We start from the raw sequence: 229305 nt of genomic DNA on the forward strand, positions 1-229305 counted from the left end.
CCGCTTCAAGGGGCAGCGGGTATTCTACATCACCTGACGCATCCGGGAAACAGGTGGCGTCACACCAAGACACTGCGGCCCCCTAAGCAATTTTCGGAACTGGGCCCAGAGGCGAAGTCCCCGCACGCCCCGTTTTTCGTCGCTGCTGGCGGCCGGCTCGATGTCGGAATGCCCGAGCGCCGCGCGCGAGCTCGCCGCGCTCCAGAAGGCCTCGATGAGCGCGCTGGACAGGTTGCTTCAGCCCGACGAGCAGCGTACGGACACTCCCTGAACTTCAGGACGATAGGAGTCGCCGGTGCGCGCAAAATGTCTCGCCATTCTTCTCATGCTGCTCGCACCTGCCGCGCACGCCGAAACGGAATCCTTCCCGTCCAGCTTCAAGACCAAAACCATCCCGGCCAACGGCACGCAGATTCATGTGCGCGTCGGCGGCCAGGGTCCCGCCGTGATCCTGATCCATGGCTTCGGCGACACCGGCGACATGTGGGCGAAGCTTGGCGTGGACCTTGCGCGCGATCACACCGTCGTTGTGCCTGATCTGCGCGGCATGGGCCTCTCGGACAAACCCGACAAGGGCTACGACAAATGGAGCCAGGCGGCCGACATGCGGGCTGTTCTCCAGGCGCTCGGCATCGAAAAGGCTACGGTCGTCGGGCATGATATCGGGACCATGGTGGCCTATGCCTACGCGGCCCGGTATCGCGACTTGACCGAGAAGCTGGTCGTCATGGATGCGCCGGTGCCCGGCGTGCCGCCGTGGGACGAGGTCGTGCGCAGCCCGCTTCTGTGGCACTTCGACTTCGGCGGCCCCGACATGGAGCGGCTGGTCAAGGGCCGCGAGCGCATCTATCTCGACCGCTTTTGGAATGAATTCGCCGGCACGCCCTCGAAGATCACCGAGGCTACGCGCCGCCATTACGCAGAGCTCTATGCGCGGCCGGGCGCGATGCGCGCTGCATTTGCCCAATTCAGGGCGATCCGCACCGACGCCGAAGTCAACAAGAAGGCGATCGCGACGAAGTTGACCATGCCGGTGCTTGCTGTCGGAGGTGCAAAATCGTTCGGAGCGATGGAAGCCGTTGTAATGCGGAATGCCGCGACCGATGTCACGGAGGTCGTCATTCCGGACTCCGGACACTGGCTGATGGAAGAACAGCCGGTGGCGACGGTGAAGGCGGTGCGCGAGTTTCTCGACGGCAAGAAGTAGAGCGGCGAGCCTGTAGGATGGGTTGAGCCCTTGCGAAACCCATCGCACTTGTCTCGTGATATCGTCGCGCCAAGACCATCTTGCGGAGCGCTATCCGTAAGATGATGGCCGCGATTGCGGCTATCGCGACGAGATGGGTTTCGCAAGGGCTCAACCCATCCTACGGGCTCGATCTTCCCTTCATGCACGCGAGCTACTACAGGCGCTGCACCGAGGCGATGAGCGGAGATGAAAACCTATCGACCCACTACGCTCTAACCAAGCTACTTAGCTGTCCCCGTCGTAACTCCGGGCGCCGTCGTAACTCCGCGCCGCACTTGGCGCGCTTCACGGCGACCCTCGCGGCGCACTTGGCGCGCGTCACGGCGATCCTCGCGGCGCTCGCGGCGCCCCTCACGTCGATCTTGACGCCTTTCCATGCCAGCGGTCTGCGCCTCCGCGTCAGGGACCATCAGCACGGTCGGGAAAGCGGCTATTGCAGTTGCCAAACCCAAAGAAGAGAGAAGCTTCCGTCGAGAGATCATGACTGCCTCCCTTGCGAAACTGCCCCAAGAATTAAAGTTTACTCCCTCTGCCCGTCCTCGTCTTGATCTATGTCATTGGACGGTTGCACTCACATCAGCCGTCCTGCGACGGTCGCGCCAGCGCACGAAGCCTACCGACAGTGGGCCATCAAGCAGCACGGCAACCTGTAAACGTCCGCTCCGGTCTCAGAGCTGACAAGTCAGCGACTTGCTTCCGATTTTACCGCCGTTGCGTGCGGCGCTTCCCAGCAAGGCCAAAAGAGGCGGCCCAACGGCCGCCTCGTGGAGTGACTTACTAACTTCGCTCGCGGCCGCCGTGAGCCGGGCCTTTCTTTTCCCGCTGGATGTCCGGGTTTGGCCCGGAGGCGAAGTCGCCGCACGCCTCGTTTTTCGTCGCTGCTCGGAGTCAAGCGAACATCCGCAAGCCCAGCGTTTAACATGAGTCCACATGGCCAGCCTCAGCGCGTCAGCCCGCCTCCTCCTCGCGCCCAAACCGCTCCACCAGAAAATCGATGAACAGCCGCACCTTCACCGAGAGGTGCCGTGTCGGCGGATAGACCGCGTAGAGCGCAAGCGGCGGCGCAAAATAGTCGTCCAGCACCATCCGCAGCTCGCCCGTCTTCAACGCATCCGCAGCGATGAACTCGGGAAGCAGCGCGAGCCCCCTACCCTTGATCGCGACATCGCGAAGCACCTCCGCATTGTTGACGCAGAGCGACCAGGCCGGCTGGATCCAGTGGTCGCCATCGCGGCCGGTGAGCTTCCACTGATTGCCTGTCAGCAGGAAGCCGTAGGTAAGCGAGGCGTGCTGGCGCAGATCCTGCGGATGCCTGGGCGTGCCGTGACGCGCGAGATAATCCGGCGAGGCGCAGATCATGCGAGCCACCGGCATGATTTTTCGCGCGATCAAGCTCGAAGATTCCAGTTCGGCAATCCGCAACGTGACGTCAAAGCCGTCCTGCACGGGATCGAGCAGATCGTCGCTGAGCACGATCTGGAGCTGAAGCTCGCCATGGCGCGCCATGAATTCGGCGAGCACGGGACCCAGCCGCATCGTCCCGAACGACATCGGCGCGTTGACGCGCAACAGACCGCGCGGCGCCGACTGGGCCTGCGTCACTGCCTGATCGGCGGCCTCGATCTCCGAGAGGATCACGACCGCCCGCTCGAAATAGCGCTGGCCGTTCTCGGTCGGGCTCGCATGCCGCGTGGTCCGGTTCAAGAGCTGGACGCCGAGGCTCTCCTCGAGGTCGGCGATGTATTTGCTGATCGCCGAACGCGACAGCCGCAGCTGCCGGCCCGCTTCGGCAAAGCTGCCGCTTTCGACCACCTTCACGAAGGCCCGGAGGCTGGCGACCTTATCCAAGGGCCGGCCCCCGCGATTGCTTCCAAATCGTAGACATAGCCGTCATATTTGCATGGATTGTCTCCAATCCAAAGCGGAACGATATTTCGCCCCAGAGCAAGACCGCTCCCCGCATCTGGAGGACGACAATGTCTGGACTGCACCATGTCACCGCGATCGCCGGCGATCCCATCCGCAATTTCGGCTTTTACACCCGGGATCTCGGCCTGCGCTTCGTCAAGAAGACGGTCAATTTCGACGATCCCGGCACCTATCACTTCTATTACGGCGACGAGACCGGCCGCCCCGGCACCATCCTGACCTTCTTCCCCTGGGCCGGCGTATCCCCCGGCCGCCGCGGCGTCGGCGAGACCCATCAGACCGCCTTCCGCGTGCCGCAGCGTTCGCTCGGCTACTGGACGCAGCGCTTCATCGAGAAGGGCATTGCCTACGAGGCGCTGGAGAAGCGTTTTGGCGAGTCCGTGCTGCCGTTCACCGACCCTGACGGCATGGCGCTCGCCCTCGTCGGCATCCCCGGCGCCGAGAACGAGCCCGGCTGGAGCAATGGCGACGTGCCGGCCGAGCACGCGATCCGCGGCTTCCACGGCGTGACCCTGCTGCTCGACAGCGCGGCGAAGACGGCTGCCGTCCTCACCGACGTGTTCGGCTTCAAGGAAACCAAGCGCGAAGGCTCCGTGATCCGCTTCAAGGCGCCGGGCGATACCGAAGGCAGCGTTGTCGACATCTACGAGGCCAAGGGTTTTCTGCGCGGGCATCAGGGCGGCGGCTCGGTGCATCACATCGCCTTCCGCGCGGCTGACGATGCCGAGCAGGGCAAGATGGCGGAAAAGCTGGTGAGCAATCACGGCCTGCATCCGACCGAGCAGCGGGATCGCAACTACTTCCGCTCGATCTACTTCCGCGAGCCCGGCGGCGTGCTGTTCGAGATCGCGACCGATATCCCCGGCTTCGCCGTCGACGAGCCCGTCGCGACGCTGGGACGAGACCTGAAGCTGCCGGCTTTCCTGGAGCAGCATCGCAAGCAGATCGAGGGCGTGCTGCCGAGCCTGGAGGAGAGCGTGTCGTGACCGAGTTCATCCATCGTTTCGAGCCCGCGACCACCGCGGGCTCCCCTCCACTTCTGCTGCTGCACGGCACCGGCGGTGACGAGAACGACCTGCTCGGGCTCGGCAAGATGATCTCGCCCGGCTCCGCTCTGCTCTCGCCGCGCGGCCGCGTGCTCGAGCACGGCATGCCGCGCTTCTTCCGCCGTCTCGCCGAGGGCGTATTCGACGAGGACGACGTGCGGCGACGCGCGATCGAGCTCGGCGAGTTCGTCGCGGATGTGCGGAAGCAACATGGCATCGCTGCGCCGGTTGCGGTCGGCTTCTCCAACGGCGCCAACATTGCCGCAGCGCTGTTGCTGCTGCAGCCGGACGCGCTGGCAGGCGCGATCCTGCTGCGGGCCATGGCGCCGCTGTCGGATCCGCCCAAGGTCGAGCTCGACGGCAAGCCGGTGCTGCTGCTGTCCGGGCAAGGCGACCCGATCGTGCCGGCGAGCAATTCGGGACAACTTGCAGCGCTGCTGCTGGAGGCGGGAGCGCGTGTCGACCACAGGGTGCTGCCGGCAGGCCATCAACTAACGCAGGCCGATGTGACGCTGGCCCGCAACTGGATCGGCAGCGTCGAGGCGAAAGCGGCATAACTCAGAAGCGGCGCATCGTTCCAGCGGCGCGCCGCTGCCATCATTCGAGCCCGTCGCGGATGCAATTCGGTCACCTCGTTGCTTACATTCTTCCGATCGTAAGCTATCCTGCCCGTTAGGTGTTCAGGCGAGGGAGAACGGATTGCGTTATCTCTTTGAAGACTGCACATTTGACACTGGCCGGCGCGAATTGCGCCGGGGGACGGAGCTGGTACCGGTTACGCCGCAACTCTTCGACCTGCTCGAGTTCTTGATCTGCAATCGTGATCGCGTCGTCAGCAAGGACGAGCTCGTGGCGACTGTCTGGAACGGGCGCATCGTTTCGGATGCCGCGTTGACGACTCGGCTTAATGCCGCGCGGACCGCCATCGGCGACTCGGGGCAGAAGCAAAGCCTGATCAAGACGCTGCCGCGCAAGGGCTTTCGCTTCGTTGGCGCTGTGCGGGAAATGTCCGAAATCGAATTGACTGGTTCGGCACCCCGGACATCGCCGGCCCACCTTTCCATTGTCGTGCTGCCTTTCGCCAATCTCAGTGCTGCCCCGGAACAGGACTACCTGGTCGACGGCATTACCGAGAGCCTGACCACGGACCTGTCACGCGTCAGGCGGTCGTTCGTCATCGGCAGACACACCGCATTCACCTACAAGGGCAAGGTGCTCGATCTCAGAGAGATCGGCCGTGAGTTGAATGTCCGTTATGTGGTCGAAGGTTCGGTCCAGCGCGCCGGAAACCGGCTTCGGGTGAACGTCAAACTCGTGAATGCTGAAGATAGCTCGCAACTATGGTCCGACCGTTTCGACAAGGCCGTTGCCGACCTGTTCGACCTGCAAGACGAGATTGTATCGCGGCTCGCCAATACGCTGAACGCGCAACTCATTGAAGCCGAAGCACGCAGGGCCGAAAACGTCCCGCATCCGGATTCAATGGACCTTTATCTTCAAGGTCGCTTTTGGTGGAACAAGGGGCTTACGTCCGAAAATTTGCGTCCGGCCCGCCACTTTTTTGAACGCGCGCTGTCGGTCGACCCCGGAAATGTCGATGCGATGGTGTGGATGGCGACGGTCGACACCCTAACCGCCTGCGCCATGTTGACCGATGACAGCCATTCCCTCCTTGTTGCAGCAGAAACCACCCTGCTAAAGGCACTGTCTGTTGCGCCAAATCATTCCTGGGCCCACGTCGCTTTGGGGGCCGTTCTCGTCTATACGAACCGCATCGCCGAAGGCGTGGCCGAGTGCGAGCGGGCGTTGGTGCTGGACCGCAATTTGGCTGTCGCGCATCCAGTCATCGGTATCGCCAAACTGTTCACTGGTTGCGGCGCGGAGACCGAAGGCCATGTCAACCAGGCCTTACGTCTGTCTCCTCATGATATCTTCGCTTTTGCCTGGATGGGCGACATCGCCTTCGCCAAAATGCAGCTTGAGGCGGATGCCGAAGCCGTCGCCTGGTTCCATCGCAGCATTGAAACCAATCGAAATTATGCCTTCGCACGTTTTGGACTGGGTTCCGCGCTCGCACATCTTGGCAGATTGCCCGAGGCCCAAGCTGCCGTGAGAGACGGACTTGCACTCAATCCCACCTTCACCATTCGTCGTTTCAAGAGCTTTTCAGTCAGCGACAATCCGGCCTTCCTGGCGGGCGCCAGGCGCATCCTGAAAGGGCTGCATCTAGCCGGTATGCCCGAGGGGTGAAATCGGCGTGACTGCCAGCGTAAGCTGACGAAGCAGCGGCGCATCGTTGCGAAACGGTGCGCCGCTTCCGTCACTCGAACCAGCCGCGTCGCTTGAACCAGATCAGCGGCAGCAAGGCGCTGGCGATGACCGCGAGCCAGGCCAGCGGATAACCAAACGTCCAGTCGAGCTCGGGCATGCGCTTGAAGTTCATGCCCCAGATGCCGACCAGGATGGTCGGCGGCACGCCGACGACCGAGACGATCGTCAGGATCTTGAACAGCTCGTTTTGCTGGATGTTGATGAAGCCGAGCACCGCATCGAGCAGAAGCTGAATCTTGTCGGTCAATCGCGTCTCGTAATCGCTGAGCGAGGCGACGTCCTTCGAGACGGCCTGAAGGCGCTTCTTCGATGCAGCCGTGATCCAGTCGCTCCCGACATCGTGGGCGAACGAGGCGACGCGGCCGACCCCGAGCAGGACGTCCCGCACCTTGGCGAGACGATCGGCGAGATCGCCGATGTTCTCCAGCGCTTCCCGCATCCTGCGGCTGGAGCGCACCGGCCGCTTGGTCCGGACGAGCCCGCCCTTGAAGACACCATGCGACAGTTTGTCGACCTTGGCGCCGAGATGCTCCAGAACATCTGCGCCGCGGTCGATCATGGCTTCCAGCAGGCTGGTGAACACGCACATGCCGTTCTCCAGGCTGTCGTCGGAGCCGATGCGCTTGCCGACGTCGTCGAAGGTCGGCAGTTGCGCGAAACGCACCGTCACCAGCACGTGCGGGCCGATGAGAAACCCCACCGGCGTGATCTCGGCCTCGTTGTCCTCGTTGTGCCGGACCGCAGGCGAGCTGAGATAGAGCGTGCCGTGGTCGAAGATCAGGCGGCTCGACGCCTCGATCTCGCTGAGCGACTCCTCCGATGGAATGCGTATCTTCAGCAAGCGTTCGACGAACTGCTTCTCCTCCGCGGTTGCATTCAAAAGATCAGCCCAGATGATCTCCGAGGGCATTTCCGTGTGGATGCTTTGCCAGTCGTCGGACGGCCACCTGTATAGTTTGAGCAATGAGCGAACTCCGCAAACCCTCGCGCCGGATCGCACAGCAAGCGACCATCCTGCGGGCTAACGCATCAGGGTTTCAATCGTTCAAGGTGGGGAAATCAACAGAGGCGGCGCTCAGGGGCAGCCTGCTTCGATGATGCCATCATGCCAGTGTTTTGCCCGACGGGTCAACCGGCACCGAGGATTTTGCGCATGGCATCGAGCGGATCGCGCAAGCCATTGAAATGACTACCCCCGGCTACTGTGCATGGGGTTGTTTTCAGATTTTTGTTTTGGAGGTTATTCCTTCTCCCCTTGTGGGAGAAGATGGCACAGGCGGCCAGCGGCCGCCGTTCTTAAGAACGCCGAAGCGCAGCTTCGGCTATGGCGCCGGATGAGGGGTTCTCTCCGCGGGTAAAGCTGTTGAGATTGAGAGAGAAGCATCCGCGGAGACAGACCCCTCACCCAAGTGAGTTCGCGTCTACCGGCGTCGATGCCCTCTCCCGCAAGGGGAGAGGGCGCAGTCACGGGCCGCCGTCCCTACTCCCAGGACCACGTCGAAAAGTCGTTTTCGAACTGCGGGACTTCCTTCCAGACGCCCTTGAGCTTCTTGTTGATGACGGTCGGCCATTGCGGCTGGAACAGGTAGGCGGAGACGGCGTCGGTCGCCAGCATGCGCTGGGCGTCGCCGAGCAGTTTTGCGCGCGCAGCTTCGTCCGGCGTCGAGACGATCTGCTTGTAGAGCGCGTTGAACGCCTCGTTGTTGTAGCCGAGATAGTAGTCCGGCTCGGTGATCTTGACGAGGTCGAACGGCTCGACATGGCTGACGATGGTGAGGTCGAAATTATGCGGGCTGTTCGGCGCGAACACCTGCGACAGCCACTGCGCCCATTCGACGTTCTCGATCTTGGCGATGATGCCGACCTTGGCGAGCTGGGCCGCGACGATCTCACCGCCCTGGCGCGCATAGGGTGGCGGCGGCAGCTTCAGCGACAATTCCAGCGGCGTGGTGACGCCGGCTTCAGTGAGCAGCTTCTTGGCCTTCTCAGGGTCGTAGGGATTGATGCCGGTGGCGTCGACATAGCCGAGCGATCCCGGCGTGTAGAAGCTGCCGATCGGCGTGCCGAAACCTTCGACCGCACCGTCGATCAACGCCTTGCGGTCGATCGCAGCGAGGATGGCGCGGCGAACGCGGACGTCATCGAGCGGCTTCTTCCGCTCGTTGATCGCGACGATGGTTTTCGCCTTGGAGCCGCCGATCAGGACCGTGAAGCGCGGGTCGCTTTTGAACTGGGCCACGACGCGGGTGGCGATGCGCGGAAATGCGTCGACGTCGCCCGAGAGCAGTGCCGCCGCCTGCGCTGCGGGATCGGAGATGAACCGGATCGTCACCTTCGAGAGCTTGACCGCGGAGGCGTTGCGGTAGTCGGCCCATTTGTTCAACGTGATCGAGGAGCCTTTGGCCCACGCCCCCAATTGATAGGGTCCAGTGCCGACCGGCTGCGTGACATTGGTGGGGGCGCTCTTCGGCTCGACGATCGAGCCGCTCGCCTGCCCGAGCAGGAACGGCAAGTTCGGCTCGCCATATTTCAGGGTGATCACCACCGTGTCGGCGTCGGGCGCATCGACCTTCTCGAACGCCTGGAACAGGCTCTTGTCCTTGTTGGTGCTAGCAGGCGCCGCGTTGCGCTCGAACGAGAACTTTACCGCGGCAGAGTCGAACGCCTCGCCGTTGTGGAATTTGACGCCCTTGCGCAGCTTGAACGTATAAGTCTTCAGATCAGGCGAAGCGGTCCAGCTCTCCGCCAGCAAGGGGGCGACGGAGCCGTCCTCGTTGATCTTGGTCAGGGTCTCATAGATGTTGTAGAGCGTGACCTCGGCGATCGCTGCCGCGGCCGCGTTGGTTGGATCGAGCCCGGGCGGCTCCAGCGTCATCGCCATGACGACGCTGTCCTTCTTGCTCTGCGCCAGCACCGGCAGCGGCGCCGCGGCGAACGCTGCAGCAATAGCGACGATCGATAGCTTCCTGAACATCTCGTAACTCCCCGGCCTGCTTTCTTTGAGCCTACGCCAATCCTGCGGCGGACACTAACCTTGTATAGCCGCCTGCGGCAACGCCATCACCGCCTCCGCCTTGTGGCAGGCGGCAAGGTGCCCCTCGCCCACCTTGCGTAGCAAGGGCGGAACCTCGCGGCAATGCTGGTCGGCAAGCGGACAGCGCGCCACATAGGGGCACCCCGTTGCAGCCGCCGATTGCGAGGCGATCACCTGCGCCCCGCGCCGCCGCCGGCCGCCCCCGGCACGCGCCCGGGGCACGGCATCCAGCAGCGCCCGCGTATAGGGATGGGCACAGCGCTCGAACAGATCCTCGGGACGTCCCTGCTCCACGATCCGGCCGAGATACATCACCGCGACCTCGTCGCAGAGATAATCGACGACGGCGAGGTCGTGGCTGATCAGGATGTAGCTGAGGCCGAACTGCTCCTGCAGATCCTGCATCAGGTTGAGCACCTGCGCCTGCACGGAGACGTCGAGCGCGGAGACCGGCTCGTCCGCGACGATCAGTTTTGGTTGCGTGATCAGTGCACGCGCGATCGCGATGCGCTGGCGCTGGCCGCCGGAGAATTCGTGGGGATATTTGTCCATGTCGGCATCGCGCAAGCCGACCTGCCGAAGCACCGTCGAAACGCGTGCGCGGAAGGTGGTGCGGTCGGCGCCTTCCAGCACGGTGAGCGGCTCGGCGACGATGCGGGCGATGGTCTGGCGCGGATCGAGCGAGCCGTACGGATCCTGGAACACCATCTGGAAGTCGCGGCGCGCGCGGCGCAGCTCGTCCGCTGGGATGCGGTTGAGATCGCGGCCGAGCAGCGTGACCGCTCCCGATGTCGGCCGCTCCAGCGCCATCACGACGCGCGCGAAGGTAGACTTGCCGGAGCCGGACTCGCCGACGATGCCGAGGCTCTTGCCGGCCGCGACCGTCACGCTGACGCCGTTGAGCGCGCGCACCTCGCCCGGCGGGCGGAACAGGCTTTCGCGCGGCAGCATGTAGCGCTGCTCGAGATCCCGGACGTCGAGAAGCGGCGCGGTGCTCATGCGGACAGCGCTCCGACATTCGCAGCCATGGAGACGTCGGTCCTGATGCAACGAACGCCATGTCCGGGTCCGACATCCACCACTGACGGCAGCGCAGCGCGGCAGGCATCGATCACGAGCGGACATCGATCGGCGAAGGTGCAGCCGGCCGGCAGATCGGCAAGCTCCGGCACGGTACCCGAGATCGTCGTCAGCCGCGTGCCCTTGCGCGCGCCGAGCTTGGGGCGGGCGCGGAACAGGCCCTGCGTGTAGGGATGTCCCATGCGGCGGAACACCTCGTTGGTCGGGCCGCTCTCGACCACGGTGCCGCCATACATCACCATCATGCGCTGCACGTTCTCGGCGATGACGCCGAGATCATGCGAGATCAGGATCATCGACATGCCGCGCTCCTCGACGAGATCGGCGATGAGATCGAGGATCTGGCCCTGGATGGTGACGTCGAGTGCGGTTGTGGGCTCGTCCGCGATCAAGAGATCAGGCTCGCAGGCGAGTGCCATGGCGATGGTGACGCGCTGGCGCTGGCCGCCGGAGAACTGATGCGGATAGGCATCAACGCGCCTCGCCGGATCGGGCAGCCCGACGCGGTCGAGCAAGGCGATCGCCTCCTTGCGCGCCTGTGCCGCCGAATATTTCTTGTGACGCCGCAGCGGCTCGGCAACCTGATGGCCGATCGTATGCATCGGATTGAGCGCGGTCATCGGCTCCTGAAAAATCATGCTGATGCGGTTGCCGCGCAGGCGGCAATACTCCGCATCCGACAGTCCCGCGAGCTCGCCGCCGTCCAGCTTGATGCTGCCGGTGACCACGGCACTGTCCGGCAACAACCCCATCAGCGACAGCGCGGTGACCGACTTGCCGCAGCCGGATTCGCCGACGAGCCCCAGCGTCTCGCCGCGCTTGAGCGCAAAGCTGACGCCGCGCACGGCCTGTGCCGGGCCGCGGCTGGTGTTGAGGCGGACGCCGAGATTGGCGACCTCGATCAGCGGCATGTTTGCGCCCTCGCCCATCGTCACCGCTCCCGCGCCAGTCTGGGATCGAGCAGATCGCGCAAGCCATCGCCGAGCAGATTGAGGCCGAGCACGGCGATCGCGATCGCCGCACCCGGATAGACCGCGAGCATCGGCGACTGGAACAGCAGCGTCTGCGCGTCGTTCAGCATGCGGCCCCAGGACGGTTGCGGCGGCTGCGTGCCGAGACCGAGATAGGAGAGCGCAGCCTCGGCAAGGATCGCGAGCGCGAACTGGATGGTCACCTGCACGATCAGGATCGACAGGATATTTGGCAGCACGTGCTCGATGGTGATGCGGAATTTACCCTTCCCCGAGGCGCGCGCGGCCAGCACGAACTCGCGCGCCCAGATCGCGTTGGCCGAGCCGCGCGTCAACCGCGTCAGCGTCGGGATCTGGAAGATGCCGATCGCCACGATCGAGGTCACCATGCCCGGCCCCGCGACCGCGGCGAGCATGATCGCCGACAGCACGGCCGGAAAGGCGAAGGTGAAGTCGGAGAAGCGCATGATGATCTCTTCGGTCCAGCCGCGCTTGGCCGACGCGATCAGGCCGAGGCAGACGCCGAAGGTGAGACCGATGCTGACAGCGATGATGCCGACCAGGATGGTCGAGCGGGCACCGGCGAGCAGCAGCGAGAGGATGTCGCGGCCGAAGGAATCGGTGCCGAGCCAGTGCGCCGCCGACGGCGGCCGCAGTTTCGAGGCAATATCGATCTCGTACGGAGACCATGGTGTCCACACCAGCGACAGCAGCGCGGAGGCCAGCACCAGCAGGCTGAGCGCACCACCCAGCACAAAGCTGCGATGGCGCAGTGCACGGCCCCAGAAGGTCTTGGCCGGCAGTCGGTGCGGCGGCGCGTCAATGGTCAGGGGCGCGCTCACAGGTCGTGGACCTTGATCCGGGGATCGATGAAGGCATAGAGCACGTCGACCACGAAGTTCACGACGACGACCATGGCCGCGAGCAGCATCACGCAATTGCGCACCACGATCAGGTCGCGGTTGGCGATCGACTGGAAGATCAGCCGGCCGAGGCCCGGCAGATAGAACACGTTCTCGATCACGATGGTGCCGGCGAGCAGATTGGCGAATTGCAGGCCCATCACCGTCATCACGGGGATCATGGCGTTGCGCAGCACGTGCCGCCACAGCACCTCGCGCTTGCCGAGCCCTTTTGCGCGCGCCGTCCGCACGAAATCCTCACGCAGCACTTCGAGCACGGCCGAGCGCGTCACCCGCGCTAGGATCGCGGCCTGCACCACCGCCAGCGAGATGGCCGGCAGCAGCAGCGACTTGATCCCCGGCCAGATGCCGTCCTCCCAGCCGGCAAAGCCGCCCGCCGAAAGCCATTGCAGCCGCACCGAGAACAACAACACCAGCAGAATCGCAAACCAGAAATTCGGCAGCGCGATGCCCACTTGCGTCAGCGACATCACGCCGACGTCACCGAGCTTGTTGTGGTTGGCGGCAGTGTAGATGCCGGCCGACAGCGCCAGCGTCACCGTGATCAGCATCGACATGATCGCGAGCGGGATGGTCAGCACCAGCCGCTCCGCGATCAGGCTCGCGACCGGCGTGCCGTAGACGTAGCTGTTGCCGAGATCGCCGACGAAGAGACCCTTGATCCATTGCAGATAGCGGACCGCCAGTGGCTGGTCGAGCCCGAGCTTGACGGTGAGCGCGCGCACTGCGTCGGCCGAGGCGTCGGCGCCCATCAGCATCTGCGCGGCATTGCCCGGCAGCGCGTCCAGCACCAGGAAAATGATCACGGATGCGCCGACCAGCGTCGCCAACAAGGTCAGGACACGTCGAAGGACAAATACGCTCATGCGCGTTCAGGTTCGGGGCTCATCCGGGGCACGATCAACATGTCCGGGCGGCCAACGCAAGTCCTTTGCGGCATGGTCCTCACCTCAGCCGGGCCGGCGGGACAGAAGGTCGGTTGAAGCCTCGAACAGCGCGCTGACGCGCAGCAATTCTGCGTCAGTGCGGAAGCGGCCGACGAGCTGGAGCCCGATCGGCAGGCCGTCACGGCCGAAGCCGCAGGGCAGACTGATCGCGGGGTGTCCGGTCATGTTGAACGGCATGGTCCAGGGGAACCAGTGCGGGCGGACGCTGTCGAAGAGCTTGCCGTCGATCTCGATGGTGCCGAACAGGTCCTGCTCGATCGGCAGCGCGGTGCGCGTCAGCGTCGGCATCGCCAGAAGATGCCCACGCGCAAGCAGCGATTGCACGCGGCGGAACAGCGCGGTGCGCGCGAACATTGCCTCCTGATAGTCGACGCCGCTGACATGGGTCGCAAGCGCGACCTGCTTGACGAAGGCCTCGCTCAACGCGTCGCCATGTTCGGCCACGAGCTTGGTGAAGCGCGTGCGCCAGACCGTGTGGTTGATCGCGCGCCAGATCGGCTCGATGTCAAATCCCTCGCCGGAGAATTCCTCGAGCTCGGCGCCAAGGCCCGCCAGCCGATCGAGGCTCGCCTTGAAGCTGGCCGCGACATCGGCGGACACCGGGCGGCCCGGCGGCGTCAGGCAGTATAGGATTTTTTGCTGGCGCAGGTCGCCGCGCGGCGCGGCCGTACCGACGAAATCGGGCACGGGCACGCCGATCGACCAGGGATCGCAGGCATCCTCACCCGCCATCGCCTGCATCATCAGCGCGGTGTCGGCGACGGAGCGCGTCGTCGGCGTGACATAGGTCTGGTTGCCGAAAGCGTCGAGCGCCTGGCTGTGCGCAATCACGCCGTTGCTTTGCTTCAGGCCTATCACGCCGTTACAGGCAGCGGGAATCCGCGTCGAACCGCCGCCATCGGTGGCGATCGCGAGCGGCGCGATGCCGCTCGCTACCGCCACCGCCGCGCCGCCGCTGGAGCCGCCGGAGGAACGCCGCGCGTCCCACGCATTGCGGGTGCGGCCGAACAGCGGCGAGTCGGTCAGGCACTTGCTGCCGAATTCCGGCGTCGTGGTCTTGCCGATCAGGATCGCGCCCTCACTGCGCAGCTTTGCGACCGCGGCGGCATCTTCCGTAGGCACATTGTCCTTGTAGGGAACGGCGCCGAAGGTGGTCTTCACGCCGCGCGTGTTGACGATGTCCTTGACGGTGACGGGGATGCCGTGGAGCAAGCCGAGCGGCTCGCCGGCCATTACCTTGCGCTCGGCCTCGCGCGCCGCCGCCATCGCCTCGTCGCCGCAGATCGTGATGAAGCAGTTCAGCTCCGGCTGAAGCGCCTCGGCGCGCGCGAGCACGGCACTGACGACCTCGACCGGCGAAATCTTCCTGGCGGCGATGAGGCCGCGCAGCTCGGTTGCGGACAGGAGACAGGGATCGCCGTTCATCGTCACATCACGCTCCGAAAGCCCGCCACCGTTGGCGGGCATTGACAGCGAGAATGACAGTTTTGTTAACTCGCCGTCCAATACGCTTTTGGACATCAACCCATACGTTTTCGGTATGCCAATGGATCTCCGCCGGCTTCGCTATTTCGTCGCGGTCGCCGAGGCGCGCAGCGTCGGCAAGGCCGCCGAGCGGCTGCGGATGGCGCAGCCGCCGCTCTCGGTGCAGATCCGCAAGCTCGAGGCCGAGGTCGGCGCGCCGCTGTTCCGCCGGGGCACGCACGGCATGGACCTGACCGAGGCCGGCCAGGCGCTGCTGGCGCGCGCCGGGGAAGCGCTGGCGCTGGCGGCCGACGGCATCGAAGCCGCGCGCGCGGTCGCCTCGGGGCGGCGCGGGCGGTTGTCGGTCGGCTACATGTTCGTGCTGGCCAATGCGATGCTGCCGCGGCTCATTCCCGAGCTGCGCCGCTCGATTCCCGGCGTCGACCTCGACTTTGCCGAGCTCAGCGCCTCGACCCGCGAGGCGCGGCTGCTCGACCGCAGCGTCACGGTCGCGTTGTGCATGCCCGCGATCAACCATCCCGAGATCCAGGTGGCGCGGATCGGCGCGCAGCGCTTCATGCTGGTCATGCCGACCACCTCGCCGCTCGCCCGCCTGAGCTCCGTGCCGATGGCGAGGTTGCAGGGCCGTCCGCTGATCGCGCTCCCGCATCCCGACCATGGCCCCGCCTCCTCGGCCGTCGTGGCCTTGCTGCGCCGGCACCAGGTGGTGATGCCGATCGCGAGCCGGGTGGAGACGGTGCATTCGGCGATGAGCCTCGTCCTCGCCGGCGAAGGTTTTGCGATCCTGCCGGCCTGCGCGCAGCTCGGCGCACCACGCGGCATCGTGTTCCGGCCGCTGCGGGATGCGACCGATTCCATCGACATTGCGGTCTGCTGGCGGCGCGACTCGCACAGTCCGCTGATCCGCACCTTTCTCAAATGTGCCGAAAAGGCCGTAGCGCGGCTGTGACGCGAGTTAGACGCTCCACGTCACCTCATGGCTCCAGGGCGGATCGGCGCCCGGACGGGTGCAAGTCAGCCCAGCGCAGTTGGCGGCGAAGGACAACGCGCGGCGAAGCTCGTCGGCACCGATGTCCTTCAGCCTGTCGCGGGCGATGCGGCCCTGCTTGTGCAGGGCAAACAGCAGCGCCGCCTGAAAACTGTCACCGGCGCCGATGGTGTCGGCGACCTCGACCTTGGGCGCTGCGACCTCGATCTGCCCTGCGCCCGCGTGCCAGGCGACCGCGCCATCCTTGCCGCGGGTGAGGACGACGAGACGCGTCCCCTGCCCGAGCAGCATCTCCGCGCGCTGCTGATAAGACTCCTCGCCGAACAGATAGGCGAAGTCGACATCCGACATCTTGATGAGATCGGCGCTGGCAGCGAACGCCATCATGCGCGCGACATAGGCCGGCTTGTCCTTGACGAGATTGGGCCGGCAGTTCGGATCGAAGGAGATGGTCGACGAGGCCTGCGCATCAGCGATCAACGCTTCGGTCTCGGCCGCGCCCTTGTCGTTGACCAGCGTCGTCGAGCCGACATGGACAGCCTCGATGTCCGCGAAGGGAATTGTGCCGCGCCGGTAGCTCCAGTTCCGCGTCGCGGTCCCGGCATCGTAGAAGGCGTAATGCGACTCGCCGGCGACGATGCGGACGAACGCAAGCGTGGTCTGGTGATCGCTGCGTGTGGCGAGATCGAGCTGGACGTTGGACGCCGCGGCATGATCTGCGATCATCTGTCCGAACAGATCTGTCGAGACGCCGCCGACAAAGCCGGTCGGCGCGCCCAGCCGCGCCATGCCGATCGCGACGTTGAGACAGGAGCCGCCGACGGCCGGCATCACCGCTTCGCGCCCGGCAGCGTTTCGCGTCGGGACGAAATCGATCAGCGCATCGCCGCAAGAAATCAACATCAGTTTCAACCTTTGGCGATATCGCGCATCGCGGCGCGGCTGCCGCGATCGACCTCGCGCAGCAGCTTGTAGACCTCGCGCTTGCGGGCGTGAAAGGCGGCCATGTCGGGCGTCGTCGGCTCGCTCTTGCCTCCGAGCGCCGACATCTTTGCCATGGTCTCGCCGATCGAGGCATAGGCGCCGCCGGCGACCGCGCCTAACATCGCCGCGCCCAGCAGCACCGGCTCTTTTGTCTGCGGCAGCGCGACGGCGAGACCTGTGGTGTCGGCCATGATCTGCCGCACCAGCGGGCTGCGACTGGCGCCGCCGCCCATGATCATCAGACTGGAATGAACGCCGTGCGCGGCAAAGGCCTCGATCACCTCGGCGAGGCCATAGGCGAGCCCGCACAGGCCGGCGATGAACAGCCGCTCCATCGAACCGATATCGGTGTCGAGATCGAGGCCGGCGATCACCGCGCGGGTGTCTGGGTCGGCGTAGGGCGAGCGATTGCCGATGAATTCAGGGAGGACATGGACGTCGCGGGCGAGCAGCGCGGCGCGACTGGCGCTGCCGGCGCGCGCGATGATGCGGCGCTCGAGGAAGTCGATGAGGTCGAGACCCTCGCTCCGCGCCGCCGCGTTCGCTTCGGCGTGGACGGGATGCGATTTGAGCAGATGGTCGATCGCAGCGCCCGCGGCCGACTGCCCACCCTCGTTGAGCCAGAAATCCGGCACCATGCCGGAATAATAAGGGCCCCACACGCCCGGCACGAAGCACGGCTGCTTCGTCGTCGCCATGATGCAGGCCGACGTTCCCATGATATAGGCGAGGCGATCGGTGACATCCGTCGTTCCGCCCGAGCCGTCGCGGCCGCCGATCGCGCCGATACCGCCGGCATGGGCGTCGATCAGGGACGCGCCGACCGGCGTGCCCGGCGACAGGCCGAGATCAGCCGCAGCGGCCGGGGTGAGCCCTTCGCCGAGGCGGGTGCCGGGCGCGACGATCTCGGTGCCGATGCGGGCGTATTTTTCGTTGACGAAATCCGCAAGCCCAATGCGCTTGAAGAACGACGCGCTCCAGCCGCCGCCGTCATGGGCAAGATAGTTCCACTTGCAGGTGACGGTACACGTGGAGCGCTGGAGCGAGCCGGTGGCGTGCCAGGTCAGATAATCCGCCAGATCGAAGAAGTGGCCGGCGCCATCAAAACTCGCGCGCAAATGCCGCTTCAGCCAGAGCAGCTTCGGCATCTCCATCTCGGGCGAGATCGAGCCGCCGACATAGCGCAGCACGACGTCCTCTGTCTCGTTGATCAGCCGTGCCTCGGCGATGGCGCGATGGTCCATCCAGACGATGACGTTGCGCTGCGCCTCACCGGAGGCGCTGACCGTGAGCGGCTCGCCCTGCTTATCGAGGACGACCAGGGAACAGGTGGCATCAAAGCCCATGCCGCCGACGCTGTCGGGCGCAATCGCGGCTTCCGCCATCGCCGCCCGCACCGATTTGACGCAGGCCTCCCAGATGTCCCGGGACGATTGCTCGACGATATCGCCGGCCTCGTGCCAGATCCGGATCGGATGCCGCGCGGTCGCAAGCAGCGTGCCGGCCTCGTCGAACACCCCTGCCCGCGTGCTCGTGGTTCCCACGTCGACGCCGATATACGCTCGCGGCATGGTCGCTCCCGGTCGCTTTCCGTCGGTTTTGACGGTGAGCCTACCAGCAAGTGTAGCCGCCATCCACCAGCACGATGCTGCCGGTCATCAGGCTCGCGGCCTCCGAGGAGAGGAACAGCACGACGGAGGCAATCTCCTCGACCTGCCCCATCCGCGCCATCGGGGTTCCACCGATCCAGGCGTCGTACATTTTGGGGTTACTCTTCACGAAGGCATTGAGCGGCGTCTCGATATAGGTTGGCGCTACCGCGTTGACGCGGATGCCGCGCGCTCCCCATTCGGCGGCGAGCGACTTTGTCAGGTGATGCACGCCGGCCTTGGAGGCATTGTAAAAGCACTGCTCCTGCGGCTTGTTGACGATGAAGCCGGACATCGAGCCGACATTGACGATAGCGCCGCTTTTCGCCTTCAGCATGTGCTTGCCGAACTCGCGGCAGCACCAGAAGGTGCCGTTGAGATTGACGTCGATGACGTTGAGCCAGTGCTCGTCGGTGACGGTCTCGGCCGGCGTCTCGCTGCGCGCGATGCCAGCATTGTTGACGAGGATGTCGATCTTGCCGTGGCGAGCGACCATGTCGTTCGCGACCTCCGCCACCCGCTTGGTGTCGGTGACGTCCATGATCGCGGTCTCGACGTCGAAACCCTTGGCCTTCAGGGCGGCTTTTGCGTCACTGGCGACCTTGCTGTCGCGGTCGCCGATGATCACCTTTGCGCCGGCTTCGGCCAGTGCCTCGGCGCAGCCGAGGCCGATGCCCTGCCCTCCGCCGGTGATGAACGCGGTCTTGCCGTTTAGCTTGAATTTTTCCAGGTACATGGTGGTCTTCCGTTTCTTGTTAGCCGCGAAGTGCGTTCCCGCTCTGGTCGAAGCGGTGGATGCGCGCGGGGTCCGGCACCAGCGACACGCGGTCGCCGGCATGCAGACTTAGTTCGCCGATGTAGCGTGCCGTCAGCATGCCGAGCGGGCCCGCATCGACATACAGGAAGGTGTCGCTGCCGAGATGTTCGGCGACCGAGATCGTTCCCTGCCAGCCGCCTCCGCCATCGCGCTCGATCTTCAGATGCTCCGGTCGCACGCCGATCGTTGCCGCCCCCTTCTGCAATGCAGGCTCACCGGTGACGAAGTTCATCTTGGGCGAGCCGATGAAGCCGGCGACGAAGAGATTGGCAGGCCGTTCATAGAGCTCCAGCGGCGAGCCGTATTGCTCGATCTTGCCCGCGTTGAGCACGACGATCTTATCGGCCATGGTCATGGCCTCGACCTGGTCGTGGGTGACGTAGATGGCGGTGGTGCCGAGCTGCTTCTGGAGCCGCGTCACCTCGATGCGCATCTGCACGCGCAGCGCGGCGTCGAGGTTGGAGAGCGGCTCGTCGAACAGGAACCCCTTGGGTTCGCGGACGATGGCACGGCCAATCGCAACGCGCTGGCGTTGGCCGCCGGAAAGCTCGCGCGGCTTACGGTCGAGATAGGGCGTCAGGTTCAGCGTCGCGGCCGCCGCCTCGACCTTGCGGTTGATCTCGTCCTTGGGCAATCCCGCCATCTTCAGGCCGAAGCCGATATTGCCGCGCACGCTCATATGCGGATAGAGCGCGTAGGACTGGAACACCATCGACAGCCCGCGCTTGGCCGGCGGCGTGTCGACGACGTTCTTGCCGTCAATCAGGATGGCGCCGCCGGTGACGTCTTCGAGCCCGGCGATGAGCCGCAGCAGCGTGGTCTTGCCGCAGCCGGAGGGACCGACAAAGACGACGAAGGAGCCGTCGGCGATGTCGAGATCGGCGCCCTTGATGATGTGCACGGGGCCGAAGGATTTCTGCACGCCCTGAAGTGTGATCTGACCCATCGCAGCCCCCTTACTTCACCGCGCCGAAGGTGAGCCCGCGCACGAGCTGCTTCTGGCTGAACCAACCGAGGACGAGAATGGGCGCGATCGCCAGCGTCGAAGCCGCCGACAGCTTTGCCCAGAACAGCCCTTCCGGGCTCGAATAGGAGGCGATGAATGTCGTGAGCGGCGCGGCATTCGAGGTCGACAGATTGAGCGTCCAGAACGCCTCGTTCCAGGCGAGGATCAGGTTGAGCAGCAGCGTCGAGGCGAGCCCCGGAATCGCCATCGGCGTCAGCACGTAGACCAGCTCGCGGCCAATCGTGGCGCCGTCCATGCGCGCGGCTTCGAGGATGTCGCGCGGGATCTCCTTGAAATAGGTGAACAGCATCCAGATCACGATCGGCAAGTTTCCGAGGCACAGGATGAAGACGAGGCCGATGCGGGAATCGAGCAGGCCGAAATTCTTGAAGATCAGGTAGATCGGTACGAGCACGCCGACCGGCGGCATCATCTTGGTCGAGAGCATCCAGAGCAGGGTGTCCTTGGTGCGCTTGGTCGGCGAGAACGCCATCGACCAGGCCGCGGGAATGGCGATCAACAGCGCGATCAAGGTCGAGCCGCCGGCGATGATGATCGAGTTCATCGCGTGGTGGAAATAGTCGCTGCGCTCCTGCACCGTTGCATAGTTCTCCGTGGTCCAGTGGAAGAACAGGAAGGACGGCGGAATGGCAAAAGCCTCGAGCTCGGTCTTGAAGCTTGTCAGCACCATCCACAGGATCGGGAAGAAGATCAGGAAGCCGAAGAACCACGCCCCGATCGTCGAGACCACCACCCGCTGCGTCGTCGCCATCCGTGCCATGTCAGGCCTCCAAATTGCGGCCGACGATGCGGACCAGGAAGAAAGCGACGATGTTGGCGATCACGACAGCAACGAGGCCGCCCGCCGAGGCGCTGCCGACGTCGAACTGGATCAGCGCCTGCGAATAGATCAGGAAGGCGATGTTGGTGGTCTGCAGGCCCGGCCCGCCGCCGGTGGTGACGTAGATCTCGGCGAACACCGTGAGCAGGAAGATCGTCTCGATCAGGATCACCACGGTGATGGGCCGCGCCAGATGCGGCAGCGTGATGTAGATGAAGGTCGAGACCGCGCTGGCGCCATCCATCTCGGCGGCTTCCTTCTGCTCCTCGTCGAGCGATTGCAACGCGGTCAGCAGGATCAGCGTCGCGAACGGCAGCCATTGCCACGCCACGATCAGGATCACCGAGAATAGCGGCACGTCGTTGAACCAGTCGATCGGCGTCAAATGGACCAGCGAGGCGAGCCAGGCGAACAGCCCGGAGACCGGGTGCATCAAGAGGTTCTTCCAGACCAGCGCGCTCACCGTCGGCATCACGAAGAACGGCGCGATCACCATCAGCCGCACGAAGTTGCGCCCCACTACGGGCTGGTCGAGCAGCAGCGCGAGCGGAATGCCGAGCAGGATGGTCAGCGCCAGTACCGAGCCGACCAGCACCAGGGTGTTCTGGAGCGAGGCGAGGAAGGCGGGATCGGTGAGGAAGTAGCGGAAATTTTCCAGCCCGACGAACGATTCCGAGCCCGGATCGAGCAGGCTGTAATGCAGGGTCGAGAAATAGATCGTCAGCGCGAGCGGAACGATCATCCAGATGAACAGCAGCCCGACGGCCGGGGTCAGGAGCGACCGCGCAAGGAATTGCGTCTGCCGGGTTGCCATTCCTGAGGTCTCCTCTGGGGGAAGAAGGCGGCCATCCAACCGGGGCTGGGCTGGTGGATGGCCGCTAGTTTGAGCTCAGGAGGAAGAGCTCGGGTTCACTTGATGTAGCCGGCGCGCTTCATCTCGCGCTCGGTGGAGGACTGCGCGGCGGAGAGCGCCGCATCGACGCTGGTCGAGCCCGCGAGCGCGGCGGAGAACTGCTGGCCGACCTGCGTGCCGATGCCCTGGAATTCAGGGATCGCGGCGTATTGCACGCCGACATAAGGCACCGGCTTCACCGTCGGCTTGTTCGGATCGGCCGCGTCGATGGAGGCCAGTGTCAGCTTGGCGAACGGCGCGACCTTCAGATACTCATCGTTCTGGTAGAGCGAGGTGCGCGTGCCCGGCGGCACGTTGGCCCAGCCCTCCTTCGATGCGACGAGTTTGGTGTAGTCCTTGCTGGTCGCCCAGGCGATGAACTTCTCGGCGGCTTCGGTTTTCTTCGAACCGGCGGGGATCGCGAGATTCCAGGCCCACAGCCAGTTGGCGTTCTTGCCGAGCCCGGTGTTGGGCGCGAGCGCGAAGCCGACCTTGTCGGCGACCCTGGAATCCTTGGGGTTGGTGACGAAGGACGCCGCGACCGTCGCGTCGATCCACATCGCGCACTTGCCGGCGTTGAACAGCGCGAGATTCTCGTTGAAGCCGTTCGAGCTCGCGCCGGGGGGGCCGGCCTCCTTCATCAGATTGACGTAGGTCGTGAGCGTCGTCTTCCATTCAGGCGTATTGAACTGCGGCTCCCACTTCTCGTCGAACCAGCGCGCCCCGTAGGAATTGGCCATCGCCGAGAGGAACGCCATGTTCTCGCCCCAGCCGGCCTTGCCACGCAGGCAGATGCCATAGACGCCGGCGCTCTTGTCGGTGAGCTTCTTGGCGGCGTCGATGACGAAGTCCCAAGTCGGCTTCTCCGGCATCTTCAGGCCGGCCTTCTCGAACAGGTCGGTGCGGTACATCACCATCGAGCTCTCGCCGTAGAACGGCGCGGCGTAGAGCTTGCCGTCGACGGAGACGGCATCCTTGATCCTGGGCAAGAGGTCGGCGACGTCATAATCCGCGCCGAGATTGGCGAGCGGCACCAGCCAGCCCTTCTTGGCCCAGATCGGCACCTCATAGGTGCCGATGGTCAGCACGTCGAACTGGCCGCCCTTGGTGGCGATGTCGGTGGTGACCCGCTGGCGCAGCACGTTCTCCTCCAGCGTCACCCATTTCACCGAGATGTCCGGGTTCTTCTTGGTGAACTCACCGGTCAACCCCTGCATGCGAATCATGTCGCCGTTGTTCACGGTGGCGATCGTCAGGGTGGTTTCGGCCATCGCGGGGACGGCCAGCAGGACAGACGCGCCGCAGACGGCGCCGAGGAATCGTTTCACGGTGACCTCCCTAAGCTCGCGCTTTTGAGCATATGCTCACGCGTTGGGCGTATGTTCAACCCAGGGGCGGCGGTTGTCAAGAAGGCGCGCGGGTGTTCGCGCAACTTATGAGTGCTGCGGTGCGGGAGTGGAGGGAGGTGATTTTCACATGAGGTCGTCATGCCCGGGCTTGTCCCGGGCATCCACGTTCTTAGTGCGGTAGGAAAGGCGTGGATGGCCGGGTCAAGCCCGGCCATGACGATGTGGAAACAGAGGAGCGCCGCTACCGCTCCAGGATCGCCCTTGCGGTCGCCTCGTCCGTGATCAGGCCGTTGATCAGCCGCCCGTCCAGCGCTGCCGCGATCGCCGGCACCTTGGCGGCCCCGACGGCGGCGCCGATGGTCGTGGTCTTGGTCGGCACTTCCGGCGGAATGCTGGTGAGGCGCTTGTTGGTGCCGGCCTTGAGCAGGCGGCCCTTGGCATCATAGGCCCAGCCGGTGATCTCGCCGATGGCACCTAACCGCATCATCTCGAACAACTCGTCGCGGGTGACGAAGCCGTCGATGTGGACCTGCGCCTTCTGGTCCATCTGGCCGATGCCGACGAGGCGCAAGTCGGCCTTGGCCGCGACCGCCTTCACCTTCGCGATCGGCTCGATCCGCACCATCTTGTTGCGCTCGTCCTCGGACGACATCAGGAACGGCAGCGGCATCGGATAATGCCGCGCGCCGGTACGGTCGGCGAGCCGGCCGACGGTGTCGTAGAAGCTCGCCGAGCCGTCGGCGGAGATGTTGCCGACCAGCGAGACGATCTGGTGATTGGGCCGGTCGATGGGTGTGACGCGCTCGACCGCGGCGCGCACCGCCCTCCCCGTGCCGAGCGCGACGATCACCGGCGTCTCCGAGCGCAGCGTGGAGTCCAGCAGATTGGCGCAACGCTCGGCGATGCCGGCGGTGGCCTGCGGCGCCGCGGGATCGGCCGGCACCACCTCGCAATGGACGAGATCGAATCGCTCCTTCAGCCGTGCGGCCAATTCCATGCAGGCCGCGATGGGATGTTCGAGCCGGAAGGTGATGAGACGTTCAGCGAGGCACAGCGAGACCAGCCGCTGCGCCGAGGCGCGCGAGACCTGGAGCATTTTTGCGATCTCGTCCTGGGTGTGGCCGGCAATGAAATAGAGCCAGCCGGCTCGCGCCGCATCGTCCAGCCTCGACTTGTCGTTCTCGCCAGCCAAGGCGTCACGCCTCCTTCCAAAAGTCGCTCATCTGCGCGAAGACCCGATCGGCTCCGGCGTCGGATAGTATAGCGCGGCCGTCCCGCTCCAGATAATGGCTGCCGCCGACAAATCCCCAGACTGTCATGCCGGCCGCCTTGCCTGCCTGCACGCCGCTGACGCTGTCCTCGATCACCAGCGTGCGCGCAGGCTCCGCGCCCATCTTGTCGGCCGCGTAGAGAAAGAGATCAGGCGCCGGCTTGCCACGTTCGACCATTTGCGCGGTGTAGATCTGGTTGCCGAAATACGGCGCGAGGTCCGTCACCTTCAGCGACAGCGCGACGCGATCGAGATCACTCGAGGAGGCCACGCAATGCGGCACGCGCAGGTCGGACAGGACGGTATCGACGTCCTGAACCGGACGGAGCGCCTTCGCGAAGGCGGTCAGCACGCGCGCCTTCAGCCGCAGCGGAAAGTCGACCGGCACCATCTGGCCGAGTTCGCGGTAATGCTGGGTGACCGCGCTGGTGCTTCGCCCGAGAAACAGCTCGAGCGCCTGCGCGAGCGTCAGCGATATCCCCGATACGGACAGCTCGTCGGACAGGCACTGACAGCTCAACAGCTCGCTGTCGACGAGCACGCCGTCGCAGTCGAAGATGATCAGATCGGGCTTCGGCCGGATGTAGTCCATCCGGCCATTCGATCATATACCCATCTCCTGAGCAATAGTTCACCCGGGAACATGGCGCGGCGGGGCTTGCCCTGGTCGTTCAATGGGCGACCTGCCGGTAGATCGCCGGCAGCGCCGCGGGCAGCCGTCTGATATTGCCGACGGTGGCATAGCCGCTGCGGCCAAACAGCGTCGGGAAATAGGATTGCGCGGCAGCATCGACCGTGACGCCGAAGGCCGCAATGCCGAGCCGCCGCGCCTCCTGCACGGATTTGCGGGTGTCTTCGACCGCGAAGCGTCCCTCGTAATGATCGACATCGTTCGGCTTGCCGTCGGTGAGGACGAGCAGCAGCTTCTTGCGCTGCGGCTGGCGTGCAAGCCCGGCGGAGGCATGGCGCACCGCGGCGCCAATCCGGGTGTAATAGCCCGGCCTGAGCGCACCGATGCGGCGCTCGACCGCGCCGCTCATCGGTTCGCCGAACGCCTTGACCGTTTCGAGCCGCACCCAGGAGCGCCGGCGCGAGGTGAAGGTCAGGATGCTGTGGTGATCGCCGCAGGCCGACAGGCCATGGGCGAGCACGAGCAGCGCCTCCTTCTCGACGTCGAGCACGCGATAGCCATTGACCCAGGCATCGGTCGAGAGCGAGACGTCGACCAGCAGCGTGACCGCGAGATCGTGGCCTTGCGGCCGCATCGCCATATGCACGCGATCAAGACCGGCACCATTGCCGCCGGCGCGCAGATCACAGCGCGCACGCACCAGCGCGTCGAGGTCGAGATCGTGGCCGTCGGCCTGCGCACGCATCAATTCGTGACGCGGCCGCAGGATTTCGAAGCGGCGGCGGACCTGGCGGATGTGCCGGCGTATGGTCTCGTCGGGCGTCCAGATTTCGCCTGTTTCGGAAGCTGGTGCGGCGAGCACGCGGCAATGATCGGGTAGATAGGAGCCGCTGCGATAATCCCATTCGGGATAGGAGAGGTCCGCGTTCAACCGCGAGGCATCGAGCGCTTCCGGCGGCAAATCGAGATCGAATTTGAGGCGGCTCGCCGGCTTACCGCTGCGGCGGGTGAGCGTGATCTCTTCCAGGTCGTCGGCTGCCTTCTGCGCATCCTCGTCCTCACTGTCGTCGGCCGGACGGTCGACATTGACCATCTCGGCCATGGCAAGGATCTTTTCGAAACGGTTGAGCACGAAGGGATCGCGGCGACTGGCGCCGTCCCCGCGCTCGCGCACGGCGAAACGCTTGCGATTGTCCTGGTCTGCCGGCACCGCGGCCGGCGCGCCCTCGTCCTCGCCCGCAGTGGCCGGCGACAGCGCGCGCGTCCAGCAATCGCCCCAGAGCGGACACGGCAGAATCGAGCGATAGCCCGGCGGCGCGCTGTCCGGCAGCGCTCCCGTCCCCATCATCGCCGGCCACAGCTTGCCCTCAGGTGGCACATCAGCGCCAAGCAGAGCGAGCACGATCTGCTCCATGTCCTGCTCGATCCGTGGCAACGGGCGATGCGGCCGCGCCATGGCGGTGGCCGCGGCCAGCCGGCCGTACTCTTGTGCAAGGCCCGGACATTCGGTGAGCACCAGCACCGCGATCTCGCTGGCGCGCCGCAGCATCAAGAGATCGCGCCGCAGCGGATCGGCCTCCACGATCGCCTCACTAGACGCAAACGCGAACCACGCCGCGAGCCAGCGGTACAGCGCGGCGTTCAGTTCGCGGTCGGCGAAGATCGCGATGCTGTCGGGCAGGAAGATCGTCGCGGCATCGCGCCCCGGCTGCTCCAGCCGCTCGTCGCCGAGCCCGATGCGCTGGCGCCAGCCGAGCCGATGCCCCGCCCTACGGGCAGTCGCGCTGGCGATCTGCACGCCGGTCTCGCCGCCGAGCGCGCGAAACATGATCGCGATCCGGCTGCGCACCTCCGCGAGCGACACGGCGTGCTCGGCATGAATAGGATAGCTCGCGGTCCCGCCGACCAGGCGATGCCAGGCCCGGCCGACCGTTTCTTCAAGCTCGAGGAAATCGAGCATCACATCACCTTCAGGAGATCACGGCGCGCGCAACGTCGAGCAGCGCGGTCTTGACGTCGGCGTCGTCGGTCAGCGGTTCGATCATGGCTGCCAACACGGCATCGGCAATCGAGGCCCCGGCTGCAATCATCGTGGCGCAATAGACGACGAGACGGGTCGAAACGCCCTCCTCCAGATCGTGGCCCTTCAGCGCGCGCAGCCGGCCGGCCAGCGCCACCAACGGCCGCACGTAATCAGGCGCGAGCCCACTCTCGGCCGCGACCACCGCGATCTCCTGCTCCGGCGGGAGGAAGCCGAACTCGATGGCGACGAAGCGCTGGCGCGTCGACGGCTTAAGCGCCTTCAGCAGCGTCTGGTAGCCGGGATTGTAGGAGACGACGAGCATGAAGCTGCTCGGCGCCGCGATCTCCTCGCCGGTGCGCTCCAGCGGCAGGATGCGGCGGTCGTCGGTCAGCGGATGCAGCACCACAGTGACATCCTTGCGCGCCTCCACCACTTCGTCGAGATAGCAGATGCCGCCATCGCGCACCGCGCGCGTCAGCGGACCGTCGGTCCATACGGTGTCGCCGCCCCTCAAGAGATAGCGGCCGGTGAGATCGGCGGCGGTGAGATCGTCGTGGCAGGCAACGGTGTGGAGCGGCAGCCCCAGCCGCGTCGCCATATGCGCGACAAAGCGGGTCTTGCCGCAGCCGGTCGGCCCCTTCAGCAACACCGGCAGCCGATGCCGCCAGGCGTGCTCGAACAGCGCGCATTCGTTGCCGCTTGCGACATAGGCCGGGAGCTCGGGCGCGGGGGCCGCCAGGGCGTGAAGAGCTGCTTTCATGATCCTTCTCCGAAAATCGGTTTGACAAGGCGGCCGCGACGTTCGCGGCCGCCTTCGCATTCACTCGGCCGGCTGCAACGCAGCCGGGATCGTCACCGGCTTCTCGCGGCCCGGCACCAGCACGGCCCAGACGAACATCAGCGCGGAGATCGCGACGAACACGCCGGAGCCGAGCCGCACCCAGTAAAAGAAAGCGAGCTGATCCTGCACGTCCATGTAGCTCTGGCCGAGCACGCGCTGGAGATGGACCTGGATCACGCCGGCAAAGGTCAGCGCGAAGGTCATGGTCATCATGGCCGTGCACATGATCCAGAAGCTCGCCATCGAGAGCCACTGGTTATAAGGCGCGCGTCCCTTGATCTGCGGGATCGCGTAAGCCATCACGGAAAGATTCAGCATCACATACGCGCCGAAGAAGGCGAGATGGCCGTGCGCGGCGGTGACCTGCGTGCCGTGGGTGTAATAGTTCACCGAGGACAGCGTGTGCAGAAAACCCCAGACGCCCGCTCCGAGGAACGCCATCACCGAGCAGCCGACCGACCACAACAGTGCGGCGCGGTTTGGATGCTTGCGGCCGGCCTTCCAGGTCATCTGCACGGTGAAGATCACCATGGTGAAGAAGGGTGCGACCTCGAGCGTGGAGAATAGCGAGCCGATCCACTGCCAGTAGCCGGGCGCGCCGATCCAATAGAAGTGGTGGCCGGTGCCGAGGATGCCGGAGAACAGCGCTAGCCCAATGATGACGTAAAGCCACTTCTCCACCACCTCGCGGTCGATGCCGTTGAGCTTGATCATCAAGAAGGCGAGCACGGAGGCCATGATCAGCTCCCAGACGCCCTCGACCCAGAGATGGACGACGTACCACCAGTACATCTTGTCGACGGCGAGGTTGGCCGGATTGTAGAAGGCGAACAGGAAAAAGATCGCAACGCCCCACAGGCCGAACAAAAGGATGTTGGTGACCGTGGTTTTGCGGCCCTTCAGCGCCGTCATGGTGACGTTGAACAGGAACATCAGGCAGACGACGACGATGCCGACCTTGATGATGAAGGGCTGTTCGAGGAATTCGCGGCCCTCATGGTAGTGGAAGAGATAGCCGACCACGGCCACGCCAGCGGCGCCAAAAAACATCCAGAACTGGATCTTTGCCAGCAGCGGGCTGTACAGCTCGGTCTCGGTCTCCTCGGGCAGCAGGAAGTAGGTCGCGCCCATGAAGCCAATCAGCGACCACACGATCAGCGCGTTGGTGTGGATCATCCGGACGATGTTGAACGGCAGGATGACCGACAGCGTGTTGGGCAGGACGTAGATGGTTCCGGCGAGCAGGCCGAACAGGACCTGGGCCAGGAACAGCGTCAACGCGCCGTAGAAATACAGCATCGCGACTTTCTGGGTCTGATATTTCATCTGGGGTTCTCTCTGTCTTGAAAGAGGCAAAGGTCTTGAAAGAGACAGGCGCGCTAGCCCGCCTTGTTCGGCGGCCATTCCTGGCGCTTGATCTTGCTGGTCCATTGCAGGAAGTCGGCGAGGTCGTTGAGCTCCTGGTCGGTGAGGTTGAACTGCGGCATCTGCCGCCGCCCCTCCGCGCCCGAAGGCTGCGATTGCATCCAGGCCTTTAGCGTCTCGCGCGCCGCGGCCGGATCCTCGTTGCCGCCCCAGCGGTCCCAGACGTTGCCGACTTCAGGTGCGAAATAGGCGCCCTCGCCGAGCAGCGTGTGGCAATTGATACAGGAGTTCTTCTCCCAGACATGCTTGCCGCGCGCGACCGACGACGTCAGCGTCGATGCATCCGTCGAGGTCGTGGCCATGTAGTAGTGGCTGTGCGCCGTCAGCCCTAAGAAGATGGCGAAGAAGAAGGCCGAGCCGCCGTAGAAGACGTTTCGAGCCGCCGACTTGGTCAGGCGTTCAGCCATTGCCAATCCTTTCCGTTGTGAATTCAGCCGTGAGGAAGCGGTGATGCTGTATCTTGCCTGTTAGCGCGGACGGGTCTTTGTCGGGGCGCAATGAACGCTCGCGTCGACCGCGTCAGATCAGGGAGACGAATGCGGAGGCGAGCCAGGCGAACAGCAGCACGATGACGATCCAGACGCTGACGAGGCCGCGCCACACCGCGGGCACCGCCCTGAGGTCCATGAACTCGAGCGCGATCCGGCGGCCCTTGACGGCGGCCAGCGACAGCAGCACGGCGTTGCCGAGCAGCGGACGCGGCATCAGCGGCGGCAGCAGGATGGTCGCGAGTGCGAGGCCGATCAGCACGATCCAGGTGATGTCGAGGCGATCCGGCATCGTCACTTCGCCAGATAAAGAATCGGGAACATGACGATCCAGACCAGATCGACCATGTGCCAGAAGGCGGCGCCCGTCTCGACGCCCACTGTCTCGGCGCGGCGGCAGACCACGGCGAGGATGATGATGCCGAGACCAACATGTAGGAGATGGAAGCCGGTCAGCAGGAAGTAGAGCGTGAAGAACGGGCTGGTCTCCAAGCCAATGCCGCGCCCGATCTCCTCGGCATATTCAGCCAGCTTGATCGCGATGAAGAAGCCGCCGAGCGCCATCGCGATCAGGAGCCAGCGGCGTGATGTCCGCTTCTCGCTCGCCCGCGCGGATTTCGTCGCCCGGGCCGCGGCCCAGCCGGTGGTCACCAGCACGATTGTATTGAGGCCCGCGAGATTCGAATCCAGCGCGGCCTGCCCCGCCGCGAACACCGCCGGGTGAATCGCACGAGCCACCACGAAGGCGCCGAGGAACAGGCCGAAGGCGACGAGCTCGCTGAAGATCAGCACCCAGATCATGGGATCGCCGGGGAGATCTTCCAAAATTCCCCAGCCAGTTTCCTGTTGTTCGCAATCGGCCGCAGACATCGTCTTTCCGGATCAGGACACCAGTCAGCCTTAGCTCAGCCGTGCTGTTCGGAATTTGTTGCAGAACAAACTGGGGATCGCCGGCGGAGATGTTTGCGCCGACGCAATGTCCGGTTCGCTCGATCGCGGTACGAACCGGCTCAGGATTCCCAGGGAGCGGCGAGCGACGACATGAGCGATGCACAGATCGGGCTGATGACCGCGACACCCATCATCATCGGCTTCGCCATCGCGCTCCGGCGCATGGGCGTGTTGTCGACGGTCGCGACGGTCTCGGCGGTGAGCCTTTCCGTCGCGATCGCGACGGTGCTGTTCACGACACAATAATTCGGACGCCGCGGATCGGGGGCGCGATCAGCTCGCGCCGGATCGCCGATTGGGCGCCGTTCTCGGCAGGACCAACTGAAACCGCGTGCCCTCGCCGGGCTGGCTTTCGAGCCGGAGTTGTCCGCCCAATCGATCCACGACGATGCTGTGCACGATGTGCAGGCCGAGGCCGCTCGCCCCGTCATGCCGGCGTGTGGTGAAGAAGGGATCGAACGCCCGCCGCTCCACGTCGGGCGCCATGCCGCAACCGTCGTCGGCAAACAGCAGCTCGATATGCCTGTGGCCTGCCGCGCGGAGCGAGACGTCGATCTTCCCTCCTCCGCTGCCGGAGAAGGCATGCGTCATCGCGTTGACGGCGAGATTGGTGAGCACCTGACCGAACGGACCGGGATAGCTGTCCATGGCCAAATTTGGCTCGCAGCTCAGGCCGAGCGTGATGTCGCGCGTGCGCAGCTGCCGCTCGAACTGGGAGAGAACCTGGCCGGTCAATTCGCCCGCATCGAAGCCGCGCCGGTGTGACTGGGTCTGATCGGCCGCCACCTGCTTGAAGGACTGCACCCGTTCGGCGGCGCGGCCGAGATTGGTGACCAGCTGCGCAGAGGCATCGCCCACCAGCTCCAGAAAGCCCGTCAGTGTCGAACGCTTGAGACTGCCTCGCGCGACCTCCGCGGCGAACTGCTCGGCCTTGCGCTGGAGCGTCGAGGCGACCGTCAGGCTGCTGCCGAGCGGTGTGTTGATCTCGTGCGCGACACCGGCGACCATGCGCCCGAGCGCCGCCAGCTTTTCCGCCTCGATTAGAGTGTCCTGGATATCACGCAAATGACGAAGCGCGGTCTCCGCGGCATCCCGGGCACTGCGGATCTCCCGCTCGGCGCGCTTGCGCTCGGTGATCTCCTCCGCTGCCACGTTGACCGCGACGATTTCGTCGTTCGGCATGCGCAGCGGATGCCAATAGGTGACCCAAGAGCGCTCCTCGACCTGGTCGGCCCGCTGCCCCGCCACCTCGATGCCGATCACGGGCTCGCCGGTCTCCATGATCGAACGGACGATCTGTTCGACGGACTCCGCCAAGGCTGGCACGCAATCCCTGACCGTATGCCCGAGATGGCCCTCGACGGATATGCCGCAGATTTCGGTCAGGCGCTGGTTGATCAGCAGGTAGCGGCAGTCCGGTGACAGACAGGCGAGCCCGATCGGGGCGGTGTCGTAGATCAGCTGCAACGCCGGCAACGTCGAGACCAGCATCACCTCCGAAGCCGGCGATGACCTCACTGTACGCGTCACTCAGGTTCCCCGCGATCCCTTGCGCCAACCGCATGAAATTCGAGCGAAACTGGTTGCCGGTTGATCTAGATCAAGAAGACGCGCCGGCACCTCTCGTTCCGAGGCTTTGACGTGAAGCGACTTTCAAAACAGAACAAAGGCCCCGATCAACAAACCTGCAGCAAAGGACCAGAGCCCCAGGGTGCAGACGGAAACGATGCGCACGAGGATGCGAAGCCGCCCCTCAAATTCGTCGTCCGTCATCTCGCGGATATGAGCCGCCACTGGTGCTGCCCTGCCCGTGCCCCCGCTCGGCCCCGGATCTAGACCCCAAATCATGGTCATCGCGAGGCATCGGACCCGGTCGCGATGCCGATCCCGTGATCGAAATCTGGCGCGGCCGGCGCCAGAATCTCACCTCCGCGACGTGATTTTGCGCCTACCGCCGCTGATTATACACATCGATGCACACCGCCCCGAGGAGCACCAGGCCCTTGATGACCTGCTGATAATCGATGCCGATGCCGAGAATGGACATGCCGTTGTTCATCACGCCCATGATCATGGCGCCGACCACGGCGCCGCCGACGCGCCCGACACCGCCATAGGCTGACGCACCGCCGATGAAGCAGGCGGCAATGACGTCGAGCTCGAAGCCGAGGCCGGCTTTCGGGGTCGCGGTGTTGAGGCGCGCGGCGAAGACGAGACCGGCGAGCGCGGCGAGCACACCCATGTTGACGAAGGTGAGGAAGGTCAGCCGTTCGGTCTTGATGCCGGACAGGCTGGCCGCCTTGGCATTGCCGCCGACCGCATAGATCTGGCGGCCGATCACGGTGCGGCGGGTGACGAAACCGTAGAGCGCGATCAGCGCGCTCATGATCACCAGCACGTTGGGCAGGCCGCGATAGGTCGCGATCAGATAGGTGAAATAGAGCACGGCGCAGGCGAGCACGACACTCTTGCCGAGGAAGAACGCATAAGGCTCGACCTCGATGCCGTGCGACACTTCGCGGGCGCGACTCTTGGCGCTGGCGTAGACCAGGCCGAGCGCAAGGACCGCGCCGATCAGCATGGAGGTCGGATGCAGCGTTCCGGCCTCGGGCAGCAGCTCCGGAATGAAGCCCGACGACAGTTTCTGGAAGGTCGACGGGAACGGTCCGAGCGACTGGCCCTGCAACACCGCGAGCGCCAATCCCTTGAACACGAGCATGCCCGCCAGCGTCACGATGAAGGACGGGATCTTGAAATAGGCCACCCAATAGCCCTGCGCGGCGCCGATGGCCGCGCCGACCGCGAGGCAGGCGATGAAAGCGAGCGTGTAGTCGACCTTGTAGGTCACCATGAGCAGGGCGGCGACGGCGCCGACAAAGCCCGCGACCGAGCCGACCGAGAGGTCGATGTGGCCGGTGACGATCACCAGGAGCATGCCCAGCGCCATGATGACGATATAGCTGTTCTGCAGCACCAGATTGGTCAGGTTGAGCGGCTGGAGCAGCGTACCGCCGGTCATGACCTGGAAGAACAGCATGATCGCAACCAGCGACATCAGCATGCCGTAGTTGCGCAAATTGTTCTTGATGAAGCTGCCGTGCCGGCGCTCCTCGGGCAGCGAAACCGTCTTGTCGGTCATGGCCGCTCACCTCCCATCTCCGCGGCCTCAGCCGCGCTGTTTCCATTGCTTCGTTCGTTGCGCATGATGGCGCGCATGATCTTTTCCTGTGTCGCATCCGCGCCCTTGAACTCGCCGACGAAGGCGCCGTCGTTCATGACGCAGATGCGGTCGCAGATGCCGAGCAGCTCGGGCATCTCCGAGGAGATCACCACGACGCCGCGGCCGGCTTCCGCGAGCTCGTCGATGATACAGTAAATCTCGTATTTGGCACCGACGTCGATACCCCTTGTCGGCTCGTCCAGGATCAGGACCTTCGGGTCGGTCATCAGCCATTTCGACAGCACCACCTTCTGCTGGTTCCCGCCGGAGAGCTGCCCGGTCTCCTGGTAGACGTCGGAGCAGCGGATGCGCATCCGGTTGCGGTAATCGCTGGCGACTTTCAGCTCGGCGATGTCGTCGATCACCTTCCCTGGCGCGACCTGCTCGAGGCTCGCCAGCGTGATGTTCTTGCGGACGTCGTCGGCGAGGATCAGGCCGAGCTGCTTGCGGTCCTCGGTGACATAGGCCAGACCGGCATCGATCGCCGCGGCGACGCTCGGCAGCGCAATCTCCCGGTCCTCAAGCCGGATGCGGCCGCTGATATTGGTGCCCCAGGAGCGGCCAAACAGGCTCATGGCGAACTCGGTGCGGCCCGCCCCCATCAGCCCGGCGATGCCGACGACCTCGCCGCGTTTGACGCCGAAATTGACGTTCTTGATCACCTGTCGCTCGGGATGGATGGGGTGATAGACCGACCAATTCTCGACGGTCAGTACGGGCTCGCCAATCTTCGCGCTACGCTCCGGGAAACGGTGAGCCATATCGCGGTTGACCATGCTGCGGATGATGCGGTCTTCCTGGATCGGTTCGGTCCGGCAGTCGATGCTGTCGACGGTGCGGCCGTCGCGCAGCACGGTGATGTGGTCGGCGACCTTGGCGACCTCGTTGAGCTTGTGCGAAATCAGGATCGAGCCGATGCCCTGCTTGCGGAACGCCATCAGGCGCTCGAGCAGCGCGGCACTGTCAGCCTCGTTGAGGCTCGCGGTCGGCTCGTCCAGGATCAGCATGCGGACGCGCTTGGAGAGCGCCTTGGCGATCTCGACCAGCTGCTGCTTGCCGACGCCGAGATCGGTGATCAGCGTATCCGGCGACTCCTTCAGGCCCACCTGCGCCAGCAACTCGCGCGTGCGCCGGTAGACCTCGTCGCGGTCGATCACGCCGAACTTCGACGGCGGATGCGACAGGAAAATGTTCTCAGCGATCGACATCAGCGGGATCAGCGCCAGCTCCTGGTGGATGATGATGATGCCGAGCGCCTCGGAATCGTTGATGTCGCGGAAGCGGCGCTCCTCGCCCTCGAAGACGATGGTGCCCTCGTAGCTGCCGGCGGGATAGACGCCGCTGAGAACCTTCATCAGGGTCGATTTGCCCGCGCCGTTCTCGCCGACGAGGGCGTGGATCTGGCCGGCCTCGACCGAGAAGTTGACGTCGCGCAGCGCCTGAACGCCGGCAAAGCTCTTGCTGACGTTGCGCATCTCCAGCATGGCGGTCATCGTGTCATGTCCCTAAATCACCGTCGTTCCGGGGCGCCCGAAGGGCGAACCCGGAACCTCGAGATTCCGGGCTCGATGCTACGCATCGCCCCGGAATGACGGAGAAGCAACTTTTACTGGAACTGCGACTTCTTGTAGTAGCCGCTGTCGACCAGCGTCTTCTCCCAGTTGTCCTTGTACACCACGACCGGCTTGAGCAGATAGGACGGCACGGTCTTGACGCCGTTCTCGTAGGTCTTGGTGTCGTTGACGGCGACCTGCTTGCCGGCGAGCGCGGCATCTACCATGTCCGCGGTCACCTTGGCGAGATCGCGGGTGTCCTTGAAGATGGTCGAATACTGGTCGCCGCGCAGCATCGCCTTGATCGAGGGCACCTCGGCATCCTGACCGGAGATAACAGGCATCGGCTGATCGGCGCTGCCATAGCCGACGCCCTTCAGCGAGGAGATGATGCCGATCGAGAGGCCGTCATAGGGCGACAGCACCGCGTGGACCTTCTTGTTGCCGTAGTAGGCGCTGAGCAGATTGTCCATGCGGGCCTGGGCCGTGGCGCCGTCCCAGCGCAAGGTCGCGACCTTGTCCATGCCCATCTGGCCGGAGACGACGACGAGCTTGCCGCTGTCGATATAGGGCTTCAGCACGCTCATCGCGCCATTGTAGAAGAAGTAGGCGTTGTTGTCGTCGGGCGAGCCGCCGAACAGCTCGATGTTGAACGGACCCTTGCCCTCCTTCAGGCCGAGCCCCTGCACGATCGACTCCGCCTGGAGCACGCCGACCTGGAAATTGTCGAAGGTCGCATAATAGTCGACGTTCGGCGTGCCGCGGATCAGGCGGTCATAGGCGATCACGGTGATGCCTTTTGCCTTCGCCTGCTTGAGCACGTCGGACAGCGTGGTGCCGTCGATCGCAGCGATCACCAGCGCCTTGGCACCCTTGGTCACCATGTTCTCGACCTGCGAGAGCTGGTTCGGGATGTCGTCCTCGGCATATTGCAGGTCGGTGTTGTAGCCGCGCTCCTTCAACACCTTGACCATGTTGTTGCCGTCATCGATCCAGCGCGCCGAGGACTTGGTCGGCATGGCGATGCCGACGGTTGCCTTCTCCTGTGCGGAGGCGGTGACGCCAGCTGCCAGCGTTGCAGCGCCGGCCAGCGCCAGCGCGAGAAATGTCGTCTTCAGTTTCAACATGCTTCACTCCCTTTGGGTGTCAGACTGGTTCTTCGTTTCGTCGAGAACTTGGGTGGATTGCCTCTGGCCTCCTATGCGAGCTTGACGTCGGGTTCCGCTCGGCCACGCGCGGATGCCTCCAAGAGAAAGGTGCAACCGGCTTGCGGATCGGCGGCGCGCGCTGTTGCGTCCATGTCCTGCCAGGCCGAAGTGACGAGCAGGCGCGACAGATCGGGGCCGACGAAGGCCGGGCAGCTAGACTGTTTTGCCGGCACGCTGAGCGTGCGCAGGCGTTCGCCCTGCGGCGAGTAGACGTCGATACGGCTCGCGCCCCAGCAGGCGTTCCAGATATTTCCATCGGCGTCGCACACCGAGCCATCGAGGCCGCCGACGCCGGTGTGGCGCAGCAGCACCTCCGGCTCACCGCGCGGCAGGCCGGTGGCCGGATTGAGCGGCACCGCGTAGAGCACGGCGCGCGCAGTGTCGGCGAAATAGCCGGTCGCGCCGTCAGGCGAGAAGCAGATCGAGTTCGGGATGCTGATGCCGGGAAACAGCGTCGAGATCTTGCCGCGATGGAACGCGTAGATCGCGCCGGCCCCGGCTTCCGCCTTGCGACCCATGGTGCCGATCCAGAACGTGCCGGACTGATGCACGCGGGCATCGTTGGAGCGCGTGGCGGGATTGTCGGCTTCGAGCGGACAGAGCGCGGTCATCGAGCCATCGGCGAGCTTGCGGATGTAGAGGCCATCTTCCGCGACGATCAGCTGACGCTCGGCGTCGATGCGCCCGAGCGCGCTCGCCATCCGGCCGAGATCATGAACGCGGATGCTGCGGCTCGCGAGATGCGCCTCAAACAGCCGTCCTTCGCGGATGTCGAACCACCACGCGGTGTCGGTGGTCACGTCATAGGTCGGCCCTTCGCCAAGGTGACACTGCTCGGCGGACAGGACGGAGGTCGGCACCTGTTCGATCATGGCGTCCTCACTGTGAAGCGATAGACGGTGTGATGCCGATAGACTTGGCCGGGATCGAGGCGCGGGCTTGGAAAATCCGGCCGGTTCGGCGAATTGGGCCACATATGCGGTTCGAGACATATGGCGTCCGATTGCCGAATGAGCTTGTCGCCCTTGCCCGAGATCGTGCCGTCGAGATAGTTGCCGGAATAGACCTGAAGCCCCGGCTGATTGGTGAAGAGCTCCATGATGCGCCCCGAGCGCGGCGCCTCCAGCCGCGCCGCGAGCGCCAGCTTGCCGTCACGTCCAAGGCAATAGGTATGGTCGTAGCCCCTGCCGTTGCGCAATTGCTCGTGGCTCTCACGGATGCGCGCACCAACGGCCTGCGCCTCGCGGAAGTCGAACGGCGTGCCCGCCACCGCACGTGGCGGCTCGGGCAGCGGAATGGCGGTGGGATCGATCGCGAGGAAGTGCTCGGCCGCGACCGTCAGCTTGTGATCGAGAATGGGCGTGCCCGAGGTCGCGCCTTCCAGGTTGAAGAAGCTGTGGTTGGTGAGGTTGACGATGGTCGGACGGTCCGTCCGTGCTTCCATCATCAGCGACAGCTCGGCCGGGCCAGTGACGCGATAGGTTAGGCGCACATCAAGCTTGCCAGGATAATTTTCCTCGCCGTGCGGGCTCGAGTAAGTGAGCGTCACCGCGGGCTCGGGGCCATCTTCGATCCCGGCAATGTCCCAGAGCTTGCGATCAAAACCGTCCAGCCCGCCGTGCAGGGCATTCGGCCCGTTGTTGACGGGGAGCTGGAAGGTCTCGCCATCGAGTGAAAACTGTCCCTTGGCGATGCGGTTGGCGTAGCGGCCGACGGTGGCGCCGAGAAACTTCCGCTCGGCGAGATAGCCGGCGAAGGCATCATGGCCGAGCACGACGTCGTCGGTACCGCCCTTGGCGTCCGGCGCGATGAGCGCCTGGAGCACCGCGCCATGGGTGATGATACGGGCTTCGAAACCACCCTCGCCGCGTAGCACGATACGCTCGACCTTGCGGCCGTCAGGCAGCGTTCCGAAGACGTCTCTTGTTGTTCTTGAGCCAGCCATGTTCAGTCCACGAACGGTTCGACCAGGGTGCGCTTGCCGAGCAGGAACGCGTCGGCGACGAGACGGAGCGGCGCCAGGTCGACGTCGCTCGTTCCGGTCGCGGTGAGTGCGACGAAGCGCCGATATAGCTCGCGATATTCCTCATCGGGCGCCTCGGCAACAACCTTGCCATCGACCGCCATGATCCTGCCGCCCCGGGACAGCGTCATTTGCCCCTCGTCGGTTTCGACCAGGATATCCCAGCTCTGCGGCCCGGTCTGGCGGAAATCGAACTCGGCGGTAACAGGCAGGCCATCGATGTCGGTCAGCGTCAGGTTCGCAGCGATCGGCGCCTGGCAATTGGCTGGAAATGCGAGCTCGGACGCGGTGACGAAGACCGGCTGCGGCAGGATCCGGGTCAGGATCGACAGCGCGTTGATGCCGGGGTCGAACACGCCAAGCCCGCCTGGTTCCCAGATCCAGGCCTGCCCGGGATGCCAGACGCGGACGTCCTCTTTCCAATTGATGTGCACCGATTTGAGCCGGCGCGTGGCGAGCCATTCGCGCGCAGGCTCGACCGCCGGTGCGTAGCGCGAATGCCAGGTCGCAAACAGCGTCCGCTTTGTCTCCGCCGCCATCGCGACAAGCGGATCGAGCTCGGCAACGCCGGTGCCCGGCGGCTTCTCCAGCATCACGTGCTTGCCGGCCGCGAGCGCCGCAGCGGCCTGGGCGCGCCGCACCTGCGGCGGCGTGCAGAGTGAGACCGCATCGATCGGCGGTCCCTGCTCCAGCAGTTCTTCGACGGTGGCGAAATGCGGCAGCCCCGGTAGCGAGGCGTTGCGGCTGGCGACGGCCGCGAGTGCCGCGCCCGGGACCGCGGCGATCGCACCGACATGCTGGTCGCGTGCGATCTTGCCGAAGCCGACGATGGCGATGCGAAGTTCGCTCACGCTTATTCTCCAGTATCTACCGATGGCAGCGGGTCCACCGGGGCGGTCTCGATCACCGTGCCCTCGTGACGGCGCATGCCGTTGTGAATGACGTAAATCATCGCCTCGGATGCTGCTTCCGCATCGCCCGCGGCGATCGCATCGACGATCTTCTGATGCCAGAGCAGCACGGTGTCGCGGTCCCCCGACTCGACCGGAGCACTGAGCAGGAACGAGGCGCGAAGCGCGGCCTCGATCACGTGCCCGATCGAGCGCATGAACAGGTTGCCGGACGCACGCGCCACGGCAACGTGGAGCGCGAGGTCGGCATCGGCGAAGCCGACCGAGTCGGAGGCTTCACGCCGCATGCGATCCATGCTGCGGCGAAGCTCGGCGATGTCCTCCTCGGACCGCTGCACTGCGGCGAGCATCGCCGCGCGCGGCTCGACCGCGAGACGGATCTCGGCGAGGTCGTTGAGGAAGCGCTTGTCGATACCGGCGTCGAGATGCCAGGCTAGCACGTCGGCATCGAACATATTCCAGGCGCCGCGCTCGCGCACGACGGTACCGACGCGCGCCTTGGTGCTGAGCAGCCCCTTGGCGACCAGAGTCTTGACGCTCTCGCGCAGCACCGGCCGCGACACGCCGAACATCGCAATCATCTCGGCATCGCCGGGCAGGCGCGTTCCCTCCGCATAGCGGCCGGCGATGATGTCGACGCCGATCGAACGCGCCACTTCCGCGTGGTTGGAATGGGCCCGCCGGGTCGGAATGACGACGATACGCGAGGTCATGAGACGGCTCCCGCACGCTTCGCCAGCGGCCGGCGCGCCAGCACGACCAGCCCCTGCTGCAACGCGATGAAAGCGAACAGTAGCACGCCGGTTGCGATCTTGGTCCACCAGCTCGACAGCGTGCCGTCGAAATTGATGTAGGTCTGGATCAGGCCCTGGATCAGCACGCCGAGGAAGGCGCCGATCACCGAGCCCTGCCCGCCCGTCAGCAGCGTGCCGCCGATCACGACCGCCGCGATGGTGTCGAGCTCGACGCCGACCGCCGAGAGTGAATAGCCGGCGCTGGTGTAGAACGAGAACACGATGCCGGCGATGCCTGCGAGCAGGCTCGACAGCATGTAGATCTTGATCGTCATCTTGCCGACCGCGACACCCATCAGGCTCGCCGTCGTGCGGCTGCCGCCGAGCGCATAGACATTGGCGCCGAACCTCGTCAGATGCAGCAGCAAGGCGCCGCCGATCACGATGACGAGCATGATGATCGCGATCGCCGTCAATCGTCCGCCGCCGGGCATGCGCAACGCGAAGTCAGACACGCGGCCATGGCGCTGGCCGCAAAGAGGGCTTTAGAGGTCATCAGGCGTGTCTCCCAAGAGTGATCTTGTGTTTATCTCGGGCGCCGATTGGTAGCATGACACCCGCAGGCCGGCCTTTTGGGGCGGCGGGAGGCACTATTTCATGGAAGATGGGTTCCGTATAGTCATATTATTTGACTATTAGGTGAAATGATCCGGGCTTGAGGGATGACCGCGCGGATAACACGCTAAGCGCGATTATGTTCCACAAATGCAACGCGGGGATGAAGGAAAATCTGTGGGGTGGTTTGCGTGCCCAGCAATGCGTCATGCCCGGGCTTGTCCCGGGCATCCACGTTCTTTGTGCCGCAAGCAAGACGTGGATGGCCGGGACGAGCCCGGCCATGACGAAGCCGCAAGCAGACGCAAGGAGAAGCGCTAAATCAGCTTCCGCTGCGCCAGGTTCTTCATCAGCGCGCCGATGCCGAACGTCCAGGGCTCGCACTCGTCGCTGGTGCGCATGCGGTTGACGAGCTTGCCGAGCTGGGGCGCGGCGATAGTGACGATGTCGTCGCGCTTGTGGGTGAACCCCTGCCCCGGCGCGTCGCGATCCTTCACGGGCGCGAACATCGTGCCGAGGAAGAGAACGAAGCCGTCAGGATATTGATGGATCTTGCCGATGGTCTGCGCGACGAGGTCGGTCGGATCGCGGCTGATCTTGCTGATCGAGGAATGGCCGTCGAGGATGAAGCCGTCCGAGCCCGTCACGTTCAGGCTGATGTCAAGCTTCCTCGCGTCGTCGAGCGTGAAGGTGTCGTCGAACAGGCGCAGCAGCGGGCCGATCGAACAGGACGCATTGTTGTCCTTGGCCTTCGACAGCAGCAGCGCCGAGCGGCCCTCGAAGTCGCGCAGGTTCACGTCATTGCCGAGCGCGCCGCCGACGATCTTGCCGCGGCTGGAGACGAACAGCACCAGCTCGGGCTCGGGGTTGTTCCAGGTCGACTTCGGATGCAGGCCGGCATCCATGCCGGTGCCGACCGAGGACAGCGTCGGCGCCTTGGTGAAGACCTCGGCATCGGGGCCGATGCCGACCTCGAGATACTGGCTCCAGGCGTTCTGATCGATCAGCACCTGCTTCAGGTGCATCGCCTGGTCCGAGCCCGGCTTGAGCTTCGACAGATCGTCACCGATCAGCCGCGTCACCTCTTTGCGGATCGCTTCGGCCGACGCGGGATTGCCCTTCGCGCGCTCCTCGATCACGCGCTCCAGCATCGAGATCGCGAAGGTGACGCCGGCCGCCTTCAGTGTCTGGAGATCGACCGGCGCGAGCAGCCACGGCTTCTTGGGATCGCGACCATCGGGCGCCGTGTTGGCAACGATGGCTTCGAGATCGCCGATGCGCTCGCCCTTGACGGCAGCGAGCGCCTTGGCCGGATCGTCCTCCTCGCAGAGCGCGCTGATGGTCGGGAATTTTGCCGTGACGTCGAACACGCCATCGCCGCGCACGGCGACCACGGCCGGACCATTGACCTGCGGCAGCCAAACGCGGCCGGCGAGCGTGCCGCGTGTTCCGTCCTCGGGGAGAAGGTCCTTTACCGTCAAAGTCGTCATGGCCGCGTCCTCGCTCTTGTCGGATCGGCCGCATTTACCCAACGGCCAACCAAGTTATCGAAAACCAATAACGGTCTGTCAGAGGAAGTCCACGGCCATTCGCTGGCGAATGTGATTTGATTTCGGTTTCGAATACGGGATGACGGTTTTGTAGAGTGGGCAAAGCGGAGCATGTCCACCACTCTTGGTCGAACGCTGAGACGAATGGTGGGCACGGCGCGTTCGCGCCTTTGCCCACCCTACGGCAGTCTCGCGTCCCTCACTTGAACCAATGCACCAGTGCGATGCTGATGCCGAGCAGCAGCATCAGCGACAGCGTCACGGCCGCCGTCACCCGGCCGCCGACATTGGCGAGCACACGGACGTCGACGCCCAGCCCCAGCGCCGCCATCGAGACCACAGTCAGGAAGCTCGTGATCTTCGTCACCGGACCGACCACCGTGGCCGGCACGATTTCGAGGGAACGCAGGGTCGCGAGCGCGAGGAAGCCGAGGATGAACCAGGGGACAAGACGGAAGAAACCGACATTGGTCTTCTTGGCGCCGCTCTGCCAGCGCGAGGCGACGAGCGACAGGCCGACGACCACGGGCCCGAGCATCAACACGCGCATCAGCTTCACAAGGGTGCCGATCTGCGTCGAGATGAGACCGGCCGGCACCGTCGCCGCCAGCACCTGTGGCACGGCGTAGACGGTGAGACCGGCGAGGATGCCGTATTGCGTGGCGGACAGTTGCAGCAGCGGGATCAGCAGCGGCAGGCCGAGCACCATCATCACGCCGAGGATCGCGGTGAAGGAAATCGACGAGGCGATCTCGTCATTGTTGGCACCGATGATCGGCGCCACCGCGGCGATCGCGGAATTGCCGCAGATCGAATTGCCGCAGGCGATCAGGATCGACAGCCGCGTCGACAGGCCGAGCATCCGGCTGATGCCGAAGGAGACGCAGAGCGCGACCACGACGACGGCCGCGATCGACGCCAGCAGCGCGATGCCCGAGGCGGCGATTGCGGCAAAGCTGATGGAGGCCCCGAGCAGCATGACCGCGACTTCGAGCAGCTGCTTGGCGCTGAAGGCGATGCCGGCCTGCCAGCGCGGCGCCGGCTTCCAGAAGCTGCGCAGCGCCATGCCGAGCAGGATCGCCATCACCAGCGCCTCGACATAGGGATGCTCGAAGACGCCGAGTTCCGCCCGCTCAAGCAGGGCCGAGACACCGGCCACGAGAATGCAGAGGAGAATGCCCGGAATCAGCGCCGCAATGCGGCTAACGGCGGTGGCCGGCTTGGAATCGGCCGGGTTGGATGCTTGATTCTGCGACACAAATTTCTCCCGGAGGAGAAGGATTTATACGCAGCGCGACCCGATTGGGAAATATGTTTTCAGCATAACAGGGCCGAGGGAAGTTCTGTCCTCGGCCCGGAATAATCCGGTTCAGAAGATCAGGCTTTTGGCCAGCGAGGCCACCCGGCTGAAGCCGTCATAGATGCCCGGCTCGAAGAAGGCGGCACGGGCGAGCACGATGCCGGCGACCAGCGACCAGAACAGCGTGGTGCCGGCCCGCAGCAGCATTTTTGACGCGCGCGACCGCGGCTGGGTGTCCGTTGCGGACACCAGTTGCTCGCCAAAGGGCTCAAATCCGGTGCGTTCCATGGCCGTCAATTCCATCAATCTCTGGCGGAAATGTCGTCGTTTCGGTCCAAAACAGCAATGGAAGTGATTGGCGTTTTTATCCTGCGGAGGGGAAACTCCTTCCTCCCGACGGCGGCAGGACAATAGTTTTCTTCTTTCGGCCTATTTGGACACCGGCGACGGGCCTAGAGGGCCAGATAGCGGCGACGGATGGCGTCGTTGGCCTTCAGCTCGTCGATTCCGGCGGCATAGACGATCTGGCCCTTGTCGATGACCGTGGCGTGGCTCGCCAGCCCCAGGCAGAAATGCATGTTCTGCTCGGCGATCAGCACCGTCGAGCCGAGCTGGCGGAGCTGGCGTAGCAGCTCGCCGATCCGCTGCACGATGATCGGCGCGAGCCCCTCGCTCGGCTCGTCCAGCAGCAGCAGCGCCGGATTGCCCATCAGCGTGCGCGCGATCGCGAGCATCTGTTGCTCGCCGCCAGAGAGGCGCCCGGCGATGCGATGGCGCAACGGCTCCAAGAGCGGGAAGACCTCGTAAATGCGCTTGATCGGCCATTCGTCCTGGCCTTCCGGACCCTTCTTGCGACCGATGACGAGATTGTCCTCGACCGTGTGCTCCGGAAAAATCTGGCGATCCTCCGGAACGAAGCCGAGGCCGGCGCGCGCGATATGGTGCGGCTTCCGGCCGGAGATCACCGCGCCGCGCAGGCTCACTTTGCCCCGCCGCGGCGGCGCCAGGCCCATGATCGCCTTCATGGTCGTCGACTTGCCGGCGCCGTTGCGGCCGAGCAGCGCCATGGTTTCGCCCTGCCGCACCGAGAGGCCGACGCCGAACAGGATCTGGCTGGTGCCGTAATAGACGTCGAGATCGGCGACTTCGATGACGACGGCGCTCATGCGGCAGCTCCCGCATGTTCGGTGCCGAGATAGGCCTCGATCACCGCGCCGTTGTTGCGGATCTCGTCCGGCGTGCCGGTCGCGAGGATGCGGCCGTAGCACAGCACGACGATCTTCGGCGCGATCCTGAACACGATGTCCATGTCGTGCTCGATGAAGACGACGGTGATCTTCTGGCTCTCCCAGAGCTCCCGCACCTTGTCGATCATGCGCCAGCGCTCTTCCGGCCCCATGCCGGCGGTCGGCTCGTCCAGCAGCAGCACCTTTGGTTCGAGCACCAGCGCCAGCGCGATATCGAGCAGCTTCTGATCGCCATGCGACAGCGTCGCGGCGGTGCGGTTGCGTTTGCTCGCCAGTCCCAGCAGCTCCATCACATGTTCGGCGCGGTCGCGCGTCTCGGGCAGCGGAAAGCGCTTGTGCAGCACCGCCGACGAGCGTTGATCGGCGCTGACGGCTGCTAACATTGTCTCCTGCACCGTCAGCGATTTGAAGATGCTCGCGACCTGGAAGGCACGGCCGATGCCGTGACGCACGATCTCCGGCGGCGAGCGGCCGGCGAGATCGACGCCGTCGAGCAGCACCTGGCCGGAATCCGGCCTCAGCGCGCCGGTGATCAGGTTGAAGAAGGTGCTCTTGCCGGCGCCGTTCGGACCGATCACGGCGGTGAGCGAGCCGTCGGGGAAATCGAGCGAGACGTCGTTGGTCGCCTTCACGCCGCCAAAGGACTTTGCGAGGTTGCGGATCTCCAACATGACTAGCGCCCCTCGCCCGCGTCACGCCGATGCGCGAACCATTCGGCAACGAAATCGAGCAGCCCTTTGCGCAGGCCCAGCGCGAAGAACAGAATGACGATCCCGAGCACGATGCCGTGGTACTCGGTGAAGCGCGTGACGGTGTCGTTGAGCAGCAGCAGCAGCACGGTGCCGACCATCGGCCCCAGGAAGGTCGAGACGCCTCCGAGCATGTTGATGAAAATGCCCTCGCCCGAGATGGTCCAATAAGCGAATTCCGGATAAGCGCCGGAGACGAACAGCGCCATCACCATGCCGCCCATCGACGCGAACAACGCCGCCAGGACGAAGACAGTGAGTTTTGCGCGCCAGACGTCGATGCCGAGGAAGCTCGCGCGCGCGGCGTTGTCGCGGATCATGCGCAGCGTGTAGCCGAACGGCGATTGCGCGATCTGGCGCATCGCGAGCAGACCGAGGATCAAGAGCGCACAGCTCGCGACATAGAGATGGACGTGGTTGGCGAGATCGATGCCGAGGAAGACCGGGCGCGGAATACCGCCGCGCAGACCCTGGTCGCCGCCGGTGAAGGACGCCCAGGAGAGGATCGTCGAATGGATCAGCATCTGGAACGCGAGCGTGACGAAGGCGAAGTAGATCTCCTTCAGCCGCACGCAGATCGCACCGATGATGGCTGCGATGACCGCGGTGATCGCCAGTGTCGCAACGAAGGCGACCGGCATGGGCACGCCGAGCTTCTGCATGATGAGGCCGAAGCTGTAGGCGCCAAGGCCGAAGAACATGCCGTGGCCGAACGAGGTCAGGCCGGTGTAGCCGACCAGCAGATTGAGCGAGGTCGCGAACAGGCCGTACGCCGAGCAGCGAATAACGAAATCGAGCAGCGCCTTGCTGCCCGTGAACAGCGGCAGGCTTGCCAACACCGCGAAGGCAATCAGCGCGATCAGCACGTCGCGATAACGATGAAGCGCCGCGCCGCTCCGCACCGGTGCCAGCGTTTCGGCGCGCCCGGCCTCCAGCTCGGTCATGCCGCCTCCTTGCCGAACAGGCCGGTGGGTTTGGAGACCAGCACGATCACCATGAAGAGATACATCAGGCCTTCCGTGAACAGCGGAAAGCCGAGCGAGCCGAACGAGCGGATCAGGCCGAGCAGCAGCGCACCGATCAGCGCCCCCAGGATCGAGCCCATGCCGCCGATCACGGTGACGATGAAAGATTCGATCAGCACCGAAAATCCCATGCCGGGGGTCAGCGAGCGCACGGGCGCGGCGAGTGCCCCGGCAAGCCCCGCCAGCATGCCGCCCAGCGCGAACACGCCGCCATAGATCAGGCCGGTATTGATGCCGAGCGCAGAGACCATGCCGGGATTATGTGCGGCGGCGCGGATCACCTTGCCGATGCGTGTGCGCGACAGGCCGGCACCAAGTACGACCGCCGCAAGCAGCGCGACGCCAATCAGCAGCAGATAATAAGGTGGCACCACGCCGCCGGCGATGAAGAGCGGCATCACCTGGAACGCCGACGGCATGCCCATCGACCTGAATTCAGGCCCCCAGATGATGCGCACGACATCGTCGAAGATCAGCACGAAGGCGTAGCAGACGAGGAGCTGCATCAGGACGTCGGCGCCATAGACGCGACTCATGAAGACGCGCTCGAAGATCAGGCCGAGGATGGCGGTGCCGGCCGCGCCGGCCAGCATCGCCAGCGCAAAGCTGCCGGTGAGCTGATAGGCCGTCATCGCAAAATAGGCGCCGAACATATAGAAGGCGCCGTGGCTGAAATTCACCACTTTCAGCACGCCGAAGATCAGGGTGAGCCCGACCGCGACCAGGAACAGCAGCATGCCGATGATGAGGCCGCTGGTGGTTTGCGTCACCAGGCAGGCGGAGCTGGCGAGACAGCCGGCAAGCGCATCGAGATCCACAGGAGCACCTTCTTTACGGCGCGGAAAACGAAACCAAGGCGGAGACGGTCATCCATCTCCGCCCTGCGCGTGATCAGGTGTAGCCCTTGCTCTTCTTCCACTCGGCTTCGAGCTCGAAGATGGTCTTCCAGTCGCCGGCCTTGACCTCGGGCACATAGGGCTCCTGCGGGATCGTGGTGCCCCAGCCGATGGCGTAGCCGACCAGGGTGTGGTCGTCACCGCGCATCGTCACGGTGCCGTCGGCGCCGAACGGGCACTTGATGGTGAGGCCCTTCAGGACTTCCGCGATCTTCTTGCCGTCGGCCGAGTTCGCCTTCTTCGCGGCTTCCGCCATCAGCATGATGGCGGTGGCGTTCTCCCACGACCAGTTGGTCGGGTACTCGTTGTACTTGGCCTTGTAGGCATCGCCCCAGGCCGCGTTCTCCGGCGTGGTCGGGAACGTCTTGATGTAGCGGTTGCCGGAGTGGATGCCCTTGGGCAGGTTCTTCACCACGGTGAGCGCGGTGTAGTCGGCCATGTTGACCGCGAACACCTCCATCTGGCCGAACATCGCGTAGATGTTGGCCTGGTCGATGTAGGAGGTGAGATCGCCGCCCCACAAGCAGGAATACAGCGCTTGCGGTTTGGCCAGCAGGATCTTGGTGACCACCTCGGTATAGTCAGGCTGAAACAACTTCGGCCAGGACTCGCTGATGATCTCGACCTCGGGCGCGAAGCGCTTCAGGTACAGCGTGAACTCCGCCGTGGTGTCGCGGCCATAGGCATAGTCGGGCGAGCAGGTCGCCCATTTCTTCAAGCCCTTCGCCTTGGCGATCGCTGCGGCATAACTGCCGCCGACGATGGAATCGTGCACGCCCTGGCGCGCGGTGCGGAACGCATTGGGAATGTGCTGCTTGGGGTCCGCGGTGAGCGACGAGGTCTCCGAATTGGTGTGGATGCAGAACACGCCGAGATCGCGCGCAACCTCGTGGACCGCGAAGGCGCCGGAGGAGGCTTCGGCGTCGATCATCAGCTCGCAGCCATCGGTGTTGACGAGCTCGCGCGCGACGCGGGCGGCTTCCTGCGGCTGGCCCTTGGAGTCGCGGATCACCATCTCGATCTGCCGGCCGGCAAGGCCGCCGGCGGCGTTGACTTTCTCGACCTCGAGCATCACCGCGTTGCGGGACGACGTGCCGAGCTGCGCGACACGACCTGACAGGATCGTCGGCATGCCGATCTTGATGGTCTTGGCTTGCGCACGCGCCACCCACGGCGCGGCAACACTCATCGCACCGGCGCCCATCAGCGCCAGTGTTGAACGGCGGCTGATGCCCGGCGTGCGGGTTCTCGTCATTTTCCCCTCCCTCTTTCGGGTCGGCGTTCCAGTCCCTTGTCGAAGATCGTCTCGTCTCCGTGTTCCCAAGGATTTCAGAGGCAGGGGGTGACGTCAAGCCAAAGATGAATTATGAGTCAGAATTCATCAAGGTAGGAAACGAGGCCGGCAATCGGCCCGAAACCGCAGAATGATCAACCTTTCGAGCTTCATCGCCTTTCATGCCCGGCGAACGCCGGACCGGCCCGCGCTGAAATATCGCGGCGAGGAGATCCCCTACGCGACGTTCGATGCGCGCATCCGGCAAGTGGCTGGCTGGCTCGCGTCGCAGGGCATCGGCGCCGGCGATGTCGTGGCGGTGCTGATGAAGAACAGCGCGGCGTTCCTGGAGCTGGTGTTCGCCACCAGCCATCTCGGCGCGGTGTTTCTGCCGATCAATTTTCGCCTCTCGCGCGACGAGGTCGGCTACATCGCCGGCAATGCCGGCGCGCGGCTATTGATCGTCGACGAGGAATTGGCTGCGAACGCAGCGGGCGCGAAGATCGTCGTGCTGAGCGAGGCCGCGCAGCAAAGCGTCACGCATCTCGCAGGCGATGCGTCGCCCGCGTCCATGCACGTCCGCGCGCGATCCGATCTGATGCGGCTGATGTACACGTCCGGCACGACCGACCGCCCCAAGGGCGTGGTGCTCTCGTACGATAATTTCTACTGGAAGTCGGCCGACCAGACGATCGCGCTCGGCCTCAGTGCCGAGACGCGCCTCCTCGTCGTCGGTCCGCTCTATCATGTCGGCGCCCTCGACCTGCCCGGCATCGCCGTGCTCTGGCATGGCGGCTTCATCCGCATCGAGCGCAACTTCGAACCTGAGACGGCGCTTGCGGCGATCGCCGAGGACAGGCTCAACGCCGCATGGTTCGCGCCTGTGATGACGACGGCAATGCTTACCTGCCCCACGCGCGATCGCTACGACGTCTCCAGCCTGAGATGGGCGATCGGCGGCGGCGAGAAGACGCCGGAGGTGCGCATCCGCGCGTTCTCGGAATTCTTCCGCAACGCGCGTTACATCGACGCCTATGGCCTCACCGAGACCGTCGGCGGCGACACTTTCATGGAGGCCGGTCGCGAGATCGAGAAGATCGGCTCGACCGGGCGCGCCATCGCCCATGTCGAGATCGAGATCCGCGACGAAGACGGCAAGGCGCTGCCGCCGAACGTCAATGGCGAGATCTGCCTGCGCGGCCCCAAGATCACGCGCGGCTATTGGAAGGATCCGGAGAAGACCACATCGGCCTTCTTCGGCGACTGGTTCCGCAGCGGCGATGTCGGCTATCTCGACGACGAGGGCTTCCTGTATCTGACCGACCGCAAGAAGGACATGATCATCTCCGGCGGCGAGAACATCGCCTCCTCCGAGGTCGAGCGCGTCATCTACGATCGGCCTGAGGTGCGCGAGGTCGCCGTCATCGGCCTGCGCGATCCGCGCTGGGGCGAGCGTCCGGTCGCGATCGTCGTGCTCGCTGAAGGCGCGAGCCTCGAGCTCCCTTCCCTCACCGAGCACTGCCGCGCGCGACTGGCGAGCTTCAAGGTACCGAAACAGCTGATCATCCGCGACAGCCTCCCCCGCAATCCCAGTGGCAAGATCCTCAAGCGCGTGCTGCGCGCCGAGCTGGAGACTCCTGAATGACGCAGACGAACGCGAACGCCAAGGTGACCAAGCTCAACCGCGTCGAGCGCAACGCCTGGACCAAGCAGAAGATCTTTGACGCCGCGACCAAGATCGTCGGCAAATATGGCTATGCCGAAGCCTCCGTCGCTCGCATCACCGAAGAGGCCGGCGTCGCGCAGGGCACCTTCTACAACCATTTCGAGAACCGGCAGGAGCTGCTCGACCAGCTGCTGCCGAAGATCGGCCTCGACATGGTCGAGTTCATCCGCGCCCGCACCGGCACGGCGGATGCGGCGCTGCAGGAAATTTCGCGCTTCTCCGCCTTCTTCGACTTCATCCGCGAAGTGCCGGAATTCCTGCGCATCCTCAACGAGGCCGAGTTCTTCGCGCCCACCGGCTACCAGAAGCACCTCGACAACATCTCGACTGCCTATGTCCGCATTCTGCGTCGCGCGCGAACGGCGGGCGCGATTCACGATTACAGCGACGAGGAATTCGAGGCCATCGTCCACATGCTGATGGGCTCGCGCGGCTATCTCAGCCGCCGCTACTCCTATTCGGACGGCGGCGTCACCGCCGTGCCCGACCACGTCATCTCCGCCTATCGCAAGCTGATGACGCGCGGCCTCTTCACTGCATCCGGAGATCAGGATACGCCATGAACATCGCATCTCCACACAAGCCGCTCGACCTCGCCTCGGCGATTGCCGAAGCCGACATCCGCTGCCTGCTGATGGTGCTGGTGCACATGACGGGCGACGAGAAATGGCTCGAGCCGCCGTACCTGCCCAAGCGCGACATCCGCCTCATCCCCGACCCCGAGGCCGGCGTGCGCCGCGAGATCCAGGACGAGATCTGTGCCGCGGTGGTGACGCTCTTTGCCGGTGGCACGCCAAAACCTGTCATTACCGATCCCGGCGAGGAGCTGCTGCTCAGGATGATGCGCGCCTGCCTCGGCGAGAACGTCGCGCCGGAATATGCGCCGCTGATGCGCGAGGAGATGGGCTTTGTGCCGCGCGAGGCGCGCTGGACCAAGAGGCCTGCCGACGAGAAGCTTGCAGAGCGGCGCGTGCTGATCGTCGGCGGCGGCGTCTGCGCCATCGCGCTGGGCGTCGCGCTTGGCCATCTCAGCATCCCCTACACCATCGTCGAGAAAAACGGCGAGCTCGGCGGCACCTGGTGGATCAACCGCTATCCCGGCTGCGGCGTCGACACGCCGAACCACTCCTATTCCTACTCGTTCGGCTCGGGCAATGCATGGACGCGCTATTTCTGCCAGCGCGAGGAGCTGCTCGGCTATCTGCTCAAGGTGGCCGACGAATACGGCATCCGCAAGCATCTGCGCGTCAACACCGAGCTGACCTCGTCGCGCTGGGACGAGAGCAAGAAGCGCTGGATATCCACGCTGAAGACGAAAGACGGCGAAGAGATCTTCGAATCCACCGCGCTGGTCAGCGCGATCGGCCAGCTCAATGATCCCTCCCGTGCGCACTTCCAGGGCGAAGACACCTTCAAGGGCACGATCCTGCATTCGGCGCTGTGGTCCAGCGACATCAATGTCGACGGCAAGCATGTCGCCGTAATCGGCACCGGCGCGACCTCGATGCAGCTGGTGCCGTCGATCGCCGGCCGCGTCGCGTCAGTCACGGTCTATCAACGCAGCGCGCAATGGGCGCGGCCGGTGAAGGGCTATTCCGACCCGATCACCGAGGGCGCGCGCTGGCTGCTGGCGCATCTGCCGTTCTATGTGCAGTGGTATCGCTTCAACATGTTCTGGCGCTATGGCGACGGCCTGCTGCCGTTCCTGCGCAAGGACCCGGCCTGGCCGCATCCCGAGCGCGCCGTCAACAAGGGTAATGACCGGCACCGCCAGGAGCTGACCGATTTCATCCTGTCCGAACTGCAGGGACGGCCGGACCTGATCGAGAAATGCGTTCCGACCTATCCGCCCTACGGCAAACGCATCCTGCTCGACAACAACTGGTTCAAGACCTTGAGGCGGGACAATGTCGAGCTCGTCACCGATACGATCGACCGTTTCGACGAGAGCGGCATCATCACCGCCGACGGCAAGCACCGCCCCGCCGACATCATCGTCGTCGCCACCGGCTTCAAGGTGACGGAGATGGCCGCGCGCCTCAACATCAGCGGCCGCGGCGGCAAGGATTTGCGACAGGCCTGGGCCAACGACAATCCGACCGCGTTCCTCGGCCTCACCGTGCCTGATTTTCCCAACTTCTTCTGCATGCTCGGCCCGAACTCGGGTCCTGCCCATGGCGGCAGCGTCATCTTCCAGTCGGAATGCCAGAGCCGCTACATCTCCGCCTGTCTCGCCGAGATGATCGAGCGCGATATCGCCGCCATCGACGTTCGCCCCGACGTGCTCGGCGATTACGTCCGCAAGGTCGACGTCGAGCACGAGGCCATGATCTGGACCCATCCGGGCATGAGCACTTACTACCGCAACTCAAGTGGCCGCGTGTTTTCGGCCATGCCGTGGCGGTTCGTGGACTATTGGCGCATGACGCATGACCCCGATTTGGGGCAATATAGGCTGACGAAGGCGTAGACTGCAGGGAGTGCCCAATGCCGAAGCCGATCGTCCGCGTCTACACTGATTACAAGAGTCCCTACGCGTTCGTGGCCAACAAGCGCCTCTTCGAACTTGAACAGACGCATGGGGTCGAGCTCGAATGGCTGCCCTACACGCTGCGCATCGCCGAGTTCATGGGCAAGGTCGAGGAGCGCACGCCGCATTTCTGGCGCAAGGTGCGCTACGCCTATATGGACGCGCGGCGCTATGCCAATGCGCAAGGGCTCGTCATGAAGGGCCCGCGGCGAATCTACGACGCCTTCTATTCGAGTGTCGGCATGCTGTTCGCGCAACGGCACGGCTTCTTCCGCGCCTACCACGACACGGTATTCCGTAAATTCTGGAGCCATGAGCTCGAGATCGACGATCTCGCCGCAATTACCGAAATCATCACCTCGTGCGGTGGCTCGCCCAGCGAGTTCGAAGCCTACGTCAATGGCCCTGCCCGCGCCGAGCACGATCGCATCATCGACGAGGCCGAGGCACTTGGTGTGTTCGGCGTGCCGACCATGGTGTTCAACGGCGAGCTGTTCTGGGGCGGCGACCGCATCGACATGCTGATCGAACGCATCGAGAAGCCCGAGACGATCGCGGCCGCGCTCGGCAGCCGCCACCGCAAGCCAGATTGAGAGCTGCCCTAAGCCGCGAGCCCGCTCTCCACCGGAGCAAACTCGAGTCCGAGGCTCTCCGCCACCGCCTTGTTGGTGATGCGGCCGCGATGCACGTTCAGCCCATTGCGCAGATGCGGATTCTCCAGCACCGCGGCAAAGCCCTTGCTCGCGAGCATCAGGCCGAACGGCAGCGTCGCGTTGTTCAGCGCCTGGCTGGAGGTCACCGGCACCGCGCCCGGCATGTTGGCGACGCAGTAGTGCACGACGCCGTCGACCTCGTAGGTCGGATCGGTGTGCGTGGTCGGATGCGAGGTCTCGAAGCAGCCGCCCTGGTCGATCGCGACGTCGACCAGCACCGCACCCGGCTTCATGGATTTCAGCATCGCGCGCGTGACGAGCTTCGGCGCGCTGGCACCCGGCACCAGCACGGCGCCGATCACGACGTCGGCGGCGAACACCTCGTCCTCGACCGCCTCGATGGTCGAAAAGCGGGTGCGGACTCGCCCGAGAAAGACGTCATCCAGCTGGCGCAGGCGTGGAATTGAGCGATCGATCACCGTGACTTCGGCGCCAAGACCCGCAGCCATGCGCGCGGCCTGCGTTCCGACCACACCGCCGCCGAGCACGACGAGGCGCGCCGGCTGCACACCGGGCACGCCGCCCAGCAGCAGTCCGCGACCGCCCGCGGATCGCTTGAGCGCGGCGCCAGCGGCCTCGATCGCGAGGCGGCCGGCGACTTCGCTCATCGGCGCCAGCAAGGGGAGCTGACCGGCCGCGTCGGTGACGGTTTCATAGGCGATCGCGGTGCAACCGGAAGCGAGCAGCCCCTTGGCCTGCTCCGGATCCGGCGCGAGGTGGAGATAAGTAAACAGGATCTGGCCTTCGCGCAGCTGGGCCCATTCGCTCTTCTGCGGCTCCTTCACCTTCACGATCATGTCGCATGCGGCGAAGATGTCGCGCGCGCTCGCGGCGATGGTGGCCCCTGCCCGCTCATACACCTCGTCGGACGCGCCGATGCCGCTGCCGGCGCCGGTCTCGACCGTGACCTGATGTCCGGCCGCGACATATTCACGGACCGCGCCCGGGGTGAGCCCGACGCGATATTCCTGCACCTTGATCTCCTTGGGCACACCGACGCGCATCTTGAGCTCCTCGCCAACGCATTGATTCCGTTGTTGATCGTAGCGACGGGGCCGGTTTGGTTTCGTGCAAATATCCGCTAGGTTTGCCACATGCGCGCCGGTTTCCGGCGCGGAAGCGCCCTTTCACGCCGGAAACAAAACCTTGGCCCTCGACCGGAAAGATCTCGCCATCCTCGCGGAACTCACCACCAATGCGCGAGCCAGCCACACCGAGCTCGCCAACAAGGTCGGGCTATCCAGCACCGCGCTGGCGCGGCGGCAGAAGGCGCTGGAGGACGACGGCTACATCCAGGCCTACCAGGCCGCGCTCGATCTCAACCAGTTCGGCCTCACCACCACCGTGCTGGTCCGCATCGCACTGGAGAGCCAGAGCGACGAGGCGCTGAAGGCGTTCGAGGCCGAGGTGGTGAAATGCCCCTCCGTCGTGCGCTGCTTCCTGATGTCGGGCACCGACGACTACATCCTGATCGTGCTCGCCCGCGACATCCAGGATTTCGAGCGCATCCATCGCACCGAGTTGTCGCGCCTGCCGCGCGTCGCGCGGGTGCAATCGAGCTTTGCGCTCCGCGAAATCGTCAACCGCGCCGTGCCGACGGTGGTGTTCGGCGAGGCGAAGCGGTAGCTCTTTTCCCTTTCCCGTTCTTAGGGGCTGGCACGGCAGACGCAGTGAATTGGGGTTCGCGGAGAGTTTCCCCTCTACGCAATCCGCGCCGGCCCCCTCGCTGTCATAGAACTGTCATCGAATGTGCAGAGACCTGTCGGTCTCGCACATTCGGGACACGCCATGGACTATTTCAAGCGCTTCAACTTCCTGTTCGCCGCACCTGCGTTCGACGCCGACGACCTCGAGGGTCTCCGCTTCAACCAGATCATCGAGGAGATCCAGCGCTCCGGCTTCGAGGTGGTCCGGGCCCGCAAGCTGGAAGACGCCGAGATCGCGGTGCAGACCGACGCCGCGATCGGCTGCATGGTGGTGGACTGGGGCAAGAAGGGCCTGGAAGGCAGGACCTCGGCCCTGATCAACCTGATGCGGCGCCGCGGCCTCGACTTCCCGATCATCCTCCTGATCCGGCGCAAGCGCTTCGAGGACCTGCCGGTCGAGGTGCTCGACTTCATCGACGGCTATGTCTTTCTCTCCGAGGAGACGCCGACCTTCATCGCCAAGAACCTGATCAGCCGGCTCAAGCAATATGCCGAGACGCTGAAGACGCCCTTCTTCGGCGCCCTCGTCGACTATGCCGAGGAAGGCAACCAGCTCTGGACCTGCCCGGGTCACAACGGCGGCGTGTTCTACAACCGCAGCCCGATCGGCCGGGTCTTCGTCGAGCATCTCGGCGAATCCGTGTTCCGCGACGACCTCGACAATTCCGTGCTCGATCTCGGCGACCTCCTCACCCATGAGGGGCCGGCGCTGAAGGCGCAGAAGGAAGCCGCGCAGATCTTCGGCGCGGAGAAAACCTATTTCGTGCTCAACGGCACCTCGACCTCGAACAAGGTCGCGCTCGGCGCCCTCGTCACCGACGGCGACCTCGTGCTGTTCGACCGCAACAACCACAAGGCCGCCCATCACGGCGCACTGATGATCAATGGCGGCATCCCGGTCTATGTCCCGACCGTCCGCAACGCCTGGGGCCTGATCGGCCCGATGCGGTGGGACATGCTCGACGAGAAGGCCCTGCGCGAGGCGATCCGCAACCATCCACTGGTGACCGACAGGGACGCCTGGCGCAAGGAGCGGCCGTTCCGCGTCGCCGTGGTCGAGCAGTGCACCTATGACGGCTCGATCCACAGCGCCGAGATGATCCTGAAGCGCATCGGCCATCTCTGCGAATACATACTGTTCGACGAGGCCTGGGCCGGCTTCATGAAATTCCACCCGCTCTATGCCGGCCGATTCGCCATGGGCCTCACCAACCTTCCGCCCGAGGCGCCCGGCATCATCGCGACGCAGTCGACCCACAAGCAGCTCGCGAGCTTCTCGCAGGCCTCGCAGATCCACATCAAGGACCGCCACATCCGCGGCCAGAAGCGGCGCGTCGAGCACCGTCGTTTCAACGAAAGCTTCATGCAGCACGCCTCGACCTCGCCGTTCTACCCGCTGTTCGCCTCGCTCGACGTCGGCGCGCAGATGATGAAGGGTCGCTCCGGCGAGGTACTCTGGGACGACACGATCCGCCTCGGCATCGAGCTGCGCAAGAAAGTCCGCGCGATGCGCCGGGAGTTCGAGGAGAAGGAGCAGAATCCGGACCGGCGCTGGTTCTTCGAACCCTTCGTGCCGGATCGCGTGGCCATCCCCGACGTGAGCCGGCCCGGCGCCGCGCATAACGTCGCCTGGGAGTCCCTCTCCACCGACGAGCTCGCCACCAATCCCGCGCTCTGGCAGCTCTCGCCCGATACAAACTGGCACGGCTTCCCCAATCTCGCTGAAGGCTTCGCCATCACCGACCCGAACAAGCTGACGCTGCTGACCCCCGGCTTCGACCGCGCGACCGGTGCCTATGCCGAGCACGGCATCCCCGCGCCCGTCGTCGCGCAATATCTGCGCGAGAACCGCATCGTCCCCGAGAAGAACGACCTCAACTCCCTGCTCTTCCTGCTCACGCCCGGCGTCGAGGCGAGCAAGGCCGGCACCCTGATCTCCGGCCTTGTCGCCTTCAAGAAGCTGCATGACGACAATGCACTGCTGGCCGACGTCATCCCGGAGTTCTACCAGCGGCGGCAGGTGCGCTATTCCGGCGTGCGGCTGCGCGATCTCTGCGCCGACATGCACCGCTTCTTCCGCGCCGCCGACGTCAGCGCGCTCCAGGCCCGGCAGTTCATGCCCGAACACATGCCCGAGATCGCGATGTCGCCCCGCGATGCCGCGCGCTATCTGTTCAAGAACGACGTCGACTATCTGCCGATCGAGGCGATCGCGGGCCGCATCGCCACCACGCCCTTCGTGGTCTACCCGCCCGGCATCGCCACCATCGTGCCCGGCGAGCGGCTGACGGAACGGGCCAAACCCATGGTGGATTATCTCAAGATGTTCGAGACCTGCTTCAACACGTTTCCAGGCTTCGATGTGGAAATCCAGGGCGTCTACAAGGAGATCGATGCGCAGGGACGTATCGGGCTCTATACTTACGTCGTTGCCGAGTAGGTGCCGATGAACGAAACAGCTGTGCGCGCAAGTGACGAGCCTGTCCTGGTCAGGCCGTCACGCGAGAGCGATGTCGAGGCGATGCTGGCGATCTACCGCCATCACGTCCGCAACGGCGTGCCGCGCGACGTCGAGGGAACCGGCGCGCCGGAGCCGGACGATTTGCGCGACCGTCGCAAGAATTTGAAGCAGACCCGCCTGCCGCACCTGGTCGCGACCTGGCGCGGCGAGGTCGTCGGCTATGCCTATGCGGTGCTGTTTCGCAAGCGGCCGGCCTATCGCTACACCGCCAAGCACTCGATCTATGTCCACCACGAGCATCTCGGCCGCGGGGTCGGACGGCTCTTGCTCGGCGAATTGATCGACGCCTGCGCTGCCGCCGGCTTCCGCCAGATGATCGGCTATATCGATGCCGACAACGCGCCCTCGCTGGCGCTGCACGAAAAATTCGGCTTCGCGCGCGCCGGCCTGCTCTGCGGCGTCGCCTATCGCCACGGCCATTGGTCCGACACCGTCATGGTGCAGCGCTCGCTCGGCGCGGGCGCAACCTCTCCGCCGTCGCTCACGGCACCCGGACGCTAAACCTCAGGACGGATAGTCAGCCGGTCTGACCTGGATGCGGTCGGCATGCAGCGACCAGTGAAGCAACGCCTGGTCCTTGCAAAACTTTGCTTTCGCCCGTTCTTTGGCTTCGTTCTCATCGCAGGCGTCGACCTCGAGGGTGCCCTGGCAAACCTCGATTTCCCGGCCGTGGCCGAGCACGTCCTTCATGAACCTCACGACATAAGTGGACATGGAACCTCCTGCCTACCCCGGCGGCACTCTAATCCCATTTAGGCCGGATAGGGGAAGGAGATTTTGACGCGGATCAAGGTCGGCGACGGTTCCCGCCGCCAAAGGGAGGCTTCGAAACGATCCGTCAGCAATCACGTCTTGATATCGAGGAGCGTGTCTTCCGTCTCGGCGTAGGCTTGAATGACCTTCGCGTTGGCAATGAAGCTGTACTTTGCTGTCGCCAGCTGAGCGAACTCATTGGCGAGATCGACATTCGGTGCGGCGACCAGGCCATCCTGGTTAGCGAAGGGAGCGCTCGGGTCGGATTGCGCGGTATAGCTTGGCGAAACCGCCGACACGGTCGCGATCGTACCGCCGGGCGCCGAGCCGCTCGATTGGGAGACCTGATCGACGCGCAGCGGCACATAAGCGGTAGGATACGTCGGAGCAATGCCCGAGCTGGCCGCTGTGCTCGGTCCGCCTGATGCTGGAAGCGGCCCGGTCGTGTTGACGTTGGCGATATTGCTGGCGGCCACGTTCACGCGCAGGCTCGCCGCAGAAAGTCCGGATGTCGCAATCGAGAGTATGCTCATGCCCCCTGATCTACAGCACAAGTCATACGTGTTCATTCACCGCATCGGTAAAATCCGCCGCTTTCTGTTTTCAGCCTCGTAACCAACGATCGGAGCCCGATCAGACTTCGCGCGCGTTCCCTACCTCGGCGTCACGCCAAAAGCCTGCTTGAAGCGCTCGGCATAGCGCGGCCAGACTTCGGGATTGATGATGCGAGGCGGGCGCTTGCCGTCGAGCGTCTCGAGCACCTGCTCGGCGGCGATGCGGCCCATGTTCTGACGCGCCTCGATGGTGACGCCGGCGGTGTGCGGGCTTGCCAGCACATTGTCCAATTGGAGCAGAGGATGCTCCGGCGGCGGCGGCTCCTTGGACCAGACGTCGAGGCCGGCGCCGGCAATGCGCTTGTCGCGCAAGGCCTGGAGCAGCGCATCCTCATCGTGGATGAAGCCGCGCGCCGTGGTGATGAAATAGGCGTGCGGCTGCATCAGCGCGAATTCGCGCGTGCTGATCATGTTGCGGCTGCGCTTGTCCAGCGGGCAGGAGATCGAGACGAAATCGGCGCGGCGCAGGAGCTCGTCGAGCTCGACCTTCTCCCCGCCCCGCTCGGCCATCACCTCGGCCGATAAATACGGGTCGTAGGCCAGCACCTTCATGCCGAGCAGGCCCTTGCACAGCGCGGCAATCCTCTTGCCGACATTGCCGAGACCGATGATGCCGACGGTTTTGTGCTCGATCTCGTTGCCGACGAGCTCGTTGCGGTTGACGTTGGACTCCCTGCGGAGCCTGCGGTCGGACTGGATGATGCGCTTGGACAAGGTCAGCATCATCGCCAGCGCGTGCTCGGCAACGGAATGGGCGTTGCCGCCGGACTGGTTGACGACCAGGACACCCGCATCCGTGCAGGCCTCGACGTCGACCGGATCGAAGCCGGCGCCATTGCTGGAGACGAGCAGGAGGTTCGGCGTGCGCTTCAGGAGGGCGGCGTCGACATGGAAGTGCGGAGCCAGTTCGTCGCGGGCCGCGCCGATCTGGTAGACATGGGCTGCGCTCAGGATCGGCGCGTAAAAGTCCTCGGGGCTTTCGTTCTCGATGCGATCGAGCCGGACGTCGGGCCGCGCCTTCAGGATGTCGATATAGATCGGATTGGCCAGATACTTGACGTAGAAGACGCGCTTGCTGTTGACCGACATCGGTATCCTTCCGGCTCTCTCGTGGAGACCCGCAAGACCAGCGCAATCTGTGCCCCGTCCATGCGTCCCTCCCGTCTCTCATTGTCGCCGCTTATGCCATGGCGGTGCCGGCGACAGCAGGCCGTCTGGCGCAGATCACGGTGCCGACCCGGACATGTTGACAATCCCGCTGCCTGCGTCAAGTTCGGCAGACCGCCGCGACGGCCGGAACCAAGAAGCATGCGCGGCTCGAGGGAGAACGCAATGGCGACTGCAGAACAGCAGGCCCAGGCAGCACAGGGGTCCAGCGACAAGAGCTGGCACGGCATCATCCTGCAGACCCTGAAGCGGAACGAGATCAGCCTCATCCCTTACGTGCCCGACCGCGTGCTGACGCCGCTGATCAAGAATTTGCACGCCGATCCCTTCTTCACGACCTTCGCCACCGCCCGCGAGGAGGAGGCCGTCGGCATCGTCTCCGGTGCCTGGATGGGCGGACGACGCGGCGCGGTGCTGATGCAGACCTCAGGCTTCGCCACGCTCGCCAACGTACTCGCTTCGCTCGCGGTACCCTACCAGATCCCGCTGATCATGTTCGTGTCCGAGCGCGGCACGCTCGGCGAGTTCAATTACGGCCAGTCGCTGGTCTGCCGCACCATGCGCCCGGTTCTGGATTCGCTCGCGCTGGAGCACCACACCATCACCCGGCTCGACGAGCTCGAATTCATCGCCGACCGCTCGATCAAGCAGGCCGTCACGACGCAGGCGCCGGTGGCGCTGATCCTCAACCCGCTGCTCACCGGCGGCAAGGTTTTCGACAAGTGAGTGCGGCCATGGACAATCGCAATACCAAGGTCATGAACCGCTTCGACGTCACCTCGCGCCTGATCGCAAAGCTCAAGCGCGAGGAAGCCGTGATCGGCGGCATCGGCAACACCAATTTCGATCTCTGGGCCGCCGGCCATCGCCCGCAGAATTTCTACATGCTGGGCAGCATGGGCCTCGCCTTCCCGATCGCGCTTGGCGTCGCGCTGGCGCAGCCAGACCGCCGCGTCTTCGCACTCGAAGGCGACGGCTCGCTGTTGATGCAGCTCGGCGCGCTCTCGACCATTGCGGCGTTGAAGCCGAAGAACCTCATCATGATCGTGATGGATAACGGCATCTACCAGATCACCGGCGCGCAACCGACGCCGGCTGCGAGTGTGGCCGACATCGTCGGCATCGCCACCGCTTCGGGGCTAGCCAACAGCGCCTGGGCCGCAGACGAGGACGATTTCGAGCGCCTGGTCGACGAGGCAATGTCCCGCTCCGAGCCCAGCCTGATTGCGGTGCGCATCGACGACAAGCCGGGGGTTGGCACCACCCGGCGCGACCCCGTGCAGATCCGGGAGCGCTTCATGCACGGCCTCGGCGTGCGCGAGCCACTTTAACGTTCCGTCATTAACTACACGGCGATCTGATCCATATCCGGTAACAGGCCGTTGCAAATCCGTGCTATCGGCGCCGGATGTCCATCCTTGTTCGCCTGTTCGCCTGGCTTCTTGCGGCCGCCGTCGCCTTTGCGACCCTGGGACCGCCGCCCCTGCGGCCGCACTCCGACCTCGGGCAGGACGGCGAGCATGGCCTCGCCTTCGTCCTGGTCGGGCTGGCCTTTGGCGTCGGTTACAGGAACCGCCGCGGAGCCGTTACCGCTATCGCAGTGGCCCTGATCGGCGTGCTCGAACTGATGCAGTTGTGGGCACCGGGACGGCATGCACGGCTTGAAGATTTCCTGGTCGATGCCGGCGCGGCCTGCATCGGCTCTGCCCTCGCCGCCGCAGCCGATTGGGCGCTCGCGCGCCTTCGCGCTGGTCCCACCCTGACAAGCCAAGGCCCCGCGGAGTGATGCTCCGCAGGGCCCGATCTTCACAGCCTACGCTTTGATCAATCGATGATCTTGACCACGCGGCGCGTGCGCGGCTCGACGATCACGCGGCGATCGTTCACGACCGCGTAGCGATACTCGGTGTAGTTCGGCACCGGGCGCAGCACCACGGTCGGGGGCAGCGGTTCGCCGACCACGACGCGCTCATGGATCACGACAGAGTCATCGCGGGGGATTCCGCCCAGCACTGCATTCGGAATTTCGAGACCGGCGCCGACGGCCGCGCCGACGGTGCCGCCGACCATCGCGCCGACCGGTCCGCCGATGTCGCCGCCCGCACGCGCGCCGTCCCTGGCGCCCTGTTCGGTCGTCGACTGGGCAAAGGCTGCGCTAGACGCCAGCAGCGACGCGGCAGCCAACGAAATCGCAAGACGGGTCTTCATGTCCACACTCTCCAGTGTTGTTGTGCGCCTTCAACCGCGGGGCCGGAGCATTGTTCCGGTTCCGCCGCGACGAAAGAAGCATCAAATCTGCAGAGTGTTACCGCGTAACAGTTCAGGCCGCGGCGATCTCGTGGCCTGCCATCAGTTCCAGCGCCCGCACCATCGCGGAGTGATCCCAGGCCTTGCCGCCATGGGCGGTGCAGGACGAGAACAATTGCTGCGCCACCGCCGTGCTCGGCAGCGACAGGCCGAGCGAGCGCGCGCCTTCCAGCGCGAGGCTGAGATCCTTCTGATGCAGCTCGATGCGGAAGCCGGGCTCGAAATTGCGCTTCACCATGCGCTCGCCATGCACTTCGAGTATCCGCGACGAGGCGAAACCGCCCATCAGCGCCTTGCGCACCAGTGCCGGATCGGCACCGGCTTTCGATGCGAACAGCAGCGCCTCGCTCACCGCCTCGATCGTCAGCGCGACGATGATCTGGTTGGCGACCTTGGTGGTCTGGCCATCGCCATTGGCGCCGACATGGGTGACGTTCTTGCCCATCTTGTCGAACACGCCCTTCATGGTGTTGAAGGCGCGCTCGGGACCGCCGACCATGATGGTGAGGCTCGCAGCCTTCGCCCCGACCTCACCGCCCGACACCGGCGCGTCGAGATAGTCCGCGCCGAGCGCCTCGATCTTCTTCGCGAACTCCTTGGTCGCCAGCGGCGAGATCGAGCTCATGTCGACGACGATCTTGCCTTTGGAGATGCCAGCCGCGACGCCGTCCTTGCCGAACAGCACGGCCTCCACATGCGGCGTATCCGGCACCATGATGATGACCGCATCCGCCTCCTCCGCGACCTGCTTTGCTGATTTGCAGGCGACGCCGCCCGCAGAAATCAGCTCAGGCGCGACCGGCGCGACGTCGTGCAGCAGAACGCGATGACCCGCAGCCAGAAGGTGGCCGGCCATCGGCCGTCCCATGGTGCCAAGTCCGATAAAGCCGATGTCGATCATGTCCAGATTTCCTCAGGTCTCAAAAGTCTGCGCGGCGTGCCAGGACAGGCCTTCCAGCGTCGTGGTGCGCGGCTTGTATTCGCAGCCGATCCAGCCGCGATAGCCGATCGCGTCGAGGTGGCGGAACAGGAAGGGATAGTTGATCTCGCCGGTGCCGGGCTCGTGGCGGCCGGGATTGTCGGCGAGCTGGATGTGCGCGATCTGCGGCAGATATTCCTGCATGGTGCGGGCGAGATCGCCCTCCATGATCTGCATGTGATAGATGTCGTACTGGATGAACAGATTGTTCGACCGCACTTCTGAGATCAGCTGCACCGCCTGCTCGGTGCCGTTGAGATAGAAGCCGGGAATGTCGAGCGTATTGATCGGCTCGACCAGCAGCTTGATGTTCTCCCGCGCCAGCGTCGAGGCGGCGAAGCGCAGGTTTCCGACCAGCGTCTCCTGAAGCTCGCGCGGATCGGCGTCGACAGGCGCGATGCCGACGAGGCAGTTGAGCTGGTCGCAATCGAGCGCCTTGGCATAGTCGATGGCGCGGAACACGCCATCGCGGAATTCACTGACGCGATCGGGCAGGATTGCGATGCCGCGCTCGCCGGCCGCCCAATTGCCGGCGGGGAGATTGTGCAACACCTGGGTCAGACCATGCGCTTCGAGCTGCTCGCGGAGCTGCGCCTTGTCGAAATCATAGGGGAAGAGATATTCGACCCCGGCAAAGCCGGCCGCCTTCGCCGCGGCAAAGCGGTCGATGAACGGCATCTCGTTGAAGAGCATGGTGAGGTTGGCGGCAAATTTCGGCATGATGCTCTCCCCTATTCCGCCGGCTGCAACACGCCAGGCTGCTTGGTTCCGACCTCGTCGAGCGGCAGATCCAGCACCTCCTCGAACTCGACGATGTTGTCGATCTCGGTGCCCATCGCGATGTTGGTGACACGTTCGAGGATGAACTCGACCACCACGGGCACGCGGTGCTTCGCCATCAGCTCGCGCGCGGTCGCGAACGCAGCCTGCGTGTCCTTCGGGTCCGTGACGCGGATCGCCTTGCAGCCGAGGCCTTCGGCCACCGCGACATGGTCGACGCCGTAGACGCCGATCTCGGGCGCGTTGATGTTCTCGAACGAGAGCTGGACGTGATAGTCCATGTCGAAGCCACGCTGGGCCTGACGGATCAGGCCGAGATAGGAATTGTTCACGACGACGTGGATGTAGGGCAGATTGAACTGCGCCCCGACCGCGAGCTCCTCGATCAGGAACTGGAAGTCGTAATCGCCCGAGAGCGCGACGATCTCCCGCTCGGGGCACGCCGCACGCACGCCGAGTGCCGCCGGCAGCGTCCAGCCGAGCGGCCCCGCCTGTCCGGCATTGATCCAGTTGCGCGGCTTGTAGACGCCGAGGAACTGCGCGCCGGCGATCTGGGACAGGCCGATCACGGTGACATAGGTGGTATCGCGGCCGAACGCCTTGTTCATCTCCTCATAGACGCGCTGCGGCTTGATCGGCACGTTGTCGAAATGGCTCTTGCGCAGCATGGTCTTCTTGCGATCGCGGCAGGCCGCGGGCCACGCCTGGCGCTCGCGGAGCCTGCCTGACCGGCGCCACTCCCTGGCGACGGTGACGAAGAGTTCGAGCGCAGCCTTGGCGTCCGAGACGATGCCGAGATCGGGATTGAACACCCGCCCGATCTGGGTCGGCTCGATGTCGACATGCACGAATTTGCGGCCCTTGGTGTAGGTCTCGACCGAGCCGGTGTGACGGTTGGCCCAGCGATTGCCTATGCCGAGCACGAAGTCGGATTCGAGCAGCGTCGCATTGCCGTAGCGGTGGCTGGTCTGGAGGCCGACCATGCCGGCCATCAGCACGTGATCGTCGGGGATCGCGCCCCACCCCATCAGGGTCGGCACGACCGGCACGTTGGCGATCTCGGCGAACTCAACCAACAGGTCGGACGCGTCGGCATTAATGATGCCGCCGCCCGCCACGATCAGCGGCCGCTCGGCCGCGTTGAGCATCTCAAGCGCCTTCTCGACCTGCTTGCGGGTCGCGGTCGGCTTGTAGACCGGCAACGGCTCGTAGGTCTCGTCGTCGAACTCGATCTCGGCGAGCTGGACGTCGAGCGGCATGTCGATCAGCACCGGTCCCGGCCGGCCCGAGCGCATCACATGAAACGCCTGGCTGAACACGCGCGGCACCAGCGCCGGCTCGCGCACCGTCACAGCCCACTTCGTCACCGGCTTTGCGATCGACTCGATGTCGACGGCCTGAAAGTCTTCCTTGTAGAGCCGCGCGCGCGGCGCCTGGCCGGTGATGCAGAGGATCGGGATGGAATCGGCAATCGCCGAATAAAGCCCGGTGATCATGTCGGTGCCGGCCGGCCCCGAGGTGCCGATGCAGACGCCGATATTGCCGGCCTTGGCGCGGGTATAGCCCTCCGCCATGTGCGAGGCACCCTCGACATGGCGCGCCAGGATGTGGCGGATCGAGCCGCGCTTCTTCAGCGCCGAGTAAAGCGGATTGATCGCCGCCCCGGGAACACCGAAGGCAGTCGAGATGCCTTCCTTCTCCAGGATACGCACGGCAGCATCGACGGCTCGCATCTTCGCCATATCGGACCTCGCTTTGGCTTAAGTCAGCGAGCGAGATCATTGAGCGCGCAGAGGCCGATCTCAACGAGATCGATTTTATTTTCCACGATGCGGCAGCCGTGGGAAAAATGCGGCCGCCTCAAGCGCTTAGATCGAGAACTACATGAAAGAAATCACTCGAACAGCGGCGCCGGCTCCATCTGAGGCACCAGCACCAGGCCCTTGTCGGTGATGCGAATTTCCGGAATGACCGATAGCGGAATCAAATTGAAGCCCATGTAGGGAATGGTGCAGCCCGCCTCGGCCCATTCCTTCTTCAGCGCCTTCACCTCTTCGGCGACTTCCGTCACACGTTTGTCGGAGAGCAGGCCTGCGATCGGCAGCGGGACCAGTGCCCTCACCTTGCCGTCGGCGACCACACAGACGCCGCCCTGCTTTTCCTTGATGGCCGAGATCGCGACTTGCATGTCCGGTTCATTTGTTCCGGCGACGATGATGTTGTGACTGTCGTGCCCGACGCTGGAGGCGACCGCGCCACGCTTCAGGCCAAAGTCCTTCAGGAGGCCATGGGCGGCGTTGCCGGGCGACTTGCCATGGCGCTCGACCACCGTGACGAAGCAGAGGCCGTAGCGTTCGAACAGCGGCGGCCAGTCCTTTGCCGGCTCAATCCTGACCTTCTCGTGGATCAGCGTGATGCCCGGCAGCGCGGTCTTGATCGCGTTGACGGTGCAGGCCTTCGTCGGCAGTTCCGGCGTCAGCTTCATCTTCTCCGGCAGCTTCACGGTCGCATAAGCCGCCTTCGGATATTGATAGCGCTGCGACAGCGCCTGATCGAGAAGCTTGGTGATCTTGCCGTGCTCGACCACGAGCTCGCCGCCATACCAGGTGCATTGCGGCTTGAGCTGATCGTCCATCAGCACGAGATCGGCGCGGCGGCCGCCGCCGAGCCCGCCAATGTCACCCTCCATGCCGAAGCGCGTCGCCCCGTGCAGCGAGCCCATCGACCAGGCCTGCTCCGGCGACATCCCGGCCTTCACCGCCTCCCGCACCACCCAGTCGAGGCCGAACAGCAGCAAATCGTCGGCATCGCGGTCGTCGGTGCAGACGGCCGTGCGCTTGTGCGAGGCGCCGAGGTCGGTGATCGTCCGGATCGCCTGCGGCAGCGAGTGCCAGGGCGTGGTCGGCGGCCCGCCGCGCAGGAAGACCCAGACGCCGGCGTCGAGCAGGTCGTCGGCGATGTCGCGGTCGATCGCCTCATGGGTGTCGGTGACGCCGCTCGCCGCATACGCCGCGACGAATTCACGGCCGTAGACGTGGCCGGACACCGGCCGTCCCCGCTTCAAGGCAGCGGCGAGAATGGCGTGGCTGCGCTCGTCCCCCATCGTGACGGGCACGAAATCCATCTTCTCGCCGAGCGCGACCGCCTCGGGCCAGCGGTCGAACAGACCGGCGATCTTGTCCGGCGTGAGATCGCCGCCGGCGGTCTCAAGCTCAGCCGAGGTCGCCGGCACTGTGCTCGGCACCGTCAGGAAGATCGAGAGCGGCGCCTCGCGCGCGTCCTCCAGCATCGCCTCGACCCCGGCGACGTCCATGACGTTGCCGATCTCGTGGCTGTCGCAGAAGATCGTCGTGGTGCCGTTGAGCAGCGCGGCCTCGGCATAGGCGCAGGCCGTCACCATCGAGGACTCTATGTGGATGTGCGGATCGACGAGGCCCGGCGCGATGATGCCGCCGGCCGCGTCGTAAGTCGCGATGCCGCTCCAGACCTTCTTCGCCGCTCCGGCAGGCTTCACCGCCGCGATGCGGCCGCCGGTGATCCAGACCTCGCGGCCTTCGTGGATACGCTCCGAATAGGTCGAAAGCACCCGGGCGCCTGATATGACGAGATCGGGCGCGACGCGCGCCGAGGCGACATCGGCCAGACGCCGTGTCATCGAATGGAGCGGTGCGACGGCGAAGCGGGTAAGTTTGGTCATCGGGACCCTCGCGTGGCGTTACGGCCACGCGATGGTTACGCCCTGCGCCAAGCCGGGCAAGCGTAAATATATCGGCACGCCCTGCTTACGCCTTAGGCGGCGAACCGCCTGCCGTCCCCGACCTTGCAGGCCTGCGCGAGTTCCGCCGTCTCGGCGGTGCTGCGGCAGCGGGCTTGACCCGAATCCGCATCGACCGGCCCTTTGGCTCATCGATCTCGAACGAATTCGTCTTTCGCACCAGGTCACTCAGCTTGCGGAAACCGAACGTTCTCGGATCGAAATCCGAGGCGAGATTGGCGAGCTGCCGGCCGACGTCACCGAGCGTGACCCAACCGTCTTCACTCTCCATCTGGGTGATGACTTTCTTGATGATGGGTGTGGCGGCCTCGGGCGGCTGAAGCGGCGCCGGCCTCGAGGCGGCATCCTGGGTGGTCGCCGTGCCGGCAAGCAGGTTCTCCGTGTAGACGAACCTTCGGCAGGCCTGCCTGAAGCTTTCCGGTGTCTTCTGCTCGCCGAACCCGAAAACATCGATGCCCTGCTCCCGGATGCGGGCGGCCAGGCGGGTGAAGTCGCTGTCGGATGACACCAGGCAGAAGCCATCGAACCGGCCGCTGTGAAGCAGGTCCATGGCGTCAATGACCAGGGTTATGTCGGACGCGTTTTTCCCCGTCGTATAGGCGAACTGCTGCTGCGGGATGATGGCGTGCTTCGACAGAATGTCGGCCCACCCCCTGGATCGCGCATTGGAAAAGTCGCCGTAGATGCGGCGAACGCTCGCCTCGCCGATCTTGGCAATCTCCTCGAACAGTCCATCCGCGATCTTTGCGGAGGCGTTGTCGGCATCGATCAGGACAGCGAGACGGGGCGAGCGAAGTTCCGGCATTGGCGTTTCCTCAACGAGAGGGACGCAGCACTCGGAGACGCGCGCGTCGGGACGGCTAATCCTCGTTTGCCTTGAACCGCCCGAGACCCTTTAGCACGAAGGGCGCCAGCAGCGCGATCAGCGCGACGCCGAGCAGCGTCGCCGAGATCGGGCTTTGCAGCAGCGTCATGGGATCGCCGAGGCTGATCGCGAGCGCGCGGCGGAGCTGGCTCTCGGCGATCGGGCCGAGGATCAGGCCGACGACGACCGGCGCGATCGGGAAATCGAACCGGCGCATCAGGAAGCCGAGCACGCCGAAGCCGGCGAGCATCGACAGCTCGACCACGGACGGCTTTGCCGCGATGGTGCCCATGGTCGCGAAGACGAGGATGCCGGCATAAAGCCAGGGCTGCGGGATCGCGAGCAGCCGTACCCACAGGCCGACCAGCGGCAGGTTGAGCACCAGCAGCATCATGTTGGCGATGAATAGGCTGGCGATCAGGCCCCAGACCAGGTCAGGCCGCTCGGCGAACAGCAGCGGCCCCGGATTGAGGCCATATTGCTGGAAGCCCGCCAGCATCATCGCGGCCGTCGCCGAGGTCGGCAGGCCCAGCGTCAGGAGCGGCACCAACGTGCCCGCGGCGGAGGCGTTGTTGGCCGCTTCCGGTCCGGCGACACCTTCGATCGCGCCCTTGCCGAACTCCTCGGGGTGCTTCGTCAGCCGCTTCTCGGTCGAATAGGACAGGAAGGTCGGGATCTCGGCACCGCCCGCCGGTAGCGCGCCGATCGGGAAGCCGAACATGGTGCCGCGCAGCCACGGCTTCCACGACCGCTTCCAGTCCTCCTTTGTCATCCACAGCGAGCCGCGCACCGGCTCGAGCTTCTCCTCGGTGTGGTGGCGGCGCGATGCGACGTAGAGCGCCTCGCCCACCGCGAACAGGCCGACCGCGAGCGTCGTCACCTCGACGCCGTCGAGCAATTCAGGGACGCCGAACGCAAGCCGCGCCTGACCGGTCAGCTTGTCGATGCCGACGAGGCCGAGCGTCAGGCCGATGAACAGGCTGGTCAGGCCACGGACAGGAGAATCGCCGAAGGTCGCCGACACCGTGACGAATGCGACGCACATCAGCGCGAAATAATCCTCCGGGCCGAAGCGCACGGCGAAATCGACCAGCCATGGCGCGAGGAACGCAAGGCCAATGGTGGCGATGGTGCCGGCGACGAAGGAGCCGATCGCGGAGGTCGCGAGTGCCGGGCCGCCGCGGCCGGCCTTGGCCATCTTGTTGCCTTCGAGCGCGGTCGCCATCGAGGCGCTCTCGCCGGGCGTGTTGATGAGGATCGCGGTGGTCGATCCGCCATACATGCCACCGTAATAGATGCCGGCGAACATGATCAGCGAGCCGCCGGGGTCGAGCTTGTAGGTGACGGGCAAGAGCAGCGCGACCGTCAGCGCCGGGCCGATGCCGGGCAGCACGCCCACGGCCGTGCCGAGGAACACGCCGATCAGCGCATAAAGCAAATTCATCGGCTGGACGGCGACCGCCATGCCGTGGGCCAGCGCCGCAAACGTGTCCATCACAGCAGTCGCTCCAGCGGGCCGGTCGGAAGGCTCAGCGTCAACAGGCGGTCGAACGCCAGATAGATGAGGGTCGACATCACGAGCGCGATGATGCTGTCGACCAGGATGGCGCGGCGCCCGAACGCGGCCGACGTCGTCACGAACAGCGCCGAGGTCGCGAGGATAAAGCCGCCGCCGAAACCGATGATGGCGATCAGCAGCGCAAGGCCAACGAGGATCAAGACCACCGGCACGGGATCGGCGTTCTCGCGCGCCGGCAGGTTGCCGCGCAGCGCGTCGATGAAATTGCCGATCGCGAGCAGCGCAAGGCCGCTGGCAACCACGACCGGCATCGCCTCCGGCCCCATGCCGTACATCGCGGCCGATTGCAGGCCGCGCGCGTCCCAGACCAGCACCGCGGCGAGACCTGCGAGCAGCGCAGCGATGACGATGCCGGCGCGATCGACGCGCCGCGGCGGCTGGGCGGGATCGCCTGAGCTCATGACTTGACGAGACCGACCGATTTCAGCACGTCGGTGACGCGGACGATTTCCTTCTTCAGGAAGTCGGCGAAGGCGTCACCGCCGAGATAGGCATCCTCCCAGCCCTTCTGCTTGAGGATTTCCTTCCAGGCGTCCGACTTGACCATCTTCTCGACCGCATCGCTGAGCGTCTTCTTCTGCTCCGGAGTGATGCCGGGAGGAGCGACCACCGAGCGCCAGTTGGCGATCACGAGGTCGATGCCTTGTTCCTTGAAGGTCGGAATGTCGCTGCCCGCGATGCGCTTCTCCGAGGTCACGCCGATCGCGCGCAGCTTGCCGGACTTGATCTGCCCTTCATATTCGCTCAGGCCCGAAATGCCCGCGGTGACCTTGCCGCCGAGAATCGCGGCGAGCGACTCGCCGCCGCCGGAGAACGGAATGTAGTTGATCTTCTTGGCGTCGGCGCCGGCGGCGCTCGCAAACAACGCGGCCATCACATGATCGACGCCGCCGGCCGAGCCGCCGGCGAAGGTCACCTTGGCGATGTCGGCCTTCACTGCGGCGGCGAGATCCTGCGCATTCTTGATCGGCGAGTTCGCGGGCACGACGATCACCTGGATTTCCTCGGTGAGCCGCGCGATCGGCGTCACCTGCTCAAGGGTCACCGGCGACTTGTTCATGGCGAGCGCGCCGACCATGACGAAGCCATTGACCATCAGCTGGTTGCCGTCGCCCTTGGCGCCGTTGACGAACTGCGCGATGCCGACGCTGCCGCCAGCACCGGGAACGTTGGTGACCTGCACGCTGCGCGCCACGCCGGAGGCGACCAGCGCCTGCTGCATCGAGCGCGCGGTCTGGTCCCATCCCCCGCCCGGAGCCGCCGGCGCCATCAGCTTGAGCTCGAGCTGCTGGGCAAAAGCCGGGGTTGCTGCCGCAAGGGTCAGCGCGACGGCTGCGCCGACAAGGCGCGCGGGGAATTGAAACATCAGGGCAGTCTCCAGGCTCATGCGGACGTGTTGATTGGGTGCCGCATTGTGTCGTTTGGTCGCATATCAACCAAAACGGCCGATGCTGTCCAGCGACAGCGCCCGGTTTCCTCGCTAGGCGGAGGTGGGCATCACCCCGCCGAGCGCGATGGTCAACTCACCGGCGACTTCGCGCACGATCTGGCCGATTTCCGGCAATCTGTCGTCGGTCAGGCGGCTGGTCATGCCCGAGACCGAAATCGCCGCGAGCGGCTCGGCACAGTCGTTATAGACTACTGCGGCAATACAGCGCAGGCCCATGCAGGCCTCCTCATCGTCGATCGCAAAGCCCTGCTTGCGGATCTTCTCGAGCTCCCTGAACAGATCGCTCGGCCGCACGATCGACTTCTCGGTCAGGCGAGGCATGCCGTGATGGCGGATCACCGCGCCGACGTCCTCGTCGGAATAGGTCGCGAGCACCGCCTTGCCGACACCCGAGGTCACCATGGGGACGCGTCCACCCATCTGGGTCAGCGACCGCATGATCTCGCGGCTCTCCATGCGGGTCAGCACGATGATGAACTCGTCGTCGACCACGGCAAGATTGGCGGTCTCGCGGGTGAGATCGCGCAGCTTGCGCAAATATGGAATCGCCTGCGTGGAGAAATTGCGCCGCCGCGCAAAGCTCGCGCCGACGGTGAAGCTACGCACACCGACATGCCATTTGGATTCGGCGCGGTCGAACTGCACGAAGCGACGGCTCTCCAGCGTCGCCAGCAGGCGGTGCACGGTCGAGGCGGACAGGCCGGTACGTACGGCGAGATCGCTGAGGCGATAGCCTTCGTCGTCCTCGGCCAGTGTCTCTAGGATCGAAAGCGCGCGATCGACGGACTGCACGCCGCCGTCACGCGCCTCGTGCTCGGCCTCCGATGGCGACCGAGGCTCGAGCGATTTGCGCCGGATCACGTTCTTGCTCATCGCGACCTGCATTTGCCAATCAGACAAGACGCGAGCCGCCTCTTCTCCCTCTCCCCGTTCTTACGGGGAGAGGGTTGGGGTGAGGGGCTATCTCCGCGAGTAGGGTGAGAGATGGACTTGCGGAGAGTCCCCCTCACCCGGAATTTGCTACGCAAATTCCCGCCTCTCCCCGCAAGCGGGGAGAGGCGAACGTCAACGCTCAGAGCAGCCCTGCCCCGCGCGCCCACTTGTACTTGGCGCCCAAGACCTCGACCGGCAGCTCGGTCGAATAGGCGTAGGCCGGGATGCCATGCTGGTAGAGATATTCGGCGGCCTCCTCGACCTCGACGTCGCCGGCGAGCGAGGCGACCATCGGCTTCACGAAGCCCTTGGCCTCCATCTCCTTCTTCACCTCGACCATGTTGCGGGCGAACACCATCGGGGGCGTGACGATGGTGTGCCAGTAACCGAGGATCAGCGCGTGGATGCGCTCATCCGACAGGCCGAGCTTTACCGTGTTGACGTAGGTGATCGGCGGCTCGCCGCCGGTGATATCCACAGGATTTCCGGCAGCTCCAAACGGCGGGATGAACTTGCGGAAGGCCGCGTCGAGATCCGGCGGCATCGACATCAGCGACAGGCCGTTGTCGACGCAGGAGTCCGACAGCAGCACGCCCGAGCCGCCGGCGCCGGTGATGATCAGCACGTTCTCGCCCTTCGGCGTCGGCAGCACCGGCACGCCGCGGGCGAATTCGAGCAGCTGGCGCAAGCTGCGGGCGCGGATCACGCCGGACTGCTTGAACACGTCCTCATAGATGCGGTCGTTGCCGGCGAGCGCGCCGGTGTGTGACGAGGCCGCCTTCGCACCGGCCGAGGTGCGGCCGGCCTTGAGCACAACGACCGGCTTCTTCTTGGAGACACGCTTGGCGGCTTCCGCGAAGGCGCGGCCGTCTTTCAGATCTTCGCAGTGCTGCGCGATCAGGTTGGTGTTCGGGTCCTGCTCGAAGAAGGCGAGCAGATCGTCCTCGTCGATGTCGGACTTATTGCCGAGGCCGACGATCGCCGACACACCCATTTTCGCCGAACGCGAAAAACCGATGATGGCCATGCCGATACCGCCCGACTGCGACGACAGCGCCGCGTGGCCCTTGACGTCGTAGGCGGTGCAGAAGGTCGCACAGAGATTGGCGGGCGTATAGTAGAAGCCGTAGATGTTCGGCCCCATCAGGCGGATGTCGTACTTCTTGCCGACCTCGACGATCTCGGCCTGCAGCTCCGGCGCGCCGGCTTCGGCAAAGCCCGACGGAATCAGCACCGCGCCCGGGATTTTCTTCTCGCCGCATTCGGTCAGCGCAGCGGCCACGAACTTGGCGGGGATCGCGAACACCGCGACGTCGATTACGCCCGGCACGTCCTTGACGCTCTTATAGGCCTTGTAGCCGAGGATCTCGGCGGCCTTGGGATGGATCGGATAGATCTCGCCCTTGTAGCCGCCGTTGATGAGGTTCTTCATCACGGAGTTGCCGATCTTGCCGTCCTCGGCAGAGGCGCCGACCACGGCGACCGCCTTCGGCTGCATGATGCGGTTCATGGCCGCGACGATCTCTTCGGTCGGACGCGGCTTCGGCTTCGGCTTGTAGGCGAAGTCGACGACGATGCGGACGTCCGCGGCGGTCGCGCCCTTCGGGGTCGCGAACACCGGGTTGAGGTCGAGCTCGACGATTTCAGGGAAATCGGTGACGAGCTGCGAGACCTTGACGATGACGTCGGCGAGCGCCGTGCGGTTCACCGGCTCGCCGCCGCGCACGCCCTTGAGGATCTCGTGCGCCTGGATGCCGTCGAGCATCGAGAGCGCGTCTTCCTTGGTCGCGGGCGCGAGGCGGAAGGTGATGTCCTTCAAGACTTCGACCAGCACGCCGCCGAGCCCGAAGGCCACCAGCTTGCCGAACGAGCCGTCGGTGATGGAGCCGACGATGACCTCGGTGCCGCCGGCCAGCATCTGCTGCACCTGGACGCCTTCGATCTTGGCATCGGACTTGTATTTCTTGGCGTTACCGAGGATGGTCTCGTAGGCCTTCTCGGCATCCTCGGCCGTCTTGAGGCCGACGATGACGCCGCCGGCTTCGGTCTTGTGGAGAATGTCCGGCGAGACGATCTTCATCACCACCGGGAAGCCCATCGCGGAGGCCATCTTGCCGGCCTCGCCCGCCGACTTGGCCACGCCCTCCTTCGGCACCGGAATGCCGTAGGCGTCGCAGACCAGCTTGCCTTCCGGGGCCGTCAGGCTGGTGCGGTTGTCCGCCTTGACCTGGTCAAGCACCTTGCGGACGGCATCTTTGGAATTGGACATATGGCTTCTCCCTTGACCTCAGTTCGTTCTTTTCAAAGCGCGCGCGCGTTGCGGCTGCCCGTGATGCTTGCCATTCGCCGCGCTTTGTTCCATGCGGCGGAACGGAGTGGCATAAAGCCAACAATACTCCGCCGGCTTGGATCAAAAATGGCTGGCGATGGCATTTGGTATGCCAGAAGCCAACTTGTCAAGCCGCCGCATGACAACGCCGCAAAAAATAGGCAGCTTGACATTCTGGCATGTGGTATGCCAAAAACTTTCCCGCTAATAATCCTGTAAAAGACGACTCCCACCTGGAGGAGATTCGTCGTGTCACTGCGGAAACCAACCAAGGCGTTGCCGAACATGGCCGAGGCAGATATCGCAATCGTTCGTATTGCCCCGGAGAGCAGCTTCAAAAACAAGGCGTATGACGCCTTGAAGGAAGCCATCCTCAAGATGGACATCTACTCGACGCCCGAGCCGGTGATGCTCGACGAGCGCGCGTTGTCCGAACGTCTGGGTGTCAGCCGCACGCCGATCCGCGAAGCCATCGCGATGCTCGAGCAGGACGGTTTCGTGAAGACCGTGCCACGCCGCGGCATCATGGTGGTGCGCAGGACCAAGAGCGAGATCGTCGACATGATCCGCGCCTGGGCGGCGCTGGAGAGCATGGCGGCTCGCCTCATCACCACCACCGCGCGCAAGAAGGACATCTCGGCGCTGCGCGACTTCTTCAAGGACTTCGGCAAGGACCGCCTGCCCGAGGATCACGTCGAGGAATATTCGCGCGCCAACATCGCCTTCCACCAGGCGCTGATCTCGCTGTCGGAATCCCCTGTTCTGGTCGATCTCACCAACGACCTGCTGCTGCACGTGCGCGGCTACCGCCAGCTCACGATCGGACGCAAGGACCGCACCGCGACCTCGCTGCCCGAGCATCTCGCGATGATCGAAGCACTCGAGGCGCGCGACACCGAGCTCGCCGAGAAGCGCGCCCGCGACCACACCCTCGGCCTTGCCGCTTACGTCGAAGCGCATGGCCAGGAACTGTTCACGTAACTGTTCACCTAGCAACCTTCACCAGAAGGGCGAAAAACTCGCCCCACTACTTGAGACCAGGGAGACAAGGCCCATGCTGAATACCGCGACCAAGTCCGAGGCACCGGGCACCGAGCAGGAACTGACGGATGGCTTCCATCTCGTCATCGACGCGCTCAAGCTGAACGGCATCAACACCATCTATAATGTGCCGGGCATCCCGATCACGGATTTGGGCCGCATGGCGCAGGCCGCGGGTATTCGCGTGATCTCCTTCCGCCACGAGCAGAACGCCGGCTACGCCGCGGGCATCGCCGGCTATCTCACCAAGAAGCCCGGCGTCTGCCTCACGGTCTCGGCGCCCGGCTTCCTCAACGGCCTCACCGCGCTCGCGCACGCCACCACCAACTGCTACCCGATGATCCTCGTGTCCGGCTCGTCCGAGCGCGAGATCGTCGACCTCCAGCAGGGCGACTACGAGGAAATGGACCAGCTCGCGATCGCAAAGCCGCTGTGCAAGGCGGCCTATCGCGTGCTGCACGCCCAGGACATCGGCATCGGCTTTGCCCGCGCCATCCGCGCCGCGGTTTCGGGCCGTCCGGGCGGCGTCTATCTCGACCTGCCGGCAAAGCTGTTCGGCCAGGTGATGAACGCCGACGCCGGCCAGAAGTCGCTGGTCAAGGTGATCGACGCAGCACCTGCGCAGATCCCCTCGCCCGCCTCCGTGAAGCGCGCGCTCGACGTGCTCAAGAGCGCGAAGCGCCCGCTCATCATCCTCGGCAAGGGCGCGGCCTATGCGCAGGCCGATGAAGAGATCAAAAGCTTCGTCGAGAAGAGCGGCGTGCCGTTCCTCCCGATGAGCATGGCCAAGGGCCTCCTCCCCGACACGCATCCGCAATGCGCTGGTGCTGCCCGCTCGACCGTGTTGAAGGACTCCGACGTCGTCATGCTGATCGGCGCGCGGCTGAACTGGCTGCTCTCGCACGGCAAGGGCAAGAGCTGGGGCGAGACGCCGAAGAAGTTCATCCAGGTCGACATCGAGCCCCGTGAGATGGACTCCAACGTCGAGATCGTCGCGCCCGTGGTTGGCGACATCGGCTCGGTCGTCTCCGCCTTCAACCAGGCCATCGGTGCGGGCTGGACCGCGCCGGCCGAATGGACCAAGGCCGTCTCGACCAAGCGTGAAGAGAACGTCGCCAAGATGGCGCCGAAGCTCATGAACAACAAGTCGCCGATGGACTATCACGGCGCGCTCGGCGTCTTGAAGAACGTCATCAAGGATCACCCCGAGGCGATCCTCGTCAACGAAGGCGCCAACACGCTCGACCTCGCCCGCGGCGTCATCGACATGTACAAGCCCCGCAAGCGTCTCGACGTCGGCACCTGGGGCGTGATGGGCATTGGCATGGGCCAGGCGATCGCGGCTGCGCTCGAGACCGGTCATCCCGTGCTCGCGGTGGAAGGCGACTCGGCGTTCGGCTTCTCCGGCATGGAGGTCGAGACCATCTGCCGCTACAACCTGCCGATCTGCGTCGTCATCTTCAACAATGACGGCATCTATCGCGGCACCGACGTCAACGGCGCGAACTCCGATCCGGCGACCACAGTGTTCGTCAAGGGCGCGCGCTACGACAAGATGATGGAAGCTTTCGGCGGCGTCGGCGTGAACGCCACCTCGCCCGACGAGCTCAAGCGCGCCGTCAACGAGGCCATGGCCTCGGGCAAGCCGACGCTGATCAACGCGGTGATCGATCCGGCCGCCGGCTCGGAGAGCGGCCGCATCGGCAACCTCAATCCGCAGAGCGTTCTGCAGAAGAAAAAGTAAGTCCACCCCTCAACCCTTATTCCCTGCGGTTTGCGGGGGCAGACAGAGTACGGAGCAATACGATGACCAAAGCGCTCGCGGGCGTTCGCATTCTCGACTTCACCCACGTCCAGTCCGGACCGACCTGCACGCAGCTGCTGGCCTGGTTCGGCGCCGACGTGATCAAGGTGGAACGCCCGGGCGTGGGTGACATCACCCGCGGCCAGCTGCAGGATATCCCGAACGTGGACAGCCTGTATTTCACCATGCTCAACCACAATAAGCGCTCGATCACGCTCGACACCAAGAACCCCAAGGGCAAGGAAGTCCTGACCGAGCTGATCAAGAAGTGCGACGTGCTGGTCGAGAATTTCGGCCCCGGCGTGCTCGACCGCATGGGCTTCCCCTGGGAGAAGATCCAGGCGATCAACCCGAAGATGATCGTCGCCTCGATCAAGGGCTTTGGCCCTGGCCCGTACGAAGACTGCAAGGTCTATGAGAACGTCGCGCAGTGCACCGGCGGCGCCGCCTCCACCACCGGCTTCCGCGACGGCCTGCCGCTCGTCACCGGCGCGCAGATCGGCGATTCCGGCACCGGCCTGCACCTGGCGCTCGGCATCGTCACCGCGCTCTACCAGCGCACGCATTCGGGCAAGGGCCAGCGCGTCACCGCCGCGATGCAGGACGGCGTGCTCAATCTCGCCCGCGTCAAGCTGCGCGACCAACAGCGCCTCGCCCACGGCCCGCTCAAGGAATACAGCCAGTTCGGCGAAGGCATTCCGTTCGGCGATGCCGTGCCGCGCGCCGGCAACGACTCCGGCGGCGGCCAGCCGGGCCGCATCCTGAAGTGCAAGGGCTTTGAGACCGATCCCAACGCCTACATCTACTTCATCACCCAGGCCCCGGTCTGGGAGAAGATCTGCGACGTGATCGGCGAGCCCACCTGGAAGACCGATCCGAACTACGCCAAGCCGGCGGCCCGCCTGCCGCGCCTCAACGAGATCTTCGCCCGCATCGAGCAGTGGACGATGACGAAGACCAAGTTCGAGGCGATGGAGATCCTCAACAAGGACGACATCCCCTGCGGCCCGATCCTGTCGATGAAGGAGATCGCCGAGGACCAGTCGCTGCGCGCGACCGGCACCGTGGTCGAGGTCGACCACCCCACCCGCGGCAAGTACATCTCGGTCGGCAACCCGATCAAGCTGTCGGAGAGCCCGAGCGAGGTCACCCGCTCCCCGCTGCTCGGCGAGCACACCGACGAGATCCTGCGCAGCGTGCTCGGCTTCTCGGACCACCAGGTCGCCGATATCCACAAGTCCGGCGCGCTCGATCCGCCGCAGAAGCAGGCCGCCGAGTAAGCGGAGCCACTTCAATCAAGACGAAAGGGCCGCCCTCGGGGCGGCCCTTTTTGCATCGGCAAGGTCGTGGGGTCGCAGGCTCAAACCAAAAAACTGAAAAACAACCCCATGCACAGTAGCCAACCCCTTTGTCTTGAACGTATTTCTGATTATACGAATTATTGCTTGACGCGTCGGGAAAAACAGGGGCAATATGGCATCATCCGAAAGAGTAAAACTCGGGTCGAGGCGACGCCGGTTTCGCATAAGAAAGCTGGAACCTGCCGAACGAGCTCAGCCTGCATGCTTCACTCGCAATGCGAAGCATCGTCCGGAGACGCACGCTTTGGCGGGCTCCTCACCATGAGGGTCTAAAATCTCGCCGCGAAATGCGACCTCATCCTAAGGGCCCGCCATAGGCTGGCGTCTCGAAGGATGCGCCGCAGAGAAGCTTGTAGGCCATGAATTCATAAATTAATCGGGCGGACGACTCGCCGGAGTCCGCTATGCACCGACAGCGCCTAGAGTTTGCAGCTCAGCTAACTGCCGCGATGGGCCAATAGGCGACATTCGCGAATGAAAGAGGCCGCCAACTGAGGCGGCCTAACTTCTTGTGCCAATCATTTGGAACGTTCTTCGGTGGCGGACAAAGTCAGGGTAAAGAAGGTGCGTCCGCGCCGAAGTTCTGGGTTGTCGCTGACCACCATCTCCCACGGTGTTCCCCGCCAGAAGTTGGGGAACAAGCCCTCGCTTAGCACTGCACCAGCCAACCTAACTGCCTCGATCTTGGCCGCTTCAATGTCGACAAACTCGGCGCCGTTGTCGTCGTTAAGATTCTTTCCGTTTTGAATATGGAAGTGAAAACGCGGCATATCACTCCTCCAGTTCTGGCGGGGAGCACGGTCGCGTCTCTCAGTCGCAGGTCGCCTTGGATGTCCCTGGCGATGCTGGGACAATGCCAGCCGTCGAGTCCTGTTCCTCGTTCAAATTAGGCACGGCGGCCTTACCTGTGGCTTCATTTCGAGGCCTGGTTCCGAAGTAGGGAAGCGTTGGACGATATAGCCCCGTTGTCTTGCGACGCCAGCAAGGCGCTCACGTTCCGCGCGCAGCTTCTCAGCTTCCTCAACAGCGCGTTGCGCTCGTTCCAGCAGTTCGATGATGTCAGGGCTAAATCCGCTCATGGATCGCCGATGTCCTGATCTCAAGGAGGTTCCTATTCCTCGGCATCTTCGGGTAGCGGGAACGCCGCGTGGGTCTGGCGACCTAGGAACGTATCCGGGAGAGGTCGCCCCAGAAGCTCGTGCGACTCTTTCATGGTCTGGCGGGTTTGCTTCACGATTTCCCTATCGATATCAATCGAGCGAAAAGTTGCCAAAAAACATTGCACGGCTATGCTCCCATTCCTTGTGCAGGCGAGAGCGCTATCGGTCTCTCAGCCACCGACGCCTATGGGCAGAGCCGTTGTCGGTGATAGGGGCAACGTATCAGGCGCGGCTTGGTTCAACGAGAACGAATTAGGTCACTGTTAAAACTAGGCCACTAGGCCGGAAACAGGCCAGTACCCCAGGTCGAAAAAGTACTGAGCCAGTGGCACTCAGCTTTACTTCGGCGGCCGCGGCCCCGGCGATCTTAGCCACTGGCTCATCTCCGCACCTATTTCCGCTTGCCGCGCCAAGCGGAGCAGGCGCTCACGCTCAATGCCGGGTGTCTTGCACTCGGCTTCTTTACGCAACCGCATTGCGTTTTCCCAAAGGTGTTCCCAATGGATATCGGACGGCTTGAAGCGGTGCTTCCACATGCGCTCCTCCCCTGTTCGAGTGGGCGGGAGCGCAACTGACGATCTCATCACCGATAGATGCCACGGGCCGGGCGGTGATACCCATCCAACTGCCTCGCAGTCGGCCGGTTTCCTAAAAAGGGGCGTCAACTGAGGCAGACTTACTTGGACGGCTCCAATTCCTTCGAGGCCATCCACTTCGCCATACGGGTTTCTTCATCGTATTGGGAAAATACCTCTTGCGTTCGTGCGGCCCCCGTCGCTGATTTAGATCAAAGGTTGGGAAAGGGGAGAACGCCGCTCGAGGCGACCTTACTGTTCCAATTCCCTAAGGATGCGGTCGCGGTGCTGAATGTGCTGCACTTGCGTCGCGTAGAAGTTGTCGAGCAGCTTCCGAGCTTCCGTCGTGTCGTGCCCCGAGCGGGCCAAGTCCGCAACTAGCTGCTCCTGATCCGCAATGTGCCGCTTGCCTAGCGCAACATGGCGCTCGGCCTCCTCAAGATGCCTCAAGAGCACATCTCGATCCATGAGGGCAGCTTACAGCAAAAAGTTGGGACGGTCCGGTCCCATATGTCCGTTGAGGGTCATTCACTGCAGAGTTGAAGCGGCCCCCAGGCGCCCCACGGCCGCAAGCCTCTGAAAGCAGACAAGATCTACGCGTCACAACGCATGCTCGATGCCCTCACAAACCGAGGAACACGATCATGCCTGACGACGACAGCCTGTCTACTTAAGCTCGCCGCGTACCCTGGAACAAGGGTAAGCTGATCGGAGCCAAACCTCCGCTGCGGCCAAACCAAGTCTGGTCGATCCGAACCCGGCTCCTAATCGAACGACGGACCCGCGACGTTGCCCTTTTCAACCTCACAATCGCCAGTAAGTTGCGTGGTTGCGACGTCGTCGCCTTAAAGGTCGAAGATGTCGCTCCGAATGGCTATGCGGTCGATCGCGCGACCGTCCAGCAGAAGAAGACCGGCAGACCCGTTAAGTTCGAGTTGACTGATGAAACCCGGCAAGCCGTTGACGACTTCTTGAAGGAAGCCGGCAAGAGGCCAGGTGAGTATTTGTTCACAGGGCGCCGTGGGTGCGATCGTGCGATGACAACTCGCCAATATGCTCGCCTTCTTGCCGACTGGATGGCAAGCATCGGGCTGGATCCGAGGGTGTTTGGCACCCACTCCCTGCGCCGGACCAAGGTGACGCTGATCTACCGTCGCCGCGGAATTTGCGAGCCGTTCAGCTCTTGCTCGGCCACACTAAGATCGAAAGCACGGTCCGCTATCTCGGCATCGAGGTTGACGACGCCCTCGCGATTGCCGAACACGTTGATGTCTGAATCACCAGGGCAGAGCGGACATGCTCTGCCCATCGGCCATCAGCCGCTTCTGGCCAACAACTGACCTTTGTTTTGATTTGCGTTAGCTTACGCTAGCCCCCCGATGATCTTGTCAACATCCGCTTCCGGGAACACCTTGACCGAAGTCGTCCGTACGTTCCCGATGGCGGCCAACGACAAGAGAAACTTGGCCATGGCCTCATCGTCGGTGGCCTCAGCGTGGATGATGAGGTCATATGTTCCCATGGCGAGATAGCCGGCCTTGATGTCAACGCCAAACTTTTTGCCCAACTCCCTGGCGGCCGCTCGACGCTGCGGCATTTCCTTGATGGTCCGAACACCTTGCTCGGTGAAATTGCAGAGAAGCATGTACGTGGACATGACGATTCTCCTTTGACAAAGAAGCAATGGACTTAACGGGTCCACGTCGTGGATTATGCCACACTGCCTGACCCCGCCCAACCACCAAGATCCCCTCAGGGCGGCTCGAAGCGGCTAGGGGTCACGAGCCGTAATAATTGCGGCGAGCAAATTAAGTCAGCTCTGCCTCCGACAGGAGACCACAGAGAGACCTGATAAATTCGTCGCGATGGGCCAGATCCAGACTCTGCGAATTTCACGAGGTGTGGTGGACAGGCGAGATCGCCACGCTTGCCTCACGAGGCATAACGCCGATAGAGCACGACGATAACAGCGAGCACCGTCCCGGCATAGACGAGCTGCGCTGCGTGATCCAGAGCGACAGCGGCGCGCTTTCGGCCGGCCTCCCGAAGTTTTTCATGTTTGTAGCCCGCCAATATCGCCATCAGACAGAGTACGAAGAAAATGTAGAACATCTCTTCGACCACCACCGTATATCCGACATCGCCGATCTGAGTGTTCACTGCCACGAGCAGCACCGCGCTCGCCAGGATCGAAGTCACTGGAATCGTCACGCGTTCACGAAACATGGTTTCGGGAAAGAATAGCGTGGCGAATACGACGAGCACGAGCAGAAACATCGGTAGCAGGTTCTTCAGCATGTAGATCGAGGAACTGCGGCGCAGCATGATGGTCGCATCGAAGCCTGCGAATTCCGTCATTGCCTCGGCACCAAACAAAGACGCCTTTCCGAGCGTCGATCCGCTGGACAGGGATTCGACGAAATAGTTCAGTCCGAGAAATCGCCATAGCTGAAGTCCGGAATAGGCCCCGTCCTCGGCCAGCGAGCTTCCGTCGTCGGCAAGGCGCAACCCGAACCGATCGATGACATAGGTGATAAGCTCCCGCCGCTGTTCCGTGTTCTGGAAATGCAGACGCAGTTCCTGCGTGTCGAACGGATAATCATGGAGATCGAAACGGGCCTTGAAATCGCCGTTGATGCGATAGAGCCGATAGCTCAGGCCGTCTTCTTTTCCAGCCTGAGTGGGCCGAGCTGGATCGAACGCCCCGCGATCCAGTAAAGCCGGAAATTCGACGTGTGTCTGCGCCTCATCGTCGCCAGCGAACCTCATCCAGAGATAGAAGTCGACGTTGAACGAATTTTGCTTCACGTCGATCCGGCTGACGCGGATGATGTCGATGCCGGTATAAACGACCCGCTGAATCCAGTAGCGCCGGTCCTCGAACGCGACGACATGGCTCTTGTCCTGCTCCGCAGCGAGATCAATTCCATCAGGCTGATCGATGCGCACGAGTTGCTGCGGTGCCGTGACGAAGCGGCCATAATGGAAGAAACCCATTCGGATCGGGCGGGGAATGTCGCGATTCGCATTGAAATAGAGCCGCCCCGTCAGCCCGACGACCGCCGATTTCGGACTGTCGATCGCGGCCAGTGCGACGCGTATCCGGTCGCGATCCGCAGCCTTGCTGTCGGATGGTTTCTGAATCCCCTGCGCCATGAACCGGCGATGGACCGCAGCTCGGTTCAGCGCATCTATCATCAGGCGCGCGGCGTCATATGAGCCGCCGCCAACCCAGCTTGGGGAAGTTCCCGCTTTCGCTTTGTAGTCGGCGGCAAAAACCTGCGCCGCCACGCTGGCGCTGTCGAAAATCAGCGACGATGCGGCGTACAGGTTCTCACTGAAGAAACCCGGATGCATCTTTTCCTCGGGCTCGTTGACGAAATTTTGCAAATAGCTTTCGCGCCCTGCGCCCTGGGTCGTGATGATCGTCCCCTTGATGCCGCGGCGACGCAGCGCCTTGACGATGTCTGCGATATAGTCGGCCGCCGCGCCGACGACGATGACACCGGGACCGGGCTCCTGCGCGGTAGCGTCCAGCGCCTTGTCCATCGATCCGATCTGACCGTCCGCAACGTCCAGTTCGAACACGTGCAACTGCTCCGGCGGATAGGCCGCCGCAAATCCACGCTCAAAACTCTTGCCATAGGAATCGCGCGTGTGAACGAGGCGGACTTTTGGCTCCTTCATCACGGCGCGCAGATGTTCCGCGATCGAGCGCGCCTGTGCGGAGACCGGCGACAGCGCACGAAAATAGTAATCATTGCCGGATGTCAGCTCGTCGGCAGCCGCACTTCCCGTGAGCGCCGGAATCCGCGCATCCTTATATACCGGAGCTGCCGCGAGCGACGCGGAGCTAAGATAATGGCCGAGCACAGCGACGCACGGGCTGTCGGCGATCGCCTGCGCATTCGCGCGCGCCACGGCTGGATTGCTCGCGTCATCAAACAGAACGAGTTCAATCGACCGTCCGTTGACGCCACCCTTGGCGTTCACATCGTCGATTGCAAGCTGCATCGCGGCCAGGCTTTCCATCCCGGCCGGGGCCGACGGGCCAGAGAGCGAATTGGCGAACGCGATGCGAATAGGCTCCGGGCGAGTCAAGAGGATGGCAGCCCAGGCGACGACGGCGAGCACCAGGGCAACGCCCGCAACAACGGCAAGCCACCTGATGAGCCGCTGCTTCATCTTCGATCCTTGCATCGATCGGCATAAGCCGAGATTCTCCAGATCGAGGTCTCAATCAGGCCGAGATTGCCGCCGCTGAGAGCGTTTTTCAAGCCCGTCCCATCGCCGCCGGCAAGACCTACGACCACTCAAAGCGGATGAAGGAAAAGTGCGTGATCGCGTTTGGGTCAAAATGCGAAAAACTCAGCGCGAGCAAATCCAGTCCGCTCCGCCCGGCTAAGCGGACCTCAATGAGCGGTGTCGTCACTTCGCTGATGGGCCATTTCCGGACATCGCGCAATCCTCGGTCGCCGACTCATGGATTCACCCAATTGGCCGCCAGCATTTTGGTCTTGTTAGGCAACGCTGCTTATTGCCAAAATCGAGCGTCTACAGTTGTTCTCATCATGCCATGCGCTTCTTGGTGGCGAAAATCCGTACTGACGCACCACCTTGGCAAGGTGGTCGAAGGCCGATGTCGGCGAATGGCTGCAAGCAAGACGTGCTATCCCGGAAACATTGGGATAACGTTTCTTCGCCGTGGGTCTGAAATTCGGCCAGCCGCCAACCCGATGTCAGTGGGGCCAATGCAGCAGATTGCGGAGTGGCTCGAGAAGCTTGGCTTGGGGCAATACGCGCAGCGCTTTGCCGAGAACGACATTGATCCGAGCGTTCTGCGCGATCTGACCGATCACGACCTCGAGAAAATCGGCGTCTCGCTCGGCCATCGCAGGAAGATTTTACGCGCGATTGCGGAGCTCGATGAGGCCGGACCGAGAGCCGGGCCTGCTCCTCGGACCGAGGCCGAGAAACGTCAGCTCACGGTGATGTTCGCCGATCTCGTTGGTTCGACAGCGCTTTCGACAAGGCTTGACCCTGAGGACTTGCGTGAAATCATTGGCGCGTACCACCGCTGCTGTGCCGAGCAAATCGAGAAATCTGGCGGGTTCGTTGCCAGATACATGGGCGACGGCGTGCTCGCTTATTTCGGCTATCCGCGGGCGGATGAAGACGATGCAGAGCGCGCGGTATACGCCGGGCTAACATTAGTCGCGGCAGTGGCCGGACTTGCTGTCGGTCCAGAGACAAGATTGCGAGCGCGAGTTGGCATTGCCACCGGTTTGGTGGTTGTCGGTGATCTCCTCGAGGAGGGCGCGTCGCGGCAGCATGAGGTGGTCGGTAAGGCCGCCAATCTGGCCTCGCGACTTCAGGCCTTGGCCGAGCCGGACACGGTGGTCATCGACGGTAGCACCCGCCGCCTCATCGGAGGGTTCTTCGAGTATCTCGCTCTCGGGAGCGTTTCCATCAAAGGCTTCAGCGATCCGGTGCCGATCTGGCAAGTCATCGGTGCGAGCGCGGTCGATAGTCGCTTCGAGGCCTTGCGCGTAGGCAGAACGCCACTGCTCGGCCGAGCTGAGGAGATCGGGCTGCTGATGCGCCTCTGGCAGGAGATAAAACGCGGCAATGGCTCGGTCGTGCTGATCTCGGGTGAGCCGGGCATAGGCAAATCGCGCCTCGCCGAGACGACGCTGGAACGGCTGAGCGATGATCCACACATCCGCTTGCGCCGCTTCTGCTCCCCGCACCACCAGGACACCGCGCTTTTCCCGACCATCTCACAGCTCGAGCGGGCAGCGGGATTCCGCCGTGACGATACGGACCAGCAACGGTTGGACAAGCTCGAGGCGTTGCTCGCGGAGGCAAACGCTGACCTTAGCGAGGCCGTCCCTCTGATCGCGGACCTGCTGTCCGTGCCGATCGGGAATCGCTATCTACCGCTCAACCTCAACCCGCAGAAGCGCAAGGAGAAGACGCTGCGGGCCCTCCTGGCCCAACTCGAGGGACTGGCAGCACGCCGGCCGGTGCTCATGGTGTTCGAGGATGTGCATTGGATCGACCCCACCTCGCTTGACCTGTTGGACCTCATCGTCGACAGGGTCTCCACTCTTCGGGTTTTGTTGATCATCACGTTCCGGCCGGAGTTCGTGCCGGCCTGGATTGGGCGCCCGCACGTGACATCGATCAGCCTCAGTCGTCTGCCGCGTCGACAACGTGCCGAAATGATCATGCGGGTGACCGGCGGCAAGGCGTTGCCTCAGGAGATCGCCGAACGGATCATCGATCGAACCGATGGCGTACCGCTGTTCATCGAGGAATTGACCAAGGCGGTAATCGAGAGCGGTATGCTGACCGACGCTGGCGATCGCTTTGATGCGAGTGGGCCCGTGCCTCCGCTTGCCATCCCTACCTCGCTCCAAGCGTCGCTCCTGGCACGGCTCGATCGCTTGGCACCCGTGCGCGAGATGGCGCAGATCGGAGCAACCCTTGGGCGGTCGTTCTCGCATGAGCTGATCAGCGCCGTCGCGGCCATGCCGCAGCAACAGGTGGACGGGGCCTTGGCGCAGCTCGTACGCGCCGAGTTGATCTTCCAGCGGGGCACCCCGCCGGATGCAGAGTACACGTTCAAGCACGCGCTGGTACAGGACGCAGCCTATAGCACCTTGCTGCGCGGTCGACGCCAGCAGATCCATGCCCGCGTTGCGACGACGCTGGAGAGCCAGTTTCCTGAAATCGTGACCGCTCAGCCGCAACTCATGGCCAACCATTGTGCCGAGGCCGGTTTCACCGAGAAGGCGGTCGGCTACCGGCTCAAGGCCGGCCAGCAGGCGGTCGCGCGGTCGGCGATGGCGGAAGCGGTGGCGCAGTTGCAGCGGGGGCTGGAATTGGTGGCGAAAATGCCCGAGGAGTCCCGGCCCCTGCAGCACGAGCTTGACCTGCAAATCGCCCTCGGACGGGCCCTGATGGCAACTCATGGGTATTCGGCGCCCGTGGTGGCCGACACCCTCGTCAGGGCGCGAACACTCGCTGAGCGGTTCGATCGACCGGATCGTCTCGCTCCGCTGCTCTATTTCCAATGGGGTTTCCACATGGTTCGGGCCGAGCACGAGCTCGCGGTGTCGCTTGCCGAACAGTTGGAGACATTGGGCCAGACAAGAAAAGATCAAACCATTCGGTTGCTGGGTCACTATATCCATGGCGCCAGTTGCTACTTCCGCGGGGAATTTGTGACAGCGCGCGCCCTTCTTGAGCTGTGCGACGGCTTGAGAAATCCGGCCGCTCGCGCGACTTGCGCCGCCATAGCGGTGGCCGATCCGTACGCGGCGAGCCTGGGTCACCTGGCGTTGACTTTAGCGTTTCTGGGCTACATCGATCAGGGACGCGCGCGCGTGGACGAGGCGTTGTCGGAAGCCCGCGGGCTTGATCATCCGTTCACGGTGGCCTTCGTGTTGAGCAAGGTGTGTGCGGTGATGGCGGCCGCCGGCTTGTGGCATGACGCACGGCGGCACGCCGAGGAGCTGGTGGCCGTCTCGAACGAGCACGGTTTTCCACTCTGGTTGGGACTCGGACTTCTTCATCATGGGCGGTCATTGACGGAACTTGGACAGGCGCAAGATGGCCTTGCTGTGCTCAAGAGGGGGCTCTCGGTGCTTCGCGCTGCCGGAGCCGTGGTGCATACGCCGCACGCGCTCTGCTTTCTCGCCGCGGCTCGCACCAAGATCGGGCATCTGCAGGAGGGGCAGCATTGCCTTGTCGAGGCTGAGCAGCTCATCGAGACGACCCACGAGCGGTGCGGTGAGGTCGAGCTGCATCGGCTTCGAGGCGATGTGACGAATGCGAGAGGCGACCGAGCCGCTGCGGAGCAAAACTATCATCGAGCGCTCGCTGTGGCGGAGCGCCAGAGCGCGAAGACATTTGGGCTACGCGCTGCGACGAGCCTCGCCTGCCTGTGGCGCGACCAGGGCAAGCGCACGGAGGCTCGCGACCTCCTCGCGCTCGGGTATGGCCGGTTCACCGAAGGCTTCGACACGCCGGTCCTGCGGGACGCCAAGGCGCTACTCGACCAGCTGGCCTAATGCAGTTCACCTCTTACATGGCTGGATGGCTGCTCGTCGCCACCGGCGCCGAGTGTGAGGATGGGATGCGATTGCCACCGCATGCGCCCCAATGCCGTCGGAATGTCGGCATCGGGTCACAAGCGGCGGTCGCGGCAAGCAGGGCCCCGGGGCGGGTCTAGAGCCGATAGCCGACATCGCAATAGCTTCAGCCTTGTTCATCAAGGGCCAGTAGGTGCCATCCGGATCTGCCGGTCCTGTAGGCTGCCTGGTAGCGAGCCGCTCTATCGAAATTTGGCACGCAAACTTTTCTATGCGAACTCACACGATTTGACTTGCCTCAATGCGCAGCACGCCGAATCGGAGATTATTTCCATGCGAAAGCGGACAGCAGCGCTGGTTGTTACGGTCTAGGCGCCTTCCGCGCCGTGGCTCGCTTCTCAGTGCGCTTTCGATCGCTCGCATGCGGCTCGGGCCGGGAAGCTCTGATGTCGGTTGATGCGGATAACCTACAATCAACTGTGCGCTACGCCTTGTTGACGACGCGAGCTACCACTGTTTGTCCATTTCATCCGGATGTGATCATCCGCGTCGGTGACGATGGCGCCGAGACCCATGCTTATTATCGCGCCCGGAACGTCGCCAAAAGCGATGGCACGTGCTGGGAGCATGACGAACTGATAGACGAGATTGCGCGCCAACTTGTGCATGCGGCGGATGGCGAGTGCCCCCGGTGTAGACGACACCTCCGTCATCGTAACTGAAGGACCCTTCCCAAACGCCTGCACATCACTACCGGATCATTTCGAACAGTCCCCCATATGCCAGCGATTTTGCTGTCGCGATTGCGAAGGTCTTGGCAGATGCGGAAGGGAGAGCTTTGGCGCCGGAGGACCTTTGGCGGCTGGTTTACGAGCGCGCCCGCGATCTTCCTGCGACGGTTGACCTCTCTACTGTCAGAGGATGATCCGCAGATACTTGATGAGCTTCGGTATGTTTCGGCGTTTTCGGTATGTTTCGGCGTTAAGGAATATTTGAAAGAGCATAATTTGGTTCGTCGAACCTACGATCAAGTACCTGATGAGCTCGAGGCTGACGGGACGAACTTCCCCAAGTTCCTGGCAGGCAAAGCTTTGAACTAGCAAGCTCGCATGCTCGATAAAGGCCGATAGATACCACGTCCCTTGGTTTGTCGCCCTTGAGCGGCCGACGAGCACGCGAGTCTCACGATAGAAGGCCGCGAGATAGGATCCATAGCTGACAAGCCTTTGTTGCGGTATTCCAGGAACGGCAGAAAGAGGAGCGCAAAGCCACGTCGGACTGAATAACTTTATCGCGGTGTCCCTTAAGGCCAGCAACTAAAAATAGTATACTATCTTAAGGTGGCGGAACTATAAAAACAGTTCCACGTTGTAGTGAGTCTAGTCATCACTCCGGGGAGCCTAAAATGCGGGCGACAACGTACGTCGCGCGTCAGATCGCGGCCCTGCTGGGCTACGCCAAGTCCACAGTGATCGAGCGATCGAGAAGGCTGGTTAGACGACGCTCTGCTAGTAAGACGGCCCTCGACCGGGAAGCCGTCGCGGAGCTTATTAGCCTCACCGACAACTTGCTCCGGCAGTACGGCCGAGACGTCGAAGGGAACGATAAAGTCACCCGGTGCTTCGCTACCGACGAATTTTTCGTCTCTACGTACACGGTCGAACCGGGCCTCGCTCGCTACCAAATTTCGCAGCACGCTGACGGTGAGTATAGATCTCAAGTGTTTGTCGCGACGTGGCACTGCACTTCGGGCACACCAGACCTGCAACTCTACCGTGACGGACCTTGGCGAAGGCGATTTCGGAGTTTCGCTGACGACTCATTGGCCCCGGCTCCACCACGGCTTCTACATTGATAGCGCAAGGGCCCTGATCTCGTTTCACCCCGCCTTGAGCCGACTGCATCTACTCCCCGCAATATCACGCGGCCGTAGAGTAGGCTACGACCTCAACCAGCGCGTGTATAACTCCAAGGGCGAGCAGGGAGAGTCTGCTTCAGGTCATTCGCGCCTGGTTCAGCCAGCGGCAATTCCGGGCACAGTCCGCTATGTCGCCGAAAGCGGAAGTAAATTCAGAACATTGGCAGCAAGGCTATAAGTCATGAGGGTTGATGGCGGAGCCCAGGACGTGATTCAAGCTCCTTTACAGCCCATCAGCTCGGCGTCGGCCTGATGGCCTTTGCCGCTGGCGTCAGCAGAGATGCGCTGGGGACTTATGTGCCGGCGTTTGTTCTTGCCGGAATCCTCTGCCTGTCGGCTGCCGCGGCCTTTGCACTGGTGAAACGTCCCGCAGTGGCTGCTCCTGCATGACGGGCCGCTCGCAGAGGAAGGCCACCGGTTTTCGGCGGCCTTCCAGAACGATCCCCTCACAGCGCCTCCAGCCCGAGCCGGCCAAACAACTTGCGATCGGCTTCGTCCTGCGGATTGCCTGCCGTGAGCAGCGTGTCGCCGACGAAGATCGAGTTTGCGCCGGCAAAGAAGCACAGCGCCTGCATCTCGTCGGTCATGGCCGACCGGCCGGCCGAGAGTCGCACGAAGGAGGCCGGCATCATGATGCGCGCCAGCGCGACGATGCGCACGAACTCGATCGGACCGATCGGCGGCGCTTTCGCCAGCGGCGTTCCCGGAATCGGGATCAGCATGTTGATCGGTACGCTCTCCGGCGCTTCCGGGAGGTTGGCGAGCGTGACCAGCATGTCGACGCGGTCCTGTTCGCTCTCACCCATGCCGAGGATGCCGCCGCAGCACACTTTCATGCCGGCCTCGCGGACATGCTCCAGCGTATCGAGACGATCGGCGAATGTGCGGGTGGAGATGACGCTCGGATAATAACGCTCCGAGGTATCGATATTGTGATTGTAGTAATCGAGCCCGGCCGCGCTCAGCCGGTCGGCCTGATCGCGGTCGAGCATGCCGAGCGTCATGCAGGTCTCGAGCCCGAGCTGCTTCACGGCGCCGACGACCTCGACGATCGCATCCATGTCGCGCGGCTTCGGGTTACGCCAGGCCGCCCCCATGCAATACCGCGTCGCGCCGCTCGCCTTGGCCTTGCGGGCCTCGGCCACGATCTTCTCGACCTCCATCAGCTTGCTGGCCGCTACGCTTGTGGCGTGATGCGACGACTGGCTGCAATAGCCGCAGTCCTCCGGGCAACCGCCGGTCTTGATGTTCAAGAGCCTGCTCAACTGCACGCGATTGGGGTCAAAATGCTCGCGATGGACGGATTGCGCACGAAACAGCAGATCGTTGAAGGGAAGCTGGTAGACCGCCCAGGCATCCGCGCTGGTCCAGCTTTGCGTCGCTTCCTGAGCTCCTTGGGATTCTTCCAGTCGGGAGATTTTGTTGATCTCCCCTTCGTTCGCGCCGAGCATTCGCACACCTCCTGACAATGCGGCGGGACCATCGTGAACTTCGCGCCAGCCGCAGGGTCGATTTCAAGTGCAGTGGAACTGTCAGCGGAATCGGACCGGAGTGTGGCGACTTGATTTTGAGTGCCCACGGTGTCAGCGCGCTTTCGTTGGTCTCAACAATGGATCGGATCCGCAGATCGAGGCGCGCTAGGCCCGCATTCGCGTCCCCCCGCGCAGCGCGACGGTGACGCGGCTCGCGGCGGAATGAAGCTGGCGGTCGCGTCCCGCAGCAGGTAGGCCCGCTGAGCAACCGGGACGCGATCGACGCCGAATTAAGGCCGGCTTCAGGGAACAGACGAGATCCCTCCCCGTTATTTCCTACACGCCCGTGGAATCGCAGGCGGCCACCCGACGATGACAAAGTCGATCGCTACCAGCCCGCGGGCTGGAAACGCCAGATCCGGCGCGTCGAGATCGCGCGCCTGTCCACCCAATCGAGGTCAAGATGATGAGAGATCATCCCGCGTCCCGGGCTCTGCGGGAGGCCCATAAAGCGTTCAAGCCGGTCGAAACGAAGAAGCCGATGACCGACTACGCGAAGGCGCAACAATCCCTTCACGAAAATCGTGAGCGCCTGAAAGCAGAACGACTGGCCCGAGAGGCCAAGCAGGGAAACCGGACCAGATAAGGGAATGCCGGTGCCGCATTATTACTTCGACGTCAGGGACGGCAACGCACTCTCTGTGGACGAAGAGGGACTGACCCTGACGAACCAGAGGGCCGCCGAGATCGAGGCCGCGCTGTCGCTTGCCGATACCGCAAAGGACCTTCCGCCGTCCGCGAGCGGATGCGGTCTGGCCATCGAGGTGCGCGATGCCGACGGTCCGATCTTTCGCGCGACATTCTCGTCCCCTAAAGCGCGGTGAGATCGGATGAGTCGTCATGGCTTGAGGCGTTGTTTGAGCATGATCTTTTTCGGAAAGCCGCTGCGCATTATTCCGGATCATGTCTTAGAGCATCGAGAGAACCACGATACCGTCTTCGAGTTCGCCTGACTCCAGGCGCGCCCGTGCGATACGCTCAAACTCCGTCCGGTACTTATGAAGATAGCTGAAGGCCTGCTTCTGCGTCTGAAATGTCGTCGCGAGACGGCACATCTGTCGGCCGGCGCCGAGTGCGAGAAAGAAGGTGATTGTGCCGCCGCCATCCGGCTTTGTCCTAGGCACGAACTGCACTCATTGGCATGTCGAGCCCTCTCATCGCGCTGTTGAAATCGGCTATCGCGACAGCTTTGTCTTGCGCTTCTTCGATGCGGGTGCCGGTGACGACGATGCACGCAGATCTCCGTCGGCCGCGTCCCTCGCCTCGCGCAGCTCACGAAGCCGCGCCATGTTGTTGCGGACATCGATCGCCCGCCTTTCGGCATCCGCCATCGCCCGCGCGCCTTCTTCGGCGGCCATGCGGCGACGCTCGGACCGCGCGATGGACTCTGGGGACGGTTCGGCCGATTTCTTCGCGCTCATTTCTTGGCGCTCATCTTTCATCCTCTTCGGCAACGGACAAAACCCGCTCGATCCGAGATCGAGCGGGCCGCGTGCCGTTTCAGTACATCCGTGAAACGGCGTAGGAGAACTCAAGCCAGCGAGAGATTCTCAGCGCTGACCTTGCCTCGCATCTTGTCGGTCTTGGTCTCGAAGTTGACCTTCTGGCCCTCAGCGAGCCCTGCAAGACCGGCCCGTTCGACTGCGCTGACATGAACGAACACATCGTTGCCGCCGTCGTCGGGCTGAATGAATCCAAAGCCCTTCTGGCCGTTGAACCACTTCACAGTACCTGTTGCCATACTTCTTCTCCAAAAGCGCATAGACGCGCATTCCGCGTGACGGTCACGCAGATCGATTCAATTCGTCGATGTCTCTGGAAAAAGGAGCCCGCGGGCGCATTCAACAAGGCACAGCGGCTGAACGAATAAATTAAGGGTATACCTCGCCATTAGCATTAGCAAGGCTTCGGGCAGATTTAATCGCGCCCGTGGGCTTCCGTGGAACCTTTGCCCGTTTGGAGACTCAGACCTGAAGACATCTCGTGTGAGCGGCGAGATCTCCGCGAGATCCAATCATCCCTGCGCACGCGGCTGTCGCGCAGTCGTGGTCGACCAAGGCAGCCTCAATACAGGGACCGCCGATGCAGGTTTTCGTCCGCGACAACAATGTCGATCAAGCACTGCGCATATTGAAGAAGAAGATGCAGCGCGAAAGCGTCTTCAAGGAGATGCGTCGCGCGCGATTCTACGAGAAGCCGTCGGCCGCGACGGCGCGACGAAAATCCGACGCCGTGCGGCGCCTGCGAAAGCAGGCGCGTAAGCAGGCCATTCGCGACGGATTGATCGTGGTCAAGCCAAAAAAGTCGGTCGCAGCCGGCAACAAACGGGGCGCCGGCCTATCGGGCGTGCCATCGGGGCGGACTATGGAAGCAGCCCTGAGGTAGTTTGCGAGCAACCCAAGCTTGGCAGATTCCGCGTGAACAAAGTCCCTTTATGGACATACATGCTGCGGATCTATGGTATGGTTCGTGATCACCGCCCGGCCCGTGGCTTCTATCGGTGATGAGAACGCCGATTGCGCTCCCGCCCTGTCCGAACAAGGGAGCTTCGCCATGAAACGCGGTCACTTCGAACAAACCCGATCGCTCAGAGAGCGGCTCATCGACGAAATCAATTGCCTACGCGAAGAGGCGCGCCTGCTTCCTCCAAGCCATCGCCGCGAGATGTTGCTCCGCAGGGCGCAACAGGACGAAACAGCCATGCAGATCGATGCGTGGCTCAGCTCTCCCGGTCTGAGAGCGCCGACATAACGCTGCAATATCACGCTTATCTCGTCGGGCCGAACGGCATCCTCCAGTCCGCCGAGGCCTTCGAGGCAGCCTCCAATGCCGCCGCGTTCGTCGATGCGCAGCAGTTCGCGTTGCGCGGCAATGTCGAGGTGTAGCACCTCGGCCGGAAGATCGCGCGACTGAGGGCGACACTCGTCGAAGGCGCAGGCAAGATCTCCATCGAGCGTGCTTCACGTCGCATCGATCTCAGCCGAGGTCTGCAAAATGATTGCCCTCCTCAAGCCGGCATCACGCAAGCAGACCCGGTGAAACGCGCTTCCTCTCTCCGGAGCGGGCTGCTCGCTTTCCTTGATCGCGCGTATCCATCTTGTAACCGCAATTCCCGCGCAGATTGTGTCCTTAATTGCCGAAGGATACCCCAATGTTTGGGGACGCTTTCGATAGATCGCAGAGCGCTGCCGAGGTCACGATCATCGGAGCAGGTCCTGTAGGTCTCGCAATCGCGCTCGAGCTCGATCGGCTGGGAATTTCCAGTCAGGTCCTCGAAGCTGGAGGTCTGAGGCGACGCCGTTCAGTGGACCGCCTGTTCACCGCCCAACTCTGCACGCCGGCAACCCACGGTCCGCTCGAGGCCGTATCGGCAAAAATGTTCGGCGGAACATCCAATCTTTGGGCCGGAGCTTGCGTGACCTACGATCCGATCGACTTCAAGGAGCGGAAATTTGTAAGCGACGGAGCGTGGCCGATCACATACGAGGATGTATCGCCGTTCTTTGAACCGGCCAGTCGCTTTCTTGACACCGGCCCTGCGGAGTTCACTGCGGCCGACGTAGCTCATGAATCTGGCGATGAATTTTCGTGCACGAGTCTTGCGCGCTTCGCGTGCGAGAGGCGTAGCCAAGTCCGACACGGTGGAGCCGCCGTTCGATCCCCCCGCATCAGAGTGTGCCTGAACACGGTCGTGACCGCGGTTTTGCTCTCGGGAGATGGCGTCGTCACCGGACTTGCCGTGGCATCGTCGGATGGATCGAAACTATCCCAACTACCCGTTCGAATGCTCGTCGTTGCGGCCGGAGGGATCGAGACGACAAGGTTAGCTTTGAATATGCAGCGCGATCGACCCAGGCTGTTCGGCGGCGAAGCTGGCCCCCTCGGGCGATACTACATGAGCCATCTGATGGGCTCGATAGCGGACGTCAGATTTCTCAAGCCGCAATACGTAGACTTGTTCGACTTCCGGAAAGACGCGAACGGAACCTATACCCGCCGCCGATTCCAGCCGAGCGAAGCAACGCAGGAAAAATGGGGGCTGTCGAACACGGTTCTATGGCCGGAAGGCGCGATTGCAGATGCGAGGCATCAACGAGCGCTGCTCTCGCTGCTATTCTTGTTGTCCGGCGCGAACAGCCTCGGGCGAGCCATCTTGCCGGAAGTCATTCGGCGCCGATACAGCGAAAATATGCTCGGAAGCACTGCTGGAGCACATCTGCGAAACCTCACGCCGGCAGGCTTCAAGAGCATTCTGGCTGACGCGAATGCGCTTTTGGAACGGTGGTACGCAGACCCTCGGCCTCCCGGTTTCCTCATGCGCAACCAAGTCTCGCAGTACAGGCTCGCCTATCATGCCGAACATCTGCCCAATCGGGAGAGCCGGGTGACTTTGACAGGCGAGGTCGATCGGTTGGGCATGAACCGGATTGCGATCGACTTGCGCTTTGCAGATGCGGACGCAGCATCCCTCGAGAGAGTACACCAGCGGATGTCGGAATGGTTGAAGCGGGGAAGTCTCGCCCGGCTGGTGCTGCGGTGTAACCCATCCGATCAGCAACAGAGCGCTTTGCGGCAGGCCAAGGATGGCACGCATCAACTCGGCATGACCCGTATGGCTTCATCGGCAAACGACGGAGTCGCGGACAGGAACCTTCGCGCTTTTGGCATCGCCAACCTGTACCTGTGCAGCACGTCCGTGTTGCCAACGTCCAGTCAAGCAAATCCGACGCTGATCGTTGTGGCGCTCGCTCTGAGATTGTCGCATCACATAGCCCGCTCGCTCAGGGCTGAGGAGCGTCTCGCAAGCTTAGGCACGCACTCCGTAAGAGCCGCTCGTTCGCCTCCCTCAGGGAAGTAGATGGCCGTTGATCATCATTTTGAATAAGAGTGCGAGACATAGCCAAAGCAGCAGGCTCGGCCCCGCGGCAATCAGCAGGCCGCGGAAGAATCTTGCTCCATCGTCCTCGTCGACGTGGTTCGGGCGCACGTGACGGATCGACGATTGATGGCGACGGCGGATCGGCTCAATTTGCCCCATCCGCAATGCTATTCGGTACCAGGAGCGCTCTGACAAGTCCTTCAAGGGTGTGCTTGTTGGGCCTCTTTCGAGGTAACCCTCTCCGTCACGGATGCCGGCAGGCACCCCCCGGGGAGTTCGGCGACACCCTCAGTCTGCTAGGCGGGCTCCCGGTTTCACGCTCGCGCGCAGGCCCGCATTGCCTGACTATGTCGGCTGTTCGTCTCTCGTAAGCGCATCAAGGCGGTCCAATTGACCTGCCAAGCCGGACAGGCTTCTGGCGATGTTCTTCATCATGAAAGCGCGGTCTTTGGAGATGCCGGATGTCTGAGAGAGTGCTCTGTATCGATGTGCCAATTCCAAGCATTGTGCGGCAGTAATCATTTGGCCTCCAAGGCTTTATCTCGACCTAGGCGTCAATGAAAACAAGCCCTCAACCCTCGGTTTTGGTACCAGATACGCCTCGCGCGGGTCAAGCGGCACCACGCGCAGATCATCGCCGTTGAGCGAACGGTCCTTGTGATCCGCTCATCTGCCGCGCGCCGTCGCCGGACCTACGCCGCGGTTGCCTTGCTCCTCACGAAGCAATGTCTGCAACGAGGCACCAGCGGGCTTGCCGGCACTGTCCACCACTTAGCCGCTTGCGGCCAGAACGCCGGGTCGGCTCATCCCAAGCGAACCCGACCTCTCGACGACAAAACCAAGTGAGACCTACTTACGTGGCTCGGTCACCACTTTGGTTGATCCGTCCGGCGCTGCCTGCATTCCCGGTGGGCTTTGACCTTGCGGGCTTTCCGGCGGCGCGCCACCCGATTTCGTGTCCAGCGGTCCGGTCCAACCTTGTGGCTGCAATTGACCTTTCTCTTCTGGTGCCGAGCGTCCAGTTGGCATGTCCTTGGGGTCGGTCTGTGCTGCCGCAAATCCGAACGACAACGCCCAGCCAACCGCCGTTATCAGAATGATCCGCATTGCGAGACTCCGCTTGGCTGATCGAACCAACAGGCTGGTCCCGCTTCAGTTCCGAATCAAACTCCCCGCAAACGATGTCCGCCTCGGGTCAAAATGCGAAGAACTCAGCCAGATCAATTGTAGTCCGCTATACCTTAGTGAACGGCCTCCGTTGCCGAGGCGCCACTTTGCTGATGGGCCAAGAGCACCAGCTGCCGCCGGCAAGCGGAACGCCTTGGCATCGCGTGTTGCCGACAAAAAATCGTTCAGAAGTGTCTCGATCTTCCTCAGCGTGACGTGCGCAAGTCGCTCCTATCGCCGGCGTGCGATCCATGCTCCGACCAGGAAAGCGACAAGCAGCGATCGCAAAGGCGCCTTCGTCGTTACCTCGCGCAACTGCTCAGCCCATCGCATCGCAGCGTCCGACGAAGGCGAGTGGACCGGCCGACGGCTCTCCCCTGTGTTCTCTGTTGGCCTCCCGAAGCCCTGGTTCAGTCCTGAATTTCGCCCCATGCCCTCCTGCTCATTCGCCAATCCCGAGGCCTCCGTCATCGCCGAAGCTTCCTTCATATCCATACGCATTCTCCTTTCGATCAATCAGCCAGGCTTCAAACTCGCTCGGCTCACTGCTCCGGCGGCAAAACCCTTGATCCAACGGAACCGATCGGTTGAAGCAGCTATGGCGGCGGCATCCATGCGACCTATATGATCATGGAAGATCCCGCCGCACCGCTCCCTTGAAGAAACACTTGCTCATCTTTCTGTTCCTCCTGTTTGCGCCCCTCGCTGCGTCAGCGGCGAGATATTTCTTTTTGGGCGATGGCCGCGGGAATTGGCAAATGGCCGACCGGTCGAGCGCCGGTCTTCTACCCGCCGCGGCGGATCATCCCGAAGCAACGATACGGGTCTTCGCGGCAAGAACCGTCAGATGGCGCAGCATCTTTGCCGTTCACACCTGGATCGTCGTGAAGGAGAAGAATGCGGCGATTTACACAAGATATGACTACACGGCCTGGGGCGAGCCGATCCGCACCAACGGCTTCGCTCCAGATGGGCGGTGGTTCGGCGCTTTGCCCGAAACCATCGTCGCCGTGAATGGAGCGCGCGCCGAAGCGCTGATCCCAAAGATACGGTACGTGATCGAAAACTACAGGTTCCGGTCCTATGGGGATTATAGCGCCTGGCCGGGTCCCAACTCGAACACCTTCGTGCAGGCCGCACTCGACTCCGTCCCCGAGCTCCGCGCCGTCCTGCCGCCGACTGCGATCGGCAAGGACTTCCCGTACACCGGCAAATGGCTCGGCGTCACCGCGTCAGGCACCGGCATCTATGCTTCGCTTGCTGGATATTTCGGCTTCTCGATCGGCTGGGTCGAGGGCGTGGAGGTCAATCTCTTCGGTGCCGTGCTCGGTTTTGACATCCGGCGTCCGGCGCTGAAGCTACCTGGCCTTGGCCGATTTGGGATGGCCGCCGGCCTGTAAGATCCAGGATCCCGGCTTTCGGAGCCGCCACCAATTTAGGGCGTGTACTCACAATTCCAGCACGAGTCTGTTCCAAATCCCCTGAGAGATCACCGACATTGAGGAATGAGAGCCATCGCCCTTCACGGCGTTTGACGCGCGCGGCGGCGGAGATAGGCGCCTGTAACCGACGCAAGGCCCAACGCATAGAATGTCATCCAAAAAGCAGAGGCGCCGCGCCAGATCACGTTCGGTTCGTGGGGTTGCAATATGGCGAAGACGATACCGATCGCCCACGCATAAGCGAAACAGACCCAGAAGATATATTTCATCAACGAGGGGCACCCCGCAAACACCAGCTCCCAATGATCGATCTCCTCACCCACACTGCTACGCATCTTCCTTTCCTTTTCCGAGATGCTGATGAGGATGACCGACAAAAAGGCCGGGAAGATTCCCCACGTAAGCACTGGAAACAAGGCATTTCCGCCGAGTTGGATGCTGGTGAATGACACCGCGTTCGCAACGATGCTGAGTGCCAGCCCGCACGCGGCGTAGAGCATCGCAAACAGCAGTAGCAGGCTGATCATGGTGGTTCGATTAAGAAGTACGAGGCGAAGGATGGCGGCTTCGATGAACGTCTTGTGCAGTATTAGTCGCACCACCCATTCGTGCGGTTCGCCCGGTCCTCTGTCCGATGGGGCAAACAGCGAAGAACCCCGACTGAGCAAATATGGGCTGCTGTGTCCCTTCTCACTGACATAAAGAGGCCAAATCGGGCTTCGACGCGGAGTGTAGCCAAGCCAATTTAATTCAATTGAGTGCGTGGTCGTCAGACGGGCGTTTCCCGTCACAAAAAGTATCGAAGCGGATTCAGTCGCCCTTAATGACTGATGCTCGAAGTTGCGCCCATTAAAACGGGAGCATCAGCATGCGTCTCGCGTTCTTTGGATTGGTTGCCGCAGGTATTGCCGGCTTTGCCGCCTACGATCAGTACGACAAGAAGACGAATTTTCAGCGCGTCAATGCGCATGTCAGCACCGTGACCGAGCAGTGCTACCTGGAGAAAGTCGAGCGCGGCATTCTCTCCAAGACCACGTCGACCTCCGACATGCTGCGCTGTGAGCTCGCCGAGCTGCTGACGCGCGAGCATCCGAAATGGCAAGGCTACGAGATCAAGCACAAGATCGAGATCCAGTTCGCCTTCATCTCTCCGGTCGACGGCGCGACGCACACGTCGAGCCTCAGGATGTCCGCCTTCCCCGATGGCCGGGCGCTGCACATGGGGGATGTCTTTCAGGTCCTCGCGTCCAAGACCAAGGCGGACAAGACCCGTCAGGTGTGAGCTCAGCTCCCCTCGCCCGCTTCCCCATCGCTCTCCTCGCCCGCGACATATTCGAGGATGTCGCCGGGCTGACAGTCGAGCTCGCGGCAGATCGCGGCCAGGGTCGAGAAGCGCATCGCCCTCGCCTTGCCGGTCTTCAGGATCGACAGGTTCTGGATGGAGATGCCGATGGCGTCGGCGAGGTCCCCGAGGCGGCGCTTCCGCTTCGCAAGCATGACATCGAGGTTCACGACGATCGGCACCAGCATTCACCTCAGATCGTCAATTCGTTTTCGGACTGCAGCAGGATGGCGTGATCGATCACGAATTTCAGCGCCATCAGGAACACCCCACCCGCGATCGTTCCGATGTCCAGATTGTAGGACGGCAGGAAGAACTTGATGTCGCCGATCTCATGCAAGGCGTAAGCCACCGCGTTGCTGGTGGCGAGATCAATGAACGGCCAGATCACCAGAATGATCCCCATCCACCACACACCCTGGAGCGTCTCGGACACGAAGATCCGTCCGCGCGCGAATCGATGCACCATGCGGTGAAGGATGCCGGTGAACACGGCAAAGAACGACAGCTGAAACAAAAATAACGTCCAGAACAGCATCTGCCCCTTGCGCGACATGTCGAGCGGGTTGGTGACGATGCCCGCGCATTTCGCCTGCTCGGGACTGAGGCTGGCCGCAATCGACGCGGAGGCGGTCGTGTTGTGGCGATAGGCAAGCCATATCACCACCGGGAATGCCGCCCAGATCATCCAGAACGCAAGATCGAGGCGTCGAAACCAGCGCTGCCGGGCCTCGCGCACCGACGTCCTCACCGCATCCATCTCTAGGCACTCCGCAATGCAAGGGTCATCTATGGGGACCAGTATGCCTGTTCCATCCGCTTGACTCAACCTTAAGCGCGATATATTGATTGTTTATCATGAAATTATTCATGATAATTGATCCGACGGAGCCCCCATGCGTTCCACCCTCGTCCGGCACGTGCTCGCAGCCCTGTTGTCCATCTCGCCGCTTGGAGATGCCAAAGCCGCAACGGCCAGCGATCCCGGCGGCGTCTGGCTGACCCAGTCGGGCGATGCGAAGATCAAGGTGAGCCGTTGCGGCAACGCGCTGTGCGGGCGCGTAGTCTGGCTGAAGGAGCCGATCGACAAGAAGACAGGGAAGCCGCAGCTCGACGACCACAATTCCGATCCGGCGCTGCGTGGCCGGAAGATCGTCGGCATCTCCCTGTTCATCGACATGCAGGCGGCCGGCGCCAACAAATGGTCGGGCCGGATCTACAATGCCGACGACGGCAAGACCTATGCGAGCACGGTGACCTTGCTGCCGTCGGGCAATCTCAACGTCCAGGGCTGCATGGGAACGTTGTGCGCGGGTGAAGACTGGACGCGGTGAGCACGCAGGTCCGCGAGCGCGAGGTCAAAGCCGCCGGTTCCGGCGGCTCATTTATGTGCGATCTCTTTTATGCGGTGACGTGTCGGATCGGCAGCCCCTCGTTCGTCATCTAGACATCAACGGGCCTTAAAGCGCGATGAGATGTCGGCCCATCAATGCACATGCACGAGGAATGACGAACATGCCCAGCACTGTACGACTGCACCGCGTTCTGGCCACCAGCCCCGAGAAAATCTATCGCGCCTTCCTGGAGGCCGATGCAATGGCGAAGTGGCTGCCGCCGAACGGCTTCACCTGCACCGTGCATCATTTCGAGCCCAGGGTCGGAGGCACGTTCAAGATGTCGTTCCGGAATTTCACCACGGGCAACAGCCATTCGTTCGGCGGCGAATATCTCGAGCTCGTGCCCGGCGAGCGCCTGCGCTACACCGACAGGTTCGACGATCCCAACCTGCCCGGCGAAATCCAGGTAACCGTGATCCTGAAGAAGGTGTCGGTCGGCACCGAGGTCGACATCACGCAGGCCGGCATCCCCGACCTCATTCCGCCGGAGGCCTGCTATCTCGGCTGGCAGGAATCGCTGCGCAATCTGGCGCGGCTGGTCGATCCGGAGATCCATCAGTAGCAGTGACAGCAGTATCGTAGGGTGGGCAAAGCGCAGCGTGCCCACCAGTCTGTCTCAACCTCGGAAAGATGGTGGGCACGGCGCTCCGCGCCTTTGCCCACCCTACGGCACTGGTTGATCGCATCTGCAGATCGACCCACATCGTCATTACTCGCAATGACGACTGCTACTGGGCTACGTACCCTTCGGCTTGAGCCCGCCATCCGCGGTCCAGCGGTCCGGGTCGGGGCTGTGCCCGATCAGCGCCAGGCCGTAGGCGATCGACTCGAACTGGTCGCCCGACATCAGCCGCTCGTTGCCGAAGCGGTCGGCGAACAGCTTTCGCACCGCGGGCACGAAGGAGGTGCCACCGGTCAAGAACACCTTCTCCACCTCGCGCGCGGTGATGCGGGCTTCGGCCAGCACCTTGTCGACGGTGGCCCCTAACCGGGCGATGTCGTCGGCAATCCAGGCTTCAAAGTTCTTCCGCGTGATCGTCGAGCCGATGTCGACGCCGCCGCCTTTGAAGCGGAAGTCGACCTCATCGTGCCCCGACAGCGCGACCTTGGCGTCGGACACCGCGCGGTACAGCGAAAAGCCGAGGTCGAGATCGACGATGGTGATGAAATCCTCGAGCAGCTTCGGCTTCAGCGCGGTGCGCGCGAGCTCGCGGAGCTCGCGCAGATCGCCGTTGCTCTTCATCATCGCGAGCTGATGCCAGCGCGCAAGGTTGGTGTAGTGGCCGCTCGGAACCGGCAGCACCTTGTCGAACGAGCGGAAGCTCGAGCCCTTGCCAAGCCGCGGCGAGACGACGTGATCGACGATGCGGTAGTCGAAGGTGTCGCCGGCAATGCCGATGCCGGCGTGTCCCAGCGGCTCGGCGCGCAGCGTGCCGCCCGCGCGCGAAAAACGCATCACCGAGAAGTCGCTGGTGCCGCCGCCGAAATCCGCAACCAAGACGGTCGCATCGCGCTCCAACCGGCGGGCGAAGGAGAACGCGGCGCCCACGGGCTCGTAGACATAGCGCGCGTGGCCGGCGCCAAGACGCTCGAACGCGGCGCGATAGCGCTGCATCGCCAACGTCTCGTCGGGATTGCCGCCGGCAAAGCGCACGGGCCGGCCGACGGTGATGTTCGATGTCTCGAAGCCGAACTTCTCGCCGCCATGGCGCGCCAGCGTGCGCAGGAACGCCGCCAGAATGTCCTCGAACTTGAAGCGCTGCCGGAAGACCTGCGTGGTTTGGAAGCTGCTGCTCGCGGCAAAAGTCTTGAACGACTGGAGGAAGCGATAGACGTGGCGGCCTTCCAGGAAGGTCTCGATCGCCCACGGGCCGCCCTCGGCCTGGGCGCCGGCGCCCGGCCGGTCCTCCCAGAAGCACAGCGCCGAGACGTAGACGCTGTGGCGCTGGCCGCCATGGTCGAAGCGGATGGCCTCGACCCGGCGGTCGTCCGCCGCAAGCGCGACGACCGTGTTGCTGGTCCCAAAATCGATGCCGATCGAGACGGCGGCCGAGGCGCTCGACATGAACCACTCTGACAGTTGGTTGGAAAAGGGGGCAGACCACTAACGGCTTTGACCTGCCCTGCCAAGACCCGGATCCGCTGTAAGGCCGGTCAAATCCGCGCCAATGCGTCGTTTCGGCCGCCATTTGGCAATTTTAGGCCCGCAATGGCCGCTTTAACGCATCATTATGTTGCAATGCGAAAGGTTGCATGCTGCTATGCAAACAAGCGCATGGACACTGGCATCTGGTATACATAGATTGTCTTTCGAAATGAGGCAGCGATACTGACTGTCTCGAGAAAGGAATTCCGATGTCCAAGACCGCTTCCGTCGCTCTCGCTCCCTCCTCCTCGCTGTTCGCGCGCCTGATGGCTGCGATCGACCGCCTCCTGATGGCGAGCGCCGAGATCTCGAATCACAACGGCGACCTGCCGCGTTTCGGCCTGTAAGCGGGCTCTTTCCCGCGCGGCCCTGCCGCGCGACGGTTTCAGACCGATCCACATGCTACTTTTGATGAATGGCCCCGCACGACGGGGCCATTTCTACTTGTGCTGTCCCGAGTCACAGCCGCGACCGGACAAGGTCGCTGCGGCATTTGCGCACGGTGGCCGGACCAGCGCTTGAACCTTGGCATAATGAATACAAGAATGCCGCTCCAGCGCTCGCAGAAAAATTAGAGGCGCCACGGGAGGCTTTATGACGGACATGGTGCAGGCAACGGCCCCTACAGCCGCGCGCGTCAGCGACACGTATCGCTGGGCGCAATTGGCGATCGGTGTAGCGGCCATGGTGATGATCGCCAATTATCAGTACGGCTGGACGTTCTTCGTCCCAGACATCCAGAAAAAGTTCGGCTGGGATCGCGCGTCGATCCAATGGGCCTTTACGCTCTTTGTGTTGTTCGAGACCTGGCTCGTTCCGGTCGAAGGCTGGTTCGTCGACAAATACGGCCCGCGCATCGTCGTCCTCGTCGGCGGCGTGCTCTGCGCCATCGGCTGGGCGATCAACGCACAGGCCACCTCGCTCAACGGCTACTATCTCGGCATGATCATCGCGGGCATCGGCGCCGGCGGCGTCTACGGCACCTGCGTCGGCAACGCGCTGAAGTGGTTTCCGGACAAGCGCGGTCTTGCCGCCGGCATCACGGCGGCAGGCTTCGGTGCAGGCTCCGCCCTCACCGTCGCGCCGATCCAGTCCATGATCAAGGACAGTGGATTCCAGACCACCTTCCTCTATTTCGGCCTCGGACAAGGCATCATCATCTGCATCCTCGCCTTCTTTCTGCTCGCGCCGAAGCCGGGCCAGGTGCCGAGCGTGGTGGCGAATGCCAATATCATCCAGACCAGGCGCAACTATCAGCCGACCGAAGTGCTGCGCCAGCCGATCTTCTGGCTGATGTACTTCATGTTCGTGATCGTCGGCGCGGGTGGACTGATGGTCACCGCGAACCTGAAGCCGATCGCGGTTGACTGGAAGGTCGACAGCGTGCCGGTGACGCTGATGGCGGTGACGATGACCGCGGTGACCTTCGCAGCGACCATCGACCGCGTGCTCAACGGCCTGACGCGTCCGTTCTTCGGCTGGATCTCCGACATGATCGGCCGCGAGAACACGATGTTCATCGCCTTCGGCATGGAAGGCTTCGGCATCTGGATGCTCTACCTCTGGGGCCACGATCCGGTCTGGTTCGTGCTGCTCTCGGGCTTCGTGTTCTTCGCCTGGGGCGAGATCTACTCGCTGTTCCCCTCGACATGCACCGACACGTTCGGCGCCAAGTTCGCGACCACCAACGCCGGCCTGCTCTACACCGCGAAGGGCACCGCCGCGCTGCTCGTCCCGGTCGCAAACCTGATGCAGCAGTCGTCGGGCACCTGGGACAGCGTGTTCATCATCGCGGCTGGCGCCAACATCCTGGCTTCGCTGCTGGCGATCGCGGTGCTGAAACCCTGGCGCAAGGTCGTGGTCGCCAAATCGACGGTCTGAGGCGGCGCCTCAACAACTCGCTCGCGCACGACGCCCGGCCCTTGCGGCCGGGCGTTTTCGTTTGTCCGAAATTTTTCAGATTCCGATAATCCGAACGGAACCGCGCATTTTCTTGGCCCTCGACGCGAGATAGGACTTGCAATCTGGGATATGGTATACCAAGCTGCCCGCCGCGCTTGCGACGATAAGCCACAACATTTGCGACACCGGGTCATCTTGCAATCCCAGGTCGTAATCAATCAGGCGCGTTGGGAGGTTCTTGATGATTTCCAGCACTGACGGCGCCGTCACAGCTGCGCCTCTTCGCACCGGTTTCCGTTGGCTTCAGCTCGTGATGGGCATCGTCTGTATGGCGATGATCGCCAACCTGCAATATGGCTGGACGCTGTTCGTCGATCCGATCGACGCCGCCCACCATTGGGGACGCGCCGCGATCCAGCTCGCCTTCACCATCTTCGTCGTCACCGAGACCTGGCTGGTGCCGGTCGAGGCCTGGTTCGTCGACAAGTACGGCCCGCGCATCGTCATCATGTTCGGCGGCGTGATGATCGCGCTGTCCTGGGTGCTCAACTCCTACGCTGACTCGCTCACCTTGCTCTACGCGGCCGCAGTCGTCGGCGGCATGGGCGCCGGCGCTGTGTACGGCACCTGCGTCGGCAACGCGCTGAAATGGTTTCCTGACCGCCGCGGCCTCGCCGCCGGCGCGACCGCCGCAGGCTTCGGCGCGGGCGCCGCGCTCACCATCGTGCCGATCGCGACCATGATCGCATCGAGCGGCTACCAGCAGGCGTTCCTCACCTTCGGCATCGGCCAGGGCCTGATCGTATTCGTGCTCGCCTTCTTCATCCAGCCGCCGCGGATCTCGATCCCGCCGAGGAAGAAGCAGCTCAACCTGCCGCAGACCAAGATCGACTTCACCCCGCCGCAAGTGCTGCGCAGCCCTATCTTCTGGGTGATGTATCTCGTCTTCGTCATGGTCGCCTCCGGCGGCCTGATGACCGCGGCGCAGATCGGCCCGATCGCGCACGACTACAAGATCGCCAACACCCCGGTGACGCTCGCCGGCTTCCAGATGGCGGCGCTGACCTTCGCGATCTCGCTCGACCGCATCTTCGACGGCTTCGGACGCCCCTTCTTCGGCTGGGTCTCCGACACGATCGGCCGCGAGCACACCATGTTCATCGCCTTCGGCACCGCCGCGGTGATGCTCCTGACGTTGTCGGCCTATGGCCAGAATCCCATCGTGTTCGTGCTTGCGACCGCGGTGTATTTCGGCGTGTTCGGTGAGATCTACTCGCTGTTCCCCGCAACCTGCGGCGACACCTTCGGCTCGAAATTCGCAACGACCAACAACGGCATGCTCTACACCGCGAAGGGCACCGCCTCCCTGCTCGTCCCGCTCGCAAGCGTGATCTCGGCGACGTATGGCTGGAAGGCCGTGTTCGTGGTGGCGGTGGCGCTGAACGCGACGGCGGCGCTGATGGCGCTGTTCGTGATCAAGCCGCTGCGCCGCTCCTTCATCCTCGGCAAGGAAGCCGAGAGCGCCAGCACCGCAACCGGTAACGCCAAGACCGAGACGGCGTAGCGACCACACGTCTGTCACGTCGGTCAAAAAGGGGCGCAGCGATGCGCCCCTTTTCTTTTGGCGCGGCGACAAACGTCAGTAATGCTGCCGCAAGAATTTTCGGATCAGCCAAATCCAGCGCTTGACGATTGGCATTATGTATACCACACTTCCCCCATCAGTCACCCAGGGAGGTCGCCATGCTGGTCGGAGACATTCTGCGCAAGAAGACGCCGCGCGTTGTAACGGTGCGAATGAACGAAACGGTGGGTATCGCCGCCAAGCTGATGCGCGCCAACAACATCAGCGCGCTGGTGGTCAAGGACGTGGTCCGCTCTGAAGGCAACACCGCGGTCGGCATGTTCACCGAGCGCGACGTGGTGCGTGCGGTTGCCGAGCACGGCGCCAATGCCATCAACGTCAAGGTCTCTCAACTCGTCTCGGTGCAGCAGCTCGTCTCCTGCACCTCCTCGGACACGATCGAGCACGTGCGGCACCTGATGAACCGTCATCACATCCGTCACTTGCCGGTCATCGACGATTACAGCCTCGTCTCCGTCATCAGCATGCGCGACATCGCAGCTGCCGTTGACGAGGCCATCAACGGCACGCCGCAAGCGGCAGCCTAGAGCATGATCCGGAAAAGTGCGTAGCGGTTTTCCGACAAGATCATGCTCAAACAATAAACTAAAGCGCATCGCGCTTTAGAGCGGCAGCACTTCCCCTGCGACTACCGGCCCCGGCCCGGATCCATCCGAGCCGGACCGGATCTTTCGTCCCAAAATTCCGGTCTCTGCTCGCGAGGATTTCATGAAGATCTGCATCTACGGCGCCGGCGCGATCGGCGGATATCTCGGGGTTCAGCTCGCGCGCGCTGGCGCGGACGTCAGTCTCGTCGCCCGCGGTGCGCACCTCGCCGCGATGCGCGAGCGCGGCCTGACGCTGTTCGCGGGCGAGGAGACGCACACCGTGCATCCGCGCTGCACCGACAATCCCACTGAGCTCGGCGTGCAGGACTACATCATCATCACGCTGAAGGCGCATTCGATCACCGGCGTGATCGAGAAGATGCAGCCGCTGCTCGGACCGCACACCCGCATCGTCACCGCCGTCAACGGCATCCCCTATTGGTACTTCTACAAGCACGGCGGCCAATACGAGAATTCGACGCTGGAGAGCATCGATCCCGGCGGACGGCAGTGGCGCGAGATCGGCGCCGAGCGTGCCATCGGCTGCATCGTTTATCCCGCCACCGAGATCGAGGCGCCCGGCGTGATCCGTCACGTCTATGGCAACAATTTCCCGCTCGGCGAGCCCTCCGGCGAGATCACGAGCGACGTGCAGCGCCTTGCCGATCTCTTCGTCGCGGCTGGCCTCAAGGCACCGGTGCTCGACCGCATCCGCGACGAGATCTGGCTCAAGCTCTGGGGCAATGTCTGCTTCAATCCGATCAGCGCGCTGACCCATGCAACCCTCGACGTGATCTGCACCGATCCGTCCACGCGTGCCCTGTCGCGCGCGATCATGGTGGAGACGCAGGCGATCGCCGAGACCTTCGGCGTCAAGTTCCGCGTCGACGTCGAGCGCCGTATCGAGGGCGCCCGCAAGGTCGGCGCGCACAAGACCTCGATGCTGCAGGATCTCGAGCGCGGCCGCCCGATGGAGATCGACCCGCTCGTCACCGTGGTGCAGGAGATGGGCCGCCTCACCGGCATCGCCACGCCTGCGCTGGACTCGGTGCTGGCGATGGTGACCCAGCGCGCCCGCATCGCCGGTCTCTATGACGGCGTCGCGGCACCCGGCGATCCCCGCGCACTGGCGGTGGCGTGATGGCGGGCGAGATGAAACACTGGCTGCGCTTCCGTCATAGCGGTGCGACCGGCTTCGGTACGCTGACCTCATCGGGTATCAGCGTCCATGAGGGCGAGATGTTCGGCCACCATGCGGCGACCGGCAAGACACTGGCGCTGTCCGAGGTCGAGCTGCTCGCGCCGTGCGCGCCCAGCAAGATCGTCGCGCTCTGGAATAATTTCCACGCGCTCGCGGCGAAGCTCAACCAGCCCGAGCCGCCGGAGCCGCTCTATCTGCTCAAGGCCACCACCACGATCGCCGCGCCCGGCGCGGTGATCCGCCGCCCCTCTTATTACGACGGCAAGACCACCTATGAGGGCGAGCTCGGCATCGTCATCGGCAAGACCTGCGCCCGCGTCTCGCCTGGCGAAGCCGACGGCTTCATCTTCGGCTACACCTGCGTCAACGACATCACCGCCAACGACATCCTGACCCGCGACCCCACCTTCCCGCAATGGGCCCGCGCCAAGGGTATCGACGATTACGGCCCGTTCGGCCCGGTCATCGCGACCGGCCTCGATCCGGCCAAGCTCGTGGTGCGCACCATCCTCAACGGCGCCGAGCGGCAGAACTATCCAATCTCGGACATGATCTTCTCCGCGCAGGAGCTGGTCAGCCGGATTTCGCACGACATGACGCTGCTGCCCGGCGACCTCATCGCGGTCGGGACATCGGTGGGCGTCGGCGTGATGAAGGAGCCGGTGAACAATGTGACCGTCGCGATCGAAGGCATCGGCGAGCTCACCAACGAATTCCGGCTGTAGCGCTCCTTCATTCCCGGGCGCAACTCCATCGCGATCTCGGAATGAAGGCTCGCCGGACCATTTCGCCGCAGCGCGGCAAAATTGATCCTGCGCAAATCGTGCCGTCGCGGCCGCCATTATCCTTCCCGGCAACGGTTCGATGTCTGATGCGAGGGAGGACGCCATGACGAATGCCACTTATGCACTTTTGTGGACGGCTCTGTACTTTGTCCTCGCGTTCGCTGCGATCTTCGTGGTCTGGTTCGCCGACAAGATGCGATCGAACTTCCTCGGGAAGAGATAGCGAGCACGACGCCGTAGCCGGATGAGCGGAGCGTAAACCTGGACAGACGTTGACGTGGTCCCGCATGGAGCTGCGCTACGATCCTCTCTCCGTCATTCCGGGGCGCGCGTAGCGCGAGCCCGGAATCCATAACCACGACGGCCGATTGGGTCAGGCACCGCGCGCCACGCCGATCTCGCGTCAGCACAGCCGCTTGTGGTTATGGATTCCGAGCTCGGCGCTACGCGCCGCCCCGGAATGACGGCGGAGGGTGTTGACCCCTATCGCTCCACCCATCGGGAAAACCCGGCACGGCTCGCCGCCGCTCCATTGATCCGCCGACGCAGCCGGCGGTGGATTCGCGCTGCTGGACATGTTCGGCAACCGCCGCACCCCTTGATCTCGGTTCCGCTCTCCAATAGCAACTATGGCGACATTGTGCCGGCGTGAGGAATTCACGATGTGGCTGTTTTTCCTGGTTGCCTGGTTTGTCCTGCTGGCCGCCGTCGCGTTTCTCGCCCAGCAGGCGTTCGGTTACGATATCGGCCACCTGCCCGCCTGGTTCGCGGGCCTGCCCATGTCGCAACGCATCGCGACGGGCACGATCCTGACGGCCGTCCTGGCCCTGATTGGTGCGACCGCCTGGCGGTTGTCGCGCCAGGATCGGAGGCTCTACGCCCTGCGCGACCGCCTCAAGAAGACCCGCGAGGACGTCGTCGTCGCCCACGCCCTGCAAAACCACCTCGACGCCACCGTCCAGCACCTGATCGAGAGCGACCCCAGGGAGGCGGTCTCGGCCCTCCACGCCAAGCTGAGCGAGACCGAGCAGCGCGCGCTGCTGCAGCAGGGCCGCAACGAATCCACCGACATGCATGACCAGCTCGCCGAGATCCGCCGCCGCCAGCAGGAGCTGCGCGAGATGGTCGGCAAGGTCGCCGATCAGCGCCGCGCGGTCGAGCCCGTCTTCACCGAGATCCGCGACCGCCAGAACCAGCTCGAACGATCCCTGCACGACCTCGAGACCGACGACCGCAAGAACAACCTCGGCGACCGGCTCAAGGACATCGCGCGCGACGTATCGACGCTCCTGACGCGGGTGAGCACGGTCCAGCACATTCACGCAACGCTGGACCGTTACAAGGACGATCTGGCGAAATCCCACGCCGAGCTGGTGCCGCTGCGTTCGGGTGACGCCGGCATCAATGCGCTGATCGGCGAGCTCGCCCTCAGCCATGACCGCCTCGCCAAAAGCATCGACGAGCTCGAGACCAGCGGTGAGGCGCCGCTCGCCAGCCGGGTCGAGACGCTCTCGAAGAACAAGATTGAGATCGAGCAGCGCCTCGCCCGCATCGACGACAGTTTCAACATCCTCAAGGGCGTCCGGCTCGACTTTGAGGAACTTGGTCAACGCCGGGCCCAGCTCGAGCGCTCGCTCGCCGAGGTCGAAACCGACCGCGACGGCAAGACCCTTGCCGACCGTCAGAACGCGCTGAACGATTTCGTGCTCCAGTCGCGCCAGCGCCTCGGCGCGTTGCAGGAGACGCTGGCGACGCTGAACGCCTTCAAGACCGAGCTGTCGAAGTCGCAGGCCGATCTCGTCCCGCTGAAGGCTCCGGTGTTCGGCATCGAGGGGATGATCGCCGAGGTCAGCACCACGCGCGACCTGCTCGCCAGAACCGTCGGCGAGATCGAGGCAAACGCGGGTGTGACGCTGGCCTCGCGTGTGGACGCACTGACCAAGAGCAAGCGCGAAGTCGAAGACCGCCTCGCCCGCATCTTCGACAATTTCAACGCCCTCGATGCCCTGCGCAAGGACATCGGCGGCATCTTCTCGACGATCAGGAACAGTTTGAACCGGATCGGGTGAGCTTCCGGCATCGCACCACTCCGAAACATCTGGACACATCACATCTGTGTACACCCGAGAGATGCCGCCAACATGTCCCGTGCGCGCCGCAACTTGGACGCATTCGGCCGCCCTTTTGTGAGGCGTGTCTGGGGGCACGGCATGGCCGTGTTTGGACCAACCTTCTAGGGGTATCACTGTGAAGAAGACTGTATTTGTTCTGGGTGCCACGCTTGCTCTGGTGACGGCTGCGAACGCTGCGGATCTGCCGCGCCGCCAGCCCGTGCCGGTCTATCCGGCGGAGCAGGCCCCGATCGGCAAGATGCCGATTGGCAAGAGCCCGGTCGGCAAGGCCCCGATCGGCAAGGCGCCCGGCCCGGTCGCGGCGCGCTACTGACGCACTAGCGGAATCTGCGTAAGCGGCTGGCAGTCGAGGGGGCACAGCGTGACCAACAAAGCTGATCGAACGGGATCCTGCATCATCGCGGGGGCCGCGCTCGCGGCCCTGCTGGCGTGCACGACGCCCTCGGCTTCGGCCCACGAAGCGAACAAGCGCATGGCGGACGCCAATGCGCTTGCTCCGGCCGACACCGCCTCACGGCCGGCACCGCAATCGCGGCGCCCGGTCGCACGCGCGGAGAAAGGTCCCTATTACGTCGACTTCCGTGCCCGCACGGCCGCGAGCTGGGGCCATGCCTTCGTCTGGTACGGCAAGACCAGCGAGCGCGCAGTCGAGGTCGCAGGGCTCACGCCCGCCGGCGACACCTGGGCCTATGTGCTCGGGCATCTCACCTGGGTGCCATCCGAGACCGGCGCCAGCTACGGCGATCTCGATCCGGAATATCTGACCGCGAGCTATCGCGTGTACCTCAACGAGGCCGACGCCAAGCGCGTGTTCGCCTACATCAAGAAATTGCAGACGAGCTCGCCGGTCTGGAATGCCGAGACCACCAACTGCACCGGCTTCATCGGCGACATCGCCGAGTTCATGGGCCTGGAGGTCCCCAACCGCTGGCAGCGCCCGGAAGCCTTCGTCAACCGCCTCAAGGAAATGAACGGCGGCCGACAGATGGTGCGGCTGTCGGCGGAATAGCCGGTATTCAGTGTCATTGCCCGCGAAGGCGGGCAATCCAGTATTCCAACAACAGCGAGGCTAGAGCCGACAAGCCGCGGCGTACTGGATACCCTGCCTTCGCGGGGTATGACGGTGGAGTTTGAGGAAAGAACTTGCCTCATCGGGCAACGGCGCGCCCCAATTATCCGCCCCGCGGAATCCCCTCATCCTCCGCATGAGCGCCCCGCCCTAACCACACTCCCGCGCAATAGACTTTTCCCGACCCCGGCGGCATCCTCGCAGCATCAAGCGATAACAGAGCGCCATACCGGCGGGGGAAACAGATCATGCTGCAGACACGGTTCACTGAGCTCGTCGGCGTCGAGCACCCGATCGTCCAGGGCGGCATGCAATGGGTCGGCCGGGCCGAACTGGTTGCCGCCGTCGCCAATGCCGGCGCGCTCGGCTTCATCACGGCGCTGACCCAGCCGACGCCGGAGGATCTCACCAAAGAGATCGCGCGCTGCCGCGACCTCACCGACAAGCCCTTTGGCGTCAACCTCACCATCCTGCCCGCGATCAAGCCGCCGCCTTACGCCGAATACCGCGCCGCCATCATCGAGAGCGGCATCAAGGTGGTCGAGACCGCCGGCAACAAGCCGCAAGAGCATGTCGACGAGTTCAGGAAGCACGGCGTCAAGGTCGTGCACAAATGCACCAGCGTCCGCCACGCCCTCTCGGCCGAGCGCATGGGCGTCGATGCCATCTCGATCGACGGGTTCGAATGCGCCGGCCACCCCGGCGAGGACGACACCCCCGGCCTGATCCTGATCCCGGCCGCCGCCAACAAGGTCAAGATCCCGATGATCGCCTCCGGCGGCTTTGCCGACGCCCGCGGCCTCGTCGCCGCGCTCGCGCTGGGCGCCGATGGCATCAACATGGGCACCCGCTTCATGGCGACCAAGGAGAGCCCGATCCACCAGCTCATCAAGGAGAAGATCGTCGCCAATGACGAGCGCGAGACCGAGCTGATCTTCCGCACCATGCGCAACACCTCGCGCGTCGCCAGGAACGAGATCTCGACCAGGGTCGTCGCCATGGAGAAGGAAGGCGCCAAGTTCGAGGACATCCGCGAGCTCGTTGCGGGGGCCCGCGGCAAGATGGTCTACGCGACCGGCAATTCCGACGAAGGCATCTGGTCGGCCGGCCAGGTCCAGGGCCTGATCCAGGACATCCCGAGCTGCGCCGAGCTGATCTCCCGCATCGTGCGCGAAGCGGAGGCGATCATCAGGAACAGGCTCGAAGGCATGATCGTTCATCCGAGCGCGCAAGCGGCGGAATAATCACTGTAAGAAGCGAGAGCAATTGATGAAGGCTTACGTCTACGGCCCTGAGGGCGCTCAGATTTCCGACGTTCCTCAACCTAAGCCTAAAGGCACGCAAGTGCTGGTCCGCGTGCGTGCCTGTGGGCTCAATCGCGCCGACACCGGCATGCGCAAGGGCCACGCCCATGGCGCGGCCGGCGGTGTCGGCACCGTGCTCGGCATGGAATGGGCGGGCGAGGTCGTCGAGCTCGGACCGGACGCCAAGGGCGTCAAGGTCGGCGACCGCATCATGGGATCGGGCGGCGCGGCGTTTGCCGAGTATACGCTGGCCGACCATGGCCGGCTGTTCCGCGCTCCCTCGAACATGAATTTCGAGGAGGCCGCCACCCTGCCCGTCGCGCTCGCGACCATGCACAATGCCGTCGTCACCGTCGGCGGCGTGCAGCCGGGCCAGGCCGTGCTGATCCAGGGCGCGAGCTCCGGCGTCGGCCTGATGGCGATGCAGATCGCCAAGCTGAAGGGCGCAAGGCTCGTGATCGGCTCCTCGACCGATGCCTATCGCCGCGGCCGGCTGAAGGAATATGGCGCCGACCTCGCGGTCGATTCCTCCGATCCCAAATGGGTCGAGGAGGTGCTGAAGGCGACCGGCGGCGAAGGCGTCGACCTCATCGTCGACCAGGTCTCCGGCAAGGTCGCGAGCCAGAACCTCGCCGCGACCAAGGTCCTGGGCCGCATCGTCAATGTCGGCCGGCTCGGCGGCACCCATGCCGATTTCAACTTCGACCTGCATGCCGCCCGCCGCATCTCCTATATCGGCGTCACCTTCCGCACCCGGACCATCGAGGAGGTCCGCGAGATCTTCGAGGAGGTCCGGAAGGACATCTGGGGCGCGGTGGAATCGCGAAAACTGCAGCTGCCGATCGACAAGGTCTATGGGTTCGACGACATCGACAAGGCGTTCGAGCACATGGAGGCGAACAAGCATCTGGGGAAGATCGTGGTGACCTTGTAGCGGTGGCAGTGGACCAGACCTGGAGTGCGCCGCTCTCTCCGTTCGTCATGGCCGGGCTTGGCCCGGCCATCCACGTCTTGGCGGCTTGGCACGAAGAACGTGGATGCCCGGGACAAGCCCGGGCATGACGGAGCAAGTCCCGTAGGGTGGGCAAAGCGGAGCGTGCCCACCATCCGTCACTGATCGGGGAAGAACGGTGGGCACGGCGCTATGCGCCTTTGCCCACCCTATGAGAGCTGAGCAAGGACAAGTCGCCACCATTCAATTCGGAAGCATTCGCAATAGCTTCGCTCCTGCAACTCACTTGCGACTATAGCTGTGGATCGTCGCTTGATGTTCGATCTCACCCTGCTACATCCCCCGCCATGACTTCCCAGCACAACAAGACCTCGGTCGCGGCCATCTCGATCTTCGCCAGCGGCGGCATGGCGGCGGCCAAGTTCGTGGTCGGCATCGCGATCGGCTCGCTCGCACTGATCTCCGAGGCCCTGCACTCCTCGATCGACCTGGTCGCGACCATCATCACCTGGGCGGTGGTGCGGGTCTCCGACAAGCCGGCGGACGAGGAGCACCATTACGGCCACGGCAAGCTGGAGAGCATCTCCGCGCTCGGCGTCACCGCCCTGCTCTACGTGCTCGCCGGCGGCATCCTGGTCGAGGCCTATAGCCGCTTGCGCGAGGGAACCCCGCCGCCGACCATCTCGGCCGTGCCGTTCGTGGTGCTGGTGATCGACGTCGTCGTCAATCTCTGGCGCGCCCGCGCCCTGCACCGGGCCGCCCGGGAAACCAGGAGCCAGGCGCTCGCCGCCGACGCGCTGCATTTCGCCTCCGACGTGATGGGCTCATTCGCCGTGATCGTCGGCCTGATCCTCGCCGCCCTCGGCTTCTGGTGGGGCGACGCCGCGGCCGCCGCCGCGGTCGCGGTGATGATCGCCCTGCTCGGCCTGCGCATGGCCGGCTCGACCGTGCAGACGCTGGTCGACCGCGCCCCCGAGGGCGCGCAGGAGAAGGCCACCGCCGCGATCCGCAGTGTGCCCGGCGTGATCGATGTCGAGCGGCTGCGCGTGCGCATGGTCGGGGCGACCACCTTCATCGACACCATCGCCAAGGTGCCGCGGACCTACCCGATCGACCGGATCGAGGAGATCAAGCGCGAGGCGCAGGCCGCCGTCGACAAGGCGTTCGGCGATGCCGACCTCACCTTCACCCCGGTCCCCGTCGCGCGCGACAACGAGACCGTGCGCGACCGCATCATGGTGATCGCGCACAATTCCGGCCTCGCCATCCACCACGTCACGGTGCACGATCTCGGCGCCAAGCTGATCGTCAGCATCGACCTCGAGGTCGACGCCGAGATGCAGCTCGAGGCCGCCCATGACATCGCCAACACGCTGGAGCGCAGCATCCAGGAGGAGTTCGGCGAGGACGTCGAGGTCGACGTCCATATCGAGCCGCTGGAGCCTGAACTGCCGTTCGGCGTCGACGCCGCGCCTGAGCGGGTGCAGACCATCGCCGCCGCGCTGGCCGAGTTCGCCGGCGAAGGCGAGATCCACGACATCCATAATGTGCGCGTCCGCAACACCGACGCCGGCGAGATCGTCAACTTCCACTGCCGCGCCGCGCCGTCGATGAGCGTCATCAAGGTGCACGAGCATGTCGACGCGATCGAGCGCGCGCTGCGCCGCGCGTTCCCGAGCGTGAAGCGCGTCATCAGTCACGCCGAACCGCCGCGCGCGTGACATGGAATGCGTGCGGAGTCACACGTTCTCGTTTCGGACTCCTCGCCCCCGTGAGTTTGCGCACCTACGATGCGCGAACTGCCCGTTGGATAAGAATAATTTCGCGTTAACGATTCGTTGACTCTCGACAGCCCGGCAAAACTGGATTCAAATCGATGTGATTCGGAAGCGACGTGGGGCCGCTTCCGAGCAGTTTTCAGGGGGCCGAAGGCATGTCGCGTGCAGACGCCGCGAACGCGTGCGTCCAATCCGATTCGATCAAGGGATTGGCGCAATCGATCGCGAAACCTGCCTACCACCGGCTGCTGATCGCGGAGCCGGCATTGCGCCGTGCCGTGCCGACGCTCATCATCGCCTTCCTGATCACCATCTGCCTCGGCGCGTTCGTGCAGGTCGTCGACCAGACGCGGCAGAAGCGGCTGGTGATCCGGCATGACATCTCGGCGCTCGCCGACCTGCTCGCCGAACGCATCGATCGCCTCACCGCCTCGCGTCAGGAGCGGCTGAAGAATATCGAGAACCTGCCGACGCTGCTGCCCGACCTCATTCCGTCCTGGGGCCTGGCCGCGGGCCGCCATGTCATCGTCACCTCGGCCGGCATCGACCGCCGCATCCTCGCCCGCATTCCGATCGACAGCGATCCCGCCGGCAACGACCGCCTGCTCGATGCGATCACCACTGCGCAGCTGCTCGCCGCCCCGCTGCGCGACAACAACGTCTCCGACATGACGCTGCCGAGCGGCAATGCCGCGATGGCGATCTCGCGCCAGATCAAGTCGCTGCCCGGCCTCGTCACAGTGATCCAGGAGCGCAACGAGCCGATCTGGGGCTCGGACGCCGCGCTCTCGGTGACGCTGTCGGCGACCACGGGCTTCGTCGTCCTGATCCTCGGCTTCGCCTTCCACTGGCAGTCCACCCGCGCCCGCGAGGGCGATCTCATCAACGACGCCGTGCGCGGCCGCATCGACACCGCGCTCAACCGCGGCCGCTGCGGATTGTGGGACTGGGACCTGTCGCGCGGCCGGATCTTCTGGTCGCAATCGATGTTCTCGATGCTCGGCCTCGACGGCCGCAACGAGCTCCTCACCTTCGGTGAGGTCAACGCCTTGGTGAAATCCGACGACATCGACCTGTTCGAGATCGCCGACCAGCTGATCTCCGAGAAGATCGACCACATCGACCAGACCTTCCGCATGCAGCATGTCGACGGTCACTGGATCTGGCTCCGCGTCCGCTGCGAGAAGACGCGCGGGGCGACCGATTCCAGCGTGCACCTGATCGGCATCGCCGTCGACATCACCGAGCAGAAGAGCCTCGCCGAGAAGACCGTGGAAGCCGATCTGCGCCTGCGCGACGCGATCGAGACGATCCCGGAAGCCTTCGTGCTGTGGGACGCCAGCGACCGCCTCGTGCTCTGCAACTCGCACTTCCAGCGCCTGCACAAGCTGCCCGACAGCGCCGTCATCCCCGGCACCTCCTACGAGACCGTGCTCGAGGTCGGCCGCATGCCGGAGGTGCGCACCCGCCACAACGAGACCGGTGCCCAAGGCCCGGGCGCCCGCACCTTCGAGGCGCAGCTCGACGACGGCAGCTGGCTGCACATCAGCGAGCGCCGCACCAAGGACGGCGGCTACGTCTCGGTCGGCACCGACATCACCCGCATCAAGGAGCACGAGCAGAAGCTGGTCGACAACGATCTGCGCCTGCGCGCCACCGTCATCGACCTCAAGCGCTCGCAGGCGGCGCTCGAGCGCCAGGCGGTCGAGCTCGCCGATCTCGCCGAGAAGTACCAGCGCGAGAAGACCCGCGCCGAGGAAGCCAACCAGACCAAGTCGAAATTCCTCGCCAATATGAGCCACGAGCTGCGCACGCCGCTCAACGCCATCATCGGCTTCTCCGAGATCATGGGCTCGGGCATGTTCGGCGAGCTCGGCAGCGAGAAGTACCAGGAATACTGCCAGGACATCCTGACCAGCGGCCACTACCTGCTCGAGGTCATCAACGACATCCTCGACATGTCCAAGATCGAGGCCGGGCGCATGAAGCTCGACATGGAAGAGCTCGATCTGGCGCAGACGTTGGCGGAATCCTTGCGCGTCGTCACCGGCCGTGCCCAGGACAAGCACCTGAAGCTGGACGCCGACATCGCGAAATCCATCTCCGTCGTCGCCGATCGCCGCGCCACCAAGCAGATCATCGTCAATCTCTTGTCCAACGCGGTGAAGTTCACGCCCGACGGCGGACGCGTCGTGGTGCGCAGCCGGCAGCTCGACGACAAGGTCGTGCTGATGATCGCCGACACCGGCATCGGCATCGCTGCGCATTCGCTGGCGCGGCTCGGCCGCCCGTTCGAGCAGGTCGAGAGCCAGCTCACCAAGACCTATCACGGCTCGGGCCTCGGCCTCGCTATCGCCCGCTCGCTGGCGCAGCTGCACGGCGGCTCGATGCGGCTGCGCTCGAAGATCGATGTCGGCACCGTCGTCCGCGTCACCCTGCCGCGCGACGCCGTCAAGGCCGCGTGCGGGATATCGGCGGCCGCCTAAAGCTGCAGCGAGGGCGCGACCTCACGCGCGACATTGACCAGCGCCGCGATCAGCGGCGTCATGGGATCGCGCTGGGGGATCACCATGCCGATGCTGTAATTGACCTCGGGATCGACGATCGGGATCGAACGCACCGTGTCGGAGAGGCCGAGCGTCTCGGCGAGCTTGGCCGGCATCACGCTCGCCCAGCGCCCCGTCTTCACATGCGTGAACAGCACCAGCAGCGAGTTCGAGGTCAGGGTCGGCGTCGCCTCGGCGCCGACCGAGCGCAGCGCGCGATCGATGATGCGGCGGTTCTGCATGTCGGGCGTGAGCAGGCACAGCGGCACCTGCCCGACCTCGGTCCACGTCACCGTCTCGCGGTCGCCGAACATCGCATCGGGCGCGGTCAACAAACGGTAGCTCTCGTTGTAGAGCGGGATGGTGCGCACCTTGCCGATCGGCTCGTTCTCGATATAGGTCAGCCCCGCATCGACCTCGAGATTTTCGAGCAGCCCCAGCACCTCAGATGACGTGGTGGACTGGATGCGGAAGCGCACCTCGGGATGCCGGGCGCGGAACGGCGTCGTCAGCGCGGCCACCATGCCGAGCACGGTCGGGATCGCCGCGATGCGGATCTCGCCGGAGAGCTGGTGCTTCAGCCCGTTGATCTCGTCGCGCATGGCGCGGGCATCGCCCACGATCCGCCGCGCCCAGTCCAGCGCCCGCTCGCCTTCAGGCGTGAAGCCCTGGAAGCGTGAGCCGCGCTGGACCAGCATCACGCCGAGGATCTCCTCGAGCTGCTTCAGCCCGGTCGACATCGTCGGCTGGGTCACGCCGCAGGCCTCTGCCGCGCGACCAAAATGCCGTTCCTTTGCCAGCGCCAGCAGCAGTTCAAGCTTGTCGATCAACCGGACGTCCCCTCGAATTCTGTCGTGGCATGCAAGCTAGCATGTCGGGCCTGCACCAACACGCAAAAACCGGCAGCCGATACAACTTTCATTACCATTTCGTATCGACCGATTGCGGTTGCAAATCGATCAGAATTCGCAATCGCAGCATGAGACAGCTTTATTGATCTTCGAATGATTCCAAATAGTTTGCGAGGGAGAAACGCTCTGGTTGAGAACGAATAATGACAACGCTTCACGAGCCTTGCTACGAGTCCTGGGACGAGACGCGCGGCGCCGAGATCATCGCCGAACATGCGAAGCAGGAGGGCGCAACGCTCGTCATCCTGCATGCGCTTCAGGAAGCGTTCGGCTACGTGCCGGAGGCGGCGATTCCCATGGTCGCGCAGGCGCTCAATCTGTCGCGCGCCGAGGTCCACGGCGTCTTCACCTTCTACCATGATTTCCGCCACAAGCCGGCCGGCCGCCATGTGCTGAAGCTGTGCCGCGCCGAAGCGTGCCAGGCTGCCGGCGGCGACGCGCTGGCCGCGCGCGCCGAGTCGAAGCTTGGCGTGTCGCTCGGCAATACGACCGCCGATGATCGCGTCACGCTGGAGCCGATCTACTGTCTCGGCCTGTGTGCGACTGCGCCGTCGGCGATGCTCGACGGCCGCCTCATCGGCCGGCTCGACGAGAAGCGCCTCGATGCACTCGTTGCGGAGGCCCAGCGATGAGCATGCGTCTCTTCGTCTCACGCGACGCAGGTGCGGTCGCCGTCGGCGCCGACGAGGTCGCGCTGGCGCTGGAACAGGCTGCCGCCAAGCGCAGCGTCGCGGTCGAGATCGTCAGGACCGGCTCGCGCGGCCTGTATTGGCTGGAGCCGCTGGTCGAGGTCGCGACGCCGCAGGGCCGGATCGCCTTCGGACCTGTGACCGAAGCCGACGTGCCCTCCCTGCTCGACGCGCTTGCCAACAACAAGCCGCATGTGCTGCGGCTCGGCGCCACCGACGAGATCCCCTGGCTGAAGCGCCAGACCCGCCTCACCTTCGCCCGCTGCGGCGTGATCGATCCGCGCTCGCTCGACGACTACCGCGCCCATGGTGGCTACAAGGGTTTTGAGCGCGCGCTCTCGCTCGGCCCTGACGCGATCCTGAACGAAGTCACGGCGTCCGGCCTGCGCGGCCGTGGCGGCGCGGGCTTCCCGACCGGCATCAAGTGGAAGACCGTCGCGCAGGCGAAGGCCGACCGCAAGTTCATAGTCTGCAACGCCGACGAAGGCGACAGCGGCACCTTCGCCGACCGCATGATCATGGAAGGCGATCCCTTCCTGGTGATCGAGGGCATGACCACCGCCGGCATCACGGTCGGCGCGACCAAGGGCTACATCTACATCCGCAGCGAATATCCGCATGCGGTCGAGGCGATGAACGCCGCCATCGTGGCGGCCAAGCGCGGCGGCTATCTCGGCGACAAGATCGACGGCTCGACGCACAGCTTCGATCTGGAAGTGCGCGTCGGCGCCGGCGCTTACGTTTGCGGCGAGGAGACCTCGCTGCTGGAGAGCCTCGAAGGCCGTCGCGGCATCGTGCGCGCAAAACCGCCGCTGCCGGCGCATCATGGCCTGTTCGGCAAACCGACCGTCATCAACAACGTGCTGTCGTTCGCCGCGATCCCCTTCATCCTCGCCGAAGGCGCCAAGGCCTATGCCGATTTCGGCATGGGCCGCTCGCGCGGCACGATGCCGATCCAGCTCGCCGGCAACATCCGCTACGGCGGCCTCTACGAGACCGCGTTCGGCGTGACGCTCGGCGAGCTCGTGGACGACATCGGCGGCGGCACTTTCACGGGCCGCCCGGTCCGCGCGGTGCAGGTCGGTGGCCCCTTGGGCGCCTATTTCCCCCGCGCACTGTTCGACACGCCGTTCGACTACGAGGCCTTCGCGGCGCGCGACGGCCTGATCGGCCATGGCGGCATCGTCGTGTTCGACGACAGCGTCGACATGCGCAGGCAGGCGCGCTTTGCGATGGAATTCTGCGCCGTCGAATCCTGCGGCAAGTGCACGCCGTGCCGGATCGGCTCGACCCGCGGCGTCGAGACCATCGAGAAGATCATCAATGGCGAGCGCGTCAGCGAAAACCTCGCGCTCGTCGAGGACCTCTGCAACACCATGAAATTCGGCTCGCTCTGCGCACTCGGCGGCTTCACGCCCTACCCCGTGCTCAGCGCATTGAAGCACTTCCGGGAGGATTTTGTCCCGGCCCCGACCACGCTTCAGGCCGCGGAATAGGAGAACGACAATGTCTCTGATCGAGGAAATCGACTACGGCACGCCGCGCTCCAAATCGGAAACGATGGTCACGCTGACCATCGACGGCAATCAGGTGACGGTGCCCGAGGGCACCTCGATCATGCGGGCCGCGATGGATGCCGGCCACCAGATCCCGAAGCTGTGCGCCACCGACATGGTCGATGCATTCGGCTCCTGCCGGCTCTGCCTCGTCGAAATCGAGGGCCGCGCCGGAACGCCGGCGTCCTGCACCACGCCGGTCATGAACGGTCTCGTGGTTCACACCCAGACCGAGCGGCTGAAGAAGCTGCGCAAGGGCGTGATGGAGCTCTACATCTCCGACCACCCGCTCGACTGCCTCACCTGCGGCGCCAACGGCGACTGCGAATTGCAGGACATGGCCGGCGCCGTCGGCCTGCGCGACGTGCGCTACGGCTATGAGGGCGAGAACCACGTCTTCGCCAAGACGAACGGCTGCAGCAACGACCACTGGATGCCGAAGGACGAGTCCAATCCGTACTTCACCTACGATCCCTCCAAGTGCATCGTCTGCTCGCGCTGCGTCCGCGCCTGCGAGGAGGTGCAAGGCACCTTCGCGCTGACCATCTCCGGCCGCGGCTTCGACAGCCGCGTCTCGCCGGGCATGAGCGAGAGCTTCCTCGGCTCCGAATGCGTCTCCTGCGGCGCCTGCGTGCAGGCCTGCCCGACCGCGACGCTGACGGAAAAGTCGGTGATCGAGATCGGCCAGCCCGAGCACTCCGTCGTCACCACCTGCGCCTATTGCGGCGTCGGCTGCGCCTTCAAGGCCGAGATGCGCGGCGAGGAAGTGGTGCGCATGGTGCCGTACAAAGACGGCAAGGCCAATCGCGGCCATTCCTGCGTCAAGGGCCGCTTTGCCTGGGGCTACACCAATCACAAGGAACGCATCCTCAAGCCGATGATCCGCGACCGGATCGAGGATCCCTGGAAGGAAGTGTCCTGGGACGAGGCGTTCACGTTTGCCGCCGCCAAGATGCGCGGCATCCAGAAGACGTATGGCCGTGACGCCATCGGCGGCATCACCTCCTCCCGCTGCACCAATGAAGAGACCTATCTGGTGCAGAAGCTGATCCGCGCCGGCTTCGGCAACAACAATGTCGACACCTGCGCCCGCGTCTGCCATTCACCGACCGGCTATGGCCTCGCCACCACCTTCGGCACCTCGGCCGGCACCCAGGATTTCGATTCGGTCGAGGACACCGACGTCGTCGTGGTGATCGGCGCCAATCCGGCCTCCGCGCACCCGGTGTTCGCCTCGCGCTTGAAGAAGCGGCTGCGCCAGGGCGCCAAGCTGATCGTGATCGATCCGCGCCGCACCGAGATGGTGGAATCGCCGCATGTGAAGGCGCTGCACCTGCCCCTGATGCCTGGCACCAACGTCGCTGTGATGACCGCGCTGGCGCATGTCATCGTCACCGAAGGCCTCGTCAACGAAGCCTTCGTGCGCGAGCGTTGCGACTGGGCCGAGTTCGAGGAATGGGCGGCCTTCGTCGCGCAGCCGAACAACAGCCCGGAAGCCACGGCCATCCTCACCGGCGTCAATCCGAAGGATCTGCGCGAAGCCGCCCGCATCTACGCCACCGGCGGCAACGGCGCGATCTATTACGGCCTCGGCGTCACCGAGCACAGCCAGGGCTCGACCACCGTGATCGCGATCGCCAACCTTGCGATGGCGACCGGAAATATCGGCCGTCCCGGCGTCGGCGTGAACCCGCTGCGCGGCCAGAACAACGTGCAGGGCTCCTGCGACATGGGCTCGTTCCCACACGAGCTGCCGGGCTACCGCCACATCTCGGGCGACGCCGTGCGCGACCAGTTCGAGGCGCTGTGGAACGTCAAGCTCAACCCTGAGCCGGGCCTGCGCATCCCCAACATGTTCGACGCCGCGGTCGAAGGCACGTTCATGGGCATCTACGTGCAGGGCGAGGACATCCTCCAGTCCGATCCCAACACCAGCCACGTGGTGGCGGCGCTGTCGGCGATGGAATGCGTCATCGTTCACGACCTCTTCCTGAACGAGACCGCGAACTACGCCCACGTCTTCCTGCCCGGCTCGAGCTTCCTCGAGAAGGACGGCACCTTCACCAACGCCGAGCGGCGCATCCAGCGCGTGCGCAAGGTGATGACGCCGAAGAACGGCCTGGCCGACTGGGAGGTCACCATTGGCCTTGCCAAGGCGATGGGCTTCGAGATGAACTACAGCCACCCCTCGGAGATCATGGACGAGATCGCGGCGCTGACCCCGACCTTCGCCGGCGTCTCCTACGCCAAGCTGGACGAGCTCGGCTCGGTGCAGTGGCCCTGCAACGAGAAGGCGCCCGAAGGCACGCCGGTGATGCATATCGACGGCTTCGTCCGCGGCAAGGGCAAGTTCGTCGTCACCGAATATGTCGCGACCGACGAGCGTACCGGCCCGCGCTACCCGCTGCTGCTGACCACGGGCCGCATCCTCAGCCAGTACAATGTCGGCGCGCAGACGAGGCGCACCGAGAACGTGGTCTGGCATGCCGAGGATCGCCTCGAGATCCATCCGCACGACGCCGAGCAGCGCGGCGTGCGCGACGGCGACTGGGTGCGGCTGAAGAGCCGCGCCGGCGAGACCACGCTGCGCGCGGAGATCACCGACCGCGTTGCGCCGGGTGTCGTCTACACCACCTTCCACCACCCGGACACGCAGGCCAACGTCATCACCACGGACTATTCGGACTGGGCGACCAACTGTCCCGAATACAAGGTCACCGCGGTGCAGATCTCGCCCTCGAACGGCCCGTCCGACTGGCAGAAGGCCTATGACGCGCAGGCGCGGCATTCCCGCCGCATCGCGCCGGCCGAAGCCGCGGAGTAGCGGCATGCACGTGCCGGTCCAGGCCATCGACCGCGAGATCTGGCGCGACGGTGTCACGTCCGAGGGCGCACGGCTGATCCCGGAGGAGACGCCGCTGGCGCTGACCTATAATGGCGGCACCTATGCCGTCATGATGGGCACGCCGCAGAACCTCGAGGATTTTGCCGTCGGCTTCAGCCTGGACGAAGGCATCATCAAGTCGGTCGACGACATCAAGTCGCTCGACGTGGTTCGCCTCGACGACGGTATCGAGCTGCGCATGTGGCTGGCGTCAGACGACGCCGCGCGGATCAGCGAGCGCCGCCGCCACATCGCGGGCCCGACCGGCTGCGGCATCTGCGGCATCGAGTCGATTGCCGAAGCGGTGCGGCCTGCGGCCGTGGTGCCGCAGGGGACCATCTTCACGCCGCAGCAGATCATGACCGCGATGCAGGCGATCGCTCCCCTGCAATCGATCAACATGCAGACCCGCGCGGTCCATGCCGCAGCGTTCTGGTCGCCGGCAAACGGCATTGCGGCCCTGCGCGAAGACGTCGGCCGCCACAATGCGCTGGACAAGCTCGCGGGATCGCTGGCGCGGAGCCGGACCGACGCCAGCGCCGGCATGGTGCTGATGACGAGCCGTGTCTCGGTCGAGATGGTGCAGAAGACGGCCGCCATCGGCGCGCCTGTCATGGTCGCGGTCTCCGCCCCCACTGCGCTTGCGGTGCGCACCGCGGAGGCTGCCGGCATCACGTTGATTGCGATTGCCCGCAGCGACGGGTTTGAAGTGTTCACGCACCAGAGCCGCATCGCGGCTCTTCGTGCCCAGGAGATTATCGATGTCGTCGCCTGACCGCCTCATCTACATGGCCAACCAGATCGGCAAGTTCTTCCAGAGCCAGGGCCACGACAAGGCCGTGCCGGGGATTGCCGAGCACATCAAGAAGTTCTGGGATCCCCGGATGAAGCGCGCGATCTTCGCTCATCTCGATGACGGCGGCATCGGGCTCGAGCCAAACGTGCGCGAGGCGATCATCGCGCTGAAGCAGACGACGTCCCTCCCAGCAGCGTCCTGAACACGCGCCGCACCTCGCTCTGCGTCTCCTTGACGCGAGCCTCCAGCGCGGAGAAATCCGGCGCATCGCCGGCGCGCGCCATCACGCGTTGAAGATCGGTGCCGGCGGTCTCCGGCTTGAATCGGTCACTGACGCAGAGCCGCAGGATCTGCGTCAGATCGTGATAGAGCCGCGCCGCGGCGCGCAGGATCTCGGTCTCCGATTGTGAGAGCACCCCGAGCCGGCATGCATTGTCCAGCACCTGCAAGGTACTGACGTCGAGTATCTCGGGCTTGTCGTGGGCGTGCACGAGCTGGAGATATTGCGCGATGAAGTCGATATCGACCATGCCACCGGCGGCATATTTGAGATCCCAATGGTCGCTCTCGCCCTTCTCCTGCGCGATGGCGTGGCGCATGTCGGCGACATCGTTGGCGGTGATCACGGGATCGCGGCGGCGGGTCAGGACATCGCGGATCACGCGCTCGATCCGCTCGCGGAATTCGCGCGAAGCCGACACCACGCGCGCGCGCGTCAGCGCCATATGCTCCCAGGTCCAGGCCTCGCTGGCCTGGTAGTCGGCGAAGGAGACGAGGCTCGAGGCCACCGGGCCAGCGCGCCCCGAGGGACGCAGCCGCATGTCGATCTCGTAGAGCACGCCGTAATTGGTGCGGGTCGTGAAGGCGCTGATCAGGCGTTGGGTGAAGCGGGCGAAATAATGCGCGCCCTGGAGCGACTTCGGTCCGTCCGAGTCCGGCTCGTCGCTGTCGAAATCGTAGAGCAGGATCAGGTCGAGATCGGACGAGGCCGTCATCTCGCGGCTGCCGAGCCGGCCCATCGCGATGATCGCGGTCTCCTGATCCTTGATGCGGCCGTGCTGGGCGGCGAAGCGGTCGGCGACGAGCCCGTGCACGGTATGGACGATGCCTTCGGCGACGTCGGCAAAGGCCGTGCTCGCCTGCTGCGCCGTGACTGTGCCGGACAGGATGCGCGTGCCGATCAGGAACAGGCTCTCCTGCCCGAACAGGCGCAGGCGATCGAGGAATTCCTCGTATGAGCCGGCGTCCTGCACGGTCGCCGCCAGCCGTCCCGACAATTCCTGCTTGTCCGGCATGGCGCCGAAGAAACGCGGATCGATCAGGCCGTCCATGAGCTGCGGCTTCCGCGCCAGCATCTCACCGAGCCGGGGCGCTGCGCCCAGCACCAGGGCCACGAGCGCGACGAGATCGCGGTTCTGGCCGAGCAGCGTGATCAGCCGGCCGCCGCGCTGGAGCGCCTGGAGGAATTGGTCGAACGCCACGACGGCGCGATCCGGCTCCTCGGCATGGGCGAGCCCCTCGATCAGGGCCGGCACGAACTCGACGAAAGCGCCTCGCGTCTGATCGTTGCGGAACACGCGATAATCGCCGGTAATCCAGTCGCGCACGGTCTGCGCGACGGCGGCAGGCGTCTTGAAGCCGAGCGAGGACAGATATTGCAGCAGGCGCGGATCATCGGGACCTGCGCTGTAGTCGAGCGCCGGCAGCTTTGCGGTGCCGGTCGGATCGTCGCCCTCGAACAGTTTTTCGTAATGCCCCTGCACGATCTCGAGCTGGCGTAGCAGATCGCGCGCGAAGGCTTCGCGATCCGGATAGCCGAAGAAGCGCGCAAAACGATCGACCGCCTCCTTGTCGTCGGGCAGCGCATGGGTCTGCTCGTCGGCGATCATCTGGAGGCGATGCTCGACCCGGCGCAGGAATTCGTAGGCCGTGGTCAGCTCGTCGCGCGCAGCCGACGTGATCCAGTTGCTGGAGGCGAGAATGTCGAGCGCGGCGAGCGTCGGCCGCACCCGCAATTCGCGATGGCGGCCGCCCGCGATCAGCTGCTGCGTCTGCGCGAAGAACTCGATCTCGCGGATGCCGCCGCGGCCGACCTTGACGTTGTGCCCCTCGACCGCGATCTCGCTCTGGCCGCGATAGGTCTGCATCTGCCGCTTCATGTCGTGCACGTCGGCAAGCGCGGCGAAGTCGAGATGCTTGCGCCAGACGAACGGCGAGATCTCGGCCAGCAGCGCCTCGCCCGCCTTGGGATCGCCGGCACAGGCGCGCGCCTTGATCATCGCGGCGCGCTCCCAGGTGCGCCCTTCCCGCTCGTAGTAATTCAGCGCGGCGTCGCGCGAGATCGCCACCTGGGTCGAGGACGGATCCGGGCGCAGGCGCAGATCGACGCGGAAGACGTAGCCGTCATAGGTGCGCTGCTGAAGGATGCGCGCCATGCCTTGCGTCACGCGGACGAAGAACGGCTGCGGCTCGATGTCCGGCGCGAGCGTCGTGGCTTCGGGATCGAAGAACACGATGAGATCGATGTCGCTGGAATAGTTCAGCTCGCCCGCCCCCATCTTGCCCATCGCGAGCACGATCAGGCCGCAGCCTTCCTCGGGAGCTTCCGGATTGGGTGGTGAGAGCTTGCCACGTGCGGCTTCCTGCCGCAGCAGGTACTGGAGCGCCGCCTGCACCGAGGACACGGCGACGTCGGTCAGCGCCGCCGTCACCCGCATCACCGGCCAGACCCCGCCGATGTCGCACAGCGCGGTCAGCAGAGCCGCTTCCGCCTTCATGCGGCGGAGCAGACGCATCACCTCGGCTTCGTCGCCCGCCGCGAGCACTGCGCCCCTCGCCTCCGCGATCAGCGCGGGAAGATGCGCATCCGGATCGCATCCGAGCAGGCGGATCAGGCGCGGTGCATCGGCGCGCACCAGATCGAACAGATAGGGCGAGAATTCCGCGATGCCGGCCAGGATATCCCGCGCGAAGGGATGGCTCAGCAAGCCCTCGATACGGGCCGATTGTGCCGGCTCAAGTTCCGCCAGCCAGCTCTCAAAACGTCGTTCGTCGGTTGCGGAAGCGGCAATATGGGGAGCCTCCGCGAAACGGGTCGCGAGGCTCACACCAGTCTTGTCCGCGTTTCCCGGCGCGGAGTGGTTCATGCCACCTTCTGTGGCACATCCGGCAGCGGAGGGGCAACCCTGTCGCCCGCGCCCGCGCGCGACGGCAGCACCAGCGTGGCGACGAGGCCGGGATTGGCATCGCCCAGCCGCAATTCGCCGCCATGAAGCGTCGCAACCGCGGCGGCGAGGCTGAGGCCGAGGCCGGAGCCCGGCAGCGTGCGACTGGCCTCCAGCCGCACGAATCGCTCGACGACATGCTTGCGGTCAGCCTCGGGGATGCCGGGGCCGCGATCGGTGACGCTGAGCAGCACCTGGTCGCCTTCGCGCTTCGCCTCGATCGTGATCTGCCGAGAATCCATGCTGACCACGGTTCCCGCCGCCTGCGCGACCGGCTTGCCATATTTGATCGCGTTCTCGACCAGATTGGCGAGCGCCTGACTGATCAGTTCGCGGTTGCCGTGAACCGGCGTCGGATCGGCCTTCACCTTCAGGGTCATGCCGTCGTCCTCGGCCAGCGGCTCGTAGAGCTCGTGGATGCCGCCGGCGACTTCGGCCGCGTCGAAATCATCCATGTTGCCGCGCGCCTGGCCGGACTCGGCGCGCGCGATCATCAGCAGCGCGTTGAAGGTGCGGATCAGCCCGTCGGATTCCTCGATGGTCCGCTCCAGCGCGGCGCGGTAATCGGCCTCGCAGCCCGATTTCGCCAGCGCCTCCTCAGCGCGATTGCGCATGCGCGTCAGCGGCGTCTTGAGGTCGTGGGCGATGTTGTCGGAGACTTCCTTCAGCCCCGCCATCAACGCCTCGATCCGCTCCAGCATCGCGTTGAGGTTTTCGGCCAGGCGATCGAGCTCGTCGCCGCTGCGTCCGACCGGCAGGCGCCCGCCGAGATCGCCGGTCATGATGCGCTGGGCCGTGCCGGTCATGGCGTCGATGCGGGTGAGCACGCGGCGCGCGACGAAAATGCCGCCGCCGAGGCCGAGCACGACCACGATCAGGATCGACCATTGCGCGGCCTTGGCGACGATGCCGAACAGGCGCCGCCGCTCGGCGAGATCGCGGCCGATCAGAAGCCGGAAGCCGTTTTCCAGCTCGGTGACGCGCACCAGCGCGCGATGATCGCGGTCATCGGCGTCCTCGATCCGCCGGTAGGCGGTCTCGGACCAGCCGATGGTCGCCATCACACCCGGCGCCAGCGAGCCGACATTGCCGGCGATCGCCTGGCCGGTGGGCGAGGTTACGAGGTAGAGATTGGCGCCAGGCCGCAACGCCCGGTACTCGATTGCACGCGCGACGTAGAACAGGCCGCGACGGCCGTAGATCTCGTTGATCTCCGAGGTCTCGGCATTCACCGTCTGCGTGATCTCTTCGGTGATCAGCCGCCGCGTGTTCCAGGCGAAATAGCCGAGCAGCGAGGCCGCGAACATCGCGAACAGCAGCAGATAGACCAGCGTCAGCCGGAACGCCGTGGTGCGGATGAGTTTACCGAATGCCGTCACGGATCATGTATCCGGCGCCGCGGATCGTGTGCAGCAGCGGCCGCTCAAAACCCTTGTCGATCTTGGAGCGCAACCGCGAGATGTGCACGTCGATCACGTTGGTCTGCGGATCGAAATGATAGTCCCAGACGTTCTCCAGCAGCATGGTGCGCGTCACCACCTGGCCGGCATGCTTCATCAGATATTCGAGCAGCCGGAACTCGCGCGGCTGGAGCGTCAGCTCGTCCTTGCCGCGGGCGACGCGGTGGGACAGCCGGTCGAGCTCGAGATCGCCGACACGATAGAGCGTGTCCTCGGCAGGTCCGCCGCGGCGGCGCGACAGCACCTCGACCCGGGCCAGCAGCTCGGCGAAGGAATAGGGCTTCGGCAGGTAGTCGTCGCCGCCGGCGCGCAGGCCCTTGATGCGATCGTCGACCTGTCCGAGCGCGGAGAGAATCAAGACCGGCGTGGTGTTGTCCTTGTCGCGCAGCGCGCCGATCACCGACAGGCCGTCGCGCTTGGGCAGCATGCGATCGACCACCAGCACGTCGTAATCGCCGTTCTCGGCCATGGCGAGGCCTTCCTCGCCGTCGGCGGCGTGATCGGCAATATGTCCGACTTCGCGAAACGCCTTCACGAGGTAATCGGCGGATTCGCGGTCGTCTTCGATGATGAGGAGGCGCATCGTGCGTTCGGCGGCGGTCAAGGAGGTCAACCTTCTCTAAACATGGCGCGAGCGGCAATCGCATGCAAGCCGAGTGGGACGGTCTCGAACCGAGAAAAAGGCGGGCGGTGAAGCTGGGGGGACTTCACCGCCCTAGGCCTTCCGACGGAGGGGGGCGTAATTCCACCGGAAGGTAGACAGGGGAAGCAAACGTTGCGCTGCTCCCCCGAAGGGCGCCGGCGGCGGGGGCGACCGATGCCGACGACACCCTTCATCTCGTAAGCCTCCTGAGGTCTCAGCCCTTGGCGATGGGCACGGCGACGAAGCGCGACTGGCCGCCGCTCTTCACGCGCATCAGGACGCTGTTCTTGTTGTCGGTCCGCGCCGCGTTGATGGCGTCGCGGACTTCGCCGGCGGTGGCCACGCTCTTGCCGCCGACCTCGAGGATCACGTCGCCTTCCTTGAAGCCGCGTTCGGCCGCGGCGCTCTTCGGGTCGACTTCGGTGACGACGACGCCTTCCTTGCCGGCGCCGGCTACGGAGTTGGCGGGGGCGACGGTCATGCCGAGCTTGGGCACGTCGGTACCCTTGGTCGCGCCCTTGCCGCTGTCATTGTCAATGTCGGCCTTGGCTTCGACCGTGTTCGGCAGCTGGCCGAGCGTGAGGTTCACGACCTTGTCCTGGCCCTTGTGCAGCACGTTGAGCTTCACGGTCGCGCCGGGCGCCATGCCGCCGATGGTGCGGGCAAGCTCACGGGCATCCTTGACGGACTCGCCGTTGACCGCGGTGATGACGTCGCCGGATTCGATGCCGGCCTTGGCCGCCGGACCGTTCGCCTGCGGCTCGGCCACCAGCGCGCCTTCGGCCTTCTTCATGCCGAGGCTGTCGGCGATGTCGGAGGTCACCGGCTGGATCTGCACGCCGATCCAGCCGCGGCTGACCGAGCCCTTGTCCTTGAGCTGGGCCACCACGCTCTTCACGGTGTTGGCGGGAATCGAGAACGCGATGCCGACGCTGCCGCCGGAGGGCGAGTAGATCGCGGTGTTGACGCCCATCACCTCGCCGTTGGTGTCGAACGCCGGACCGCCGGAATTGCCCTTGTTCACGGGCGCGTCGATCTGGATGAAATCGTCATAGGGACCGTTGCCGATGTCGCGCCCGCTGGCCGAGACGATGCCGGCGGTCACGGTGCCGCCGAGACCGAAGGGATTGCCGACCGCCAGCACCCAGTCGCCGATCCGCGGCTTGCTGTCGGCAAGCTTGGCGAACGGGAAGTTGGAGCCGCCCTCGACCTTGATCAGAGCGAGGTCGGTGCGCTGGTCGGTGCCGATCACCTTGGCGGTGTAGGTCTTGCCGTCATCGGTCGTGACCTCGACCTTGTCGGCGCCGTCGACGACGTGGTTGTTGGTCACGGCATAGCCGTCAGCCGAGATGAAGAAGCCGGAGCCCTGGCCCTGCACGACGCGGCCACGGCCGCCACCCTTCAGACCGGGAACGCCGTCCGGACCGCCGAAGCGGCGGAAGAAGCGCTCCATCGGCGAGCCCGGCTGGAACGGCGACTGTGCGTCGTCGCCATCATCGTTGCTCGCGGTCTTCTCCTTGATGTTGACCTTCACCGAGATCACCGAGGGCTTCACGCGCTCGACGATGTCGGCGAAGCCGACCGGACGCTCGACCTTCCGGACCTCGTTGTTGACCTGCGCATGCGCCGGGCTGGAGAACAGGTCGGCGGGCGACACCGACGGGCTGAAGCCGTAAACGGCAGCGCCGAGGCCGGCGACGACCGAGGCCATCAGCGCGATCTTGCGCGCGGAAAACACCGACCGGCGCGACTGCCGGTAGGACGGAAGGTTCGAGAGGTCGATACGGTCGTTCATGCAGAGATCTCCAGGGCCTTGAAATCCATCTGGTGCCGGATGTCGGCACCTTTACGGACCTGAAGATGGGGACTTCCGCCTTACCGTGCGCTGGCGGCGGGGTTAAACTTTTGTAATGGAGGGGCGAGCCGGATGCGGCAGTTTATCGCAGGCCGAAAGTCGTGGTTCTTTAGGAACTTAACGGCGGTTCCCGGACCAGCCGCAAGCGAGTTGTTCCCGGCGTTTTTCCAGCTCGCCCGGACGCGCCTCAGGGCGACTTCGCCTCGTCCGACATCAGGGCCGCTAGCCGCGCTTCTTCCTCGGGCGTGAGCGGCGGAGCTGGTAGATCCGCACCGCTCTTCGCGCGCCGGCGGATTTGCAGCCATAACGCAAGGCCACCGCCGATCAGCAGCAGCGGCGCGAGCAGCCAGAGCAGCAGGGTCTGTCGCTCGAAGCGCGGCTTGAGCAGCACGAACTCGCCGTAGCGCGCGACGAGAAAATCGAGCACCTGCGAATTGCTGTCGCCGGCCGCGATACGCTCGCGCACCAGCAGCCGCAGGTCGCGCGCGAGCGGCGCCTCGGAATCGTCGATCGACTGGTTCTGACAGACCATGCAGCGCAGCTCGCGCGACAATTCGCGCGCGCGGGCCTCCTTCGCGGGATCCGACATGATCTCGTCGGGCTGAACGGCATGCGCCGCCGGCACGGCCAGCAGCATCAAGGCGACGAACGCGGCCATCATCCGGCGCATCACAATCACTCCGCGGGCTGGAGGCGCTGCTTGGCCCGCGCCGGCTTCGGCGCGCCGACCCGCAGGCGCCGGTCGGACAGCGACAGCACGCCGCCGAACGCCATCAGCACCGGTCCCCACCAGATCAGCAGCACCAGCGGCTTGTGATAGATGCGCACGGCGATTGCGCCCTCGGCGGTGGCGTCGCCGAGCGAGACGTAGAGCTGGCTCGCGCCGCGCGTCAGCAGCGCCGCCTCGGTGGTCGAGGAGCCGCGCGTTGTAAAGCTGCGCTTCGACGGCGTCATGACGCTGATCGTCTCGCCGTCGCGGCTGACGTTGAACTCGGCGATCATCTCGCGGTAGTTCGGTCCCTGGCGCGAAAACAGGCCGTCGAGCTTGAGATCGTAGCCCGCGACATGGGCGACGTCGTTCTGCTTCATCGTCGCGATATATTCGCTGTTCCAGGTGGTCTCGCAAACGATTCCGATCAGCGCGACGCCGAGGCCGGCATGCGCGAATGCCGTACCCCAGGCCGAGCGTGGCAGCCCGCGGGCCCGGTGCAGCGCCGTTGCGAACGGCAACCGCACAAGACCGGTCCTCTCGACGATGTCGGTGACGGCGCCGGCGATGACGAAGATGCCGAGCCCGATCGCGATCGGCGCCAGCGTCGCGCCGCCGCTCGCCCAACCCCAGGCGATGGCGACAGCGACGAGGCCGGCAACACCAGCCGCGAGCAGACGCTGCGTCACGCCGAGCAGGTCGCCGCGCTTCCACGCCAGCATCGGCCCGAACGGCACGGCAAGCAGCAGCAGCGCGAATAGCGGGACGAAGGTGAGATTGTAGAAGGGCGCGCCGACCGAAAGCTTGAGGTCGAGCGCTTCCATCGCCAGCGGATAGAGCGTGCCGAACAGTACGACCGCGCAGGCCACGCTGAGTAGCAGATTGTTCAGCACCAGCGCGCCCTCGCGCGAGATCGGCGCGAACAGCCCGCCCTGCTTCAACGAGGTCGCGCGGGCTGCGAACAGCGACAGGCTGCCGCCGATGAACAGGCAGAGGATCAAGAGGATGAACACGCCGCGGGTCGGATCGGTGGCGAAAGCGTGCACGGAGGTGATGACGCCCGAGCGCACCAGGAAGGTGCCGAGCAGCGACAGCGAGAAGGTCAGGATCGACAGAAGGATGGTCCAGACCTTCAGCGCGTTGCGCTTCTCCATCACCAGCGCCGAATGCAGCAGCGCGGTGCCGGCGAGCCAGGGCATCAGCGAGGCGTTCTCGACCGGATCCCAGAACCACCAGCCGCCCCAGCCGAGCTCGTAATAGGCCCAGTAGGAGCCCATCGCGATGCCGAGCGTCAGGAAGATCCAGGCGACCAGCGTCCACGGCCGGACCCAGCGCGCCCAGGCTGCGTCGATCCGTCCTTCCATCAGCGCCGCAATGGCGAAGGAGAACGAGATCGAGAAGCCGACATAGCCGAGATAGAGCATCGGCGGATGCACGGCCAGACCGATGTCCTGCAGCACCGGATTGAGATCGCGTCCCTCGATCGGCGGATTGACGATGCGCAGGAACGGGTTCGAGGTCATCAGGATGAAGAGATAGAACGCGCTGGCGATCCAGGCCTGTACGGCCAGCACATGCGCGCGCAAAGACAGCGGCAGGTTGTTGCCGAAGGCCGCGACCAGTCCGCCAAACAGCGCCAGGATCGACACCCACAGCAGCATCGAGCCTTCATGATTTCCCCACACGCCGGTGATCTTGTAGAGCAGCGGCTTCATCGAGTGGGAATTCTCGTAGACGTTGGCGACGGAGAAATCCGACGTCACGTGCAGCATCACGAGCGCGATGAACGAGGCGCCGACGAACAGCAGCTGCGCCAGCGCGGTGGAACGCGCCACGTTCATCAGCGCGGCATCGCGCAGGCGCGCGCCGATCAGCGGCACGATGGACTGGATCAGCGCGAGGCCGAGCGCCAGCACCAGCGCGTAATGTCCTGACTCCGCGATCACCGCACCGCTCCCTGCAGGTTGCCCTGCGCGGTCGTGGCCGCAGGCTTGCCGCCGCCAGAGGCTTGCGCGCCGTAATCATCCTTCCAGTGGCCCTGCTTCTTCAGGGCATCGGCGACGTCCTTGGGCATGTAGGTCTCGTCATGCTTGGCGAGCACGGTGTCGGCCTTGAACACGCCGCTGGCGTCGAGCGCGCCCTCGGCAACGACGCCCTGCCCTTCGCGGAACAAATCGGGCAGGATGCCCTTGTAGGCGACCGGCAGCTTGGCGCTGCCGTCGGCGACCTCGAAGGTCACCGCGAGATTGTCGCCGCGCTGGAGCGAGCCGGGCTGCACCAGCCCGCCGAGGCGAAACCGCTTGCCCGGCGCGACATGCTTCTCGGCGACCATGGTCGGGGTCGAGAAGAACACGATGGAGTCGCGCAGTGCATTGAGCACCAGCGCGGCCGCGAGCGCGAGCACGGCGAGCGAGCCGCCGATGATGGTCATGCGTCGCTGCTTGCGGGTCATGGCGTATCCGTTCTCCCGTCTCGTCCCACTATGGTCATCCGTCGAGCCCGAGCGTCTTGAGGCCCTCGTTGAGCTGGCGCAGCCGCTCGGCGTCGTTGGCGACGGCCTGGCGCGCGTCGGTCGAGGCGCCCTTCGCCTTGTCGCGGTCGCCCATCACGAGATAGGCGCGCACCAGGCGCAGCCAGCCCTCGACGTCGTCGCCGTTCTGCTTGAGGCGCGTGGCGAGACGCTCGACCATGCCGCGGATCATCGCGTTGCGATCACCCTCATTCATGTCCTTCGACGCTGCGATCGTCTCGTCCGACAGCGTCGGCATCGTGCTGCCGCCGCCGACCCGCGCCAGCGAGGTTTGCACCAGGGGACGCCACGGCGCATCCGCGGGCGCTTTCGCCAGCAGCGCGCGCCAGATGTTGGCGGCATCGTCCTTGCGGCCGTCCTGCTCGGCGGCAAGGCCGAGGAAGTAGTTCGCCTTGGGATCGTCGGCGTTGAGCGCATGCGCGCGCTCGAACTCGCTCTTTGCCTCCGCAGTCACCACGCCACTCGCGGCAGCCGCGATCGCTTCGCCGAGGTCGGACCTTCGCTCCGCGCTCTCGCCGTTGTAGGTGATCGAGTTGCGATAGGCGCGCACCGCATCGTCGAAGCGGCCGAGCCGCTCCAGCACCGGCGCGAGCACGTTCCAGCCGCGGCCGTCGGTCGGATTCTTTTCCAGATGTTGCTCGACCTGCACGACGAGGTTCTCGAGCGACTGCGCCATGCCAGAGCCCGTCCCGCGCTCCCGCTGCGCCAGCGGAAAGTCGCGCAACAGCGGCGAGCCGAGCGGCATGTAGACGCCGATCGCAACCAGCGGCAGCCCGGCCAGCGCCAGTACGGCCGCCGCGCGGCGCCATTTGAGGTTCGATTTCGGCGCCAATGCGGGCTCGCTGCCGGCCGCGGCCAGCAGCCGGCGGCTGATCTCGATGCGCGCGGCTTCGGCTTCGGGCGCGGCGATCAGCCCCGCGGCGAGATCACGCTCGATCTCGGCCAGCTGGTCCTTGTAGACCGCGACCTCGCTACCCTGGTTTTGGCTATTCTGATCCTGCGCGCGTCCGCTGCGGCCGAGCGGCAGGAGCACGGCGAAAATCGCCGCGACCGTCATCAGCGCGAACACGAACCATAGCGTCATCAGGCAAGCTTCCGGCGGCGCGCCACCCGCGCCCATAGCTGGCTTTACACCACGGCCGGACGATGCGGCAATTGACAATTGTCAATTTGGCGCGAGCGCACGCAGTCCCGAAACGGTGGAAATCCAACGGCTTAGCCGATCTCGAAGTCCGCGCTCTGCGCGGCGTTCTCGCCGTGCCCGTCGAAGGCCCTCAGGAAGTATGTTCCCGGCTCGATGGCGTCAGGCAATCTGATGCGCAGCGCCCCGACGGGAACGGGCGATGCAACCCTGGTGACCGTCTCAGGCAGCTGCCGCCCGCTTGCCTTCTCGACCAGCACCACCTTCGCCCCGACCATCAGCCGTTGATATTTGGCAACAATGACGCGGTTCTCGATCTCGATGGAGCTGATGACGGGTTTCATGCGCCCACAGATAGAAATTTCAAATCTTGCACGGCGACCGTAGGGCTCGCCACCGGCAGCGTCAACCACAAATTGTGATCACAAAAATATGCGCTTGGATCAGCTTGCGCGCGACGATTTGCGCTCGCCAGTAGCTGCATTCTCCGCGGCGCGGCTCATCAGCGAGGCGTAATCGTCGCCGAACAGCACCTGGCAGAAGCGAATTGCTGCCTGCACCTGCTGCTGGCGGTAGGTACGGACCTTGTGATCGGCGGCGCGCAGCGATTGCACAAGCTGCTCGGTCGAGCGCTCGACATATTGCTGGAGGTCGGAATAGGTGCGCAGCGTCACTTCGTTGATCGCAAGCTCGCTGGCATAGTTGCGGCAAGTCGCGACGAAATCGATCAGCGCCGCCGTTTCCTCGACCTCGGTGCTGTCGATCCGCGCCCCCGGCGGGATGTCCTTCTCGGGCCGCTGGCGCAGGATGCGGCGGACCCGGCCCGGAACACTGTCGATCTCCGATTGCAGCGCATTGGAGATGTCGGCCCGGATCGAGGTCAGCTGCTTGCCCCAGGTCGAATCGTTGCGCAGGTCGAGCTCGGTGCGCAGCCCGCGCACGCCGTCATGCAGCGCCTTGAGATTGTCGGCGACGTTGTCGAAATGGCCGCGCTTGATGTCCATGCGCAGGATCGCGGCGACGCAGGACAGATCGTGCAGGGCCATCGTGACCGCGACACCATAAGGCGTCGCCGCGACGCGGATCTCGTCGTCGGACGCGGCCATCTTGATGGCGAGGCGGATGATCTGCCAGGGCGCGGTCATCCGCTGCGCCACCATCGACAGGGCGAAGGGCAGCATCTGCGGCGTCTGGAGCACGGGAATGTTGAGCGCCGCCGTCACCGAGGCGATCTGGGGCTCGCCGAAGGCGCGCAGGAAGCGCGGCAGCTTCTCGTTCAGGGTGGCGATGGCCTCCCGGACCTGGAGCACCGCCCCGATCGAATAGAGATCCTCGATGACGTTGGGCGGGCCGACACGGGCAAGCGCGCGCGATTTGTCGCCGCCGCCCGGACCCGTCAGCTCGAAGATGGCATCGGCGGCCACGGCCTGGAGCTTAAGCGCGAGCGCCTCGACCTGCCCTCCCGCCTCCGCCGGCATGCGCGCCAGCGCCGCCTCGAATTCGTTGACCTTGTCCGGCGCGCCGTCGCGGCCGAGCCATTGCCAGATCGGATGCAGCGAGGCGCGACGGATCTGGCCGACCCGAATCGGGGCGCCCGCCTCGACCAGGAACGGTTCCAGCGCCTGGAACAGCAGCCGCGACAAATCATCGGTGCGCGGCGGCGGGGCTTCGTCGGATTCGCTCTTGCGGACGATCTTGCGCAGCTGCTCGAGCACGAGGGTCGCCACGGCCGTGTCCTGGCCGCGCTCGAGCGCGCGCTCGAACTCCCGCATCAGCAGCGCCTGCGACTGCGGCGGGAGCTGCGCGAGATATTCCCTCAGCCGCTCGATCGATGTCTGGCTCATGCGCCCGGTAATGCACGGTAAAATGGCGGACGTGGATGCGTCCGGGCGCGATCATAGGAGGCTGCGCCTTAAGAAGCGGTTGAGGACGTTGGCGCGAATGCTCCCTTTGGCTCTGCGAATTGGTCGTCCTCAAGCCGAAAATTCCCGTGGGAACAAGGGATTATATTCCTGGGAGGACCAGCTCGGCGCGCAGGCCCCCGATCGGCGCGCCACTGAGGGACAGGCTGCCGCCATAGAGCGCGGCAAGGTCGGTCACGATGGACAGGCCAAGTCCCGAGCCGGGCTTGGACTCGTCCAGCCGCTGCCCGCGCCGGGAGACCTGGGCGCGCTCGGCCTCCGACAGGCCGCGGCCGTCGTCGTCGACGAGGATCCGCAGCCGGGGGCCGGTGTCCGCCTGACGCGCCGTCTCCACCAGGACCTCGATGAAGACCCGGGAGGCCGCCCATTTGCAGGCATTGTCGACGAGATTGCCGACCATCTCCTCCAGATCCTGCCGCTCGCCGCGAAACTTCGCCGACGGATCGGCCTTGGCCTCGACCAAGATGCCGCGGTCGCGGTGGATCTTCTCCATGGTCCGCCGCAGCGCCTCGATCGCAGGCGCAACCTCCGTCACGGTCGCGACCACCGAAACCCGCGCCGCGATACGGGCGCGCTCCAGGTGATGGGCGACCTGGTCGCGCATCACGTCGGCCTGCTCCATCACCTTGGCCGCGAACGGCTCGGCGGCGTGGGCGCCGGCCTCGTTGACGATGACCGAGAGCGGCGTCTTGATCGCGTGGGCGAGATTGCCGACATGGGTGCGTGCACGCTCGACGATCTCGCGATTGGCTTCGATCAGCGCGTTGGTCTCGCGCGCCAGCGGCGCGATCTCGACCGGGAATTCGCCTTCGAGCCGCTCCGCCCGCCCGGACCGGATGTCGGCGATCGATTCCGAGATGCGCTTGAGCGGCGCGAGGCCGAAGCGGACCTGGAACACCGTGGTCAGCAGCAGCACGATGCCGAGCGCGGTGAATGTGCCGCCGAGATAGTAGTCGAAGCTGCGTGTCTCGTCGAAAATCTCGGTATCGTCGCCGGCGACGCTGACGAGGAATTTGCCGTCGGCACCGAGATCGACCGGCCGCTCCACCATGCGCAGATTCTGCCCCTCGGGCCCGTCGACGTAGGCGAGGCGAATGCCGGCGGCGGTGAGCTCGGCGCCCTGCTCCTCCAGCTTCGGCAGCTTCTTGTCCCACAGCGAGCGCGAGGAGCGCACCTCCGGCTTCTCGGTGTCGGTGCGCGTGATCTGCCAGTACCAGCCGGACAGCGGCAGCTCGAACAAGGGCTCGCCCAGCGACTGGAACTGGCGGTCCGGCGGCTCGTCGGGGGTCGCGACCTCGGCGATGAGGGTGCGCAGATAGAGATTGAGCCGGCGGTCGAAGGCGCGCTCGGTGGCGTTCTTGTAGACCGACGACAGCACGACGCCGGTGATGGCCAGGATCACTACGAGCCACGCCGTCGCCGACAGGAACAGCCGGTTGGCAAGTGAGCTAGCGGCCATCGGAACGGTCCCGGCAGGCGCAGGATGTCAGGGCGTCAAACGTCATGACCGGACCAAGGCCCCTGTTCGGGCTGCCGTCAAGCCCGAGAGGGCCTCAGGCGGCCGGCGGCGTCAGGAGATAGCCGAGCCCGCGGACGGTCTGGATGATGTCGACGTCGAGCTTCTTGCGGATGCGGCCGACGAAGACCTCGATGGTGTTGGAGTCGCGGTCGAAATCCTGGTCGTAGAGATGCTCGACGAGCTCGGTGCGGGAGACGACGCGTCCGGAATGGTGCATCAGATAGGCCAGAAGCCGATATTCGTGCGAGGTCATCTTGACCGGGTTGCCCGATACGCTGACCCGGCCGGTCCTGGTGTCGAGCGTGACGGGGCCGCAAGAGAGCTCACTCTGGGCGTGGCCGGTGGAGCGGCGCAGCAGGGCGCGGATGCGCGCCAACACCTCCTCCAGATGGAACGGCTTTGCGACATAATCGTCGGCGCCGGCATCGAAGCCCTGGACCTTGTCGCTCCAGCGGTCGCGCGCGGTGAGGATCAGCACCGGCATGGTGCGGCCGTTGCGGCGCCATGCCTCCAGCACCGAGATGCCGTCTTTCTTCGGCAGGCCGATGTCGAGCACGACGGCGTCGTAGGGCTCGTTGTCGCCGAGATAATGCCCCTCCTCTCCGTCGAAGGCGCGATCGACGACGTAGCCGGCGTCGGTCAGCGCCTTGGTGAGCTGGCGATTGAGATCGGGGTCGTCCTCAACAACGAGCAGGCGCACGTTTCTCTCCAGAGATAGGCCGCATCAACTGCGCCAGAGATGAGCAATTCCGGCGTGAACTGAATATGAACGCGGGGAACTGCCTGCGTTACTTTTTAGTCATATACTAACAACGCGCCGACGCGACTGCGCCCGCCGGGCCACCGGATGAGCCGGGGCATGGCGAGCGCAATGTGCCGCTTTGCGCGGCGAGTCGGAAGGGTCTGAACGCCTCGACGTCGGCCGTCAGGTCCGGAAGAACACGAACCAGACGACGGCGAGGATCAGGATCGCCAGTCCGGTCGAGATGGCGAGCAGCGCGGCCACCGAAGGTCCGGGCTCGCCCTGGCGGGCCTCGGTCGGAGTTTCGACGATCCGGTTCTGCTCTCGCGTGGTTGCCATGATGCCCTCAATCTCTGGATGTCGCCTCCGATGGCCGGCGACCATGTCGCAGCCCCGTGTCCGGAGCCAACGCCCGATCCGATATGATGTTCCGGCTTTTGCCGCGGACTGAGGCAGCAACCGCGCGCTCAGCAGCCGGTTAACGCAGTTGCAAGATTCCGCGTCGTGCCTTGCTATGATTCGGTGTTCCCCGATGGTATCCTTGTCTGCTGTCCCCGTTGCGTTTGGAGTAGCCCATGGCCCCCCGCGCCAATTGGAAGGGTTTTCTGCGTCTGTCGCTCGTGACCTGCCCGGTCGCGCTGTATCCGGCCACTTCGGATACCGAGAAGGTCTCGTTCAACCAGATCAACCGCAAGACAGGCCACCGGATCAAGTATCTGAAGGTCGACGCCGAGACCGGTGACGAGGTGACCTCCGAGGACATCGTCAAGGGCTACAAGGTCGACACCGACACCTATATCGAGGTCACCAAGGACGAGCTCGACGACATTGCGCTCGATTCCACGCACACGATCGACATCGACGAGTTCGTGCCGAAGGCCGACATCGACAACCGCTATCTGATCCGCCCCTATTATCTCGTGCCCGACGGCAAGGTCGGCCACGACGCCTATGCGGTGATCCGCGAGACCATCCGCAGCATGGACAAGGTCGCGATCGGCCGCGTGGTGCTGACCAACCGCGAGCACATCATCGCGCTGGAGCCGCTCGAGAGCGGCCTGATGGGCACGCTGCTGCGCTATCCCTACGAGGTCCGCAGCGAGACCGAATATTTCGACGACATCCAGGACGTGAAGCTGACCAAGGACATGCTCGACCTTGCCAAGCACATCGTCGAGAAGAAGTCCGGCGCGTTCGAGCCCGAGCTGTTCGAGGACCATTACGAGAGCGCGCTGATCGACCTCATCAACAAGAAGCGCAGCGGCATGCCCATCGCCGCAAAGGCCACGCCAAAGACCAGCGGCAACGTCATCAGCCTGATGGACGCGCTGAAGAAGAGCATCGCGAACGAGAAGGATACAGCTCCCGCGGCGAAGGCCGCCAAGGAGGCGGTCAAGGGCAAGAAGCCGAAGAAGCGCGTCGAGGGCCAGCGCGAGATGCTGCTGCCGATATCAGGCAAGGGCGGCAAGGACGCTGCAGCGAAGACGGCGAAGGAGCCTGCGAGGAAGGCCGACAAGCCGGTGCGCGCGCCGGCGCGCGCGAAGAAGGCCGGCTAGCGGCATCACACCGTCGCATCGCGCCGTGATCTCTCCCCTCGCCGATCGGCCGGCCTGACATGCCCTGGTCGGCGGCGTTCGACGATCCCATTGCCTTGCGCGGCGGGCGCAAGCTGCGGACGCTGCAGGAGGCGGCCGATCACATCATGCGGCTGCCCGAGGACGCGCAGCACGCCCCTCATTGGCAGACCGCAATCGAGACGCTGATCCATGCGGCCGAGACCGGCGGCGGATGGATGATGTTCGCGCGCATCGCGATGTTGCGGGCGCTGAACGCGGACGCCGGCCGCAGCTAGGCGCTGTGTCGCGTGCAGGATGCTGCGCTCGCGTTCCTCGTGACCCGTCTCGCGAACAGCCTCAACAATCCGTTAAGCCCGCATTGTGGTTTTCGCCTGCTCTCGGACGACGCCACGTAATCCTACGGAAGACAAAATTAACCTTCGATTCCCGCTGCTCAGCGCATGGTCGCATCGTCGATTGAACCCGGGGGTTGCACCCGTGCCGCAGCAGGACGCCAGAAAGAACTACATCGGCCTCGTCAACGACACGGCCGAGGACGAGCGCCTCACCGGCGGGGCCGCGCAGTTGCAGCCGCGCGTCATGAGCTATCTGGTCGGGCGCCTTGCAGCGGTGCTGAAACGCTCCGGCAAGGCCGCGCCAGGGCGGTCGATCGCGTCCTGAACGGAGACAGCGTCAAATCCAGCCAAAGCCGGTGAGGAAACCTTAAGTCAACGAATGGCACGTATATGGCCGCAGGCAGGAAGCATCCCGCCTGCCCTTTTGCGCGCGCACGCGCCCCCGAAAGTTAGTGAATCAATTTACCATTCCGAAAACGGCGCCAGCCTACGTTGGACGGATGAACAGGAGTTGACGATGACTTTGCTCAGGTCATTTCTTGCCGATGAACATGGTGCCACCGCCATCGAGTATTGCCTGATCGCCGCCGGCATCGCGCTCGCGATCGTCACCATCGTCAACAACACCGGCAGCGCGCTCCTCAACAACAAGTTCAACTCGGTCAGCTCGGCGATAAAGTAACGGCCGCTGTGGCCTGACGCGACGCCCCCTGCACACTCGTCGGAGCCCGCCGGGTAGAGCGAAGCAAACTCCCCATTTCCGTCACCTTTGGCAGCCATTTGGGTGCTGATATTCTTCAGCACGGCATGACGCGAGCCGTCATGCTCTCGATCATTGAACCAAGGTTGTTTGAGGATGCCGATGAGACGCACGATGGTTCTGGCTGTCAGCCTCGCGTTTGTCGGCCTCTGGCCGCAGGACGGCGCGAAAGCACAGACCGCACCGCCGGTTTCGCTTGCTCCGCCGCAAGCGTCGCCGCCCCAAGCATCGCAGCCGCAGGCATCGCCACCGCCAGCAAGCGCCAGGAATTCCCGGCCCAAGCGCGATCCTGCCTTGGTGACCGCGCCCGGCGGAGCGGCTTCGAAGCCCGTGATTGGCGGTTTTCCGGCATCGCCCAATCCCGCCGCCGACTACGATGGCTTCAGCGTCGGCACTGAGGACAACGACACCCACGGTCAGGTGTCGCCGCCGCCCCGGTCACGCGGGGCAAGGAGCGGCTCCACGGACCCGGACTCGTTCGATCCGGAGGATGAGGCGTTGAAGCGAAAGCTGACGATCTGCAAAAACTGCAAATAGGTTGCTGACGCCGTTCACCGGCCCCCAACCTCGACCGCTTCCAAGACCACCGCCGTCCGATCAGCCAGCTCGGGAATTTTGGCCAGGTAGGCCTGGTAGTGCGGCGTGGTTCGGTGAGCTTCCACGGCCGCAACGTCCCGATACAGCTCGTCGAGAACGTAGCGATCTTCATTCGATATGTCGCGCCAGACATCCCAGTGCAAGTTGCCAGGTTCGGCCCTGGAATGCGGTGCCATGCCGACAAGCAGTGCCCTGAGTTCAGCGGACTTGCCCGGGCGAGCAACCAGGATAGCGGTGATCTTGGATGGCGATTGCGTCATTCGACAGCTCCTGATGCGAGGGCGGGCGCGGCTTGGGAGATGCCGAGCCCCCTCGCGAATTGCGTTCACTCCGAAATTTCAGATGTTCGCGTCACCGGTCCTGTCGCTTGAGGGCGGAGAGCAACTCTTTTCCCAGCGGTCCGGCCGAAGCGGGGTTCTGCCCCGTGATGAGCCGGCCGTCGACGACGACGTGAGGCTGCCAGTTGGCGGCAGACGAGTACTCGGCGCCCTCTGCCCTTAATGCGTCCTCGAGCTCGTAAGGCACATCCTCGCGGGCGTAATCGTACTCTTCCTTCCTTGAGAAGGACGTGAGCTTCTTGCCGCGCACGAAAGGGCTGCCGTCACCAAGGTCAACGCCAAGCAGCGCGCACGGCCCGTGACAGACAGCGCTGACGAGCTTGCCAGTGCTCCAGGCGCGCACGATGGCATTCTGGACCGCTGCGTTGCGCTGGATGTCCACCATGGGCCCGAGACCGCCGGGCACCAGAATGGCGTCGTAATCGGCGGCATCCACCTCGGACAATTTGCGACTGTGATTTAGGCGACGAAAGGCTTTACTCGCGAGGAAATCCTTCTGAGCGGGATCTTTCTCGTCGTACGCATCGTAAGGCGTCCATCCCCCGGCCGGGGACGCGAACTCCACCGCGACCCCGGCCTTGTCGAGCACCTCGAAAGGATGGGCGACCTCGGCGAAAAAGAAGCCGACCTTGCGATTATGCGGACCGAGCACGGCTGCGTTGGTGACGATGAAGAGGACATGTTGGGTCATGGGTTTCTCCTTTGGATAAGGCCTTGCATTCAGGCGGCCAGAGCACCATTGCTGGCCGACCAACAACTTTGCTGTCGGGATGCTGTCCCAACCATTGGGATCACGTTGACGCGACGCGGAGAACGCCTCACTCCGGACAGGGTTGCCCCGCGGCGCCCCACAGGGCCATGTCCTTGACGTGATCCTCGAAGGTGCCCGGCGGCGTGGAGCGGCCTGCGCCGGGCGACCAGCCGCGGGGAATGAAGCCGTTCAATGACGCATCGTGGCGCAAGTGATCGAGGAGACCTGCGGCATCGCGCCCGCCATTGCGCGTGGGATCCTTCAGCTGCGCGCAGATCTCGGCGCCGCTCTTGCCGAACCAGATGAAGGCGACCGGCGCGAGCTGCCAGTCGATGCCGGCGCGCGGCGGCGACGGTGCCGGCTCGTTCGCCTGGGTCGAGGTCATGTGGCAGGTCGAGCACGGGATCGCCTCCGCACCGATCCGGCTCTCGCCGCCATGGATGTTCATGCCATGCACGCGCGGTTTGGTTTCCCCTGCCGGCGTCCAGATCGGGATCGCCTTGGCGTCGACATGGCAATTGGCGCAGCGCGGATGCGTCACCACCGCCTCGATGCGCTTCCAGGCTAAAACCCCCTCAGCACGGCTGACGCTGCCCGCCGGCAGCACATCCTTGGCACCTTCCTTGGCACCTTCGTCCTTGGCCGCGACAATTCCGGTGAGAGCCGCGATCGTGGACGCGGCGAGGACGAGCGCAATCAGAGACGTCTTCATTGCTGATCCTCACACGAAATCGATGAACTTGTTGAAGGGCATTTCGCGGATCCGCAGTCCGGTCGCAGCGAAGATCGCGTTGGCGAGCGCGGGCGCGGCGGGAGGAACCGGCGGCTCTCCGACGCCTCGCACTTTCGGATCGTTCTCGAGCCCGCGCACCTCGATGACCGGACATTGGTAGATCCGCATCGCTTCGTGGTGGTTGTAGTTGGTCTGCTGCACCGCGCCCTTGGCGTAGGTGAGCTCGCAATTGATGGCGTGGCCGAGCCCCCACACGACGCCGCCCTGCACCTGGTTCTCGAAATTGACGGGATCGACGACCTTGCCGACGTCAACCGCGACCCAGACCTTGTCGATCCTGATGCCACGATCGGTCTTCGTCACTTCGACGACTTCGGCCACCGGCGTTCCGAAGGATTCAACGAACGCGACGCCCCGCCCTCTGCCGTTACCGAGCGGTCCCTTCCAGTCCGACATCTCCGCGACCGTCTCCAGCACCTTGCGATAGGTCGGCACAGTGCACATCGCGATGCGCGCCTTCATCGGATCGAGGCCCGCTGCATGGATCAGCTCGTCGATGAAGCTTTCAGTAAAGAACCCCGATGTCGAGGCGCCGACCGACCGCCACGTCGTGCTTGGCGAAAGTCCCTGCGCCTCGTAGCTCGTGGCGCGGAAATTGGGGATGTCGTAATAGACGTTCCACAAGCCGGCTGCCAATTGCCCGTCGGGATCCTTCGACGGCGTGCCCGAACGCTCGAGCAGCCCTTTGAGCGGAGTGGTCGAGGCCAGTTGCAGATCGGCCGCGACGATCTTGCCCTTGTCGACGGTCCCTGTGTGCCGGGCGATCGCAATCTGCCGCGGAATGTCCTGGAGGAAATCCTCCTCGCGCGAGAGCACGAGCTTGATCGGCGTTCCCTTCATCTGATTGGCGATCTCGGCGAGAACGCGGACGTTCTCGTATTCGAGACGGTGGCCAAAGCTTCCGCCAGTCCACTGATTGTGGAAAGTGACCTGCTCCGGCTTGAGGCCGATCGCCGTCGCCGCGACATACTGTACGAAGCGAGGGCTCTGATGGCCGACCCAGATCTCCATGCCCTTGTCGGTGACGAGACCGATCCCGTTGAGCGGCTCGAGCGGCTGATGCGCCACGTAAGGAGCGCGATACTCGGCCTCGACGCGCGCGCCCGTCTTCAGCCCGGTTTCAATATCGCCGATCTTCTTCCACTCCTTGCCAAGGAATTCCGGTTTGAACGAATTCTCCAGAACCTTCCAATGGTCGGCCTGCTCGGCGGGATAGGCCGAGGGTGCCCACTCGCAAACGATGGTGTCGACCGCCTTCATGGCGTACCAGCTGTTCGTCGCGATCACCGCGACGCCATTCCTGATTTCGAGGATCTTCTTGACCCCCGGCATCGCACGCGCCTTGCCGGCATCGTAGGATTTCAGCGGCTGCCCCTTGTTGGGGTTCAGCTTGACGGAGGCATGGAGCATGCCGTCCATTTTCATATCGATGCCGAACTTCAGCTCGCCCATCACTTTCGAGCAGACGTCGAGCCGCATCATCGGCTTGCCGAGCATGCGCCATTTGGACGGGTCGCGCGGCTGTGCATCGAGCACCGGCGGAATTTTTGAAGCGTCCGCGGCGAGATCGACATAGGCGATCTTCTTGCCATCGGGCAGGATCACATGGCCGGACTGGGTGCGGAGGTCGGCCATGGCCACGCCCGCGCGCTTGGCCGCAGCGGCCTTCAGCGTCTCGCGTGCCACCGCGCCGGCAACACGCAGCTTTTGATAGGTGTCCGGAATCGAGCTCGATCCACCCGTCATTTGCAAGCCGGCTTGTCGCAACCATTCGAGCGTCTTGGCACGCGCTTCCTCGGCGGCCGGGCTCTGGTCCGCGGCCACGAACGGCGCGAACTCGTCGGCGAAGCCCGTGTTGAAATAGGCGGGACTGGGACCAGCGAAGCGGATCTCGAACTGGCCGGGATCGAGGTCCATCTCCTCGGCGATCATGATCGACTGCACGGAGCCGACGCCCTGGCCGATGTCGGCGTGCTGTGCGATCAGCGTGATCTTGTCCGGGCTGATCTCGACCCAGGGATTGAAGGTCACCGAGTTCGGGGCGAGGCCCGCGGCCAGCGGATTGCTATCGGCGCTCGGCGCGGCCGCTTCGGCAGGACTATAGGCACCAAAGGCAATGCCGCCGGCGACGGTAGCGGAGCCGAAAACGAAAGCCCGACGCGAAAGGGTCTGCATGTGGCCCATCTCACTTCTCCGCAATCTTCTTGGCCGCCGCCGCATGGATCGCCGCGCGGATGCGCGGATAGGTGCCGCAGCGGCAGAGATTACCGGACATCACCTGATTGATCTGCTCGTCGGTCGGCTTGGAGATCCGCGCAAGAAGCGAGATCGCCTGCATGATCTGTCCGGTCTGGCAGTAGCCGCATTGCGGCACCTGATGCTCGATCCAGGCCTGCAGGACCGGGTGCTGGTCCTTGTTGTCCAGGCCTTCCAGCGTGACGACCGATTTGCCCGCGACCTCGCCGATATGCGACTGACAGGACCGCACCGCCTTGCCGTCGATGTGAACGGTGCAGGCCCCGCATTGCGCGACCCCGCAACCGTATTTGGCACTGGTGATGCCGAGCTCGTCGCGCAGCACCCAGAGCAGAGGCATCTCGGGAACGACGTCGACCTGGCGCTTGATCCCGTTCACCGTGAGTTCGATCATGTCGATATATCCCCTTGCGGATCTGGTCGGCACGCCAGCACTGCCCGATGCAGGCTGGGCAGTATTTCCGAATCCTGCGGGATCATGCACAATCCCTGCGGAATGCCGTATTGGCACGATCGGCTTTCACGTCAGCCTGGCCGCAGCACAATTCGCGATATTGCCCCGGCGTGAGGCTTGCGGCCTTGCGGAACACGCGCGTGAAATTGGCCTGCGAGCCGAAGCCGAACGCCAGCGCGATTTCGACCAGCGACAAGCGGTCGCGTGCGAGTTCGTGCCGCGCAGCCTGGACGCGGCGATCGGTCACATAACGGTGCGGTGACAACCCGGTCGCTTCGCGAAACAGCCGGGAGAAATGATAGGGACTGAGGCAGGCCTGGGCCGCCAGATCCTCGAGCCTGATATCGCTGCCGAGAGAAGCCTCGATATAGTCCAGCACGCGCTGGAGGCGCCGCGAGTCGAGCGACGGCGACTTGTCGGGCGCGCGCCAGCGGTCGATCGTATAGTTCCCCAGAAGGTGCGCTGCGAGCGCAACCTGGATTCCCTCCACGAAAAGCGCATCGGTCGGCTGGCGCGGGCGATGAAGCAGATCGCGAAGCGGCGAGCAGATGTGGAACAGCACCTGGTCCGTCAGACCGTGCGCGTAGGCGATCTCGACTTTCGCCGGATCGATATCGAAATCCGCGAGCGCACTCTGGTCCAGCAGCGCCGGCGGCAGATAGAGATGAAGGCATTCCATCCGATCCGACAGTTCGAGATGGCTCTCCTGCGTCCCCACAGGCACGAGGTAGCTCATGCCCGGCCGCGCGAGACTTTTCTGGACTTCACCATTGCCGATCCGGCACACCATGCCGCCACCTGACAGCACCATGACGATTTCGGTGCAGATGGGGACGGGCGTTGCCTGGCGTCCCGCCTCGAACCTGCGATGCTCGATGCTCAGTCCCGGCCAATCGCTCGCAGCCGCGAGCTTCTCGCTGTTCTTGTATTTATCATCTCCATGCGTCACGAGTGCCATCACGACCTCCGCAAGTTGCGGCGAATCCCGGCCCCATATCGCAAGCGAGCGATCATTCCATCCGGTGGTGAGTTGCAGCCCCGGCCGCTGCCACGCCGATCTGCGAATTTGTCACAAGCGGCGATGACGAAGTCCAGAGGCCGCGCGGTTAAAAGAGGTAAAAGGCAGGCAAAGCAAAGGCTTGGCGCGCGGCGCGCTTTCGCTTCGAAAGCGGATCTCTCCGCGAATGAGCAAGATGCGTCCGTCATCGCGCAGGAATCGGAAATATCGCAATTCTCGCCTGCGCTAGTGAAGGGGTGATCAACGGCAATGCCGCCGTATCAAGGATCGGAGCCTGGTATGAAGTCGCTTATCTTTACGCTTGCTGCAATGTCGATCGCAGCGGCCGCCCCCGCGGTCGCGGCCGAGAGGCCCGTCTCCATCGTCCTTGTCCACGGCGCCTTCGTCGATGGCTCGGGCTGGAAGGACACCTACGACATCCTCTCGAAGGCCGGCTATGAAGTGCTCGTCGTCCAGCAGCCGACGATCTCGCTTCGAGACGACGTCGCGGAAACCGAGCGCGTGATCGCCAAGGCGCGGCATCCGGTCATTCTCGTCGGGCATTCCTATGGTGGAATGGTCATCACGGAAGCCGGCGACAATCCGAAGGTTCGCAGCCTGGTCTATCTCGCGGCATATGCTCCCGATGTCGGGGAGTCGGTCAGCACGCTGTCGGAAGCACCCGTGCCGCCCGGCGAGCACAAGGGTCCGCTGGTCACTGAGGGCAATTATCTCTTCGTCGAGCGCGATAAATTCCCGAGCTCCTTCGCCGCCGGTGTCGACCCGGCCACGACCCGCTTCATGGCTGCGGCGCAATTGCCGTTTGGACTGCAGGCGGTGCAGACCAAGGTCGAGCGCGTGGCCTGGAAGACGAAGCCGACCTATTACATGGTGACGATGGAGGATCACATTATCCCTCCGAGCTTGCTGCGCACCATGGCCAAGCGCTCGGGCGCGAAGGTGACGGAGATCAAAAGCAGCCACGCGGTGATGCTGTCGCATCCGCGCGAGGTCGCGGCGTTCATCAGAAGCGCAGACACGTCCGCGGCCGACTGAGACCGGCCGCGCCGCAGGAATCGTATCGGCGGTCACAGAAGGACTCGCAACATGGCTCTCAAGGATATTCTGCCGGGGAAGCTGGGTTTCGGTGCGGCGCCGCTCGGCAACATGTTCCGCGACATCCCGGAGCAGGAAGCGCTCGCGACGGTGAATGCGGCCTGGGACGACGGCATCCGCTATTTCGACACCGCGCCCTTCTATGGCGCGGGTCTTGCCGAGATCCGCATGGGCACCGCGCTCGCCGGCCGGCCGCGAAGCGACTACGTCGTCAGTACCAAGGTCGGACGCCTGATCCTGGACGAGATCGAGGATGTCAGCGCCCGCGACCTCGGCGAAAAGGGTGGCGTGTTCAAATACGGGCGCCCGAACAGGATCGTGAACGACTATTCCGGGGACGCGACGCTGCGCTCGATCGAAGATAGTCTGAAGCGGCTCGCTACCTCCCACATCGACATCGCCTTCGTGCACGACGTCGCGCAGGATTTTTACGGCGACGAATGGCTTTCGGTCTTCGAAACCGCGCGCAAGGGCGCGTTCAAGGCGCTCGACCGGTTGCGCGACGAAGGCGTGATCAAAGCGTGGGGCCTCGGCGTCAACCGGGTCGAGCCGATCGAGCTGCTGCTCGCGCTCGAAGAGCCGCGCCCCGACGGCTTCCTGCTCGCAGGCCGCTACACGCTGCTCGATCATGCACGGGCGCTGCAACGGGTGATGCCGATGGTTGCCGAGCACGAGCTCGCGATCGTCGTCGGCGGCCCCTACAGTTCGGGCGCGCTCGTCGGCGGTCCGAACTTCGAATATGCGCCGGCGCCTGCGGAAATCCTCAACAAGGTGGCGCGGATCAAGGCCATTGCCGACCGCTACGGCATCAGCATGAAAGCGGCAGGCTTGCAGTTTGCGCTGGCCAACCCGGTGGTGGCGGCCGTGATTCCCGGCGCGAGCCGCCCGAGCCGCATCGCCGAGGATCGCGCCGCGCTTGAGGAAGCCATCCCCGCCGACTTCTGGCGCGAGCTCCGTTCGGAAGGGCTCGTCAATCCCGCAGCTCCGCTTCCCGTCGCCGATTGAGGCTCCGGGAGCGCAGCGGACTCAGCCCGGCCGAGCGCTATTCCGGCCGGAAGGACAACACACGCCAACCCACCTGATGATGACGGAGAGCGATATGACGGATGAAGCAGACAACGCCACTGACATGGGTCGCCGCACCCTGCTCCAGACAGCCGGCGCAGCCGTCGTCACCGGCCTCGTCGCCGGCACGGCGACCGACGCGCGGGCCGCAGCGCAGGACGCCGGCGGCGTGTCGTCAGCCGCGCGCGATGAGGCGCCGCTCGGCGCGCGGCTCCAGGGCGTCCAGCATTTCGGGTTGACGGTTCAGAACATGGAACGGGCCTATCAGTTCTATACGGAGGTGCTCGGCGGCACCGAAGTGTTCCGTCACGGCGACTTCCAGGGCGACGGCGTGCAGAACACGCTGCTGGCCGATCAGGAGATCGAGGCGAATGCGCGCGGGGTCAATCCCAGGACCATCGGCGTTCCCGACCTCAGAAGCGGTGCGCAGAGGCTCGATGTCCGCTTCATCCAGTTCGACAACATGGTGCTCGAACTGCTGCAATATCGCGAAGCCGATCAGCCGATGGGCAGCGCGAAGAGTTTTGCCGAGCCGGTGGAGCACATGAGCCCGGCGTTTCCGCGCATGATGCACATCTGCTTCTACGTTCGTGATGACGTCGACTTCAACAAGTTCATCGCCGACCTCGAAGCCGAGTCCGCGCGCCGTGGCATGACGCAGGTGAGAGCGAACCGCACCATCCGCGTCATGACGGAAGCAGACCGCAAGGCGGCGCCCCGCAGCGCCAACACCAACCGGGTCACCGCGGAACCCTCGAACGGCTGGGAGCTGATCTATTGCAAGGGGCCCGAAGGCGAGCAGCTCGAATTCGTCAAAGCGCTCGGCCCGGTCAAGCAGCGTTTCAGCGAGGCCCTGGCAAAGCGACAACAAACAATCGTGCGCTGACCCGTCAAACCTCGGGCGACCGGCTTCCGCCCGGCAAGGCGCCCCCGATCGCAATGTGAAGGACTTCATCATGCAAATCCTCATCCGCAATTCGCTCGGCGCCCTGCTCTTTGCTACCTCGATGGCCGTGACGGCGGCACCAATCGTCGCCCAGGAAGCTCCGCGCGTGCGCTACCAGGAAATTCCGGAAGGCGCCTATTCGGTGGTGGCCCAGATCCGCGCCAAGCCAGGGAAGGAAGAGGAACTGCGCACCGCCACACTGCCACTGATTGACCTCGTTCGCGGCGATCCCAAGAACCTGGTCTATTTTCTGCAGGAAGACCGCGCCAAACCCGGGCACTTCATCTTCTACGAGGTGTTCGCCAGCCAGGCCGATTTCGACGCGCATAACGCGATGCCTTATGTGCAGGCGTGGTTCGCCAGGCTTCCGGAACTTGCCGATGGCGGCGTCGAGGTCATGCGCATGGCAGTTCTTGGCAGGCCACCAAAATAGCCGAAACCCCGCGCGAGCGGTTTTGTCGCAGCCGTCCTGCGGGCAAGCGCCCGCAGGATTCGTGCGAATTCAGAACGGCTCACTTCAACAAGTTTGCAGCGCGTGATAATTGCAGGCGATCTGTTCGATCGATTGGCAATGATCAATGCGGGCTGCCACGGAGACACGGCAACGGGGCACACGCCGGCAGGAACTCACCTACTGCTTCGGCCCGTTTCGACTGGTTCCCAGCCGACAGCTCCTCCTGCTCGACGGGCGCCCCGTCAAACTGGGCGGACGCGCATTCGAGCTCTTGCAGCTGCTGGTGCAGCGCTGCGGCGAGCTGGTCAGCAAGAATGAGCTGATGGCGGCGGCCTGGCCGGGCACCTTCCTCCACGACAGCAATCTCAAGGTCAACATGTGGAGCTTGCGGCGTTCGCTGGGAGATACCCAGATCGAGCCCGCCTACATCGCGACCGTGGCGCGCCGCGGGTACAAGTTCATCGCCGACGTCCAAGCCAGCATCGGCGAGATCGAGGATGATCCGGCGCTGGCCGATCCGCTCCCCTTGCCCAACCCGCCATTGTTGCGCGACATCGTTGGCCGTGAAACGGAGATCGTCGAAATCGCCGACCTGTTGGCCGACAACAGGCACGTGACCCTTGCTGGCGCAGGCGGGATCGGCAAGACAACCGTGGCCGTCGCGGCCGCACGGACCTACGCGCCACGCTGCCGGGACGGAATCTGCTTCGTCGACCTCGCGACAATTTCCGATCCGACGCTGTTCGGCGCGGCGCTGGTAACGGCACTGGGCATCAGAGGCAATACCGACAATGGTCTGGCGGCGGCCCTCGATTATCTGAGGCCGCGGCAGATGCTGCTCATCCTGGACAATTGCGAGCATGTGCTGCCCGCTGCCACGATCTTTGCCGGCAAGTTCCTGACGGACACCTCGCCGTCCAGGCTGCTCGCGACCAGCCGCGAGCCGCTCGGCACCGCCACCGAGCATGTCGTGCGGCTTGGTTCCCTGGCCTCGCCGAAATCCGGCCTTGCCCTGACCGTCGATGAGGCCCTGAGATTCCCGGCGGTCCAGCTGTTCGTCCGCCGCGCCGCCGAGTGGTCGGACTATCAGTTCGCTGATGACGATTGCGAGGACGTCGCCTCGATCTGCCAATCGCTCGACGGCCTTCCGCTGGCGATCGAACTGGCGGCGGCCCAGATTGGCAGGTTCAATCCTCGCGAATTGGTGGCGCTGCTCGATCAAAAGCTGGGTTTCCGCGCCCCCAGCGCCGACGGTACGCCGCCGCGTCATGAAACCCTGATGGCGACGATCGACTGGAGCTTCCGTCTGCTGTCGCAGAAGGAAGCGAGACTGTTTTGCCTGCTGTCGGTGTTCAGTGACGCCTTTGACGCCGAGGACGCGGTTTTCGTCGCCGAGGCCGCGGGGCTCATCCCGATCGACGTCGTCACCGGCCTTGGCAGTCTCGTCGCCAAATCGCTGTTGAGCGCGCAGACGTGGGGCGCGAGCCTGCGCTATCGGCTGCTCGACAGCACACGGCGGTATGCCGCCGAGCGGCGCAAGGGCGATCCGGCCTGCGACCAGGCGCTGCGCCGCCATGCACAATGCGTCCTCGCGCTGTTCGAACGGTCCGAGGAGGAGTGGAACTGGCGTGAGCCGGCCGATTGGACCCAGCGCTACCTCGGTCGCATCGCCGACTTGCGAACTGCGCTGTCATGGGCATTTGGCGAGGCTGGCGATCCTGCCCTCGGAATCAGGCTTACGGTTGCGGCGATCACCTTGTGGTCGGAAACCTCCATCCTGTCGGAAGCGCAGGCACGGTTGGAGGACGCGCTCGCCTTGGCCAAGACGGTCGCGTGCGACGATCTGCCAAAGGCAAAGCTCGCCTGCGCCCTTGGATGGAGCCTGTTCTACGCGCGTAAAATGTCGAATGAGAACGAGGTTGCCTGGCTCGCCGCCATCGCCTTTGCGCGGCGGGCCGGCAACATCGAGTATCAGCAGCGCGCGCTGGTGGGTTTTTCCTTTTATCTGTTGCAGATCGGCCAGATCCCGCGCGCCATAACCCATCTCGAGGAGGCCACCGCGCTCGCCGACCGCGCCCGCGATTTGACGGCAACGTCCGAAGCGGATCGGGCCTTGGCCTGGGCCCGCGCCTTTGCCGGCGAGTTGAGCAAGAGCCGCCCGGTTCTGGATCGTCTTGCGGCAACCTATTCGCTGGCCGAGGGCCGTTCGCGCAAGGATGCGAACGAGGTCTACCGGTTCATCACCGTCCGCTTCAACCTGCCCTTCGTGGCGTGGATGCAAGGGCAACCCGACTATGCGGCAAGGCTAGCCCGCGACGCGGTCGACGCCGCGGACCGCGGCGGCCATTGGGTGTCGCAGTCGAACGCGCTGGGGCTTGCCGCGCTGCCTGTCGCCCTCGAAACCGGCAATCTGGATGCGCTCGAGGGCTTCACGATGCGGCTGCGTCGCAACCTGGAACGTGAGCGCATCTCGCGCTGGGTCCCGGTCGAGCGCTATTTCTCCGCCTGCCTTCGCGACTTGCGTGGCGATCCGCGCGCGGTGGACGACATTCGCGCCGCGATCGACGAACTGATCGAATCTCGCTTCCTGATGCGGATCGGCAGCTATCTCGCCGTTCTCGCCCGCGCCTATCTGCGGCAGGGGCGGATCGCGGAGGCGCGCGAGGTCATCACGCGGGCGATCGCCCATCAGGAACGTCAGGGCGAGCGCTGGTGCCGGTCGGAACTTCAACGGGTCGAGGCGGCGGTCCTTCTCCACGCCGGCGAGCCGCTGCGCGCCGAGCAGCGGCTACAGCAGGCACTCGCCGAAGCGCGCGCCATCGGCGCGATGACCTTCGCGTTGCGCATCTCCACAGACCTGGCCGCGCACTGGATTGCGACCGGCCGCAGGCCCAAGGCTGTTCGCCTGCTCGCCCCGATTTATGATGAGTTCACCGAGGGCTTCGAGACGCCGGATCTAGTGGCTGCTTCGCGCCTGCTGCAGCGCATGCGGTCGACGCCGGGCGGCTGCGGCCATTATCGCCAGCCGGGGCCGATGCACGCTCGCGGTGCATAGCTGGCCTACCGCCGCGTTCACCGCGCGTGCTTTACGCTTCCCGCATTTCCTGATCCTCTCTCTTCAACTAGCCGGGAGCAACCGGCCTCGCCAGGGAGAGAGAGAGACGCCATGAAGCTCGGCACCGCCATTGCGGAAATCATGAGGCGCGAGGGGATCGAGATCCTCTGCGGCTATCCCGTCAATCATCTGATCGAGCACGCGGCCAAGGCCGAGATCCGCCCGGTGATGGTGCGGCAGGAGCGCGTCGGTATCCACATGGCGGATGCGATCTCGCGGGTGACGTCGGGACGCATGATTGGCGCGTTCTGCATGCAGCATGGACCGGGCGCGGAGAATGCGATGGGCGGCGTCGCGCAGTGCTTCGGCGAGTCCGTGCCCGTGCTGGTGTTGCCGATGGGCTATCAGCGCCGGCTCTCGCATATCGAGCCGAACTTCAATTCCAGCGAGGCGATGAAGCCGTTCGCGAAATCATCCGAGCCGATCATCCTGGCCGCGGAGGTCGCCAACATCTTCCGCCGCGCCTTCACGAAACTCAAGAACGGCCGCGGCGGCCCTGTGATCGTCGAGATCCCTTCCGACATGTGGAACGAGGAGGTGCCGGAGCCGCTGAACTACACGCCGGTACTGCGCACCCGCTACGGCGCCGATCCTGTGCACGTGAAGGAGGCAGCAAACCTGCTCGTGACTGCGAAACGGCCGGTGATCTATGCCGGCCAGGGCGTGCATTACGCGCAGGCCTGGCCGCAATTGAAACGGCTCGCCGAGCGGCTCGCTATTCCCGTCACCACCAGCCTCGGCGGCAAGTCGTCGTTCCCGGAAACGCATCCGCTCTCGCTCGGCTCCGGTGGCCTCGCCGTGCCGCGCGCGGTCCCGAAATTCCTCGCCGAGGCCGACGTCATCTTCGGCATCGGCTGCTCCTTCACCGAGACCAATTTCGGCATCGCGATGCCGAAGGGCAAGACCATCATCCATTCGACGCTCGATCCGAACCATCTCAACAAGGATGTCGAGGCTCAAATCGGCCTCGTCGGCGATGCCGGGCTCGTGCTCGACGCGCTGCTGGAGGAGATCGGCAAGACCGTCACCGCGGATCGTGATGCGTCCGTGGTCGCGGCCGAGATCGCGGCCTCGCACAAGGAATGGCTGGCGAAATGGATGCCGAAGCTGACCAGCAATGACGCGCCGCTCAGCCCCTATCGCGTGCTCTGGGACCTGCAACACACCGTCGACATCAACAACACCATCATCACCCATGATGCCGGCAGCCCGCGCGACCAGCTCTCGCCGTTCTGGAGATCGGTCGAGCCCCTCACCTATCTCGGCTGGGGCAAGACGACCCAGCTCGGTTATGGCCTGGGTCTCGCGATGGGCGCCAAACTGGCAAAGCCCGACAAGCTCTGCATCAATGTCTGGGGTGACGCGGCCATCGGCTTCACCGGCATGGATTTCGAGACCGCGGTGCGCGAGCGCATCCCGATCATGTCGATCCTGCTGAATAATTTCTCGATGGCGATCGAACTGAAGGTGATGCCGGTCTCGACCGAGAAATATCGCTCGACCGACATCTCCGGCGACTACGCCGCGATGGCGCGCGCCTTCGGCGGCTATGGCGAGCGGGTAACGAAGCCCGAGGACATCATCCCCGCGATCAAGCGCGGCATCCAGAAGACGCAGGAGGGCATCCCCGTGCTGCTGGAGTTCATCACCAGCAAGGAGACCGAGGTGTCGCGGCCGGGTACGTGAGGCCGGGTCTCACTGCGGGCGCTGGCTCCGGCCGCAGAAGATGTGATAATCCGCCTTGGTGCCGCGCGGGCCGCGGCATCAGGCCGGATTGCGAATGACCAACCCTTCCAACGATGTCGCCGATGCGCTCGCTGCCGAGAACGCCCGGCTGCGCAGCGAGCTTGCGAGCGCGCGCGACCGCCAGAGCGCCAGCGCCGAGATCCTGCGCACCATCGCGGCCTCGCCCTCCGACGCCCGGCCGGTGTTCGAGGCGATCGCATCCAGCTCGAAACGCCTGCTCGGCGGCTTCTCCGCCACCGTGCTCCAATTCATCGGCGACGAGCTGCATCTCGTCGCCTATACGCCGACGAGCCCGGAGGCGGACGCGGGGCTGAAGGCCTCGTTCCCGCGGAAGATCACGGAGTTTCCGACCTTCGAGCTGGTGCGCGACGGCGAGACGATCCAGTTTCCCGACAGCGAAGCCGATGACGTCCCGCAGCTCAACCGCGATCTCGCGCGGCTGCGTGGCTTCCGCAGCGTGCTTTTCATGCCGCTGATGAACCGCGGCGCACCGGTCGGCATGATCAGCGTCACCCGCGCCGAGGTCGGCGCATTCGCGCCCGACCTCGTGCAGCTGCTCCAGACCTTCGCCGACCAGGCCGTGATCGCGATCGAGAATGCGCGGCTGTTCAACGAGACGCAGCAGACGCTGGAGCGGCAGACCGCCACGGCGGACATCTTGAAGGTGATGGCCGCCTCGCCCTCCGACGTGCAGCCGATATTCGACGCCATCGCCGCCAATGCCAACCGCCTGATCGGCGGCTTCTCCACCGCGGTGCTGCGCTATATCGACGGCGCGGCGCATCTTGCGGCGTTCACGCCGACCGATCCGGCCGGCGACCGCGTGCTCCAGGCGTCCTTTCCGGTGGCGTTCGCGCAGTTCCCGCCCTACCCGCTCGTGGCGGGCGGCAGCGCGGCGCAGCTACCCGACACCGAGCTCGAGCCGGCCGCACGCGACATCGCGCGGGCGCGCGGCTATCGCAGCATGCTGTTCACGCCGCTGATGAGCGAGGGCGAGGCGATCGGCGTCATCATCGCCACGCGCCGCGCGACGGGGACGTTCGATGATCATCATGTCAGGTTGCTCCAGACCTTCGCTGACCAGGCCGTGATCGCGATCAAGAATGTCAGCCTGTTCAACGCCACGAGGGAAGCGCTGGAACGGCAGACCGCGACCGCCGACATCCTCAAGGTGATCGCGGCCTCGCCGGCCGACGTCACGCCGGTGTTCCAGGCCATCTCCGACAGTGCCAAGGCGCTGGTCGGCGGGCATTCCACCGCCGTCACGCGCGTCATCGGCGGCATGCTGCATCTGGCCGCCTTCAGCACCGACAACGAAGCCGGCAATGAGGAATTGCTCAGCTCGTTCCCGGCGCCGCTGACCGCGTCAGGCATTCACAGCCGGGTGGCGGCGCGCGGCGAATACGCGTTCCGCAGCGACATGCAGAACGAGCCCGATCTCACGGAGGCCATGAAGGAGCTGGCGCGGACGCGAGGCTATCGCAGCATTCTCGTGGTGCCGATGCTGCGCGACGGCGTTGCGATCGGAACCATCGGCGTGACGCGGCCTGAGGCCGGTCATTTTCCGGAGAAGGCGATCAACCTGCTCAAGACTTTCGCCGACCAGGCCGTGATCGCGATCGAGAACACCCGCCTGTTCAACGAGGTGCAGGACCGCACGCAGGAGCTCGCCAAATCGCTTAACGATCTGCGCGCCGCGCAGGACCGGCTGATCCAGACCGAGAAGCTCGCCTCGCTCGGTCAGCTCACCGCCGGCATCGCGCACGAGATCAAGAACCCGCTCAACTTCGTCAACAATTTTGCATCGCTCTCGTCCGAGTTGACCGACGAGCTCAACGAGGTGCTGGCACCGGTCCGGCTCGCCGACGATGTCCGCAACGAGATTGACGAGCTGACCGGGCTCTTGAAGGACAACCTGCAAAAGGTCGTGCAGCACGGACGGCGCGCCGATTCCATCGTCAAGAACATGCTGCTGCATTCCCGTGAGGGCGGCGGCGAGCACCGCTTGAGCGACATCAACGCGCTGGTCGAGGAGAGCCTCGATCTCGCCTATCACGGCGCGCGCGCCGAGAAGCCGCAGTTCGACGTGACGGTGAAACGCGAGCTCGATCCGGCGGCCGGCTCCGCCGACGTCTTCCCGCAGGAGATCACGCGGGTGCTTTTGAACCTGGTCTCGAACGGATTTTACGCGGTCACGAGGCGCAAAGCGGACAACTGCGCTGCCGGTTACGAGCCGGTGGTGACTGCGACCACCCGCGACCGCGGCGACCGCATCGAGATCCGCATCCGCGACAACGGCATCGGCATCCCCGACGAGGTGAAGGCGAAGATGTTCAATCCGTTCTTCACCACCAAGCCGGCCGGCGAAGGCACCGGCCTCGGGCTGTCGATGAGCCACGACATCGTGGTGAAGCAGCATGGCGGCACGATCGACGTCGCCACCGAGCCGGGCCATTTCACGGAATTCACGATCCTGCTGCCGCGGAAGAGCAGCTTCCCGGACACGAACAGAGGTTAGCGGCGATCGGAAGGGGCCTTCATGACTCTGGCGCGGCTCATTCGGCGACAATTGCTCTCGCTGTCCGGCGTCGGGCTCATGCTGGGTGCGTTGTTCTTCGCGGCCGCGCTGACGCCGACGCTGGTGCCGCGCAGCTATCTCACGCAAGGCGCCCTCGCCGGCGGCTGCTTTGCGATCGGCTATCTCGCCGGCAACCTCTGGCGCTGGCTGTGGCACTATCTCGAGCTGCCCGAACCTTCGCCGCACCTGAGGTCAGGCGCCAATGCGCTGGTCGCGACCGGCTGCCTGATCGTCGTCGTCATCTATCTGTGGCGCGCCGCCGAATGGCAGAACTCGATCCGCACCGTGATGAAGATGCCGCCGGTCGAGACCGCGCATCCACTCAAGGTCTGCGCCGTGGCGCTGATCACGTTCGTGGTGCTGCTGGTGCTGGGGCGGCTGTTCGCGCTTGTCGCTCGCGTCCTCGCTGCGCGCACGGAGCGCGTCATCCCCCGGAAGGTCGCCAACGTCATCGGCGTGCTCGTCGCAGGCCTGCTGTTCTGGTTGATCGCCAACAATGTCCTGATCCGAACGGCGTTCAACGCGCTCGATTCATCCTTCCGCGAGTTCGACGCCTTGTTCGAGCCCGAGCGGCCGCAGCCGACCGATCCTGATCGAACGGGAGGTGCGGCATCGCTGGTGAAATGGAAAGAGCTCGGACGCACGGGGCGACGCTTCATCGCGTCGGGCCCGCGCGCGGCCGAGATCAGCGCCGCCACGGGACAGGCCGCACAGGAGCCCGTGCGGGTTTATGTCGGTCTCGGCGGCGCCGGCACGGCGCAAGCCCGCGCAAGGCTTGCGCTCGACGAGCTCAAGCGGCAGCACGGTTTTGACCGCGCCGTTCTCGTCGTCATCACGCCGACCGGCACCGGCTGGATCGATCCGTCGGCGATGGACACGGTCGAATATCTCCACCATGGCAATGTCGCCAGCGTCGCCATGCAGTATTCCTATCTCAATAGCCCGCTGTCGCTGCTGTTTCAGCCCGAATACGGCGCGGAGGCCGCGCGCGCTCTGTTTGCGGAAATCTACGGCTACTGGACGACACTGCCGAAAGACAAGCGGCCGAAGCTGTATCTGCACGGGCTCAGCCTCGGCGCCCTCAACTCGGAGAGATCCGCTGAGCTGTTCGAGACGATCGGCGATCCCATCGCCGGCGCGCTGTGGAGCGGTCCACCGTTCGAGAGCCGCATCTGGCGCTCGGTCACCGCAAACCGCAACCCTGGCTCGCCGGCGTGGCTCCCGGAATTCCGCGACAGCCGCATCGTGCGCTTCATGAACCAGAACGGGCCCACGGTGCCGCCGGATACGCCCTGGGGAGCGATGCGCATCGTCTACCTGCAATATGCCAGCGACGCGATCACGTTCTTCGCCTACCGCGATGCCTTTCGGGCCCCGGCCTGGATGAGCGCGCCGCGCGGGCCGGACGTCTCACCGGAGCTGCGATGGTATCCGATCGTGACGATGCTGCAGCTTGCCCTCGACATGGCGGTCGCAACCAATACGCCGATGGGATTTGGCCATGTCTATGCGCCCGAGCATTACGTCGATGCCTGGGTCGCGGTCACGGATGTCCATGATTGGTCCGCCGATGCGCTGGCACGGCTCAAGAGCCATCTTGCGGCAAGAGCACGGCAGGCCGCCGCGGGCAGTTCGGACGAAGACCCCTATGCCGATCGCGGCGGCTAAAGCATGATCCGGAAAAGTGCGAAGCGGTTTTCCGGAAAGATCATGCGCAAACAACAGCCTAAAGCGCGATGACGATTCATCCAAATCTAATCGCGCTTAGGTCTCCTACTCCGCCATCTCTACATGCTTGGTGACAGAGGGACCGGCGAGCGGCCGCTCCTCCATCATGATCAGGCAGAACGCGGCGCCGGCCATCAGCGCTGTAGCGGCGCCGAAGACGTAGCGGAACGCGTGCCGCATGTCCTCGGTGGGAATCACGACGCCGCCGGCGGCGTGGTGCTCTCCGGCGAGCGGAATGTCGGCGCCGAGCGCGATCAGCAGGATCGCCGCGAAGGCCGCGACCGTGAATGATGACATCAGCGAGCGGAAGAAGTTCAGCGCGCCGGTGATGGTGCCGACTTGCGGACGGGCGACCGAATTCTGCAGCGAGACCACGCAGACCGGGAAGGTCGTGCCGAGGCCGAGGGCGAACGCGGCCATCAGCGTCAGCAGAGCCCAGAGCGGCAAGGTCGTGAATGTGAGGCCGAGGCCGCACAGCGCGGCCCAGGACGTGCCGATGATGGCGACGCGCTTGTAGTGCTTGGCGCGCGCCATGGTGCGGCCGGCGATCGCCGCGCCGCAGGTCGAGACCGCCGCAAGCGGAATCAGCGCGAGGCCCGCCTCGCTGGCGCTGAGGTGATAGACGGACTCGTAATAGAGCGGCAGCTGAACCGTGAGCCCAGTGATCGCACCGAGCGCGCAGCCGCCGGCCGCCAACGCGTAAGGCGCGACCGATCCGCCGAGCAGCGGCAGCGGCAGGAACGGCTCGTCGGCGCGACGCGCGTGCCAGACGAAGGTGACGGCGAGCGCGACCGCACCGCCGACCATCGCGAGCACGGTCGGCGACAGCCACGGGTAGTGCGTGCCGCCCCAGGTCAGCACCAGCATGAAGACGACGGCGGAGGCCATCAGCAGCACGCCGCCGAGCCAGTCGACCTCGCGCTTGCGGTGGAACACCGGGATCTTCTTCATCTTCGGCAGCAGCAGCGCGAGCGCCGCCGCCGTGAGCGGCAGATTGATCCAGAAGATCATCGACCAGTGCAGATGCTCGGCGAACACGCCGCCGATCACCGGGCCCAAAATGCCGCCGACCATCCAGACGCTGGAGAAATAGGCCTGGTATTGGCCGCGCTCGCGCGGGCTCACGACGTCGGAGATCACGGTCTGCACGACCGGCATGATGCCGCCGCCGCCGAGGCCCTGCAGGCCGCGCGCGAGGATCAGCATCGGCATGTTCGGCGCGATCGCGCACAGGATCGAGCCTGCGACGAACAGGCTGAGCGAGGTGATGATCATGGCCTTGCGGCCGTAGATGTCGCTCAGCGTCCCGAACACCGGCGCAACCGCGGTCGAGGCGAGCAGATAGGCGGTGATGACCCAGGAAAGGTTCGAGACGTCCTGGAACTGACGCCCGATCGTCAGCAGCGCGGTCGCGACGATGGTCTGGTCGAGCGCGGCCAGAAACATCGTCAGCATCAGGCTGATGACGATGGTGCGGACCTCGTCCGAGGTCAGCGCCGCGGGCGGCGAGATGGACGGCGCGTCATCGACGCTGATGACCTCGCTCGGAAGGCGGGACAGCTCTTCGGCGATATCGTCGGGCAACGCCTGGATGTCGGCAGAACTGCTCTGCCGGTCGAACTTGTTCATCTCGATCGGACGTGATGGGGCGGCGCAACGCCGCGAAGGATTCGTTCTATGCAGGCAATGTAGAGAGCAAAATCCTTCCCAGGCAGGCACCGCTGCGCATGGGTGCATCCCGCACGGGGGCCATCCCGAACATGTGATCCCGCCTGCGGCGGATCAGTCCTTCGGCCGTCGCTTCAAGCGTGCCCGTTTCGGCAGCATAGCCGGCCATTGCACGATGTGGTCCTCGAGCTCCTCGTCCGGGATGTCCTCCTCGCTGCCCTCGACCCGGCCGCGCACGGAGACGCCGGCCTCGTGCACGGTATTGGGATCGCCGGAGACCAGCGGGTGCCACCAATAGAGGTCGCGCCCTTCGGCGACGAGCTTGTAGCCGCAGCTCGGCGGCAGCCAGTTCAGGGTGCGGACATTGGCCGGGGTCAGGCGGACGCAGTCGGGAACCATGTCGGAACGATTCGGGTAGTCCTTGCAGGCGCAGGTGCCGGCATCGAGCAGCTTGCAGCCGACATGGGTGAAATAGATCTGGCCGGTGTCCTCGTCCTCGAGCTTGTTCAGGCAGCAGCGGCCGCAGCCGTCGCACAGGCTTTCCCATTCCTCCCCAGACATCTCTTCCAACGTCTTGGTTTTCCAGAAGAATCCTTCCTGGCCGGAAGGTCGTTTGGGAGCTGCGGTCATGCGCCTCAACAAGGTTCGAAAGAGCTACGGCTAACGTCATCTAGGGCGTGCGGCCGGTCTGCTGCAAGCAAGCCCCTCTCAAGGCCCGTAATGACCCGGGGTCAATTAGGCCTGTTGTTCAAAATAGCGAGCCTGACCATTGGTTTATAGGCCCCGCTCGGCTAGAAGGAACAACAAGTCCCTCGGACGCTTGCCGGGCGCCTTGGGTTTGCCGCAACATTCCCTCAAGACGTCCCGGCGCCGCCCCGGCCGGGTGCTTGAACGCTATCGTACCGAGCCTCAAGGGTTCTAGGTGGTCCAGAACACACCATCCAACTGGAAGAGCAAGGTCCGGAATTTCTTCCTGGACCTCGATGCGCGCATCGACTCCTCGCTGTTCTCCTCGGCCAAGGGCATCCGCGAGCTCTATGAGCGCTACTCGACCTTCATGGACCGCTTCTATGTCGGGCGGTGGAAGCGCTGGGTGTTCATCGAGCCGCTGTCGGAAGCCGCGACCCTCGGGCTCGGCGGGCTCGTGCTGCTGCTCACGCTCGCCATCCCCGCCTTCCGCGAGACCGCCGACGAGGACTGGCTGAAGAAGTCCGACCTCGCGGTGTCGTTCCTCGACCGCTACGGCAACCCGATCGGCAGCCGCGGCATCAAGCACAACGATTCGATCCCGCTGGAAGATTTCCCCGACGTGCTGATCAAGGCGACGCTCGCAACCGAGGACCGCCGCTTCTACGACCATTTCGGCATCGACATCGCCGGCACCGCCCGCGCGCTCGTCACCAACGCGCAGGCCGGCGGCGTCCGCCAGGGCGGCTCCTCGATCACCCAGCAGCTCGCCAAGAACCTGTTCCTGAGCAACGAGCGAACCATCGAGCGCAAGATCAACGAAGCGTTCCTCGCGGTCTGGCTGGAATGGCGGCTGACCAAGAACGAGATCCTCAAGCTGTATCTGGACCGCGCCTATATGGGCGGCGGCACGTTCGGCGTCGACGGCGCAGCGCATTTCTATTTCAACAAGTCCGCGCGCGACGTGACGCTGGCGGAAGCCGCGATGCTCGCCGGCCTGTTCAAGGCGCCGACGAAATACGCCCCGCACATCAACCTGCCCGCCGCCCGCGCCCGCGCCAACGTCGTGCTCGACAACCTCGTCGATGCCGGCTTCATGACCGAGGGCCAGGTGTTCGGCGCCCGCCGCAACCCCGCCTTCGCCGTCGACCGCCGCGACGAGGCTTCGCCGAACTACTATCTCGACTACGCCTTCGACGAGATGCGCAAGTTGGTCGACACTTTCCCGAAATCCTACACCGAGCGCGTCTTCGTCGTTCGCCTCGCGATCGACGCCAACGTGCAGAAGGCCGCGGAAGACGCGATCGAGAACCAGCTGCGCCAGTTCGGCCGCGACTATCACGCGACGCAAGCTGCAACCGTCGTCGCCGATCTCGACGGCGGCATCCGCGCCATGGTCGGCGGCCGCGACTACGGCGCGAGCCAGTTCAACCGCGCCACCGACGCCTATCGCCAGCCCGGTTCGTCGTTCAAGCCCTACGTCTACACCACCGCCCTCCTGAACGGTTTCACACCGAACTCGGTCGTGGTCGACGGCCCGGTCTGCATCGGCAATTGGTGCCCGCAGAACTATGGCCATTCCTATTCAGGCTCGGTCACGCTGACACAGGCGATCACGCGCTCGATCAACGTCGTGCCGGTGAAACTGTCGATCGCGATCGGCCAGAAGGAACAGCCGAAGGCGCCGAACCCGGCCAAGATCGGCCGCGCCAAGATCGTCGAGGTCGCGCGCCGCTTCGGCCTCAAGGCTCCCCTGCCCGACACGCCGTCGCTGCCGATCGGCTCGGACGAAGTCACCGTGATCGAGCACGCCGTCGCCTACGCGACCTTCCCCAACCGCGGCAAGTCGGTGACGCCGCATTCGGTGCTGGAGGTGCGCACCGGCGCCGGCGACCTCGTCTGGCGCTGGGACCGCGACGGGCCGAAGCCGAAACAGGCCATTCCGCCGAACATCGCCGCCGACATGGCGGGCATGATGAGCCACGTCGTCAGCGAAGGCACCGCGCGCCGCGCGGCGCTCGACGGCATTCCGACCGCGGGCAAGACCGGCACGACCAATGCGTATCGCGACGCCTGGTTCGTCGGCTACACCGGCAATTTCACCTGCGCGGTCTGGTACGGCAATGACGACTACTCGCCGACCAACCGCATGACCGGCGGCTCGCTGCCGGCGCAGACCTGGCATGACATCATGGTCGCCGCGCATCAGGGCGTTGAGGTCCGGGAGATCCCCGGCATCGGCATGGGCCAGAAGCTGCCGCCGCAGCCGAAGGATGCGAACGCGCAGGCCAGCGCGGCGCCGAAAGTGCTGGAGACCAAGCCCGGTCCGCCGCCGGTGCTGACCAAGCGCGGCGCCGACATCCTGGTGCGCGTCGAGAAGCTGCTCGACGACGCCGCCAAGACAGCGAACAAATCTGCGGCCGACGACAGCAAGCAGGCCAGGCCGTCGCCGTCGACGAGCGCGCTCGCCTTCCCGCAGAACTATGCGGAAGAGAATGCGAACGCATCCGGCCCGCGCAAGAACTGATCGACGTCCGTGCGGCTGATCCTGATCACATTGACGGCGCTTCTGCTCGCAACCGTGGTTGGCCTGGGCGCGACCTGGATGACGACGACGCGCGGCACCGAGATTGGCGCGCTGACGATCGGCCCCTGGACCGCGCGCCCGCGCACCGGCACCGCCGACGTCGATCCCTATTCGCGCGCCACCATCGTGCGCAACGGCGAGCTGCCGATCGGCACCGGTGACGGCGTCGCCTTCACCGCGACCGCCGACGACAAGAAGAAGGCGCTCGACGGCCGCTGCGACGTCGTCGTCTCCGGCGTGACGCCGCCGGCTCGGTTCTGGACGCTGACGCTCTATGACCGCAAGGGCCATCTCGTCGCCAACTCGCTCCAGCGCTACGGCTTCACCAGCCAGGAGATCGTGCGGTCGTCCGACGGCTCGTTCGAGATCCGTATCGCCTCGCGCTCGCGCGCCGGCAACTGGCTGCCGACCGGCGGCATCGAGCGCTACGCATTGATGCTGCGCCTCTACGACACCCCGGTCGGCGTTGCCACGCGCACCCAGCGCGACGCGCCGATGCCCACCATCAAGACGGTGGGCTGCTCATGATCCGCCTCTTGTTCACGATCGTCGCGGGCGTGGTGCTGGGCCTCGTGGTCCATCTCGTCAGCGTGCTGGCGCTGCCGCGGATCGCGACGCAGGACGCCTATTCGCGGCTGACGCCGATGACCAAGCTCAACGGCGTCACCCAGCTTCCCATCGCCGATCCGCAGACCTCGCCGATGCCGTTCATGGACCCGGCGTTCGCGATCGCGATCTGCCGCTATGACCTCGCGGGCGGCCCGCTCAAGCTGACGGTGCCGGTGAGCCAGGCCTATACGTCGGTGTCGTTCTACACCCGCAACGAGATCGCCTATTACGCCATCAACGACCGCTCGGCCGGCAAGAAGGTGATCGAGCTCGACCTGATGACGGAAGCGCAGCACAACGAGCTGCCCGAGGACGAGGAGATCACCGCGGCCGACCGCCTGATCATCGACTCCCCCAGCACCACCGGCCTGATCGTGATGAAGGCGCTCGCCGCCGAGCCCGGCCTGATGCCGCAGGCGCAGGCCTCGCTCCAGACTGCGACCTGCGCGCCGCAGACCGAGCCGCCGGCCAAGGCCGAGGCCCCGCGCGGACGGCGCTGAGCAGGCCGTTTCGGCCAGCTCAAAACAAAAGTTTCGAAAACAACCCCATGCACAGTAGAAGGCCGCTTTCCGGCCCATGCCCTGTGCTTGCGGCGAAGCCGTTGACGTTTCGGTGCAAAACATCAGTTCGGCGCAACAGCTGAGGAACAGTCGCCTGGCTCCGCAGTTTCCTCAACTGGAGGAAACACCGATGAAAACCGCAACCCTTACTTTAGCGATCGTCCTGGCCTGCTCGACCGGCTATGCCTCGGCCCACAGCGCCAAACGCCATCATCATCACGGCTGGTTCAACTCAATGAACATGATGCACGGCCCCGGCCGGACTGCGGCCAGGACCGACCCGAACGGGACCGCAGGCGGGCCGACGAGCGTCAGCGGCACCGGCTCGTCGAAGTTCGGCGGACAGATCCCGGGAGCCAGCGGCGCGGCCCGACAGTAAGTCCGCACAGCTGCCCCCTCTAAAACTGAAAAGGCAGCGCCTTCCGGTCAGTTTGACACGTCGGGCAAAACACCGGCATAATGGCATCGTCGAGAGTTCGTCACACCCGCGTGGAGCAATCCGCCGCGGGTGTTTTCATGTCGGGGCAGTGCTCTTGCAATCAGGGCTGCTTCGCGTGTGCCATCCGCGCCCACAGCAGCGCGAACGGACCTAGCGCGACCCCAATTGCGAGAACGATGAACGCCAGCAGCCAACCGGTCGCGCTCTGTGGACCGCCGGCGATGTCGAGCGCTGCGCCGGTGCTCCATGCTCCAAGTGCAGACAGGCCGAAGCCGACTGTCGAGTGCAAAGCCAGGGTTGCACCGCGATGTTCGGACACAGCAGCCGCTGACATGCCCGCCGTCAGCGCGCCGGAATCCGCCGGCACCGTCAGGCCGTAGACGAGCAGCAGCAGCGCAAGTATCCATGCCGGAGCCGTAGAACTAAGTCCGATGACCAGCGCGACACAGGCAGATGCGATCATCACAATGGTGATCGCGCGGTGGCGGCCGAACTTCAGTGCGGCCTCGTTGCCGAGGATGCTGGCGGGCATCGAAATCACCGCAAAGCAAAAGCTCACCACGACGGGACTGAGCCACGAGGGCGCACCTTGATGAGCGACGACGAAGGTCCAGAACCCGACCAGCCAGGTGCGGATGCCGTACAGCTCGAAACAGTGGGCGCCATAGCCGAGGATATAGCCGAGCGCCTCGCGATTGGCGAAGACCGGCGCGAAGTTGAGCAAACGCCCCGCTTTCGGCGCGGGCTGCCGCGCGTCGATCAGCAGGCAGGCGAGGACCATTGCGAGAGGTCCGAACCCCGTCGCAAGGAAAGCAGCCCGCCATCCCCAGCTATCGGCGATCAGTTGCGCCACCAGGAACGAGATGCCGACACCGACCGAGAAGCTCGACGTGTACAGCGTGACGGCCCGCGAGGTATCGCCGGCGGGAAGCCGGTCGGTCAGCGCCTTCAGGCCCGGCATGTAGGCGCCGGCAAATCCAAGGCCTGCAAAGGACCAGATCGCCGTGCCCGACCAAAATCCTTGCGCGAAGATGCCGAAAGCTGCCGTGGCGAGCCCGCTCACGATCGAGCCCCAGAGAAGGACGAGCCGCGCATCGATGCGGTCGGTCAACGTGGTCAGCACCGGCACCGCGAGCATGTAGCCGAAGGCATAGCCGCTCGCCATCAAACCGCCTTCGGCTGCCGAAAGACCCCACGTCGGCATCAGATGCTGGGCCAGGTTTGCGGACAGCGTCACATGCGGCAGCAGATTGCCGACCTGGCCGATGCACATCACCGCAATCAGGGACCTGCCGCTCAGCTTAGGAATTTTGCTCTCCCACCTGGAGGGGCGCTGTTGCCTGCTCCGTACGAAGCAGCAAGAGCGCAAAGAAGGCCGAGAGCGAAACGAGCGCGCTGATCCACAGCGCACTGCTGCCGATGTGCTCGACCATCAGCCCCAGCGCGAGCGGTGCGGCGGCACCCGTTACTCTGGAAGGCAGCGCGATCATGCCGACGCGCTTGCCGAAACCCGCCGGCCCAAACAGCGCCAACGGCAGCGTACCACGGGCAATGGTGATGATGCCATTGCCCGCTCCGTACAGCAACGTGAACGTCGTCGCGAGCAACGGGCCGCCCGCGACCAGTGCAACGACACCGATCGGATTCATGAGCATGGCCAGCCTCGCCGAGAGCAGCGGATGAAACCGCGCGAGCCATCCGGCCTCCAGAACGCGCGCGCCGACCTGCGCAGGCCCGACCAACGCGCCCGCGAGCAAGGCCTGTGCCGGAGTCGCACCGAACGCAACCAGCATGGTCGGCAGAATGGCCGAGATTCCCGAGCTGACGAAGCTTGCCGCGGCAAACATGTAAGCCAGCAGCACCATCGCGAAGGTCTCGCTCTGGCGTCCAGGTCGTTGGCTCGCAGCCGTGCCCGGTCGCGGCTGCTGGTCCAATGGGACGGCGCGCGGCAGCGACAGATTGAGCGGCAAGGCGAGAGCGATATGGATGATCGCCCACACCTGGCACGCGACACGCCAGCCGTACTCGGAGGCCAGCCACGTCGTGAGCGGCCAGCCGAGCGTGCTGGCGAAGCCGGCGATCAGGGTGATGCCTGTGATGGTTCGCCGCGCATTGGTGCCGTAGATGCGGGCAAGCGTCGCGAAGGCCGCCTCATAGAGGCCCATGCACATGCCGATCCCGAGCAATATCCAGGCCGTGATCAGCACCGCTACGCCGTGGGCCACAGACAGGAGCAGCAAGCCTGCCACGAAGACGAGGTTCGAGATCGCGAGCAGGCTGCGCCCTCCGAACGTATCGATGGCATGCCCCACGCGTGGGCCGAGCAATCCGGAGATGACGAGCGCGCCCGACAGAGCGCCGAAGACGTAAGCCGGCGCGAGACCGAGGTCCCGCGCGATCGGCGCAGCCAGGATCGCAGGGAGATAGTAGCTCGACGCCCACGCAATCGTCTGCGCGGTGCCGAGCGCGAGCACGACGGCGAGCGGGCCTCGGGCCTGGCCCGCAGGGACTTGCCTCATGAGCAACCGCACCCCGCAGCTCCAGCCTTCTTGGCCGATTCATCAGCGGCACAACAGGCTGACGACTCCTCCTTCGCCGGGCCGCCGCAGCAACCCGTCGCGCTGGCTGTTTCGACACCGCCGCGCGTACAGACGCCGGTCTCCGGCAGCACAAGCTCGACCCTTGTCGCGGCTTCCTTGTCGCCAGCAAGCTCCGCCGCAATCGAGCGGACCTGCTCGTAGCCTGTCATCATCAGGAAGGTCGGCGCTCGGCCATAAGACTTCATGCCGGCCAGGTAGAAACCTGGCTCGTCATGGGAGAGTTCGCGCGCGCCGTGCGGCCGCACAGTGCCGCAGCTATGCTCGTTGGGGTCGATGAGCGGCGCGAGGGCGACCGGCGCCTCGATGGCCGGGTCGAGCCGCAGGCGCAGTTCGGAAAGAAACGAGAAGTCGGGACGGAAGCCCGTCGATACGATCAGCTCGTCCGCGACCACGCTGCGGCCACCGCAACAGGAGCCGGCCGCGATCTTGAGGCGACCTTCGGAGTCCGAGAGATGCGTGACGCCGAACTCTGTTTCGACCTTGATCCTGCCGGCGGCAACAAGTGCAGCGAAGGCGCTGCCAAGCTCGCCGCGCGCAGCGAGCTTGTCATTTCGACCACCACCGAAGGCCTTTGCGGGATCGGCGCCGCGCAGAAGCCAGAGGGCCTGCGTACCCGGCACTTCGTCGGCGAGATGAACGAGATCGATCAATGTGCCCACCGCCGAATGACCCGCGCCCAGGACAGCAACGGTCTTGCCGGCATATCGGGAGCGGCCCGCTCCCCGGACGTCCGGCATGCCATAGGCGATGCGGTCGCCGCGCTCTGGCTCGCCGATCGCGGGCAAGCCGTTGCGGCCGGCGGGATTGGGGGAGAACCATGTGCCTGAGGTGTCGATGACGGCGTCGGCACGCAGAACTTCGGGACCCTTGCCGTTCTGGTAGCGGATTTCGAAAGGCGCCTGCGCTCTGCCCCTGGTCTTCGCCTTGTCGAAGCCGACGCGGCTGATGGCGGTGACGCGGCTGGAGGTCCGGATCGCCTCACGCAGCGGCGTTCGCGTTGCGAGTGGCGCGAGGTATCGGTCAAGCAGCTCGCCGCCGGTCGGATAGGACTGAGGGTCCGGCGAATTCCATCCCGTCGGCGCCAGCATGCGCGCAGCGGCCTTGTCGACGTTGTACGCCCACGGCGAGAACAGCTGGACATGTTGCCACTGACGGACCGCGTGCCCCACTTCCGGGCCAGCCTCCAAAACGATGGGTGACATGCCGCGCTCCAGCACGTGCGCGGCCGCTGCGAGGCCGACAGGCCCTGCCCCGATGATGGCTACCGTCGTCATTTCGTTACTCCCATCATTCTAGAATCATCGAATAAGCCAGCAAAAAAATCAGGCCGCCGATTGAGCGCCCGCGCATCCGACTTCGTCCGCACAGCACTCCGCCGCCAGGAAATCCACCAGCCCCCGCATCGCGTCGAAGTTCGCGTGACAAACGAGGGTCGTGGATTCGCGGACCTGGCTGACGAGCCCGACCGCGACCAGAGACTTGATGTGGTGAGACAGCGTCGATGCCGGGATTTTCAGCTTCTCCTGCAAGCGACCGACGGGCATGCCCGAATGCCCGGCCCGGACCAGGGCGCGATAGATCTGAAGCCGGGTCTGATTACCCAGGGCTTCCAAACGTGCTGCTGCGTCGGCGATCTTCATGCCTCCACAATGCACCCGATCGCCCGCGCCGTCAACCGTATTTCTAGAATATTCGAAATAACAGCCTCTGCAGGCACTTCGGATTTCAGATTGACGGCCCCCCATATTTCCATAAATCTGGATATATGGAAACTGAAGAGGCGGTGCTGGCGCTTGCCGCCCTGTCCCAGTCGACCCGTCTGGAGGCATTCCGGACGCTGGTCAGGCACGAGCCCGACGGCCTTGCCGCCGGCGATCTCGCGCGTCAGCTGGAAGTCCCGCCGAATACGCTATCGGCTCATCTGTCGATCCTGACGCGCGCGCGCCTCGTCACCTCCGAGCGCCGCAGCCGCTCGATCGTCTACCGCGCCAACCTCGCCGAATTCCGCGATGTCGCGGTTTTCCTGCTGCGGGATTGCTGCGGCGGACGGCCGGAGGTCTGCGAGCCGGTGGTCGACAGCCTGCAAGCCTGCTGCTCTCCAAAGCGAAAGGGGAAAGCCCGTGTCTGATCGGATGTACAATGTGCTGTTCCTGTGCACCGGCAATTCGGCGCGCTCGATCCTCGCCGAGTCAATCCTTCGCAAGGACGGCGCCGGCCGCTTCCAGTCATTCTCCGCCGGCAGCGCCCCGAAGGGCCTGGTCCACCTCCCGCTGAGGAGCATCGACGAGCTCACGCTCGGCACCAAACTGCGCGAGATCGGCCGTGCCGATGGCGCGACAAATCCGACGCCGAAGGCCGGCTGATGGACAATTTCGATCTTCCGCGGCGCCTCGCGGCCGAAGCGCTCGGCACCGGCATTCTCGTCGCAACCGTCGTCGGCTCCGGCATCATGGCCGAGACGCTGACCAAGGACGTCGCGCTTGCGCTGCTCTGCAACACCCTGCCGACCGGCGCCATCCTGGTTGTCCTGATCACCGTGCTCGGTCCGATCTCCGGTGCGCATTTCAATCCGGCGGTGACGCTGGTCTTCACCGCCAAGCGCGAGCTGCCGGTGAACGAGGCCGTGCTCTACATCATCGCACAGATCGTCGGCGGCGCGATCGGAACGATCGCGGCACATTTGATGTTCGCGCATCCCCTGATCGACCTGTCGATGAAGGTCCGGACCGGCGGAGCGCAATGGTTCGCGGAAGCCGTCGCGGCGTTCGGACTGGTCGCCACCATCCTCGCCGGCATCCGCTTCCAGCGCACGGCCGTTCCCTGGCTGGTCGGCCTCTACATCACGGCCGCCTATTGGTTTACGGCATCGACATCGTTTGCAAATCCGGCAGTCGCGATTGCGCGTTCGCTGACGAACACCTTTTCCGGCATTCGGCCGGCCGACCTTCCCGGCTTCATCGTCGCGGAGCTGTGCGGGGCCATTGCAGGCATGCTGCTGATGAACTGGCTGCTCGGGCGCGCCGAGGCGCGCGGCCCGGTTGCCATCGCGGAGACCCGATCATGAGCGTCACGATCTATCACAACCCGGATTGCGGAACCTCGCGCAACACGCTCGCGATGATCCGGCAGAGCGGTGTCGAGCCCACCGTCATCGAATATCTCAAGACGCCGCCGTCCCGCGACACGCTCAAACAGTTGATCGCAGCGATGGGCATTCCGGTCCGCGCATTGCTGCGCGAGAAGGGCACCCCCTACAAGGAGCTCGGCCTTGCGGACCTCAAATGGACAGACGACGAGCTGCTCGACTTCATGATGGCGCATCCCATTCTCATCAACCGACCGATCGTGGTGACGGCGAAGGGCACGCGATTGTGCCGGCCTTCGGAAGCCGTCATCGACCTGTTGGACCATCCTGTCGGAAGGTTCGTGAAAGAGGATGGCGAGGTGGTCGAGGCAGGATAGGTTCGGATCGCTCCTCTGCACCTGAACATTTGTCTGCAATCCGACGCCGACCTGCCAGCCCTCGTCGTTCCTTCCCCGCATCAGTTCTTCGCGCTCGCGGTCTTGTCGAGCGCGGCGCGCAGGCCGCCCGCCAGCTTGACCGCGTCGTCGTTGGCCCAGAAGTGCATGAAGAAGAGACGCGGCTGCTCGTCCAGCATGTGACTGTGAAGCGCCGTCACGGCGATGCCGTGCGAGCGCAGCGCCGTGATCACGGGATTGACCTCGTCGCCGGCCAGCACGAAGTCGCCGGTGATCGCGGCCTTGCCGCCGCCGGTCGGCTGGAAGTTGATGCCGGTTGCGAGACCCAGCGGCGCGGCGGGGCTGAGCTGCATGCCTTCTTCCGCGACCGGATCGCGACGGGGAACGTTGAACTGGTAGACGCCGCCATTGGCCTGGCCCTTGACGCCGATGATCTGATCGAGCTGCGCCGTGTCGAGATCGACGGCGGGCGGAGGAGCCGCTGGAGGCGGTAGCGACAGCGGCGTCTTGCTTTCGGCGAGCGCGTCTTTCAGGGCGGCCGCGATCTTGAGGGGATCGCCATGCCCGGCCACGTGCATGTAGAACGTCGCCGGGCTCGCGCCGAGCAGATGGTTATGAACGGCCGTGATCGCGAGCCCGTTTCCGATCATCTTCAGCATCACCGGATTGATCTCGGATTCGAGCAGCACGAGATCACCCATCGCCATGACGCCGCCATGCGCGGGCTTGAACGCGACCCAGCCGCCGAGCGCCAGCGCGGGCTTGATGGTCACGCCATCGAGCGTCACTGCAAGATCGGTGCGCGGGAAGCCGTAGCGATGCACATCGCTGGTGACAGCCGCCTTGCGGCCGAGCGCTTCATCGACCTTCTGCCAGTCGACGTCCTGCGCATGAGCCGCCGCGATGAAGCAGGCGGCGATGCCGATCAGCGCAGCGCAGGCGCTGGCGCGCCGTGCCACATTGGTAAGCCGAGAGGATTTGCCGGATGAGATCGTAAAAAATGACATGCTACGCCCCTACTGAACATCAGGACGCGATGCTTGGGCATGTCGCCTCACGGGGAGATCGCACATCCCCGATGCCCCAACGTAGAAACCCGGACCGCCGGGCTGTCAACCGGAGCATCCCGCGAAACCGCCGGATGCGCGTCACGAAGAATTCACCACCCGGATGGAACCGACGCTCTCTTGAAATCCAGCGAGCAATTCTCGTAGACTGATCCGTGTGGGGACGATGCAGACTCCCCATGAGACCTCGGTCCAAGCTCTGCGCAGCACGCAAATTCGTGGAGCTTGCGCATGGACACCGAACGACACTTCTCTCCCCGTCAAACCGTCGCCATCCTCTCCCGCGGAGACGCTGCCGCGCGTCGCGACACGACAGCGCAGAACAGCCGCTTCGTTCGCGTCTTCGAGGCCCTCGCTGCGCTCGGCATCGAAGCGCATCCGGTGATCTACGACGAAACTTTCGCTGACGCGGTCCGCGATCGATTGCTCGCCGCCCGTGGCGTGCTGGTCTGGGTCGATCCGATCCATCAGGGCAAGACGCGCGCCGAGCTCGACGCCCTGCTACGCGACGTCGCAGCGCGCGGGCCATGGGTGAGCGCCCGCCCCGACGTGATCCTGAAAATGGGCGTCAAGGAGGTGCTCTACAGGACGCGTCATCTCGGCTGGGGCGCCGACACGCATCGCTACGACACGGCCGCCGGCTTCCGCGAAGAGTTTCCAGCGCGGCTTCGGGCTAGCGGCCCGCGCGTGCTGAAGCAGAACCGCGGCAATGGCGGTCAGGGCGTCTGGAAGGTGGAGGCGTTGCCCGGCACTCAAGACATGGTTCGCGTGCTCCATGCGCAGCGCGGCAGCATGCCTGAGGACATGCCGCTCGACGCCCTCCTCGCGCGCTGCGAGCCGTATTTCGGCTGGGGCGGCTGCATCATCGACCAGGCGTTTCAACCCCGCCTGCCCGACGGCATGATCCGCTGCTACATGAGCGGCGCCAGGGTCGCAGGCTTTGGGCACCAGAAGATCAAGGCCCTGATCCCGCCGCCGCCGGAGGGACCGGACTCGCCCGAAGCCCAGCCCGGCCCACGCATCATGCACGGGCCCGATGCGCCGCAATTCCAGGCGCTGCGGCGCGCGATGGAGGATGAATGGACGCCGCAGATGATGGCGACGCTCGGCATCGATGAGAGCTCGCTGCCGGTGATCTGGGACGCGGACTTCCTGTACGGACCGCGCGATGCGACAGGCGCCGATACCTACGTGCTGTGCGAGATCAACGCGAGCTCCTGCTTTGCAATCCCCGACGAGGCACCGGCCGCGATCGCGCGGACGGTGAGGGATCGCCTTTTGCTGAAGCAAAAAGCTGGCTCCGGCGGATAGAGACCGTGGCGAGCGCGCGCCCTGCAAGGCGCTCGCTCAATGCGCTCCACATCGGCAGCGCTCGTAATCGGCGGGATCGTGGCTATTGACGATCCTCACGCGATCACCGTGGTTGAGCTTGAGCGCGCGCAGCCGGGCCTGGTTGGCGATCCGCATCTTGCGGTCCATGTCGCCCTTACGCTGGAAGTAGCCGAGCATCAACGGCACGCGCGGCGATGCGTCGAGCTGGGCGTGATGGAAATAGCTGTCGCCGGCATGCAGCAGCCAATTGTCGCCCGAGCGCACTGCAATCCCGCAATGGCCGAGCGTGTGGCCCGCGAGCGGGATCATCAGCACGTCCGCGTCCTTGTCGCCGAGCGCGCGCACGCCCTTGAAGCCGAACCAGTCCTCGCCGGCTTCATCGTAAAACGCCCAGCGCGGACCATGACTCCACTGCCCCGTGACGTAGCGCCCTTGCGGCGGCGCCGGTTGGCGCAGCACCGCCATGTCGTATTCGGTACGGTGGACGTGGATGGCAGCATGGGGAAAGTCGGGCACGCCGCCGGCGTGATCGCGGTCGAGATGCGTCAGCAGCACGTGACGCACGTCGGCCGGTGAATAGCCCAACGCTTTCACCTGCTGCACCGCCGTCTCCACCGGATCGAGCTTCGGCGCGGTCTGCCGCAGCCATCGCCGTCCCAGCCGGGCGGGTGCGGCGATATCGCCAAGGCCGATGCCGGTGTCGACCAGAGCGAGCCCGTCATTGGTCTCGAGCAGGAGGCAATGGCAGACCAGACGCGCACGCTGGAACAGGCTGCCGGTGCCGTTCACGAGGCGACGGCCGACCGGGCACATCGTGCCGGTGTTGAGATGGTGGATTTTCATGGATGACCCTCGCCTGTTGTGACAGGCGCGTTCTTGCCACCACGTAATCCATAGGTAAAATATCGAATATTGATGCTATCTCTAGGCCAATCCTATGGATATCCGCGAGCTTCGCTACTTCGCCGCCGTCTATCGCGAGCGCAACCTGACCGCGGCGGCGCGCGCCTGCTTCGTGTCGCAGCCGTCGATCTCGACCGCGATCACGAATCTGGAGGCCGAGCTCGGCACCACCCTGTTCATCCGGCACAAGAAGGGCGTCGCGCCGACCGCCTCGGCGGAGCAGTTTCACGTCCTCGCGCGCCGCATCATCGACGAGGCCGATGCCGCGCGCAGCCTGTTCAAGAAACCTGCGTCAAGGACTACGGTGACGCTGGGCCTGATGCGCACGCTTGACGTGCCCCGGACGATCGCACTGCTGAAGCCGCTGACGGCGCGCAGCGACATCGCTCTTCGTCTCGTCGGCAGCGACGAGCGCGCCGACGCGCGGATCATCGCGAAGAGCATGCTGCGCGCTGACGAGCATTTCGTGTCGCTGTGGAGCGAGCGCTATGTCGCGGCCCTGCCGCCGTCGCATCCGCTGACGCTGAAGGACAAGCTCCGTGCCGCCGATCTCGCCGACGTCCCCCTGATCGACCGCTGCCATTGCGAGCAGAGCGCATTCTTCGGCCGCAATGCGCAGCGGCGCCAGACCGCGGCAATCGCGCAGTCGGAAGACTGGGCGATGGCGCTGGTCGCGGCCGGCGTCGGCATCGCCATCGTCCCGGAAGGCGTGGCACGCGGCAATCCTGATGTCGCCGTGCGCGAGATCGAGGTCAAGGTGAAGCGCGAGGTCGGCCTCGCCTATCGCGCATCGGCCCCGCTGTCGGACGCGCTGAAGGAGTTTGTGGGGAAGCTGCAGAAGCTGCGGCGAAAGCCTGATCGGGCCGGCGCGCGCAATGCGCCTAGCCCTTCACCACGACCGCGCGGCCGTAAGGCGGCTGGCTCATGACCGGCGGGTTGGCGGTCTGGGCGGCGAGCTCGCCGATCAGACGGTCGGCATCGGCGGCCATGCCGTCGGGCGCCTGGATCACCAGCCGCTCCAGCGCCCAACGATAGGACGAGACGCGCTGCTCCAGGCACTGCTGCACCCATTGCACGATCAGCGAGTTCTCCTGCATGCGCGCGACCGCATCGTCCCTCTCCCGCGGCGAGAGCGCGGAGACGCGCGGCATGGTGGCATCGCGCTTCCTGTCGAGGTCGATGACGCGGATCGCGGAGGCGAAGAACGGCTCGAAGCGGGTGATGTCGTTGCGGACGTCCTCGATCAGCTGCGCATAGCGCGAGGAGTGCGAGCGGTGCGGCTCGTCGATCAGCGTGCGACCGTACATGGTGCGGTCGAACACGATCTTCTGGCGCCAGGGCGAGGGCAGCGGCTTGTAGTCGCCGAACACGCTTTTCCACGCCGGGCGCGACAGCGGCGGCTCGATCATGGGATAGGCGAGATCGCGAAGCTGGCGTTCCTCGTCGGTGAGCTGGAATTGCGAAGCGTTCAGGCCGACGCTGCCGGTGGCCTCGACGCCGAGCCAGCGATGCATGTCGTCGCTGCGCATGTCGGCGCGGGTGCGGCCGAAATCGCCGCCACTGCAGGCAGCGAGGCTCGCGCCGACACCTGCGAGCAAGATGGGCAATAGGACTTTGCGGATCTGACGGGGGGCTTCCGGCATTGCAACAGCCGGATTAGCGGCGGCGACGACGGCGCCCCGGCGCTGTGCCCTGCTCCGGCCCGCGATCGCCACTGGTTTCGTCGCTCTCGCGCTCGATGCGGATCACGGGGAGAATCACGATCGTTCCCGTGTCCGTGCGCGGTGTGGCGTCCCCCGACGAGCCTACCCGGCGACCGGCCGGAAATTCGATGATGGTCCCCATGTCAGCTCTCTTCAATTGCCGCGCGACCGAACGCGCCCCTGCAACATGGCTTCATTAAGATCAGCTCATGGTTAACGGGATGTAAACATGCCCCTCGGGACCGTAACCACACGGCCCCGCCGCCGTCCCGTTGCGGCACGATAATGCCTTAAATTGCAGAGCGGGCTTCACGCCTCGTTTTCCTTAACGAGGCTTTAAACGAACCTGCGCTAGGTTCGCGCCAAGTGTCTCTTCCAAGTTGCGTACCTCTCCATGACCAAGTCGCTGTTTCCCGGATTCGACGGGCTGATGACCCTGTCACGTCGTGAAGGCGTCGATGTTCGTCCGACGCTGCTGCGCGTGCTGACCGACCTCTATGTTCAGGCAAGCACCCACAGCGGCGACGAGCAGCGGCAATTCGTCGAGCTCGCCACGCGGCTGATCGACCAGGTCGACGATGCGACGCGCGCGGCCATCAAGGCGAAGCTCGCGATCTACCCGCAGACGCCGGTTCCGGTCCTGCAGAAGCTCGGGCTGGTCGCAACCCAGGAAGGCCGCAGGGTTCCGCTCGCGCGCGAGATCCCCGCGCCGGCATCGGCGCCCTCACCCAGCCGCGCGCCGACCGATGCAGAAGCGCGCATGGCCACCAGCATGGCGATGCAGCCCAAGGAGGCGGCCGAGATCCATGACATGTTCTTCCGCGCCGGCGCCTCCGAGCGCGCGCTGATCCTGCACAATCTGGCGCAGACGCCGCTGAAAGCCGCGCCGCGAATCCCGACCGTGCGCGCCAAGCGCGCGATCCAGATCCTGGAGATGGCGGCAATCGCCAATGACGTCGAGAACTTCACCTATGAGCTCGGCGACAGCCTGATCCTGCCCTCGCGCGTTGCCGCGCAAATCGTCGATGATGCCGGCGGCGAGGCGCTCGCGGTCGCCGCGCGCGCGCTCGACATGCCGAGCCCGAACTTCCAGCGCATCCTCTTGTTCTTCAAGCCGGAGATCGGCAACTCCGTGAACGAGGTGTACCGGCTGTCGCGACTCTACGACCGCCTCAGCGACCGCTCGGCGCTGGTGATGCTGGCGGCCTGGCGCGGCTCCACGCTCGCCGTGACGCGCGCAAAATACCAGCCCGCGCTGCATGACGGCGAGCGCCAGCGCGCCCGTGCCGGCGCGAGCCAGACGCGCCCGGGCGTGCAGCCCGGCTCCGCGCCGGCGGTGCGGACGGGAACTGACGGGTCCGACCGCTAAAGCGCGATGAGATTAGGATGAATCGTCATCGCGCTTCAGGTTGTTGTTTGAACATGATCTTTTCGGAAAACCGCTGCGCACTTTTCCGGATCATGCTTTAGGTCTTCGCCAAATCCAGAAAATGCCGCCCGGCGCGGTCTTCGGTCTCGACGATCCAGGCGTCGGGATCGAAGCGGAGCTCCTTGGTCAGGCGCTCCTCGATCGTGTGCTCCGGCAGGGGCTGCTGCGCGACCGGCACGAAGAAGCGATCGACGGGGCGGCCGTCCTCATAGACGGTCTGCGGCGCCGGCACGTAGAGCATCGCGTTGCCGTCGAGCAGCGACACCTTGACGAACACTGCGCCCGCCTCCTCGGCGCCACGGCGGCGCACCGCGCCGAACACGCCCTCGTTTTGGCAGCGGCGCAGATAAGCGGAGACCCAGATGTTTGATTTCAGGCGCATGAGCTAACCCGCCGCGGAAGTACGCTTGCGCTTCACCACCTTGAGCAATTCTTTATCGATCCTGCTCTGCCACCCCGGACCTTCCGCCTTGAAATGGTCGACCACCACGGGACTTAGGCGCAAGGTCACCTGCCGCTTTGTCGGTGCTTTATTGGGACCGCGGCCCTTCCGCATACCTGGGAAAACCTCATCGAAAGTCTTGGCCCTGGCGAAGTCATCCTTGGTCCATTCCGGATTGTCGCTCACCGCACGCATGTCCCGCGCGGTGTAACCCTTCTTAGCGACGGTTTTCTTCATAGAGCCTCCTTTCTTTCTTGCTGGCAGGGCGCATGCTGACGATGCTTACGCCCTCAGCTCCGCGGGTCGCGAAGATGACTGAGACAACGCCACGAATGTTAATGCCGATCGCGCGCCAGCGGTTGCCATAGGTGGCCAAAACCAAGGCATTGTCGAAGAAGGTCTCGTTGAGATCCGCGAAATCCATCCCGTGCTTGTCGAGATTGGCCCGGCGCTTCGGTTCGTCCCAAACGATCTTCACAGATTATTTTGTAGCTACAAAATAATCCTAAGTCAATTGTGATGAAGTATCCGCCCGCGCAGCGGCAGCGAGGGCCGTCAGGAGCGTGGATATGCGCAACCCCGACAATTATTCGACGGGGTGGCCGATCACGGCGGCGAGCTCGCGCAGCAGGCGGTCGGACACCTGTCCCGTGACCGGCATCTTGTGCTCGCGCTCGAACTTCTGGATCGCGGACTGGGTCTCGCCGCCCATCGTGCCCGTGATCTTCAGATTGCCGTAGCCGTATTCGGACAGCGCGCGCTGCACGCCGGCGATGCGCCGCGCGGCCGGGCTCTGCGGCAGCGGGATCGGTGCCGGCGGCCGCATCGCGGACGACGGCGTCGCGGCCGTCGCCTTGACCAGATTGGTCATGGGATCGTTGCCCGCGCGCGCCGTCGATGCGGTTGCCTCGACCGGCTTCTCCACAGGCTTCTCGGCAACTCTTTCGGCGGGCTTGGGCTCGACGCGAAACTCCGTCGCCCTCGGCTCGAGCGGCGAGGTGTCGGCGCCGACGGGACGCGGACGCGGCAACGGATTCGACAGCGGCACCGACGAGGGCACGGGCAGATTGATCACGGTGCCGAACATCGGCGCCGGATGGCGGCCGGTCTGCAGGAACAGCGCATTGGCGACGATCGCGGCGATGGCGGCAACGGCGACGAGACCGGCCAGCGTGTCCTTCGGGCTGTGCAGCAGCACGCGCATCACGAGGTTGCGCTCGGTCTCGACGTCGATGACCGCAGCCTTGGCCCCACCCTTGGCGCCACGGCGGCGCGGAGCGGCTTCGTCCTTGGCAGACTTCTTAGGCACTTTTCTTCACCAGAGCGGGTTGGTCGTTGAGGTCTTCGTGAATTTCTTCGTGAATTTGGTCGTAGGCTTCCTGGCGCAACACCGGCGTCAAGGTCGTGACCTTGCTGTCAAACGGCTTGCCATCGAAGATCGTGGCTTGCGGCGGCGTGTAGACGAGCGGCAGCTTGACGGTGACGGCAGTGCCCTCGCCTAACCTGCTTTGTACCGTCAATTCGCCGAGATGCAACGCCACGAGACTCTTCACGATGGAAAGTCCAAGGCCGGTGCCTTCATGGCGGCGCTGATAGGTCTTGCCGGCCTGGAAAAACGGCGCGCCGATGCGCTTGAGGTCGTCGGGCGCAATGCCGACGCCGGTGTCGCTGATGCGCAGCGTGAGCTGCGAGCTTGATGCCGCGGCCGTCACGGTGACCTGGCCGTCGCGCTCGGTGAACTTGATGGCGTTGGCGACGAGGTTGAGCACGATCTGCTTGAAGGCGCGCGGATCGCCGGTGATCACGGGCAGATCCTGCGGCGCATCGGTGATGAGATCGATGCCGTTCTCGCGCGCCTTCAGCGCCAGAAGATTGCAGCAATGCATCAGCGAGGCGCGCGGCGCGAACGGCTCGGACGCGATCTCGAAATTGCCCGATTCCATCTTGGACATGTCGAGGATGCCGTTGACGACCGACAACAGATGCTGGCCGGACGCGTTGATGAGCTCTGCGTATTCCTTGCGCTGGGCCGCACCCAGCATCAGGGTCTGCTCCTGCGCGATCATCTCGGAGAAGCCGATGATGGCATTGAGCGGCGTGCGCAGCTCGTGGCTCATGGTGGCGAGGAAGCGCGTCTTGGCGGCATCGGCCGCCTCGGCGGCGCTGCGGGCCTGGTCGAGTGCCTGCTCGGACAGCTTGCGGTCGGTGACGTCGCGCATCACCGCGACGACCTCGGCCTCGCGCGTGACATCCCCGCTCATATCCTGATCGAGCGGCCGGCAGCGCATCTCGACCCAGATGAAATCGACGTGATAATTTCCTTGGCCGCGCTCGGCCCCATCGGGCTCGCGCCGCAGCCGGAACTCGACGCTGCGCACGTCGCCGCGCGCGGCATCCGACAGCGCGGTAAGATAGGCCGGACGATCGGCGACATGGACGCGGTCGAACAGGCCGTGACCGAGCAGCTGCGCGACCGGCATGCCGAGCATGGCCTCAACGGCCGGCGAGATGAACTGCACCGCGCCGTTGCGCTGATGCCGCGAGATGACGTCGCTCATGTTGCGCGCCAGCAGGCGATAGCGCTCCTCCTCGCGCGACAGCAGCGTCACGCTGGTGCGCGTGAGCGACTCGGCGCCGAACGCGAGGCCCGCGGAATAGAGCGTCGCGGATGCGACGCCGAAAGCCATCAGCACGCCGCGTTCGGCGGCGCTGATGTCGCCCGCCGGCAGCCAGCCGAGCTGGCTGAAGAGGATCAGCAGCGCCGCGCAGGAGAGCGCAAGCAGTGAGGCGAAGGCGGCGACGCGGCGCGAGGCCGAGAGCGCAGCTTCAAGGGGAACCACGACCAGCCAGATCGCGGCGAAGGATTCGATGCCGCCGGTGGTGCCCGCGATCGCCATGATCAGGCCGGCGAGCGCCAGCGACGACAGCACATGCGCGCCTTCGTAGCGGCCGGTGCGCGACAGGAACCAGGACAACAGGATGGGCGCGATCAGCCACGCGAAGGCGGCGACCTCGATCGCGCTCGGCGCACCGCGCATGGCAAGATAGACGGGAAATGCGGCGAAGGCGGCCAGGCTGCCGAGCAGCCGCGGCGCCATGAAGGCACGATGGCGCGCACGCGTCAGCGCATCGTAACGCGCGGAGGGATGCAGCAGCGCATCGAGACAATCGCGGATGATACTCAAAACTGTCACGGGTCTCGCGCTTCGGCTCACTCGTCAAAAGACGCGCCGGAACGCCTCCTTGTCGTTGAGCCACCGTGTCAGAGCGACCTTAAACGAGTGCTAAGGCAGCGCCGCGCGCGGCCGTACACGGTGTCAACACGGGGCTTTTTAGACGATTTGACGACGTCTTCAGCGGGGATGGTGAACACAGGGTTTCATTGTCCCGCTCATGGTTTCGAAATGGTGGATGCGGCAGCCCGAAAGATCGCTTCCGTCCCGGCATCAATCGAAATCGACGAGGCCGCGCCCTCGCGAAGTTTTTTGCGTCAATTTTCCGCGAATTAAGCTCGAAGCAATCACTTGCGATTTATCGAGAGTTGCTAGGTCGCAAGCCCGCGGACATCGCCGCGGCGGGATCTAACATACAGGTCGATCAGATGCGCTTTCTGCTCCGCATCACATTCTGGCTCGGGCTCGTGCTCGTGCTGCTGCCGCGGGACAAGACGCCCGAATCAGAGAAGCTGCCGCAGGTCGGCGCCGCCGATGCGGTGCAGGCCGCGACCGCGGCCGTGTCCGACATGAGCCAGTTCTGCAAGCGCCAGCCGGCGGCCTGCGAGGTCGGCGGACAGGCCGCGACCATCATCGGCCAGCGCGCCCAGGACGGCGCGAAGAAGATCTACCAGATCATCAACGACAAGAAAGAGCAGATCACCAACGACAAGAACGACGCCAAGAACGACAACAAGAGCTACAACAAGAAGGCGCCGGACCACACCGGCTCGATCGCGCTGGCCGGCGAAGGCGACATTGCGACGAGCGAGGCGCCGCGCGACACCCTGATCCAGGACGATCTCGCGCTGGAATGGCGCGGCCCGTCGCAGGCGAATTAGACCCCAAACCCTATCGATTTCGGCTCTTCGCGTCCCTATATTGGCTCGAACAGGAACTTTGGGCCGATATGACGACGATCGACGAAATCAGGGACAATTTCGAGCTTCTGGACGAGTGGGACGACCGCTACCGGTACGTCATCGAGCTCGGCCGCACCCTGGAACCGATGCCGGAGGCCGAGCACTCCGCCGCGAACAAGGTGAATGGCTGCGTCAGCCAGGTCTGGCTCCAGAAGCTGGTCGAGCGCGATGGTGGCGCGCCGGTCCTGAAATATCGCGGCGACAGCGACGCCCACATCGTGCGCGGCCTGGTCGCGATCGTGCTCGCGCTCTATTCGGGCCGCACGCCGCAGCAGATCCTCGATACCGACGCGATCGCCGTGTTCAACGAGTTCGGCTTCCGCGATCACCTGACCCCGCAGCGTTCCAACGGCCTTCGCTCGATGGTCGAGCGCATCAAGACCGACGCGAAAGAGGCACTGGCGGAAGCGTCGTAGGAAGTGCCGTAGGGTGGGCAAAGGCGCTCTTGCGCCGTGCCCACCAGTTGTCATTGATCACACTCGGAACGGTGGGCACGCTTCGCTTTGCCCACCCTACGAGGTCCGAGGCCGGACTACTTCCGCTTCCGCTGCTGCTGTCCGAGGCCCATCTGCTTGGCCAGTTGCGAGCGCGCCACCGCGTAGTTCGGGGCGACCATGGGATAGTCGGCCGGCAGGCCCCATTTCTCGCGGTATTGCTCCGGCGTCATGTTGTACTGCGTGCGCAGATGGCGCTTCAGCGACTTGAAGCGCTTGCCGTCCTCGAGGCACACCAGATAGTCCGGCGCGATCGACTTCTTCAGCGACACCGCCGGCTTGGCCGGCTCGAGCGGCACCCCCTCGGATCGGCCTGACGACACCCGCACGAGCGCGCCGTGCACCTGGCTGATCAGGTTCGGAATCTCGGCAGCCGGCGTCGGATTGTTGCCGACATAGGCCGACACGATGCTCGCCGTCAGCTCGATGAAATTCTTGGCCCCGGCATCCGACATGGGCTCGACCTTTCCCTAAATCTGGTCTCTGCGCAGAGACGCCACCAAAGTATTCCCTGTCAACAATACGTTCGGCTGAAATGAGACGACTGACGAATATGGGCTGATTACTGACGACGAGACAAGTACGGCAGTGCTTTACTTGGACGCGGCGGAGCTCAGCCCCGCTGGTCGAGATGGGCGCGCAGCTCGTCGATCGAGGCAAAACGCATCATGCCCTCCGGCATCTGCGCTTCGATCGAGCCGTCGGAATAGAGCGAATAGGCCATGCCGTCGACGACGCCGGATTTCAGCACCGTCACGGGCGCCTCCTCGGCCGGCGGCTCCGGCGCGGGCGGCGGCGGTGGTGGTGACGACGGAGCAGCTTCAGCAAAGCTCGATGGCGAGCGCGGTGGCGGCGGCGGGCGGCGCGGCGCGGCCGGCGGCTCGCCTGGCCGACCACGGTCCGGCCTCGGCCAGGCGTCGTCGAAGCTTGCGGGCGGCGTCTCCTGAGCCTCCGTGGGCGCTCCAGGCGGCTGCGGTGGCGCGCCCTCGGCGGCCTTCGCCTCCGCCCGCTCGCGCTCCTTGCGCGAGGTCGAGGCGAACAACAAATTGCGCCGGCGCGGCGCTTCGGGAACTGCGGGCGGAGCTTCCGGCTCCGGCGGCGATGGCTCGGCGCGCGGACGTTCGCGTGCGGCGGCTTCGCTCTGCCAGGGCGGCGGGCTTGCGGCTGGAGGTAGCGGCGGCGCGGGCTCGCTCCTTGCCGCCGGGGCAAGCGCCGGCTCGGGCGCGGGCGCGCCCGGGATCGCAAGGCCCGGCAGCACGGGCCTGACGCGAACCTCGGACGGCGCGGCCGATCCCGCCAGCCGGCGCGCGATGGCCCTCAGCTCGAGCACCACGAAATGCAGGCCGACCAGTAGCATTCCGGAGCAGACGCCAATGGTGCCCGAGATTATGAGGGTGCTGCCGAGGCTGAATTCCCTGACGGTGAAGCCAAAAGCGACCGCAAGGAGGCCCGCCACGACGGCGACGATGCCCGCGATCAACAATGCCAAGGTCATCGAACCTACCCCAGGTCGCGCATCCACACGCGACATCCTCTACGCCACGATACCGTCATACTATGTTCCACGCCAACGGCGAATTGTAGGCCGCGTTCCTAAAGGGAAGGAAATCAGGGACTTATTCACATTCCCTTCAGCTAGGATTCGCTACTGCTAGACTGCTTCATGTTCCCGGTTTTGCTGCGTCGCATCAGGAATTTAGCCATAATGCCCAATTACTTGGTAATGGAACTGCGCTATACGGAGTCCGGGGAACAGGCCCGCGCGCACCAGCAGGGCCGAGAGGGGATTCCGGGTCACCAATAGCCATGACATCCATCACGACTTCGGCGATCGACACGCCTCTGCGGCGCTCGGTCGAACGGACTTGCGACGATCTCGCCATGCTGGTGCTGGCCGCGGTCGCCGTCATCGCAGGCTTGACCTTCCGCGACTACGGGCTCGGCTGGGACGACTACACCCACGCTGAATATGCCGACCTGCTGCTGCGCATGTTCGGTTCCGGCTTCAAGGACACCGCGGCGCTCTCCTTCGCCAACCTCTATATGTATGGCGGCGGCTTCGATATGGTCGCGGCCCTCCTGCACAAGGTCATTCCGCTCGAGCTGTTCGAGACGCGACGCCTGGTCGGCGCGGTTGTCGGCGTAATCGGACTCGCGGTGACGTGGCGGCTCGGCCGCCGTATCGGCGGGCCCCTTGCAGGTCTTGCCTCACTCTTGCTGCTCGCGCTGTGCCCGATCTTCTACGGCCACATGTTCATGAACCCGAAGGATGCGCCCTTCGCGGTGGCCATGATCATCCTGATGCTCGGCCTCGTCCGGCTCGCGGAGGAATATCCGCAGCCTTCGCCGCGCACGATCCTGATCGTCGGCCTGGGGGCCGGCCTTGCGCTCGGCACGCGCATTCTCGGCGGCCTTTCGCTGGTTTACGCCATGGTCGGCTTCCTGCCGCTGTTCCTGGAGGAACTTCGCAACGAAGGCTTGCGCGAGGCGGTGCGCCGCTTCGCCCATGTGGTCTATGTGCTGTTGCCCGGCCTCGTGTTCGGCTATCTCGTGATGGGCCTGATCTGGCCGTGGTCGATCATGGAGCCCGGCAATCCTTTCGAGGCGCTGACCTATTTCTCGCACTTCTTCGAGAAGCCCTGGAAGGAGATGTTCGACGGCGCGATCGTGTCCGTGCCCGACATGCCCTGGTCCTATCTGCCGACGCTGTTCGCGCTGCAGCTGCCCGAGGTGATGCTGGTGCTGATGGGCGGCGCCGTGGTCAGCACCTTCGCGCTGCTGCCGCGCCGCGAGGTCCCGGCACGCCGCAAGACCATCCTGTTGATGCTGACGCTCGCTGCGACGCTGCCGCTCGCGATCGCGATGGTGAAGCGGCCGGCGCTGTACAACGGCATCCGCCATTTCGTGTTCGTGATCCCGCCGATGGCGGTGCTGGGCGGCATCGCCTTCGCCTGGACCATGGAACGCCTGCGCGCCAACCACCGCACCTGGCAGCCGGTCGTGCTCGCGACCTTCTGCTTTGGCCTTGCGCTCTCGCTCGCCGAGATGATCCGGCTGCATCCCTATCAATACACGCACTTCAACCACATCGCCGGCACCGTGCGCGGCGCCGACGACCGCTTCATGCTGGACTATTGGGGTCTCGCGCTCAAGCAGGCCTCCGACGAGCTGCGCGAGCAGCTGGTCGAGCGCCAGGAAGTGCCGCCGGTCAATCGCAAATGGAAGGTGGCGGTGTGCGGTCCGCAGCGTCCGGCGCAGGTCGCGCTCGGCCCCGACTTCACCATCGGCTGGGATTCCAACGCGGCCGACTTCGCCATGACGCTCGGCGAGTTCTACTGCAAGGGCCTCACCGCGCCCGTGATGGTCGAGATCAAGCGCGACGACGTCGTGTTCGCCCGCGTCTACGACATCCGCGGCCGCAGCATTTCCAGCCTGCTGTCGGTTCCGGCGCCGTAATAATCTTCTCCAGCGCAGCCCGCTCCATGCGGGCTACGCTGAACTGCCGCGCTCTTGACGCGCCTTGCTGCAAGCTCAGACCAAGACTACGCTCCCTCCCCGCAACAACGATGTTCGGAGAGATGACCATGTCACCAGCGGAAGCGCGCCTGAAGGAAGTGCCGTCGAACATGACGGAGGCCGAGTGGCAGCAACGGGTCAATCTCGCCGCCTGCTATCGCCTCGTCGCGCTGTACGGCTGGGACGATCTGGTCGACACCCACATCTCCGCGCGCGTGCCCGGCCCCGACCATCACTTCCTGATCAACCCCTACGGGCTGATGTTCGACGAGATCACGGCCTCGAGCCTCGTCAAGGTCGACCTGCACGGCAACCAGCTCACCGAGAGCGAATACAGCATCAACCCGGCGGGCTTCACCATCCATTCGGCGATCCACGAAGTGCGCGAGGACGCGATCTGCGTGTTGCATCTCCACACACTCGACGGCACCGCGGTGTCGAGCAGCGCCGAAGGCCTCTTGCCGCTCAACCAGACCGCCCAGCTCGTCACCCACGACCTCGCCTATCACGACTATGAAGGCATCGCGCTCGACCACGACGAACGGCCGCGGCTGCAGAAGGACCTCGGCGACCACAACCACATGCTGCTGCGCAATCACGGCACGCTGACCGTCGGCCGCTCGGTCGCTTCCGCCTTCGAGCGCATGTATCACCTCGAGCGCGCCTGCTCGATGCAGGTGCGCACGCGCGCGCTGGGCACGCCGGTCTATCCGGTCGAGGAAATCGCGATCGAGAAGAACACCGAGCTGCTCGCCAACCGCGACCGTGCCGAGCTACGCGCGACCAACCTCGTCTGGCCGCCGCTGCTGCGCAAGCTCGACCGCGAGCTTCCGGGCTACCGGTCTTGAGATTCTGCGGATCTGGTGTAGGATCGTTTTCGAACGACCTCTGCACGTTTTGGAATGAAACGCCGCCCAATCCCGGGCGGCGTTTTTATTTTGGGGCGGTCACCCGTGCCTCCGCCGTCATTGCGAGGAGCTCTTGCGACGAAGCAATCCAGAGTGTTCCCACGGAGGTATTCTGGATTGCTTCGCTTCGCTCGCAATGACGAGGAGAGAGTCTTCGTAGGCTGGAGGTCTCGTAGGGTGGGCAAAGCGGAGCGTGCCCACGTTCTTTCGTAATTATTGAGAGGTCGTGGGCACGGCGCGTTGCGCCTTTGCTCACCCTACGGCACCTCGTCTTATTTCACCTCCGCCAGTGCGGCGAGGATGCGGGCCCAGGAGCGGATGCCCTTCTGGAAGCTGCGGAGGTCGTACTTCTCGTTCGGCGAGTGGATGTTGTCGTCGTCGAGGCCGAAGCCGACCAGCAGCGAGTCGAGGCCAAGCGTGCGCTTGAAGTCGGCGACGATCGGGATCGAGGCGCCCGAGCCCATCAGTACGGTCTCCTTGCCCCATTCCTCCGCCAGCGCCTTGCTGGCCGCGGCGAGCGGCTTCATGTTCCAGTCGAGCGCGACCGCAGGCGCGGCGGAGTGGTCGCCGAACTCGACCTTGCAGTCGCCGGGAATCCGCGCGGTGACATAGTCGCGGAAGGCCTTGCGGATCTTCTGGGGATCCTGACCCTGGACCAGGCGGAACGAGACCTTGGCGGAGGCATGCGACGGGATCACGGTCTTCGAGCCCTCGCCGATATAGCCGCCCCAGATGCCGTTGACGTCGCAGGTCGGACGCGTGGAGGCCTGCTCGACCATCAGCCGCCCCTTCTCACCGGCGGGAAGCGACAGTCCGACCGGCTTGAGGAACGACTCCGGCGTGAAGTTGAGCTTCTTCCACTGCTCCAAGATCTCCGGCGGCGTATCCTTCACGCCGTCATAGAAGCCGGGAATGGTGATGCGGTTGTCGTCGTCGAACAGGCCGCCGAGGATCTTGGTCAACACCCGGATCGGATTCATCGCCGTGCCGCCGAACACGCCGGAATGCAGATCGCGATTGGCCGCCGTGATCTTCACCTCTTCATAGAGCAGGCCGCGCAGCGCCGTCGTGATCGCCGGCGTTTCCGGGTCCCACATGCCGGTATCGCAGACCAGCACGTAATCAGCCTTGAACTCGTCCTTGTTGGCCTCGACGAACGGCACGAAGTTCTTCGAGCCGACCTCCTCCTCGCCTTCGATCAGGAAAGTGACGTCGATCGGCAGCGAGCCCGTCACCTTCTTCCAGGCACGGCAGGCCTCGACGAAGGTCATGACCTGGCCCTTGTCGTCCTCGGCGCCGCGCGCGACGATGATCTTGCGGCCATCGGCATGGTTAGTGACCACGGGCTCGAACGGCGGGCTGTGCCAGAGGTCGATCGGATCGACCGGCTGCACGTCGTAATGGCCGTAGAAGATCACATGCGGCCGGCCGCCGGCTCCGGTCTTGCCGACGACGGCGGGATGGCCGGCGGTCGGCCTCACTTCGGTTGAGACACCGAGGCTTGCGATGTCCTTGGCGAGATGCTCGGCCGCGGCCTTGCAATCACCGGCAAAGGCCGGATCCGCCGAGATCGACTTGATCCGCAACAGCGAGAACAGACGCTCCAGGCTGTTGTCGAAATCCTTGTCGATGTGGTCGAGCACGGATTGAAGCTGCGCATTGGCCATGGTCGTCTTCCCTGCTTGCAAGTCCCGAGACATCGGGTGCTCGATATGCCTGTTCAAGATGGCTCTTCAAGATGGTTTGGCTTTTAGCTCCGACGCGGCGCCAGAGCCAGCCGCAACCGGCGGATGGCGGATGTGCCAAGCAAGGCTACCGGCGAGAATGCCGGTGGCGACGAGATTGTTGCCCCAGGCCTGGATGGCGTTGGGAAACCAGGGCAGCGCCAGCAGCAGGAGGATGCCAGCAGCGGCCAGCGCAAGCCAGGTTCCCAGCCGCACATTCGCCCGTTCGTCGAAGGCAGCACGATGCATGAGCACCGTCATCGGGAAGAACAGCCACATGAAGTAGTATTGCCGCGCCAGAGGCGAGGCAATCGTCATCAGGCAAAACAGGATGCCGAGCTCCTCGGCATCCGAGCGCGCCGTGCGCCGCGCTTGCCGTGGCATCACCGCGACGAAGCCGAGTCCGAGCAGAGCCGACACCGCCAGCACGATCCAGTTCGCCGTCTTGTAGTCGACGTCGATGACATTCATCGTGCGCGGAGGCTTGTTGGGATCCTCCTGATTGTAGTTGATCGGCCGGACCAGGCGATGCGTTACCGCAATGATGGACTGGTTGACCCACGACCAGTTCTGCTCGTCGCGCTGGCCAAAGCCCTTTTCCGAGCTGGAGCCGACCATGCCCTGATACCAGGTCGCAAGCTCGGCCGCGTTGCGCTCGAAGCCGCGGATCGGCGCCGGGACGACATAAAGGAGAATGCCGGTGAAGGCGACCATGGCGCCGACGGCCGCCCATTTCCGCCGCCAGACCAGATAAGGCAGCACCGCGATCGGAAACACCTTGATGGCGGCCGCGAGCGCGAACATGAAGCCCGCGAGCCAGGGACGCTGATGCTGCAAGTTCCAGAAGCCCCACAGCATCATCGCGAGCAGCACGAGGTTCGGCTGGCCGAGGTCGAACATGTCGAACGTGAAGGTCACGGTGACGATGACCGGCAGCGCCTCCAGCCAGGGGCCGGGCTTGCGGCCCGATCCGGTCATGACGTTGGAGAGGGTCCCGGTGTACCACCACGCCAGCGCGTTCAGGATCGACAGCACGGTGTAGAGCGCGATCTTGCCGAACCAGCTCGGGATCGCGAGCAAGATCGCGGACAGCGGCGGATAGATGAAGTCGAACTGGTAATGGACGTCGCTGGGATAGAGCGGCCCGCCATGCAGCACCTGCTGCCCGGCCCAATACCAGAGCGCATAATCCTTGGTCTTGCCGTTGCTGCCGAAGAGCTCGGGACCGAGGACGTCGGCTGTCAGGATGAAGCAGCAGAACAGAAACAACAGGTCCAGGGGCGAGCGCAGCGACAGGCGTCTCGGCGCATCAGGCTTGGGTAGCGGGTCGGTCGAGGTCACGGTGCGGTCCAGTCCGGCAAAAGGATAGGGCGTAGCAGACTGGGGCAGGCTTGGAGAGCCCCTTCACCCGAAATTGTGGACAGTGGCGGAGGCCAGTTTCCCCGCGGCCATCCTTTGAGATGCCCGCCTTTGGCGGGCTGCTCAGATGAGGACTTGTTTTGCCTCAAACCTAGCTTGCCTGCCTAGCGGCGCAGCAGTCCACCGAGCGCGCCGCGGACCAGCGTGCGGCCGATCGAGCCGCCGACCTGGCCGGCGACCGATTTGCCGATATTGGCTGCCATGCCGCCGATCACCTGGTTGGTCACCGATCGCGTCACGTCGCGCGCAATGACCTGACCAGTCGACAGCCGGCCGCGCTTGACATTGGTGCCGAAGATGGTGCCGACGATCGAGCCGATCTGGCCGAGGATGCCGCCACCTCCGCCGGCCGAACCGTCCGCCGTGGCCGCCGTGCCGGCGATGCGCTTCTGGATCATCTCATACGCCGATTCGGCATCGACGGCGGTGTCGTATTTGCCCTTCACCGGGCTTGCATCCATGATCGCCTTGCGCTCTTCCGGCGTGATCGGCCCGATGCGGGCCGATGGCGGCCGGATCATCACACGCTCGACCATCGCCGGCGTGCCATTGCCTTCGAGGAAGGACACTAGCGCCTCGCCCTTGCCGAGCTCCATGATCACCTTGGCGGTATCGAGCTTGGGGTTGGGCCGGAAGGTCTGGGCCGCTGCGACGACCGCTTTCTGATCGCGTGGGGTGAAGGCGCGCAGCGCATGCTGAACCCGGTTACCGAGCTGTCCCAGCACGCGATCAGGCACGTCGATCGGGTTCTGCGTCACGAAGTAGACGCCGACGCCCTTGGAGCGGATCAGGCGCACCACTTGCTCGATCTTATCCAACAGCGCCTTCGGCGCGTCGTTGAAGAGCAGATGCGCCTCGTCGAAAAAGAATACCAGTTTCGGCTTTGGCAGGTCACCCGCTTCAGGCAGCTCCTCGAACAGCTCCGACAGCATCCACAGCAGGAATGTCGCGTAAAGCCGTGGAGACTGGAGCAGCTTGTCGGCGACGAGGATGTTGACCATGCCGCGGCCGTCGCGATCAGTCTTCATGAAATCCTTCAGCGTTAGCGCCGGCTCGCCGAAGAATTTGGTGGCGCCCTGGTTCTCCAGCACGAGCAGCTGGCGCTGGATGGTGCCGACGGTGGCCTTGGTGACGTTGCCAAAACCCTGTGCCGCCTTCTTGATGTCGGCGAGCGGGCCTTCCTCGGCATCGGCGCTTTTCTTGCCGGCATCCGGCACGATGGCGTCGAGCAGCGCGCGCAGATCCTTCATGTCGATGAGGGTCAGGCCGGCGTCGTCGGCAACGCGGAAGGCGACGTTGAGCACGCCTTCCTGCACGTCGTTCAGGTCGAGCATGCGCGCGAGCAATAGCGGCCCCATTTCCGTGACCGTCGCGCGCACCGGATGGCCCTGTTCGCCGAACACGTCCCAGAACACCGTCGAGAACTGGTCGGGCTGGAACGTCAGCCCCATCTCGGTGGCGCGCTTGACGATGAAGTCCTTGGCCTCGCCGACCTCGGAGATGCCGGAGAGGTCGCCCTTGATGTCGGCCGCGAACACCGGAACACCGGCGCGCGCAAATCCTTCCGCCATGACCTGCAGTGTCACCGTCTTTCCGGTTCCGGTTGCGCCGGTGACGAGGCCGTGGCGATTGGCGAGCGCCAGCGTCAGCCATGCCTGCTCGTCTCCCTTGCCGACGAAGATTTTCTCGTCGGTGTCGCCGAGCTTGCTGTCCTGTGCCGTCATTATTCTCTCTGATCTCTCTGATCTCTCTGCCGGGTTTCGCGTATTGAAACCGAGCGAACCTGTTCCATAGTTTATCGCATGTCGCGAGCCATTTGAAACCGTTCAACGCGCCCCGCACATGCGGCATTGCCGGAAACATACCGGCGACCTCAGCCAAAAGTAGGAATGGTGCGTTCGCACCGCGGCATTTTTTCGCTGTTTCCGTCTCCGCACTTGCACCGTTGCAACACTTTTGGCGCCTTCGAGAGTGAATCGGAACGTCTCATGCGTTCATCGCTTGTATTTCACATCACACCGGCTCAAGATCATTTTCGAAAGCAATACTCCGGCGTGCAACCGGTTGAGGGGCGGGTCTAATGGACGAGCTGATCGGGCGGCTGGCGACAAACGCCAGCATAGATAGTGCTGTGGCTGAAAAGACCGTGGGCATTATCCTGGGTTTCCTTCGCAACGAGGGCCCTTCCGACAGCGTGCAGGCCCTGATTGATCAAATTCCCGGCGCGGAGGCCGCGATCGAGGCGTCCAGGAGCGGCGGCGGACTGTCGCGGCTGATGGGCGGCGGCCTGATGGCCGTCGGCACGCGCCTGATGGGCCTGGGACTTGGCATGTCCGAGATTCAAAATGTCGCCCGTGAACTTTTCCGCTACGGCCGAGACAAAATCGGAGCGGATCAGATGGGCAAGATCATTGCGGGGACGCCGGGCCTCAGCCAGTTCGCCTGAGCGACATTTTTCATATCGAATATCATGACATATCCGATTTCCGAGATTGAGGGCCTGCCTGCTTTTGCCGCCACCAAGCTGAAGGCGCAAGGCATCCGCACGACCGACGCTCTGCTCGAGGCCGCCTCGACTGTGAAGGGCCGCAAGGCGCTGTCCGCCAAGACCGGCATCAGCGAGCAGCAGTTGCTGGAGTGGGCCAACGTCTCCGACTACATGCGCATCCCCGGCATGGGCCGGGCCAAGGTCGGCCTCGTCCGCGCCGCCGGCGTCACCACCGTGCGCGAGCTCGCCTATCGCAATCCGGCAAGGCTCGCCCAGAGCATGCGCGACGCCAACGAGAAGAAGAAGCTCCTCCGCATCCTTCCTTCCGAGAAGTCGGTCGGCGACATCATCGCCAAGGCCAAGAAGCTGCCGCCGAAGATCACGTATTAGCCTGCTTACTCCGTCATCCTTCGAGGCTCGCCGAAGAGGCGAGCACGTCAGGATGACGGTGATAGAGCAACGCTGCATCCCCAACTCCGCCGTCATACCCCGCGAAGGCGGAATATCCAGTACGCCGCAGCTCCTCCGTATCACCGCACTGCCTCGGAATACTGGATTGCCCGCTTTCGCGGGCAATGACAGCGAGGGTGTATGAGCCGCGCGGCACGAAACCCGGATTTCGCTTCGCTCCACCCGGGCTACGAAGGCCCCCTCCCGTCTTGACACCCCCTTCCCGACCGCGCAAAGCGGGCGGCATGAATGCCTCGCCCTCCCCATCCGTCCCGCCGGCCGGCTCGGCCGGGCTCGATGCGCTGCGGACGCTCGTGGGCCGGCCCATTCCGGCGGTGATGGGCGTGCTCAACGTCACCCCGGATTCCTTCTCCGACGGCGGCGAGTTCATCGCACCCGAGCAGGCGCTGGAGCGGGCACGGGCGATGATCGCCGATGGCGTCGACATCATCGACATCGGCGCCGAATCCACCCGGCCCTACAAGGGCGCGAAGGCCGTCACGGCCGCGGACGAGCTGGCCCGGCTGAAGCCGGTGCTGGCAGGCGTCGTCGCCCTCGGCGTGCCCGTGTCGATCGACAGCATGAAGGCGGAGGTGGTGGCCTTCGCGCTCGATAAGGGCGCGGCGATCGCCAACGACGTCTGGGGCCTGCAACGCGATGCCGGCATGGCGCCGCTGATCGCCGCACGAGGCGTCCCCGTCATCGTCATGCACAACCGCGACAGCGTCGATCCCGCCATCGACATCGTCACGGACATGAAGGCGTTCTTCCTGCGCTCGCTGGATATCGCCGCAAAAGCCGGCATCGCGCGCGAAAAAATCGTGCTCGATCCCGGTATCGGCTTCGGCAAGACCGCCGAGCAGAGTATGACGGCGCTGGCGCGCCTCGGCGAGCTCGACATGTTCGGCCTGCCGATCCTCGTCGGTGCCTCGCGAAAACGCTTCATCGCCTCGGTCTCGCCCTCGGAGCCGAAAGAACGGCTCGCCGGCTCGATCGCCGCGCATCTCATCGCCGCGCAGAAGGGCGCGAAGATCATCCGGACCCATGACGTCGCCGAGACCTTGCAGGCCCTGCGGGTCGCCAATGCAATCGAGAGCAAGCAATGACCGACACGATCTTCGTCACCGGCCTGTCGATCCATGCCCGCCATGGCGTGATGGATCACGAGACCGAGGTCGGCCAGCGTTTCGTCATCGACCTCGAGCTCTACACCGACCTGTCGGAGCCTGCCCGCACCGACCGGCTCGCCGACACGGTGTCCTATGCCGAAGTCGTGGCGACAACGACGGCGGCGTTCAAGAACACCAATTACAAGCTGCTGGAAGGCGCGGCCGGCGCGGTCGCCGATGCCATCCTGTCGCACTTCCCGCGCATTCGCGCCGTGAAGATCACGGTACACAAGCCGCATGCGCCGATCGCGGCGATCTTCGATGACGTCGGCATCATGCTGACGCGCTCGCGGCATCCCTGACATGGCGAGCGTGTTGATTGCGCTTGGCGGCAATGTCGGCGATGTCCGCGCGACATTCAAAAAGGCGATCGCAAACATCTGCGGCATGGCGCAAGCGGCGGTGATCGCGCGGTCCTCGGACTACATGACGCCGCCCTGGGGCGACGAAGACCAAAATCCCTTCATCAATGCCTGCGTCGAGATCGAGACCGATCTCGATCCGCACGCGCTCTTGTTCGTGATGCAGAAGGTCGAGCAAAAATTCGGCCGCACGCGGGACAAGGAGCGGCGCTGGGGACCGCGCACGCTCGATCTCGACATGATCGCCTATGACGATGTCTCCCTGCAGAAGCCCGACCTGACCCTGCCGCATCCGCGCCTGTTCGAGCGTGCCTTCGTGCTGGTGCCGCTGGCCGAAATCGCGCCGGATCGCGTCATCGCAGGCATTCGTGTGCGTGACGGGCTTGCCGGCGTCTCGACGCAAGGCATTGAGCGGCTTCCGGATACCGGTTAACCAAAAACAACCGTTTGCAGGGACGGTTCGGCGTGGCAATTTCGCCTGCGAATAACAATACGTTTGGGAGCCCTTGGCCGTATGACCTCCGTGACCGACGACCTGCCGCTGGCGGCCGATTTTCCCAAGGCGACCGTCGAAGACTGGCGCAAGCTGGTCGATGGCGTGCTGAAGGGCGCGCCGTTCGAGAAGCTGGTCGGCAAAACCTATGACGGCCTCAAGATCGACCCGCTCTATCCGCGTGCCAAAGGTGTCGCACCCGTGGTCGGACGGCCGACGGCTGCGCCGTGGCAGATCATGCAGCGGATTGATCATTCCGATGCAGTCGCCGCGAATGCGCAAGGACTGACCGATCTGGAGAACGGCGCAACGGGACTTGCGCTGGTGTTCGCCGGCGCCAATGGCGCTCACGGCTTCGGCCTGGAGCCTTCGGCCGAGGCGATCGCAAAAGTGTTGAAGGACATTCATCTCGATGCCGGCATCGGCATCGAGCTCGAGATCGGACCGCAATCGCGGATGGCCGCGATCCATGTCGCGGAATATGTCAAGAGCAACGGCCTCGATCCCGGCGCCTGCAACATCCGCTTCGGCCTCGATCCGCTCGCGGCCGGCGCAGTGTGGGGCCATAGCCCCTATACATGGGACGAGATCGTTCCTGCCGTCACCGGCGCGATCAAGGGCCTCGCCGCACTCGGCTTCAAGGGACCGTTCGCATCCGCCGACGGACGCGTGATCCACGATGCCGGCGGCTCCGAGGTGCAGGAGCTCGCCTTCGTGCTCGCCTGCGGCGTCGCTTACTTACGCGCGATCGAAGGCGCCGGCATTCCGCTGGAGGCCGCGCAAGGCATGGTCTATGCGCGGCTTGCCGCCGATGCCGACCAGTTCCTGACCATGGCCAAATTCCGCGCGCTGCGGCTCTTGTGGGCGCGCATCGAGACCGCGTGCGGATTGACGCCAAAGCCGCTGTTCATTGCCGCCGATACGGCCTGGCGCATGCTGACGCAGCGCGATCCCTATGTGAACATGCTGCGCGCGACGATCGCGACATTCGCGGCGGGGCTCGCCGGCGCCAACGCGATCACCGTGCTGCCGCACACGCTGGCGCTCGGCCTGCCTGATGCCTTCGCGCGGCGCGTGGCGCGCAATACGCAGCTCCTGCTGCTGGAGGAAAGCAATCTCGCCAGGGTCAGCGATCCCGCCGCCGGCGCCGGCGGCATCGAGACGCTGACCGCACAGCTCTGCGAAGCGGCCTGGGCGCTGTTCCAGGAGAGCGAGAAAGCCGGCGGCGCCTTCGCCGCGCTTCAGCAGGGCTTGTTCCAGAGCAGGGTCGCGGCCGCGCGAAAGGCGCGCGATGCCAACATCGCAAAGCGCCGTGACGTCCTGACCGGCGCCAGCGAGTTTCCGAACCTGCATGAGAGCGAGACGGCGGTGCTGAAGGCTACGCCGGTCGCGCTCGCGCCCTACGGCGAGCAGAAATACAAGTTCGATCCGCTCACCCCGATCCGGCTGGCGGAACCGTTCGAGGCGCTGCGCGACAAATCCGATGCGGCGCTGAAGGCGCGCGGCGCGCGGCCGAAGGTGTTTCTGGCCAATCTCGGCACGCCCGCCGATTTCACCGCGCGTGCGACCTTTGCCAAGAGCTTCTTCGAGGCGGGCGGCATCGAGGCCCTCGACAGCGAGGGTTTTGCCGATCCGGCCAGGCTGGCGGCCGCGTTCAAGGCCTCCGGCGCCGAGCTTGCCTGTCTTTGTTCCGGCGACAAGGTCTATGCGGAACACGCCGAAGCCGCCGCGAAGGCCCTGCAAAGCGCAGGCTGCAGACATATGTATCTCGCAGGCCGCCCGACTGATGCCGAGGCGGCGCTGCGGGCTGCCGGCGTCACCGGCTTCATCTTTGCCGGGGCCGACGCGCTTGCCACGCTGCAGGACGCCTATCGACGGATGGAGCAGGCATGACCGAAGCAGGCAAACCAGTTCTCACCGGCGGCTGCCAGTGCGGCGCCGTGCGCTTTGGCGTCATGACGGCGCCGACCCGGGTTTCGATCTGTCATTGCCGGATGTGCCAGAAGGCCAGTGGCGCGCCGTTCGCCTCCTTCGCCGACGTGAACAGGACGGAGCTTGCCTGGACCAAGGGAAAGCCCTCGTTCTTCCGCTCCTCCTCGATCGCCGAACGCGGCTTTTGCCCGGCCTGCGGCACGCCGCTGAGCTTCGGCCGCATCGACGGCGACCGCATCGAGATCATGACCGGTGCGTTCGACCGCCCCGACCACGTGGTTCCGACGCGGCAGTTCGGCACGGAGTCGCGGCTTGGCTGGGTGGTCGGCATCTCCAATCTGCCGAGCCAGACCACGCAACAGAATTACGGACCGGAGAAGATGGCGACCATCGTCAGCCATCAACATCCGGATCATGATTGAGGATATGGTTGGAACCATGACCCGCATTCCCAATTTCGCCGATGTCGCCTTCGAGCGCGCCGCCACCGCGGCGCCGTCAGGCAGCGCCGAGCCGTGGCTGACGCCCGAGGGCATTCTGGTGAAGCCCGTCTATGGCGAGGCTGATCTCGCCGGTCTCGATTTCCTCGAGACCTATCCTGGCATCGCGCCCTATCTGCGCGGGCCCTACCCGACCATGTATGTCAACCAGCCCTGGACCGTCAGGCAATATGCCGGCTTCTCCACGGCGGAGGATTCCAACGCGTTCTACCGCCGCAACCTGGCTGCGGGACAGAAGGGCCTTTCGGTCGCCTTCGATCTGGCCACGCACCGCGGCTATGACTCTGATCATCCGCGTGTCGGCGGCGACGTCGGCATGGCCGGCGTGGCCATCGATTCCATCTACGACATGCGCACGCTGTTTGCGGGCATTCCGCTCGACCAGATGAGCGTGTCCATGACCATGAATGGCGCGGTGCTGCCGATCCTCGCGCTCTACGTCGCGGCCGCCGAGGAACAGGGGGTGCCACCGGAAAAGCTCTCGGGAACGATTCAGAACGACATCCTGAAAGAGTTCATGGTGCGCAACACCTATATCTATCCGCCCGCGCCATCGATGCGGATCATCTCGGACATCTTCGCCTATACCTCGCAAAAGATGCCGAAATACAATTCGATCTCGATCTCCGGCTATCACATGCAGGAGGCCGGGGCGACGCAGGACCTCGAGCTTGCCTATACGCTCGCCGACGGCGTCGAATATCTGCGCGCCGGCCTTGCCGCGGGTCTCGACGTCGACCGCTTCGCCCCGCGGCTGTCGTTCTTCTGGGCGATCGGCATGAACTTCTTCATGGAGGTTGCCAAGCTGCGCGCCGCGCGCCTGCTCTGGGCGAAGCTGCTAAAACCCTTCAATCCGAAAGACCCGCGCTCGCTCTCCTTGCGCACACACAGCCAGACCTCGGGCTGGTCGCTGACCGCGCAGGACGTGTTCAACAACGTGATGCGCACGACGGTGGAGGCGATGGCGGCGACGCAAGGCCACACCCAGTCGCTGCACACCAACGCGCTCGACGAGGCGTTGGCGCTGCCGACCGATTTCTCGGCGCGCATCGCCCGCAACACCCAGCTCTTCCTGCAGCAGGAGAGCGGCACCACCCGCATCATCGATCCCTGGGGCGGCTCGTATTACGTCGAGCGGCTCACGCGCGACCTCGCCGCGAAGGCCTGGAGCCACATCCAGGAGGTCGAGGAGCTCGGCGGCATGGCGAAAGCCATCGAAGCCGGCGTGCCGAAGCTGCGCATCGAAGAGGCCTCGGCCAAGACGCAGGCCCGCATCGATGCCGGCAAGCAGGCGGTGATCGGCGTCAACAAGTACAAGCCGACCGACGAGGCGCCGATCGACATTCTCAAGGTCGACAATACCAATGTCCGCCGCTTGCAGATCGACAAGCTGACGAGATTGAAGTCGGAACGTAACCAGAAGGACGTCGACGCCGCGCTTGCCGCGCTGACGCGCTCGGCCGGCGAAGGCAACGGCAATCTGCTCGCGCTCGCGATCGATGCGGCGCGGGCGAAAGCGACCGTCGGCGAAATCTCGGACGCGATGGAGAAAGTGTTCGGCCGGCACCGTGCCGAGATCAAATCCATCACCGGCGTCTACAAGCGGGAGGCGTCCAGCATGGGCAACCACGTCGAGAAGGTTCAGGCGCTGATCGACGCCTTCGAGGAGGCGGAAGGACGCCGCCCGCGCATCCTGGTCGCCAAGATCGGCCAGGACGGCCATGACCGCGGCCAGAAGGTGATCGCCTCGGCCTTTGCCGATATCGGCTTCGACGTCGACATCGGGCCGCTGTTCGCGACCGCGGACGAGGCCGCGCGGCAAGCGGTCGAGAACGACGTCCACATCCTCGGCGTCTCCTCGCTCGCCGCCGCCCATCTCACCGCCGTGCCGGAGCTCAAGGCCGCGCTGAAGAAGCAGGGCCGCGACGACATCATGATCATCGTCGGCGGCGTGGTGCCGCCGCAGGATTACGACGCGCTCTACGCGGCCGGCGCGGAAGGCATCTTCCCGCCCGGCACCGTGATCGCGGAGGCGGCCGAGGAGCTGATCCGCAAGCTGAATGCCCGGCTCGGGCATAGCGAGGCGGCGGAGTAGATGATAGGCTGGCCGGGTAACCGGCCAGGTTGTGTCCATGACACGTGATGAAATCGTCGCCGCGATACGCAGGAACGCTGATGCCATCAAAGGCAAGGGCGTGTCGAAGCTTGGCATCTTCGGCTCGCGGACTCGCGATGACTATCCGCCGGCCAGCGACATTGACGTCCTGGTCGAGGTTGAACCGGCGGTCTCTTTCTCGCTACTCAACCTGATCGATGTCGAGCAGATCATCGAGGAGGCGACCGGCTTGCAGGCGCAGGCAACCGTCCGGCGCTCCATCTCCCCCCACCTTGCGCACCAGATAGCCGACGACTTCCTCGAAATATTTTGACGCTCAGTTAGGGAGCACAATCCTTGAAGTTCATGAGCCGTTTGAGCGTCGCCATGGCGCTTAGCGCAACGTGCGTAATATCCGCCCTTGCCGCCGACCCCAAGCCCGACGCCGTCGTCAAGAACAAGAGCATCGAGGCGCGAATCTTCCTCGACGACAAGATCAAGGCCGATGCTGCGCTGGCAGCGGATTGTCTCGCCGAAGGCAGGAAGTGGCTCGACAAGAGCGCAGCCGAAGCTGCCGCATCGCGCAAGGAAGATCCGCAGTTCTTCAGGGACGGCGGCTGGGATTTCGAGCGCAAATATGCGATCCGCTCGGTCGTTGCCGATCGTTATGTCGGCGTGCTGCGCAACGACTACATGGACACCCACGGCGCCCATCCCAACTCGGACGTGAACACGGTCCTGTGGGACAAGGCCGAGGGCAAGCGCATCTCGATCCGGCCCTTCTTCACCGAGACCGCCGACAAGGGGCCGACCATGAAAGCGATGGTGAAGACCATCATCGCCTCGCTCAAAGTCGAGAAGAAGAAGCGCGACACCAGCGAGACCGCAACCGACGAATGGTTCAAGAGCGTGGAGCCGAGCCTGCTCAAGATCGGCGCGGTGACGCTTGCGCCTTCAACCGAGGCAGGCAAGAGCTCCGGGCTCACTTTCCATTATCCGCCCTATGCGGTGGGCCCCTACGCCGAGGGCGAATATGTCGCCTTCGTGCCGTGGGAGACCCTGAAGCCGTATCTCACCGCGGAAGGCACGCGCATTTTCGGCGGCGACCGGCCGAAGGGCGACGGGGAGGAGCCGCAGTGAGCATGTTTTGAGCAGCGCCACGTTGCTCACAACGGGCTGGTAGCGCTACCTTGCGGCGGCGCCGCAAAGCCGACTAGAATGTCTTCATTGACAAGAGCGCCCGAGTTACGGGCGCCGCTGGGAGGCATTCATGTCCAAGATGACGCGCCGCACTTTTGCGGCTTCAAGCGCCGCAGTCGCGGCATCCGCCGCTTTCGGCTTCAAGCCCGCACTGGCGCAAGCCTATCCGGCACGGCCCGTCACCGTCATCGTGCCCTGGGGCGCGGGCGGCGGCACGGACGCAACCGCGCGCATCGTCGCAGCGCTGCTGGAAAAGGACCTTGGCCAGCCCTTCAACGTGGTCAACCGCACCGGCGGCTCCGGCGTGGTCGGCCATAGTGCCATCGCGACCGCGCAGCCCGACGGCTACACCATCGGCATGCTCACGGTCGAAATCTCGATGATGCACTGGCAGGGCCTCACCGATCTGACGCCCCGGAGCTACACGCCGCTGGCGCTGATGAACGAGGACCCGCCCGGCATCCAGGTGTCCTCCTCCTCGCCCTACAAGACGGTGAAAGAGCTCGCCGAGGCGATCAAGGCGGCGCCTCCCGGCAAGTTCAAGGCGTCGGGCACGGGCCAGGGCGGCATCTGGCACCTGGCGCTGGTCGGCTGGATGCAGGCGATGGGCCTGCCCGCCAATCAGGTCGCCTGGGTGCCGTCGAACGGCGCAGCTCCTGCGATGCAGGACCTCGCCGCCGGCGGCCTCGACCTCACCACCTGCTCGGTGCCGGAGGCGCGCGCCATCATCGAGGCCGGCAAGGCCAGGAGCCTCGCCATCATGGCGCCGGCGCGCAATCCGATCTTCAAGGACGTGCCGACCCTGAAGGAGGCGATGGGCATCGACTACGCGACCGGCGCCTGGCGCGGCATCGGCGCGTCGAAGAACCTGCCGCCGGAGATCGCAACCAAGCTCACCGCGGCCCTGAAGAAGGTCTACGACTCCGCCGAGTTCAAGGACTTCATGAGCAATCGCGGCTTTGGCACTGTCTGGGGCGATGCCGCCCATTTCGCCGGCTTCATGGACAAGGGCGATGCCCAGATGGGCGAAGCGATGAAGGCGGCCGGCCTGAGCAAGGCGTGATTGTTCACCTCTCCCCGCTTGCGGGGAGAGGTCGAATTCGAGCTTTGCTCGAATTCGGGTGAGGGGGAGTCTCCGCGAATCCAACTCTCACCGTCCGCGCGGAAAGTCCCCTCACCCCGACCCTCTCCCCGTAAGAACGGGGCGAGGGAGAAGAACACTCATAGGACTCCTCCCATGCGTCTTCCCGACTCCGTCACGGGATCGTTTCTCGTCGTGCTCGGCGCGGCTGCCGCCTATGGCGGCTACATCCTGCCGCCGGTGCCGGGGCAGCCGGTCGGCCCCAACGTGTTTCCGCTCGTGATCGGGACCGGCCTTGCGCTGTGCGGGCTCGCGATCGTGTTCGGGATCGGCCATTCCTTCGAGGAGGAGGAAGAGCTGGTCCCGCTCGAGGACGGACAGGCGGCCGCACCGCCGCCGCAGAGCAAGCTCTACGGCCTGCGCGCCCTGCTGCCGCCGGCGCTGCTGCTGTTCTACGTCTTCGCCGCCGACCGGCTCGGCTTCATCATCACCGCGGCGATCATGGTCTACGTCACCTCGACCGCGCTCGGGGCGAAGTGGAAGCTGGCGCTGCCGCTCGCAGCACTATCGCCCTTCGCCATCCACCTCATCTTCGGCAAGCTGCTGCGCGTGCCGCTTCCCGCCGGCCTGCTGCCGACGCCCTGGTGATCCCATGCTCAAGACCCTGATTGATGCCCTCGCGCTGATCTCCACCTGGGAGGTCATCATCGCGATGTTCGCCGCCTCCGTGTACGGGCTCGTGATCGGCTCGCTGCCCGGCCTGTCGGCGACGATGGCGACCGCCCTGCTCGTGCCCGTCACCTTCTATCTGTCGCCGATCGCGGCGATCGCGACCATCGTCGCGGCGTCCTCGATGGCGATCTTCTCCGGCGACATTCCCGGCGCGCTCTTGCGCATTCCCGGCACGCCCGCCTCCGCCGCCTATGCCGACGAGGCCTATGCCATGACGCGGAAGGGCCAGGCCGAGCTCGCGTTAGGTGCCGGCGTCTGGTTCTCCGCCGTCGGCGGCATCGCCGGCGTGCTGTCGCTGATGATTTTGGCGCCGCCGCTCGCCGAGATCGCGCTGTCGTTCTCGACCTTCGAATATTTCTGGCTGGCGCTGCTCGGCCTGATGTGCGCGACCTTGGTGGCGCGCTCCTCGCCGGTGAAGGCCATCGCCGGCATGTTCCTCGGCCTGCTCGTCTCCTGCATCGGCATCGAGAATCCCGGCGGTGTGCCGCGCTTCACCTTCGGCATCACCGATCTGTTCGGCGGCATCGAGCCGATCCCGGCCCTCGTCGGCGTGTTCGCGGTGGCGCAGGTGATGCGCGCGATGCTGACGCCGGAGCCACCGCCGCTGCCGCGGCGCAAATTCGGAAGCATCATGGCCGGCCAGTGGCTTCTGACGAAGAAGTACCATTGGCAGATGACGCGCGGGAACATCATCGGCATCATCATCGGCGTGCTGCCGGGCGCCGGCGCCGACATGGCCGCGTGGGTCTCCTACGCGATGTCGAAGCGCTTCTCCAAGGAGAAGGAAAAGTTCGGCACCGGCCATGTCGAGGGCTTGGTCGAGGCCGGCGCCAGCAACAATGCCAGCATCGCCTCGGGCTGGGTGCCCTCGCTGCTGTTCGGCATCCCCGGCGACACCATCGCCGCGATCGCGATCGGCGTGCTCTACATGAAGGGCCTCAATCCCGGCCCGACGCTGTTCACCGAGAAGGCGTCGAGCATGTACGCGATCTACCTGATGTTCATCATCGCGAACATCCTGATGATCCCGCTCGGCATCGCCATGATCCGGATTGCCGCCTACATCCTGCTGGCGCCGCGATCGACCGTGATGCCGATCATCATGCTGTGCTGCGCGGTCGGCTCGTTCGCGATCGGCAACAACATGTTCGGCGTCGTCACCGTCGCCGCCTTCGGCGTGATCGGCTACGTCATGGAAGCCAACGGCTATCCCGTCGCCGCCATGGTGCTCGGCATCGTCATGGGCACCATGGTCGAGCAGGCCTTTGTGACCTCGCTGATCAAGTCCGACGGAAGCATCCTGCCGTTCTTCGAACGGCCGGTCGCCGCCATCCTCGCCGCAATGGCCATCGGCGCGCTGCTCTGGCCGGTGATGGTGTGGGTGTGGCGCAAGGTGAAGCCGATGCAGACGGCGGCGGCAACGACCCGGTGATATCGGGCGGGCGGCCCTCGCCTGCCTCCCCTCGGCGTTGTAAAGCAGGGCATGACTGAGAAGAAGGCCTCGCTGGACATCAAATCCCTCGCCCGCGACCTCCGCTCCGGCAGCCGCGCGGCCCTCGCCCGGGCGATCACGCTGGTGGAGAGCCGGCGCGGCGATCACCAGGCGCTGGCGCGCGAGCTGGTGCAGATGCTGCTGCCCGACACCGGCAAGGCGTTCCGCGTCGGCATCACCGGCTCGCCCGGCGTCGGCAAGTCCACCACCATCGATGCGCTCGGGATCTATCTGATCGAGCAGGGCCACAAGGTCGCGGTGCTCGCGGTCGATCCGTCCTCGGCGCGCAGCGGCGGCTCGATCCTCGGCGACAAGACGCGGATGGCGCGGCTTTCGGCCTCCAACGATGCCTTCATCCGCCCCTCGCCATCCTCGGGCACGCTCGGCGGCGTCGCGGCCAAGACGCGCGAGGCGATGCTGCTATGCGAAGCGGCCGGCTTCGGTGTCGTGCTGGTCGAGACCGTCGGCATCGGCCAATCCGAGACCGCGGTCTGCGACATGACCGATTTCTTCCTCGCCTTGATGCTGCCGGGTGGCGGCGACGAATTGCAGGGCATCAAGAAGGGCCTGGTCGAGCTCGCCGACATGATCGCCATCAACAAGGCCGACGGCGACAATCTCAAGCGCGCCAACATCACCGCCGCCGACTATCGCGGCGCGCTGCATATTCTCAGCCCCCGGTCCGAGCATTGGCATCCGCCTGTCGTCACCTATTCGGCACTGGCCGGCACCGGCATCGCCGAGCTTTGGCAGAAAGTTCTCGACCACCGCAAGGCGATGAACGCGTCCGGCGATTTCGCAGGCCGGCGGCGCGAGCAGCAGGTGAAGTGGATGTGGTCGATGCTGGAGCAGCGCATGCTGGCGCGGCTGCGCAGCGAGGCGTCGGTGCGCACGAAGGTTCGGAAGATCGAGGCTGAAGTCGCCGATGGCCATCTCACGCCGGCGCTCGCCGCCGAGCAGATCCTGGAGTTGCTGCAATGAGCGAAAAGCTGCGCATTCTCCTGACCGGCTTCGGATCGTTTCCCGGCGCGCCCTATAATCCGACCCAGCCGCTGGTGGCACGGCTGACGCAGCTGCGCCGGCCGGCGCTCGACGATGTCACGATCGCGAGCCACATCTTCCCGGTCACTTACGCCGCGGTCGACCGGCAAATGCCGGAGGTGCTCGCAAAGGAAAAGCCCGATGCGCTGCTGATGTTCGGCCTCGCCGCGCGCACGCCCTATTTGCGCGTCGAGACTCGCGCGCGCAACGCCGTCACCATGCTCTGGCCCGATGCCGCCAACACCCGCTCGAGCAAGCGCGGCATCGCCGGTCATGCCGACGCGATGACGTTCGGCCCGCACACCGCAAGGCTGCTGCGCGCCGCGCGCCTCACCGGCATCGACGCCCGTGCCTCACGCGATGCCGGCGCCTATCTCTGCAATTATCTGAGCTGGCGCGCGATCGAGAATGTGCGGGCCGGCGGGCCCCGTCTTGCGGCGTTCATCCATATCCCGCTGCTGGCGCGCAGTGGCGCCGTGCGCCGCAAGGGCGCGCCGCGGATCACGCTGGAGGAGCTGGTGGATGCGGGGGAAGCGATGCTGATGGAGCTGGTAGGGCTGGCAAGGAAGACGCGCGCTTCGTAGGGTGGGCAAAGGCGCGTAGCGTCGTGCCCACCATGCATCTGAATCTGCGGTGACAATGGTGGGCACGCTTGCGCTTTGCGCACCCTACGGCACCGTCTTTGCGTAAACATTTAACCCTACTGCGAACAATCCTCACGGCTCCGCCCGCCCTGCGCTACCTAACCGCTGCGGACCCCCCGCGTCCGCCGGAGGACGCGTCATGGACCTCAATCGCCGTCATCTCATCGGAGCTTCCACCGCCGGCATCGCCGGCGCGCTCGCCATGCCGGCCGATGCCGCGCGCGCGGCGCCACTGACCTCCCTGCTCGGCCGCGATGCCACGCAATATGGCGTGCGACCCAACAGCAGCGAGGATCAGACGCGCGCGCTCCAGCGCGCCGTCGACGAGGCCGCGCGGGCGCAAATGCCGCTGGCGCTGCCCCCGGGCGTCTATCGCACCGGGCTGCTGCGGCTGCCGAACGGCTCGCAGCTGATCGGCGTGCGCGGCGCGACAAAGCTCGTGTTCACCGGCGGGGCCTCGGCGATCCAGAGCGACGGCTCTGATTCAATCGGCCTCACTGGCATCACCTTCGACGGCGGCGGCCTTCCGCTGCCGACGCGGCGCGGGCTGATCCACGTCCTCGGCGGGCGCGACGTCCGCATCACCAATTGCGAGATCACCGCCTCAGGGGGCAGCGGCATCTGGCTCGAGCAGGTCTCCGGCGACATCTCCGGCAACATCTTCACCAGCATCGCCGTGACCGCGGTGGTCTCGTTCGACGCCAAGGGCCTCAGCGTCTCCCGCAACACGATTCTCCGCACCAACGACAACGGCATCGAGATCCTGCGCACCGCGATCGGTGATGACGGCACGCTGGTTGCTGATAACCGCATCGAGGACATCAAGGCCGGGCCCGGCGGCTCCGGCCAGTACGGCAACGCCATCAACGCCTTCCGCGCCGGCAACGTGATCGTGCGTGGCAACCGCATCAAAAACTGCGACTACTCGGCGGTGCGCGGCAATTCGGCTTCCAACATCCACATAACAGGCAATAGCGTCAGCGACGTGCGCGAGGTCGCTCTTTATTCGGAGTTTTCGTTCGAGGCCGCCGTGATCGCCAACAACACGGTCGACGGCGCCGCCGTCGGCGTCTCCGTCTGCAATTTCAACGAGGGCGGCCGCATCGCGGTGGTCCAGGGCAACGTCATCCGCAATCTGATCCCGAAGCGGCCGATCGGCACCGCGCCTGATGACGACGCCGGCGTCGGCATCTACATCGAGGCGGATTCGTCGGTCACGGGCAACGTGATCGAGAACGCGCCGTCCTTCGGCATCGTCGCCGGCTGGGGTAAATATCTGCGCGACGTCGCGATATCAGGCAACGTGATCCGGAGGGCGCTGGCCGGCGTCGGCGTCTCCGTGGTGCCGGGCGCCGGCACCGCGCTGGTCAACAACAACATGATCTCCGAAACGCCGCGTGGCGCCGTGGTCGGGCTCGACCACGCGCGCACGGTGACGTCGGACCTGTCGGCCGACGGCGCGCAGCGGTTCGCACAGGTGATGATCGGCGGGAATGCGGTGCGGCGCTAGAACGCGTTCCGCAGCAGCGGGTACTTCGCTTGCAGGCCGTCGAGGCTGAAGGTGAATTCGACCACGCGCTCGGGGGCCGCGACGATCTCGGCGGCGGGCGGGGCGAACTGCGGCAGGAGCGCGGCCATTGCAGCAGGCTGGGCCAGCGGCGCCTTCACGGCAGGGGCAGCACGCGGCGGCAGGGCTGCGAGCGCCGCGACCGGCGGCTTTACAGGGGGGGGCGATGAACGGCGCCAAAGCGGCGGGCGTGGCCACCGGTGACTTCACGGCAGGTGCGGAGAGCGGCGCCCTCGCAGCGGGTGCCTTGAGCGGCGGCACCTCGGCAGGGGCGGTGAATGATGCGAACTTGGCAGCCGCCACGCGCGGCGAGACAGGAGCCTGCGGTACGAGCGGGGCTTCGGTGACTTCGGGGAGAACGTCCAGCTTGGGCGCGAGCCTGACCGGCGCGGCGGTCTCAGGCGCGATGTGGACGGCCTTCTGGACGGCCTTCGGCTGCATGGTCTGCGACGGTTGCTCGCGCGGAAACACGCGGGGCATGGTCGCCGGCGACCAGCCGAAGGCGGGCGAGACGCTCGCAGCCGCTGCGGCAACGTCACCACCGGTCGCGAGCGCGCGCCAGGTCTGGACGGCGAGTTTGGCTTCCTGGATGTTTTCGAGGAATGCGATCTCGGAGTGGTAGCGACGCCACCGTCCGGTCTCGAACATTTCGGAGAGGTGCTCCAGCCGCTGCTCGGCGAGAGCGCACCAGCGTGCCGCGATCTCGCGGCCGGCGGCCGCGCTTTGGCGATGTGTCATGAACCAGCCCGTCATGAGAAAAATACGGACGCGACGCAACGCACACGAATCAATTTAGACGCGACATGAATATTTTGTGGAAAAGTTTTGACTTGTCCAGCAACGACACGCCGTTCGTCATGAAAGACCGTAGTCGTGCGGACAATTGCTGTGATTTCGAGTCAAGCTTCGCACAAGCATGACGGCGTTGCGGCGTGCCGGTCGGCCGACGAGATGAACGTATGCGCGGTCGTTCAACCGCAAGCTGAATGGGGTGCCACGCCTCAAAGAAACAGACGCCACAAAAGAAAAGACCCGTCCGGGGGGACAACCGGACGGGTCGAGCCATATGGGCGCTTGGGGTGGATGGGCGCTCGCGCCTGATATGACTGATGGGGAGGGATGACCGCTCCCACATAATTTGGTCGTGGCAGCTGGCTGAACGTTCAACGCGGCGCTCGATTATTTAACCTTTGGCGGGCGCGCAATCTTGTCGCAGCCGCTATCGCGTCGCCGGCCTATCCGCCTGAGAAACCGTGGCTTTATCGGCCGCGCTCGACAGCGAGGGCTGCTCGATCGCGCGAATGCCTGGCTCATCGCGACGTGGCTGCGCATCTTCACGTTTTGTTGTACCGGACGCCGCCGCAACCGGCGTCGCGCTGGCGGCGGGAACAGCCGAGACCGCGGCAAACGCATCGGCCTCGCCGTCGCCGAACAGATCATCACGCCCGGGTGAACCGAGGTCGCGGGCGGTCTTCGCAAGCGTGATGCGCAGCGCTTCCGGCTTCAGCGTGTAATTGCGCTCGAGCAGCAGCGCCGCGACGCCGGAGACATAGGCCGCCGAGAACGAGGTTCCCGAGGTCATCTGGTACTTGCCGTCGGGCGCCGGCAGGAAGATATCGACGCCGGGCGCGGCCAGCGCGATGTAATTGCCGCGGTTGGAGGCCGAGAACAGCTTGTCCTGCTGGTCGGTGGCACTGACCGCGATCACGTTGGGATTGGCGGCCGGATAAAGCGGCGGCGACTTCGCGCCGGCATTGCCGGCGGCGGCGATCAGCACGAGGCCACGCGCGGCGGTCGCGGCAATGGCGCGCTCGATCACCGCGTCCTTCGGACCGGCAAAGCTCATATTGACGATCTGCGCGCCGTGCTCGGCGGCGTAATTCAGCGAGCGCAGGATGATGTAGGACGAGCTCTCCGCCCCTCCGCTGGTGCCGCCGAAGGCGCGGATCGCGATGATGCGCGCCTCGGGCGCGCTGCCCATCAGCTTGGCGTGCGCCACGATGGCGCCGGCGATGCCGGTGCCGTGGATGTGCGGGCCCTCGGCGCTGCCGAGCGCATCGAAATTGTCGGCGATGGAATCGGCGAGCTCGGGATGCCTCGCATCGATGCCGGAATCGATCACGGCAACGGTCACGTTGGCGCCATGCGCCAGCGTATGCGCCTGCGGCAGGCGGAGCTTTGCCAGGGCATATTGCGCGGGGTCGCCTTCGCTCAGCGTCGCCGGCTTCTGGTCCTGGAGCACGTAGCGGAAGTTCGGCTGCACCGACCGTACGCTGCCATCCGCGGCGAACTCGCGCCGTACCGTCTCGAACGGGCGGCCATCGGTGATGCGGAACAGGCCGAATGTCGCGCCGATCAGCGGGATGTTTTCCGACGATACGCGCGCAAGGCCATGGCGGCGCGCAAGCTCGTCGGCTTCGGTCAGCGTCAGCGCGCCGTCGATCTCGGCGACGAATTCATTGGCAAAGCTGCGCAGGTTCGCAGCCACCGGCGTGTTGTTGCCGCGCCCCTTGGCGGCGGTCTTCTTGCCCGACTTGCCGGTCCCCTCGCCGCCCGCGCTCGGCTGCCCAAGGCACTCGCCGTCGGCGTCGCGATAGGGTGCGGAGCAGGCCGGATAGAGGTTCGGGGAGTAGCGCGCATAGGGCAGCACCGGGGTCGGCCCCATCCGCGCCGAGAGCCGCGGCATCGCCATCGCGCGCGGGCCACGGTCGACCGCGACCACGCGCGCAGCCACGCCCGGATTGACGCGGGCGGCGACGTTGGGAGAGATGGTTGGCGTGCGCGAGGGCACGCTGATCGTCGGCGTGCGCATGATCGCCTGCGCCTCTGCAACCTCGACGCCGAGACAGGCGGCAAGCAGCAGCGCGGCACCGACCGATGAAGCGTAAGCCCCAGCGCGGATATTACTCTTGGACTTGCCTGTCATCGGTTGAAAGGCGCGCGTTTAAGGCGCTGCCACGGCGAGATTGACGAACTTCTCGCGCGACATCCTGGCCAGCAGCGCGGCGAGCTCGTCCTGGCTCATCGCCTTGTCGAACTGGAGGCGGAACATGCCACCCTTGGCATCGCCGATGATCGAGGCCTGGTAGCTGTCGAGCAGCGCGGTGATGTCGGCGACGCGTGCCTCGGGCGTGAAGCGCACCAGCGCCCGCGCCGGTGCGGCTCCGAGCTCGCGCGTGATCGGAGCGCCGATCGAGAGCGAGGCGGTCTGGAAGGTCGCGGTCTGGGTCTTCATCAGCACGGCGCCGATGATGCCGGCCTGCAGCAGCAGCGCGATGGCGCCAAGGCTCGCCGACCAGGCCAGCGTGCGCGGCGACAGGCTCGCAAAGAAGGTCGAGATCCGCGTGGAGAGCGGCAACGGCGCGGCTGCCCGCGCCGGCTCGGCGTCGATCGCCGCGAACAGCTTCTGCATCGCGCGCGCCGATGGAGCCCCCAGGCTCTCGTTCAGATGGATGGTCTCTTCGTACTCGCCGCGGATCGCGGCGTACTGCCTGGCGAGCTCGGGATCACGCGCCAGCGCTTCCTCGACACGACGCGCATCGCGCGTATTCAGCGTGCCGGCGGCGTGCCAGGGCAGCAGCAGTTCAATCTCACTGGGCTCTTGCTCCAGCATCTTCTTGCTCAACGCCATCATGGCCAGCCTCGCTCAACGCCGGCTGCCTTCAGCAGTTCGGCCAGTTTCTTGCGCGCATAGAACAAGCGCGTCTTCACAGTGTTCTCCGGTATCCCGACGATTTCGGCCACCTCTTCCACGGACTTCTCGTGGTAGTAGACGAGATCGACGATTTCCCGGTGTTCCGGCGAGAGGCCCGTCAGACACTCCCGCAACGCTTCACTGGTATCCTTCTTCTGCACCACCGTTTCCGGATCATCGGACTGGTCCTCGATCGCGTTCGCGGCGTCTTCGTCCAACTCAAAATCCTTCCTGCGCCGGAGCGCCGAGAGGGCCTTGAATCGGGTGATTGCCAGCAGCCAGGTGGAAACGGCGGATCGGCCCTCGAACTTTCCGGCTTGACGCCAGACGTCGAGAAACACCTCGCTGATGAGGTCTTCCGCCGCCTGCTCGTCCCGCACGAGCCTCAGCCCGAACCTGTAGACCCTGACATGGTGCCGCCCGTACAGCACCTGCATGGCGAGCCGGTCGCCTTGGGCGATCCTGGCGATCAGGACCTCGTCCGTAGCCGCCTGTGTCACGCTCAAAGGCCGTCTCGCAAAGTTGGTCGGGTCGATGCGGCGGAGGGTTCGACGGGCGGGACGAAATTCTTCAAGCTACCGCAGTCGTACGGGGGCCTGTGTGATCTACCCCACATACGTGCATTTTTCTCGTCCCACTTGCGGCGGTTGGCCGCCTCGATCGCTGTAGGTAACATAATACTGAGACACTTTCTTGCGGAATGTCTGCCCGGCACGGGCGGGCCGATCAATTCCGGTTCCATAGCAGTCCTGCACGACGTATGTCTCACGAACCCCCGTTTTGGCTCGACCGCATCGCAAACGATGCCTAATCGCCGGCAAATTCTCCCGCCGGCGAACACCATGCTGTTCTGCGCTGCATGGTTCGGATTCGGTTTCGAAGGATACCAAACCTAAAGGCTTGCCACGTAGATTTTTGGGCTGAACGGCACCATTGGCGGGACCATGAGCACGGCCGCGACGTCCTTTCCGGAGAGGAATGCCGCTGAGGCCGCGGATCTCGTCCTCGCGCCCGAGGCGGCCGCGCCCGTGGTGCGGGCGCGCAGGGCCCGGCAGCGCCGCCAGATGTATATCGGCCAGGTGGTGAGCTACTCGCTCGGCGCCTCGGTCCTGCTGCTCTACGCTTATGACGGCGCGATCTCGATCGACGTCGCCTCGCTGTTCTGGTTCGGCGGCCTCCTGATCATCGGCACGTTCGCCGTGCTGTCGGAAGCAGGCGTCGGCGACAGATTCACCGACCACTATCTCACCGTATTCCAGATCTCGGCGCACATGGCGCTGCAATTCGTGTTCCTGGTGTCGGTGCCGACCATCGGCGTCGCCTTCATCAGCGTGCTGTTCCTGATCTTCGCCTTCGGCACGCTGCGCATGACCTCGGCCCAGGCAATGCTGACCTGGGCGATCGCGACCAGCGGCCTTGCCGCCGTGTTCCTCGCCTCCGACCTGCCGATCGGCATGCCCGTTGCGACGCGGCTGCAGCGCACCGCCTCGATGCTATGCTTCGTGCTGGTGATCGGCCAGTGCGCCTTCCTCGGCCTGTTCGGCGCCACGCTGCGCAAGATCCTGTATCGGCGCAGCATCGAGCTGAAGGATGCCTATCGCCGCATCGAGGAGCTCGCCGAGCTCGACGAACTCACCGGCTCCTACAACCGCCGCTGTATCATGCGCCTTCTGGACGCGGAGATCGAAAAGTCGCGGCAGGCGTCCACGCCATGCGCGATCGCACTGATCGATCTCGACTGGTTCAAGCGCATCAACGACGCCCACGGCCATCCCGTCGGCGACGAGGTGCTGCGCACCTTTGCCATCACCGTATTCGCCAACATCCGCCCGGCCGACAGTTTTGGCCGCTACGGCGGCGAGGAATTTTTGCTGCTGCTGCCGGACACGGCAGCCGAGGCGGCCTCGCGCATGCTGGAGCGGCTGCGCGGCATCATCGCCGATCTCGACTGGAGCGCATTCTCGCCGGGCATGCGGGTGACGATTTCCGCGGGCGTCGTGACGCTGCGCGACACTGATACTGCCGACACGTTTCTCGCGCGCGCCGACAGCGCGCTCTATTCCGCCAAGGCGCAAGGGCGCAACCGAATTGCAACGAGTTGACCAATCCATTTTCTCCGGGGGCGACAGAAGCCGCCACCGGACCGAACGCTCCAGGACAGGGCAATGAGATCCAAACCCGCCAAACCATCCGAGAACCTGCTGGACGAATTGCAGGCTGCACTCTCGCACGGCACCGTCGCGCGCCGGGTCGAGACACTGCGCCGCGTCACCGATCTCTTCGTGGGCAACGCGGTGGACTATTCCGACGAGCATGTCCGCGTGTTCGACGACGTATTCCAGTGCCTGATCGAGCAGATCGAGACCTCGGCGCGAGCGCTGCTCGCCGAGCGCCTCGCACCGATCGCGGCCGCGCCGCCAAAAATCATCCGCACGCTCGCGCTCGACGAGGTCATCGAGGTCGCAGGCCCCGTGCTGTCGAAATCGGAACGGCTCGACGAGACCACCTTGCTCGAGATCGCGCGCACCAGGGGCCAGGCGCATCTCAAGGCGATCTCGCTCCGTCGCGTGCTGTCGGAAGCGTTGACCGACCTGCTGGTGACGCGCGGCAACGACGACGTGGTGCGGTCGACCGCCAGCAATCCCGGCGCGCAGCTTTCCGAGGGAAGCCTCATCGACCTCGTCACCCGTGCCGAGCGCGACGACGATCTCGCCACCTGCATCGGACTGCGGCCCGATTTGCCGCGCCATCACTATCTGAAGCTGGTCGCGAAAGCCTCCTTGAGCGTGCGCAGGAAGCTGGAGGCTGCCCATCCCGAGCTTGCGAACGAAGTCTCGAGCGTGGTGCAGGAAGCGGCCCAGCGGGTCCGCGCGGCCGCCATGACGAGGCAAACGGAGATGGCGCGCGCGCTGGTGAGGTCGCTGCACGAGGACGGCCGCCTCAGCGAATTCCAGGTCACCGCGTTCGCCGAGCAGGGCAAGTTCGACGAGACCAATGCCGGGCTCGCGGCGCTCGCGGGCGTCGCGGTCGAGACCGCCGAAAACATGATGATCGAGAGCCGCACCGAGGGCGTGATGATCCTCGCCAAGGTCGCCGGCATGCAATGGTCGAGCGTGCGCGCCATCATCGCCATGCGCGAGAAGCTCTCCGGCGGCTCGCAGACCGACATGCTGACGCTGCGCGACACCTACGAGGCGCTGCGCTCATCGACCGCGCAGCAGGTGCTGCGCTTCCACCGCATGCAGAGCACGACGCCGGCGGTGTGAAGCCGGTTCGTTTAGTATCGCAAGACTTTTGAACCGATGGCGGCGCCGATCGCGGTCACGAGCGCGGTCGCGATCGTGTACCAGGTCGCGACGAACATCGGCGAGTCGTCGGTGCAGTGCGAGGCATAGAGCGTGGCCGCAAGGCCGGCCGACACCAGGCCGGCGAGCGCACCGGCGAGCGCGGGACGCGACGGCGCGCCGTGGCGCAGGCCGAACAGCGCGCCTGCAAGCAGCGGCAGCGACATCGCGGGGATCGCGACCAGGCACACCCTGGAGTTCTTGCCCATCATGCGCATCGTCATCGGCATCGCCGGCGCCATCATCATCTCGCCGCCGATCGCGACCGCGAGCAGGCCGACGGGGAGCAGCAGCAGCCAGCCCCAGCCGCGCATCAGGGCCTCGGGCCGCGACAGATGCAGGCTGACGATGATCGCGGGGATCGCGAGCGACAGCGTGACCGCGAACTTCATGTCGAAGAACGGATTGTGCATGGCGGTCATGACGTCGGGCCGCACGCCGAGGAACGTCGCGAAGATCAGGATCGACAACGGCGCCGCCACCAGCAGCGCCATGGTCAGCACGGCGCCGACCTGCGGCGCGCGATGGGCGTTGTCGGCCGCGAGCGTGCGAATGAGTTGATCGGTATCCATGACTAATGGTCTCGCAGTTTGGCAGTCAGCGCCGCAAGTCCGCGATGCAGCGCGACCCGCACCGCACCTTCGCTCATCGAAAACTTCGCCGCCGTATCCTTGATCGAGGCGGCATCGACCGCGATCGACTGCAGCACCTCGCGCTGGCGCTGCGGCAGCGTGCCCAACTGCGCGGCGACCTCGCCCGCCGACGCCGTTTCCTGCGGCGCCTCGCCCGGCAAGGTCTCGGCGAAATCGTCGATGTTGACGAAGACGCGCCTGCCGCGCCGGCGCAGCGCGTCGATCAGCTTGTTGCGGCCGATCGCGAACAGCCAGGGCGCGAAGGGGGCTTCGCTGTCCCAGGTGTGCCGCTTCAGATGCACCGCCAACAGAATCTCCTGCACGATATCCTCGGCCTGGTCGGGGGGCTGCCCGGCCCGCGCCAAGCCCCGCCTCGCGGCGGCGCGCAGCACCGGCGTGACCGCCTTCAACAGGCGATGATACGCCGCATCATCGCCAGCCATGGCCGACCGCATCAGGTCGGTCCATTCGTCCTCACGTCCGCGCACGCGCCCTCACCATGCAATTCGGCCGCTCTTTCAATTTGTTACGCGGGCGCCTGCTTGATCACGAATTCGTGATCTGCACCCGACCGCGTTGCCGAAAGGGCCGAAAAAGTCTGCGACGGCTCATAACACCGATCGGCCCGTCCCGCATCCAGCGGCCGGCCGCGAGGAACCGGATTGCCCCGTTTTCGCCCGGTGTAGCCCGAAGATTCCCACTTTCTGCCCCGCTGTGGTCACGCCCCGGCGTCTCTGTTCGTCCCGGGATGGGTGGATTGGGGAGATCGTCAACATGATGAAAGCCAGCGGGCGCGCTGCCCTGATTCTTCTGGCCGGGCTTTTCCTGCTGTTCGGAGGCGTTGCGCAGGCGGCACCGAACGAGGCTGCGAGCAGCAAATCGGACAGCGCCGGCAAACAGGCCGACGCGGACAAGCCAAGCAAGCACCGGCGCCACTATTCTCGCCGCAGCAGCAGCAAGACGGCGGAGAAGTCCTCCGACGACAAGGCCGCCAAAACGGACGCGACGAAGACCGACGAGGCGAAGGCCAATGCCGACGTGCGGGCATCCAGCCAGATGCCGCAGCAGGTCGCCAACGCCCGTGCCCAGCTCGCCGCCGCCGACACGCCGACGGCAGCCGCGGCCACCGCGATGACGGGCCGCGCCAACGACAACGTCCAGGCCGCGGCCGACGCTCCCGCCGCCTCGGACGCCGAGAGCCAGGTCGTCGCACCCGACCAGCTCAACGATCTCGATCGCGCCCTGCCACAGGACAACCCGCCGGCGCAGAAGGCGGTGATTGCCGCAACCGACGCGCAGCCGCGGCCGGCGCCCGTGATGGCGAGCAGCCAGCAGACCTCGGCCTGGGACCAGAGCTCCCTGATCGGCAAGATCTTCATCGGCGTCGGCACGCTGCTGACGCTCGCCTCCGCCGCGCGCATGTTCATGGCTTAAGAAGAACCTCCGCGCCCGGGATACGCGTCTTGCGGCGTGTTCCGGGCGACCTTTGTTCGGGCGGCCTTCAGGCCCCTTGAAGGCATCCGCGCGAGCGGGCACATTGCCCGCCCAATCAAACGCGTGGGTGGAGCATGAGCACGTTCGAACACATCATCGTCGAAAGCCAGGGCGCGGTCGGCATCGTCAAGCTGAACCGGCCGAAGATGCTCAACGCGCTCTCCTTCGGCGTCTTCCGCGAGATTGCCGCGGCCGTCGACGATCTCGAGGCCGATGACGCCATCGGCTGTATCGTCGTGACCGGCAGCGAGAAGGCCTTTGCCGCCGGCGCCGACATCAAGGAGATGCAGCCGAAGGGCTTCATCGACATGTTCTCGGAAGACTTCGCCGCGATCGGCGGCGACCGCGTCGCGCGTTGCCGCAAGCCGACGATCGCCGCCGTCGCAGGCTATGCGCTCGGCGGCGGCTGCGAGCTCGCCATGATGTGCGACATCATCATCGCCGCCGACACCGCCAAATTCGGCCAGCCCGAAATCACGCTCGGCACCATTCCCGGCATCGGCGGCACCCAGCGCCTGACCCGGGCCATCGGCAAGTCCAAGGCGATGGATCTCTGCCTCACCGGCCGCATGATGGATGCGGCGGAAGCCGAGCGCTCAGGCCTCGTCAGCCGCATCGTGCCGGCCGACAAGCTGATGGACGAAGTCATGGCCGCCGCCGAGAAGATCGCCGCGATGTCGCGCCCTGCCGCCGCGATGGCCAAGGAAGCGGTGAACCGCGCCTTCGAGACCACGCTCGCGGAGGGCATGAGCGTCGAGCGCAACCTGTTCCACGCGACCTTCGCGCTGGAGGACCGCTCCGAGGGCATGGCCGCGTTCATTGAGAAGCGCAAGCCGGTGAACAAGAACCGGTAAGTGCAAGCGAACGGTCAGGCTGGTGTAAGCCTCTGGTGCTGATCCGCAAAAATGCTGTGACGCACCTGCAACAAGCACGGAATAGATGGGGGTTTCCCCCGCGGCAGTTTGCCTGCGGGACCTCGGCTGGTTAAACAGTTAAGAGGGCCGCCGTCGGCGGGGGCGGACAGCCGGGGTTTGCGGGATTTCATGATTGGGCGTGCCGCCAGAGCTGGTCGCGTGATGACGCGGCATCGATCGGGCGTGGGTCCTGTGCTTGCGACATGGACCGCGCTGGTGCTTTGCTGCGCCCTGCCCGCGGCTGCGTCGGCAGAAGCCCTGCCAGAGGCATTGGCAAAAGCCTACCAGACCAACCCGCAGCTCAACGCCGAGCGCGCCCGCCAGCGCGCGACCGACGAGAACGTGCCGCAGGCGCTGGCCGGGTACCGGCCGCAACTCGTGGCGAGCCTCAGCGCCGGCCTGCAATCGGTGCGCAATCTTCTGCCCAACAACACCATCCAGACCGCCGATCTGAAGCCGTGGACCATCGGCGTCACGGTGACGCAGACGCTGTTCAACGGCTTCCGCACCGCCAACAATGTGCGGGCCGCTGAACTCCAGGTGCAGTCGGGCCGCGAGGCGCTGCGCAATGTCGGCCAGGGCGTGCTGCTCGACGCCGTCACCGCCTACACCAACGTGCTGGCAAACCAGTCGCTGGTCGAGGCGCAGCGCTCCAACGTCGCTTTCCTGCGCGAGACGCTCGCGGTCACGCAGCGCCGTCTCAACGCCGGCGACGTCACGCCGACCGATACCGCGCAGGCCGAAGCCCGTCTCAACCGCGGCCTTGCCGATCTCAACGCCGCCGAAGTCGCGCTCGCGATCAGCCAGGCGACCTATGCCCAGGTGATCGGCAATCCGCCGTCGCAGCTGAAGCCCGCCGAAGTGGTCGATCGCTATCTGCCGAAGAGCCGCGAGGACTCGATGACGATGGCCATCCGCCAGCATCCGGCGGTGATGGCCGCTGGCTTCGACGTCGATGTCGCGTCCACCAACATCCGTGTCGCCGAGGGCGCGCTGCTGCCGAGCGCCAGCGTCCAGGGCAGCGCCAGCAAAAGCCGGGACAGCGACCCGACGCTCGGCACCTTCGCAACCGACCAAGCCTCGATCGTCGCCAATGTCACCGCGCCGATCTATGACGGCGGACAGGCCGCCTCGCAGACTCGGCAGGCCAAGGAGGTCTCGGCGCAGAGCCGGCTCGTGCTCGACCAGGTGCGCAACCAGGCGCGCACCGCCGCCGTCAGCGCGTGGGTTGCGAACGAAGGTGCCAAGATCGCGGTCTCCGCTTCGGAGTCCGAGGTGAAGGCGGCAACCGTCGCGCTCCAGGGCGTGCAGCGCGAGGCCGCCGGCGGACAGCGCACGACGGTCGACGTCTTGAACTCGCAGGCGGACCTGATCCAGGCCAAGGCCCGCCTGATCGGCGCGCAGCGCGACCGCGTGATCGCCTCCTACACCCTGCTCAGCGCCGTCGGCCATCTCGACGTCAAGACCTTGAGCCTGAACACGCCGGACTATCTGCCCGAGGTGCACTACCAGCAGGTCCGCGACGCCTGGCACGGCCTGCGCACGCCGTCGGGGCAGTAATCTCAATCTTCTCGCGGGTGCCATGAACAGCCGCCGCATCCATCTGATGGGAGCTTCGGGCTCCGGCGTGACGACGCTCGGTCGTGCTCTCGCGGGCCGGCTTGCGCTACCGCATCACGACAGCGATGACTATTTCTGGCTGCCGACCGTGCCGCCCTATCAGACGACGCGCCCGGCCGCCGAGCGCCTGCGCCTGATGCGCGAGATGTTCCTGCCGCGTCACGACTGGGTGCTGAGCGGGTCCATCACGGGCTGGGGCGAGGAGCTCGTCTCGTACTTTGATCTGGTCGTCTTCGTGACCACGCCGCGCGAGCTCCGGCTGAAGCGATTGCGCGCCCGCGAGGCCGCTCATTTTGGTGCCAATGCCGTCGCGCCGGGCGGCTGGCGCCATGCCGAGACTGAAGACTTCGTCGAATGGGCCTCGCACTACGAAGCCGGCGATCGCGAGGGCCGCAATCTCGCAAAGCATGAAGCGTGGCTCTCCGGCCTGCCCTGCCCGGTCGTGCGCGTTGACGGCTCACGCCCGCTTGCGGACCTCGTCGAGCAGCTATGCAGCGAAACGGAGCGGCTGCCGGGCTGATGTGATATTGTCTCGCACGGCCTCAAAAAAACAAATCAGGGAGAGAAACCGTGCTCAACCGACGCAGTGTCCTGCTTGCCTCCCTCGCCGCCGGAGTAGCCATGACCAACAGAGCCCACGCCCGGGCCGCGCAGCCCGCGACGCCGGTCAATTTCGACGTCCCGCCGCAGGCCTGCGACTGCCACACCCACATCCACGGCGATGTCGAGAAGTTTCCGTTCTTCGCCGGGCGCGTCTACACGCCCGAGCCGGCCTCGCCCGAGGAGATGGCCGCACTGCACAAAGCGCTGCATATCGAACGCGTGGTGATCGTCACCCCCAGCGTCTACGGCACCGACAATTCATCGACCCTGTTCGGCATGAAGGCACGCGGCGCGAATGCGCGCGGCGTCGCGGTGATCGACGACAAGACGCCGGAGAGCGCGCTCGACACGATGCATCAGGACGGCTTCCGCGGCGTCCGCCTCAATCTGGCGACCGGCGGCGTCAATGACCCCAATGTCGGCCGCCCCCGCTTCACCGCCGCAGTCGAGCGCATGAAGGCGCGCGGCTGGCACGTGCAGCTCTACACCACGCTGGCCATGATCTCGGCGATCAAGGACCTCGTCGAGACGGCGCCGGTGCCAGTCGTGTTCGACCATTTCGGCGGGCTCGAGGCCCCACTGGGCCTGGAGCAGCCGGGCTTCTCCGATCTCGTCGCGCTGGTGAGGTCCGGCAAGGCCTATGTCAAGATTTCGGGCGCCTACCGCTCGTCGAAGCTCGCGCCCGATTATCAGGACATGGTGCCATACGCGCAGGCGCTGATCGCCGCGAACGCGGATCGCATCGTCTGGGGCACCGACTGGCCGCATCCGGATTCGAGCCGCGTCGAGGGGCGCAAAGCCACCGACATCGCGCCGCTCTACCAGATCGACGACGGTGCCTTGCTCAACCAGCTCCCGGTGTGGGCGCCGGATGCGGGCGTGCGCAAGAAGATCCTGGTCGACAATCCGGCCCGGCTCTACGGGTTCTAGAGCATGATCCGGAAAAGTGCGCAGCGGTTTTCCGAAAAGATAATGCTCAAATAAAAACCTAAAGCGCGATGACGATTCATCGCAATCTCATCGCGCTTTAGTTCGTCGGCCTGATCTCAGCGCGCGCGGCGCGAGAAGAAGGAGATCAGCACCGGCAAGGTCACCAGGATCACGACGGGCGCCAGCATCATGCCGGTGACGACCACGACCGCGAGCGGCTTCTGCACCTGCGAGCCGATGCCCTCCGACAGCGCCGCCGGCAGCAGGCCGACGCCGGCGACGACGCAGGTCATCAGCACGGGCCGGAGCTGCAATTCGCCGGTGCGCACCACGGCGCTCAAGCGGTCCATGCCCTCTTCGATCAACTGGTTGAACTGCGACAGGATGATGATGCCGTCCATCACGGCGATGCCGAACAGTGCGATGAAGCCGATCGCCGCGGAGACGCTGAACGCCGTGCCGGTGATCAACAAGCCCAGCACGCCGCCGAAGATCGCCATCGGGATCACGCTCATCGCCAGCAACGTGTCGGTCATCGAGCCGAAATTGAACCAGAGCAGCACGCCGATCAGCGCCAGCGAGATCGGCACCACGATCGACAGCCTCCGGATCGCATCCTGGAGGTTGCCGAACTCGCCGACCCATTCCATGTGCGAGCCGGGCGGCAGCTGCACCTGATCGGCGATCTTCTGCTGGGCCTCGCGGATCGCGCTGCCGAGGTCGCGCTCGCGCACCGAGAACTTGATCGGCAGATAGCGCTCCTGCTGCTCGCGATAGATGTAGGCCGCACCGGAGACGAGGCTGATGGTGGCGACCTCGCTCAAGGGGATCTGCGTGACGGTGCCGTTCGGCCCGGGCGCACCGATCCGCAAATTCTGGATCGCTTCCGCACTCCGGCGATATTCCGGCGCAAGGCGCACGATGATCGGGAAATGGCGGTCGCTTCCGGGCTCATAGAGATCGCCCGCGGAGTCGCCGCCGATCGCGACCTTGA

The 229305-nt window shown here is 64.7% G+C and carries 216 protein-coding genes and 3 pseudogenes (1 of these 219 only partly in view); 99 read left to right on the top strand and 120 right to left on the bottom strand.

All coding sequences use genetic code 11. The features are described from left to right. The first annotated feature begins 325 nt into the window (after positions 1-325). A complete protein-coding gene (locus AAFG16_RS32625; protein ID WP_342741009.1) occupies positions 326-1207 on the top strand; it encodes an alpha/beta hydrolase in 882 nt (293 codons plus the stop codon). A 990-nt stretch (positions 1208-2197) separates the two neighbouring features. On the opposite strand, the gene AAFG16_RS32630 is transcribed toward AAFG16_RS32625, so the two are convergent. Further along, positions 2198-3097 carry a LysR family transcriptional regulator gene (locus tag AAFG16_RS32630; RefSeq protein WP_342731904.1) on the bottom strand — a complete coding sequence of 300 codons (900 nt, stop codon included), beginning with the start codon at positions 3095-3097 and terminating at the stop codon, positions 2198-2200. Positions 3098-3225: 128 nt separating this feature from the next. On the opposite strand from AAFG16_RS32630, the gene AAFG16_RS32635 reads away from it, so the two are divergent. From AAFG16_RS32635 to AAFG16_RS32645, 3 genes are all read left to right on the top strand, one after another. Continuing rightward, positions 3226-4164, top strand: a complete 939-nt coding sequence (locus AAFG16_RS32635; RefSeq protein WP_342731906.1) for a ring-cleaving dioxygenase — start codon at positions 3226-3228, stop codon at positions 4162-4164. Then, complete coding sequence (locus AAFG16_RS32640) at positions 4161-4781, top strand: alpha/beta hydrolase (RefSeq protein WP_342731908.1); 621 nt, start codon at positions 4161-4163, stop codon at positions 4779-4781. The genes AAFG16_RS32635 and AAFG16_RS32640 overlap by 4 nt, the downstream gene beginning before the upstream one ends. Before the next feature lie 142 nt (positions 4782-4923). After that, positions 4924-6474 carry a winged helix-turn-helix domain-containing protein gene (locus tag AAFG16_RS32645; protein ID WP_342731910.1) on the top strand — a complete coding sequence of 517 codons (1551 nt, stop codon included), beginning with the start codon at positions 4924-4926 and terminating at the stop codon, positions 6472-6474. Between the two features lie 70 nt (positions 6475-6544). On the opposite strand, the gene AAFG16_RS32650 is transcribed toward AAFG16_RS32645, so the two are convergent. The 7 genes from AAFG16_RS32650 to AAFG16_RS32680 all read right to left on the bottom strand — a co-directional run bounded on the left by AAFG16_RS32650 (position 6545) and on the right by AAFG16_RS32680 (position 14935). Next, positions 6545-7519 (bottom strand): magnesium transporter CorA family protein, encoded by a 975-nt coding sequence (locus AAFG16_RS32650; RefSeq protein WP_283080578.1) that lies wholly within the window; start codon positions 7517-7519, stop codon positions 6545-6547. A 516-nt stretch (positions 7520-8035) separates the two neighbouring features. Beyond that, on the bottom strand, positions 8036-9529 hold the full coding sequence (locus AAFG16_RS32655; RefSeq protein ID WP_342731913.1) for an ABC transporter substrate-binding protein: 1494 nt from the start codon (positions 9527-9529) through the stop codon (positions 8036-8038). Between the two features lie 54 nt (positions 9530-9583). Next, on the bottom strand, positions 9584-10588 hold the full coding sequence (locus tag AAFG16_RS32660; protein WP_342731915.1) for an oligopeptide/dipeptide ABC transporter ATP-binding protein: 1005 nt from the start codon (positions 10586-10588) through the stop codon (positions 9584-9586). Next, entirely contained in the window at positions 10585-11598 is a 1014-nt protein-coding gene (locus AAFG16_RS32665; RefSeq protein ID WP_342731917.1) for an ABC transporter ATP-binding protein, read from the bottom strand. The genes AAFG16_RS32660 and AAFG16_RS32665 overlap by 4 nt, the downstream gene beginning before the upstream one ends. Before the next feature lie 2 nt (positions 11599-11600). Continuing rightward, positions 11601-12482, bottom strand: coding sequence for an ABC transporter permease (locus AAFG16_RS32670; RefSeq protein ID WP_342731919.1), 882 nt, complete (start codon positions 12480-12482; stop codon positions 11601-11603). After that, positions 12479-13429 carry an ABC transporter permease gene (locus AAFG16_RS32675; RefSeq protein WP_027558924.1) on the bottom strand — a complete coding sequence of 317 codons (951 nt, stop codon included), beginning with the start codon at positions 13427-13429 and terminating at the stop codon, positions 12479-12481. The genes AAFG16_RS32670 and AAFG16_RS32675 overlap by 4 nt, the downstream gene beginning before the upstream one ends. Positions 13430-13513: 84 nt before the next feature. Continuing rightward, complete coding sequence (locus AAFG16_RS32680; protein ID WP_342741010.1) at positions 13514-14935, bottom strand: amidase; 1422 nt, start codon at positions 14933-14935, stop codon at positions 13514-13516. A gap of 121 nt (positions 14936-15056) precedes the next feature. Here AAFG16_RS32680 and AAFG16_RS32685 point away from each other — a divergent pair, with 121 nt between their 5' ends. Next, positions 15057-15944, top strand: coding sequence for a LysR substrate-binding domain-containing protein (locus AAFG16_RS32685; RefSeq protein ID WP_342731921.1), 888 nt, complete (start codon positions 15057-15059; stop codon positions 15942-15944). Positions 15945-15950: 6 nt separating this feature from the next. Here the strand turns inward: AAFG16_RS32685 and AAFG16_RS32690 are convergent, their stop codons facing one another. The 15 genes from AAFG16_RS32690 to AAFG16_RS32760 form a co-directional block, all read right to left on the bottom strand. After that, positions 15951-16886 carry a carbohydrate kinase gene (locus tag AAFG16_RS32690; protein ID WP_342731923.1) on the bottom strand — a complete coding sequence of 312 codons (936 nt, stop codon included), beginning with the start codon at positions 16884-16886 and terminating at the stop codon, positions 15951-15953. A gap of 5 nt (positions 16887-16891) precedes the next feature. After that, on the bottom strand, positions 16892-18538 hold the full coding sequence (locus AAFG16_RS32695; protein WP_342731925.1) for an FGGY-family carbohydrate kinase: 1647 nt from the start codon (positions 18536-18538) through the stop codon (positions 16892-16894). Between the two features lie 40 nt (positions 18539-18578). Beyond that, a complete protein-coding gene (locus AAFG16_RS32700) occupies positions 18579-19352 on the bottom strand; it encodes an SDR family oxidoreductase (RefSeq protein WP_342731927.1) in 774 nt (257 codons plus the stop codon). Positions 19353-19371: 19 nt separating this feature from the next. Then, a complete protein-coding gene (locus AAFG16_RS32705) occupies positions 19372-20379 on the bottom strand; it encodes an ABC transporter ATP-binding protein (RefSeq protein ID WP_342731929.1) in 1008 nt (335 codons plus the stop codon). A 10-nt stretch (positions 20380-20389) separates the two neighbouring features. Then, positions 20390-21220 carry a carbohydrate ABC transporter permease gene (locus AAFG16_RS32710; protein ID WP_283080589.1) on the bottom strand — a complete coding sequence of 277 codons (831 nt, stop codon included), beginning with the start codon at positions 21218-21220 and terminating at the stop codon, positions 20390-20392. Position 21221: 1 nt separating this feature from the next. Beyond that, positions 21222-22094 carry a sugar ABC transporter permease gene (locus AAFG16_RS32715; RefSeq protein WP_342731932.1) on the bottom strand — a complete coding sequence of 291 codons (873 nt, stop codon included), beginning with the start codon at positions 22092-22094 and terminating at the stop codon, positions 21222-21224. 95 nt (positions 22095-22189) lie between these two features. Beyond that, a complete protein-coding gene (locus AAFG16_RS32720; protein ID WP_342741011.1) occupies positions 22190-23443 on the bottom strand; it encodes a sugar ABC transporter substrate-binding protein in 1254 nt (417 codons plus the stop codon). 319 nt (positions 23444-23762) lie between these two features. Then, positions 23763-24713 carry a sugar-binding domain-containing protein gene (locus AAFG16_RS32725; RefSeq protein WP_283080591.1) on the bottom strand — a complete coding sequence of 317 codons (951 nt, stop codon included), beginning with the start codon at positions 24711-24713 and terminating at the stop codon, positions 23763-23765. A gap of 4 nt (positions 24714-24717) precedes the next feature. After that, entirely contained in the window at positions 24718-25383 is a 666-nt protein-coding gene (locus tag AAFG16_RS32730; protein ID WP_342731936.1) for an HAD family hydrolase, read from the bottom strand. Between the two features lie 79 nt (positions 25384-25462). Then, a complete protein-coding gene (locus AAFG16_RS32735; protein ID WP_342731938.1) occupies positions 25463-27382 on the bottom strand; it encodes a VWA domain-containing protein in 1920 nt (639 codons plus the stop codon). Between the two features lie 10 nt (positions 27383-27392). Further along, positions 27393-28205 (bottom strand): CbbQ/NirQ/NorQ/GpvN family protein, encoded by an 813-nt coding sequence (locus AAFG16_RS32740; protein ID WP_283080594.1) that lies wholly within the window; start codon positions 28203-28205, stop codon positions 27393-27395. Positions 28206-28265: 60 nt separating this feature from the next. Further along, a complete protein-coding gene (locus tag AAFG16_RS32745) occupies positions 28266-29612 on the bottom strand; it encodes a cbb3-type cytochrome c oxidase subunit I (protein WP_283080595.1) in 1347 nt (448 codons plus the stop codon). Between the two features lie 53 nt (positions 29613-29665). Further along, the gene (locus AAFG16_RS32750; protein WP_283080596.1) at positions 29666-30118 is read right to left on the bottom strand and encodes a cytochrome c; all 453 of its coding nucleotides are present in this window, start codon (positions 30116-30118) and stop codon (positions 29666-29668) included. A gap of 112 nt (positions 30119-30230) precedes the next feature. Beyond that, the gene (locus tag AAFG16_RS32755) at positions 30231-30491 is read right to left on the bottom strand and encodes a cytochrome C oxidase subunit IV family protein (protein ID WP_342731941.1); all 261 of its coding nucleotides are present in this window, start codon (positions 30489-30491) and stop codon (positions 30231-30233) included. 2 nt (positions 30492-30493) lie between these two features. Next, a complete protein-coding gene (locus AAFG16_RS32760; RefSeq protein WP_342731943.1) occupies positions 30494-31069 on the bottom strand; it encodes a cytochrome c oxidase subunit 3 family protein in 576 nt (191 codons plus the stop codon). Positions 31070-31240: 171 nt separating this feature from the next. On the opposite strand from AAFG16_RS32760, the gene AAFG16_RS32765 reads away from it, so the two are divergent. Then, positions 31241-31396 carry a hypothetical protein gene (locus AAFG16_RS32765; RefSeq protein WP_260375704.1) on the top strand — a complete coding sequence of 52 codons (156 nt, stop codon included), beginning with the start codon at positions 31241-31243 and terminating at the stop codon, positions 31394-31396. Positions 31397-31423: 27 nt separating this feature from the next. Here the strand turns inward: AAFG16_RS32765 and AAFG16_RS32770 are convergent, their stop codons facing one another. The 18 genes and pseudogenes from AAFG16_RS32770 to AAFG16_RS32855 form a co-directional block, all read right to left on the bottom strand. Further along, the gene (locus AAFG16_RS32770) at positions 31424-32680 is read right to left on the bottom strand and encodes a PAS domain-containing sensor histidine kinase (RefSeq protein ID WP_342731948.1); all 1257 of its coding nucleotides are present in this window, start codon (positions 32678-32680) and stop codon (positions 31424-31426) included. A gap of 123 nt (positions 32681-32803) precedes the next feature. Continuing rightward, positions 32804-32944 (bottom strand): hypothetical protein, encoded by a 141-nt coding sequence (locus AAFG16_RS32775; RefSeq protein WP_283080600.1) that lies wholly within the window; start codon positions 32942-32944, stop codon positions 32804-32806. Positions 32945-33098: 154 nt separating this feature from the next. After that, complete coding sequence (mmsB, locus tag AAFG16_RS32780; RefSeq protein ID WP_283080601.1) at positions 33099-34289, bottom strand: multiple monosaccharide ABC transporter permease; 1191 nt, start codon at positions 34287-34289, stop codon at positions 33099-33101. Next, a complete protein-coding gene (gene mmsA, locus AAFG16_RS32785; RefSeq protein WP_342731952.1) occupies positions 34286-35863 on the bottom strand; it encodes a multiple monosaccharide ABC transporter ATP-binding protein in 1578 nt (525 codons plus the stop codon). The genes mmsB and mmsA overlap by 4 nt, the downstream gene beginning before the upstream one ends. Before the next feature lie 113 nt (positions 35864-35976). Next, on the bottom strand, positions 35977-37050 hold the full coding sequence (chvE, locus tag AAFG16_RS32790) for a multiple monosaccharide ABC transporter substrate-binding protein (RefSeq protein WP_342731954.1): 1074 nt from the start codon (positions 37048-37050) through the stop codon (positions 35977-35979). 71 nt (positions 37051-37121) lie between these two features. Further along, positions 37122-38003 carry an SMP-30/gluconolactonase/LRE family protein gene (locus AAFG16_RS32795; RefSeq protein WP_342731956.1) on the bottom strand — a complete coding sequence of 294 codons (882 nt, stop codon included), beginning with the start codon at positions 38001-38003 and terminating at the stop codon, positions 37122-37124. After that, on the bottom strand, positions 38000-39076 hold the full coding sequence (locus AAFG16_RS32800; protein WP_342731958.1) for an aldose epimerase family protein: 1077 nt from the start codon (positions 39074-39076) through the stop codon (positions 38000-38002). Before AAFG16_RS32800 ends, AAFG16_RS32795 begins: the two co-directional genes overlap by 4 nt. Positions 39077-39078: 2 nt before the next feature. Beyond that, positions 39079-40005: a Gfo/Idh/MocA family oxidoreductase gene (locus AAFG16_RS32805; protein ID WP_342731960.1), complete on the bottom strand. Its 927-nt coding sequence runs from the start codon at positions 40003-40005 to the stop codon at positions 39079-39081. Between the two features lie 2 nt (positions 40006-40007). After that, entirely contained in the window at positions 40008-40778 is a 771-nt protein-coding gene (locus AAFG16_RS32810) for a FadR/GntR family transcriptional regulator (RefSeq protein WP_342731964.1), read from the bottom strand. Continuing rightward, positions 40775-41314 (bottom strand): annotated as a pseudogene (locus AAFG16_RS32815) (sugar ABC transporter permease YjfF); the annotation flags it as partial. The pseudogene AAFG16_RS32815 and the gene AAFG16_RS32810, both read right to left, overlap by 4 nt. A 417-nt stretch (positions 41315-41731) precedes the next feature. After that, positions 41732-42904, bottom strand: a complete 1173-nt coding sequence (locus tag AAFG16_RS32820; RefSeq protein ID WP_342731966.1) for a fumarylacetoacetate hydrolase family protein — start codon at positions 42902-42904, stop codon at positions 41732-41734. 259 nt (positions 42905-43163) lie between these two features. Next, positions 43164-44222, bottom strand: coding sequence for a putative sulfate exporter family transporter (locus AAFG16_RS32825; protein ID WP_342731968.1), 1059 nt, complete (start codon positions 44220-44222; stop codon positions 43164-43166). A gap of 111 nt (positions 44223-44333) precedes the next feature. Then, entirely contained in the window at positions 44334-44552 is a 219-nt protein-coding gene (locus AAFG16_RS32830) for a hypothetical protein (protein WP_283080610.1), read from the bottom strand. 164 nt (positions 44553-44716) lie between these two features. Then, positions 44717-45430, bottom strand: coding sequence for an ABC transporter ATP-binding protein (locus AAFG16_RS32835; RefSeq protein WP_342731970.1), 714 nt, complete (start codon positions 45428-45430; stop codon positions 44717-44719). After that, the gene (locus AAFG16_RS32840; protein ID WP_342731972.1) at positions 45427-46182 is read right to left on the bottom strand and encodes an ABC transporter ATP-binding protein; all 756 of its coding nucleotides are present in this window, start codon (positions 46180-46182) and stop codon (positions 45427-45429) included. The genes AAFG16_RS32835 and AAFG16_RS32840 overlap by 4 nt, the downstream gene beginning before the upstream one ends. Positions 46183-46184: 2 nt before the next feature. Continuing rightward, positions 46185-47204 (bottom strand): branched-chain amino acid ABC transporter permease, encoded by a 1020-nt coding sequence (locus AAFG16_RS32845; protein WP_342731974.1) that lies wholly within the window; start codon positions 47202-47204, stop codon positions 46185-46187. Further along, positions 47201-48103 (bottom strand): branched-chain amino acid ABC transporter permease, encoded by a 903-nt coding sequence (locus AAFG16_RS32850; protein ID WP_283080614.1) that lies wholly within the window; start codon positions 48101-48103, stop codon positions 47201-47203. The genes AAFG16_RS32845 and AAFG16_RS32850 overlap by 4 nt, the downstream gene beginning before the upstream one ends. Before the next feature lie 73 nt (positions 48104-48176). Further along, positions 48177-49436: an ABC transporter substrate-binding protein gene (locus AAFG16_RS32855; RefSeq protein WP_342731976.1), complete on the bottom strand. Its 1260-nt coding sequence runs from the start codon at positions 49434-49436 to the stop codon at positions 48177-48179. 169 nt (positions 49437-49605) lie between these two features. Between AAFG16_RS32855 and AAFG16_RS32860 the strand changes: the two genes are divergently transcribed. The 4 genes from AAFG16_RS32860 to AAFG16_RS32875 are packed head-to-tail and all read left to right on the top strand — an operon-like array spanning position 49606 to position 54303. Beyond that, entirely contained in the window at positions 49606-51099 is a 1494-nt protein-coding gene (locus AAFG16_RS32860; RefSeq protein ID WP_342731978.1) for an AMP-binding protein, read from the top strand. Beyond that, complete coding sequence (locus tag AAFG16_RS32865; protein WP_342731980.1) at positions 51096-51743, top strand: TetR/AcrR family transcriptional regulator; 648 nt, start codon at positions 51096-51098, stop codon at positions 51741-51743. Before AAFG16_RS32860 ends, AAFG16_RS32865 begins: the two co-directional genes overlap by 4 nt. Continuing rightward, positions 51740-53650 (top strand): NAD(P)/FAD-dependent oxidoreductase, encoded by a 1911-nt coding sequence (locus tag AAFG16_RS32870; RefSeq protein ID WP_342731982.1) that lies wholly within the window; start codon positions 51740-51742, stop codon positions 53648-53650. Before AAFG16_RS32865 ends, AAFG16_RS32870 begins: the two co-directional genes overlap by 4 nt. A 17-nt stretch (positions 53651-53667) precedes the next feature. Continuing rightward, complete coding sequence (locus tag AAFG16_RS32875) at positions 53668-54303, top strand: DsbA family protein (protein WP_342731984.1); 636 nt, start codon at positions 53668-53670, stop codon at positions 54301-54303. A gap of 8 nt (positions 54304-54311) precedes the next feature. On the opposite strand, the gene ald is transcribed toward AAFG16_RS32875, so the two are convergent. Continuing rightward, positions 54312-55427 (bottom strand): alanine dehydrogenase, encoded by a 1116-nt coding sequence (gene ald / locus AAFG16_RS32880; protein WP_342731986.1) that lies wholly within the window; start codon positions 55425-55427, stop codon positions 54312-54314. 142 nt (positions 55428-55569) lie between these two features. On the opposite strand from ald, the gene AAFG16_RS32885 reads away from it, so the two are divergent. From AAFG16_RS32885 to AAFG16_RS32895, 3 genes are all read left to right on the top strand, one after another. Beyond that, entirely contained in the window at positions 55570-56049 is a 480-nt protein-coding gene (locus AAFG16_RS32885; RefSeq protein ID WP_027558885.1) for an Lrp/AsnC family transcriptional regulator, read from the top strand. A 162-nt stretch (positions 56050-56211) separates the two neighbouring features. Further along, positions 56212-58569, top strand: coding sequence for an Orn/Lys/Arg decarboxylase N-terminal domain-containing protein (locus AAFG16_RS32890; protein ID WP_342731991.1), 2358 nt, complete (start codon positions 56212-56214; stop codon positions 58567-58569). Positions 58570-58575: 6 nt separating this feature from the next. After that, positions 58576-59151, top strand: a complete 576-nt coding sequence (locus tag AAFG16_RS32895) for an N-acetyltransferase family protein (protein ID WP_342731993.1) — start codon at positions 58576-58578, stop codon at positions 59149-59151. A gap of 3 nt (positions 59152-59154) precedes the next feature. On the opposite strand, the gene AAFG16_RS32900 is transcribed toward AAFG16_RS32895, so the two are convergent. From AAFG16_RS32900 to AAFG16_RS32910, 3 genes are all read right to left on the bottom strand, one after another. Further along, positions 59155-59364 carry a hypothetical protein gene (locus AAFG16_RS32900; protein ID WP_283080623.1) on the bottom strand — a complete coding sequence of 70 codons (210 nt, stop codon included), beginning with the start codon at positions 59362-59364 and terminating at the stop codon, positions 59155-59157. A gap of 131 nt (positions 59365-59495) precedes the next feature. Continuing rightward, on the bottom strand, positions 59496-59936 hold the full coding sequence (locus tag AAFG16_RS32905) for a flagellar basal body protein (RefSeq protein WP_283087025.1): 441 nt from the start codon (positions 59934-59936) through the stop codon (positions 59496-59498). 120 nt (positions 59937-60056) lie between these two features. Then, positions 60057-61106 (bottom strand): hydroxyacid dehydrogenase, encoded by a 1050-nt coding sequence (locus AAFG16_RS32910; protein ID WP_342731996.1) that lies wholly within the window; start codon positions 61104-61106, stop codon positions 60057-60059. A gap of 243 nt (positions 61107-61349) precedes the next feature. Between AAFG16_RS32910 and AAFG16_RS32915 the strand changes: the two genes are divergently transcribed. From AAFG16_RS32915 to AAFG16_RS32925, 3 genes are all read left to right on the top strand, one after another. Then, positions 61350-61910, top strand: coding sequence for a decarboxylase (locus AAFG16_RS32915; protein ID WP_342731998.1), 561 nt, complete (start codon positions 61350-61352; stop codon positions 61908-61910). Positions 61911-61918: 8 nt separating this feature from the next. Beyond that, on the top strand, positions 61919-62515 hold the full coding sequence (locus tag AAFG16_RS32920) for a thiamine pyrophosphate-dependent enzyme (protein WP_342732000.1): 597 nt from the start codon (positions 61919-61921) through the stop codon (positions 62513-62515). Positions 62516-62592: 77 nt separating this feature from the next. Further along, on the top strand, positions 62593-62970 hold the full coding sequence (locus AAFG16_RS32925; RefSeq protein ID WP_342732002.1) for a VanZ family protein: 378 nt from the start codon (positions 62593-62595) through the stop codon (positions 62968-62970). 38 nt (positions 62971-63008) lie between these two features. Here the strand turns inward: AAFG16_RS32925 and AAFG16_RS32930 are convergent, their stop codons facing one another. From AAFG16_RS32930 to AAFG16_RS32980, 11 genes are all read right to left on the bottom strand, one after another. Further along, the gene (locus tag AAFG16_RS32930) at positions 63009-63392 is read right to left on the bottom strand and encodes a DUF1236 domain-containing protein (RefSeq protein WP_283080628.1); all 384 of its coding nucleotides are present in this window, start codon (positions 63390-63392) and stop codon (positions 63009-63011) included. Between the two features lie 112 nt (positions 63393-63504). After that, the gene (locus AAFG16_RS32935; RefSeq protein ID WP_342732005.1) at positions 63505-64392 is read right to left on the bottom strand and encodes a 2-hydroxy-3-oxopropionate reductase; all 888 of its coding nucleotides are present in this window, start codon (positions 64390-64392) and stop codon (positions 63505-63507) included. A gap of 12 nt (positions 64393-64404) precedes the next feature. After that, on the bottom strand, positions 64405-65190 hold the full coding sequence (gene hyi, locus AAFG16_RS32940; RefSeq protein WP_342732007.1) for a hydroxypyruvate isomerase: 786 nt from the start codon (positions 65188-65190) through the stop codon (positions 64405-64407). Between the two features lie 11 nt (positions 65191-65201). Next, the gene (gcl, locus tag AAFG16_RS32945) at positions 65202-66992 is read right to left on the bottom strand and encodes a glyoxylate carboligase (RefSeq protein ID WP_283080631.1); all 1791 of its coding nucleotides are present in this window, start codon (positions 66990-66992) and stop codon (positions 65202-65204) included. A 152-nt stretch (positions 66993-67144) separates the two neighbouring features. Further along, on the bottom strand, positions 67145-68947 hold the full coding sequence (locus tag AAFG16_RS32950; protein WP_342732009.1) for an adenine deaminase C-terminal domain-containing protein: 1803 nt from the start codon (positions 68945-68947) through the stop codon (positions 67145-67147). A gap of 85 nt (positions 68948-69032) precedes the next feature. Next, the gene (locus AAFG16_RS32955; protein ID WP_342732011.1) at positions 69033-69830 is read right to left on the bottom strand and encodes an NYN domain-containing protein; all 798 of its coding nucleotides are present in this window, start codon (positions 69828-69830) and stop codon (positions 69033-69035) included. 55 nt (positions 69831-69885) lie between these two features. Continuing rightward, complete coding sequence (locus AAFG16_RS32960) at positions 69886-71385, bottom strand: tripartite tricarboxylate transporter permease (protein WP_283080634.1); 1500 nt, start codon at positions 71383-71385, stop codon at positions 69886-69888. Continuing rightward, a complete protein-coding gene (locus AAFG16_RS32965) occupies positions 71385-71870 on the bottom strand; it encodes a tripartite tricarboxylate transporter TctB family protein (protein ID WP_342732013.1) in 486 nt (161 codons plus the stop codon). Before AAFG16_RS32965 ends, AAFG16_RS32960 begins: the two co-directional genes overlap by 1 nt. Next, positions 71867-72835, bottom strand: a complete 969-nt coding sequence (locus tag AAFG16_RS32970; protein WP_342732015.1) for a tripartite tricarboxylate transporter substrate binding protein — start codon at positions 72833-72835, stop codon at positions 71867-71869. The genes AAFG16_RS32965 and AAFG16_RS32970 overlap by 4 nt, the downstream gene beginning before the upstream one ends. Before the next feature lie 114 nt (positions 72836-72949). Then, positions 72950-73792, bottom strand: coding sequence for an IclR family transcriptional regulator C-terminal domain-containing protein (locus tag AAFG16_RS32975; protein ID WP_283087026.1), 843 nt, complete (start codon positions 73790-73792; stop codon positions 72950-72952). A 199-nt stretch (positions 73793-73991) separates the two neighbouring features. Beyond that, a complete protein-coding gene (locus tag AAFG16_RS32980) occupies positions 73992-76121 on the bottom strand; it encodes an acetate--CoA ligase family protein (protein ID WP_283080637.1) in 2130 nt (709 codons plus the stop codon). Between the two features lie 345 nt (positions 76122-76466). Between AAFG16_RS32980 and AAFG16_RS32985 the strand changes: the two genes are divergently transcribed. The 3 genes from AAFG16_RS32985 to frc all read left to right on the top strand — a co-directional run bounded on the left by AAFG16_RS32985 (position 76467) and on the right by frc (position 80306). Then, on the top strand, positions 76467-77162 hold the full coding sequence (locus AAFG16_RS32985; RefSeq protein ID WP_167336571.1) for a GntR family transcriptional regulator: 696 nt from the start codon (positions 76467-76469) through the stop codon (positions 77160-77162). Between the two features lie 73 nt (positions 77163-77235). Beyond that, entirely contained in the window at positions 77236-78966 is a 1731-nt protein-coding gene (gene oxc, locus AAFG16_RS32990; RefSeq protein ID WP_283080638.1) for an oxalyl-CoA decarboxylase, read from the top strand. Positions 78967-79028: 62 nt separating this feature from the next. After that, positions 79029-80306 carry a formyl-CoA transferase gene (frc, locus tag AAFG16_RS32995; protein WP_342732019.1) on the top strand — a complete coding sequence of 426 codons (1278 nt, stop codon included), beginning with the start codon at positions 79029-79031 and terminating at the stop codon, positions 80304-80306. Positions 80307-80905: 599 nt separating this feature from the next. On the opposite strand, the gene AAFG16_RS33000 is transcribed toward frc, so the two are convergent. The 3 genes from AAFG16_RS33000 to AAFG16_RS33010 all read right to left on the bottom strand — a co-directional run bounded on the left by AAFG16_RS33000 (position 80906) and on the right by AAFG16_RS33010 (position 82590). Next, positions 80906-81157 (bottom strand): hypothetical protein, encoded by a 252-nt coding sequence (locus AAFG16_RS33000; RefSeq protein ID WP_342732021.1) that lies wholly within the window; start codon positions 81155-81157, stop codon positions 80906-80908. Positions 81158-81885: 728 nt separating this feature from the next. Then, positions 81886-82083 carry a hypothetical protein gene (locus AAFG16_RS33005; RefSeq protein WP_342732023.1) on the bottom strand — a complete coding sequence of 66 codons (198 nt, stop codon included), beginning with the start codon at positions 82081-82083 and terminating at the stop codon, positions 81886-81888. 291 nt (positions 82084-82374) lie between these two features. Next, a complete protein-coding gene (locus AAFG16_RS33010; RefSeq protein WP_342732025.1) occupies positions 82375-82590 on the bottom strand; it encodes a hypothetical protein in 216 nt (71 codons plus the stop codon). Positions 82591-82826: 236 nt separating this feature from the next. On the opposite strand from AAFG16_RS33010, the pseudogene AAFG16_RS33015 reads away from it, so the two are divergent. Continuing rightward, positions 82827-83398 (top strand): annotated as a pseudogene (locus AAFG16_RS33015) (tyrosine-type recombinase/integrase). A gap of 87 nt (positions 83399-83485) precedes the next feature. Here AAFG16_RS33015 and AAFG16_RS33020 read toward each other — a convergent pair. Both AAFG16_RS33020 and AAFG16_RS33025 read right to left on the bottom strand, forming a co-directional pair. Further along, on the bottom strand, positions 83486-83779 hold the full coding sequence (locus AAFG16_RS33020) for a GYD domain-containing protein (RefSeq protein WP_212407807.1): 294 nt from the start codon (positions 83777-83779) through the stop codon (positions 83486-83488). A gap of 275 nt (positions 83780-84054) precedes the next feature. Next, positions 84055-86307, bottom strand: a complete 2253-nt coding sequence (locus AAFG16_RS33025) for an ABC transporter substrate-binding protein (RefSeq protein WP_342732029.1) — start codon at positions 86305-86307, stop codon at positions 84055-84057. Between the two features lie 566 nt (positions 86308-86873). Here AAFG16_RS33025 and AAFG16_RS33030 point away from each other — a divergent pair. Beyond that, a complete protein-coding gene (locus tag AAFG16_RS33030; RefSeq protein WP_342732031.1) occupies positions 86874-90200 on the top strand; it encodes an AAA family ATPase in 3327 nt (1108 codons plus the stop codon). Positions 90201-90694: 494 nt separating this feature from the next. Here AAFG16_RS33030 and AAFG16_RS33035 read toward each other — a convergent pair whose 3' ends face one another. Both AAFG16_RS33035 and bioB read right to left on the bottom strand, forming a co-directional pair. Further along, positions 90695-90934 carry a hypothetical protein gene (locus AAFG16_RS33035; RefSeq protein WP_342732033.1) on the bottom strand — a complete coding sequence of 80 codons (240 nt, stop codon included), beginning with the start codon at positions 90932-90934 and terminating at the stop codon, positions 90695-90697. A gap of 1651 nt (positions 90935-92585) precedes the next feature. Further along, on the bottom strand, positions 92586-93590 hold the full coding sequence (bioB, locus tag AAFG16_RS33040; RefSeq protein ID WP_342732035.1) for a biotin synthase BioB: 1005 nt from the start codon (positions 93588-93590) through the stop codon (positions 92586-92588). Positions 93591-94074: 484 nt separating this feature from the next. On the opposite strand from bioB, the gene AAFG16_RS33045 reads away from it, so the two are divergent. Continuing rightward, positions 94075-94257 carry a hypothetical protein gene (locus AAFG16_RS33045; RefSeq protein ID WP_342732037.1) on the top strand — a complete coding sequence of 61 codons (183 nt, stop codon included), beginning with the start codon at positions 94075-94077 and terminating at the stop codon, positions 94255-94257. 4 nt (positions 94258-94261) lie between these two features. Continuing rightward, a complete protein-coding gene (locus AAFG16_RS33050; RefSeq protein WP_342732039.1) occupies positions 94262-94495 on the top strand; it encodes a hypothetical protein in 234 nt (77 codons plus the stop codon). Between the two features lie 84 nt (positions 94496-94579). Here AAFG16_RS33050 and AAFG16_RS33055 read toward each other — a convergent pair whose 3' ends face one another. The 3 genes from AAFG16_RS33055 to AAFG16_RS33065 all read right to left on the bottom strand — a co-directional run bounded on the left by AAFG16_RS33055 (position 94580) and on the right by AAFG16_RS33065 (position 95412). Beyond that, entirely contained in the window at positions 94580-94804 is a 225-nt protein-coding gene (locus tag AAFG16_RS33055) for a hypothetical protein (RefSeq protein WP_342732041.1), read from the bottom strand. A gap of 42 nt (positions 94805-94846) precedes the next feature. Then, positions 94847-95092 (bottom strand): transcriptional regulator, encoded by a 246-nt coding sequence (locus AAFG16_RS33060; RefSeq protein ID WP_342732043.1) that lies wholly within the window; start codon positions 95090-95092, stop codon positions 94847-94849. A 110-nt stretch (positions 95093-95202) separates the two neighbouring features. Beyond that, the gene (locus AAFG16_RS33065; RefSeq protein ID WP_080135923.1) at positions 95203-95412 is read right to left on the bottom strand and encodes a cold-shock protein; all 210 of its coding nucleotides are present in this window, start codon (positions 95410-95412) and stop codon (positions 95203-95205) included. 341 nt (positions 95413-95753) lie between these two features. Here AAFG16_RS33065 and rpsU point away from each other — a divergent pair, with 341 nt between their 5' ends. The 3 genes from rpsU (at position 95754) to AAFG16_RS33080 (ending at position 98529) form a co-directional block, all read left to right on the top strand. Next, entirely contained in the window at positions 95754-96056 is a 303-nt protein-coding gene (gene rpsU / locus AAFG16_RS33070; protein ID WP_342732048.1) for a 30S ribosomal protein S21, read from the top strand. 329 nt (positions 96057-96385) lie between these two features. Next, a complete protein-coding gene (locus tag AAFG16_RS33075) occupies positions 96386-96556 on the top strand; it encodes a hypothetical protein (protein ID WP_342732050.1) in 171 nt (56 codons plus the stop codon). A 266-nt stretch (positions 96557-96822) separates the two neighbouring features. Next, a complete protein-coding gene (locus AAFG16_RS33080; RefSeq protein ID WP_342732052.1) occupies positions 96823-98529 on the top strand; it encodes a GMC oxidoreductase in 1707 nt (568 codons plus the stop codon). On the opposite strand, the gene AAFG16_RS33085 is transcribed toward AAFG16_RS33080, so the two are convergent. Both AAFG16_RS33085 and AAFG16_RS33090 read right to left on the bottom strand, forming a co-directional pair. After that, complete coding sequence (locus AAFG16_RS33085; protein ID WP_283080657.1) at positions 98518-98754, bottom strand: hypothetical protein; 237 nt, start codon at positions 98752-98754, stop codon at positions 98518-98520. The genes AAFG16_RS33080 and AAFG16_RS33085 overlap by 12 nt on opposite strands. Before the next feature lie 645 nt (positions 98755-99399). Beyond that, entirely contained in the window at positions 99400-99657 is a 258-nt protein-coding gene (locus AAFG16_RS33090) for a hypothetical protein (protein WP_283080658.1), read from the bottom strand. A 728-nt stretch (positions 99658-100385) separates the two neighbouring features. Here AAFG16_RS33090 and AAFG16_RS33095 point away from each other — a divergent pair. After that, entirely contained in the window at positions 100386-101117 is a 732-nt protein-coding gene (locus tag AAFG16_RS33095; RefSeq protein ID WP_342732055.1) for a DUF3750 domain-containing protein, read from the top strand. A 122-nt stretch (positions 101118-101239) separates the two neighbouring features. Here the strand turns inward: AAFG16_RS33095 and AAFG16_RS33100 are convergent, their stop codons facing one another. Continuing rightward, positions 101240-101686, bottom strand: coding sequence for a hypothetical protein (locus AAFG16_RS33100; RefSeq protein WP_342732057.1), 447 nt, complete (start codon positions 101684-101686; stop codon positions 101240-101242). Between the two features lie 341 nt (positions 101687-102027). Here AAFG16_RS33100 and AAFG16_RS33105 point away from each other — a divergent pair, with 341 nt between their 5' ends. Beyond that, positions 102028-102441 (top strand): hypothetical protein, encoded by a 414-nt coding sequence (locus AAFG16_RS33105; protein WP_283080662.1) that lies wholly within the window; start codon positions 102028-102030, stop codon positions 102439-102441. A 2-nt stretch (positions 102442-102443) separates the two neighbouring features. Here AAFG16_RS33105 and AAFG16_RS33110 read toward each other — a convergent pair whose 3' ends face one another. Then, entirely contained in the window at positions 102444-102689 is a 246-nt protein-coding gene (locus AAFG16_RS33110) for a helix-turn-helix transcriptional regulator (RefSeq protein ID WP_342732059.1), read from the bottom strand. 5 nt (positions 102690-102694) lie between these two features. Beyond that, positions 102695-103261 carry a DUF2975 domain-containing protein gene (locus tag AAFG16_RS33115; protein WP_283080663.1) on the bottom strand — a complete coding sequence of 189 codons (567 nt, stop codon included), beginning with the start codon at positions 103259-103261 and terminating at the stop codon, positions 102695-102697. Between the two features lie 136 nt (positions 103262-103397). On the opposite strand from AAFG16_RS33115, the gene AAFG16_RS33120 reads away from it, so the two are divergent. Both AAFG16_RS33120 and AAFG16_RS33125 read left to right on the top strand, forming a co-directional pair. Then, a complete protein-coding gene (locus AAFG16_RS33120) occupies positions 103398-103835 on the top strand; it encodes a DUF2147 domain-containing protein (protein ID WP_283080664.1) in 438 nt (145 codons plus the stop codon). Between the two features lie 181 nt (positions 103836-104016). Then, the gene (locus AAFG16_RS33125) at positions 104017-104460 is read left to right on the top strand and encodes an SRPBCC family protein (protein WP_342732063.1); all 444 of its coding nucleotides are present in this window, start codon (positions 104017-104019) and stop codon (positions 104458-104460) included. A 174-nt stretch (positions 104461-104634) separates the two neighbouring features. Here AAFG16_RS33125 and AAFG16_RS33130 read toward each other — a convergent pair whose 3' ends face one another. Continuing rightward, entirely contained in the window at positions 104635-105963 is a 1329-nt protein-coding gene (locus AAFG16_RS33130) for an Hsp70 family protein (RefSeq protein ID WP_342732065.1), read from the bottom strand. A 290-nt stretch (positions 105964-106253) separates the two neighbouring features. On the opposite strand from AAFG16_RS33130, the gene AAFG16_RS33135 reads away from it, so the two are divergent. The 13 genes from AAFG16_RS33135 to AAFG16_RS33195 all read left to right on the top strand — a co-directional run bounded on the left by AAFG16_RS33135 (position 106254) and on the right by AAFG16_RS33195 (position 121885). Then, positions 106254-106391: a hypothetical protein gene (locus AAFG16_RS33135; RefSeq protein WP_167336519.1), complete on the top strand. Its 138-nt coding sequence runs from the start codon at positions 106254-106256 to the stop codon at positions 106389-106391. Positions 106392-106638: 247 nt separating this feature from the next. Beyond that, positions 106639-107925, top strand: a complete 1287-nt coding sequence (gene oxlT / locus AAFG16_RS33140; protein ID WP_283080666.1) for an oxalate/formate MFS antiporter — start codon at positions 106639-106641, stop codon at positions 107923-107925. Between the two features lie 262 nt (positions 107926-108187). Further along, positions 108188-109510, top strand: coding sequence for an oxalate/formate MFS antiporter (gene oxlT, locus AAFG16_RS33145; protein ID WP_283080667.1), 1323 nt, complete (start codon positions 108188-108190; stop codon positions 109508-109510). A gap of 179 nt (positions 109511-109689) precedes the next feature. Beyond that, a complete protein-coding gene (locus tag AAFG16_RS33150) occupies positions 109690-110118 on the top strand; it encodes a CBS domain-containing protein (RefSeq protein ID WP_212344010.1) in 429 nt (142 codons plus the stop codon). Between the two features lie 181 nt (positions 110119-110299). Continuing rightward, positions 110300-111319, top strand: coding sequence for a 2-dehydropantoate 2-reductase (locus tag AAFG16_RS33155; RefSeq protein WP_342732071.1), 1020 nt, complete (start codon positions 110300-110302; stop codon positions 111317-111319). A gap of 11 nt (positions 111320-111330) precedes the next feature. After that, positions 111331-112104: a fumarylacetoacetate hydrolase family protein gene (locus AAFG16_RS33160; protein WP_342732073.1), complete on the top strand. Its 774-nt coding sequence runs from the start codon at positions 111331-111333 to the stop codon at positions 112102-112104. A 722-nt stretch (positions 112105-112826) separates the two neighbouring features. Beyond that, positions 112827-114233, top strand: a complete 1407-nt coding sequence (locus tag AAFG16_RS33165) for a hypothetical protein (protein WP_283080670.1) — start codon at positions 112827-112829, stop codon at positions 114231-114233. Positions 114234-114405: 172 nt separating this feature from the next. Continuing rightward, positions 114406-114609 (top strand): hypothetical protein, encoded by a 204-nt coding sequence (locus AAFG16_RS33170; RefSeq protein ID WP_283087028.1) that lies wholly within the window; start codon positions 114406-114408, stop codon positions 114607-114609. Between the two features lie 48 nt (positions 114610-114657). After that, positions 114658-115305: a hypothetical protein gene (locus tag AAFG16_RS33175; protein WP_342732075.1), complete on the top strand. Its 648-nt coding sequence runs from the start codon at positions 114658-114660 to the stop codon at positions 115303-115305. A gap of 308 nt (positions 115306-115613) precedes the next feature. Further along, a complete protein-coding gene (locus tag AAFG16_RS33180; RefSeq protein WP_283080672.1) occupies positions 115614-116609 on the top strand; it encodes a nitronate monooxygenase family protein in 996 nt (331 codons plus the stop codon). A 25-nt stretch (positions 116610-116634) separates the two neighbouring features. Further along, positions 116635-117603 carry a zinc-binding dehydrogenase gene (locus tag AAFG16_RS33185; protein WP_283080673.1) on the top strand — a complete coding sequence of 323 codons (969 nt, stop codon included), beginning with the start codon at positions 116635-116637 and terminating at the stop codon, positions 117601-117603. 365 nt (positions 117604-117968) lie between these two features. Further along, positions 117969-119342 (top strand): cation-efflux pump, encoded by a 1374-nt coding sequence (locus tag AAFG16_RS33190; protein WP_342732078.1) that lies wholly within the window; start codon positions 117969-117971, stop codon positions 119340-119342. A gap of 212 nt (positions 119343-119554) precedes the next feature. Continuing rightward, complete coding sequence (locus tag AAFG16_RS33195) at positions 119555-121885, top strand: ATP-binding protein (protein ID WP_283080675.1); 2331 nt, start codon at positions 119555-119557, stop codon at positions 121883-121885. Here the strand turns inward: AAFG16_RS33195 and AAFG16_RS33200 are convergent. Beyond that, the gene (locus AAFG16_RS33200) at positions 121882-122775 is read right to left on the bottom strand and encodes a LysR family transcriptional regulator (protein WP_211401157.1); all 894 of its coding nucleotides are present in this window, start codon (positions 122773-122775) and stop codon (positions 121882-121884) included. The genes AAFG16_RS33195 and AAFG16_RS33200 overlap by 4 nt on opposite strands. A gap of 224 nt (positions 122776-122999) precedes the next feature. On the opposite strand from AAFG16_RS33200, the gene AAFG16_RS33205 reads away from it, so the two are divergent. From AAFG16_RS33205 to AAFG16_RS33225, 5 genes are read left to right on the top strand one after another with little or no spacing between them, the layout of a single operon-like run. Then, positions 123000-123488: a formate dehydrogenase subunit gamma gene (locus tag AAFG16_RS33205; RefSeq protein WP_342732084.1), complete on the top strand. Its 489-nt coding sequence runs from the start codon at positions 123000-123002 to the stop codon at positions 123486-123488. Further along, the gene (locus AAFG16_RS33210; RefSeq protein WP_342732086.1) at positions 123485-125041 is read left to right on the top strand and encodes an NADH-quinone oxidoreductase subunit NuoF; all 1557 of its coding nucleotides are present in this window, start codon (positions 123485-123487) and stop codon (positions 125039-125041) included. Before AAFG16_RS33205 ends, AAFG16_RS33210 begins: the two co-directional genes overlap by 4 nt. 10 nt (positions 125042-125051) lie before the next feature. Then, positions 125052-127925 (top strand): formate dehydrogenase subunit alpha, encoded by a 2874-nt coding sequence (gene fdhF / locus AAFG16_RS33215; protein WP_342732088.1) that lies wholly within the window; start codon positions 125052-125054, stop codon positions 127923-127925. A 4-nt stretch (positions 127926-127929) separates the two neighbouring features. Beyond that, the gene (fdhD, locus tag AAFG16_RS33220) at positions 127930-128760 is read left to right on the top strand and encodes a formate dehydrogenase accessory sulfurtransferase FdhD (protein WP_342732090.1); all 831 of its coding nucleotides are present in this window, start codon (positions 127930-127932) and stop codon (positions 128758-128760) included. Then, entirely contained in the window at positions 128747-128983 is a 237-nt protein-coding gene (locus tag AAFG16_RS33225) for a formate dehydrogenase subunit delta (RefSeq protein ID WP_342732092.1), read from the top strand. Before fdhD ends, AAFG16_RS33225 begins: the two co-directional genes overlap by 14 nt. Here AAFG16_RS33225 and AAFG16_RS33230 read toward each other — a convergent pair. The 13 genes from AAFG16_RS33230 to AAFG16_RS33290 form a co-directional block, all read right to left on the bottom strand. Next, positions 128940-131927, bottom strand: coding sequence for a bifunctional [glutamine synthetase] adenylyltransferase/[glutamine synthetase]-adenylyl-L-tyrosine phosphorylase (locus AAFG16_RS33230; RefSeq protein ID WP_342732094.1), 2988 nt, complete (start codon positions 131925-131927; stop codon positions 128940-128942). The genes AAFG16_RS33225 and AAFG16_RS33230 overlap by 44 nt on opposite strands. Beyond that, positions 131924-133384 (bottom strand): ATP-binding protein, encoded by a 1461-nt coding sequence (locus tag AAFG16_RS33235; RefSeq protein ID WP_283080682.1) that lies wholly within the window; start codon positions 133382-133384, stop codon positions 131924-131926. Before AAFG16_RS33235 ends, AAFG16_RS33230 begins: the two co-directional genes overlap by 4 nt. Then, on the bottom strand, positions 133368-134048 hold the full coding sequence (locus AAFG16_RS33240) for a response regulator transcription factor (RefSeq protein ID WP_283080683.1): 681 nt from the start codon (positions 134046-134048) through the stop codon (positions 133368-133370). Before AAFG16_RS33240 ends, AAFG16_RS33235 begins: the two co-directional genes overlap by 17 nt. A gap of 274 nt (positions 134049-134322) precedes the next feature. Then, entirely contained in the window at positions 134323-135903 is a 1581-nt protein-coding gene (locus tag AAFG16_RS33245; protein WP_283080684.1) for a Do family serine endopeptidase, read from the bottom strand. Between the two features lie 247 nt (positions 135904-136150). Further along, positions 136151-136633, bottom strand: coding sequence for a cytochrome c-type biogenesis protein (locus tag AAFG16_RS33250; protein ID WP_342732097.1), 483 nt, complete (start codon positions 136631-136633; stop codon positions 136151-136153). 5 nt (positions 136634-136638) lie between these two features. Beyond that, entirely contained in the window at positions 136639-138618 is a 1980-nt protein-coding gene (locus AAFG16_RS33255) for a heme lyase CcmF/NrfE family subunit (RefSeq protein ID WP_342732099.1), read from the bottom strand. Continuing rightward, entirely contained in the window at positions 138615-139124 is a 510-nt protein-coding gene (ccmE, locus tag AAFG16_RS33260; RefSeq protein WP_342732101.1) for a cytochrome c maturation protein CcmE, read from the bottom strand. Before ccmE ends, AAFG16_RS33255 begins: the two co-directional genes overlap by 4 nt. Before the next feature lie 34 nt (positions 139125-139158). After that, on the bottom strand, positions 139159-140286 hold the full coding sequence (gene ccmI, locus AAFG16_RS33265; RefSeq protein ID WP_342732103.1) for a c-type cytochrome biogenesis protein CcmI: 1128 nt from the start codon (positions 140284-140286) through the stop codon (positions 139159-139161). A 131-nt stretch (positions 140287-140417) separates the two neighbouring features. Further along, a complete protein-coding gene (locus AAFG16_RS33270) occupies positions 140418-140687 on the bottom strand; it encodes a hypothetical protein (RefSeq protein ID WP_283087029.1) in 270 nt (89 codons plus the stop codon). A 99-nt stretch (positions 140688-140786) separates the two neighbouring features. After that, positions 140787-142187 (bottom strand): hypothetical protein, encoded by a 1401-nt coding sequence (locus AAFG16_RS33275; RefSeq protein WP_342732107.1) that lies wholly within the window; start codon positions 142185-142187, stop codon positions 140787-140789. 160 nt (positions 142188-142347) lie between these two features. Further along, positions 142348-143724, bottom strand: coding sequence for a sensor histidine kinase (locus tag AAFG16_RS33280; protein ID WP_283080690.1), 1377 nt, complete (start codon positions 143722-143724; stop codon positions 142348-142350). 94 nt (positions 143725-143818) lie between these two features. After that, the gene (locus tag AAFG16_RS33285) at positions 143819-144484 is read right to left on the bottom strand and encodes a response regulator transcription factor (protein WP_018315821.1); all 666 of its coding nucleotides are present in this window, start codon (positions 144482-144484) and stop codon (positions 143819-143821) included. 225 nt (positions 144485-144709) lie between these two features. Further along, on the bottom strand, positions 144710-144865 hold the full coding sequence (locus tag AAFG16_RS33290) for a hypothetical protein (RefSeq protein ID WP_162832009.1): 156 nt from the start codon (positions 144863-144865) through the stop codon (positions 144710-144712). Between the two features lie 236 nt (positions 144866-145101). Here AAFG16_RS33290 and AAFG16_RS33295 point away from each other — a divergent pair, with 236 nt between their 5' ends. From AAFG16_RS33295 to AAFG16_RS33315, 5 genes are all read left to right on the top strand, one after another. Next, positions 145102-146082, top strand: coding sequence for a Ku protein (locus AAFG16_RS33295; RefSeq protein WP_283080691.1), 981 nt, complete (start codon positions 145102-145104; stop codon positions 146080-146082). Positions 146083-146141: 59 nt separating this feature from the next. Beyond that, positions 146142-146378, top strand: a complete 237-nt coding sequence (locus AAFG16_RS33300; protein ID WP_283080692.1) for a hypothetical protein — start codon at positions 146142-146144, stop codon at positions 146376-146378. 202 nt (positions 146379-146580) lie between these two features. Next, positions 146581-146763, top strand: coding sequence for a hypothetical protein (locus AAFG16_RS33305; protein ID WP_283080693.1), 183 nt, complete (start codon positions 146581-146583; stop codon positions 146761-146763). Between the two features lie 192 nt (positions 146764-146955). Further along, the gene (locus tag AAFG16_RS33310; RefSeq protein WP_283080694.1) at positions 146956-147120 is read left to right on the top strand and encodes a Flp family type IVb pilin; all 165 of its coding nucleotides are present in this window, start codon (positions 146956-146958) and stop codon (positions 147118-147120) included. 192 nt (positions 147121-147312) lie between these two features. Continuing rightward, positions 147313-147735: a hypothetical protein gene (locus tag AAFG16_RS33315; RefSeq protein ID WP_342732129.1), complete on the top strand. Its 423-nt coding sequence runs from the start codon at positions 147313-147315 to the stop codon at positions 147733-147735. 14 nt (positions 147736-147749) lie between these two features. Here the strand turns inward: AAFG16_RS33315 and AAFG16_RS33320 are convergent, their stop codons facing one another. The 6 genes from AAFG16_RS33320 to AAFG16_RS33345 all read right to left on the bottom strand — a co-directional run bounded on the left by AAFG16_RS33320 (position 147750) and on the right by AAFG16_RS33345 (position 153345). Next, a complete protein-coding gene (locus AAFG16_RS33320) occupies positions 147750-148055 on the bottom strand; it encodes a putative quinol monooxygenase (protein ID WP_342732131.1) in 306 nt (101 codons plus the stop codon). 91 nt (positions 148056-148146) lie between these two features. Then, positions 148147-148824, bottom strand: coding sequence for a type 1 glutamine amidotransferase domain-containing protein (locus AAFG16_RS33325; RefSeq protein WP_342732133.1), 678 nt, complete (start codon positions 148822-148824; stop codon positions 148147-148149). 127 nt (positions 148825-148951) lie between these two features. Beyond that, positions 148952-149596: a hypothetical protein gene (locus AAFG16_RS33330; RefSeq protein WP_342732135.1), complete on the bottom strand. Its 645-nt coding sequence runs from the start codon at positions 149594-149596 to the stop codon at positions 148952-148954. Between the two features lie 9 nt (positions 149597-149605). After that, a complete protein-coding gene (locus AAFG16_RS33335; RefSeq protein ID WP_342732137.1) occupies positions 149606-151861 on the bottom strand; it encodes a molybdopterin cofactor-binding domain-containing protein in 2256 nt (751 codons plus the stop codon). A gap of 1 nt (position 151862) precedes the next feature. Further along, positions 151863-152327, bottom strand: a complete 465-nt coding sequence (locus tag AAFG16_RS33340; RefSeq protein ID WP_283080700.1) for a (2Fe-2S)-binding protein — start codon at positions 152325-152327, stop codon at positions 151863-151865. An 82-nt stretch (positions 152328-152409) separates the two neighbouring features. After that, on the bottom strand, positions 152410-153345 hold the full coding sequence (locus AAFG16_RS33345; RefSeq protein WP_342732140.1) for an AraC family transcriptional regulator: 936 nt from the start codon (positions 153343-153345) through the stop codon (positions 152410-152412). A 339-nt stretch (positions 153346-153684) separates the two neighbouring features. Between AAFG16_RS33345 and AAFG16_RS33350 the strand changes: the two genes are divergently transcribed. The 8 genes from AAFG16_RS33350 to AAFG16_RS33385 all read left to right on the top strand — a co-directional run bounded on the left by AAFG16_RS33350 (position 153685) and on the right by AAFG16_RS33385 (position 166072). After that, the gene (locus AAFG16_RS33350) at positions 153685-154440 is read left to right on the top strand and encodes an alpha/beta hydrolase (protein ID WP_283080702.1); all 756 of its coding nucleotides are present in this window, start codon (positions 153685-153687) and stop codon (positions 154438-154440) included. A 51-nt stretch (positions 154441-154491) separates the two neighbouring features. Next, positions 154492-155505, top strand: a complete 1014-nt coding sequence (locus AAFG16_RS33355) for an aldo/keto reductase (RefSeq protein ID WP_342732144.1) — start codon at positions 154492-154494, stop codon at positions 155503-155505. A 94-nt stretch (positions 155506-155599) separates the two neighbouring features. Continuing rightward, positions 155600-156451: a VOC family protein gene (locus tag AAFG16_RS33360; protein ID WP_342732146.1), complete on the top strand. Its 852-nt coding sequence runs from the start codon at positions 155600-155602 to the stop codon at positions 156449-156451. A gap of 70 nt (positions 156452-156521) precedes the next feature. After that, positions 156522-156944: a putative quinol monooxygenase gene (locus AAFG16_RS33365; protein ID WP_342732148.1), complete on the top strand. Its 423-nt coding sequence runs from the start codon at positions 156522-156524 to the stop codon at positions 156942-156944. 145 nt (positions 156945-157089) lie between these two features. Next, positions 157090-160020 carry a winged helix-turn-helix domain-containing protein gene (locus tag AAFG16_RS33370; RefSeq protein ID WP_342732150.1) on the top strand — a complete coding sequence of 977 codons (2931 nt, stop codon included), beginning with the start codon at positions 157090-157092 and terminating at the stop codon, positions 160018-160020. A gap of 111 nt (positions 160021-160131) precedes the next feature. Continuing rightward, positions 160132-161766: a thiamine pyrophosphate-requiring protein gene (locus tag AAFG16_RS33375; protein ID WP_342732152.1), complete on the top strand. Its 1635-nt coding sequence runs from the start codon at positions 160132-160134 to the stop codon at positions 161764-161766. A gap of 94 nt (positions 161767-161860) precedes the next feature. Beyond that, on the top strand, positions 161861-164344 hold the full coding sequence (locus AAFG16_RS33380) for a GAF domain-containing protein (protein ID WP_342732154.1): 2484 nt from the start codon (positions 161861-161863) through the stop codon (positions 164342-164344). A gap of 21 nt (positions 164345-164365) precedes the next feature. After that, complete coding sequence (locus tag AAFG16_RS33385; protein WP_342732156.1) at positions 164366-166072, top strand: alpha/beta-hydrolase family protein; 1707 nt, start codon at positions 164366-164368, stop codon at positions 166070-166072. Between the two features lie 105 nt (positions 166073-166177). Here the strand turns inward: AAFG16_RS33385 and AAFG16_RS33390 are convergent, their stop codons facing one another. Both AAFG16_RS33390 and AAFG16_RS33395 read right to left on the bottom strand, forming a co-directional pair. Further along, positions 166178-167761: an MDR family MFS transporter gene (locus tag AAFG16_RS33390; protein ID WP_342732158.1), complete on the bottom strand. Its 1584-nt coding sequence runs from the start codon at positions 167759-167761 to the stop codon at positions 166178-166180. Between the two features lie 153 nt (positions 167762-167914). Then, positions 167915-168430: a YcgN family cysteine cluster protein gene (locus AAFG16_RS33395; protein ID WP_342732160.1), complete on the bottom strand. Its 516-nt coding sequence runs from the start codon at positions 168428-168430 to the stop codon at positions 167915-167917. 292 nt (positions 168431-168722) lie between these two features. Here AAFG16_RS33395 and AAFG16_RS33400 point away from each other — a divergent pair, with 292 nt between their 5' ends. From AAFG16_RS33400 to AAFG16_RS33415, 4 genes are all read left to right on the top strand, one after another. Continuing rightward, positions 168723-171014: a PBP1A family penicillin-binding protein gene (locus AAFG16_RS33400; protein ID WP_342732162.1), complete on the top strand. Its 2292-nt coding sequence runs from the start codon at positions 168723-168725 to the stop codon at positions 171012-171014. 9 nt (positions 171015-171023) lie between these two features. Next, positions 171024-171602, top strand: a complete 579-nt coding sequence (locus tag AAFG16_RS33405) for a DUF1214 domain-containing protein (protein ID WP_027558791.1) — start codon at positions 171024-171026, stop codon at positions 171600-171602. Further along, positions 171599-172183, top strand: a complete 585-nt coding sequence (locus AAFG16_RS33410; protein ID WP_283080712.1) for a DUF1254 domain-containing protein — start codon at positions 171599-171601, stop codon at positions 172181-172183. The genes AAFG16_RS33405 and AAFG16_RS33410 overlap by 4 nt, the downstream gene beginning before the upstream one ends. Before the next feature lie 190 nt (positions 172184-172373). Beyond that, positions 172374-172622 carry a hypothetical protein gene (locus tag AAFG16_RS33415; RefSeq protein ID WP_283080713.1) on the top strand — a complete coding sequence of 83 codons (249 nt, stop codon included), beginning with the start codon at positions 172374-172376 and terminating at the stop codon, positions 172620-172622. A 160-nt stretch (positions 172623-172782) separates the two neighbouring features. On the opposite strand, the gene AAFG16_RS33420 is transcribed toward AAFG16_RS33415, so the two are convergent. The 4 genes from AAFG16_RS33420 to AAFG16_RS33435 are packed head-to-tail and all read right to left on the bottom strand — an operon-like array spanning position 172783 to position 176922. Continuing rightward, positions 172783-173955, bottom strand: a complete 1173-nt coding sequence (locus AAFG16_RS33420; protein ID WP_342732168.1) for an MFS transporter — start codon at positions 173953-173955, stop codon at positions 172783-172785. 28 nt (positions 173956-173983) lie between these two features. Next, positions 173984-175201: an MFS transporter gene (locus tag AAFG16_RS33425; RefSeq protein ID WP_342732170.1), complete on the bottom strand. Its 1218-nt coding sequence runs from the start codon at positions 175199-175201 to the stop codon at positions 173984-173986. Then, positions 175198-176556 (bottom strand): NAD(P)-binding domain-containing protein, encoded by a 1359-nt coding sequence (locus tag AAFG16_RS33430; protein WP_342732172.1) that lies wholly within the window; start codon positions 176554-176556, stop codon positions 175198-175200. Before AAFG16_RS33430 ends, AAFG16_RS33425 begins: the two co-directional genes overlap by 4 nt. 48 nt (positions 176557-176604) lie before the next feature. Then, positions 176605-176922, bottom strand: a complete 318-nt coding sequence (locus AAFG16_RS33435) for a metalloregulator ArsR/SmtB family transcription factor (RefSeq protein ID WP_342732174.1) — start codon at positions 176920-176922, stop codon at positions 176605-176607. Between the two features lie 125 nt (positions 176923-177047). On the opposite strand from AAFG16_RS33435, the gene AAFG16_RS33440 reads away from it, so the two are divergent. The 4 genes from AAFG16_RS33440 to arsC are packed head-to-tail and all read left to right on the top strand — an operon-like array spanning position 177048 to position 178744. Beyond that, positions 177048-177410 carry a metalloregulator ArsR/SmtB family transcription factor gene (locus tag AAFG16_RS33440; RefSeq protein ID WP_342732176.1) on the top strand — a complete coding sequence of 121 codons (363 nt, stop codon included), beginning with the start codon at positions 177048-177050 and terminating at the stop codon, positions 177408-177410. Continuing rightward, positions 177403-177645 carry a hypothetical protein gene (locus tag AAFG16_RS33445; RefSeq protein WP_283080718.1) on the top strand — a complete coding sequence of 81 codons (243 nt, stop codon included), beginning with the start codon at positions 177403-177405 and terminating at the stop codon, positions 177643-177645. Before AAFG16_RS33440 ends, AAFG16_RS33445 begins: the two co-directional genes overlap by 8 nt. Then, positions 177645-178346 carry an MIP/aquaporin family protein gene (locus AAFG16_RS33450; RefSeq protein ID WP_342732178.1) on the top strand — a complete coding sequence of 234 codons (702 nt, stop codon included), beginning with the start codon at positions 177645-177647 and terminating at the stop codon, positions 178344-178346. Before AAFG16_RS33445 ends, AAFG16_RS33450 begins: the two co-directional genes overlap by 1 nt. Then, positions 178343-178744, top strand: a complete 402-nt coding sequence (arsC, locus tag AAFG16_RS33455) for an arsenate reductase (glutaredoxin) (protein ID WP_342732180.1) — start codon at positions 178343-178345, stop codon at positions 178742-178744. The genes AAFG16_RS33450 and arsC overlap by 4 nt, the downstream gene beginning before the upstream one ends. A gap of 80 nt (positions 178745-178824) precedes the next feature. Here arsC and AAFG16_RS33460 read toward each other — a convergent pair whose 3' ends face one another. Then, complete coding sequence (locus AAFG16_RS33460) at positions 178825-179769, bottom strand: DUF1259 domain-containing protein (RefSeq protein ID WP_342732182.1); 945 nt, start codon at positions 179767-179769, stop codon at positions 178825-178827. 291 nt (positions 179770-180060) lie between these two features. Between AAFG16_RS33460 and AAFG16_RS33465 the strand changes: the two genes are divergently transcribed. Further along, complete coding sequence (locus AAFG16_RS33465; RefSeq protein ID WP_342732184.1) at positions 180061-181140, top strand: Cj0069 family protein; 1080 nt, start codon at positions 180061-180063, stop codon at positions 181138-181140. A 36-nt stretch (positions 181141-181176) separates the two neighbouring features. On the opposite strand, the gene AAFG16_RS33470 is transcribed toward AAFG16_RS33465, so the two are convergent. Then, positions 181177-182004, bottom strand: a complete 828-nt coding sequence (locus tag AAFG16_RS33470) for an MBL fold metallo-hydrolase (RefSeq protein ID WP_342732186.1) — start codon at positions 182002-182004, stop codon at positions 181177-181179. Between the two features lie 94 nt (positions 182005-182098). Between AAFG16_RS33470 and AAFG16_RS33475 the strand changes: the two genes are divergently transcribed. Then, entirely contained in the window at positions 182099-182992 is an 894-nt protein-coding gene (locus tag AAFG16_RS33475) for a LysR family transcriptional regulator (RefSeq protein ID WP_342732188.1), read from the top strand. Here the strand turns inward: AAFG16_RS33475 and AAFG16_RS33480 are convergent. Together AAFG16_RS33480 and AAFG16_RS33485 are read right to left on the bottom strand one after the other, a co-directional pair. After that, positions 182946-183707, bottom strand: coding sequence for a hypothetical protein (locus tag AAFG16_RS33480; protein WP_283080724.1), 762 nt, complete (start codon positions 183705-183707; stop codon positions 182946-182948). The two genes, AAFG16_RS33475 and AAFG16_RS33480, sit on opposite strands and share 47 nt — an antisense overlap. Before the next feature lie 13 nt (positions 183708-183720). Then, complete coding sequence (locus AAFG16_RS33485; protein WP_235539389.1) at positions 183721-183909, bottom strand: hypothetical protein; 189 nt, start codon at positions 183907-183909, stop codon at positions 183721-183723. Positions 183910-184161: 252 nt separating this feature from the next. Between AAFG16_RS33485 and AAFG16_RS33490 the strand changes: the two genes are divergently transcribed. Then, positions 184162-185136: a DUF2336 domain-containing protein gene (locus AAFG16_RS33490; RefSeq protein WP_283080725.1), complete on the top strand. Its 975-nt coding sequence runs from the start codon at positions 184162-184164 to the stop codon at positions 185134-185136. A gap of 97 nt (positions 185137-185233) precedes the next feature. Here AAFG16_RS33490 and AAFG16_RS33495 read toward each other — a convergent pair whose 3' ends face one another. The 5 genes from AAFG16_RS33495 to AAFG16_RS33515 all read right to left on the bottom strand — a co-directional run bounded on the left by AAFG16_RS33495 (position 185234) and on the right by AAFG16_RS33515 (position 188832). Then, entirely contained in the window at positions 185234-185578 is a 345-nt protein-coding gene (locus tag AAFG16_RS33495) for a DUF1491 family protein (protein ID WP_283080726.1), read from the bottom strand. 3 nt (positions 185579-185581) lie between these two features. Then, complete coding sequence (locus tag AAFG16_RS33500; protein ID WP_283080727.1) at positions 185582-185875, bottom strand: BrnA antitoxin family protein; 294 nt, start codon at positions 185873-185875, stop codon at positions 185582-185584. Beyond that, complete coding sequence (locus AAFG16_RS33505; protein ID WP_283080728.1) at positions 185856-186116, bottom strand: BrnT family toxin; 261 nt, start codon at positions 186114-186116, stop codon at positions 185856-185858. The genes AAFG16_RS33500 and AAFG16_RS33505 overlap by 20 nt, the downstream gene beginning before the upstream one ends. A 108-nt stretch (positions 186117-186224) precedes the next feature. Next, positions 186225-186947 (bottom strand): peptidoglycan-binding protein, encoded by a 723-nt coding sequence (locus AAFG16_RS33510; protein ID WP_283080729.1) that lies wholly within the window; start codon positions 186945-186947, stop codon positions 186225-186227. After that, the gene (locus tag AAFG16_RS33515; RefSeq protein WP_342732195.1) at positions 186940-188832 is read right to left on the bottom strand and encodes a PAS domain-containing sensor histidine kinase; all 1893 of its coding nucleotides are present in this window, start codon (positions 188830-188832) and stop codon (positions 186940-186942) included. Before AAFG16_RS33515 ends, AAFG16_RS33510 begins: the two co-directional genes overlap by 8 nt. Positions 188833-189239: 407 nt before the next feature. Here AAFG16_RS33515 and AAFG16_RS33520 point away from each other — a divergent pair, with 407 nt between their 5' ends. Beyond that, on the top strand, positions 189240-189692 hold the full coding sequence (locus tag AAFG16_RS33520; RefSeq protein WP_283080731.1) for a DUF5330 domain-containing protein: 453 nt from the start codon (positions 189240-189242) through the stop codon (positions 189690-189692). A 68-nt stretch (positions 189693-189760) separates the two neighbouring features. Further along, positions 189761-190189 carry a SufE family protein gene (locus AAFG16_RS33525; RefSeq protein WP_027558762.1) on the top strand — a complete coding sequence of 143 codons (429 nt, stop codon included), beginning with the start codon at positions 189761-189763 and terminating at the stop codon, positions 190187-190189. A gap of 116 nt (positions 190190-190305) precedes the next feature. On the opposite strand, the gene AAFG16_RS33530 is transcribed toward AAFG16_RS33525, so the two are convergent. After that, positions 190306-190722 carry a MucR family transcriptional regulator gene (locus AAFG16_RS33530; RefSeq protein WP_283080732.1) on the bottom strand — a complete coding sequence of 139 codons (417 nt, stop codon included), beginning with the start codon at positions 190720-190722 and terminating at the stop codon, positions 190306-190308. A gap of 158 nt (positions 190723-190880) precedes the next feature. After that, positions 190881-191762, bottom strand: a complete 882-nt coding sequence (locus AAFG16_RS33535; RefSeq protein ID WP_342732199.1) for a DUF308 domain-containing protein — start codon at positions 191760-191762, stop codon at positions 190881-190883. Positions 191763-192073: 311 nt separating this feature from the next. Here AAFG16_RS33535 and AAFG16_RS33540 point away from each other — a divergent pair, with 311 nt between their 5' ends. Further along, positions 192074-193723, top strand: coding sequence for a glycosyltransferase family 39 protein (locus AAFG16_RS33540; protein WP_283080734.1), 1650 nt, complete (start codon positions 192074-192076; stop codon positions 193721-193723). 128 nt (positions 193724-193851) lie between these two features. Then, a complete protein-coding gene (locus AAFG16_RS33545) occupies positions 193852-194631 on the top strand; it encodes a class II aldolase/adducin family protein (protein ID WP_063690927.1) in 780 nt (259 codons plus the stop codon). Between the two features lie 332 nt (positions 194632-194963). Here the strand turns inward: AAFG16_RS33545 and AAFG16_RS33550 are convergent, their stop codons facing one another. The 3 genes from AAFG16_RS33550 to AAFG16_RS33560 form a co-directional block, all read right to left on the bottom strand. Beyond that, positions 194964-196358: a M20/M25/M40 family metallo-hydrolase gene (locus AAFG16_RS33550; RefSeq protein ID WP_283080735.1), complete on the bottom strand. Its 1395-nt coding sequence runs from the start codon at positions 196356-196358 to the stop codon at positions 194964-194966. 66 nt (positions 196359-196424) lie between these two features. Continuing rightward, positions 196425-197756: a glycosyltransferase family 87 protein gene (locus tag AAFG16_RS33555; RefSeq protein WP_342732204.1), complete on the bottom strand. Its 1332-nt coding sequence runs from the start codon at positions 197754-197756 to the stop codon at positions 196425-196427. Positions 197757-197938: 182 nt separating this feature from the next. Then, entirely contained in the window at positions 197939-199558 is a 1620-nt protein-coding gene (locus tag AAFG16_RS33560; protein WP_342732206.1) for a helicase HerA-like domain-containing protein, read from the bottom strand. A gap of 356 nt (positions 199559-199914) precedes the next feature. Between AAFG16_RS33560 and AAFG16_RS33565 the strand changes: the two genes are divergently transcribed. The 16 genes from AAFG16_RS33565 (at position 199915) to AAFG16_RS33640 (ending at position 215023) form a co-directional block, all read left to right on the top strand. Then, a complete protein-coding gene (locus tag AAFG16_RS33565) occupies positions 199915-200280 on the top strand; it encodes a hypothetical protein (RefSeq protein WP_084803599.1) in 366 nt (121 codons plus the stop codon). A 24-nt stretch (positions 200281-200304) separates the two neighbouring features. Further along, complete coding sequence (locus tag AAFG16_RS33570; protein WP_342732210.1) at positions 200305-200712, top strand: DUF4332 domain-containing protein; 408 nt, start codon at positions 200305-200307, stop codon at positions 200710-200712. 305 nt (positions 200713-201017) lie between these two features. Beyond that, positions 201018-201878, top strand: a complete 861-nt coding sequence (gene folP, locus AAFG16_RS33575; protein ID WP_342732212.1) for a dihydropteroate synthase — start codon at positions 201018-201020, stop codon at positions 201876-201878. Next, positions 201875-202243: a dihydroneopterin aldolase gene (folB, locus tag AAFG16_RS33580; protein WP_008132622.1), complete on the top strand. Its 369-nt coding sequence runs from the start codon at positions 201875-201877 to the stop codon at positions 202241-202243. The genes folP and folB overlap by 4 nt, the downstream gene beginning before the upstream one ends. 1 nt (position 202244) lies before the next feature. Beyond that, positions 202245-202736: a 2-amino-4-hydroxy-6-hydroxymethyldihydropteridine diphosphokinase gene (folK, locus tag AAFG16_RS33585; RefSeq protein ID WP_342732215.1), complete on the top strand. Its 492-nt coding sequence runs from the start codon at positions 202245-202247 to the stop codon at positions 202734-202736. 81 nt (positions 202737-202817) lie between these two features. Further along, a complete protein-coding gene (locus AAFG16_RS33590) occupies positions 202818-204689 on the top strand; it encodes a methylmalonyl-CoA mutase family protein (RefSeq protein WP_342732217.1) in 1872 nt (623 codons plus the stop codon). Further along, positions 204686-205150, top strand: coding sequence for a GFA family protein (locus AAFG16_RS33595; protein ID WP_342732219.1), 465 nt, complete (start codon positions 204686-204688; stop codon positions 205148-205150). Before AAFG16_RS33590 ends, AAFG16_RS33595 begins: the two co-directional genes overlap by 4 nt. 16 nt (positions 205151-205166) lie before the next feature. Further along, positions 205167-207323, top strand: a complete 2157-nt coding sequence (gene scpA, locus AAFG16_RS33600; protein WP_342732221.1) for a methylmalonyl-CoA mutase — start codon at positions 205167-205169, stop codon at positions 207321-207323. A gap of 37 nt (positions 207324-207360) precedes the next feature. Further along, positions 207361-207657 carry a nucleotidyltransferase domain-containing protein gene (locus AAFG16_RS33605; protein WP_342732223.1) on the top strand — a complete coding sequence of 99 codons (297 nt, stop codon included), beginning with the start codon at positions 207361-207363 and terminating at the stop codon, positions 207655-207657. Positions 207658-207710: 53 nt separating this feature from the next. Continuing rightward, positions 207711-208463 (top strand): RsiV family protein, encoded by a 753-nt coding sequence (locus tag AAFG16_RS33610; RefSeq protein WP_342732225.1) that lies wholly within the window; start codon positions 207711-207713, stop codon positions 208461-208463. Between the two features lie 130 nt (positions 208464-208593). Beyond that, positions 208594-209586, top strand: a complete 993-nt coding sequence (locus AAFG16_RS33615; protein ID WP_342732227.1) for a tripartite tricarboxylate transporter substrate binding protein — start codon at positions 208594-208596, stop codon at positions 209584-209586. Between the two features lie 174 nt (positions 209587-209760). Continuing rightward, complete coding sequence (locus AAFG16_RS33620; protein WP_027558743.1) at positions 209761-210252, top strand: tripartite tricarboxylate transporter TctB family protein; 492 nt, start codon at positions 209761-209763, stop codon at positions 210250-210252. A gap of 4 nt (positions 210253-210256) precedes the next feature. Further along, positions 210257-211768, top strand: a complete 1512-nt coding sequence (locus AAFG16_RS33625; protein ID WP_342732231.1) for a tripartite tricarboxylate transporter permease — start codon at positions 210257-210259, stop codon at positions 211766-211768. A 51-nt stretch (positions 211769-211819) separates the two neighbouring features. After that, on the top strand, positions 211820-212809 hold the full coding sequence (gene meaB, locus AAFG16_RS33630) for a methylmalonyl Co-A mutase-associated GTPase MeaB (protein WP_342732233.1): 990 nt from the start codon (positions 211820-211822) through the stop codon (positions 212807-212809). Beyond that, on the top strand, positions 212806-213453 hold the full coding sequence (locus AAFG16_RS33635; RefSeq protein WP_342732235.1) for a pyroglutamyl-peptidase I: 648 nt from the start codon (positions 212806-212808) through the stop codon (positions 213451-213453). The genes meaB and AAFG16_RS33635 overlap by 4 nt, the downstream gene beginning before the upstream one ends. A 199-nt stretch (positions 213454-213652) precedes the next feature. Continuing rightward, positions 213653-215023, top strand: a complete 1371-nt coding sequence (locus AAFG16_RS33640; RefSeq protein WP_342732237.1) for a TIGR03808 family TAT-translocated repetitive protein — start codon at positions 213653-213655, stop codon at positions 215021-215023. Here AAFG16_RS33640 and AAFG16_RS33645 read toward each other — a convergent pair. From AAFG16_RS33645 to AAFG16_RS33665, 5 genes and pseudogenes are all read right to left on the bottom strand, one after another. Then, entirely contained in the window at positions 215020-215181 is a 162-nt protein-coding gene (locus AAFG16_RS33645) for a hypothetical protein (RefSeq protein ID WP_342741108.1), read from the bottom strand. The two genes, AAFG16_RS33640 and AAFG16_RS33645, sit on opposite strands and share 4 nt — an antisense overlap. 109 nt (positions 215182-215290) lie before the next feature. After that, positions 215291-215833 (bottom strand): annotated as a pseudogene (locus AAFG16_RS33650) (TIGR03809 family protein); the annotation flags it as partial. A 466-nt stretch (positions 215834-216299) separates the two neighbouring features. Beyond that, positions 216300-218006: a S8 family serine peptidase gene (locus AAFG16_RS33655; protein WP_342732239.1), complete on the bottom strand. Its 1707-nt coding sequence runs from the start codon at positions 218004-218006 to the stop codon at positions 216300-216302. 18 nt (positions 218007-218024) lie between these two features. Then, positions 218025-218714, bottom strand: a complete 690-nt coding sequence (locus AAFG16_RS33660) for a hypothetical protein (protein ID WP_283080753.1) — start codon at positions 218712-218714, stop codon at positions 218025-218027. After that, entirely contained in the window at positions 218711-219280 is a 570-nt protein-coding gene (locus AAFG16_RS33665; protein ID WP_283080754.1) for a sigma-70 family RNA polymerase sigma factor, read from the bottom strand. The genes AAFG16_RS33660 and AAFG16_RS33665 overlap by 4 nt, the downstream gene beginning before the upstream one ends. Before the next feature lie 438 nt (positions 219281-219718). On the opposite strand from AAFG16_RS33665, the gene AAFG16_RS33670 reads away from it, so the two are divergent. Together AAFG16_RS33670 and AAFG16_RS33675 are read left to right on the top strand one after the other, a co-directional pair. Continuing rightward, positions 219719-220876: a GGDEF domain-containing protein gene (locus AAFG16_RS33670; protein WP_342732243.1), complete on the top strand. Its 1158-nt coding sequence runs from the start codon at positions 219719-219721 to the stop codon at positions 220874-220876. A gap of 63 nt (positions 220877-220939) precedes the next feature. Further along, positions 220940-222040 (top strand): DUF2336 domain-containing protein, encoded by a 1101-nt coding sequence (locus tag AAFG16_RS33675; protein ID WP_342732246.1) that lies wholly within the window; start codon positions 220940-220942, stop codon positions 222038-222040. Between the two features lie 11 nt (positions 222041-222051). Here the strand turns inward: AAFG16_RS33675 and AAFG16_RS33680 are convergent, their stop codons facing one another. Together AAFG16_RS33680 and AAFG16_RS33685 are read right to left on the bottom strand one after the other, a co-directional pair. After that, on the bottom strand, positions 222052-222690 hold the full coding sequence (locus AAFG16_RS33680; protein WP_342732248.1) for a DUF1109 domain-containing protein: 639 nt from the start codon (positions 222688-222690) through the stop codon (positions 222052-222054). A 2-nt stretch (positions 222691-222692) separates the two neighbouring features. After that, positions 222693-223238 (bottom strand): sigma-70 family RNA polymerase sigma factor, encoded by a 546-nt coding sequence (locus AAFG16_RS33685; RefSeq protein WP_283080758.1) that lies wholly within the window; start codon positions 223236-223238, stop codon positions 222693-222695. A gap of 286 nt (positions 223239-223524) precedes the next feature. On the opposite strand from AAFG16_RS33685, the gene AAFG16_RS33690 reads away from it, so the two are divergent. The 5 genes from AAFG16_RS33690 (at position 223525) to AAFG16_RS33710 (ending at position 228311) form a co-directional block, all read left to right on the top strand. Then, on the top strand, positions 223525-224184 hold the full coding sequence (locus AAFG16_RS33690) for a hypothetical protein (protein ID WP_342732250.1): 660 nt from the start codon (positions 223525-223527) through the stop codon (positions 224182-224184). Positions 224185-224318: 134 nt separating this feature from the next. After that, positions 224319-225098 (top strand): enoyl-CoA hydratase, encoded by a 780-nt coding sequence (locus AAFG16_RS33695; protein ID WP_283080760.1) that lies wholly within the window; start codon positions 224319-224321, stop codon positions 225096-225098. Between the two features lie 189 nt (positions 225099-225287). Continuing rightward, a complete protein-coding gene (locus AAFG16_RS33700) occupies positions 225288-226718 on the top strand; it encodes a TolC family outer membrane protein (protein ID WP_283080761.1) in 1431 nt (476 codons plus the stop codon). A gap of 22 nt (positions 226719-226740) precedes the next feature. Beyond that, positions 226741-227298: a hypothetical protein gene (locus AAFG16_RS33705; RefSeq protein ID WP_342732253.1), complete on the top strand. Its 558-nt coding sequence runs from the start codon at positions 226741-226743 to the stop codon at positions 227296-227298. A gap of 50 nt (positions 227299-227348) precedes the next feature. Beyond that, positions 227349-228311, top strand: coding sequence for an amidohydrolase family protein (locus tag AAFG16_RS33710; protein ID WP_342732255.1), 963 nt, complete (start codon positions 227349-227351; stop codon positions 228309-228311). Between the two features lie 116 nt (positions 228312-228427). Here AAFG16_RS33710 and AAFG16_RS33715 read toward each other — a convergent pair whose 3' ends face one another. Continuing rightward, positions 228428-229305, bottom strand: the end of a protein-coding gene (locus AAFG16_RS33715; RefSeq protein WP_283080764.1) for a CusA/CzcA family heavy metal efflux RND transporter. The gene runs 2239 nt beyond the window's last position; 878 of the gene's 3117 nt are visible here — the last part of the coding sequence; the start codon falls outside the window, past its right edge; it ends in the stop codon at positions 228428-228430.

Origin of the sequence: Bradyrhizobium sp. B117 (assembly GCF_038969555.1) — a bacterium.
GTDB lineage: Bacteria > Pseudomonadota > Alphaproteobacteria > Rhizobiales > Xanthobacteraceae > Bradyrhizobium.

Bases quoted from the DNA above. Each gene is read 5' to 3' on its own strand.
- AAFG16_RS33690 (WP_342732250.1), top strand. From the start codon at position 223,525: ATGATGAAAGCCAGCGGGCGCGCTGCCCTGATTCTTCTGGCCGGGCTT.
- AAFG16_RS33270 (WP_283087029.1), bottom strand. From the start codon at position 140,687: ATGAAACCCGTCATCAGCTCCATCGAGATCGAGAACCGCGTCATTGTT.
- AAFG16_RS32920 (WP_342732000.1), top strand. From the start codon at position 61,919: ATGGACAATCGCAATACCAAGGTCATGAACCGCTTCGACGTCACCTCG.
- AAFG16_RS32810 (WP_342731964.1), bottom strand. From the start codon at position 40,778: ATGACCTCGCGTATCGTCGTCATTCCGACCCGGCGGGCCCATTCCAAC.
- folP (WP_342732212.1), top strand. From the start codon at position 201,018: ATGAATGCCTCGCCCTCCCCATCCGTCCCGCCGGCCGGCTCGGCCGGG.
- AAFG16_RS33275 (WP_342732107.1), bottom strand. From the start codon at position 142,187: ATGAGCCAGACATCGATCGAGCGGCTGAGGGAATATCTCGCGCAGCTC.
- AAFG16_RS32830 (WP_283080610.1), bottom strand. From the start codon at position 44,552: ATGGAACGCACCGGATTTGAGCCCTTTGGCGAGCAACTGGTGTCCGCA.
- AAFG16_RS33520 (WP_283080731.1), top strand. From the start codon at position 189,240: ATGCGCTTTCTGCTCCGCATCACATTCTGGCTCGGGCTCGTGCTCGTG.
- AAFG16_RS32800 (WP_342731958.1), bottom strand. From the start codon at position 39,076: ATGGCTGGCTCAAGAACAACAAGAGACGTCTTCGGAACGCTGCCTGAC.
- ccmI (WP_342732103.1), bottom strand. From the start codon at position 140,286: ATGACGCTATGGTTCGTGTTCGCGCTGATGACGGTCGCGGCGATTTTC.
- AAFG16_RS33325 (WP_342732133.1), bottom strand. From the start codon at position 148,824: ATGACCCAACATGTCCTCTTCATCGTCACCAACGCAGCCGTGCTCGGT.
- AAFG16_RS33000 (WP_342732021.1), bottom strand. From the start codon at position 81,157: ATGCCGCGTTTTCACTTCCATATTCAAAACGGAAAGAATCTTAACGAC.
- oxlT (WP_283080667.1), top strand. From the start codon at position 108,188: ATGATTTCCAGCACTGACGGCGCCGTCACAGCTGCGCCTCTTCGCACC.
- AAFG16_RS32795 (WP_342731956.1), bottom strand. From the start codon at position 38,003: ATGATCGAACAGGTGCCGACCTCCGTCCTGTCCGCCGAGCAGTGTCAC.
- AAFG16_RS33105 (WP_283080662.1), top strand. From the start codon at position 102,028: ATGCGTCTCGCGTTCTTTGGATTGGTTGCCGCAGGTATTGCCGGCTTT.
- arsC (WP_342732180.1), top strand. From the start codon at position 178,343: ATGAGCGTCACGATCTATCACAACCCGGATTGCGGAACCTCGCGCAAC.
- AAFG16_RS32665 (WP_342731917.1), bottom strand. From the start codon at position 11,598: ATGGGCGAGGGCGCAAACATGCCGCTGATCGAGGTCGCCAATCTCGGC.
- AAFG16_RS33195 (WP_283080675.1), top strand. From the start codon at position 119,555: ATGTCGCGTGCAGACGCCGCGAACGCGTGCGTCCAATCCGATTCGATC.
- AAFG16_RS33230 (WP_342732094.1), bottom strand. From the start codon at position 131,927: ATGAACCACTCCGCGCCGGGAAACGCGGACAAGACTGGTGTGAGCCTC.
- chvE (WP_342731954.1), bottom strand. From the start codon at position 37,050: ATGTTGAAACTGAAGACGACATTTCTCGCGCTGGCGCTGGCCGGCGCT.
- AAFG16_RS33395 (WP_342732160.1), bottom strand. From the start codon at position 168,430: ATGACCGCAGCTCCCAAACGACCTTCCGGCCAGGAAGGATTCTTCTGG.
- AAFG16_RS32715 (WP_342731932.1), bottom strand. From the start codon at position 22,094: ATGGCAACCCGGCAGACGCAATTCCTTGCGCGGTCGCTCCTGACCCCG.
- AAFG16_RS33030 (WP_342732031.1), top strand. From the start codon at position 86,874: ATGCAGCAGATTGCGGAGTGGCTCGAGAAGCTTGGCTTGGGGCAATAC.
- AAFG16_RS33410 (WP_283080712.1), top strand. From the start codon at position 171,599: ATGATCCGCCTCTTGTTCACGATCGTCGCGGGCGTGGTGCTGGGCCTC.
- AAFG16_RS33390 (WP_342732158.1), bottom strand. From the start codon at position 167,761: ATGAACAAGTTCGACCGGCAGAGCAGTTCTGCCGACATCCAGGCGTTG.
- meaB (WP_342732233.1), top strand. From the start codon at position 211,820: ATGACTGAGAAGAAGGCCTCGCTGGACATCAAATCCCTCGCCCGCGAC.
- AAFG16_RS33625 (WP_342732231.1), top strand. From the start codon at position 210,257: ATGCTCAAGACCCTGATTGATGCCCTCGCGCTGATCTCCACCTGGGAG.
- AAFG16_RS33550 (WP_283080735.1), bottom strand. From the start codon at position 196,358: ATGGCCAATGCGCAGCTTCAATCCGTGCTCGACCACATCGACAAGGAT.
- AAFG16_RS32925 (WP_342732002.1), top strand. From the start codon at position 62,593: ATGTCCATCCTTGTTCGCCTGTTCGCCTGGCTTCTTGCGGCCGCCGTC.
- folB (WP_008132622.1), top strand. From the start codon at position 201,875: ATGACCGACACGATCTTCGTCACCGGCCTGTCGATCCATGCCCGCCAT.
- AAFG16_RS33475 (WP_342732188.1), top strand. From the start codon at position 182,099: ATGGATATCCGCGAGCTTCGCTACTTCGCCGCCGTCTATCGCGAGCGC.
- folK (WP_342732215.1), top strand. From the start codon at position 202,245: ATGGCGAGCGTGTTGATTGCGCTTGGCGGCAATGTCGGCGATGTCCGC.
- AAFG16_RS33010 (WP_342732025.1), bottom strand. From the start codon at position 82,590: ATGGATCGAGATGTGCTCTTGAGGCATCTTGAGGAGGCCGAGCGCCAT.
- AAFG16_RS33470 (WP_342732186.1), bottom strand. From the start codon at position 182,004: ATGAAAATCCACCATCTCAACACCGGCACGATGTGCCCGGTCGGCCGT.
- AAFG16_RS33590 (WP_342732217.1), top strand. From the start codon at position 202,818: ATGACCTCCGTGACCGACGACCTGCCGCTGGCGGCCGATTTTCCCAAG.
- AAFG16_RS33425 (WP_342732170.1), bottom strand. From the start codon at position 175,201: ATGAGGCAAGTCCCTGCGGGCCAGGCCCGAGGCCCGCTCGCCGTCGTG.
- AAFG16_RS33065 (WP_080135923.1), bottom strand. From the start codon at position 95,412: ATGGCAACAGGTACTGTGAAGTGGTTCAACGGCCAGAAGGGCTTTGGA.
- AAFG16_RS32755 (WP_342731941.1), bottom strand. From the start codon at position 30,491: ATGCCGGATCGCCTCGACATCACCTGGATCGTGCTGATCGGCCTCGCA.
- mmsB (WP_283080601.1), bottom strand. From the start codon at position 34,289: ATGACCGACAAGACGGTTTCGCTGCCCGAGGAGCGCCGGCACGGCAGC.
- AAFG16_RS33370 (WP_342732150.1), top strand. From the start codon at position 157,090: ATGCGGGCTGCCACGGAGACACGGCAACGGGGCACACGCCGGCAGGAA.
- AAFG16_RS32930 (WP_283080628.1), bottom strand. From the start codon at position 63,392: ATGAAGACCCGTCTTGCGATTTCGTTGGCTGCCGCGTCGCTGCTGGCG.
- AAFG16_RS33250 (WP_342732097.1), bottom strand. From the start codon at position 136,633: ATGCGCCGGATGATGGCCGCGTTCGTCGCCTTGATGCTGCTGGCCGTG.
- AAFG16_RS33670 (WP_342732243.1), top strand. From the start codon at position 219,719: ATGAGCACGGCCGCGACGTCCTTTCCGGAGAGGAATGCCGCTGAGGCC.
- AAFG16_RS32695 (WP_342731925.1), bottom strand. From the start codon at position 18,538: ATGCCGCGAGCGTATATCGGCGTCGACGTGGGAACCACGAGCACGCGG.
- AAFG16_RS33160 (WP_342732073.1), top strand. From the start codon at position 111,331: ATGAAACACTGGCTGCGCTTCCGTCATAGCGGTGCGACCGGCTTCGGT.
- AAFG16_RS33440 (WP_342732176.1), top strand. From the start codon at position 177,048: ATGGAAACTGAAGAGGCGGTGCTGGCGCTTGCCGCCCTGTCCCAGTCG.
- AAFG16_RS33090 (WP_283080658.1), bottom strand. From the start codon at position 99,657: ATGCGGATCATTCTGATAACGGCGGTTGGCTGGGCGTTGTCGTTCGGA.
- AAFG16_RS33210 (WP_342732086.1), top strand. From the start codon at position 123,485: ATGAGCATGCGTCTCTTCGTCTCACGCGACGCAGGTGCGGTCGCCGTC.
- AAFG16_RS33300 (WP_283080692.1), top strand. From the start codon at position 146,142: ATGCCCTGGTCGGCGGCGTTCGACGATCCCATTGCCTTGCGCGGCGGG.
- AAFG16_RS32905 (WP_283087025.1), bottom strand. From the start codon at position 59,936: ATGAGCATACTCTCGATTGCGACATCCGGACTTTCTGCGGCGAGCCTG.
- AAFG16_RS33290 (WP_162832009.1), bottom strand. From the start codon at position 144,865: ATGGCAACCACGCGAGAGCAGAACCGGATCGTCGAAACTCCGACCGAG.
- AAFG16_RS33530 (WP_283080732.1), bottom strand. From the start codon at position 190,722: ATGTCGGATGCCGGGGCCAAGAATTTCATCGAGCTGACGGCGAGCATC.
- AAFG16_RS32860 (WP_342731978.1), top strand. From the start codon at position 49,606: ATGATCAACCTTTCGAGCTTCATCGCCTTTCATGCCCGGCGAACGCCG.
- AAFG16_RS33500 (WP_283080727.1), bottom strand. From the start codon at position 185,875: ATGAAGAAAACCGTCGCTAAGAAGGGTTACACCGCGCGGGACATGCGT.
- AAFG16_RS33020 (WP_212407807.1), bottom strand. From the start codon at position 83,779: ATGTCCACGTACATGCTTCTCTGCAATTTCACCGAGCAAGGTGTTCGG.
- AAFG16_RS33385 (WP_342732156.1), top strand. From the start codon at position 164,366: ATGACTCTGGCGCGGCTCATTCGGCGACAATTGCTCTCGCTGTCCGGC.
- AAFG16_RS33490 (WP_283080725.1), top strand. From the start codon at position 184,162: ATGACCAAGTCGCTGTTTCCCGGATTCGACGGGCTGATGACCCTGTCA.
- gcl (WP_283080631.1), bottom strand. From the start codon at position 66,992: ATGGCGAAGATGCGAGCCGTCGATGCTGCCGTGCGTATCCTGGAGAAG.
- AAFG16_RS32935 (WP_342732005.1), bottom strand. From the start codon at position 64,392: ATGATCGACATCGGCTTTATCGGACTTGGCACCATGGGACGGCCGATG.
- AAFG16_RS33700 (WP_283080761.1), top strand. From the start codon at position 225,288: ATGATTGGGCGTGCCGCCAGAGCTGGTCGCGTGATGACGCGGCATCGA.
- AAFG16_RS32910 (WP_342731996.1), bottom strand. From the start codon at position 61,106: ATGTCGGTCAACAGCAAGCGCGTCTTCTACGTCAAGTATCTGGCCAAT.
- AAFG16_RS32690 (WP_342731923.1), bottom strand. From the start codon at position 16,886: ATGTTGATTTCTTGCGGCGATGCGCTGATCGATTTCGTCCCGACGCGA.
- AAFG16_RS32950 (WP_342732009.1), bottom strand. From the start codon at position 68,947: ATGACCAAACTTACCCGCTTCGCCGTCGCACCGCTCCATTCGATGACA.
- AAFG16_RS33380 (WP_342732154.1), top strand. From the start codon at position 161,861: ATGACCAACCCTTCCAACGATGTCGCCGATGCGCTCGCTGCCGAGAAC.
- AAFG16_RS33115 (WP_283080663.1), bottom strand. From the start codon at position 103,261: ATGGATGCGGTGAGGACGTCGGTGCGCGAGGCCCGGCAGCGCTGGTTT.
- AAFG16_RS32760 (WP_342731943.1), bottom strand. From the start codon at position 31,069: ATGTCTGCGGCCGATTGCGAACAACAGGAAACTGGCTGGGGAATTTTG.
- AAFG16_RS33130 (WP_342732065.1), bottom strand. From the start codon at position 105,963: ATGTCGAGCGCCTCGGCCGCCGTCTCGATCGGCATCGATTTTGGGACC.
- bioB (WP_342732035.1), bottom strand. From the start codon at position 93,590: ATGCTCGGCGCGAACGAAGGGGAGATCAACAAAATCTCCCGACTGGAA.
- AAFG16_RS33415 (WP_283080713.1), top strand. From the start codon at position 172,374: ATGAAAACCGCAACCCTTACTTTAGCGATCGTCCTGGCCTGCTCGACC.
- AAFG16_RS33225 (WP_342732092.1), top strand. From the start codon at position 128,747: ATGTCGTCGCCTGACCGCCTCATCTACATGGCCAACCAGATCGGCAAG.
- AAFG16_RS33100 (WP_342732057.1), bottom strand. From the start codon at position 101,686: ATGATCAGCCTGCTACTGCTGTTTGCGATGCTCTACGCCGCGTGCGGG.
- AAFG16_RS33060 (WP_342732043.1), bottom strand. From the start codon at position 95,092: ATGAGCGCGAAGAAATCGGCCGAACCGTCCCCAGAGTCCATCGCGCGG.
- AAFG16_RS33135 (WP_167336519.1), top strand. From the start codon at position 106,254: ATGTCCAAGACCGCTTCCGTCGCTCTCGCTCCCTCCTCCTCGCTGTTC.
- AAFG16_RS33155 (WP_342732071.1), top strand. From the start codon at position 110,300: ATGAAGATCTGCATCTACGGCGCCGGCGCGATCGGCGGATATCTCGGG.
- AAFG16_RS33525 (WP_027558762.1), top strand. From the start codon at position 189,761: ATGACGACGATCGACGAAATCAGGGACAATTTCGAGCTTCTGGACGAG.
- AAFG16_RS33435 (WP_342732174.1), bottom strand. From the start codon at position 176,922: ATGAAGATCGCCGACGCAGCAGCACGTTTGGAAGCCCTGGGTAATCAG.
- AAFG16_RS33025 (WP_342732029.1), bottom strand. From the start codon at position 86,307: ATGAAGCAGCGGCTCATCAGGTGGCTTGCCGTTGTTGCGGGCGTTGCC.
- AAFG16_RS33705 (WP_342732253.1), top strand. From the start codon at position 226,741: ATGAACAGCCGCCGCATCCATCTGATGGGAGCTTCGGGCTCCGGCGTG.
- AAFG16_RS33655 (WP_342732239.1), bottom strand. From the start codon at position 218,006: ATGACAGGCAAGTCCAAGAGTAATATCCGCGCTGGGGCTTACGCTTCA.
- AAFG16_RS32730 (WP_342731936.1), bottom strand. From the start codon at position 25,383: ATGGACTACATCCGGCCGAAGCCCGATCTGATCATCTTCGACTGCGAC.
- AAFG16_RS33245 (WP_283080684.1), bottom strand. From the start codon at position 135,903: ATGAACGACCGTATCGACCTCTCGAACCTTCCGTCCTACCGGCAGTCG.
- AAFG16_RS33375 (WP_342732152.1), top strand. From the start codon at position 160,132: ATGAAGCTCGGCACCGCCATTGCGGAAATCATGAGGCGCGAGGGGATC.
- AAFG16_RS33450 (WP_342732178.1), top strand. From the start codon at position 177,645: ATGGACAATTTCGATCTTCCGCGGCGCCTCGCGGCCGAAGCGCTCGGC.
- AAFG16_RS33545 (WP_063690927.1), top strand. From the start codon at position 193,852: ATGTCACCAGCGGAAGCGCGCCTGAAGGAAGTGCCGTCGAACATGACG.
- ald (WP_342731986.1), bottom strand. From the start codon at position 55,427: ATGCGCGTCGGTGTGCCCAAGGAGATCAAGGTGCAGGAATATCGCGTC.
- AAFG16_RS33535 (WP_342732199.1), bottom strand. From the start codon at position 191,762: ATGACCTTGGCATTGTTGATCGCGGGCATCGTCGCCGTCGTGGCGGGC.
- AAFG16_RS33350 (WP_283080702.1), top strand. From the start codon at position 153,685: ATGAAGTCGCTTATCTTTACGCTTGCTGCAATGTCGATCGCAGCGGCC.
- AAFG16_RS32970 (WP_342732015.1), bottom strand. From the start codon at position 72,835: ATGTTTCAATTCCCCGCGCGCCTTGTCGGCGCAGCCGTCGCGCTGACC.
- AAFG16_RS33120 (WP_283080664.1), top strand. From the start codon at position 103,398: ATGCGTTCCACCCTCGTCCGGCACGTGCTCGCAGCCCTGTTGTCCATC.
- AAFG16_RS32975 (WP_283087026.1), bottom strand. From the start codon at position 73,792: ATGAGCAAGAACGTGATCCGGCGCAAATCGCTCGAGCCTCGGTCGCCA.
- AAFG16_RS32845 (WP_342731974.1), bottom strand. From the start codon at position 47,204: ATGACCGAGCTGGAGGCCGGGCGCGCCGAAACGCTGGCACCGGTGCGG.
- AAFG16_RS33420 (WP_342732168.1), bottom strand. From the start codon at position 173,955: ATGTGCATCGGCCAGGTCGGCAATCTGCTGCCGCATGTGACGCTGTCC.
- AAFG16_RS33570 (WP_342732210.1), top strand. From the start codon at position 200,305: ATGACATATCCGATTTCCGAGATTGAGGGCCTGCCTGCTTTTGCCGCC.
- AAFG16_RS33180 (WP_283080672.1), top strand. From the start codon at position 115,614: ATGCTGCAGACACGGTTCACTGAGCTCGTCGGCGTCGAGCACCCGATC.
- AAFG16_RS32735 (WP_342731938.1), bottom strand. From the start codon at position 27,382: ATGCTCGATTTCCTCGAGCTTGAAGAAACGGTCGGCCGGGCCTGGCAT.
- AAFG16_RS33480 (WP_283080724.1), bottom strand. From the start codon at position 183,707: ATGCCGGAAGCCCCCCGTCAGATCCGCAAAGTCCTATTGCCCATCTTG.
- fdhF (WP_342732088.1), top strand. From the start codon at position 125,052: ATGTCTCTGATCGAGGAAATCGACTACGGCACGCCGCGCTCCAAATCG.
- AAFG16_RS33675 (WP_342732246.1), top strand. From the start codon at position 220,940: ATGAGATCCAAACCCGCCAAACCATCCGAGAACCTGCTGGACGAATTG.
- AAFG16_RS33595 (WP_342732219.1), top strand. From the start codon at position 204,686: ATGACCGAAGCAGGCAAACCAGTTCTCACCGGCGGCTGCCAGTGCGGC.
- AAFG16_RS33340 (WP_283080700.1), bottom strand. From the start codon at position 152,327: ATGATCGAACTCACGGTGAACGGGATCAAGCGCCAGGTCGACGTCGTT.
- AAFG16_RS33280 (WP_283080690.1), bottom strand. From the start codon at position 143,724: ATGGCCGCTAGCTCACTTGCCAACCGGCTGTTCCTGTCGGCGACGGCG.
- fdhD (WP_342732090.1), top strand. From the start codon at position 127,930: ATGCACGTGCCGGTCCAGGCCATCGACCGCGAGATCTGGCGCGACGGT.
- AAFG16_RS32960 (WP_283080634.1), bottom strand. From the start codon at position 71,385: ATGGACACGTTTGCGGCGCTGGCCCACGGCATGGCGGTCGCCGTCCAG.
- AAFG16_RS32835 (WP_342731970.1), bottom strand. From the start codon at position 45,430: ATGAGCGCCGTCGTCATCGAAGTCGCCGATCTCGACGTCTATTACGGC.
- frc (WP_342732019.1), top strand. From the start codon at position 79,029: ATGACCAAAGCGCTCGCGGGCGTTCGCATTCTCGACTTCACCCACGTC.
- AAFG16_RS33240 (WP_283080683.1), bottom strand. From the start codon at position 134,048: ATGCGCCTCCTCATCATCGAAGACGACCGCGAATCCGCCGATTACCTC.
- AAFG16_RS32635 (WP_342731906.1), top strand. From the start codon at position 3,226: ATGTCTGGACTGCACCATGTCACCGCGATCGCCGGCGATCCCATCCGC.
- AAFG16_RS32855 (WP_342731976.1), bottom strand. From the start codon at position 49,436: ATGACGAGAACCCGCACGCCGGGCATCAGCCGCCGTTCAACACTGGCG.
- AAFG16_RS33365 (WP_342732148.1), top strand. From the start codon at position 156,522: ATGCAAATCCTCATCCGCAATTCGCTCGGCGCCCTGCTCTTTGCTACC.
- AAFG16_RS33640 (WP_342732237.1), top strand. From the start codon at position 213,653: ATGGACCTCAATCGCCGTCATCTCATCGGAGCTTCCACCGCCGGCATC.
- hyi (WP_342732007.1), bottom strand. From the start codon at position 65,190: ATGCCGAAATTTGCCGCCAACCTCACCATGCTCTTCAACGAGATGCCG.
- AAFG16_RS32680 (WP_342741010.1), bottom strand. From the start codon at position 14,935: ATGAACGGCGATCCCTGTCTCCTGTCCGCAACCGAGCTGCGCGGCCTC.
- oxc (WP_283080638.1), top strand. From the start codon at position 77,236: ATGCTGAATACCGCGACCAAGTCCGAGGCACCGGGCACCGAGCAGGAA.
- AAFG16_RS32750 (WP_283080596.1), bottom strand. From the start codon at position 30,118: ATGGCTGAACGCCTGACCAAGTCGGCGGCTCGAAACGTCTTCTACGGC.
- AAFG16_RS33050 (WP_342732039.1), top strand. From the start codon at position 94,262: ATGCCGGTGCCGCATTATTACTTCGACGTCAGGGACGGCAACGCACTC.
- AAFG16_RS32740 (WP_283080594.1), bottom strand. From the start codon at position 28,205: ATGAAAGCAGCTCTTCACGCCCTGGCGGCCCCCGCGCCCGAGCTCCCG.
- AAFG16_RS33110 (WP_342732059.1), bottom strand. From the start codon at position 102,689: ATGCTGGTGCCGATCGTCGTGAACCTCGATGTCATGCTTGCGAAGCGG.
- AAFG16_RS32660 (WP_342731915.1), bottom strand. From the start codon at position 10,588: ATGAGCACCGCGCCGCTTCTCGACGTCCGGGATCTCGAGCAGCGCTAC.
- rpsU (WP_342732048.1), top strand. From the start codon at position 95,754: ATGCAGGTTTTCGTCCGCGACAACAATGTCGATCAAGCACTGCGCATA.
- AAFG16_RS32955 (WP_342732011.1), bottom strand. From the start codon at position 69,830: ATGCCGGAACTTCGCTCGCCCCGTCTCGCTGTCCTGATCGATGCCGAC.
- AAFG16_RS32895 (WP_342731993.1), top strand. From the start codon at position 58,576: ATGAACGAAACAGCTGTGCGCGCAAGTGACGAGCCTGTCCTGGTCAGG.
- mmsA (WP_342731952.1), bottom strand. From the start codon at position 35,863: ATGACCGCCATGCTGGAGATGCGCAACGTCAGCAAGAGCTTTGCCGGC.
- AAFG16_RS32655 (WP_342731913.1), bottom strand. From the start codon at position 9,529: ATGTTCAGGAAGCTATCGATCGTCGCTATTGCTGCAGCGTTCGCCGCG.
- AAFG16_RS32745 (WP_283080595.1), bottom strand. From the start codon at position 29,612: ATGAAATATCAGACCCAGAAAGTCGCGATGCTGTATTTCTACGGCGCG.
- AAFG16_RS32965 (WP_342732013.1), bottom strand. From the start codon at position 71,870: ATGAGCTCAGGCGATCCCGCCCAGCCGCCGCGGCGCGTCGATCGCGCC.
- AAFG16_RS32710 (WP_283080589.1), bottom strand. From the start codon at position 21,220: ATGGCACGGATGGCGACGACGCAGCGGGTGGTGGTCTCGACGATCGGG.
- AAFG16_RS33080 (WP_342732052.1), top strand. From the start codon at position 96,823: ATGTTTGGGGACGCTTTCGATAGATCGCAGAGCGCTGCCGAGGTCACG.
- AAFG16_RS32985 (WP_167336571.1), top strand. From the start codon at position 76,467: ATGGCCGAGGCAGATATCGCAATCGTTCGTATTGCCCCGGAGAGCAGC.
- AAFG16_RS33615 (WP_342732227.1), top strand. From the start codon at position 208,594: ATGTCCAAGATGACGCGCCGCACTTTTGCGGCTTCAAGCGCCGCAGTC.
- AAFG16_RS33310 (WP_283080694.1), top strand. From the start codon at position 146,956: ATGACTTTGCTCAGGTCATTTCTTGCCGATGAACATGGTGCCACCGCC.
- AAFG16_RS33495 (WP_283080726.1), bottom strand. From the start codon at position 185,578: ATGCGCCTGAAATCAAACATCTGGGTCTCCGCTTATCTGCGCCGCTGC.
- AAFG16_RS33540 (WP_283080734.1), top strand. From the start codon at position 192,074: ATGACATCCATCACGACTTCGGCGATCGACACGCCTCTGCGGCGCTCG.
- AAFG16_RS33485 (WP_235539389.1), bottom strand. From the start codon at position 183,909: ATGGGGACCATCATCGAATTTCCGGCCGGTCGCCGGGTAGGCTCGTCG.
- AAFG16_RS33610 (WP_342732225.1), top strand. From the start codon at position 207,711: ATGGCGCTTAGCGCAACGTGCGTAATATCCGCCCTTGCCGCCGACCCC.
- AAFG16_RS32865 (WP_342731980.1), top strand. From the start codon at position 51,096: ATGACGCAGACGAACGCGAACGCCAAGGTGACCAAGCTCAACCGCGTC.
- AAFG16_RS33320 (WP_342732131.1), bottom strand. From the start codon at position 148,055: ATGACGCAATCGCCATCCAAGATCACCGCTATCCTGGTTGCTCGCCCG.
- AAFG16_RS33345 (WP_342732140.1), bottom strand. From the start codon at position 153,345: ATGGCACTCGTGACGCATGGAGATGATAAATACAAGAACAGCGAGAAG.
- AAFG16_RS32980 (WP_283080637.1), bottom strand. From the start codon at position 76,121: ATGTCCAATTCCAAAGATGCCGTCCGCAAGGTGCTTGACCAGGTCAAG.
- AAFG16_RS33005 (WP_342732023.1), bottom strand. From the start codon at position 82,083: ATGTGGAAGCACCGCTTCAAGCCGTCCGATATCCATTGGGAACACCTT.
- AAFG16_RS32890 (WP_342731991.1), top strand. From the start codon at position 56,212: ATGGACTATTTCAAGCGCTTCAACTTCCTGTTCGCCGCACCTGCGTTC.
- oxlT (WP_283080666.1), top strand. From the start codon at position 106,639: ATGACGGACATGGTGCAGGCAACGGCCCCTACAGCCGCGCGCGTCAGC.
- AAFG16_RS32875 (WP_342731984.1), top strand. From the start codon at position 53,668: ATGCCGAAGCCGATCGTCCGCGTCTACACTGATTACAAGAGTCCCTAC.
- AAFG16_RS33460 (WP_342732182.1), bottom strand. From the start codon at position 179,769: ATGTCATTTTTTACGATCTCATCCGGCAAATCCTCTCGGCTTACCAAT.
- AAFG16_RS32685 (WP_342731921.1), top strand. From the start codon at position 15,057: ATGGATCTCCGCCGGCTTCGCTATTTCGTCGCGGTCGCCGAGGCGCGC.
- AAFG16_RS32675 (WP_027558924.1), bottom strand. From the start codon at position 13,429: ATGAGCGTATTTGTCCTTCGACGTGTCCTGACCTTGTTGGCGACGCTG.
- ccmE (WP_342732101.1), bottom strand. From the start codon at position 139,124: ATGACCCGCAAGCAGCGACGCATGACCATCATCGGCGGCTCGCTCGCC.
- AAFG16_RS32625 (WP_342741009.1), top strand. From the start codon at position 326: ATGCTGCTCGCACCTGCCGCGCACGCCGAAACGGAATCCTTCCCGTCC.
- AAFG16_RS33165 (WP_283080670.1), top strand. From the start codon at position 112,827: ATGTGGCTGTTTTTCCTGGTTGCCTGGTTTGTCCTGCTGGCCGCCGTC.
- AAFG16_RS33330 (WP_342732135.1), bottom strand. From the start codon at position 149,596: ATGAAGACGTCTCTGATTGCGCTCGTCCTCGCCGCGTCCACGATCGCG.
- AAFG16_RS33045 (WP_342732037.1), top strand. From the start codon at position 94,075: ATGATGAGAGATCATCCCGCGTCCCGGGCTCTGCGGGAGGCCCATAAA.
- AAFG16_RS33695 (WP_283080760.1), top strand. From the start codon at position 224,319: ATGAGCACGTTCGAACACATCATCGTCGAAAGCCAGGGCGCGGTCGGC.
- AAFG16_RS33565 (WP_084803599.1), top strand. From the start codon at position 199,915: ATGGACGAGCTGATCGGGCGGCTGGCGACAAACGCCAGCATAGATAGT.
- AAFG16_RS33620 (WP_027558743.1), top strand. From the start codon at position 209,761: ATGCGTCTTCCCGACTCCGTCACGGGATCGTTTCTCGTCGTGCTCGGC.
- AAFG16_RS32700 (WP_342731927.1), bottom strand. From the start codon at position 19,352: ATGTACCTGGAAAAATTCAAGCTAAACGGCAAGACCGCGTTCATCACC.
- AAFG16_RS33295 (WP_283080691.1), top strand. From the start codon at position 145,102: ATGGCCCCCCGCGCCAATTGGAAGGGTTTTCTGCGTCTGTCGCTCGTG.
- AAFG16_RS33315 (WP_342732129.1), top strand. From the start codon at position 147,313: ATGGTTCTGGCTGTCAGCCTCGCGTTTGTCGGCCTCTGGCCGCAGGAC.
- AAFG16_RS32870 (WP_342731982.1), top strand. From the start codon at position 51,740: ATGAACATCGCATCTCCACACAAGCCGCTCGACCTCGCCTCGGCGATT.
- AAFG16_RS32820 (WP_342731966.1), bottom strand. From the start codon at position 42,904: ATGACGACTTTGACGGTAAAGGACCTTCTCCCCGAGGACGGAACACGC.
- AAFG16_RS32720 (WP_342741011.1), bottom strand. From the start codon at position 23,443: ATGGCCGAAACCACCCTGACGATCGCCACCGTGAACAACGGCGACATG.
- AAFG16_RS32765 (WP_260375704.1), top strand. From the start codon at position 31,241: ATGAGCGATGCACAGATCGGGCTGATGACCGCGACACCCATCATCATC.
- AAFG16_RS33335 (WP_342732137.1), bottom strand. From the start codon at position 151,861: ATGGGCCACATGCAGACCCTTTCGCGTCGGGCTTTCGTTTTCGGCTCC.
- AAFG16_RS33635 (WP_342732235.1), top strand. From the start codon at position 212,806: ATGAGCGAAAAGCTGCGCATTCTCCTGACCGGCTTCGGATCGTTTCCC.
- AAFG16_RS32915 (WP_342731998.1), top strand. From the start codon at position 61,350: ATGGCGACTGCAGAACAGCAGGCCCAGGCAGCACAGGGGTCCAGCGAC.
- AAFG16_RS33190 (WP_342732078.1), top strand. From the start codon at position 117,969: ATGACTTCCCAGCACAACAAGACCTCGGTCGCGGCCATCTCGATCTTC.
- AAFG16_RS33605 (WP_342732223.1), top strand. From the start codon at position 207,361: ATGACACGTGATGAAATCGTCGCCGCGATACGCAGGAACGCTGATGCC.
- AAFG16_RS33430 (WP_342732172.1), bottom strand. From the start codon at position 176,556: ATGACGACGGTAGCCATCATCGGGGCAGGGCCTGTCGGCCTCGCAGCG.
- AAFG16_RS32840 (WP_342731972.1), bottom strand. From the start codon at position 46,182: ATGTTGGAGATCCGCAACCTCGCAAAGTCCTTTGGCGGCGTGAAGGCG.
- AAFG16_RS32900 (WP_283080623.1), bottom strand. From the start codon at position 59,364: ATGTCCACTTATGTCGTGAGGTTCATGAAGGACGTGCTCGGCCACGGC.
- AAFG16_RS33355 (WP_342732144.1), top strand. From the start codon at position 154,492: ATGGCTCTCAAGGATATTCTGCCGGGGAAGCTGGGTTTCGGTGCGGCG.
- AAFG16_RS33150 (WP_212344010.1), top strand. From the start codon at position 109,690: ATGCTGGTCGGAGACATTCTGCGCAAGAAGACGCCGCGCGTTGTAACG.
- AAFG16_RS33205 (WP_342732084.1), top strand. From the start codon at position 123,000: ATGACAACGCTTCACGAGCCTTGCTACGAGTCCTGGGACGAGACGCGC.
- AAFG16_RS33360 (WP_342732146.1), top strand. From the start codon at position 155,600: ATGACGGATGAAGCAGACAACGCCACTGACATGGGTCGCCGCACCCTG.
- AAFG16_RS33465 (WP_342732184.1), top strand. From the start codon at position 180,061: ATGGACACCGAACGACACTTCTCTCCCCGTCAAACCGTCGCCATCCTC.
- AAFG16_RS32705 (WP_342731929.1), bottom strand. From the start codon at position 20,379: ATGGGTCAGATCACACTTCAGGGCGTGCAGAAATCCTTCGGCCCCGTG.
- scpA (WP_342732221.1), top strand. From the start codon at position 205,167: ATGACCCGCATTCCCAATTTCGCCGATGTCGCCTTCGAGCGCGCCGCC.
- AAFG16_RS33125 (WP_342732063.1), top strand. From the start codon at position 104,017: ATGCCCAGCACTGTACGACTGCACCGCGTTCTGGCCACCAGCCCCGAG.
- AAFG16_RS33680 (WP_342732248.1), bottom strand. From the start codon at position 222,690: ATGGATACCGATCAACTCATTCGCACGCTCGCGGCCGACAACGCCCAT.
- AAFG16_RS33560 (WP_342732206.1), bottom strand. From the start codon at position 199,558: ATGACGGCACAGGACAGCAAGCTCGGCGACACCGACGAGAAAATCTTC.
- AAFG16_RS33660 (WP_283080753.1), bottom strand. From the start codon at position 218,714: ATGATGGCGTTGAGCAAGAAGATGCTGGAGCAAGAGCCCAGTGAGATT.
- AAFG16_RS33035 (WP_342732033.1), bottom strand. From the start codon at position 90,934: ATGACGGAGGTGTCGTCTACACCGGGGGCACTCGCCATCCGCCGCATG.
- AAFG16_RS33185 (WP_283080673.1), top strand. From the start codon at position 116,635: ATGAAGGCTTACGTCTACGGCCCTGAGGGCGCTCAGATTTCCGACGTT.